Source organism: Mycobacterium farcinogenes, from assembly GCF_019739075.1.
GTDB lineage: Bacteria > Actinomycetota > Actinomycetes > Mycobacteriales > Mycobacteriaceae > Mycobacterium > Mycobacterium senegalense.
This window is the reverse complement of the sequence record NZ_CP081673.1, coordinates 3,264,807-3,491,558: the sequence shown is the minus strand read 5'-3', so window position 1 is coordinate 3,491,558 and position 226,752 is coordinate 3,264,807. Positions and strand designations below refer to the sequence as shown.

At 66.1% G+C, this 226,752-nt stretch carries 233 protein-coding genes and 1 pseudogene (1 of these 234 cut by a window edge); 121 read left to right on the top strand and 113 right to left on the bottom strand.

Annotated features, from left to right (window positions below; translation table 11 throughout):
* Positions 1–90: 90 nt before the first annotated feature.
* From K6L26_RS16600 to K6L26_RS16590, 3 genes are read right to left on the bottom strand one after another with little or no spacing between them, the layout of a single operon-like run.
* Positions 91–1,098 carry a TniB family NTP-binding protein gene (locus K6L26_RS16600; RefSeq protein ID WP_019347177.1) on the bottom strand — a complete coding sequence of 336 codons (1,008 nt, stop codon included), beginning with the start codon at positions 1,096–1,098 and terminating at the stop codon, positions 91–93.
* Positions 1,099–1,102: 4 nt separating this feature from the next.
* Positions 1,103–3,190: a Mu transposase C-terminal domain-containing protein gene (locus K6L26_RS16595; protein ID WP_019347176.1), complete on the bottom strand. Its 2,088-nt coding sequence runs from the start codon at positions 3,188–3,190 to the stop codon at positions 1,103–1,105.
* The gene (locus K6L26_RS16590) at positions 3,166–4,053 is read right to left on the bottom strand and encodes a TnsA-like heteromeric transposase endonuclease subunit (RefSeq protein ID WP_080989697.1); all 888 of its coding nucleotides are present in this window, start codon (positions 4,051–4,053) and stop codon (positions 3,166–3,168) included. Before K6L26_RS16590 ends, K6L26_RS16595 begins: the two co-directional genes overlap by 25 nt.
* A gap of 731 nt (positions 4,054–4,784) precedes the next feature.
* Between K6L26_RS16590 and K6L26_RS16585 the strand changes: the two genes are divergently transcribed.
* The 15 genes from K6L26_RS16585 to ctaD all read left to right on the top strand — a co-directional run bounded on the left by K6L26_RS16585 (position 4,785) and on the right by ctaD (position 23,870).
* Positions 4,785–5,951 (top strand): helix-turn-helix transcriptional regulator, encoded by a 1,167-nt coding sequence (locus K6L26_RS16585; RefSeq protein WP_205626374.1) that lies wholly within the window; start codon positions 4,785–4,787, stop codon positions 5,949–5,951.
* Positions 5,952–6,758: 807 nt separating this feature from the next.
* A complete protein-coding gene (locus K6L26_RS16580; protein WP_019347173.1) occupies positions 6,759–8,249 on the top strand; it encodes a sensor histidine kinase in 1,491 nt (496 codons plus the stop codon).
* Between the two features lie 236 nt (positions 8,250–8,485).
* Complete coding sequence (locus K6L26_RS16575; RefSeq protein WP_019347172.1) at positions 8,486–8,809, top strand: hypothetical protein; 324 nt, start codon at positions 8,486–8,488, stop codon at positions 8,807–8,809.
* Positions 8,810–9,326: 517 nt separating this feature from the next.
* A complete protein-coding gene (locus K6L26_RS31695; protein ID WP_019347171.1) occupies positions 9,327–9,791 on the top strand; it encodes a putative copper homeostasis (lipo)protein LpqS in 465 nt (154 codons plus the stop codon).
* A 117-nt stretch (positions 9,792–9,908) separates the two neighbouring features.
* Positions 9,909–11,027, top strand: coding sequence for a PLP-dependent cysteine synthase family protein (locus K6L26_RS16565; RefSeq protein WP_043369888.1), 1,119 nt, complete (start codon positions 9,909–9,911; stop codon positions 11,025–11,027).
* A complete protein-coding gene (locus K6L26_RS16560) occupies positions 11,027–12,283 on the top strand; it encodes an MFS transporter (RefSeq protein WP_043369886.1) in 1,257 nt (418 codons plus the stop codon). Before K6L26_RS16565 ends, K6L26_RS16560 begins: the two co-directional genes overlap by 1 nt.
* A 320-nt stretch (positions 12,284–12,603) precedes the next feature.
* Positions 12,604–13,278 (top strand): hypothetical protein, encoded by a 675-nt coding sequence (locus K6L26_RS16555; protein ID WP_131721945.1) that lies wholly within the window; start codon positions 12,604–12,606, stop codon positions 13,276–13,278.
* Positions 13,279–13,984: 706 nt separating this feature from the next.
* Positions 13,985–14,665 carry an MspA family porin gene (locus K6L26_RS16550; protein WP_043369375.1) on the top strand — a complete coding sequence of 227 codons (681 nt, stop codon included), beginning with the start codon at positions 13,985–13,987 and terminating at the stop codon, positions 14,663–14,665.
* Between the two features lie 63 nt (positions 14,666–14,728).
* Positions 14,729–15,418: an MspA family porin gene (locus K6L26_RS16545; RefSeq protein WP_043369377.1), complete on the top strand. Its 690-nt coding sequence runs from the start codon at positions 14,729–14,731 to the stop codon at positions 15,416–15,418.
* A 352-nt stretch (positions 15,419–15,770) separates the two neighbouring features.
* Positions 15,771–18,185 carry a heavy metal translocating P-type ATPase gene (locus tag K6L26_RS16540; RefSeq protein WP_044518564.1) on the top strand — a complete coding sequence of 805 codons (2,415 nt, stop codon included), beginning with the start codon at positions 15,771–15,773 and terminating at the stop codon, positions 18,183–18,185.
* A 58-nt stretch (positions 18,186–18,243) separates the two neighbouring features.
* Positions 18,244–20,184, top strand: a complete 1,941-nt coding sequence (locus tag K6L26_RS16535) for a cytochrome c oxidase assembly protein (protein WP_264010416.1) — start codon at positions 18,244–18,246, stop codon at positions 20,182–20,184.
* Positions 20,185–20,692: 508 nt separating this feature from the next.
* Positions 20,693–20,881, top strand: coding sequence for a hypothetical protein (locus tag K6L26_RS16530; protein WP_019344409.1), 189 nt, complete (start codon positions 20,693–20,695; stop codon positions 20,879–20,881).
* Positions 20,878–21,630, top strand: a complete 753-nt coding sequence (locus K6L26_RS16525) for a superoxide dismutase (protein WP_019344408.1) — start codon at positions 20,878–20,880, stop codon at positions 21,628–21,630. Before K6L26_RS16530 ends, K6L26_RS16525 begins: the two co-directional genes overlap by 4 nt.
* A 67-nt stretch (positions 21,631–21,697) precedes the next feature.
* The gene (locus tag K6L26_RS16520; RefSeq protein WP_043368143.1) at positions 21,698–21,922 is read left to right on the top strand and encodes a hypothetical protein; all 225 of its coding nucleotides are present in this window, start codon (positions 21,698–21,700) and stop codon (positions 21,920–21,922) included.
* A gap of 217 nt (positions 21,923–22,139) precedes the next feature.
* Positions 22,140–23,870, top strand: coding sequence for an aa3-type cytochrome oxidase subunit I (ctaD, locus tag K6L26_RS16515; protein ID WP_047040680.1), 1,731 nt, complete (start codon positions 22,140–22,142; stop codon positions 23,868–23,870).
* A gap of 339 nt (positions 23,871–24,209) precedes the next feature.
* Here ctaD and K6L26_RS16510 read toward each other — a convergent pair whose 3' ends face one another.
* The 6 genes from K6L26_RS16510 to K6L26_RS16485 all read right to left on the bottom strand — a co-directional run bounded on the left by K6L26_RS16510 (position 24,210) and on the right by K6L26_RS16485 (position 31,547).
* Positions 24,210–24,533, bottom strand: a complete 324-nt coding sequence (locus K6L26_RS16510) for a hypothetical protein (RefSeq protein ID WP_019348707.1) — start codon at positions 24,531–24,533, stop codon at positions 24,210–24,212.
* A gap of 706 nt (positions 24,534–25,239) precedes the next feature.
* A complete protein-coding gene (locus K6L26_RS16505; RefSeq protein WP_019348708.1) occupies positions 25,240–26,142 on the bottom strand; it encodes a cation diffusion facilitator family transporter in 903 nt (300 codons plus the stop codon).
* Positions 26,143–26,643: 501 nt separating this feature from the next.
* Positions 26,644–26,997, bottom strand: coding sequence for a TFIIB-type zinc ribbon-containing protein (locus K6L26_RS16500; protein ID WP_074416698.1), 354 nt, complete (start codon positions 26,995–26,997; stop codon positions 26,644–26,646).
* A gap of 411 nt (positions 26,998–27,408) precedes the next feature.
* Positions 27,409–28,632: an alpha/beta hydrolase gene (locus tag K6L26_RS16495; protein WP_080989476.1), complete on the bottom strand. Its 1,224-nt coding sequence runs from the start codon at positions 28,630–28,632 to the stop codon at positions 27,409–27,411.
* 80 nt (positions 28,633–28,712) lie between these two features.
* On the bottom strand, positions 28,713–28,958 hold the full coding sequence (locus K6L26_RS16490; protein WP_019348712.1) for a hypothetical protein: 246 nt from the start codon (positions 28,956–28,958) through the stop codon (positions 28,713–28,715).
* A 423-nt stretch (positions 28,959–29,381) separates the two neighbouring features.
* Positions 29,382–31,547, bottom strand: a complete 2,166-nt coding sequence (locus K6L26_RS16485; RefSeq protein WP_044518568.1) for a SulP family inorganic anion transporter — start codon at positions 31,545–31,547, stop codon at positions 29,382–29,384.
* 479 nt (positions 31,548–32,026) lie between these two features.
* Between K6L26_RS16485 and K6L26_RS16480 the strand changes: the two genes are divergently transcribed.
* From K6L26_RS16480 to K6L26_RS16470, 3 genes are all read left to right on the top strand, one after another.
* Positions 32,027–32,791 (top strand): response regulator transcription factor, encoded by a 765-nt coding sequence (locus K6L26_RS16480; RefSeq protein ID WP_047041111.1) that lies wholly within the window; start codon positions 32,027–32,029, stop codon positions 32,789–32,791.
* A 418-nt stretch (positions 32,792–33,209) separates the two neighbouring features.
* On the top strand, positions 33,210–33,599 hold the full coding sequence (locus tag K6L26_RS16475; RefSeq protein WP_280639560.1) for a BlaI/MecI/CopY family transcriptional regulator: 390 nt from the start codon (positions 33,210–33,212) through the stop codon (positions 33,597–33,599).
* On the top strand, positions 33,596–34,516 hold the full coding sequence (locus tag K6L26_RS16470) for a M56 family metallopeptidase (RefSeq protein WP_019348596.1): 921 nt from the start codon (positions 33,596–33,598) through the stop codon (positions 34,514–34,516). Before K6L26_RS16475 ends, K6L26_RS16470 begins: the two co-directional genes overlap by 4 nt.
* A gap of 128 nt (positions 34,517–34,644) precedes the next feature.
* On the opposite strand, the gene ctaE is transcribed toward K6L26_RS16470, so the two are convergent.
* Complete coding sequence (ctaE, locus tag K6L26_RS16465) at positions 34,645–35,241, bottom strand: aa3-type cytochrome oxidase subunit III (RefSeq protein WP_019348597.1); 597 nt, start codon at positions 35,239–35,241, stop codon at positions 34,645–34,647.
* A gap of 426 nt (positions 35,242–35,667) precedes the next feature.
* On the opposite strand from ctaE, the gene K6L26_RS16460 reads away from it, so the two are divergent.
* Both K6L26_RS16460 and K6L26_RS16455 read left to right on the top strand, forming a co-directional pair.
* Positions 35,668–36,540: a hypothetical protein gene (locus K6L26_RS16460; RefSeq protein WP_131722456.1), complete on the top strand. Its 873-nt coding sequence runs from the start codon at positions 35,668–35,670 to the stop codon at positions 36,538–36,540.
* A 255-nt stretch (positions 36,541–36,795) separates the two neighbouring features.
* Positions 36,796–37,395 (top strand): hypothetical protein, encoded by a 600-nt coding sequence (locus K6L26_RS16455; protein WP_234713578.1) that lies wholly within the window; start codon positions 36,796–36,798, stop codon positions 37,393–37,395.
* 334 nt (positions 37,396–37,729) lie between these two features.
* On the opposite strand, the gene K6L26_RS16450 is transcribed toward K6L26_RS16455, so the two are convergent.
* The 3 genes from K6L26_RS16450 to K6L26_RS16440 form a co-directional block, all read right to left on the bottom strand.
* Positions 37,730–38,362, bottom strand: coding sequence for a class I SAM-dependent methyltransferase (locus K6L26_RS16450; RefSeq protein WP_019343365.1), 633 nt, complete (start codon positions 38,360–38,362; stop codon positions 37,730–37,732).
* Positions 38,363–38,391: 29 nt separating this feature from the next.
* A complete protein-coding gene (locus K6L26_RS16445; protein ID WP_019343366.1) occupies positions 38,392–38,994 on the bottom strand; it encodes a methyltransferase family protein in 603 nt (200 codons plus the stop codon).
* A gap of 70 nt (positions 38,995–39,064) precedes the next feature.
* A complete protein-coding gene (locus K6L26_RS16440) occupies positions 39,065–39,727 on the bottom strand; it encodes a DsbA family protein (protein WP_019343367.1) in 663 nt (220 codons plus the stop codon).
* 46 nt (positions 39,728–39,773) lie between these two features.
* On the opposite strand from K6L26_RS16440, the gene K6L26_RS16435 reads away from it, so the two are divergent.
* Both K6L26_RS16435 and K6L26_RS16430 read left to right on the top strand, forming a co-directional pair.
* Entirely contained in the window at positions 39,774–40,151 is a 378-nt protein-coding gene (locus K6L26_RS16435; protein ID WP_019343368.1) for an ArsR/SmtB family transcription factor, read from the top strand.
* Positions 40,144–42,264 carry a heavy metal translocating P-type ATPase gene (locus tag K6L26_RS16430; RefSeq protein ID WP_047039792.1) on the top strand — a complete coding sequence of 707 codons (2,121 nt, stop codon included), beginning with the start codon at positions 40,144–40,146 and terminating at the stop codon, positions 42,262–42,264. The genes K6L26_RS16435 and K6L26_RS16430 overlap by 8 nt, the downstream gene beginning before the upstream one ends.
* Before the next feature lie 39 nt (positions 42,265–42,303).
* Here the strand turns inward: K6L26_RS16430 and K6L26_RS16425 are convergent, their stop codons facing one another.
* Positions 42,304–43,377 carry a tyrosine-type recombinase/integrase gene (locus K6L26_RS16425; protein WP_019344579.1) on the bottom strand — a complete coding sequence of 358 codons (1,074 nt, stop codon included), beginning with the start codon at positions 43,375–43,377 and terminating at the stop codon, positions 42,304–42,306.
* Between the two features lie 146 nt (positions 43,378–43,523).
* The gene (locus K6L26_RS16420; protein WP_019344578.1) at positions 43,524–43,760 is read right to left on the bottom strand and encodes a ribbon-helix-helix protein, CopG family; all 237 of its coding nucleotides are present in this window, start codon (positions 43,758–43,760) and stop codon (positions 43,524–43,526) included.
* Between the two features lie 58 nt (positions 43,761–43,818).
* On the opposite strand from K6L26_RS16420, the gene K6L26_RS16415 reads away from it, so the two are divergent.
* Positions 43,819–44,148 carry an antitoxin VbhA family protein gene (locus K6L26_RS16415; RefSeq protein ID WP_019344577.1) on the top strand — a complete coding sequence of 110 codons (330 nt, stop codon included), beginning with the start codon at positions 43,819–43,821 and terminating at the stop codon, positions 44,146–44,148.
* Positions 44,149–44,239: 91 nt separating this feature from the next.
* On the opposite strand, the gene K6L26_RS16410 is transcribed toward K6L26_RS16415, so the two are convergent.
* The 5 genes from K6L26_RS16410 to K6L26_RS16390 all read right to left on the bottom strand — a co-directional run bounded on the left by K6L26_RS16410 (position 44,240) and on the right by K6L26_RS16390 (position 49,406).
* Positions 44,240–44,731 carry an HXXEE domain-containing protein gene (locus K6L26_RS16410; RefSeq protein ID WP_019344576.1) on the bottom strand — a complete coding sequence of 164 codons (492 nt, stop codon included), beginning with the start codon at positions 44,729–44,731 and terminating at the stop codon, positions 44,240–44,242.
* Positions 44,732–45,529: 798 nt separating this feature from the next.
* Positions 45,530–46,333, bottom strand: a complete 804-nt coding sequence (locus tag K6L26_RS16405) for a ParA family protein (RefSeq protein ID WP_221850818.1) — start codon at positions 46,331–46,333, stop codon at positions 45,530–45,532.
* A gap of 303 nt (positions 46,334–46,636) precedes the next feature.
* Entirely contained in the window at positions 46,637–47,644 is a 1,008-nt protein-coding gene (locus K6L26_RS16400; RefSeq protein WP_221850816.1) for a hypothetical protein, read from the bottom strand.
* A 54-nt stretch (positions 47,645–47,698) separates the two neighbouring features.
* Positions 47,699–48,253, bottom strand: a complete 555-nt coding sequence (locus K6L26_RS16395; protein ID WP_221850814.1) for a carboxymuconolactone decarboxylase family protein — start codon at positions 48,251–48,253, stop codon at positions 47,699–47,701.
* Between the two features lie 217 nt (positions 48,254–48,470).
* Positions 48,471–49,406, bottom strand: coding sequence for a LysR family transcriptional regulator (locus K6L26_RS16390; RefSeq protein WP_221850812.1), 936 nt, complete (start codon positions 49,404–49,406; stop codon positions 48,471–48,473).
* 155 nt (positions 49,407–49,561) lie between these two features.
* Here K6L26_RS16390 and K6L26_RS16385 point away from each other — a divergent pair, with 155 nt between their 5' ends.
* Positions 49,562–50,113 (top strand): YaeQ family protein, encoded by a 552-nt coding sequence (locus K6L26_RS16385; protein ID WP_076213754.1) that lies wholly within the window; start codon positions 49,562–49,564, stop codon positions 50,111–50,113.
* 50 nt (positions 50,114–50,163) lie between these two features.
* Here K6L26_RS16385 and K6L26_RS16380 read toward each other — a convergent pair whose 3' ends face one another.
* Positions 50,164–50,544 (bottom strand): DoxX family protein, encoded by a 381-nt coding sequence (locus K6L26_RS16380; protein ID WP_174551600.1) that lies wholly within the window; start codon positions 50,542–50,544, stop codon positions 50,164–50,166.
* A gap of 93 nt (positions 50,545–50,637) precedes the next feature.
* Here K6L26_RS16380 and K6L26_RS16375 point away from each other — a divergent pair, with 93 nt between their 5' ends.
* On the top strand, positions 50,638–51,000 hold the full coding sequence (locus K6L26_RS16375) for a winged helix-turn-helix transcriptional regulator (protein ID WP_043368183.1): 363 nt from the start codon (positions 50,638–50,640) through the stop codon (positions 50,998–51,000).
* Positions 51,001–51,135: 135 nt separating this feature from the next.
* Here K6L26_RS16375 and K6L26_RS16370 read toward each other — a convergent pair whose 3' ends face one another.
* A complete protein-coding gene (locus K6L26_RS16370) occupies positions 51,136–52,410 on the bottom strand; it encodes a flavin monoamine oxidase family protein (protein ID WP_221850810.1) in 1,275 nt (424 codons plus the stop codon).
* Between the two features lie 282 nt (positions 52,411–52,692).
* Positions 52,693–53,592 carry a helix-turn-helix transcriptional regulator gene (locus K6L26_RS16365; protein ID WP_221850808.1) on the bottom strand — a complete coding sequence of 300 codons (900 nt, stop codon included), beginning with the start codon at positions 53,590–53,592 and terminating at the stop codon, positions 52,693–52,695.
* 138 nt (positions 53,593–53,730) lie between these two features.
* Between K6L26_RS16365 and K6L26_RS16360 the strand changes: the two genes are divergently transcribed.
* The 4 genes from K6L26_RS16360 to K6L26_RS16345 are packed head-to-tail and all read left to right on the top strand — an operon-like array spanning position 53,731 to position 56,051.
* Positions 53,731–54,066 carry a carboxymuconolactone decarboxylase family protein gene (locus K6L26_RS16360; protein WP_019344563.1) on the top strand — a complete coding sequence of 112 codons (336 nt, stop codon included), beginning with the start codon at positions 53,731–53,733 and terminating at the stop codon, positions 54,064–54,066.
* Between the two features lie 26 nt (positions 54,067–54,092).
* Positions 54,093–54,302 carry a hypothetical protein gene (locus K6L26_RS16355; RefSeq protein ID WP_221850806.1) on the top strand — a complete coding sequence of 70 codons (210 nt, stop codon included), beginning with the start codon at positions 54,093–54,095 and terminating at the stop codon, positions 54,300–54,302.
* A gap of 51 nt (positions 54,303–54,353) precedes the next feature.
* Positions 54,354–55,136: an SDR family NAD(P)-dependent oxidoreductase gene (locus K6L26_RS16350; protein WP_280639575.1), complete on the top strand. Its 783-nt coding sequence runs from the start codon at positions 54,354–54,356 to the stop codon at positions 55,134–55,136.
* Between the two features lie 57 nt (positions 55,137–55,193).
* Positions 55,194–56,051 (top strand): aldo/keto reductase, encoded by an 858-nt coding sequence (locus K6L26_RS16345; RefSeq protein ID WP_221850804.1) that lies wholly within the window; start codon positions 55,194–55,196, stop codon positions 56,049–56,051.
* 73 nt (positions 56,052–56,124) lie between these two features.
* Here the strand turns inward: K6L26_RS16345 and K6L26_RS16340 are convergent, their stop codons facing one another.
* The 6 genes from K6L26_RS16340 to K6L26_RS16315 form a co-directional block, all read right to left on the bottom strand.
* Positions 56,125–56,337 carry a CsbD family protein gene (locus K6L26_RS16340; RefSeq protein WP_043368179.1) on the bottom strand — a complete coding sequence of 71 codons (213 nt, stop codon included), beginning with the start codon at positions 56,335–56,337 and terminating at the stop codon, positions 56,125–56,127.
* A 103-nt stretch (positions 56,338–56,440) separates the two neighbouring features.
* Positions 56,441–56,995 (bottom strand): Asp23/Gls24 family envelope stress response protein, encoded by a 555-nt coding sequence (locus K6L26_RS16335; protein WP_221850802.1) that lies wholly within the window; start codon positions 56,993–56,995, stop codon positions 56,441–56,443.
* Positions 56,992–57,768, bottom strand: coding sequence for a hypothetical protein (locus K6L26_RS16330; protein WP_221850800.1), 777 nt, complete (start codon positions 57,766–57,768; stop codon positions 56,992–56,994). The genes K6L26_RS16335 and K6L26_RS16330 overlap by 4 nt, the downstream gene beginning before the upstream one ends.
* Positions 57,769–57,770: 2 nt before the next feature.
* Positions 57,771–57,953: a hypothetical protein gene (locus K6L26_RS16325; protein ID WP_036387361.1), complete on the bottom strand. Its 183-nt coding sequence runs from the start codon at positions 57,951–57,953 to the stop codon at positions 57,771–57,773.
* A gap of 217 nt (positions 57,954–58,170) precedes the next feature.
* A complete protein-coding gene (locus K6L26_RS16320; RefSeq protein ID WP_064896720.1) occupies positions 58,171–58,476 on the bottom strand; it encodes a hypothetical protein in 306 nt (101 codons plus the stop codon).
* A complete protein-coding gene (locus K6L26_RS16315) occupies positions 58,473–58,943 on the bottom strand; it encodes an Asp23/Gls24 family envelope stress response protein (RefSeq protein ID WP_019344554.1) in 471 nt (156 codons plus the stop codon). The genes K6L26_RS16320 and K6L26_RS16315 overlap by 4 nt, the downstream gene beginning before the upstream one ends.
* A 129-nt stretch (positions 58,944–59,072) precedes the next feature.
* Here K6L26_RS16315 and K6L26_RS16310 point away from each other — a divergent pair, with 129 nt between their 5' ends.
* The gene (locus K6L26_RS16310) at positions 59,073–59,639 is read left to right on the top strand and encodes an RNA polymerase sigma factor (RefSeq protein WP_064896724.1); all 567 of its coding nucleotides are present in this window, start codon (positions 59,073–59,075) and stop codon (positions 59,637–59,639) included.
* Between the two features lie 71 nt (positions 59,640–59,710).
* Positions 59,711–60,238, top strand: a complete 528-nt coding sequence (locus K6L26_RS16305) for a hypothetical protein (RefSeq protein WP_221850798.1) — start codon at positions 59,711–59,713, stop codon at positions 60,236–60,238.
* A 62-nt stretch (positions 60,239–60,300) separates the two neighbouring features.
* Here K6L26_RS16305 and K6L26_RS16300 read toward each other — a convergent pair whose 3' ends face one another.
* Positions 60,301–61,062 (bottom strand): IclR family transcriptional regulator, encoded by a 762-nt coding sequence (locus tag K6L26_RS16300; protein ID WP_221850796.1) that lies wholly within the window; start codon positions 61,060–61,062, stop codon positions 60,301–60,303.
* A 201-nt stretch (positions 61,063–61,263) separates the two neighbouring features.
* Between K6L26_RS16300 and K6L26_RS16295 the strand changes: the two genes are divergently transcribed.
* Positions 61,264–62,541, top strand: coding sequence for a DUF6986 family protein (locus K6L26_RS16295; RefSeq protein ID WP_221850795.1), 1,278 nt, complete (start codon positions 61,264–61,266; stop codon positions 62,539–62,541).
* Positions 62,538–63,353: a bifunctional allantoicase/(S)-ureidoglycine aminohydrolase gene (locus K6L26_RS16290; RefSeq protein WP_019344549.1), complete on the top strand. Its 816-nt coding sequence runs from the start codon at positions 62,538–62,540 to the stop codon at positions 63,351–63,353. The genes K6L26_RS16295 and K6L26_RS16290 overlap by 4 nt, the downstream gene beginning before the upstream one ends.
* Positions 63,354–63,404: 51 nt before the next feature.
* Here K6L26_RS16290 and K6L26_RS16285 read toward each other — a convergent pair whose 3' ends face one another.
* Positions 63,405–64,127, bottom strand: a complete 723-nt coding sequence (locus K6L26_RS16285; protein ID WP_019344548.1) for an aspartate/glutamate racemase family protein — start codon at positions 64,125–64,127, stop codon at positions 63,405–63,407.
* Between the two features lie 9 nt (positions 64,128–64,136).
* Positions 64,137–65,642, bottom strand: coding sequence for an NCS1 family nucleobase:cation symporter-1 (locus K6L26_RS16280; RefSeq protein WP_019344547.1), 1,506 nt, complete (start codon positions 65,640–65,642; stop codon positions 64,137–64,139).
* A gap of 220 nt (positions 65,643–65,862) precedes the next feature.
* Between K6L26_RS16280 and allB the strand changes: the two genes are divergently transcribed.
* The 3 genes from allB (at position 65,863) to K6L26_RS16265 (ending at position 69,880) form a co-directional block, all read left to right on the top strand.
* Positions 65,863–67,230 (top strand): allantoinase AllB, encoded by a 1,368-nt coding sequence (gene allB / locus K6L26_RS16275; RefSeq protein ID WP_019344546.1) that lies wholly within the window; start codon positions 65,863–65,865, stop codon positions 67,228–67,230.
* Positions 67,231–67,317: 87 nt separating this feature from the next.
* On the top strand, positions 67,318–69,012 hold the full coding sequence (locus tag K6L26_RS16270; RefSeq protein WP_085141534.1) for a GMC family oxidoreductase: 1,695 nt from the start codon (positions 67,318–67,320) through the stop codon (positions 69,010–69,012).
* Between the two features lie 58 nt (positions 69,013–69,070).
* Positions 69,071–69,880 (top strand): LLM class F420-dependent oxidoreductase, encoded by an 810-nt coding sequence (locus K6L26_RS16265; protein WP_221850793.1) that lies wholly within the window; start codon positions 69,071–69,073, stop codon positions 69,878–69,880.
* 13 nt (positions 69,881–69,893) lie between these two features.
* Here the strand turns inward: K6L26_RS16265 and K6L26_RS16260 are convergent, their stop codons facing one another.
* The 4 genes from K6L26_RS16260 to K6L26_RS16245 form a co-directional block, all read right to left on the bottom strand.
* Positions 69,894–71,045: an MCE family protein gene (locus tag K6L26_RS16260; RefSeq protein ID WP_245008756.1), complete on the bottom strand. Its 1,152-nt coding sequence runs from the start codon at positions 71,043–71,045 to the stop codon at positions 69,894–69,896.
* 301 nt (positions 71,046–71,346) lie between these two features.
* A complete protein-coding gene (locus tag K6L26_RS16255; protein ID WP_221850790.1) occupies positions 71,347–71,949 on the bottom strand; it encodes an LGFP repeat-containing protein in 603 nt (200 codons plus the stop codon).
* Positions 71,950–72,066: 117 nt separating this feature from the next.
* Positions 72,067–72,537, bottom strand: a complete 471-nt coding sequence (locus K6L26_RS16250; protein WP_221850788.1) for a cellulose-binding domain-containing protein — start codon at positions 72,535–72,537, stop codon at positions 72,067–72,069.
* Between the two features lie 138 nt (positions 72,538–72,675).
* Positions 72,676–73,245 carry a hypothetical protein gene (locus tag K6L26_RS16245; RefSeq protein ID WP_245008602.1) on the bottom strand — a complete coding sequence of 190 codons (570 nt, stop codon included), beginning with the start codon at positions 73,243–73,245 and terminating at the stop codon, positions 72,676–72,678.
* 586 nt (positions 73,246–73,831) lie between these two features.
* Here K6L26_RS16245 and K6L26_RS16240 point away from each other — a divergent pair.
* From K6L26_RS16240 to K6L26_RS16225, 4 genes are all read left to right on the top strand, one after another.
* The gene (locus tag K6L26_RS16240; protein WP_019346265.1) at positions 73,832–74,287 is read left to right on the top strand and encodes a DUF1942 domain-containing protein; all 456 of its coding nucleotides are present in this window, start codon (positions 73,832–73,834) and stop codon (positions 74,285–74,287) included.
* A gap of 137 nt (positions 74,288–74,424) precedes the next feature.
* Positions 74,425–74,844: a hypothetical protein gene (locus tag K6L26_RS16235; protein WP_221850784.1), complete on the top strand. Its 420-nt coding sequence runs from the start codon at positions 74,425–74,427 to the stop codon at positions 74,842–74,844.
* An 81-nt stretch (positions 74,845–74,925) separates the two neighbouring features.
* Positions 74,926–75,432 carry a DinB family protein gene (locus K6L26_RS16230; protein ID WP_036389749.1) on the top strand — a complete coding sequence of 169 codons (507 nt, stop codon included), beginning with the start codon at positions 74,926–74,928 and terminating at the stop codon, positions 75,430–75,432.
* A 33-nt stretch (positions 75,433–75,465) separates the two neighbouring features.
* A complete protein-coding gene (locus tag K6L26_RS16225; RefSeq protein WP_064896733.1) occupies positions 75,466–75,897 on the top strand; it encodes a nuclear transport factor 2 family protein in 432 nt (143 codons plus the stop codon).
* Positions 75,898–75,910: 13 nt separating this feature from the next.
* Here the strand turns inward: K6L26_RS16225 and K6L26_RS16220 are convergent, their stop codons facing one another.
* The gene (locus tag K6L26_RS16220; protein ID WP_221850783.1) at positions 75,911–76,345 is read right to left on the bottom strand and encodes a VOC family protein; all 435 of its coding nucleotides are present in this window, start codon (positions 76,343–76,345) and stop codon (positions 75,911–75,913) included.
* A 120-nt stretch (positions 76,346–76,465) separates the two neighbouring features.
* Here K6L26_RS16220 and K6L26_RS16215 point away from each other — a divergent pair, with 120 nt between their 5' ends.
* The 4 genes from K6L26_RS16215 (at position 76,466) to K6L26_RS16200 (ending at position 79,027) form a co-directional block, all read left to right on the top strand.
* A complete protein-coding gene (locus K6L26_RS16215) occupies positions 76,466–77,377 on the top strand; it encodes an MBL fold metallo-hydrolase (RefSeq protein ID WP_221850781.1) in 912 nt (303 codons plus the stop codon).
* 264 nt (positions 77,378–77,641) lie between these two features.
* Positions 77,642–77,929, top strand: coding sequence for a hypothetical protein (locus K6L26_RS16210; RefSeq protein WP_221850779.1), 288 nt, complete (start codon positions 77,642–77,644; stop codon positions 77,927–77,929).
* Between the two features lie 76 nt (positions 77,930–78,005).
* A complete protein-coding gene (locus tag K6L26_RS16205; RefSeq protein WP_019346260.1) occupies positions 78,006–78,335 on the top strand; it encodes an ArsR/SmtB family transcription factor in 330 nt (109 codons plus the stop codon).
* Complete coding sequence (locus K6L26_RS16200) at positions 78,335–79,027, top strand: cation efflux transmembrane domain-containing protein (protein ID WP_221853407.1); 693 nt, start codon at positions 78,335–78,337, stop codon at positions 79,025–79,027. The genes K6L26_RS16205 and K6L26_RS16200 overlap by 1 nt, the downstream gene beginning before the upstream one ends.
* A gap of 115 nt (positions 79,028–79,142) precedes the next feature.
* On the opposite strand, the gene K6L26_RS16195 is transcribed toward K6L26_RS16200, so the two are convergent.
* The 4 genes from K6L26_RS16195 to K6L26_RS16180 form a co-directional block, all read right to left on the bottom strand.
* Positions 79,143–79,538, bottom strand: a complete 396-nt coding sequence (locus K6L26_RS16195; RefSeq protein WP_036389747.1) for a tautomerase family protein — start codon at positions 79,536–79,538, stop codon at positions 79,143–79,145.
* Positions 79,539–79,631: 93 nt separating this feature from the next.
* Complete coding sequence (locus K6L26_RS16190) at positions 79,632–80,957, bottom strand: S1C family serine protease (protein WP_221850778.1); 1,326 nt, start codon at positions 80,955–80,957, stop codon at positions 79,632–79,634.
* A gap of 351 nt (positions 80,958–81,308) precedes the next feature.
* On the bottom strand, positions 81,309–81,719 hold the full coding sequence (locus K6L26_RS16185; RefSeq protein ID WP_019346256.1) for a transglycosylase family protein: 411 nt from the start codon (positions 81,717–81,719) through the stop codon (positions 81,309–81,311).
* Between the two features lie 398 nt (positions 81,720–82,117).
* Complete coding sequence (locus K6L26_RS16180) at positions 82,118–83,473, bottom strand: alpha/beta hydrolase-fold protein (RefSeq protein WP_221850776.1); 1,356 nt, start codon at positions 83,471–83,473, stop codon at positions 82,118–82,120.
* A gap of 127 nt (positions 83,474–83,600) precedes the next feature.
* On the opposite strand from K6L26_RS16180, the gene K6L26_RS16175 reads away from it, so the two are divergent.
* The 3 genes from K6L26_RS16175 (at position 83,601) to K6L26_RS16165 (ending at position 85,690) form a co-directional block, all read left to right on the top strand.
* Entirely contained in the window at positions 83,601–84,617 is a 1,017-nt protein-coding gene (locus K6L26_RS16175; RefSeq protein ID WP_221850774.1) for a TIGR03617 family F420-dependent LLM class oxidoreductase, read from the top strand.
* A 67-nt stretch (positions 84,618–84,684) separates the two neighbouring features.
* Positions 84,685–85,074 (top strand): TA system antitoxin ParD family protein, encoded by a 390-nt coding sequence (locus tag K6L26_RS16170; RefSeq protein WP_019346253.1) that lies wholly within the window; start codon positions 84,685–84,687, stop codon positions 85,072–85,074.
* 37 nt (positions 85,075–85,111) lie between these two features.
* A complete protein-coding gene (locus tag K6L26_RS16165; protein WP_221850772.1) occupies positions 85,112–85,690 on the top strand; it encodes an ATPase in 579 nt (192 codons plus the stop codon).
* A gap of 20 nt (positions 85,691–85,710) precedes the next feature.
* On the opposite strand, the gene katG is transcribed toward K6L26_RS16165, so the two are convergent.
* Together katG and K6L26_RS16155 are read right to left on the bottom strand one after the other, a co-directional pair.
* Entirely contained in the window at positions 85,711–87,966 is a 2,256-nt protein-coding gene (gene katG / locus K6L26_RS16160; RefSeq protein ID WP_221850770.1) for a catalase/peroxidase HPI, read from the bottom strand.
* A 35-nt stretch (positions 87,967–88,001) separates the two neighbouring features.
* A complete protein-coding gene (locus K6L26_RS16155) occupies positions 88,002–88,433 on the bottom strand; it encodes a Fur family transcriptional regulator (RefSeq protein WP_036387326.1) in 432 nt (143 codons plus the stop codon).
* A 90-nt stretch (positions 88,434–88,523) separates the two neighbouring features.
* Here K6L26_RS16155 and K6L26_RS16150 point away from each other — a divergent pair, with 90 nt between their 5' ends.
* Positions 88,524–89,159, top strand: a complete 636-nt coding sequence (locus K6L26_RS16150; RefSeq protein ID WP_036387324.1) for an FKBP-type peptidyl-prolyl cis-trans isomerase — start codon at positions 88,524–88,526, stop codon at positions 89,157–89,159.
* Positions 89,160–89,211: 52 nt separating this feature from the next.
* Positions 89,212–89,817, top strand: a complete 606-nt coding sequence (locus K6L26_RS16145) for a class I SAM-dependent methyltransferase (RefSeq protein ID WP_221850769.1) — start codon at positions 89,212–89,214, stop codon at positions 89,815–89,817.
* Here the strand turns inward: K6L26_RS16145 and K6L26_RS16140 are convergent.
* Complete coding sequence (locus K6L26_RS16140; protein WP_109789989.1) at positions 89,771–90,610, bottom strand: thioesterase family protein; 840 nt, start codon at positions 90,608–90,610, stop codon at positions 89,771–89,773. The genes K6L26_RS16145 and K6L26_RS16140 overlap by 47 nt on opposite strands.
* 171 nt (positions 90,611–90,781) lie before the next feature.
* Here K6L26_RS16140 and K6L26_RS16135 point away from each other — a divergent pair, with 171 nt between their 5' ends.
* Positions 90,782–91,198, top strand: a complete 417-nt coding sequence (locus tag K6L26_RS16135; protein ID WP_221853498.1) for a hypothetical protein — start codon at positions 90,782–90,784, stop codon at positions 91,196–91,198.
* 27 nt (positions 91,199–91,225) lie between these two features.
* Positions 91,226–92,587: a TIGR01777 family oxidoreductase gene (locus tag K6L26_RS16130; RefSeq protein WP_221850767.1), complete on the top strand. Its 1,362-nt coding sequence runs from the start codon at positions 91,226–91,228 to the stop codon at positions 92,585–92,587.
* Here the strand turns inward: K6L26_RS16130 and K6L26_RS16125 are convergent.
* The 4 genes from K6L26_RS16125 to K6L26_RS16110 all read right to left on the bottom strand — a co-directional run bounded on the left by K6L26_RS16125 (position 92,577) and on the right by K6L26_RS16110 (position 96,224).
* Positions 92,577–93,104, bottom strand: a complete 528-nt coding sequence (locus K6L26_RS16125; protein ID WP_050979151.1) for a hypothetical protein — start codon at positions 93,102–93,104, stop codon at positions 92,577–92,579. The genes K6L26_RS16130 and K6L26_RS16125 overlap by 11 nt on opposite strands.
* 166 nt (positions 93,105–93,270) lie before the next feature.
* Positions 93,271–94,623, bottom strand: a complete 1,353-nt coding sequence (locus K6L26_RS16120) for an NAD(P)/FAD-dependent oxidoreductase (protein WP_221853406.1) — start codon at positions 94,621–94,623, stop codon at positions 93,271–93,273.
* 24 nt (positions 94,624–94,647) lie between these two features.
* Positions 94,648–95,802, bottom strand: a complete 1,155-nt coding sequence (locus K6L26_RS16115; RefSeq protein ID WP_221850765.1) for an RNA polymerase sigma factor — start codon at positions 95,800–95,802, stop codon at positions 94,648–94,650.
* Between the two features lie 14 nt (positions 95,803–95,816).
* Positions 95,817–96,224, bottom strand: coding sequence for a YciI family protein (locus K6L26_RS16110; protein WP_043369151.1), 408 nt, complete (start codon positions 96,222–96,224; stop codon positions 95,817–95,819).
* A 238-nt stretch (positions 96,225–96,462) separates the two neighbouring features.
* Here K6L26_RS16110 and K6L26_RS16105 point away from each other — a divergent pair, with 238 nt between their 5' ends.
* Positions 96,463–96,699, top strand: coding sequence for a hypothetical protein (locus tag K6L26_RS16105; protein ID WP_019346239.1), 237 nt, complete (start codon positions 96,463–96,465; stop codon positions 96,697–96,699).
* On the opposite strand, the gene K6L26_RS16100 is transcribed toward K6L26_RS16105, so the two are convergent.
* The 9 genes from K6L26_RS16100 to K6L26_RS16060 all read right to left on the bottom strand — a co-directional run bounded on the left by K6L26_RS16100 (position 96,700) and on the right by K6L26_RS16060 (position 105,212).
* Positions 96,700–98,277 carry a threonine/serine exporter family protein gene (locus tag K6L26_RS16100; protein ID WP_043369141.1) on the bottom strand — a complete coding sequence of 526 codons (1,578 nt, stop codon included), beginning with the start codon at positions 98,275–98,277 and terminating at the stop codon, positions 96,700–96,702.
* A 64-nt stretch (positions 98,278–98,341) separates the two neighbouring features.
* A complete protein-coding gene (locus K6L26_RS16095) occupies positions 98,342–99,004 on the bottom strand; it encodes a class I SAM-dependent methyltransferase (RefSeq protein WP_221850763.1) in 663 nt (220 codons plus the stop codon).
* 216 nt (positions 99,005–99,220) lie between these two features.
* A complete protein-coding gene (locus K6L26_RS16090) occupies positions 99,221–100,066 on the bottom strand; it encodes an extracellular catalytic domain type 1 short-chain-length polyhydroxyalkanoate depolymerase (RefSeq protein ID WP_221853405.1) in 846 nt (281 codons plus the stop codon).
* A 255-nt stretch (positions 100,067–100,321) separates the two neighbouring features.
* Positions 100,322–101,335 carry an alcohol dehydrogenase catalytic domain-containing protein gene (locus K6L26_RS16085; protein ID WP_221850761.1) on the bottom strand — a complete coding sequence of 338 codons (1,014 nt, stop codon included), beginning with the start codon at positions 101,333–101,335 and terminating at the stop codon, positions 100,322–100,324.
* A gap of 75 nt (positions 101,336–101,410) precedes the next feature.
* The gene (locus K6L26_RS16080; protein ID WP_221850759.1) at positions 101,411–102,067 is read right to left on the bottom strand and encodes a maleylpyruvate isomerase N-terminal domain-containing protein; all 657 of its coding nucleotides are present in this window, start codon (positions 102,065–102,067) and stop codon (positions 101,411–101,413) included.
* Between the two features lie 9 nt (positions 102,068–102,076).
* Positions 102,077–102,544 carry a cyanase gene (gene cynS / locus K6L26_RS16075; protein WP_019348757.1) on the bottom strand — a complete coding sequence of 156 codons (468 nt, stop codon included), beginning with the start codon at positions 102,542–102,544 and terminating at the stop codon, positions 102,077–102,079.
* A 26-nt stretch (positions 102,545–102,570) separates the two neighbouring features.
* Positions 102,571–104,430 carry a fatty acyl-AMP ligase gene (locus K6L26_RS16070; RefSeq protein WP_221850758.1) on the bottom strand — a complete coding sequence of 620 codons (1,860 nt, stop codon included), beginning with the start codon at positions 104,428–104,430 and terminating at the stop codon, positions 102,571–102,573.
* 9 nt (positions 104,431–104,439) lie between these two features.
* Entirely contained in the window at positions 104,440–104,883 is a 444-nt protein-coding gene (locus K6L26_RS16065) for an SRPBCC family protein (protein WP_221850756.1), read from the bottom strand.
* On the bottom strand, positions 104,880–105,212 hold the full coding sequence (locus K6L26_RS16060) for an ArsR/SmtB family transcription factor (RefSeq protein WP_019344457.1): 333 nt from the start codon (positions 105,210–105,212) through the stop codon (positions 104,880–104,882). Before K6L26_RS16060 ends, K6L26_RS16065 begins: the two co-directional genes overlap by 4 nt.
* 104 nt (positions 105,213–105,316) lie before the next feature.
* Between K6L26_RS16060 and K6L26_RS16055 the strand changes: the two genes are divergently transcribed.
* Together K6L26_RS16055 and K6L26_RS16050 are read left to right on the top strand one after the other, a co-directional pair.
* On the top strand, positions 105,317–106,087 hold the full coding sequence (locus tag K6L26_RS16055) for a DUF899 domain-containing protein (RefSeq protein ID WP_221850755.1): 771 nt from the start codon (positions 105,317–105,319) through the stop codon (positions 106,085–106,087).
* Positions 106,088–106,131: 44 nt separating this feature from the next.
* Complete coding sequence (locus K6L26_RS16050; RefSeq protein WP_221850753.1) at positions 106,132–107,697, top strand: class I adenylate-forming enzyme family protein; 1,566 nt, start codon at positions 106,132–106,134, stop codon at positions 107,695–107,697.
* Between the two features lie 21 nt (positions 107,698–107,718).
* On the opposite strand, the gene K6L26_RS16045 is transcribed toward K6L26_RS16050, so the two are convergent.
* Positions 107,719–108,099 (bottom strand): NYN domain-containing protein, encoded by a 381-nt coding sequence (locus K6L26_RS16045; RefSeq protein WP_221850751.1) that lies wholly within the window; start codon positions 108,097–108,099, stop codon positions 107,719–107,721.
* Positions 108,100–108,196: 97 nt separating this feature from the next.
* Here K6L26_RS16045 and K6L26_RS16040 point away from each other — a divergent pair, with 97 nt between their 5' ends.
* A complete protein-coding gene (locus K6L26_RS16040) occupies positions 108,197–108,949 on the top strand; it encodes a CPBP family intramembrane glutamic endopeptidase (RefSeq protein ID WP_221850749.1) in 753 nt (250 codons plus the stop codon).
* A gap of 6 nt (positions 108,950–108,955) precedes the next feature.
* On the opposite strand, the gene K6L26_RS16035 is transcribed toward K6L26_RS16040, so the two are convergent.
* The 3 genes from K6L26_RS16035 to ripD form a co-directional block, all read right to left on the bottom strand.
* Complete coding sequence (locus K6L26_RS16035; protein WP_019344452.1) at positions 108,956–109,738, bottom strand: hypothetical protein; 783 nt, start codon at positions 109,736–109,738, stop codon at positions 108,956–108,958.
* Between the two features lie 54 nt (positions 109,739–109,792).
* Complete coding sequence (locus K6L26_RS16030) at positions 109,793–110,851, bottom strand: M48 family metallopeptidase (RefSeq protein ID WP_036387292.1); 1,059 nt, start codon at positions 110,849–110,851, stop codon at positions 109,793–109,795.
* Between the two features lie 79 nt (positions 110,852–110,930).
* The gene (gene ripD / locus K6L26_RS16025) at positions 110,931–111,551 is read right to left on the bottom strand and encodes an NlpC/P60 family peptidoglycan-binding protein RipD (RefSeq protein WP_036387290.1); all 621 of its coding nucleotides are present in this window, start codon (positions 111,549–111,551) and stop codon (positions 110,931–110,933) included.
* Positions 111,552–111,898: 347 nt separating this feature from the next.
* On the opposite strand from ripD, the gene tenA reads away from it, so the two are divergent.
* Positions 111,899–112,582, top strand: a complete 684-nt coding sequence (gene tenA, locus K6L26_RS16020) for a thiaminase II (RefSeq protein WP_085141562.1) — start codon at positions 111,899–111,901, stop codon at positions 112,580–112,582.
* A gap of 57 nt (positions 112,583–112,639) precedes the next feature.
* Here the strand turns inward: tenA and tpx are convergent, their stop codons facing one another.
* Positions 112,640–113,134 (bottom strand): thiol peroxidase, encoded by a 495-nt coding sequence (gene tpx, locus K6L26_RS16015; protein ID WP_019344448.1) that lies wholly within the window; start codon positions 113,132–113,134, stop codon positions 112,640–112,642.
* Positions 113,135–113,195: 61 nt separating this feature from the next.
* Here tpx and K6L26_RS16010 point away from each other — a divergent pair, with 61 nt between their 5' ends.
* The gene (locus K6L26_RS16010; RefSeq protein ID WP_085141665.1) at positions 113,196–114,089 is read left to right on the top strand and encodes an aminoglycoside phosphotransferase family protein; all 894 of its coding nucleotides are present in this window, start codon (positions 113,196–113,198) and stop codon (positions 114,087–114,089) included.
* A gap of 6 nt (positions 114,090–114,095) precedes the next feature.
* Here K6L26_RS16010 and K6L26_RS16005 read toward each other — a convergent pair whose 3' ends face one another.
* Positions 114,096–114,419: a hypothetical protein gene (locus K6L26_RS16005; RefSeq protein WP_085141563.1), complete on the bottom strand. Its 324-nt coding sequence runs from the start codon at positions 114,417–114,419 to the stop codon at positions 114,096–114,098.
* A gap of 160 nt (positions 114,420–114,579) precedes the next feature.
* Complete coding sequence (locus tag K6L26_RS16000; protein WP_221850747.1) at positions 114,580–115,545, bottom strand: o-succinylbenzoate synthase; 966 nt, start codon at positions 115,543–115,545, stop codon at positions 114,580–114,582.
* Between the two features lie 127 nt (positions 115,546–115,672).
* Between K6L26_RS16000 and K6L26_RS15995 the strand changes: the two genes are divergently transcribed.
* Positions 115,673–115,924: a hypothetical protein gene (locus K6L26_RS15995; protein WP_076112087.1), complete on the top strand. Its 252-nt coding sequence runs from the start codon at positions 115,673–115,675 to the stop codon at positions 115,922–115,924.
* A gap of 18 nt (positions 115,925–115,942) precedes the next feature.
* Positions 115,943–116,605, top strand: a complete 663-nt coding sequence (locus tag K6L26_RS15990) for an MOSC domain-containing protein (protein ID WP_085141566.1) — start codon at positions 115,943–115,945, stop codon at positions 116,603–116,605.
* 25 nt (positions 116,606–116,630) lie between these two features.
* Here the strand turns inward: K6L26_RS15990 and K6L26_RS15985 are convergent, their stop codons facing one another.
* Positions 116,631–117,284, bottom strand: a complete 654-nt coding sequence (locus tag K6L26_RS15985; RefSeq protein WP_085141567.1) for an HD domain-containing protein — start codon at positions 117,282–117,284, stop codon at positions 116,631–116,633.
* A gap of 133 nt (positions 117,285–117,417) precedes the next feature.
* Here K6L26_RS15985 and K6L26_RS15980 point away from each other — a divergent pair, with 133 nt between their 5' ends.
* Positions 117,418–118,377, top strand: coding sequence for a GlxA family transcriptional regulator (locus K6L26_RS15980; protein ID WP_221850745.1), 960 nt, complete (start codon positions 117,418–117,420; stop codon positions 118,375–118,377).
* Positions 118,378–118,387: 10 nt separating this feature from the next.
* Here K6L26_RS15980 and K6L26_RS15975 read toward each other — a convergent pair whose 3' ends face one another.
* On the bottom strand, positions 118,388–119,077 hold the full coding sequence (locus K6L26_RS15975; protein WP_036389735.1) for an Rv0518 family GDSL lipase: 690 nt from the start codon (positions 119,075–119,077) through the stop codon (positions 118,388–118,390).
* 155 nt (positions 119,078–119,232) lie between these two features.
* Positions 119,233–120,441 (bottom strand): acyltransferase family protein, encoded by a 1,209-nt coding sequence (locus K6L26_RS15970; protein ID WP_019344439.1) that lies wholly within the window; start codon positions 120,439–120,441, stop codon positions 119,233–119,235.
* 340 nt (positions 120,442–120,781) lie between these two features.
* Between K6L26_RS15970 and K6L26_RS15965 the strand changes: the two genes are divergently transcribed.
* Positions 120,782–121,096, top strand: coding sequence for a hypothetical protein (locus tag K6L26_RS15965; protein WP_019344438.1), 315 nt, complete (start codon positions 120,782–120,784; stop codon positions 121,094–121,096).
* 27 nt (positions 121,097–121,123) lie between these two features.
* Here K6L26_RS15965 and K6L26_RS15960 read toward each other — a convergent pair whose 3' ends face one another.
* A complete protein-coding gene (locus K6L26_RS15960; protein ID WP_019344437.1) occupies positions 121,124–121,666 on the bottom strand; it encodes an Rv1352/Rv1906c domain-containing protein in 543 nt (180 codons plus the stop codon).
* Between the two features lie 100 nt (positions 121,667–121,766).
* Between K6L26_RS15960 and K6L26_RS15955 the strand changes: the two genes are divergently transcribed.
* The 5 genes from K6L26_RS15955 to K6L26_RS15935 all read left to right on the top strand — a co-directional run bounded on the left by K6L26_RS15955 (position 121,767) and on the right by K6L26_RS15935 (position 127,610).
* Positions 121,767–122,927 (top strand): alkaline phosphatase family protein, encoded by a 1,161-nt coding sequence (locus tag K6L26_RS15955; RefSeq protein WP_076210662.1) that lies wholly within the window; start codon positions 121,767–121,769, stop codon positions 122,925–122,927.
* A 47-nt stretch (positions 122,928–122,974) separates the two neighbouring features.
* Positions 122,975–123,325 (top strand): DUF732 domain-containing protein, encoded by a 351-nt coding sequence (locus tag K6L26_RS15950; protein ID WP_085141570.1) that lies wholly within the window; start codon positions 122,975–122,977, stop codon positions 123,323–123,325.
* Positions 123,326–123,362: 37 nt separating this feature from the next.
* Positions 123,363–123,827: a DUF5078 domain-containing protein gene (locus K6L26_RS15945; RefSeq protein ID WP_085141571.1), complete on the top strand. Its 465-nt coding sequence runs from the start codon at positions 123,363–123,365 to the stop codon at positions 123,825–123,827.
* A gap of 415 nt (positions 123,828–124,242) precedes the next feature.
* Entirely contained in the window at positions 124,243–124,716 is a 474-nt protein-coding gene (locus tag K6L26_RS15940) for an MmpS family transport accessory protein (protein ID WP_085141572.1), read from the top strand.
* Positions 124,713–127,610, top strand: a complete 2,898-nt coding sequence (locus K6L26_RS15935) for an MMPL/RND family transporter (RefSeq protein WP_085141573.1) — start codon at positions 124,713–124,715, stop codon at positions 127,608–127,610. The genes K6L26_RS15940 and K6L26_RS15935 overlap by 4 nt, the downstream gene beginning before the upstream one ends.
* On the opposite strand, the gene K6L26_RS15930 is transcribed toward K6L26_RS15935, so the two are convergent.
* Positions 127,607–128,380, bottom strand: a complete 774-nt coding sequence (locus tag K6L26_RS15930) for an ArsR/SmtB family transcription factor (RefSeq protein WP_221853404.1) — start codon at positions 128,378–128,380, stop codon at positions 127,607–127,609. The two genes, K6L26_RS15935 and K6L26_RS15930, sit on opposite strands and share 4 nt — an antisense overlap.
* Before the next feature lie 549 nt (positions 128,381–128,929).
* On the opposite strand from K6L26_RS15930, the gene K6L26_RS15925 reads away from it, so the two are divergent.
* Together K6L26_RS15925 and yaaA are read left to right on the top strand one after the other, a co-directional pair.
* Positions 128,930–129,616, top strand: a complete 687-nt coding sequence (locus K6L26_RS15925; RefSeq protein ID WP_085141574.1) for a glycoside hydrolase — start codon at positions 128,930–128,932, stop codon at positions 129,614–129,616.
* A 53-nt stretch (positions 129,617–129,669) separates the two neighbouring features.
* Positions 129,670–130,416, top strand: coding sequence for a peroxide stress protein YaaA (gene yaaA, locus K6L26_RS15920; protein ID WP_085141575.1), 747 nt, complete (start codon positions 129,670–129,672; stop codon positions 130,414–130,416).
* A 6-nt stretch (positions 130,417–130,422) separates the two neighbouring features.
* Here yaaA and K6L26_RS15915 read toward each other — a convergent pair whose 3' ends face one another.
* Genes K6L26_RS15915 through K6L26_RS15895 form a run of 5 tightly spaced genes read right to left on the bottom strand, consistent with a single transcriptional unit; the run spans position 130,423 to position 134,984 of the window.
* On the bottom strand, positions 130,423–131,340 hold the full coding sequence (locus K6L26_RS15915) for a TauD/TfdA dioxygenase family protein (RefSeq protein ID WP_221850743.1): 918 nt from the start codon (positions 131,338–131,340) through the stop codon (positions 130,423–130,425).
* A gap of 28 nt (positions 131,341–131,368) precedes the next feature.
* Positions 131,369–132,439: a PhnD/SsuA/transferrin family substrate-binding protein gene (locus tag K6L26_RS15910; protein ID WP_234801879.1), complete on the bottom strand. Its 1,071-nt coding sequence runs from the start codon at positions 132,437–132,439 to the stop codon at positions 131,369–131,371.
* Positions 132,440–132,444: 5 nt separating this feature from the next.
* A complete protein-coding gene (locus K6L26_RS15905) occupies positions 132,445–133,188 on the bottom strand; it encodes an ABC transporter ATP-binding protein (RefSeq protein WP_051752088.1) in 744 nt (247 codons plus the stop codon).
* Entirely contained in the window at positions 133,175–134,038 is an 864-nt protein-coding gene (locus K6L26_RS15900; RefSeq protein ID WP_043371302.1) for an ABC transporter permease, read from the bottom strand. The genes K6L26_RS15905 and K6L26_RS15900 overlap by 14 nt, the downstream gene beginning before the upstream one ends.
* A gap of 1 nt (position 134,039) precedes the next feature.
* Positions 134,040–134,984 carry a TauD/TfdA dioxygenase family protein gene (locus K6L26_RS15895; protein ID WP_221850741.1) on the bottom strand — a complete coding sequence of 315 codons (945 nt, stop codon included), beginning with the start codon at positions 134,982–134,984 and terminating at the stop codon, positions 134,040–134,042.
* Positions 134,985–135,479: 495 nt separating this feature from the next.
* Between K6L26_RS15895 and K6L26_RS15890 the strand changes: the two genes are divergently transcribed.
* The 7 genes from K6L26_RS15890 (at position 135,480) to K6L26_RS15860 (ending at position 141,846) form a co-directional block, all read left to right on the top strand.
* Positions 135,480–136,004 (top strand): hypothetical protein, encoded by a 525-nt coding sequence (locus K6L26_RS15890; protein WP_019349050.1) that lies wholly within the window; start codon positions 135,480–135,482, stop codon positions 136,002–136,004.
* Between the two features lie 44 nt (positions 136,005–136,048).
* Complete coding sequence (locus tag K6L26_RS15885; RefSeq protein ID WP_019349049.1) at positions 136,049–136,270, top strand: hypothetical protein; 222 nt, start codon at positions 136,049–136,051, stop codon at positions 136,268–136,270.
* Positions 136,271–136,276: 6 nt separating this feature from the next.
* Positions 136,277–137,752: an amidase gene (locus K6L26_RS15880; RefSeq protein ID WP_221850739.1), complete on the top strand. Its 1,476-nt coding sequence runs from the start codon at positions 136,277–136,279 to the stop codon at positions 137,750–137,752.
* Between the two features lie 90 nt (positions 137,753–137,842).
* The gene (locus tag K6L26_RS15875; protein WP_019349047.1) at positions 137,843–138,736 is read left to right on the top strand and encodes a fructose bisphosphate aldolase; all 894 of its coding nucleotides are present in this window, start codon (positions 137,843–137,845) and stop codon (positions 138,734–138,736) included.
* A 31-nt stretch (positions 138,737–138,767) separates the two neighbouring features.
* Positions 138,768–139,682 (top strand): alpha/beta fold hydrolase, encoded by a 915-nt coding sequence (locus K6L26_RS15870; RefSeq protein WP_019349046.1) that lies wholly within the window; start codon positions 138,768–138,770, stop codon positions 139,680–139,682.
* Between the two features lie 50 nt (positions 139,683–139,732).
* Positions 139,733–140,380 carry an MBL fold metallo-hydrolase gene (locus K6L26_RS15865; protein ID WP_245008601.1) on the top strand — a complete coding sequence of 216 codons (648 nt, stop codon included), beginning with the start codon at positions 139,733–139,735 and terminating at the stop codon, positions 140,378–140,380.
* Between the two features lie 89 nt (positions 140,381–140,469).
* The gene (locus tag K6L26_RS15860) at positions 140,470–141,846 is read left to right on the top strand and encodes an FAD-dependent oxidoreductase (RefSeq protein WP_221850737.1); all 1,377 of its coding nucleotides are present in this window, start codon (positions 140,470–140,472) and stop codon (positions 141,844–141,846) included.
* Between the two features lie 10 nt (positions 141,847–141,856).
* Here the strand turns inward: K6L26_RS15860 and K6L26_RS15855 are convergent, their stop codons facing one another.
* From K6L26_RS15855 to K6L26_RS15835, 5 genes are all read right to left on the bottom strand, one after another.
* Positions 141,857–143,125: a competence/damage-inducible protein A gene (locus K6L26_RS15855; protein ID WP_221850735.1), complete on the bottom strand. Its 1,269-nt coding sequence runs from the start codon at positions 143,123–143,125 to the stop codon at positions 141,857–141,859.
* A gap of 35 nt (positions 143,126–143,160) precedes the next feature.
* Entirely contained in the window at positions 143,161–144,378 is a 1,218-nt protein-coding gene (locus K6L26_RS15850) for an enhanced intracellular survival protein Eis (RefSeq protein WP_260508749.1), read from the bottom strand.
* A gap of 75 nt (positions 144,379–144,453) precedes the next feature.
* A complete protein-coding gene (locus K6L26_RS15845; protein WP_221850733.1) occupies positions 144,454–144,678 on the bottom strand; it encodes a hypothetical protein in 225 nt (74 codons plus the stop codon).
* Positions 144,679–144,687: 9 nt separating this feature from the next.
* Positions 144,688–147,414 carry a glycoside hydrolase family 2 protein gene (locus tag K6L26_RS15840; RefSeq protein ID WP_221853402.1) on the bottom strand — a complete coding sequence of 909 codons (2,727 nt, stop codon included), beginning with the start codon at positions 147,412–147,414 and terminating at the stop codon, positions 144,688–144,690.
* A gap of 181 nt (positions 147,415–147,595) precedes the next feature.
* Entirely contained in the window at positions 147,596–148,333 is a 738-nt protein-coding gene (locus tag K6L26_RS15835; protein ID WP_221850732.1) for a glucose 1-dehydrogenase, read from the bottom strand.
* 101 nt (positions 148,334–148,434) lie between these two features.
* On the opposite strand from K6L26_RS15835, the gene K6L26_RS15830 reads away from it, so the two are divergent.
* Positions 148,435–149,511 carry an NAD(P)H-dependent amine dehydrogenase family protein gene (locus K6L26_RS15830; RefSeq protein WP_221850730.1) on the top strand — a complete coding sequence of 359 codons (1,077 nt, stop codon included), beginning with the start codon at positions 148,435–148,437 and terminating at the stop codon, positions 149,509–149,511.
* Here the strand turns inward: K6L26_RS15830 and K6L26_RS15825 are convergent.
* Entirely contained in the window at positions 149,508–150,272 is a 765-nt protein-coding gene (locus tag K6L26_RS15825; RefSeq protein ID WP_064897274.1) for an HAD family hydrolase, read from the bottom strand. The two genes, K6L26_RS15830 and K6L26_RS15825, sit on opposite strands and share 4 nt — an antisense overlap.
* A gap of 68 nt (positions 150,273–150,340) precedes the next feature.
* Between K6L26_RS15825 and K6L26_RS15820 the strand changes: the two genes are divergently transcribed.
* From K6L26_RS15820 to K6L26_RS15805, 4 genes are all read left to right on the top strand, one after another.
* A complete protein-coding gene (locus K6L26_RS15820; protein WP_081394962.1) occupies positions 150,341–150,706 on the top strand; it encodes a VOC family protein in 366 nt (121 codons plus the stop codon).
* A 122-nt stretch (positions 150,707–150,828) separates the two neighbouring features.
* Positions 150,829–151,959 (top strand): nitronate monooxygenase, encoded by a 1,131-nt coding sequence (locus K6L26_RS15815; RefSeq protein ID WP_019346340.1) that lies wholly within the window; start codon positions 150,829–150,831, stop codon positions 151,957–151,959.
* 187 nt (positions 151,960–152,146) lie between these two features.
* Positions 152,147–152,716 carry a TetR/AcrR family transcriptional regulator gene (locus tag K6L26_RS15810; RefSeq protein WP_221850728.1) on the top strand — a complete coding sequence of 190 codons (570 nt, stop codon included), beginning with the start codon at positions 152,147–152,149 and terminating at the stop codon, positions 152,714–152,716.
* Positions 152,713–154,962, top strand: coding sequence for a molybdopterin-dependent oxidoreductase (locus K6L26_RS15805; protein WP_221850726.1), 2,250 nt, complete (start codon positions 152,713–152,715; stop codon positions 154,960–154,962). The genes K6L26_RS15810 and K6L26_RS15805 overlap by 4 nt, the downstream gene beginning before the upstream one ends.
* A 15-nt stretch (positions 154,963–154,977) precedes the next feature.
* On the opposite strand, the gene K6L26_RS15800 is transcribed toward K6L26_RS15805, so the two are convergent.
* The gene (locus K6L26_RS15800; protein WP_165763131.1) at positions 154,978–155,514 is read right to left on the bottom strand and encodes a hypothetical protein; all 537 of its coding nucleotides are present in this window, start codon (positions 155,512–155,514) and stop codon (positions 154,978–154,980) included.
* A gap of 254 nt (positions 155,515–155,768) precedes the next feature.
* Between K6L26_RS15800 and K6L26_RS15795 the strand changes: the two genes are divergently transcribed.
* Entirely contained in the window at positions 155,769–157,016 is a 1,248-nt protein-coding gene (locus tag K6L26_RS15795; RefSeq protein ID WP_019342867.1) for a cytochrome P450, read from the top strand.
* Here the strand turns inward: K6L26_RS15795 and K6L26_RS15790 are convergent.
* Positions 156,970–157,293: a hypothetical protein gene (locus tag K6L26_RS15790; protein ID WP_221850724.1), complete on the bottom strand. Its 324-nt coding sequence runs from the start codon at positions 157,291–157,293 to the stop codon at positions 156,970–156,972. The two genes, K6L26_RS15795 and K6L26_RS15790, sit on opposite strands and share 47 nt — an antisense overlap.
* Before the next feature lie 145 nt (positions 157,294–157,438).
* On the opposite strand from K6L26_RS15790, the gene K6L26_RS15785 reads away from it, so the two are divergent.
* The 3 genes from K6L26_RS15785 to K6L26_RS15775 are packed head-to-tail and all read left to right on the top strand — an operon-like array spanning position 157,439 to position 159,598.
* Complete coding sequence (locus K6L26_RS15785; protein ID WP_221853401.1) at positions 157,439–158,173, top strand: helix-turn-helix domain-containing protein; 735 nt, start codon at positions 157,439–157,441, stop codon at positions 158,171–158,173.
* Between the two features lie 49 nt (positions 158,174–158,222).
* Positions 158,223–158,945: a FadR/GntR family transcriptional regulator gene (locus tag K6L26_RS15780; RefSeq protein WP_064897263.1), complete on the top strand. Its 723-nt coding sequence runs from the start codon at positions 158,223–158,225 to the stop codon at positions 158,943–158,945.
* Positions 158,942–159,598: a sterol desaturase family protein gene (locus K6L26_RS15775; RefSeq protein ID WP_221850722.1), complete on the top strand. Its 657-nt coding sequence runs from the start codon at positions 158,942–158,944 to the stop codon at positions 159,596–159,598. The genes K6L26_RS15780 and K6L26_RS15775 overlap by 4 nt, the downstream gene beginning before the upstream one ends.
* Here the strand turns inward: K6L26_RS15775 and K6L26_RS15770 are convergent.
* Positions 159,579–160,358: a L,D-transpeptidase gene (locus K6L26_RS15770; RefSeq protein WP_064897318.1), complete on the bottom strand. Its 780-nt coding sequence runs from the start codon at positions 160,356–160,358 to the stop codon at positions 159,579–159,581. The two genes, K6L26_RS15775 and K6L26_RS15770, sit on opposite strands and share 20 nt — an antisense overlap.
* A 175-nt stretch (positions 160,359–160,533) precedes the next feature.
* Complete coding sequence (locus tag K6L26_RS15765) at positions 160,534–161,970, bottom strand: DUF7159 family protein (protein WP_221850721.1); 1,437 nt, start codon at positions 161,968–161,970, stop codon at positions 160,534–160,536.
* A 210-nt stretch (positions 161,971–162,180) separates the two neighbouring features.
* On the opposite strand from K6L26_RS15765, the gene K6L26_RS15760 reads away from it, so the two are divergent.
* Positions 162,181–163,638 (top strand): peptide MFS transporter, encoded by a 1,458-nt coding sequence (locus K6L26_RS15760; RefSeq protein ID WP_221850719.1) that lies wholly within the window; start codon positions 162,181–162,183, stop codon positions 163,636–163,638.
* On the opposite strand, the gene K6L26_RS15755 is transcribed toward K6L26_RS15760, so the two are convergent.
* Positions 163,632–164,585 carry a threonine ammonia-lyase gene (locus tag K6L26_RS15755; RefSeq protein WP_221850717.1) on the bottom strand — a complete coding sequence of 318 codons (954 nt, stop codon included), beginning with the start codon at positions 164,583–164,585 and terminating at the stop codon, positions 163,632–163,634. The two genes, K6L26_RS15760 and K6L26_RS15755, sit on opposite strands and share 7 nt — an antisense overlap.
* Positions 164,586–164,682: 97 nt before the next feature.
* On the opposite strand from K6L26_RS15755, the gene K6L26_RS15750 reads away from it, so the two are divergent.
* The 3 genes from K6L26_RS15750 to K6L26_RS15740 all read left to right on the top strand — a co-directional run bounded on the left by K6L26_RS15750 (position 164,683) and on the right by K6L26_RS15740 (position 165,779).
* The gene (locus K6L26_RS15750) at positions 164,683–165,105 is read left to right on the top strand and encodes an acyl-CoA thioesterase (RefSeq protein WP_019342876.1); all 423 of its coding nucleotides are present in this window, start codon (positions 164,683–164,685) and stop codon (positions 165,103–165,105) included.
* Between the two features lie 123 nt (positions 165,106–165,228).
* The gene (locus tag K6L26_RS15745) at positions 165,229–165,441 is read left to right on the top strand and encodes an Rv3202a family protein (RefSeq protein WP_019342877.1); all 213 of its coding nucleotides are present in this window, start codon (positions 165,229–165,231) and stop codon (positions 165,439–165,441) included.
* A gap of 17 nt (positions 165,442–165,458) precedes the next feature.
* Positions 165,459–165,779: a hypothetical protein gene (locus K6L26_RS15740; protein WP_076112236.1), complete on the top strand. Its 321-nt coding sequence runs from the start codon at positions 165,459–165,461 to the stop codon at positions 165,777–165,779.
* Here K6L26_RS15740 and K6L26_RS15735 read toward each other — a convergent pair.
* The 3 genes from K6L26_RS15735 to K6L26_RS15725 form a co-directional block, all read right to left on the bottom strand.
* Positions 165,721–166,611 carry a cytochrome c biogenesis CcdA family protein gene (locus K6L26_RS15735; RefSeq protein ID WP_019342878.1) on the bottom strand — a complete coding sequence of 297 codons (891 nt, stop codon included), beginning with the start codon at positions 166,609–166,611 and terminating at the stop codon, positions 165,721–165,723. The genes K6L26_RS15740 and K6L26_RS15735 overlap by 59 nt on opposite strands.
* 9 nt (positions 166,612–166,620) lie before the next feature.
* Positions 166,621–167,100, bottom strand: a complete 480-nt coding sequence (locus K6L26_RS15730; RefSeq protein ID WP_085980303.1) for a protein disulfide oxidoreductase — start codon at positions 167,098–167,100, stop codon at positions 166,621–166,623.
* A 106-nt stretch (positions 167,101–167,206) separates the two neighbouring features.
* On the bottom strand, positions 167,207–168,088 hold the full coding sequence (locus tag K6L26_RS15725; RefSeq protein WP_221850715.1) for a TIGR03854 family LLM class F420-dependent oxidoreductase: 882 nt from the start codon (positions 168,086–168,088) through the stop codon (positions 167,207–167,209).
* 86 nt (positions 168,089–168,174) lie between these two features.
* Here K6L26_RS15725 and K6L26_RS15720 point away from each other — a divergent pair, with 86 nt between their 5' ends.
* Positions 168,175–168,615, top strand: a complete 441-nt coding sequence (locus K6L26_RS15720; protein ID WP_085141588.1) for a DUF6188 family protein — start codon at positions 168,175–168,177, stop codon at positions 168,613–168,615.
* Positions 168,616–168,655: 40 nt separating this feature from the next.
* Here K6L26_RS15720 and K6L26_RS15715 read toward each other — a convergent pair whose 3' ends face one another.
* Positions 168,656–169,135 (bottom strand): hypothetical protein, encoded by a 480-nt coding sequence (locus tag K6L26_RS15715; RefSeq protein ID WP_047038385.1) that lies wholly within the window; start codon positions 169,133–169,135, stop codon positions 168,656–168,658.
* Positions 169,136–169,312: 177 nt separating this feature from the next.
* On the opposite strand from K6L26_RS15715, the gene K6L26_RS15710 reads away from it, so the two are divergent.
* Complete coding sequence (locus K6L26_RS15710; RefSeq protein ID WP_036387221.1) at positions 169,313–170,605, top strand: cytochrome P450; 1,293 nt, start codon at positions 169,313–169,315, stop codon at positions 170,603–170,605.
* Here the strand turns inward: K6L26_RS15710 and K6L26_RS15705 are convergent.
* The 4 genes from K6L26_RS15705 to K6L26_RS15690 all read right to left on the bottom strand — a co-directional run bounded on the left by K6L26_RS15705 (position 170,598) and on the right by K6L26_RS15690 (position 174,741).
* Positions 170,598–170,876 carry a cupredoxin domain-containing protein gene (locus K6L26_RS15705; RefSeq protein ID WP_230983515.1) on the bottom strand — a complete coding sequence of 93 codons (279 nt, stop codon included), beginning with the start codon at positions 170,874–170,876 and terminating at the stop codon, positions 170,598–170,600. The genes K6L26_RS15710 and K6L26_RS15705 overlap by 8 nt on opposite strands.
* 210 nt (positions 170,877–171,086) lie before the next feature.
* Positions 171,087–172,517, bottom strand: a complete 1,431-nt coding sequence (locus tag K6L26_RS15700) for an APC family permease (protein ID WP_076213989.1) — start codon at positions 172,515–172,517, stop codon at positions 171,087–171,089.
* A gap of 109 nt (positions 172,518–172,626) precedes the next feature.
* On the bottom strand, positions 172,627–173,733 hold the full coding sequence (locus tag K6L26_RS15695) for a glycosyltransferase (RefSeq protein ID WP_036387216.1): 1,107 nt from the start codon (positions 173,731–173,733) through the stop codon (positions 172,627–172,629).
* Between the two features lie 93 nt (positions 173,734–173,826).
* Positions 173,827–174,741, bottom strand: coding sequence for a dienelactone hydrolase family protein (locus K6L26_RS15690; protein WP_221850713.1), 915 nt, complete (start codon positions 174,739–174,741; stop codon positions 173,827–173,829).
* Positions 174,742–174,808: 67 nt separating this feature from the next.
* Here K6L26_RS15690 and K6L26_RS15685 point away from each other — a divergent pair, with 67 nt between their 5' ends.
* From K6L26_RS15685 to K6L26_RS15675, 3 genes are all read left to right on the top strand, one after another.
* Positions 174,809–175,735 (top strand): SDR family oxidoreductase, encoded by a 927-nt coding sequence (locus tag K6L26_RS15685; RefSeq protein ID WP_036387212.1) that lies wholly within the window; start codon positions 174,809–174,811, stop codon positions 175,733–175,735.
* 99 nt (positions 175,736–175,834) lie between these two features.
* Positions 175,835–177,625 (top strand): N-acyl-D-amino-acid deacylase family protein, encoded by a 1,791-nt coding sequence (locus K6L26_RS15680; RefSeq protein ID WP_221850712.1) that lies wholly within the window; start codon positions 175,835–175,837, stop codon positions 177,623–177,625.
* A gap of 31 nt (positions 177,626–177,656) precedes the next feature.
* Positions 177,657–178,073 carry a nuclear transport factor 2 family protein gene (locus K6L26_RS15675; RefSeq protein ID WP_174551621.1) on the top strand — a complete coding sequence of 139 codons (417 nt, stop codon included), beginning with the start codon at positions 177,657–177,659 and terminating at the stop codon, positions 178,071–178,073.
* Between the two features lie 12 nt (positions 178,074–178,085).
* Here K6L26_RS15675 and K6L26_RS15670 read toward each other — a convergent pair whose 3' ends face one another.
* The 5 genes from K6L26_RS15670 to bfr all read right to left on the bottom strand — a co-directional run bounded on the left by K6L26_RS15670 (position 178,086) and on the right by bfr (position 183,115).
* Entirely contained in the window at positions 178,086–178,451 is a 366-nt protein-coding gene (locus tag K6L26_RS15670) for a VOC family protein (RefSeq protein WP_221850710.1), read from the bottom strand.
* 47 nt (positions 178,452–178,498) lie between these two features.
* Positions 178,499–179,869 (bottom strand): type I glutamate--ammonia ligase, encoded by a 1,371-nt coding sequence (locus K6L26_RS15665; RefSeq protein ID WP_221850709.1) that lies wholly within the window; start codon positions 179,867–179,869, stop codon positions 178,499–178,501.
* A gap of 30 nt (positions 179,870–179,899) precedes the next feature.
* The gene (locus tag K6L26_RS15660; protein ID WP_221850707.1) at positions 179,900–180,382 is read right to left on the bottom strand and encodes a carboxymuconolactone decarboxylase family protein; all 483 of its coding nucleotides are present in this window, start codon (positions 180,380–180,382) and stop codon (positions 179,900–179,902) included.
* Positions 180,383–180,423: 41 nt separating this feature from the next.
* A complete protein-coding gene (locus K6L26_RS15655; RefSeq protein WP_221850705.1) occupies positions 180,424–182,484 on the bottom strand; it encodes an MDR family MFS transporter in 2,061 nt (686 codons plus the stop codon).
* A 151-nt stretch (positions 182,485–182,635) separates the two neighbouring features.
* The gene (gene bfr, locus K6L26_RS15650; RefSeq protein WP_019345482.1) at positions 182,636–183,115 is read right to left on the bottom strand and encodes a bacterioferritin; all 480 of its coding nucleotides are present in this window, start codon (positions 183,113–183,115) and stop codon (positions 182,636–182,638) included.
* Positions 183,116–183,357: 242 nt separating this feature from the next.
* On the opposite strand from bfr, the gene K6L26_RS15645 reads away from it, so the two are divergent.
* On the top strand, positions 183,358–183,993 hold the full coding sequence (locus tag K6L26_RS15645) for a hypothetical protein (protein ID WP_019345483.1): 636 nt from the start codon (positions 183,358–183,360) through the stop codon (positions 183,991–183,993).
* Entirely contained in the window at positions 183,993–184,208 is a 216-nt protein-coding gene (locus tag K6L26_RS15640) for a (2Fe-2S)-binding protein (protein ID WP_085141596.1), read from the top strand. Before K6L26_RS15645 ends, K6L26_RS15640 begins: the two co-directional genes overlap by 1 nt.
* On the opposite strand, the gene K6L26_RS15635 is transcribed toward K6L26_RS15640, so the two are convergent.
* Both K6L26_RS15635 and K6L26_RS15630 read right to left on the bottom strand, forming a co-directional pair.
* Positions 184,205–184,960 (bottom strand): enoyl-CoA hydratase/isomerase family protein, encoded by a 756-nt coding sequence (locus tag K6L26_RS15635; protein ID WP_221850703.1) that lies wholly within the window; start codon positions 184,958–184,960, stop codon positions 184,205–184,207. The two genes, K6L26_RS15640 and K6L26_RS15635, sit on opposite strands and share 4 nt — an antisense overlap.
* Positions 184,961–185,015: 55 nt before the next feature.
* Positions 185,016–185,744 (bottom strand): EthD domain-containing protein, encoded by a 729-nt coding sequence (locus tag K6L26_RS15630; protein ID WP_221850701.1) that lies wholly within the window; start codon positions 185,742–185,744, stop codon positions 185,016–185,018.
* A gap of 85 nt (positions 185,745–185,829) precedes the next feature.
* Here K6L26_RS15630 and K6L26_RS15625 point away from each other — a divergent pair, with 85 nt between their 5' ends.
* Complete coding sequence (locus K6L26_RS15625; protein WP_221850699.1) at positions 185,830–187,848, top strand: FUSC family protein; 2,019 nt, start codon at positions 185,830–185,832, stop codon at positions 187,846–187,848.
* Here K6L26_RS15625 and K6L26_RS15620 read toward each other — a convergent pair.
* Complete coding sequence (locus K6L26_RS15620) at positions 187,845–188,474, bottom strand: PaaI family thioesterase (RefSeq protein ID WP_221850698.1); 630 nt, start codon at positions 188,472–188,474, stop codon at positions 187,845–187,847. The genes K6L26_RS15625 and K6L26_RS15620 overlap by 4 nt on opposite strands.
* Positions 188,475–188,636: 162 nt before the next feature.
* Between K6L26_RS15620 and K6L26_RS15615 the strand changes: the two genes are divergently transcribed.
* The 3 genes from K6L26_RS15615 to K6L26_RS15605 are packed head-to-tail and all read left to right on the top strand — an operon-like array spanning position 188,637 to position 192,003.
* On the top strand, positions 188,637–190,217 hold the full coding sequence (locus K6L26_RS15615; RefSeq protein ID WP_245008754.1) for a tetratricopeptide repeat protein: 1,581 nt from the start codon (positions 188,637–188,639) through the stop codon (positions 190,215–190,217).
* A gap of 36 nt (positions 190,218–190,253) precedes the next feature.
* Positions 190,254–190,733 (top strand): nucleoside deaminase, encoded by a 480-nt coding sequence (locus K6L26_RS15610; protein ID WP_221850694.1) that lies wholly within the window; start codon positions 190,254–190,256, stop codon positions 190,731–190,733.
* Positions 190,726–192,003 carry an alpha-amylase family glycosyl hydrolase gene (locus K6L26_RS15605; protein WP_221850693.1) on the top strand — a complete coding sequence of 426 codons (1,278 nt, stop codon included), beginning with the start codon at positions 190,726–190,728 and terminating at the stop codon, positions 192,001–192,003. The genes K6L26_RS15610 and K6L26_RS15605 overlap by 8 nt, the downstream gene beginning before the upstream one ends.
* Here K6L26_RS15605 and K6L26_RS15600 read toward each other — a convergent pair.
* Positions 191,987–192,418 (bottom strand): DUF1810 domain-containing protein, encoded by a 432-nt coding sequence (locus K6L26_RS15600; RefSeq protein ID WP_076213966.1) that lies wholly within the window; start codon positions 192,416–192,418, stop codon positions 191,987–191,989. The two genes, K6L26_RS15605 and K6L26_RS15600, sit on opposite strands and share 17 nt — an antisense overlap.
* 61 nt (positions 192,419–192,479) lie before the next feature.
* Between K6L26_RS15600 and K6L26_RS15595 the strand changes: the two genes are divergently transcribed.
* The 4 genes and pseudogenes from K6L26_RS15595 (at position 192,480) to K6L26_RS15580 (ending at position 198,804) form a co-directional block, all read left to right on the top strand.
* Positions 192,480–194,633 (top strand): adenylate/guanylate cyclase domain-containing protein, encoded by a 2,154-nt coding sequence (locus K6L26_RS15595; RefSeq protein WP_221850691.1) that lies wholly within the window; start codon positions 192,480–192,482, stop codon positions 194,631–194,633.
* Positions 194,630–196,031, top strand: a pseudogene (locus tag K6L26_RS15590) (mechanosensitive ion channel family protein). The gene K6L26_RS15595 and the pseudogene K6L26_RS15590 overlap by 4 nt, the downstream one beginning before the upstream one ends.
* Positions 196,032–196,193: 162 nt before the next feature.
* On the top strand, positions 196,194–197,189 hold the full coding sequence (locus K6L26_RS15585) for an esterase family protein (protein ID WP_047038399.1): 996 nt from the start codon (positions 196,194–196,196) through the stop codon (positions 197,187–197,189).
* A gap of 76 nt (positions 197,190–197,265) precedes the next feature.
* The gene (locus K6L26_RS15580) at positions 197,266–198,804 is read left to right on the top strand and encodes a molybdopterin-dependent oxidoreductase (RefSeq protein WP_245008600.1); all 1,539 of its coding nucleotides are present in this window, start codon (positions 197,266–197,268) and stop codon (positions 198,802–198,804) included.
* Here the strand turns inward: K6L26_RS15580 and K6L26_RS15575 are convergent.
* Positions 198,801–198,998 carry a hypothetical protein gene (locus K6L26_RS15575; protein WP_019347655.1) on the bottom strand — a complete coding sequence of 66 codons (198 nt, stop codon included), beginning with the start codon at positions 198,996–198,998 and terminating at the stop codon, positions 198,801–198,803. The two genes, K6L26_RS15580 and K6L26_RS15575, sit on opposite strands and share 4 nt — an antisense overlap.
* Before the next feature lie 31 nt (positions 198,999–199,029).
* Positions 199,030–199,956 carry an NADP-dependent oxidoreductase gene (locus K6L26_RS15570; RefSeq protein WP_019347656.1) on the bottom strand — a complete coding sequence of 309 codons (927 nt, stop codon included), beginning with the start codon at positions 199,954–199,956 and terminating at the stop codon, positions 199,030–199,032.
* 154 nt (positions 199,957–200,110) lie between these two features.
* Here K6L26_RS15570 and lon point away from each other — a divergent pair, with 154 nt between their 5' ends.
* The 7 genes from lon (at position 200,111) to K6L26_RS15535 (ending at position 206,606) form a co-directional block, all read left to right on the top strand.
* Positions 200,111–202,435, top strand: a complete 2,325-nt coding sequence (lon, locus tag K6L26_RS15565) for an endopeptidase La (protein ID WP_064897240.1) — start codon at positions 200,111–200,113, stop codon at positions 202,433–202,435.
* 102 nt (positions 202,436–202,537) lie between these two features.
* The gene (locus K6L26_RS15560; protein WP_221850689.1) at positions 202,538–203,329 is read left to right on the top strand and encodes a lysophospholipid acyltransferase family protein; all 792 of its coding nucleotides are present in this window, start codon (positions 202,538–202,540) and stop codon (positions 203,327–203,329) included.
* A gap of 71 nt (positions 203,330–203,400) precedes the next feature.
* Positions 203,401–204,846: a D-serine/D-alanine/glycine transporter gene (gene cycA, locus K6L26_RS15555; RefSeq protein WP_036387186.1), complete on the top strand. Its 1,446-nt coding sequence runs from the start codon at positions 203,401–203,403 to the stop codon at positions 204,844–204,846.
* Between the two features lie 3 nt (positions 204,847–204,849).
* The gene (locus K6L26_RS15550) at positions 204,850–205,182 is read left to right on the top strand and encodes a TfoX/Sxy family protein (protein WP_085141600.1); all 333 of its coding nucleotides are present in this window, start codon (positions 204,850–204,852) and stop codon (positions 205,180–205,182) included.
* Positions 205,183–205,250: 68 nt separating this feature from the next.
* Positions 205,251–205,475 carry a hypothetical protein gene (locus tag K6L26_RS15545; protein WP_221850688.1) on the top strand — a complete coding sequence of 75 codons (225 nt, stop codon included), beginning with the start codon at positions 205,251–205,253 and terminating at the stop codon, positions 205,473–205,475.
* A gap of 13 nt (positions 205,476–205,488) precedes the next feature.
* Positions 205,489–206,355, top strand: coding sequence for an oxygenase MpaB family protein (locus tag K6L26_RS15540; RefSeq protein ID WP_221850687.1), 867 nt, complete (start codon positions 205,489–205,491; stop codon positions 206,353–206,355).
* Positions 206,355–206,606 carry a hypothetical protein gene (locus K6L26_RS15535; protein WP_019347663.1) on the top strand — a complete coding sequence of 84 codons (252 nt, stop codon included), beginning with the start codon at positions 206,355–206,357 and terminating at the stop codon, positions 206,604–206,606. The genes K6L26_RS15540 and K6L26_RS15535 overlap by 1 nt, the downstream gene beginning before the upstream one ends.
* Here the strand turns inward: K6L26_RS15535 and K6L26_RS15530 are convergent.
* Together K6L26_RS15530 and K6L26_RS31690 are read right to left on the bottom strand one after the other, a co-directional pair.
* A complete protein-coding gene (locus K6L26_RS15530; protein WP_221850685.1) occupies positions 206,574–207,272 on the bottom strand; it encodes a DUF998 domain-containing protein in 699 nt (232 codons plus the stop codon). The two genes, K6L26_RS15535 and K6L26_RS15530, sit on opposite strands and share 33 nt — an antisense overlap.
* A 12-nt stretch (positions 207,273–207,284) precedes the next feature.
* Positions 207,285–207,473 (bottom strand): hypothetical protein, encoded by a 189-nt coding sequence (locus K6L26_RS31690; RefSeq protein ID WP_245008787.1) that lies wholly within the window; start codon positions 207,471–207,473, stop codon positions 207,285–207,287.
* A gap of 146 nt (positions 207,474–207,619) precedes the next feature.
* Here K6L26_RS31690 and K6L26_RS31975 point away from each other — a divergent pair, with 146 nt between their 5' ends.
* The 5 genes from K6L26_RS31975 (at position 207,620) to K6L26_RS15505 (ending at position 213,849) form a co-directional block, all read left to right on the top strand.
* Positions 207,620–207,910 (top strand): hypothetical protein, encoded by a 291-nt coding sequence (locus K6L26_RS31975; protein WP_342394398.1) that lies wholly within the window; start codon positions 207,620–207,622, stop codon positions 207,908–207,910.
* A gap of 9 nt (positions 207,911–207,919) precedes the next feature.
* Positions 207,920–208,648 (top strand): DUF72 domain-containing protein, encoded by a 729-nt coding sequence (locus K6L26_RS15520; RefSeq protein ID WP_221850683.1) that lies wholly within the window; start codon positions 207,920–207,922, stop codon positions 208,646–208,648.
* An 11-nt stretch (positions 208,649–208,659) separates the two neighbouring features.
* Positions 208,660–209,886 (top strand): NAD(P)/FAD-dependent oxidoreductase, encoded by a 1,227-nt coding sequence (locus K6L26_RS15515; protein ID WP_221850682.1) that lies wholly within the window; start codon positions 208,660–208,662, stop codon positions 209,884–209,886.
* Between the two features lie 151 nt (positions 209,887–210,037).
* Positions 210,038–210,694 carry a hypothetical protein gene (locus K6L26_RS15510; protein WP_221850680.1) on the top strand — a complete coding sequence of 219 codons (657 nt, stop codon included), beginning with the start codon at positions 210,038–210,040 and terminating at the stop codon, positions 210,692–210,694.
* Positions 210,694–213,849: a helicase HerA domain-containing protein gene (locus K6L26_RS15505; protein ID WP_221850678.1), complete on the top strand. Its 3,156-nt coding sequence runs from the start codon at positions 210,694–210,696 to the stop codon at positions 213,847–213,849. The genes K6L26_RS15510 and K6L26_RS15505 overlap by 1 nt, the downstream gene beginning before the upstream one ends.
* Here K6L26_RS15505 and K6L26_RS15500 read toward each other — a convergent pair.
* A complete protein-coding gene (locus K6L26_RS15500) occupies positions 213,846–215,333 on the bottom strand; it encodes an acetyl-CoA acetyltransferase (RefSeq protein WP_221850677.1) in 1,488 nt (495 codons plus the stop codon). The genes K6L26_RS15505 and K6L26_RS15500 overlap by 4 nt on opposite strands.
* A gap of 123 nt (positions 215,334–215,456) precedes the next feature.
* Between K6L26_RS15500 and K6L26_RS15495 the strand changes: the two genes are divergently transcribed.
* Together K6L26_RS15495 and K6L26_RS15490 are read left to right on the top strand one after the other, a co-directional pair.
* On the top strand, positions 215,457–217,826 hold the full coding sequence (locus K6L26_RS15495; RefSeq protein WP_036389711.1) for a phosphoketolase family protein: 2,370 nt from the start codon (positions 215,457–215,459) through the stop codon (positions 217,824–217,826).
* A 38-nt stretch (positions 217,827–217,864) separates the two neighbouring features.
* Positions 217,865–218,629, top strand: coding sequence for a CPBP family intramembrane glutamic endopeptidase (locus tag K6L26_RS15490; protein WP_019347760.1), 765 nt, complete (start codon positions 217,865–217,867; stop codon positions 218,627–218,629).
* Between the two features lie 13 nt (positions 218,630–218,642).
* Here the strand turns inward: K6L26_RS15490 and K6L26_RS15485 are convergent, their stop codons facing one another.
* Positions 218,643–219,221, bottom strand: a complete 579-nt coding sequence (locus K6L26_RS15485) for a CGNR zinc finger domain-containing protein (RefSeq protein ID WP_221850675.1) — start codon at positions 219,219–219,221, stop codon at positions 218,643–218,645.
* Between the two features lie 118 nt (positions 219,222–219,339).
* Between K6L26_RS15485 and K6L26_RS15480 the strand changes: the two genes are divergently transcribed.
* On the top strand, positions 219,340–219,813 hold the full coding sequence (locus tag K6L26_RS15480) for a hypothetical protein (RefSeq protein ID WP_036387164.1): 474 nt from the start codon (positions 219,340–219,342) through the stop codon (positions 219,811–219,813).
* On the opposite strand, the gene K6L26_RS15475 is transcribed toward K6L26_RS15480, so the two are convergent.
* Both K6L26_RS15475 and K6L26_RS15470 read right to left on the bottom strand, forming a co-directional pair.
* Positions 219,814–220,815, bottom strand: a complete 1,002-nt coding sequence (locus K6L26_RS15475) for a zinc-binding alcohol dehydrogenase family protein (protein WP_221853399.1) — start codon at positions 220,813–220,815, stop codon at positions 219,814–219,816.
* Positions 220,816–220,843: 28 nt separating this feature from the next.
* Positions 220,844–221,146: a GlsB/YeaQ/YmgE family stress response membrane protein gene (locus K6L26_RS15470; RefSeq protein ID WP_036387163.1), complete on the bottom strand. Its 303-nt coding sequence runs from the start codon at positions 221,144–221,146 to the stop codon at positions 220,844–220,846.
* Positions 221,147–221,599: 453 nt separating this feature from the next.
* Between K6L26_RS15470 and K6L26_RS15465 the strand changes: the two genes are divergently transcribed.
* Positions 221,600–221,857, top strand: a complete 258-nt coding sequence (locus K6L26_RS15465; RefSeq protein ID WP_036387160.1) for a CDGP domain-containing protein — start codon at positions 221,600–221,602, stop codon at positions 221,855–221,857.
* 33 nt (positions 221,858–221,890) lie between these two features.
* On the opposite strand, the gene K6L26_RS15460 is transcribed toward K6L26_RS15465, so the two are convergent.
* From K6L26_RS15460 to K6L26_RS15450, 3 genes are all read right to left on the bottom strand, one after another.
* Positions 221,891–222,922 carry an APA family fibronectin-binding glycoprotein gene (locus K6L26_RS15460; RefSeq protein WP_221850673.1) on the bottom strand — a complete coding sequence of 344 codons (1,032 nt, stop codon included), beginning with the start codon at positions 222,920–222,922 and terminating at the stop codon, positions 221,891–221,893.
* 239 nt (positions 222,923–223,161) lie between these two features.
* Positions 223,162–224,262: a sulfate/molybdate ABC transporter ATP-binding protein gene (locus tag K6L26_RS15455; protein WP_245008599.1), complete on the bottom strand. Its 1,101-nt coding sequence runs from the start codon at positions 224,260–224,262 to the stop codon at positions 223,162–223,164.
* Entirely contained in the window at positions 224,259–225,053 is a 795-nt protein-coding gene (locus K6L26_RS15450) for an ABC transporter permease (protein ID WP_221850671.1), read from the bottom strand. The genes K6L26_RS15455 and K6L26_RS15450 overlap by 4 nt, the downstream gene beginning before the upstream one ends.
* Positions 225,054–225,230: 177 nt before the next feature.
* Here K6L26_RS15450 and K6L26_RS15445 point away from each other — a divergent pair, with 177 nt between their 5' ends.
* Both K6L26_RS15445 and K6L26_RS15440 read left to right on the top strand, forming a co-directional pair.
* On the top strand, positions 225,231–225,905 hold the full coding sequence (locus K6L26_RS15445) for an SDR family oxidoreductase (protein ID WP_019345370.1): 675 nt from the start codon (positions 225,231–225,233) through the stop codon (positions 225,903–225,905).
* 18 nt (positions 225,906–225,923) lie between these two features.
* A protein-coding gene (locus K6L26_RS15440; protein ID WP_019345369.1) for an LLM class F420-dependent oxidoreductase crosses the window boundary here: on the top strand, positions 225,924–226,752 show its 5' portion. Its footprint extends 98 nt past the window's final position; the window shows 829 of its 927 coding nt (coding positions 1–829); its start codon is at positions 225,924–225,926; its stop codon lies off the right edge, out of view.

The window sequence follows — 226,752 nt, the reverse complement described above, 5'->3', positions numbered from 1 at the left end:
TCGGCGGTCATGGGCCGGACCTGGATCGGCAGGCGCCGGAATCGTGACCGGTGGGCGATCGGGCCGAGGTCTCGGGGCGGGGTGTCAGGTTTACTGCTCATGGGGGACCGTTCCGCGGTCTTCATCGTCGACGGCGATGGTGTCGAGCAGTTCGAGAGTGATCGCTTCGGTTCCCGAATCGATGGCGGCCGAGGCTGCATCAACGATGAGATCGCTGAGCAGTGCGAGCGAGCCGTCGGTGCGGTGCAGCAGGTAGGCGGCGTTGCGTTCCAACAGACCCCGTTCGTGCAGCGGCAGCGGCAGCAGACATTCGAATGCCGCGACCAACCGTTGCCACTCAAGTTGGTCACCGTTCCTGCTGGCTTCGTACTTGCTCATGTTGACCGGCCGCGTGCGCTTTCGCCACTGCTCACCGCTCCTGCCGCTGAACAGCGGCGCCGTGTCCAGCGAGATTCCCGCGAATATCATGGTGGCGTCGAGGGTCTCGGCGAAGACTTTGATCGCGTCGGCCACCTCAGCCACGGCCGGACGGTCGGTGTTGAGGCGCTGCGCCTCATCGAGGATGACAAACCGTGTGCCCAACTTCTTGAGCAGGTGCGCGAGGTCAAGTAGGCGTTCATCGGGATCGGTGCCGCGTATCTCACGTGCTCCGACGAAGTCGGCCAGTCTGATCCACAGCTTGTTTATCGACGTCGCCGTGGCGATCGGGGTGTAGATGACGGGCAGGTAGGACAGGTCGGTTTCGCGTCCGCTGATGCGACGCATTTCGCAATCCAGAGTTTTACCCGCGGCCATGACGGCAGTGGATTTTCCGATGCGCGTGTTTCCCGACACGCGTATGCCTCGGCGCGCGACGAACTTCTTGACACGTGCAGCGCGCATCAGTTTGTGTGCCAACGCGAGGACGCTGGTGAGGTCGCGGGTCGGAAACAACCGCTCTTCTTCGAGGTAGGCGACGCGCTGGTCGTTGTAGAGCGATCTCTGTTCTGCAGTGAGAGCCCTGATCTCATCGATGCTCAGGTGGGGGCGACCTGCGTCTGGGGTCGGCTCGTAGGTGCAGTATTCGCGCCATTCCTCTTTCGTAGTTGGTGACGCCACGCCCTCACCATCCTTCAGACAGGCGCATGACGCGCATGGGTTCGACCGGGGGCGGTGGTGGGTAGTCAGGTAGTGGCACCGCATCGGCATCCTGTAGCGACGGAGCGCGGTCGGGCTGGGCCGGTATGGGCGTGCAGAGCTGTTGTCTGGCGAGGTTCGCGCGGCCGGCGACGGTCTCCAAACGAGTCAGCGGTCGGCGGTGGGGTTCTGGCGGGCCACCGAGAAGTTGGCGGTGGATGTGCTCAGCGCGTTCGAGCACCTGCTTGTCGCTCACCTTTTTTCCCAGGTCGCGTCTGATGGCGTGAAGGAGGTCGATGCCGAACGGGATGACCGCGAATTTGGCCAGAACCCAGTCGCATTCGATCCAGCCGTTGTCCTTGAACACCTGGCGGCCGCGCTCGTCGTAGTCGAATGATTCATCGCGTACCCAAATATGCAGCAGGTTATTGGGATCGTAGCGAATCTCCCACTTGCCGTTGTGTTTCTGGTTGGGCGACTTTCTCCGACGCAGTCGGTGAAACGCTGATGAATCGCAGTCGTAGACCAGTTTTTCGAAGTTGATTCCGTAGCGGTTGATACGCCTGAACTTGTATGGGTGCAAGCCGATCCACTCGTCGCGGCTCAGCGTGCGGATCGGGGTAGGCGCCGACTGGGACAGTGCGCGGTAAATAGCATTGGGGGACAACTTCATTCGTGGCGCCATTCCTACCTCGACACCGGTGTGTGGGCGGTTCTGGTAGACGGTGACGGTCCATTCGTCGAGAAGGGCCTGAAGCAACGGCAGCGGCCACAGCGCTTCTTTGTCCGGTCGACGACCGCGATGATTGACCGATCGTCCTTTGTAGCCGGGTATCCATCGCACGAAGTCATCAGCGATGGTTTCCAGGAGCCGTTCAATGTGGGGCTTAGCCGTGGGGGTGAACGGGGGCGACAAGTAGTAGTTGACACCGCGGGTTTCGGCGGCGCGCTTAAAGGCCTCTGACACAAAGATCTTGCCCCGATCAACCACCACACCTCGCACATCGATGATGGGGTAGTTGGCGAGGGCGGCATCAAAGTCCTCGGTGGGCAGCATGACGTCGGGCAGATAGCTCCGCGCGATCGCCATGGTCTCTGACCAACCGGGGATCAACTGTTTGGGAACCGCGGCGTTGGCCCAGATCTCCAAGGCATCCACTGTCTTGCAGGCGTTTGGGCGCAGGATCGGTGAGAGCATGGTCTCGGTGGCGACGTCGATTCCTGCTGCCAGATCGACGGTGGCCGGCTGCCCGTCGGCCATCAGCACCATGGCATCCAGCCGTGTGGAGTCCAGCTGGACTTCCTCCCCGGGGAACAGGGCGACGATCTTGTTGAAGGCCCGGTCGGGGCTGTTGGCGTGGCTGCGGCGCGAGGTTGCGTCGCCGGTGATGTGCTCGCCCCGGTCCACTCTCTTGAGCAGCTCGTACCAGGAGGTTTTGCCGGGCATGGCGACGTTGTCGTCGGTGAGTCGGTGTTTGGCCATTTCGATGATCTGCTTCTTTGTGGGGGTGGATTTGTCGATGAAGTGGTTGCGGACAGCGGCCAGGGTTGCCTCCACGCGTTGATCAATTCCCGACAGCCGGACGTGGCCGGGCATTCCGCGCAGATCAGCACATCCGAGGACGCCTCGACGGTTGAAGCCGCGCCACTTGCGCCACATGGTGGACATGGAGACTTCGAGGCCGGCGCGCATCAGTTCGTGCCGTTTGGCGCCCAGACGTGAGGCGATGGTGGCCGCGGGTGGGGGTGCGTCGATGACGCCGCGGTCCCGTAACGCGATGCCGTACTTCACTTCGTACATGTGGGCGTACCAGAATTCGGCCTCCCTGCGTCGTTGCGGGACGGTGAGGTCGAGCAATCGCTGGTCTGCCACGCTCGGGCCGGGATCGCCGGGGCCGACGAAGGTCTCATCGGCCAGCAGCACCCCCGTCGGCAGCGTGAGACTGCTGCCGTCGTCGAGGCATTTCAGGTGCACTGTGGTGGCATCCGAATCGCGGATCTGCCATGTCTGGCCGCGAAATTCGACGATGTCACCGGTTTGGATGTGGATCATGGTCGCACCGTCGCGTTCCATGTCAACGGATGGTTCAGATCCACGTGAAGCTGCGCGTTCCACAGCATGTGATACACCGCGGCGATCACCTGATCGGCGGTCAGACCAGTGCAGAGGGCTGCGGCATCGATCAGTTCGGGCAGCCGAACACCGTTTTCCCCGGCGGCCCGCGCCTGCGCTGCGATGAGGGCACCGCTGTCGTCGGGGGGAGCAAACCGTGGGTGACGGTACCCCGACAGCAGGCGCAGATTGCGCTCAAGTACGACATTCAGCTCGGTGAATTCTTGGTAATCCCAACCTAGTTCACCGCAGACAGCGCGTGTCCAGTCATGTTGCACACGATCCTTGTCGGTCATTCGCTGCGCGGGTTTGACGTCGACGATCAGCACCGATTCGTCGCGGCGCCGCACGAAGAAATCCGGGGCGTGGCGCACCGGTGTCGTTCCGGTCGGCCACAGCAGCCAGAACGGATTGGAGCTGACCGCTGTTGCGTGGCCAACGAAGTCGAGCACCATCAGCGCGGTCATCTCGAAACGAGACTCAAACCGCACATGCGATTGAGACCGCGAAAACCAGTATCGCCCTTGGCGTGACCGCCTGCCGCGGTAGGCGGGAAACGTGCGGATGGGTACGCAGGATTCGAACCGGATACCGCCCAGCTCGGCGACGATCCGAGACCGTGTGCGTCGGCCCGTCTCCGGGTCGTCGTACAGAATCTTGGTGTACGGAGCATCGTTGACCGGAAGCGGCGCCCGCCCAGCCGGTTGCCCGGTGATGGCCACAGCTTTGACGGGCGGATCAGCGCACGATTCCCGCAGCACTGACGGCCGAACGATTGTCGCCGAGGGGTTGACATCTGTTCCAGGGCACGGTGAAATAGCCATGTGTCCTCCTCACATGGAGAGAGATGCGAGCCGCATCGAGGCACACCGAAGAAGCCGGGCTGGCCCCCGGCTTTTTCAATGTCTAGGTGAGAATTACGAGATCAGCGGTCGAGTGCGTATCGGTCACCTCCTTCATAGGAATGTGTGATCGTCTCCGACCCAAAGCTGACGCGTCAGCGGCGGCCGCGCGCCAGCGGAAGATAACCGCTAGTTCACCACATGCATGTAGCGCCGCACAAGATCTCCAGCAATCCAGCGTGACCCGCCCCGCACCTCGCCCTGCGACCAGCCTTGGACGTCCTTCGGGCGGGACACTTCCGGGCACCCAGTGGTGGTAGCGCGGTTCACCCTCCCGAACGATGTCAGAGTTTCAACGCGAAATATCTATGTGTCACACGGTATTCGCCATCAGCGCGACGGCGCAGCAATGCAACCAAGGCATGGGGCTCGAATCGAGCGGGCCAGGATCCCGGGACCGCAGCGCGCCTTAGCCTCAGCCGGGAACAGCACACGCAAGCGAAAGATCAGCAAACACCATCACCGGATGCTACTCGCAAGTCGGTAACACGATAATAGACGCGAAAAGGGGTGGGCAAAAGGTCTGCAGCCCTACGAGCGAAGCCGGTGTGCCGCCGGGCCGACATGGCAGGATTAGCCGTGTGTCCAGAGAGGATCGTCCAAAGGGCGGCTTTGACGGGTCCCGCCTGACCGCGGCACGGGAGCGGCTGGGCTTGACGCGCACGGAATTGGCCCGACGCCTCGAGACCGAGTGGGAAGTGGTCTTGCAGTGGGAGACCGGGGAATGTCGACCGCGGCCGCGCAGCATTCCCGCGATCGCCGCAGCCGTGGGGGTGGCGATCGCGGATCTGTATCACGCGCCCACAGGTGCGGCGACGCTGGCGCAGCTCCGAGTAGCTGCGGGGCTGAATCAAACCGACATCGCACGAGCCTTAGGCGTCAGTCGAGCAACCGTTTCACAGTGGGAACGGGGCACTCGCCCGGTGCCGGCCAAATATCACAGCACCTACCGTCGACTGCTCGGCTTGACCCACGGTGGCGATGCAAATCTGACCGTGAACACCGGCCGGTCACCGTGGCCGCCCCCGTCCACAGAACCGACCACGCCGAGTACACCGAGTCCGGGCCTGACCGAAGCGGACACCCCAGGCCCGGACTCGATTCACACACCCAAAGGCAACGCCGCGCGGGTGGCCCATCTGATAGTGATCAGTGACCTCGAATATGCCGACGGCACGTTCCTCAGCGCGGATCGCCCCAAGAATTGGCACGTCTATTCACCCCAGGGGGTAGACGTGAACAAAACGGGGGCGCCCGTCCTCGACGAGCTCATGGAGGAAGCCGCGATTCGGCTGGCCAAGATGGGCTACCGGCAGATGTGCCTTCATGCTGAGCAACGCATCATCATCGATGATGAGCCGCTGCGCGTTGTGCGGGTTCAGACCAGCCCACCGAGTGATGCCAGATTGCACACCAGCCGGCTGTTCCTCTCGCAGTTCACTCCTGAATTCTATCGTGAAGGTGTCGGCGAGGACCTGGAGCAGAAGGCACGCATTCGCAAGGACTTCGAGCGAGACTTCCCTCAATCGGCCACGGGCGAAATGCTTTTCGTCGTAGCCGAGTCGACCGATTCCTACGGATGGCTGCAAGACCAGACGCTGCCGTACATGCCCTACACCATTGTGGCGCATCTGCCCGAAGCCGACCGGCACTTCTTTGCCTCGGTGTATTACGACCACGTCGGGGTGAAAACCGGCGCCGGGCTCGTGTCCTTCGATGAGTTGGGTATACAGCGCGACACGACCGTCGGTGAGTTCGCACAACGCCTCGACGAGCACCACCGCCGCAGCACGAGCCTGCCAGCGGCCGGCCGCCAGTAACGCTGCAATCCGGCACACCAAATGGGAATCGATCATAGGCTTCGACTGTCGGCCCAATCGCCCTGGCGCACTGAGCGTGTCGCACCTTACGCACATAGACGGTGACTCCAACGGCCCGGACACGCTAGAAAGGCGGCCCCGTTCGTAGCGGCGCAAGGTTGAGTTGAGCACCCCGCGTTGGCCGAGAGGGCCTGAGGGCAGCACTCATGAGTCACCCGCACCACGGGCCGCTCATAGCGCAACGGTCGAATGTGGTTTCGACGCGCACCTGCACCCAGCTGGAGGTAATCGTTGTCCAGCGTCGCGAGGTGCGCTCAGGTGTGAAAACGGCATGAACTTGGTGACATGCGAATATGCGCACGTAACAATATGGGTGTGTCACCGCCAGCGGCGCGTGCCTGTCGACCTTCCCGCATGCCGGGGCCCTGCTCGCTACGTCACACATGACAACCGCGGCGTGTTCACGCGGAGGTCGTCGCGCGCCGTGGCGTGTGGCTCGGCTTGTCGTGGCGCTGTGGCGGTGGGTCACCGCCTGGGGTGCCGGTGAGTTGTCGGCAGTTGCGCCCATGGTCGAAGGCGCAGCGTGAAGGGGGCGTTCATGATAGCGAGATCGATTTTGCTGCAGCGGAATTGGAACCAGTGCGGATCTGGCAGGCTAGCACTTCCCAATGCACGCAACGATGCGGGACCTGTTGCGCGCCAGTTGAACTGTGGTCTTGTCGACCGCGGCTGGTATCGCTGCGCCAGTGTGGAGCATCGGAGAACGACGAACGCCGTTGATCGGGGCAGTTCGGCACGGAGGGCCCGATGATCGGCAAGCAACGGCGATGGTGGGTCCCCGGAACCGTCCGCCGGCAGGTGTTGTTCGGGGTATGCGCCGTTGTGACGGCTGTGCTTCTCGCTGTGGGCGCGATCTCGGTGCTGAGCGTTCGGAGCTACGTCAACAGCACGAGCGATGCCGAGTTGGCGCGGTCATTGACCGCTTTCACCCATATCTACTCCAAATTGAAGCAGAACGGAACGGGGTCGCAGCACTCACCGGATCCGGCAACTACCGAAGAGTTGACCGAATTCATCGGGCAGGGCCCCGGGAATCTGATCGCGGTGTTACGCAAAGGCACCGTGGTTGAATCCGCGTTGTTTTCTGACACCGGGGCGGATCCGGCCCCACAAGATGTTGTTGGGGTGATCGAGTCGCAGGCCTGGAGCGATGGCCCGCCCCGCACATTCGAATTCCCCAACCTGGGATTCTACCGGGTTCAAAGTCGCGAGGCCGAGGGCGGGGATCGGTTGGTGTCGGCGGTGTCGCTGAACCGGGCGGAGGAAGTGGTTGCCGCAAAAACCATTGCCACAGTGGGACTTATCGTCATCGCGCTGGTGGTCACAAGCATCGGGACGGTGTTAGTGGTGGACTACGCGCTGCGGCCGTTACGCCGTGTAGCGGCGACAGCAGCCAGGGTCGCGACGTTACCGCTGGCCGACGATGAGCACAGGATCACGGCGCGCGTCGACGAAGCTGACACTGATCCTGACAACGAGGTGGGCATTGTCGGTGATGCCCTCAATCGGCTGCTGGTCAACGTGGACGGCGCGCTGGCACAGCGAGCCGAATCGGACCGCAGGATTCGCCAGTTCCTCACAGACGCCAGTCACGAACTACGCACCCCGTTGGCCGCGATCCGCGGCTATGCAGAACTCACCCGCCAAGACAGTGTCGAGCTGCCCCCCACCAGCGAGTACGCCTTCGCGCGCATCGAAGCCGAAGCGCAGCGGATGAGCGGCTTAGTCGGTGACCTGCTGCTGATGTCGCGCCTCGACGAGGGGCAGGACCTGCTGGCCGACGAGGTGGACTTGTGCGATGTCGTCGCCGCTGCCGTCAACGACGCATCAGTATCGGGACCCGATCATCGTTGGTCCACGACCGTGCCGACTGCACCGGTGTGGATCAGCGGTGACCGTGATCGTCTACACCAACTCCTGAGCAATCTGCTGACCAATGCGCGGGTGCACACGCCGGCTGGGACGACGGTCAGGACCAGCGTCACTGTCGGTGACGACGGATTCGTCGAGGTCACTGTTGCCGACGACGGCACCGGTATCGACCCGGATTTGTTGCCACGTTTATTTGAGCGCTTTGTGCGCGCACACAATTCCCGGTCAGGCGAAATCGCCAGCACAGGGTTGGGATTGGCCATCGTCGCGTCGATTGCCGAAGCCCATCATGGGTCGGTGAGTGCCGAATCAGAGTACGGGCAGACAGTTTTTCGCGTGAAACTACCTCTGACCAGTAACGACTGAACACCGCGAACAAATTTATCGGGATTCGATGTGACTGGATTTATGTGGATTATGTGTGTTGAACATGGGTTTCATTCTGTCTGTAACATGTGAATTCTATATGCTGGAAGACTTCCCGATTCGTATGCATCCGATGTGAATGTCTTGCCGATGTGCGTGTGGGTTCCTAGCCTGGAATCAGGCGCCGAATAAGCGGAAAAAAATGCACACTGACGTGTTTTGTGAAGGATTTCAGTATGACGCGCATATCGGGAACCACTGTTAAGGCTTTAGCCGTCACGACGCTAATCAGTGCGTCCGGTCTCGGTCTGGCGGCACCGGTACTGGCCGCGCCGACAGCACAGGCATCAGCCCAAGCGACGATCGCCGAACTCGAAGCCGATGGCTATCGCGTCATCCTCAACAAGGTCGGCAACGCGTCGATGGACAAGTGCAGCGTCAGCGCGGTACGCCCGGGAACTTCGGTCAAGCACTCGTGGATACAGCGTGGACCCGCAGGAAACGTCAACCCGCTGGTTCGCTACAAAACCGTCTACGTGGACCTCATGTGCAAGCGCTGACCACGGCTGTCTCCGCTCGCGGCCGCCGTCGGCGCGGCCGCGGGTTCAGCAGCGGCGGTCAGTCCGTCGCCCACATCAACGATCGCCTCGCGACACCCGGCGACCAGGCTCAGCCGCCCGGCCAGGAATGCGGGCGTGCCGATCACGCCAAGTCGATTTGGCGGAGCTCGTTGCACCGACGCGATCGTCCTCAGGCCTGCCCGCGTCTGCGCAGCGCGAGACCGCAACGGCCGGCGGGCTGCTGGGCGCCACGGGTGTCGCCGCGATCGATCCGCGGAGGCCCAATCCTGATCCTGGCGGGCCCGTTGCGGCGGCGCAGATCCCCACAGCGACCTGAGGGGGTTGTGAAGGCGCACGTGACCACCCACACCGGGGCAGAGGCATTGCGAGGATGGTCCGCGAGCAGCCGCGTCGAGGATAAACGTGTCCTGAAACCGGTTGCGGTACGGCGGTACTGGGTTGCTCGGCCCGGGCATGTCGCCGGACGATCGCGGACGGGCAAACCCGAGCGGCCCGCATGTCAGCCACAGCGAAGGGCCTCGACACCGTCGTGAGTACCATCGCGCGCTTTGTCAAAGTCTTGCCGAGGCATCGATGGCGTCCAGTCCTGCTGCTGGCCTTGGCATTGTCGGTGCTCGCGACCGGCGGTGTGGCCGTCTCGTCGTGTCCGACGGCCATCGGGTTGTCCTCGGCCTCGGCTGTAGGTGGACCGGCTCTGGCCGCGGGGTCTGTCGACGGTGTGGTCGCCGACCATCTTCACGCTGCCGAAGGCCTCACCTCGTGTCCTGAGGAGTTCGCCATCGCGGTGCTACCACGGCCCGCCGGGGCGGTGGCGGCGTTGGGCGTCGTCATCGCGGTGGTGTGGGCCTGGAGGTTGTGGGGCTTTTCGGTCTGGTCCGCGATGCGTGCTCCGCCGACCATTCCCGCCGTAATCGCCTCGGGCCAGCAGGTATTGATCCGCTTGTGCGTAGCGCGGCGCTGAGCGGGGCGGACGCCTAGGCCACCCCCTGAGGGTGTGACACAGCCTGGGCACAGCTGCTCCCTATTTCTCATTGCCACACGGTCAGGTTGTGGCGCGCCCAGAAAGCCGACACCGGATATGAACGACCTACTGTCGACTCGTTCGACACCACCAGCCGACACCGACCAACCCCAACATCGCTGTCTACAGCGAAATAGTGGCCCCGGGACGTTGGTCGGCCACACCCCAATTCTGCGGGTATCCTCGCCGTTCAGCGACGGTGGAGCTGGCTTTTGGGCCAAGCTTGAGGGCTTCAATCCCGGCGGTATGAAAGACCGGACCGCGATGCATCTGGTGGAACGGGCCCGTGCCCGCGGTGACCTGAAATCCGGAGCACGAATCGTTGAATCGACCAGCGGCACACTGGGTTTGGGGCTAGCCCTCGCCGGCACGGTGTACGGACACCCGGTGACACTGGTCACTGACCCGGGGATGGAGCCGATGATGCACCGGATGCTGGCCGCCTACGGCGCCGATCTGCGGGTCGTCACCCAGCCGCATCCCGACCGGGGCTGGCAAGGCGCACGCTGTGACAAGGTCGCCGAGGTGCTCGCCGCTGACCCGCATGCGTGGAATCCCGACCAGTACAACAATCCCGACAACGTCGAGGCATACCAGGGTTTGGCGCTGGAACTGCACGCCCAACTCGGCACCATTGACGTCTTGGTGTGTTCGGTGGGCACAGGTGGCCACTCTGCCGGCGTCACCCGCGTCTTGCGCCAGTTCAACCCAGATCTGAAGCTCGTCGGTGTCGATACCGTCGGCTCGACCATCTTCGGCCAGCCCGCCGCGACGCGCTTGATGCGCGGCCTGGGCTCCAGCATCTATCCCCGCAACGTCGATTACGCCGCCTTCGATGAGGTGCACTGGGTCGGGCCGGCCGAGGCCGTGTGGGCATGCCGAACGCTGGCAGCAACCCGCTACGCCAGTGGGGGATGGAGTGTGGGAGCGGTCGCCCTGGTAGCCGGGTGGCTCGCTCGTACCCATCGGCCCGATACCACGATCGCCGCGATCTTCCCGGACGGACCGCAACGTTACTTCGACACCGTGTACAACGACGATTATTGCCGCCAGCACGATCTGCTCGGTGTGCGACCGCCCGCCGATCCCGCCGAGATGTGCAGGCCCACCGACCGCGTCGTGCACGCGTGGACGCGCTGCTCGACAGTGTGTGATCCGATGCGTTCTGATCACTGATGGCAGCGCTACGCCAGTTCACAAGCTTTGGTTGGCCCAGCCGCCTGCTGATGATCAACCAATTCGGCATCAACCTCGGTTTCTATATGTTGATGCCTTACCTCGCGGGGTATCTCGCCGGGCCTCTGGGGTTGGCAGCCTGGGCCGTCGGTCTGGTGCTGGGGGTCCGTAATTTCTCTCAACAGGGAATGTTCATCGTCGGTGGAACACTGGCCGATCGTTTGGGCTACAAGCCACTGATCGTGGCGGGCTGTCTTCTGCGCACCGCCGGGTTCGGTCTGCTGGTCGTGGCACAGTCGCTGCCCACACTGCTGATCGCCTCGGCAGCAACCGGTTTCGCAGGAGCGCTGTTCAATCCGGCCGTGCGCGCCTACCTGGCAGCCGATTCGGGCCCACGCCGGGTGCAGGCGTTCGCCATGTTCAACGTGTTCTATCAGGGAGGCATTCTCGCGGGCCCGCTGGCGGGCCTGGCGCTGATGGCCCTTGATTTCCGCATCGCCGCCGCAGTCGCGGCCACGGTATTTCTCGGGTTGACGGTGGCGCAGTTGTTCGCCTTGCCTCAACACACCGCCGACCCGCCGGGTGAGACGACCTCGATCCTTGACGACTGGCGCGTCGTGATGTCCAACCGGGCATTCCGGCGTTTCGCCGCGGCCATGATCGGCTGCTACGTGTTGAACTTCCAAATCTATCTGGCCCTGCCCTTGCACGCCGCCGCGCTCGCCCCTGAACATGAATCGCTGGTCGTGGCAGGTCTTTTCGTGATCTCGGGCATCATCGCTGTGGGTGGCCAGTTGCGCATCACCCGACGGTTCGCCACCAGATGGGGCTCGGCGCGTTCGCTGGTCATCGGAATGGGTGTCCTGGCGGTCTCCTTTGCCCCACTTGCGATCATTCCCGACAGCAATCGGTGGGGCTCCATGGCGGCTCTGATTGCCCTGTTCGCCTGCGCGTCTCTGCTGGCACTGGGCTCGGCCGCGGTATTTCCGTTCGAGATGGACACCGTGGTCTCGCTTGCGGGAAATCGTCTGGTGGCCACCCATTACGGTTTTTACAACACGGTGGTGGGAATCGGGATACTCATCGGCAACCTCGCCACTGGAGCGATCCTGCAAGTCACCCGGGACGCCGGGGTCAGCGAATTACTCTGGGGCGGACTGCTCTTGGTGGGCGCCTTGGCCGCAGTCGCGCTTCACCGCATGAGCCGTGCAGGTGACCTCGACCCCATTCCGGAGATGGCTGTACGCCCAGAATGAGTCGCATTCGAGTTCAATGTGGCGGCGATGTCGGGTAGGTGTGCGCGCCTTGTACACACGATTGGCAGTCGACGTGTCGCGCCCGGCTGGGAGCGGGGTACCGCGCGTGCAATGACCTTGGCATCGTGGGCCGCCGGGCGCGGGGCCTCGTGAGGCGAGCATGGCCGTTGTGGCCGTCGTCAACGCCACCGCCGCAACATGTTTGGTGGCTTCGCGCCCAGTCGGGTGCAGGCAGGAGGGCCTCCGATCGCAACGGCAGCTATCCAAGAGGTTGATATGAATTCAGCGACCACCGCCAGTGTGGTCGGCACAATGACGTCATGGCGATGGTGTCGGACGCTACCCGTGTTCGGCAATCATGGCAGGTACCCCTCGGGCAGATCCCGATGATTCAAGGTACTGACCCCCTGGGGCCTCGTCTGTACAGCGTCGAGGATGCCGCGACGCCGCTGCAGCACCCGCGGGCCCGCCAGGGCGAGAGGGCCCACCACCGCGCCGGTGCCAACATCGACGAGCTCGGCGAGGTCGCAGGTCTCGTGTGCGAGCAAGAGCTGCAGCAGGCTCTGTACTATCGCGCGCTGTTGGAAGACCAGCAGGAGGCCGTCGATGTGGAATTGGCCCATGACTGCTATCTCCTGCGTAGACACCTGGGCGCCGTCGGCGACCGACGTCGCATGCCCCGGATTCGCGAGGCTATCAAGCAAAAGCGCCGCCAGGAGTACCAGATACACTGCCTGCTGGAATCATTGAACTCCAGGTTTTTTCTCTCGCCGCCATCGCCGCCGCCAGGGTTGCTTTTCGCCGTCGAGGTCGAAGCGATCCGCAGCGGCCGTCGGCTGCGGATCGCCGAACTCGATCACGTCGTCACCGTCAGTCGACATGCCAATGTGGAGATGGCAGCCCGGGAGCACATCGCAGTGCACATCGACACTGCCATCAGCCAGATCGCCGTACGCGTCATCCTCAGCGGCCCTCGCACTCACACCGGCCGCTGACATTGCAGCGCGAGACAGCACCTTGCCTGCCCACCACAACCAAGCGTCACGACCGCGGCCATGCTGAATAGTCCTCGATCGAGCCGGGTCGCCGCCGCCGGCCACTACTAACCGAGTCTCCGGTACAGACCGGCGTCGGCCTGCGCGGTGTGGCCGCTGCCCACGCGCGCAGATGTGGCAGCGCAGCCACTGAACACGAGTGTGGCGCAACAACCGTCAATTCCCCGTGCGGTCACTACCGAGAATGCACGCCGTGGTTCGCCGGGTGAGATGGCCGATAAGGCATCGGTGCAACAACTGCCCGACGCGACTCTACGGTGTTTTACCACAGGCGAACCCACGATTCAGGTGTATAGACGATGTGTAATACCTTTGCATTTCACAACCCGATGACCGGTCTGGGATGTGAGTTTCCGGCCGAAAGGTGTTGGTTCCCATCACGCCTGTCGGGTCCACCACGGGCTGGGGGGTCGGAAGCGCCGATGCGGCCTGAGGTCCCCGACGCGACCTGAACCCGATGCGTCCCCTATGTGTAACCCCAACGGACGGTGAATCACCCGCCTGCGTTTCCCGGTCGTTAACCCAGCAGAAGCGTGACCTCCCAAGTGTTTAATGGCTGAACCCGTCATCGGTAGTGACACGACTTTGCGCCCACTGTTACGTTCCCAACGCATCGTTGCCACACACCGAGAGGCGCAGCCGCACCATGTTGAAAACTCTTGCCGCACTTACTGCTGCCTATTCTCTGGCGGCAGCAACGCCGTTGGCTGGTGCCAATCCGACAGAGGGACAACCAGTTCCCGTGATGCCGGCCGCCGACGGCGCAGCACCTGCCGTCGAGGCCAGCGGAGCCGTTCCCTCATCCGCGCCAGGCGTATTGACGACTCCCGAAGGCTGGGTTCTGTCGGTCGCCGCCTCCGACGAGACGCAGCAGTCGGTGGCGCCGCTGACGACCGCCCTGTCGTCGCGGGAGTACGTGGTCGGTGGCAGCTTTATGGGAACGGTGAAGGGCGCCGGGACAGCCGCCTTGGCCGGTGGTGTTCTCGAAGCGGGCTACCAGATCGGTTGTGGCGTCAATGCCGACGTAGTGGATGCACGATTTGGCGGCAGCCTCACCCCGTCCGGAAGCCTGGGCGGCTCGCCCAGTCTGGGGGGCAATCTGTTCGCCCAGATCCGCCCCACCCTCAAGCCGGGGACCACAACCATCGTCCCGGTCACCAAGATGGACTACAAGGGCGACTCCGCCCGCGTGACCATCACAGCCCTTCGCATCAAAATTGATAGCTGCGTCGGCCAATCGTTCATCCGGTCCTACGCGACCTTCACCAGCGCCACGGCCGACACCCAAGACGTCGTCTCGTACGTCGGTGTGACCAAAGCCGTGTGACATCGGTCATCCAAACCTGAACTCGCTCTTGTCGATTCCGCACCGAGAGGTCTCACACACCCCATGCTGAAAATTCTTGCCCCTCTAGTCTCAGCCAGTGCACTGGTGATCATGGCACCAACCGTCCTGGCCGCTCCCGAACCCGCCCCACCGCCCGGACCCGCTGACGCTGCCTCTGCACCCCAAGCCGAACAGGGCCCACCACCAGACAGTGGAATCGTGGCCTCCGGCGAACCCACTGTGGTCACGACACCGGACGATTGGACCCTGAAACTGGCCGCCACAGGCGAGACCCAGTTGCCGATCCCGCCGTTGACCACCGCGCTGTCCTCGCGTGAGTACCTGGCCGGCGGCACCTTTACCGGCAGCGTCGAGGGTGCGGGCCGCACTACCTTGAAAGGCGGCACCCTAGAAGCGGGGTATCAGATTGGCTGCGGTATCGAACTGAGCGCTGTGCGCCTGACCGGCAGCCTTGGCCTGACGTCATCGATCAGCCGGTCCGGCCTCGGCAGCATCAGCGTGCCCATCCAGGGCAACGTGGAAGTCAGACCCAAGCCTGGCGAGGTGCTCAACGTGTCGGTCACCCAGAAGAAGTTCGAGGGCACGAAGTCTCGCGTCACGCTCAAAGATGTACACATCAAGATTGACGGCTGCGTCGGGCAGTCGTTTCTGCGGTCGTATGCCAAGCTGACCAGCGCCACCACCGGCACCCAAGACATCGTCGCCTATTACGGCGTGACCAAAACCGTCTGACCTCAGGCTCTGGGCGATCGCCGGCAATCTCGGATGTGTGTCCGCGGGTCAATCAGCCCTCCGATCACCGGCATGCCGGGGCCGTCGTGCGGGCTTCACACCCTTGCTGAACGTCGGCTTGCCCCAATTGCCAAGCGCGACCCAGCATCCCGCCGGCGCGGCTATCGCATGGCTGCCGGGAGTCGAAAAGGTGGTGTCACGTTGCTACTATCTTACTCAGTAGTTGGTGGCCCGCCTGCTGTCGACGTTGCCGGTCCGGACAGGTTGGCGAGGCATTGCCATCTAGCCAATTTATCGTAATATTGCAATGTATGCATGAATTGCGAAGGGCCGCGGCCTGGGGGATGGGGCGATGACTGACAAGCTGCCATTGGACATCGACGGGTTGCTGCCCGACAGTGACGATCGTTGCGTTGACCGATTAGTGCGCGATCTGACGGCCGATTCCCGTATTGAGCATGCCCACCTGCTCGCCGACGCCGGCACGTCGAGGCTGTGCGTGCACTACGACTCGGCGATGACCGCCGCCGATGTCGAGCAGCACACCCGCCGCATCGCGTCCAATATCGATGCCCAGTACGGGCATTTGCGTTGGGCCGCTGCAGACCTCGCCGCGCGTCCGGGAGACATTCAATCGCTGGTCGGCCGACTCGATGCGCTGCCCGGAGTGGTGGAGACCAGCACCGAGACCGACGGTTTGCGAATCGAGTTCGAGCGTGACCGGATCACTGCCGACGAACTGGTGGCCGTCATCACCGGTGGCCATACCCCCTCGCCTGTCGCCGCCCCGGTCGAGGAAGACCACGGTGATCACGAGCACGGCTGGGGGATGATCTTCGGCGAACGCAGTGAACTGATTTTTGCCGGCCTGTCAGGCGCATCCTTGCTCACCGGCTTCCTGCTGGCATCGTTTGCCGATACGCCGCGCAGCGTGGAGATGGTCTTCTACGGGCTCGCTTTCGTACTCGGTGCCTTCTTCACCGCGCAGGAAGCGTGGCAGAGCGTGCGCGCCAAGCGCTTCGAGATCGATTTCTTGATGCTGGTGGCGGCCGCCGGCGCGGCCGCGTTGGGCGAGGTCGCCGAAGGGGCGCTGCTGCTGTTCCTGTTCAGCATCGGCCATGCCCTGGAGGGATACGCGATGGGGCGCGCGCGGCGCGCCATCGAGGCTCTGGCCGATCTTGCTCCCAAGACGGCCCTCGTGCGCCGCGACCGGACCGGCGAAACCGTCGAAGTTCCCGTCGAGCAGCTGCGGGTCGGTGACGTCGTGGTAATCCGGCCCAACGTGCGTATCGCCGCCGATGGCTTCGTCGTCGCCGGCACGAGCAGCGTGGACCAAGCACCCGTCACTGGTGAAAGTGTTCCAGTCGACAAACTGCCCGTTACCGATGTGCGCCAGGCCTCAGCCGCACCCGAGCAGGTGGACAGCTCCTCGCGGGTGTATGCCGGCACGATCAACGGTGCCGGCGCCATCGAGATCCAGGTCACCCGGCTCGCGGCCGACTCGACGCTGTCGCGCGTGGTCCGGCTGGTGTCTGAGGCTCAGGTTGAGGTGTCTCCCACCCAGCGTTTCACCGATAGGTTTCAGCGGGTCTTCGTGCCGGCCGTGCTCGTCGTGGTGGGCTTGTTGCTGTGTGCTGGGTGGGTCATCGACGAGCCGTTCAGCGCGACGGTTTACCGGGCGCTGGCAGTCTTGGTCGCGGCCAGTCCGTGCGCCCTGGCCATCGCCACACCGAGTGCCGTTCTGTCGGCGGTCGCCCGCGCTGCCCGCAGCGGTGTCCTCATCAAAGGTGGCGCCGCCCTGGAGACACTGGGCCGCGTCGATGCTGTCGCGTTTGACAAGACCGGAACCCTCACCCAAGGGATGCCACGTATCGCCGACGTCGTCGTCGCCGACGGTGCCGACCGCACTGAACTGTTGGCGATCGCCGTGTCTGTGGAACAACAGAGCGATCATCCACTGGCACGCGCGATCGTGCGGGACGGCTCGACTCTGTTGGGCGACAACGAGCTTCCACGCGCGACCGATGTACAAGCGGTGACCGGCCGTGGCGTGACCGCCGACGTGGAGGGCGTCAAAGTCCGGATCGGCAAGCGGGAACTGTTCGACGAGGCCGACGAGCTGCCCGCCACGATGGCTGAGGACATCGCGGCGCTGGAGCGATCCGGCCGCACCACCATGCTGGTTCGTGCTGGGGGAAGGTGGCTTGGTGCCATCGGGGTCATGGACACCGCGCGCGGCGAAGCTGTCGATGTCGTCGGGCGCCTCACACAGCTCGGCGTCAAGACCACGGTCATGTTGTCCGGTGACAATCAGCGAGTAGCCGACGCGGTCGCGGCCGAGATCGGCATCCTGCAGGCTCGGGGCGACCTGATGCCCGAAGACAAAGTCACCGAGATCAAGCGTCTACGCGACCAGTACGGCCTCGTGGCGATGGTCGGTGACGGTGTGAACGACGCCCCAGCGCTGGCCTCAGCAAACGTCGGAATCGCCATGGGGGCTGCGGGATCCGATGTCGCGCTGGAAACCGCCGATATTGCGCTCATGGCTGACGATCTGAAAGCACTCCCGTTCGCCGTCAAGATCAGCCGACGATCGAACAGGATCATCGCGCAGAACTTGTGGGCGAGCCTAGGCGTGGTGGCTCTGCTCATTCCCGCAACGATCTTCGGTCTGGGTATCGGTCCAGCGGTGCTTATCCATGAGGGGTCCACACTCATTGTGGTGGCGAACGCGCTGCGGCTTCTTGCGTTGCGTGAGCAAGGCTGATGGAACCAGACCTGCAGCTGGTGGGATTCGCGGGCCGGTCGGATCCGGCGGGGGAGCAATGACAGGCGCGCACATGTCGGCAACTGCGGTTAGCCGGTGGATTGTGCTGGGCAGTGTGCCGGTCGTCGCGGTGATGCTGGTGATGGTGGTCCCCAGGGTAGGTGTCGCGACGGTGGGCGACGCCGGCATCGTGGCGCTCGGGCCGGTGACGACGACGGGCCAGTTGGTCGGATACTGGGCAGCGACGCTGGCCGGCGCGTTTTGTCTGGGTGCGCTCGTGTGGATCGTGGTCACCGCCAAGCCCAGTGCCAGCGGCCGCATCGACGTCGCCGCGTTTGGTGTTCACAGGTGGATCGAACGCGTGGCCATCCTGTGGGCGGTGTGCTCAGTGGCGATGGTGCTGCTTGTCTCGGCGGCCGAGGCCGGGATACCGATCGGAAAACTGGTCCGCCGAGTCGATTTCGTCAATGCGATCGTGGCGTCAGAGGCCGCGCTGGGATGGTGCGTCACTGCGGGCTGCGCCGTCGTGCTGGCCGTATGGATACGATTCACGTTGCGTTGGATCGGTCATTGCCTGGCCTTAATGCCTGCCGCTGTCGCCGTGGTTGCGGTGCCGGTGACCGGTAATGCCGGGCAGGGCCCCGATCACGACATCGCGACAAGCGCTGTGATCGTGTTTGCGCTGGCGCTGGCGGTCTTGACCGGCACCACGATGGTGGCGGCCCTCAACCGAGACGTTCCGCACCGAATCCGGGTCCTGCACGTCGTGTGCGCAGCAGTCGCTGTGGGTTACGGTCTGCTGCTGGCGACCCTGGGATTGGGGGGCACGCCGATCTGGGATTCCAGATACGGGTGGGCAGTGCTGGCGGCGGGGGCCATGCTGATGCTGGTACTGCTCGTTGACGGTGCTTTGTTAGCGTTTGGCCGCGCTCGGGCGGGCCCGGTCGACATTGGGTCTGCGGTCGCGCTGGTCGTCGCCGGTGCGGCGGTGGCGGTGGCCTCGACCAGTATCCCGCCGCGGTTTGCCACGCAGGAGTTCTCGACGTGGGACATTTTCCTGGGCTACCAGCTCACCGATGCGCCCGACGTCGTGGGCTTGCTGACGGTATGGCGCTTCGACCCGTTTATCGGGACCGCGGCCATCGTGGCTGCACTGAGCTATGTCGTCGCCGTGGCTCTGCTGCGCCGCCGCGGGGATCACTGGCCGGTGGGACGCACCATCGCCTGGACCCTGGGTTGCGCAGCCTTGCTGATCACCACGAGCTCCGGAGTGCGGGCCTACGGCTCAGCGATGTTCAGCGTCCACATGGCCGAACACATGGCGCTGAACATGTTCGTCCCCGTGCTCCTGGTGCTCGGCGCACCCGTCACCCTCGCGCTGCGGGTGCTGCCCACCGCGCCGAAAGGTGAAACGCCTGGACCCCGCGAGTGGCTGGTGTGGTTCGTGCACGCGCCCGTGACCCGGTTCCTATCGCACCCGGTCACGGCGTTCCTCCTGTTCGTCGGATCGCTGTACCTCGTCTACTTCACCCCCCTGTTCGACACCCTGATCCGGTATCACTGGGGCCACGAGCTCATGAGCGTGCACTTCCTGCTCACCGGCTACCTGTATTACTGGGGCATCATCGGCATCGACCCCGGACCGCGGCGCCTGCCCTTCCTGGGGCGGCTCGGGCTCCTGTTCGCCGTGATGCCCTTCCATGCCTTCTTCGGTATCGCCACGATGACGATGACCTCATCGCTGGGTGAGAGCTTCTACCGGTCCGTCAATCTGCCCTGGCTGCAAAACATTTCAGACGACCAACACCTCGGCGGCGCCATCGCATGGGGTTCCAGCGAGCTGCCGGTGATCATCGTGGTGATCGCCCTGGTGACCCAGTGGGCACGCCAAGACCGCCGAGCGGGCGCGCGAGACGACCGCCACAGCGACCGCGGGTACGACGACGAACTCGACGCCTACAACGCGATGCTGCGTGAGCTCGCCCGAAACCGGCGCTGAATCGCAGCTCTGGCACCGCTACCAGAGGTGCGCAGCCGGCAAGCCTGCCTAGTTGCGGCGTGTGGTCGCCGCCTGGGCGCCGCAATCGCATCGTTTCGTTCAGATGCTGGCAGCCGGGCCATAAGCCGCCACCGATCCCGCCCGCACCGATGCCATCTGTGTTCACCGCCGAGCAAGTACCTTTGCCCGAGTGCCATCGTCTGACGCCCTAGCCGCCTCGGTGCGCGGTGCTGACTGCAGGCGCGCAAAAAAACCCCCGCCCATGACCGCCTCAGCCGATGGGTGAGGACTCCTGCACGCTGTGTGGAACTGTGCGCGTGCGAAGTACGTACTTGTATAGTAGAACGGGTTGCAGGTCGGTGCTCCTCTTCTGCGCGGGCAAGATGGTCTGACGCTACGGCGCACGACCCGCGATCGATCGTTATGGAGGTTGTGTTGGTGGCCGAAGCGCCCCAGTCGCAGGATTCGTTTATCGCGCGATCAACTGCGTTCCGGCAGCACCGGTGACATGCGGCAGCGCTCTGAGCAGGTTCGGGCCGAGCGGACGCTGCGTTTGGACCTCGCGGTGACGGTCGTGGGTCCGGCCACCGCACCCGGTGAAGCCACCCGGGTGATGTTCACCGATGCGACGCCGAACTGGCGTGGCGCGGTCGGGATCTGGACCCAGACCGCTGCAGGCACTGGGGAAGCACCGTGAAATCAATCGACGCTCACCTGTCCCGCCGCCAGTTTGTCGGGCTGACGACCGCAGCGGCCGGACTGCTGACGATCGGCGCCTGCGCCGAAAACTCCTCTCCACAAGAACTATCGGGTAGGGGAGGCCAGCCGGTCTATACATTGCCCGACCTCGACTGGGATTACGGTGCACTAGAGCCGCATATTTCCGGTGAGATCAACGAGTTGCATCACGCCAAGCATCACGCGACCTATGTCAACGGTGCCAACACGGCCCTCAAACAGCTCGACGACGCGCGGTACAACAACGACTACGCCGCGATCGTGTTGCATGAGAAGGATCTCGCCTTCAACCTCGGGGGACACATCAACCACAGCATCTGGTGGAAGAACCTGTCCCCGGACGGCGGCGGCACGCCGGCGGGGCCGCTGGCGGCCGCTATCGACGAGCACTTCGGCTCCTTCACCCTTTTCCGTGATCAGTTCGCTGCCGCCGCCAACGCCGTACAGGGATCGGGATGGGCGTGGCTGGGCTATGACACCCTCGGGCGAAAGCTGCTGACTTTTCAGATGTATGACCAACAGTCGAACGTGCCGCTGGGCATCATCCCGCTCCTGGGGTTGGATGTTTTCGAGCACGCCTACTATCTCCAATACAAGAATGTCCGCGCCGATTACGTGGCGGCGTTCTGGAATGTGGTCAACTGGCCTGACGTTCAACGTCGATTCGATCTCGCCGTGTCCCGATCATCCGGCCTGATCTTCCCCTGACGTGGTAAAAACCAGGACCCTACCGACGCGCGGTCCTTCCTGGCCGATCTGCGCTCGGGCGTCGTTGATGCCGCTGACGCACCTGTGCGCACCGCAGCGCTGCATGTGTGGTCGTGCCGGCGCGGCCACCTGCCGTTACTACGGCATCAGCCGCAACGTGTTCCGCCGGTACGTCCTGGGCGGATCACCGCTACAGGTCAGCGAGCCCGTGGCCAGTCTGACCGTGATGGTCGCCGGCGTTCTCACAGAAACGCGGAATGCTCGCAGCTCCGTGGATGATCGCACGGTGTGAGTGGGGAAGTGATTATGTGCCCTGCGCCGCCGTGAGCGGCGCACTGCCGATGTCATTGTCTGGCCGCCGATCCCCGCAACTACGTAGTACGGCAGTACGTATGAAGTACAGTTGTTATCAGCGAGGTGGTGACGGAGACTGCGAGCGCTGATCGCGGTTGCAGACACGCTTGTCCCCGATACTGCACGGCCCGCGATCGATCATTACGGAGGATCTCTTGGTAGCCGAAGCGCCCCCAATCGGAGAACTCGAGGCACGTCGTCCTTTTCCGGAACGGATGGGCCCCAAGGGCAACCTGATCTACAAGCTCATCACCACGACCGATCACAAGCTGATCGGCATCATGTACTGCGTCGTCTGCTTCGCCTTCTTCTTCATCGGCGGACTGATGGCGCTGTTCATGCGTACGGAACTGGCGATGCCCGGCTTGCAGTTCTTGAGCAACGAGCAGTTCAACCAGTTGTTCACCATGCACGGCACGGTGATGCTGCTGTTCTACGCCACACCGATCGTGTTCGGGTTCGCCAACCTGGTGCTGCCGCTGCAGATCGGCGCGCCCGACGTGGCGTTCCCGCGGCTGAACGCCCTGTCGTTCTGGCTGTTCCTGTTCGGCGCGCTGATCGCCCTCGGCGGCTTCATTACGCCGGGCGGTGCCGCGGACTTCGGCTGGACGGCCTACTCGCCGCTGACCGACGCCATCCACTCGCCGGGTGCCGGCGGTGACCTGTGGATCCTGGGTCTGGCCGTCGGTGGTCTTGGCACCATCCTCGGTGGCGTCAACATGGTCACCACCATCGTCTGCATGCGGGCGCCCGGCATGACCATGTTCCGGATGCCGATCTTCACCTGGAACATCCTGGTGACCTCGATCCTGGTGCTGATCGCGTTCCCGATCCTGACCGCCGCGCTGTTCGGCCTGGCCGCCGACCGCCACCTGGGCGCGCACATCTACGACCCGGCCAACGGCGGTGTCCTGTTGTGGCAGCACCTGTTCTGGTTCTTCGGTCACCCCGAGGTGTACATCATCGCGCTGCCGTTCTTCGGCATCGTGTCCGAGATCTTCCCGGTGTTCAGCCGCAAACCGATCTTCGGTTACACCACCCTGATCTACGCCACCATCAGCATCGCGGCCCTGTCGGTCGCGGTGTGGGCGCACCACATGTACGCCACCGGCGCGGTCCTGCTGCCGTTCTTCTCCTTCATGACGTTCCTGATCGCGGTCCCGACCGGCATCAAGTTCTTCAACTGGATCGGAACGATGTGGAAGGGCCAGTTGACCTTCGAGACGCCGATGCTGTTCTCGGTCGGCTTCCTGATCACCTTCCTGCTGGGTGGCCTGTCCGGTGTGCTGCTGGCCAGCCCGCCGATCGACTTCCACGTAACCGACAGCTACTTCGTCATCGCGCACTTCCACTACGTGCTCTTCGGCACCATCGTGTTCGCCACCTATGCGGGCATCTACTTCTGGTTCCCGAAGATGACCGGACGTCTGCTCGACGAGCGCCTGGGCAAGCTGCACTTCTGGCTGACCTTCATCGGCTTCCACACCACCTTCCTGGTGCAGCACTGGCTCGGTAACGAGGGCATGCCTCGTCGCTACGCCGACTACCTGCCCACCGACGGCTTCACCACGCTCAACGTGATCTCCACGATCGGTGCCTTCATCCTGGGCATCTCGACGCTGCCGTTCGTGTGGAACGTGTTCAAGAGCTGGCGCTACGGCGAGCCCGTGACGGTCGACGACCCCTGGGGTTACGGCAACTCGCTGGAGTGGGCGACCTCCTGCCCGCCGCCGCGGCACAACTTCACCGAGCTGCCCCGGATCCGTTCGGAGCGCCCGGCGTTCGAGCTGCACTACCCGCACATGGTCGAGCGGATGCGCGCCGAGGCCCACGTGGGCCGCACGCATCACCCAGAGCTCACACCCAACGCGCACACCTCTGCATAGGCCGCACCACAGTCGGTGCGAGGCCAGAAGACAATCGAAACCAGTGCCCGCTCAACACCTCTCGGGATGAGTGTCAACACCTCAGACACATGGCAACGGTCGGGCCAACCCGCAAACAAAATCCGGGATTCAACGGCGATGCCCGAACCGCCGGCATCACAGCGGCGGATCGGGCAATCGCAGAATAGATTTCGCATCGTGTACGGCCGAGAAGGACTATAGAAATCGACTCGGCCACAGGTAACGCCGTTTGGACTTGGTGATGGTGACCGGTGTAGGAATCACGGCCCCGATAGCGCCCGCCCTGACTCGCGCTGCAAGAGTCGGGGACTCACGGCCCTACGGCTTGCAGGCAAGGTCGACGTAGACGGTTGGTGATGCCGGAGGTTGATTGCGAACGCCCGCCCGGATGGGCGGATTCGTTAGTTGAGACGCCTTACGTCCGGGGCGGACAGCTTTCACGGTGCATTGGTCGATGGGCCCGTCGCCAATCTTGCTGATCATGACGTGGAAGCCTTGCGCCTGCAACATGCCAATGGTGGCCTGCGCACTCTGCTGCGCGGTGGGCGCCGCTCCGGCCGGGCCCGCCAGGCCCACCGCGACGATGCTCGCCGCGGCGCCGACAAGAAGTGACGTTGTCTTACGGCGCTTTCGATAGGTCATCGAGATTTCTCCTTTCGTCGGGGTTCAACCGACGCATTGCCTGGGCCATTAACCTCGTGGCCAGAATATGTTCAGGTCGGCCAACCAATGCGATATTCATATCGAATGCCTTTCTAACGGCTCCGAACAATACAGACGCATATCATTTACCTAGCATTCGTAAATCATCGTCCTGTCGACAACGTGTCAACAACCAACAATTGGCTGCTCGGCGGTGTCAAAATATGTGAAAAATCCTGGCCTGCAACCGGATGCGCTCCTGGGCCAAGCTCCTGGCGACCGTCGAGGTAATCAGCCGGTCCGCACTTTTCCGCGACGCGACCGGTGATGTGGATGAACGTCATAGCACTGCGTCAATTGGTCCCAATGCTGCAACGACGCATTATCGGTCACTCATTGGCCATTTCGATGCGACACCTCAACCCGAAGTTCGCAGGGGATAGCTCCGGTGATGGCGGGCCTCCGGCTTGTTGTTGGCACCAAGCGGGGATGCAAATCTCGCGGTCGGCAAGGAGGTTGCCGCGAGTCCGACGACGGCGGTGCTCACAACGGAGGATCGGCGCCGGCAGTCGATCACAGTGATCGTCAAGACTGCCGGCACACGCTCGCCCATGCGGATGGCCAAGCGCAGCCCCAGGGGCCCCGCCCAACCAGCGGGGAATAGCGTGTGTGCGGGATGCAGGATGAGGCCGTCTACCGGGTGGTCTCAGATCGAGGATGGGGTCTCGTTGAAGCCCTCCGGTTCGCATTGCATCGTGATGTGAGTGATCGAGTATTCGCTTGCCAACACGTCGCGCACCGCTTGCAGAACGGCGGCGTACTCACCGTCGGGCGCAACCACGATGTGCGCCGTTGCGGTTTCCATACCCGCGGTCAGCGTCCAGACGTGCAGATCGTGTACGGCACGCACACCCGACACCTTCTCCAGCTTGCGTTGGACCTCGTCCACGTCGAGCCCCCGCGGGGCGAACTCCATGATGATCCAAAACGCCTCGCGCATCAGCGCAGCGGTGCGGGGCAAGATGAACAGGCCGATCGCGGCACCGACAATCGGATCGGCATACCGCCACCCCGTTACGGTCACGATGACCGCCGCGACGATCACGCCGATCGAGCCCAACATGTCCGACAGCACCTCTAGGTAGGCGCCCTTGACGTTGAGGCTCTCCTTGGCCCCAGCGGTGAGCAGCCAGAAGCTCGTGGCGTTGACCGCCAGCCCGACTACCGCAACGATGAGCATCGGCACACCCAGGACGTCCGGCGGCTCCCGGAACCGCTCGTATGCCTCATACAGGATGTAGCCCGCTACACCGAACAGCAGCAGACCATTGCCCAGTGCGGCAAGCACTTCCAGCCGGTAGGTGCCATAGGACCGCTGACCGGTTGCGGGGCGCCGAGCAAAGTAGATCGCCGCCAGCGCCATACTGATCCCCAGTACATCGGTGCCCATGTGCGCGGCATCAGATATCAGAGCCAGCGAGCCGGTGATGATTCCACCGATCAGCTCGACCAAGAGGTAGCCCCCGGTGAGCGCTAGCGCTGCCCATAACCGCTTGACGTGTTTGGCGCTCGCCGAGACGGCCGAACCGTGCTCTTGTCCTTGCCCCACGACCCGCCTCCCTAAAAAACGCGGACAGGGCCCGCGGTGAAATCTCTTGGCGGTCTTGACTGCCTCGTCCAGTGGGCCAATCCTAATGGTCGCCCGCTCGCTGTCATGGGATCACGGGGATCGAATTGGCACTGCGGTAACGCGCACCAACATCGAAAGCCGTTGTGCACCTCAAAAAGCGATCTCGACTGACCGGACCAGCCCAGCAACGTGGCGCCGACCAGCACCAGCAGTCGGTAGGGACATCACCGCACGGTTTCACACACACGGTCGGTCAACTCCGCGATGGCCATCGTCTCGTTGACTGCGATGTCGCAAGAATCCGCGGTCGGGATCCACGTGCAACCCGTCACGGGCCTGGCCGGGAGCGTCCGCCGCAGCGGGCGGCCGCCCCGCTCTACTGCGGTGATCGAACCCCCGGCCGACTGACTGGACAATACGTCCGCCGTGGTTACCTCTGGCTTTATTTGCAGAGCACCCCTACAGAATCCACCGCTGTGCTCAGTGGTGCCCGTATCGGCGACCGTGGTGGCTGTCGTAACCTCCGCCCCCGAACAAGGAGCCGAGGAAGCCGCCCTGCTGATAGGGCTGCGGTGGGTACTGCTGAGGTGGTGGATACTGCTGCGGCGGCGGTGCCGACGGAGCCGGCGGTTGGGCAGCAGCGGCATAGAACTTCGATTCGGCCTGCGCGAGAACTTCAAGCTCGCCCCGGTCGAGAAATATTCCGCCGCATCCGGTGCACTGGTCGATCTCCACCCCGAACCGTTGCACCGCCAACATCTGTGAGCTGCATTTCGGACAGAGCACTGCTGCTCCGCCGCCTCCGGAAGGCACTGAACTCGATGACTGTGTCATCTTCGGCCCCCTTCTGTATCGGTTGTCATCAACACCGTCAGTCTATGCGCGCGTACGCATTTGCGCCGCGACCCACCGAATCGACTTTCCCGAGCGGGCCGGCGGATAACCGAGCGCGGGGGCACTCCTGCGGTCACCTGCAGGTGACGATGTGACGATGAAGGCCGGTTCAACGCGTTCTGGGGGGTTGCGTTGGCGCCCATTGATTTCAGCGCTCTCGGTGGATCACGTTTGGTCGCCAATTTCGGCGGGGCCGGACACATTTCTGCCTTCAACCCCGGGCGACGGCAACTGTCATCGACCTGCCTACGGCTTGTCCGCCGGCAACCCGATCCAGCCGCTCTACGTCGGTCCGCGACGAACTGCGCCTGCACGTTCGTCGACGATCGTCACCGGCGACGCGGAGTTTTCTTACTGCGTGAGCCCTGTTCGTTGTGCAAGCCAAGGTAATTCACGCATCAAGGCGGTGGAGAACACTTGCCAGTCATGACCGCCGGGCACTTCGCGGTACGTGGTATCCATGCCAGCAGCCCGGGTGGCGTCGTAGACGGCGCGGACTTCTGCCTTGGTGTCACGGTCATCGGCGCCGACCACCACCGCTCCTGCGCTGTCGGGGTAGCGGCGCGCACGCAGCAAATCCAACGGGTTGATGCGTTGGAACGCTGCCTTATCGCCGCCGAATGCTTCGGCGATGGTCTGAGACTGATCGCCCAAGCTGGGCTCAGGGCCCCCGGATATGTCGAGGAAGGTGGGGTAGACGTCAGGGTAATTTGTGGCGAGCTGAAGCGCGCAGGTTCCTCCGTAGGAGGCGCCGCCGACGGCCCACGCTTGCGGTTCTTGATCGACAGCAAGATTGGCCTTGATCCAGGCCGGGACGTCGCGGGCGATGTAACTGGCGGCGTTGCCGAGCCGCGAATCCAAACACAGAGGGTTACCGAAAGGGCTCCCGGTGCCATCGACGACGACTACCACCGGCGCCAGACCGCGGTGGGCTCGCGCGAACTCATCCAAAATCTGGACGAGTTTGCCGCCGCGCAGCCAGTCCTGCGGTGATCCGGGCTGTCCTGGTACCAGAATCAGCACTGGCAGTTGGGGGCGGGGATCGGCGAAAAAGGCTGGTGGAAAGTAGAGTTCGGCATTGCGCGCAGGAAAGCCCGACAGCGACCCCGGGATCGGCGCTGAAGACAGTTTGCCCCCGCGCGGTAACCCGGGTGGAGGTGACCAGCGCATCGCGAGCGGGCCGACGTCGGCCAACAGTCGCGGTGGACGCTTCACGACTTCGGGCAGCGCGACATAGCTGAAGCGCCGGGCCCCCACCGCATCGGCCAGCGTGGGATAGGCAGCGAATATCACATTGACTTGATTGGCACAGGCCAAGACGACGACCGCCGCGGCGGCGGCAGACCACAGCATACGACGCATGCCCGGGGCGAGGAACCCACCAACTGCCACGACCGTCACAGCGAACACCGACACCCCAGCCCACACGTATATCAGCGGTTGCAGGCGGTCGGGAAACAGCTTCCACTCGTTGCGTGCCAGGTCGGCGACGATGATCGTGGTGACCACAGCCACCAGCGCGCACGCAGCCAACATCACCGCCTTGGTACGCCCGCGGCGGGGCGCCATGACCATGAGAGCCAATAGCAGTGCGGCGGCTCCGATTCCGGCCAAACGCAGCAGGACCGGGAGCGGACCGGACAGCAATGCCCAGCTCAGCACCTCGCTACACCGTTGAGTCGCAGGTCGTTTGTGCCGTTGGCGAGTTCTGGGTGATGTGCGCGGGCATCGACGGGCATCGGCTCAACCATGTGCAGGCAGTGCCGATGGAACGCCGGGCGCTCCGAACAGATCCGGGGTAGCTCGGTGAAGTAGCGCCGTGGCAGCGCCACGGCAAGCGCATCAATCCGCAGCGGGAGCACCAGGTTGAGTTCTCCGACTGGGGGCGCTTCGGCTACCAAGACAACCTCCGTAATGATCGATCGCAGGCCGCGCGGTATCGGGGACGAACGCCTCTTGCACCGGTCCGGCACTGGCAAATCTGTGCCGCCAACTGGCCAGATAACAACTGTACTTCATACGTACTGCCGTACTACGTAGTTGCGGGGATCGGCGGCCAGACAATGACATCGGCCTTGCGCCGCTCACGACGGCGCAAGGAACATCGCGACACCGGCCGGCCGTTGAGTGTCGAAGCCCTCGACTGCGGGCATGGAAGCTGCGCGTCGGCGGCGACCACCCGCGCGCGAGGCATTCGTCGATGGGGCGCAGGGCCGAAGCATGCGGCCCATTACCTTTCGGAATTGCGTTCCACTCCCGTGTGTTGACGATCCGCGTATGTGCGAGCATTCGGCCTCGGCGTGAGCCCCGTGTGCGGGCTTCATTTAGGCGGCGCCGGCAAGTGATTTGACCTGGGTGGGGGTCACCTGCAGGACGCCGGCGCTGGCGATGTCGTAGAACAGGCCGATGACGTTGACCCGCCGAGCCAAGGGATGGGACTGCAGGGTCTGCACCTGTACGGCGATGTTGACCATCGACAGCTGATCCACCGTTCCGAAGCCGGCTTCGGCCGCGGACTGCGCGACCGGGTGATTACCTTCGTCGAAAGCCGTGATCGACGGATCACCATGGGCCAGCCAGGATTCCAGATGCTTGGCACCGGCGTCGGTCTTGCCCAGCATCGCGGTCATCGCGCCGCAGCTGGAGTGTCCGCACACCACGATCGAGGAGACATCGAGCTTGTCCACGGCGAACTCGATGGCCGCCTCGATCGAGGGGTCGGTCTGGCCGGCCGGGATCATGTTGCCGATGTTGCGCACCGTGAACAGGTCGCCCGGGCCGCTGCTGGTGATGACGTTGGGCACCACCCGCGAGTCGGCGCAAGTCAGGAACAGCGTCTCGGGGCGCTGGGCATGGGCGAGTTCCTGCATGTGCGGGCGCAGCACCGGGGCGGTGCGCCGGTGGTAGGCGGCCAGGCCGTGCAGCACCGAAGCCGTCTCTTCGCGCTGCCACGAGCTCCACGGCACCACGCCGGAGCGTTTGTCGAACGGGGTGAAGCCGCGCATCGGCGGGCCGGCGACGGCGCTGCCCATCTCGACTACACCCACGTCGTGGATGTCGACGGCGCCGCCGGTGGCCACGTGCTGGCGCTTCCACGCTTCGATGGTCTCGTGGGCGGCGTGGTCGATGAAGTCCACCGACAGTTCCACGGTCACCGCGGTGCCGGTCGGCACCTGCGCCAGTGCGCTCGTCAGGCGGGGCAGGGACAGGAACGTGGCCGAGCCCTCGATGGCGACGCGCCAGGTGTCCTCGCCGGTGGACTCGGAGACGATGTTGGTGCGCACCACACGCCACACGGTCAGGGCGACCGCCAGCGCCAGGCCGATCAGCACGCCTTCGAGCAGGTTGAGGAACACCACACCCGCTACTGTCACCGCGTACACAGCGAGATCGCCGGTACGCCAAGCGGTTTCAATGTGCGCGCGTTTGACCAGCTGGCAGCCGATGACGATCAGCAGGCCGGCCAGGGCGGCGGTGGGGATCATCTGGGCCAGGCCGGCGAACGGCACGGCGAAGATCAGAATCCACACCCCGTGCAGGATGGCCGACGCCCGGGTGCGGGCGCCGGCGGCGACGTTGGTGGAGCTGCGCACGATCACACCGGTAACGGGCAGCCCGCCGATGGCACCCGAAACCATGTTGGCGGTGCCCTGGCCGATCATCTCGCGGTCGAAGTTGGTACGCGGGCCGGTGTGCAGGCGGTCCACCGACACCGCCGACAGCAGGCTCTCGACGCTGGCGATCAGTGCGACGGTGAGCACACCGGCGGCGAAGCCGCCCCAGTTGCCCTGGGGCAGGGAGGGCAGGGACAGTGCGTCGATCAGGGAGCCGTTGATCTGGATGCGGGTGACGTCACCGAAGGCCGGCAGCAGCGACAGCGCGGTGACGCCGACGATGGCCACCAGCGGACCGGGCACCTTCTTCACCGCTTTGGGCGCCCAGCGCCAGGCCACCAGGATGGCGATCACCAGGCCGCCCAGAACGACGCCGTGGCCGTGGGCGTTGATCAGCTTTCCGGGCAGTGCGGTGACGTTGGCCCAGGCCGAGCTGTTGGAGCTGCCGCCGAGCAGCACGTGGATCTGCTGCAGGGCGATGGTGATGCCGATGCCGGCCAGCATCGCGTGCACGACGACGGGGGAGATGGCCAGCGCGGCGCGTGCCACCTTGCTCAGTCCGAACAGCACCTGCAGGATGCCCGCGCAGACGGTGATGGCGCAGGTGACCTTCCAGCCGAACTGCGAGATCAGGCCGGCGACCACCACGGTCAGCCCGGCCGCGGGTCCGCTGACCTGCAGCGGCGATCCGCCCAGAATGCCGACGAGGATGCCGCCGACGATGGCGGCGATGATGCCGGCCAGCACCGGAGCGCCCGACGCCACGGCGATACCCAGCGACAACGGCAGGGCGACAAGGAACACCACCAGTGAGGCGGGCAGGTCGTATCGCAAGATGGCCCGGGCCCGTTCGGCGAGTTGGGTAGTTTGCTGCATTGCGCGCCTCCGTGCTGGAGTTGATGATTGTGCGTACCCGCCTCATTGCGGGTACGCACAAAAGTTGTTGACGCCGTTGTCGGTGGACAACTTCGAAAGGCGTTGGAGCGCAGCGCAACCCGGGCCTGTTTCTGGACCCGTTGGAACTCGGCAACACCCAATTGCTAAGGGCGAGGGTATTTATCGCCCAGGGCAGGTGCAAGGAAATGCGTGGCATGCATAGAGAACCCAAATATTTGGGGGATGCGCAGAACGCTGAATATGCCTGATAGGAGAGTGAAATGGCGGCATCCAAACCCATCACCAGCATTACGCGGTTCATTCCATTGGTCGAAACCGTCGGGTTTGCAACAATTTTCACATGAATCACCAAACTATTTCCCAGGCAGCAGGGTCGCGGTGGCTGATATATACAGCGTTTCCTTAGAGCTCGATATGAACTCCGTGACTCGGGTCTATGCGCCCCGCACAATGGAAGTATGACGGCGATGTCGGTTCCTCCCCGTGCCCAGCAACCCCGCCAGGCCATCCTCGGACAGCTGCCGAAAATCCACCGCACCGATGGATCCCCAATCCGGGTCTTGCTGGTCGATGATGAGCCGGCGCTGACCAACCTGGTCAAGATGGCCCTGCACTATGAGGGCTGGGAAGTCGATGTGGCGCACAACGGCCACGACGCGGTAGCCAAGTTCGACGAGATCGAACCCGACGTCTTGGTGCTCGACATCATGCTGCCCGACATCGACGGCCTGCAGATCCTGCGGCGGGTCCGGGAGGCCGACGGCTATACGCCCACGCTGTTTTTGACCGCCAGGGATTCGGTGCTGGACCGGGTATCGGGGCTGACCGCCGGTGCCGATGACTACATGACCAAACCGTTCAGCCTCGAGGAGTTGGTGGCCCGGCTGCGCGGGCTGCTGCGCCGCTCCAGCCACACCACGCCGGTCTCCGATGAAACCCTGGAGGTCGGCGATTTGGTGCTCGACGGGGCCAGCCGCGAGGTCACCCGGGCCGGTGAGCCGATCAACCTCACCGTCACCGAGTTCGAACTGTTGCGCTACCTGATGCGTAACCCGCGCCGGGCGCTGAGCCGCGCCGAGATCCTGGACCGGGTGTGGAATTACGGGTTCGGCGGGAAGTCCAGCATCGTCGACCTCTACATCTCCTACCTGCGCAAAAAGGTCGATACCGACCGCGAGCCGATGATCCACACCGTGCGCGGCGTCGGCTACATGCTCAGATGATCGCGTGGGATTGCGATTGCCAAACCTGTGCGGAAGTCTATCGCTAGCCCACCCCGATCCTGAGCGCTGGCTCACATCCGACACCGCCATCTACGCAGGTTGTACGTAAGTTGTTGTCCGGCGGGCGCGCAAAGCGCTGCGCGCTGAATTCGTCATGTCGGCGCCGGGTGCGCTTTCACCGGTCACGGCTGTGGGGCGAGATGTCGTGCCTTCGGGGGTTTCGAGCAAGGGCGCTCACCACCTACTAGCGAAGTGCGTAGTTGTACCTCACCAGTGCAGAACGTGGGTGAGGTGATGTTCGGGGTTCTGCGGCGACGGCGCAGCAGCGTGTGGGGTGGGGCCAGCGATGGTGCAAGGCACGGCGAGCCGCTAGCCTCACAGCAACGGCGTCTTGCCGGCACGGCACGAGGGGATGGGAGTGGTCGTTCTGGGCCAGCAGCGAGGATTTGGCGACTTGGAGGCTGTTGTCATGGACACGGTGTGGTCCTACGCCGAACCGGTAACAGTGCGTGACGTATTCGACGAGTTATCGCAGCAGCGCGATATCGCTTACACGACGGTGATGTCCGCCATGGATAACTTGCACCGCAAACGTTGGTTGAAACGCGAGCGGGTGGGCAGGGCCTACAGCTACTGGCCGGCGATGACGCGTGAGGAACGTTCGGCCGACCTCATGCGGGAGGCGTTGCACACCGGTGGAGACGCCGACCTTGTTCTGAACTTCTTTCTCACCAAGATCAACGACGAAGAGTCTGCCCAGATTCGCGCTGCTTTGCGCAAAGCGGCGCGTCGACGTCCACCGTCATGAACGCCGCCTTCTGCCTCTTGCTGTACGGCGCGGTGTTGACCTGGCAGGGTCCTCCCGTACTCAACCGGCTGACCCGCAGTGGCCGCAGTCCACGGCTGTCGGTGACGGTGTGGTTAACGGTGATTGGCCTCGCCGTGGGGGTGTGGCTTGCGGCAGGGTTCACCGTGTTGCGCGAACTTGCCTCAGTCCATCCCGCCGGACGGGTGAGGTACTGCCTGGACATGCTTCTGGCGCTCAACCATGTGGGATGGGCAGGTCATGTGGCCTTGGTGGTGGTCGGCGCGGCGGCGCTGGCCACCTCAGCGATCGTGGCGCGGCGTGTGATCGGGACGCTACGACAGTTCTGCAGGCGCAGCCGCGAACATGCTGATGCGGCGCGCATTGCCGGTTTGGCCACAGACGACCCCAGGGTGGTGGTCCTACTGACCGACGAGCCCACTGCGTACTGCGTGGCAGGCCGACCGCACACCATTGTGGTCACCTCCGGCGCCGTCCAGACTCTTGACGACGACGAATTGGCCGCGCTGCTCGCCCATGAGCAGGCCCACGTAGCGGGTCGCCACACCGAGTTGCTCATGCTGCTGCGGGCGTTGGCGACTGCGATGCCACGCCTTCCCTTGTTTTCGGCGTCGGTACACGCGGTCGGCGCGTTAGTTGAGATGCGCGCCGACGACTCCGCCGCGCGGCGCCACGGGCGCGAGCCGCTGTTGAGCGGGCTGGCCCGGCTGGCCGGGCATTCCCCAGTAGTAGCGGGTGTCACGCTGGGGGCCGCCGCCACCGCCGTGACCGCTCGCGCCGTTCGCTTGAGCACACCCGTCGGATGGATGTCGCAATTCGTCCACCGCCTGGCGCTGTCGGGGACGTTGACGATGATCACTGGCGCACCTGTTGTGATCACGTTGCTCTGCCATCGTTGAACCACCCTATGACCGTGCGGGGTAGCCCCGCACGGTCAGTCGTCGTGGTGCTGTGCGGTTCTGCGCTCTCGGTGGCGGCAAAGGGCAGTGAGACCGTGCACGCCCGGTCACCGCGCCCTATTGCGGGATCACCTAACGAAGTAGATGGTGGCGAACAGGGCTATCCACACAATGTCGACGAAATGCCAGTAGTAGGACACCACAATGGCAGCGGTTGCCTGCGCCGGGGTGAACTTGCTCATCTTTGTGCGGGCGAGCAACAAGATGAAGGCGACCAGGCCGCCAATCACATGCAGGCCATGGAATCCGGTCGTGATGTAGAACACCGAACCGTAGGCGCTGCTGGCCATCGTGGTGCCCTCGTCGACCAGATTGAGATATTCGTAGCCCTGGCCGAGCACGAAAAACAATCCCATCACGAATGTCACGACATACCAGCGGCGCAGCCCGAAGACGTCACCTCGTTCAGCGGCGAATACGCCCATCTGGCAGGTGAACGACGAGGCGATGAGAACCAGGGTGACCGGGACGGCCAGCGCGAGGTTCAGCTCGGTAGGAGGTGGTGGCCAATTTTCACCTGCCTGGGCGCGGGCGGTGAAGTACATCGCGAACAGGCCCGCAAAGAACATCAACTCACTGGACAACCATACGATGGTGCCCACCGCCACCATGTTGGGGCGATTCAGTGAATGCACGCGCGCAGTGATCGCGGTTGGAGAGGTCATGGCATCCCTTTGATTCCGGGCGAGCGATCGCGGATCTACGCTTCAGGATAGTACTATCTAAAATAGTAGATTCGCGGTGCCTGCGACGGGTTACTGTGGGTCACAAGGCAATCTAGAACGGTATGTGGTGCTCGTGCCCGGCTGGAACGCATTGTCGCGCCGACATCCGAGTGCTGGCATGGGCCTGTGTGAGCGTGGTCGGATCGGGTCCGTTGATGCCAGCAATTCCCGGGAAGGCTTCGTGGTTTCTGGAAGTTGACCCGCGTTGGTTCTTCGAGTGTTGACCCACCTATGCGCCTGAGCATTATCGGTGCTGGCTGAGTCAGTGGCGATGTTCTGTGGCGGGGGAGTCCTGGTTGTGGCGGTGTTGCTCGGCGGGGTTGTCGTTGTCGGCGGGGTAAGCGTGGATCACCGGGAGCATCCTCGATGGCTTTGAGTCTCAAACCGCACGCCAGCATCGCCGATGATGACGATCGCGGGTTGGTCCGACATCCCTACCTGTATGAATCATTGACCGACATCGCGTTTCTCGGCCGCCGCGCCCAAATCTGGGGTGAGCTGGTGATCGCCAGCGGCGCGGGGCCCGGCGCTGATGTTCTCGATGTGGTTTGCGGCACCGGCTATTTCACCCACCGCCTCGCCGAGGGTGTTGTTCCCGGGGGCGCCTGGCCCACATTGCGCCGACCACGCAGTGGGCGGCGCGAGGATCGGATCCATGAGCTCACGACGAACCCTGGAAATGCCCTCTTTGTCGAGGACCTCAATCCGCAAATCGCTGGTGCGGAAACGAAACGTCTAATGTGCTGCGGTTGCGAAAGCGCGCGCCTTCTGCGGGATACGCACCCGGTAGTCAGCCTGATGGTCCCTGCTTGCCGCGGTGGGCACCAGCCCTGTGTAAGAGGCGTTTTCAATGCTGACGCCGTAACGTCAATCCTTCTCCAGGCTCTGGATTTCATCTCTGGCAGCCGACAGGTCTGCGACGAGACTCTCGATGTCGGTCACCTTCAGATCTATATGGTCAGCATGAAGGTGAGCCACTCGCTCAACGCGCCCGTCGGCGAACTGGAACCCAACAATCTCCACGGCCGCACGCTCACCACGGCGAGTGCCTCGGAAGAATCGGAAGCGGTCGTCCGCCGGCCCTTCCCAGGCATCGACGTGGACAGCTCCCTCGGGAGGGCCAATAGAGCCATTCTGGGCGGTCATGGGGCGAAGCCTACGCCTTCGCACTTCTGTGCGTCTGCCACTCAAAGCCCGTGCAAGCTAGGCAATCGACTCCGAAAAGCATCCTGGCGCTAGATAATTGAGTTCCTCGGGTCGGCACTGCGGCGGATAACTGCGCCATCTGAGCCCTGTCGCAAACAAAACCAAATGGACGACCGCTACAGCCCGCCGCCGCGGACACTTCCTTCCGCTGTGACCATACGCATGCAAGGATACGCATATGACGCTACGGGCGGTGCAACCGGCAGCCCGAATCGGCAGCGTGGCCGGTGCCGGGAGGTTTCGGCGATGAGCTCGGCTACTACGGTGGATGGGCAGGGGAGCAAACCGGTGTCAACGGTCCTGGCCGCTGCGGCGTTCACCGCGGCGATACTCGGGCTCGGATATCTGGCATTCGGTCTGCTCACTATGCTGGTCTTCACCGCCGGGTTCGTGGGCGGGCTGCTGCTGTGGCTCCTGGTGCCATCGCGCGGGTCCTGGGCCGATATCAAGGTGCCGTACTGGGTCGCCCTGCTGCTATTCGCGCTGCACCGCGTCGAGGAGAACCGGATGGGGTTCTTCCGGTTCCTGGCCGAAGTAACAGGGTTGCCGACACCGGAACTGTCGTCGCCTCCGCTCGTGCTGCTGCTGGCCCTTTCGGTCGGCGCATGGCTAGTGGTGCCATTCCTGATGGCACGCGGCTTGCGGTTCGGGCGTTACTTGGCGTGGACGTTCTTTGCTTCCATGGGTGTCACCGAGCTGGCGCACTTCCTTGTGTTCCCCTGGTTCAGCGATGTTGCCTGGCACTACGTTCCAGGGATGTGGACAGTGATAGCGCTGGCCCCTGTCGCCTGGTTTGGCATGTGGCGGCTGGCCCGCGGCGCCAACGTGAAACCTATTCTCAGCGGCCCCGAACAGACGACCGCGACGCCCTCGTCACCGACAGAATGAACTACGCCACGTTCTTGCCTGCCTGAGCAGCGCGGTTCGAGAACACACATGAGCGACGAGGGCCGGGACACCTACGGGTGGTCTGCTGGCATGCGTTGAGCCTGGTGCCAGGGCAGACCAACAATCGTTCACGCCAGAGGTACATCGGAGGGTTGTCATCCAACTCGGTTTTGGGTGCTGAGCGAGGAGATCGGCACGCGTCGGATCGGTGGCGTTGGGGATTCCGCGATCGCTGGATTCGGTGAGTGCGGCACTGCCGGTGATGAATTCGGTCATGTGCGGCTTGTTGGGTGATGGTGTCCAGGTCGGGCTTGCCGCCGCATTGCAGGTCAGCTTATGGGATTTTGCGGGCGACAACGCGTTCGACGAGCCCAAGGGTGAACCGCTCCACGCGGTCGGCGTCGAGGTCGCTGGCCGACCGAATGTGGTTGAGCGGGCGGCGCAGGAAATGTTCGCCGCCTAGGGGAACAGTGAACAGTTCCAGAAACCGCTGTACGGCCCGCACGGGGGCCGCACTGCTGCGGATGTGGTCGACCAGGATGAGCTGGCCACCTGGGCGCAGTACCCGGGCCATTTCGGCGAGCGCTTGGGTGTGGTCGGGGATGGCGCACAGCCCGAAGGTGCAGACCACGGTGTCAAAGCTGGCGTCGTCGAACGGCAGGTGGTGGGCGTCGGCCCGTTGCAGGGTGGCGGTGCGCCCGAGGTCGGCGGCGCGCTGGCGGGCGAGATCGAGCATCTGCTCGCTCCAGTCGATCCCTGTCAGCGTGACGTCATTGCGGTAGAAGGACAAGTTGAGTCCGGTGCCGATCGCTACTTCCAGAACGTCGCCGGCGGCCTGCTTACAGACCCAGTCGCGGGAATCGCCGAATAGGTGGCGGTCGAAGAATCCGATCTCGCGGTCGTAGGTGCGGGATTTCTTGTCCCAGTACCGGTTCCAGCGGGCGGTGTGATCATCTGATGTTGCCATGGGCTCACCTCGCGTCACCGGCCAGACGATCAGGCACGTCCGATGTGGGGAACAAACCGGCCGACAGTCTCACAGTAGTCGCGGTAGGCCTGGCCGTGAGTGGCGGTCAGGTAGGGCTCTTCGACCACGCGGACCTGCAGTTCGATCGTGACCGCCAGCGCCCCGAACGCGGCCAACGCAAGTGGATTGGGGGTCATGAGGGTGATGCCGGCGGCGAAGGTCAGCATTGCGGTAAAGATCGGGTTGCGCGCCAGGCTGAACACGCCGTGGCGTACCAACGGTGTGGTCTCACTGGGGTCGACGCCGATGCGCCACGACGCACCCATGTCGCGTTGGGCGTAGAGGGTCGCACCGATCCCCGCGACCGCCAGGACCGTGCCGGTTGTCTGGATCCACGGCACCTCCAGGGTACCGACCGGGTCGAGGATGCCGAGTAGTTGCAGCAGGGGCGCGGCGAGGCCCGCGAGGATGGCGGCGATGAACCCTGCCCCGGCCAACCATTCCAGTGAGCCGGGGCGGCCGTTGATCCCGCGGAATCCGGTCGAACCGGTGTGACGGTACTGGGTCCAGCTGCGCCAGCCGAACCCCAACAGGGCGAAGACCAAGTAAAGGGCGAGCGCGGTGATAGGCATCGGGGTGAGTCCTCCTGTCCGGGTGCAGAGCTGGCCGAGTGCTGACGGTGTGCTTTCGGTACGGGCGGTCCTATTCGGCGAGCGCCTTGTCGAGTGCTGCGGTCACGTCCTCGTAGCTTCGGGGCTGGAAACGAGTGCCGTTGAGGAAAAATGTCGGGGTGCCCTGCACGCCCAATGCTCGACCATCGGCCACATCGAGCCGGACGCGCTCCAGTGTCGCCGGATCGGCGTAGGCCGCGTCGAAGGCGGCCATGTCCAGGCCGAGTTCTGCGGCAAATCCACGGAAGACATTGTCGGCCGGGGTCTGCTTCTCACCCCATTGCGCCTGGGTGTCATACATTTTCTTGTACATCGCCTCGAATTGGCCCTGCTGGGCGGCAGCTTCCACCGCCCGCGCGGCCCGCTCGGCGTTGACGTGTGCCTGTAGTGGGAAGTAGCGGATCACGAAGTTCACCCGGTCTCCGTATTCGCCCCGCAGCTGTTCGATCACCGGGTAGAGCGCACGGCAGCCCTCGCATTCGAAGTCGAGAAACTCCACGAACGTCACGTCGCTGCCCGCCACCGTGTTCAGCCGGCGGCTGTTCTCGCGCACCACCTGCCCGACGGCCTCGCTGGTCTCTGGCCGCTGCGCGGTGGTCGGCCCGCGATCACGCGCCGACAGGTAGACCAGAACGCCGATCGCCAGGGCGGCGATGACAAACGCGGTGAGCAAAATACGCCTGGAACGGGCCATGCAGACGTCCTTCCTTAGACATATCAACATACATTAGGATGTGAGTATGGACGAGCAATCGGTAGATGCCTGCGACCTGCTGTGCCTGGACCTGCCGCACGCCGAGGCGATCCGCACCGCCCTCCCAGGCCTGGAGCGGGTCGAACCCGCCGCCGCCGCCGCTCGCGCCCTGGGCGACCCCACACGCCTCACGATCGCCGCGGCCCTGCATGACGGTGAGGAGATGTGTGTCTGCGACATGGCCTGGGTGGTCGGGGCCCCGCAAAACCTGGTGTCCCATCACCTGCGTCAACTCAAGGTCGCCGACATGGTGGTCTCGCGCCGCAACGGACGCCTGGTGATGTACCGGCTGACTGAGCGCGGCCGTGCCTTGACCGCCGCGGTGCTCGGAACTTCTGTGCGCACGGAGGCTGACCGTGTCTGACGCATGCTGCGGACCCCAGGACGACACCGAGCCGCAGGCTGGTCCCGAGAAACTGTGGCAGGTCCGCGAACTGCAACTGGCCGCGCTGTCGGCAGTGTTGCTGCTGGCCGGCTGGCTGGTCGCCCGAGCGGGATACGAATCCTGGTCGCTGGCTATCGAATTGGTCGCCGTCCTGGCGGCCGCGTCGACGTTCGTTCCCGACGCGCTGCGCAACCTGCGGCACGGCCGCATCGGTGTGGGCACGCTGATGACGATCGCCGCGGTCGGGGCGGTCGCGCTCGGCCAGATCGCCGAAGCCGCGTTGCTGGGCATCCTGTTCTCCATCGCCGAGGGGCTCGAACACTACGCGGTCACCCGCACCCGCCGCGGCCTGCGTGCCCTGTTGTCGCTGGTGCCACCCAAAGTCACCGTCATCCGGGGTGGCCGTGAAATCACCTTGTCACCACAGGATCTGGTGATCGGCGAAGTGATGGTGGTGCGGCCCGGGGAACGCGCCGCCACCGACGGCACCGTCACCTCGGGCCGCACCAGCCTCGACCTGTCGGCGATCACCGGTGAGTCGGTCCCGGTCGAGGCCGGTCCCGGCAGCGATGTGCACGCCGGAGCGATCAACGGCGGCGGTGCCATCGAAGTCGCGGTCAGTGCACTGGCCGCCGACAGTTCCCTGGCCCGCATCGTGCATATCGTCGAGGAAGCCCAGGAACGCAAAGGCGCCGGGCAACGCCTGGCCGATCGGATCGCGCGACCCCTCGTACCGGCGATCGTGGTGCTTGCCGCGGCGATCGCCGGTCTCGGTGCGCTACTTGGGGATCCGATGCTCTGGCTGCAACGCGCCCTGGTGGTGCTGGTCGCAGCCTCCCCGTGCGCGTTGGCGATCGCGGTGCCGCTGACGGTGGTCGCGGCCATCGGCGCCGCCAGCCGCCAAGGTGCCCTGGTCAAAGGCGGGGCCGCGGTCGAAGAACTCGGCCGCATCAAGGTCATCGCCCTGGACAAGACCGGCACCCTCACCCGCAACAAACCACAAGTCGTCGCAACAATCACGGTTGACGGCATCACCGAGACGGAGGCGCTGCGCACGGCTGCCGCCCTGGAGGCCCGAAGCGAACATCCACTCGCGCAAGCGATCTTGGCCGCCGCCGACGACGCGACCCCCGCCAGCGAGGTGACCGCGATCCCTGGTCACGGAATCCAGGGCCACCTCGACGGTGCCACCATCCGCCTCGGCAAGCCCAGCTGGATCCCACCCGGCCCACTTACCGACGAGGTCGCACGCCTGCAAGGTCAGGGCGCCACCGTCGTCGTTCTCGAACACGACGGCCATGTCGTCGCCGCCATCGCCGTCCGCGATGAACTTCGTCCCGAAGCCTCTGAGGCCGTGCAGCTTTTGGACCGGATCGGGATCCGGGTGGCGATGCTCACCGGCGACAACCAGCGCACCGCCGACGCCCTGGCAGCCCAAGCCGGCATCACCACCGTGCACGCCGAGCTACTGCCCGAAGACAAGGCCCGGCTACTGCCCGAGTTAGCGGCCGGCAAACCGATCGCCATGGTCGGCGACGGCGTCAACGACGCCCCCGCGCTGGCCACCGCCGACATTGGAATCGCCATGGGCGCCATGGGAACCGACGTCGCCATCGAAACCGCCGACGTCGCACTCATGGGGGAAGACCTGCGCCACCTCCCCCAAGTCCTTGCCCACTCCCGGCACGCCCGAAAAATCATGGTGCAGAACATCGGATTCTCGCTGGCCATCATCGGAGCCCTGATTCCGCTGGCTGCCTTCGGGGTACTCGGCCTGGCCACCGTCGTGTTCATCCACGAATTCGCCGAAGTCCTGGTCATCCTCAACGCCATCCGCGCCGCACGCACCCAACCCCTACCCGGCCTGACCGCCTCACCGGTGACAAACACGACCGCACACCACCTCGACATCGGCGCCCCGCCACCGGCTACCGATGCATGCTGCGGAAGCCCTATTGGTCCCAGGCCAGCAGCCCAGCTCCTGACCCTGGACACCGTGGGGGATCAACCCGGCGATGCGGGTAGCTGCGACTGCTGTGACGACACAGAAGCTGACCCTCCCGCTGGACCGCCCGCAGCGGTAAGCCTGTAAGCCTGTAAGCCTGTAAGCCTGTAAGCCTGTACCAGCTAGTCATCGGTTCCCCGGTCCCGCAATATCTGCCACCAACGTATAGAGGTAGTTTTGCGCTGCGGCGGTTCGTGTTTCATTTCCCGCTGCGGTGACGTAACGCTGAGACGTGGTCATTGATTCGTGGCCGAGTAGCTTCATCAACGTGTAGACGCTGATGTTCGCGCTAGCCAGTTCAGTAGCGTAGGTGTGCCGCAATCCATGCACCATGGCCCCAGGGACCGGCTGGGCATCGGGGCCTGCAAGCTTGAACGCACGCTTAATACGAGACTGCACCGTGCCACGCGTGATCCGCTCGCCGTCACGCCCAACAAACAGAGGTGAACGAGCCGGCCACCGAGACAGACCCAGCGTGGGGGATGCGCGACGTTTGACGGCATCGGGGAATCGGGTCGCTCTACTGTCGAGATAGGCTTCAATGACTCTCAGCAAGTCGGCCTCAACCGGTACCGCCCGATCCTTGCCGCCCTTGCCTCTCACCTGGATGATCCCCGCACCGTCCTTGGCAGTGCGCACATCGCCGATGTCAGCCTGGCGCATTTCCTCCGCGCGCAAGCCCGCCAACAGAGCCGTGAGAATGATCGCCAGATCCCTTTCAGCCCAATCAGTTTGACGTGGCGAGCCCACATCCTCTGCGACAGCGTGTAGTAATGCGCCGACCGCAGCGCGGGGGAGCGCCTTGGGCAGCGACCGTGCGAGTTTCGGTCTACCGACCAACGCCATTGGGTTCGCGGTCAGCAGTTCAGAAGTGAACAGGAATGTGCACAGCACATTCCACGTGGACCAGCATCGCCGGATCGAAGCGGCTTCATGGTCGCGCGCATAGGCGGCGAACGCGGCCCGCATCGAGTCCTTCGTTATGTCAGATATGGCGAGTCGAGCGGGATCGCCGCCGGTGGCCAGCGATGCTATGGCTACAAAGTCCTGGCGGTACGCCTTCATCGTGTGTGCGGACGGTTTGCGGGTCTGCCGATCATTGAGGAACTCGACAAACCAGACCGGCAGCGCATCGGCAGATGCCTCAGTCGTCGCTACAGGGACAGGCGAGGCAGGCGGGGGTCCGTGGCTGACGACCATGTGTCAACGCTGACGCAAGAAAGATGGATAATCAATCTTATCCATCAAATGTGCCAATAATGCAGTGCGGCAGTAACTTTCCCGAGATATCGGAAGTGGGGAAGTGTCACAGTGACGGAAGTGGCTGCAGGCTCCCAAAAGCGCGATCACAGATCCGAAGCCCGGTTGATCCGGTAGATTCTGTGCGCGTAGTCGTCGATATGGAGTTCCCGTACAGTCGTGGCCGCGTAGCCCTCCAGCGTGATCCGGAGATGTTCGTGACGCAAGGCCTGCTCGACCAATTCGGACCGGTTGAGCCCAGCCGCTTGAGCGTCTACATCTGCCGCAGCTAGCACGTCCCGATCCAACGTGATCCACACCTGGGCCTTTCCCACACCGGTCATCTTACTGAATCCTTAACCAACCAAAAGTGGATGTCTGTCTCCGACATAGACTGTCGGAGTGAGTCGCGAGAGCGCCGACGATGAACCCGACAGCTTGACCGTCCTGGCCGAGCTCCTGCACGGCAGCGATCTGTCAGCCGCCCAGAAGCGCGCGGTGCACGACGCCATCGTCAGCAGCGTGCTCGAAGGTGCAACACCTGATCGCAAGTCGATGCTCCGACTCATCGAGTTCGCCGCCGGACGTATCACGTTCGACCAATGCAAAACGCAAGTACTCCAGACGCGCATCTCGAACCTCAACCACGAGCTCACGCAGGCCGACGCCGACTATGCGGCCGGCAACACCATCGCCGGTGAGGATCTGCGCAAGCACTACGGACTCCGCTGATCCCCATCTAGCCCCATTAGGTCCGGAATCCAATGGCTGAGAAGGTTCCCTTCGACATCCAGCCAACAAGGCCAAAAAGTAGAGATTCCTCTCATGCCGACTGCGAAGCGCGCTCCAGCGTCGGGTTCTCGCGATAGAGCAAAGCAATAGCGCCGAGGTTGAGCAGCGTGCCGGCCAGTACGGCTGCGCCACGGCGTTTTCCTTTGATCCCAGCCTCCTTGGTTAGCATCAGCGTCTGGGTTGCGGTCGGTCCAATTAGGGTGACGGCTGAGATTACGCCTGGAGAGTATTCACGCCAGCGTAAGGTCGTTGCGGCGTGGAAGATAGCGTTGGCGAGCATTCCTGCCGCCGTTGAGGTCGCCAACCAGTTGCCCAGCTCGCTCCGCGGATTCCGCGCAGGCATTAGCCCGGCGGCCGTGATCGCCGGCAACAACGTAGTTGCATGCGAAACGATGAAGAACCGGGTACTGAAGGTGCCACCGAAGTGCCGTGACGCCCAATCGGGAAAGCGCGGCAACTCTTCAGCGACATGGATCCAGATCGCCACGGTAAGTCCCAGGTATCGCCAGTTCCGGATCGCCATTCCACCATCCTGACCCCATTCGCATTCGCACTCAACTGTGATTGGGCGTCACTTCTTGCGGTCAACGCACCGAGCGGTCGACGCCCCCGGCGATCACGCAGCCGGGCGACTCTCGCCCCCAGTCCGCAACGTTTGACAATTGCCGAGACCCCGCCAGCCCATTCCCATTCACCCCGAAATCCTCTGGTCGAAAAGGCAATTCACTTTCTTTCGACATCCCAGCCACACCAGGCATTAACGTCACGTGACAGATAAGTTGCAGCGGGGACCGGGAGCGGCGGGGGCGCCTGCGGACGGTGCGGTAGGCGAAAGGCCATCGAATCCGGCGCTCTCACATGGTTCTGGAACGGTAATCCGGCACTGTCAGGTAGTCGCGGAATCAGCGCCGCGCCGGCGACCCAACGTGGACGCCTCGCCGGAAAAGCACTCAGCCACCAGGGCCAGCTCAACTCTCAGATAGTTCCGGAAAACAGGGCGGAATCGGACAGCTCTCACGTTTTCCCGGAATGCTCTCAACTAGTTCCGGATCGGACAAACGTGTCTGCACGACGCCCTTCGGCGACCTTCCGCCAAGCCTACCAATATGCCGATAAGCTACATTATGTCAACTTAACTACTGCATAGTGCATCAGATGAATCACCGCCTGACGTCACCTCTCCTGCCGTCGTTTTCGGCTGCGCTGCGAGACTTTCCGCCCGCCGCCCCGGTGTTGCGCTCTCATGTCGGCTGCAATACCAGCTGCACCAATCGTGCCGATCGCACGTCAGTGGTCGGCTGCCCAACATGTTTCGGTGCCATCACCGGTCGCTCGTGTTTCGGCCCAGCAAGTCGCGTTCCAGGAAGTCTCGGAAGATTCTCGCGAGATCCGTCGCGATCGGGTCGGAGTAATCACCGAGTCGGTTTCCGAGTTGAAAGGCCTCATTGACAACGGCCCGCCGTGGCACTTCAGCGCGGACCTCGTCGCCAAATTCCGTCTCTACCCGTTCCCTGATCGACTGGTCGATGCCGTTTCTACGGTCGAAGCCGGATAGAACCACACCACACCACCTGAGTGGATGTGTTCGTTGGATACGCTCAACTCTGTCACGGGCCTCGCGGGCTTTGCGTACCGCATCAAGGGTCGGTGTGATCGGAGCGTACGCAACGTCACCTAGCTGCATTGCCAAAGCTTCCAGCGAGCCGGTACGGCCGCCGGTGTCGATCAAAATAGTGTCGTAACGGTCAAAGATGCCGGCAGCATCAAAGATTGCCCGCAACAATCCGGTGTCTGGTACGCCGAACCCCGCAACTCGGCCCAAGGAAGCGCCCGCAGGCAGCAAATCGATGCCCGGCCACCTAGTTTCAATGATCTCCTCATCGATTCGTTTCGCACCCTTGTCGGGATTCCCCCAGAAACTGATATCGGCGTCCTCAAGCACTGAGCCTAAGCCGGTCGAATGCTGCGACACTCCAAAGTGATTAGACAGATTTCGCTCTGGGTCTGCGTCGACTAACAACGTGGAGATCCCGGCCCGCGAGGCCTCGCCCGCGAGCATCATCTGCCATAGCGTTTTCGCTGTACCGCCCTTACCCGAAAGCACCAGCACCGAGACAGCTACCATTGCCAGCCTCTATGCAATGCCTGACCCAACTCGCTGCGCTCCTCCATCGTGTTCGCGCTGTTGCCAGACACCTTGCGTTCTCAGCTTATGTGTCGAACAGCGGACATCCCTTGGCCACCCGATGCGAGCAGGCATCACGGCGGGATGATCGGAGCCTTGATCCTATGTGGTGCACACAAGCAGGAACGTTTCCTCCCGGCTTCTTGTAAGAATCCCCTGCCCAGACCCCCGACTCTTCGGTGAACTTCCGCACGGTCCGATTGCGCTGGCCCTCCCCTGCCGCTACATGGTCACATCGTCGGGTTACGCGCTGGTCACCGTTTCATCTTCGAGAGCAAGACGCACAACTTGGGCCGGCCGCACGATCCCGTCGGCCGGCGGCTTGGCATGTCCACCGTCGGTGGTGACGTAAGCGACCCGCCCGTAGTCACCCGGCGCCCGTCCCCAGACAATGCTCGACGGGCCCACCAGCGAATCAGTGAACGGATCACCCGCGACGATCGCCCGCTCCGGCCCGCGGCCTGGCTGTAGCGGAACCCGATGGATCGTGTTGTCGATGTGGGTCGTGATGTAGGCGACGCCGGACCGTTCGTCGAGGCAGAAGTCATCGACCGCGTGGATCCCCTCGGCGATCAGTTCCGGTGCACCCTTCGGCTCGTACGTGCGGGGGTCGACGGCGACGCGCAGGAAGCTCTCCGCCGCAGACCCCGTGTAGTACAAATGACCGGTAGAGGCGGCATAGCGCACTCCGTTGACGCCCGGCATCGGGATCTGCACGGTGTTTGACAGCACCACCGGCGCGAACGGATCCGTGTACGACGGTGCCATGGACGCATGCTGCAACCACGGCTTGGCGGTCGCGCTCAGGCCGTCGTCGCTGAGGTCGACCCGCCAGATGAGTCCCTCCACACAGTCGGCCACGACGATCACGTTCGGGGCCAGGAGGCACGAGCCGTTCGGTCCTGCGCTGTCGGGAGCGAAGGTCAGCACACGGCAGGTCGGTACCGCGCCACCCGGTGTCCACTCGCGAAAATCGAAGCGGTACAACGCCGGATCGCCGAGCGTTCCGACGTAGAAGATGTCGGGTTCGGCCTCAACGATGCCCATGGTGAGCCCGTCGAGTGTCGCGATGAGGATCGGCTCGACCGGGATGGCGCTCGTCGGCGCGGGCAGGTACCAGAGCTCACTGTGGTTGAGGGCGGTCACCAGGATGGATCCATCGGTGCGCACCGCGATGTTCTCCAGGAAGTAGTTCGGCGGGAAGTTCGCCACCGCTGCGAGCGAGTTGTTCGTCGTGTTGCTGATCGTCATGAGGCTCCTTCGAAATGTTCTGTTACGTCGAGGTGCGGCATCCGGCCGTCTACTTCAGCTGGGCGCCGGCACCTCGAACAGGCTGAGCAATGCGGATACGGTGAGGTACTGCCCCATCAGCGCCACGATGTCGAACAGGCCCCGCCGACCGAAGGCCGCTTCGGCGGCCCGATACAGCGCCTCGTCGATGCGATGATTCTTCGAAAGTTGCTGCGCCAGTTCGGCCGCGATCAGTTCGTCACCGCGGAGGGATGTCGGGATTTCACCGTGGGCCAACGCCTGGATGGCCGCCTTGTCGATTCCGGCGTTGGCTGCCAGCACCGAGTGCGCATAGAGCTCGTACTCGGCGGCCCACACTCCCCCGACTGCCAAGATGACGATCTCGCGGATGCGCTCGCCAAGCGTGGTGTACCTCGATTCGGCGGCAGAGAAAGCCAGGAAGCGAGCGGCGATTTCGGGATGATGCAGGAACGCGTTGAATGGGCCGATCAATCGGCCATCCGGTGAGGTGATTTCGAATCCCGCACTGCTGGCCCACGGCAATTGTGCGGCCCTCACCGAGGCCGCCAGGTCCTGCTGCTCGGGCGTAAATCCGGCGGGGTCAACCAAAGGTAAACGCCCGCCTAACTTTTCATTCACGGCAGCCAAGGCCGTCCTCCTTCGGTGTGGATGTCGTTTCGGCACCGTCGGTCTGTAGAGAGTCCGATCGGCCGCACGACTCCACGATGCCTATCCGCTCGCCATATGTGAAGTGCATCGTTTGTCTACCAATGCATGCGCTCAGCGCATAGTTAACAATGGCGACGGCTAGAGGTGTTGCCGCGGATCAGCCCTCGGCGGGCGGCGCCCCCGAAGCCGGTGAGGTGGTCACGGCCTGCAGGGTGCGCCGCAGCCACCGATGCCACGGGTCGGCATCCATCCGCGGGTGCCAGACCGCATAAATACCGAATGGCGGGATCTCGGGCGGCGCCGGGACCACGCTGGTCGCACCGTCACCGGTCACCCAGGGCAGCAGTCGCGACGGGAACGTCAGCACCAGGTCGGATCCGGGCAGCGCCGCCGGCGCGGTGACGTGGAACGGGGTGGTCACCTGAATGCGACGCGACACTCCGAGGCTGTGCAGCACGGGATCCACGCCGGGCTGCATCCCGTCTTCGACGTCGATTGCCAGGTGCGGCCAGCGCAGGTACTGCGCCAACCCCATGGACCGCCGCTTGGCCAGCGGATGATCGGCTGCCACTACAGCGACGAACCGATCGCTGAAGAGCTTCTCGGCGCGATATCGCGGCGGTGGCGTTCGGCCGAGGGCTAGCAGGTCGATACCGCCGCCCTCGAGCTTGTCGAACGCCCGACCGTCGAGCACCTCGAACGAGATCGTCGACTCCGGCGATTCGGCGCGGATGGCTCGGGCGAGGGCCGTGCCGAACGCCGACACCGTGTAATCGGTGAGCATGATGCGGATATCGCGGGCCGCCGTCGCCGGATCGAAGGCGTCCGTACCAAACAGCTCGTCCAAACTCGGTAGGAATGTTGAGATTTGAGCGCGGATTCGCTCTGCGCGCGGCGTCAGGGCATAGCCTTCGTCACCGCGCACAAGCAGTTCGTCGTCGAAGAGCCGTCGCAGCCGGTTCAGCGTGCGACTCATCGCGGGTTGGCTGACGCCCACCCGCTCGGCGGCGCGAGAGACGTGTCTTTCGTCGAGCAGCGCGACGAGACCTGGGAGCAGGTTCAGGTCAACCCGATGCAGATTCAACGGGCGCATGACCCACAGCATAGATAATGCGCATCAGTAATACGTTGATCACCTCACATGACCAGAAACATGGCCGGATCAATAGGGCGGACTACCAGTGAGTCACGCCGCGTTCATAGCGGAACCTCCATCGCTCTCGGGCCGACCCGGGTGCACACTATGACGTGGCCATTTCTGCAACAGTGTTCAAAGTCGAACTTGGCGTCTCCGATGTCGATCACGGTTACTACGCCGATCACGCCCTGACCGTGGCCCGGCACCCCAGTGAGACCGATGAGCGGATGGTGGTGCGGTTGTTGGCGTTTGGGCTGCGCGCACACCGACTCAGCGACATCGACGGTGAGTTGGCGTTCGGGGCGGGCCTGTCCACTCCTGGCGTACCGGACTTGCGGCTCGCCGACTACACCGGCCGGATCCTGGAGTGGATCAACGTCGGCCAGCCCGACGAACGCGTGTTGGGCAAGGCGGCCAGCCAGGCCGACCAGGTGCTGCTGTTCCCGTTTGCCGCCGGCGTTGCCACCTGGTGGCGCACCGTCGGGCCCAAAGTGGCGGGACTGCCGAATCTATCGGTGGTGCAGATACCGCACGCACCGGTGCAGCAACTGGCCCAAACTGTCGATCGACGGGTCTCGGCGCAGGTGATGGTGATCGAAGGTCAAGTGACGATGACCGTAGGCGGCGTCGACGTCACCTTCACGCCCGAGCCGTTGCAGTGAACGTCTCGGCCCTGACTCTGGTCGATGGTGCCACGTCCAGCCAGACGGCCTCAGTGCACTACTCGGCCGACCGCGACGAAACCCGCGAGCACAAGCAGAATCATGTTGATCGGCAGTGGTTGTCGCTCGTCGCGGGTCAGGTGCACTCGTAACGCGCCGACTTGGACGACAACCAAGCCGACTGCGGCGATCGGGGTCAGCATTGTGGCAATACCTGTGAGTCCGGGCAGGATCATCCCCAGCGCACCGAGGATCTCAACGGCCCCCACACTTTTGACGGCCGCATCGGAATGGTCTTTCATCCAGTCGAGTCGGCCAGTTGCGACAAGTTGTTCTCGGGGGCGAATGACCTTGAGCCCACCGGCGACGATATAGACGAGCGCTAGCAGCGTCTGCGTTGCCCATAACGCAATGTTCACGGCACCTTCCAATCCTTAGTATCGCTAGGTGGTCACATCATGTGGCCGCTGCGGAGGGCCCACAAAAGGCACATCCGTGTATGTATCCAGGAAGGCGCCGACCATATGACGGACATCACACCGCCAGGGGTGGTGCAAATACCCGAAGGGGGCGCGGTCCGCGAGGTGCTCGACCGCATAGGCGACAAGTGGAGTCTGCTGATCATCGGCACTTTGCGTCATGGCCCAATGAGGTTCGGCGAGATCCAAACGACGGTGGCCGGCATCTCCCAACGCATGCTCACGTTGACGCTCAACCGCCTGGTCAACGACAGCCTGGTCACCCGGACGGCCTTCCCCGAAATACCCCCTCGGGTCGAGTACGACCTAACTGAACTCGGACGAACTCTTTTGCCGCTGGTCATTTCCTTGGCCGAATGGGCCATGGCGCACCACGAAGAAATCACCGCGAGTCGCAGATCAATGTGACGCGAGCGGCGGTGGCACCGCCATGTAGGGCCGACCGACGCGAGTCGCCGGAGCGCTCTCTCTGAGCCGTACTGAGTTGCCCGCCAACAGGACTTGAACAGGATGGAAGCCTCGTGGTGGCTGCGCTGATTGCCATCAACCGGTAGCGGCGATGACCGCATTAGCGGTGTCTTCACCGCTTTCCACCGCACCCTCCATCCAGGTCGGCCAACTGCCGCGTTCGGCTCCCGCAAAATGGACTCGATTTGAGGTGTGCGGTAATGAACGACGAAATCCCGCGTACTGTCCCGGCTGTAGATAGACATAGGTTCCGCGGGTGAACGGATCCTGCGACCAGGCCATGATTTCGACACGCTGCACCGCGTCGGGAGAGACACCGAATGCTTGACATAGGTCTTCGGTGAGTGCAGTCGGACTGGCGGCGTCGAGTGATGTGTTCGCAAAACCGTAGAGAACGCGATCGGTGCGCCAGCCGGCGCGCACGGTCGTGCCACCGATGAACCCTTTGGCTTGCCGCATCCGGCGAGCGTCGACAACCGCGGCGACCTTGGTGCCCTGCCCATAACGGACATTGGCGTTAGCGTTGCGGACCGACTCGGCAAGGTCGGGCGAAAAGCGGATATCCGATAGGACCGGCGTGGGTACGGCAATGATGGCTTGATCGCCGTGAACAGTGTCTCCATCTTCGGTGTGTACGGTCACGCCGCGAGCATCCTGGTCGACGGCTGTCACGGTGGCGTTCAGGCGAATCCGAGGACCGATCTGGTCAGCCAGGTGCGCACACAGCGCCCCGGTTCCTTCGACGATGTGACCATGCAATCCCATTCCGGTGAGTGCGAATCGCGCGATGCTGCCCTCTCGGGTGAGAAAGTCGGCGAACTGAAGTAGCGAGATATCCCCTGTCTCCACACCACCGGCTCCGTCGGCGACGAAGCATTCGGCAAGATGGCGTACCGAGCCCGAAATACCAAGGTGATCAAGCCAGTTCGCGACAGAACGAGTGTCCAGCTCCTCGCGTCGCTGCGGCGAACTGGCCGCGCCATTGATAGACCAGATGCTGTGTGAGCCCACGAGTAGGCGTCCCAGTGCAAGAACTTCGCGCGGCTTCACCCGGGGTATCAGCCGGCCCGCATTCTCACCCGGCTGACGCCAGTTCACTGGGCCAGGAAGGTATCGGTCGCGCTGAATGTGCAGCCCCGCATCAGAAACGAGCCGCCGCATCCGCTGGTGATGGTGCGAGATGTGTTGTCCACCAAGTTCGATCACATCACCGCCATCCACCGGACGCGAACGACTCCGACCTCCGACTTCATCGCGACCCTCGAGTACGGCAACTTCGTGCCCAGCCGCCAGTAGTCGAGTTGCCGCCGTCAGCCCGGCCAGTCCCGCCCCCGCGATGACCACCTTCATGTTCCGGTCCCCCTCCCGTAAAGGCACCGCTGACCGGTGCATTCACCGCCTCGCGTGTTCTACTACATAACGTAGTACCACGAAAAACCCGCACATGTGAAGACCCCGCGAACGATCGCTAGTTTCGTTCGAACTCGAGTGGTCGCTTTCGGCATGTTCGGCGCATCGACATGCCGTTCGAAGTCACGATTTCCGAACTGGCCATCGAGCTGCTCTTCCCCGCCGACCAAACCATTGCCGACTGCCCGCTGAATATTGCTGCGGTCGAGCTTAATTCGAATTCTAGTCCGATGGCATTGCGCCATCCGACTCCACTGACTCCGCGGGAGTAGGGGCCACCGCAGATTCAGTCGCCGCCCAGGACGCCAACAGGCTGAGCGCATCGGCGGACGCCGTCCCCGGCTCGGCGGTGTAAGCAGTCAGCACCAGACCCGGGACGGCGACGAGTTCCATGGAGTCGTACGCCAGTTCCAAGGCGCCCACGACAGGGTGGTTGAACTGCTTGATCCCGCCCCGGTGAGCGCGGACGTCGTGGGCAGCCCAACGCGTACGAAAGGCCTCACTACGCGTGGCGAGTTCGCCGATCAGGTCGGTGAGATCCTTGTCGTGCGGGGCCCGCCCGGCCTCGGTACGCAGCAGGGCCACAGCGACCGACAGCGCACCGTCGTAGTTCGGGTAATAAGCCGCCGCTCGGGGGTCCAAAAAGTCGAAGCGGGCGATGTTGCCCCGATGCGAGGGCTCATCCAACACCGGTGCATAGAGCGCGCGGGCAAGCGCGTTGGCAGCCACGATGTCCAGGCGGCCGTTGCGGACGAACGCCGCCGTTCCCGTCATCGAATCCAGTACGCGCTGCAGGCTGGGCGGGATAGGCGTCTTGGTGCGGGTACGCGGTGTTCGTCTTGGCTTCGCGGCGCGAGCCAGGTTGAACAGGTGATCACGTTCGACGTCGGAGAGTCGCAGCGCTCGTGCGACGGCGTCGAGAACCTCGTCGGAGACGCCGCTGATGTGGCCCTTCTCCAGCCGCACGTACCAATCGGTACTGACTCCGGCGAGCACAGCTACCTCTTCTCGACGCAGGCCTGGCACCCGACGGCGACCGCTGGTCGGCAACCCGACCTGCTCTGGCGTGAGCTTGGCGCGCCGGGTCACCAGAAAGTCCCGGATTTCGCTGCGGTTGTCCACGATGTCCACGGTACGAGCGCCGGGACGCAATGGGAGGGCGAGCTTGTACCCCCCATAACGCGCCCTGTCACCCGCCGCTGATCTGGGATTACCTAGAAATCATCACCGCTTCCACACCCGATCGAGAGGACACGAGCGATGACAGACGATCAGAACGCCGGCTGGACTGGTGGGCAGCGGACCTTCGGCGACTTTGCACCCGGCATGGTGCACTACACCGACAGCGTGCTGTTCGACGAAGTGTGGGAGCGGCCCGGCCTGTCCAAACGAGACCGCAGCCTGATCACCGTCGCGGCGCTGACCGCGATGGGCAAGACGGACCAGCTGCGATTCCACCTCGGATTCGCGCGCCGAAACGGCGTCAGCGACGACGAGCTGAAGGAAGCCCTCCTGCACCTCGCCTTCTACTCCGGTTGGCCCAACGGCATGGCCGCGACCACGGTGCTGAAGGACATCATCGAGAACGAGGACTGATCATGCACACGCCGCACAACGAACAGATGCCTGACACCGAATTCGACCAGATCTTCCCGCGCGGGGAGCCCAACGACGCCTACGCGCAGTACTTCATCGGGCGGAGCTACCTCGCCCCGCTCGCCTCCGGAAGCGTTCCCGTGAGCAACGTGTCCTTCGAGCCCGGCCAAGGGCTCGGCAACGAATGGCTCGAGCCGGTCACCGACGAGGAGTACGGGCAGCTGCCGAGCAGCTGAGCAAACCGCAGTGCCCTCCGACAGCACAGACAACCAGAGAGATGGACAACCCTGACGACCAACAACCCGCGGTACGACTTTTCCGGCCAGGTCGCCCTCGTGACGGGAGCCGCGTCCGGCATGGGACTGGCCGCTGCGCGGGGCTTCGCTGAAAACGGAGCCGCCGTCGCGCTTCTGGACCGCAGCGCCGCCGCCGTCGAAAATGCCGCGCAACACCTCGTCGACGACGGGCACCGCGCCGTCGGGATCGCCTGCGACGTCGCTGACGAGGAGCAGGTCGCCGCCGCCGTCGACACGGCCGTCGAGACGTTCGGGCGGCTCGATATGGCCTTCAACAACGCCGGCATTCAGGCCCCGCCCGCTGACGCCGCCGAGGAGACCGCCCAGAACTTCGACCAAGTCAATTCCGTGAACCTGCGCGGCATCTGGGCCACGCAGAAGCACGAGCTTCGGCACATGCGTGCGCAGGGCTCGGGCGCGATCGTGAACAACTCCTCACTGGGCGGCCTCGTCGGCCTCCCCGAGCGTGCGGCGTACCACGCGTCGAAACACGGCGTGATCGGCCTGACGAAGAGCGCTGCCGTCGAGTACGCACCGCGCGGCATCCGCATCAACGCCATCTGCCCCGGCGTGATCGAGACCCCGATGGTCGCCGACATGCTCCAAGGCCAGGCCGAGGCCATGGCCATGGCCGCGATCATGCGAGACCAGCCGATCGGCCGCCTGGGCACCGCCGACGAGATCGCCGCCGCAGTCCTGTGGCTGTGCAGTCCGGCCGCGAGCTTCGTCATCGGTGTCGCCCTGCCCGTCGACGGCGGCTTTACTGCCCACTGACGCAGGCGCCGACGAAAATAGAACTGCAGCCCACACATTCCCCGAAAGAAGAGAGCCATGATGATTCTTGACGAGACCTACACCCTGTCCAACGGCGTCGAGATCCCCAAGCTGGGGCTGGGCACCTGGTTGATCGACGACGACAAGGCTGCCGAGGCAGTCCGGGCCGCCGTCGAGATCGGCTACCGAAACATCGACACAGCCCAGGCCTACGGCAACGAGCGCGGCGTCGGCGAAGGTATCCGCACCAGCGGCATGGCGCGCAAGGAACTGTTCGTGTCTACGAAGCTGGCCGCAGAAATCAAGGACTATGACCAGGCCGTCGCCGCGATCGAGGGGTCGCTGGACAAGCTCGGGCTCGAGTATGTCGACCTGATGCTCATCCACAGCCCGCAGCCATGGAATGACTTCCGCGGCGGCGACTACGCCGAAGGCAACCGCCAGGCGTGGCGGGCTCTCGAGCACGCCCACCAATCGGGCAAACTCCGGGCAATCGGAGTGTCGAACTTCGAGCAACCCGACGTCGAGAACATCCTGACAGGCGGCACTGTATCCCCCCACGTGAACCAGCTGCTCGTACACGCGGGCAACACGCCAGCCGAACTCTTGGCATACTGCAAGGACAAAAATATTCTCGTGCAAGCATATTCGCCGATCGGACACGGAGAAATCCTCGACAACCCCGTCGTGGCGGCGATGGCGGCCAAATACGGCGTCAGCGTGCCGCAGCTGTGCATCCGCTACACGTTGCAGCTGGGCACCGTGTCGCTGCCGAAGACCGCCAACCCCGACCATATGCGCTCGAACGCACAGGTCGACTTCGTCATATCGGATGCGGATATGGATGCACTCCGGAACCTGCACGCCCGGGATTACGGAGACTCCAGCGTGTTTCCCGTCTACAGCGGTAAGTAATCAGACTTCCCGTGTGCACCATTGCGATATGTCGTCCCGCCCGGTACTGACCCGGACGGGACGACATACTTCGTTATGCGCTGCCAGTCAGCCGGTCTTTGATGGATTCCACACCATCCTTGACCTTCTCGGCGGTGTCGGCGACCTTCTGCTTCACTGCTGCGATCCCCTGATCGGCCTGCCCTTCAGCTTTCAGATCGTCGTTACCGGTGGCCGCGCCGGCCGCTTCTTTGGCGCGTCCCTTGAGATCGTCTACCTTGTTGCGCGCATCGTCTGCAATCCCCATGTCCTGCACTCCCTTTCGTGTCGGGGTGATCCATAGACGGTTCACCCACCCTTCTCCGATCCAGCGCACTCCCCTCGTTTCTGCACTGGATTGCTATCCCCCGTCAGATCACCTGCGGGCGTACCTTTTCCGGCCGCACATACTCGACCAGCAGCTGGAATTCGAAGTCGGTGCCTGCCGCCCGCTGGGCGTCGGCCGCGCATCTGCGGGCCAACCGGCGAACCTCTGCGGCAGGCGTGTCCGGGGCCACTCGCACGGTGATGCGCATGACCGGCCTGCCGAGGTCGATCCGAGTGCGGGCCTTGGAGCCCTGTACTACGGGATGACGTCCTACATCGGCGGCGACGGCATCGGCGATCCGGTCGAGATTCACCGCTCCGGCGTCGCCGTCGACAGTGCGCACCGCCGCTGGGCGCAGGTGCAGCAGCAGTAGCCACAGCCCCAGCACTACCGCTATGACGCCCGCACCGCCCAATACAGCTGGCCACCAGGGCCATTCGGAGGTATGCGTCAACAGACCGGGCTGGAGGCGGTCGGCGGATTCGCGGGCCACCGGGAGGTTCATGCGGTATCCGATCAGCCAGCCGCCCGTCACGAGCAATGCCACGGCCACGACGGCGGTCACCAATCGATCCATCATGCGGACAGCCGACGTCATTGTTCGTCTCCTCCCGAGCCCGGCTCAAGCGCCGACTCGGAATGCCAATCCTCGACCGCGTGCCGTTGCACCCAAACCCCCTCGCCGACTGAGTGATACGCCCGCCGACGAGGTTTGACCGCAACGACGAGCAGGATCACCCCCGCGAGCACCGCCACGACTGCGGCCGGCCAGGTCCACCATTGCCATTCGGCGCGCCCGGCCCAGCCGAGCAACGGAGTGATCCACGCACCCCCACTGATCCAGTCGACGTCGATGAGGGCGTCGCGCACGGCCACCACGCCGGCAGCGATCACCATCAGCGCAATCAGTACGCCGGTGATCGTGGAAGCCGCGGTACGGCGCGGGGCGAATCGTTCGCGGCCGCCGGCGGTTCCGACGTTCGGTTCGGGACCCGCCGCGTACGCGTCGGCGACCTGTGCCGGCGTCCTGTCGCTGACGATTCGGCTGATCTGCACGCCCAAGTGGCGCGGATGCTCACCGAGCGACAGCGCCAATTCACGCGACACCGCGGATTCGACCTCGTTGAGGATCCTCGTGCCGTCAACCGGCCAATTCGCCGCGATATCGACATCGACCGCACGTGGCTGCGGTCCGCCACCGATGCGCACCGCCGGCAACGTGCCACCCGGCACGATTGTGCGCCGGCGGACAACGCCTGGCACCGAGAGGACCGCGTGCTCGATCAGCCGCTGGCGCACCCGGTCGCTGACCACTGTCTGACCGCGTTTGGGTTGCGCCACAAGCGCGGCGCCAGCCGGTTCGGTTGTCACCCTCAGCTCCTGGGACGGCGCCCGAGTGCCGTCAGATCGATGGTCCCGTCCAAGTGGGCCCCGACCGCTGCGCCGGCACCGCCGAGGATCAAAGCCAGCAGGAAGCCGATGAGACCTCCGGTGGCTGCGGCGATGGCCAGCAGCAAGCCGGCGAAAAGACCTATCACAACGTACTTTTGGTTCATCGTTGAGCTTTCTTGGAACTATTGGCGCGGCGGAGGCGCCTGCGTCTGGTGAGGTACGCCGCGAGCCGTCCCCGGCAGGTACGCCGGATCCGGATTGCGGGTCGCGATGCGCCGCGATCGAATGCGGCGAGCGCCGCGATCAGGGCTTCGGCAGAACCGCCGATGTCGGGATGGTGCCGGCGGACGGCGTCGCGGCGCGCACGACGGTCGGATTCGGTCACCGCACGTGGTCGTGTCGCTCGACCACCGCGACATCGCCGACGACCACGTCCACCGGAACTCCAGCGGCGACACTCGCCGCGGCCTGCACCTGTTCGGCGATGTCGAGGAGGTGCTCCTGCAGCCGCAGCACCACGTGGACTTCGCCCCTATCGGCGCCGAGTCGTATACCGCGCACGGTCCGGCCAGGCAGATGCGTCGCCGGGACGCCAGGCCCGAAGTGCAGCCCGATCACACCGTCGATGGCCGCTACGGCCTGCACCACGCGGTCGACGCGGTCAGCGATCGGTGCTGTCTGACTCATACGACGCGGGGCTCGCCGGCATCGTCGCCCTCGGCGGCATCGTCGTCGGCGAAGTGGACGTCGTGCACCGTGATGTTGACCTCCGTGACCTCAAGGCCGGTCATGTTCTCGACCGCGGCGATGACGTTGCTGCGGATCCCGTCGGCCAGATCGTGGATCGCGATGCCGTACTCCGCCACGATCCCGATATCCACCGCGGCCTGCCGCTCGCCAACTTCGACGCTGACCCCCTGAGTGAGGCTCGGCGAACCCGGGAGAGTCTCCCGCAACTTGCCGACAACGCGTGCCGCCTGGCCACCAAGGTCGTACACGCCATCGATCTCGCGAGTCGCGATCCCCGCGATCTTGGAGACGACGATGTCGGCGATGGTCGTGGCACCGTGGCCGGACGCCTTCTCGACGTCCTTGCCCGCCTGCTCGACGGCTACATCCGAGCTAACTTCCCGGCGCTGGGTTGCTGCGGTCATCAACTTCTCCTTCTAGGCTGACTCCCCGAACATTTCGTTCGGCACAATGGGTTAGTCGGGGGCCGGCGCGCGGAGCGCACGCAAATGAGACGTAGGCCACAGTGACGGCAGAACGCGACGGGGGTGGCAGTGGCAGCGGGCAGACTTGGGCTGTTGGAATGGCTCTCCGACGATGCACTGGCCCGTCGCGCTCAACGTGGCGACGCGGAGGCCTTCGACGCACTGGTGGTGCGCCACGCGCCAGCCCTGCACCGGTTCGTAGCAAACACATGCCCGGACCGCGACGAGTGCGATGACATCGTGCAGGAGACGTTCATCACGGCGTGGAAGGCGCTGCCCACGTTCGCGTTTCGGTCGCAGTTCCGTACCTGGTTGTATTCGCTGGCCTCCCGCAGAACCGTCGACGCGCTTCGCCGCCGGCGCCCGCAGACCGGGCTCGACTCGACCGCGGACACCCCGGACCTCACGCCGGGGCCAGGCCAACGCGCGCTGGCCGGAGATTTCATGGCGGCACTCAATCGTGAACTGGCCCTACTGCCCTATCCAGCGCGGGCGGCGTGGTGGCTGCGCGAGGTGTACGACCTGCCTCTCTCAGAGATCGCCACCGTGTTGCACACCACCGAGGGATCTGTGCGGGGCCACCTGCAACGCACCCGAAAGCGGCTCGCCGCGGCGCTTGAGGAGTTCCGCCCATGACTGCGTCGAAGCAATCGGTCCGGCCCGGCGACTATGCATCGGGCAGCGCGTCACGTAACACTGGAGGGTGGATGCGTAGCACAGCCACGGACGATTACGACGCCGTCGAACAGTCGACGGCGTGGATCGCCGATGCCACGCGCAACCTGGCGGGGCTGCAATCCTCACCCGGGGTGGGCGCAAACCACGCGGTCGATCCGCGCTGGGGAGAGGGCAGCTCAGCCCTCGGCCGACTCCGCACCACCATCGCTCATCACATCGCCGCGCTACCACGCCAAGGGCGCCCAATTCACAGTGATCGCACCGGGATCAGCATCACGCATCTGGCGCTGGCCAAAGTGCTGACATGGCAACTGGCCGAACCCGCCGCTGCCGCCGAGGCGGCAGTCGCCGACGTCGAGGTGCAGGTTGACGGTTACGCCGTTTCCGAGGTGCATATCCATCTGGTGGCAGTCGGCGCCGACCCGCGTGACAACACTTACCTACACGACGGAGACAGGCTGCGCGAGCACGCGGCGGCTGTCCTCGCCGAGATAATCGGGGACACCTCTCATATCACGCTGACATGGGAAGACATTGCTCTGCCGCCCGAGGCGTAGCCGAAGCTTCTGTTCGAGAAGCGAAACCATGCGCGGTGCGACGCGGTCTCGGGGCTTGGCGATCACCCCTCCTTCGCCCCGATCAACGCCTCAGAGATCACGTCGGTCGCCTTCTTCAGGGCGGGAACGGCGCGGGCGATCAGATCCTTGTTCACTCGAGCTGATGGGCCGGAAATGCCGATCGCCATGGGAGTCGGAGCACCAGGAACCGCCATCGCCACGGAGCGAACACCGATCTCCAGTTCCTCATCGTCGACCGCGTAACCGTCGGCGCGCACCCGCTCGACGTTCGCGAACACCGCGGAAAGGGTCGATGCGCTGTTCTCGGTCGGTGCCGGAAGTCCGGACTGGGTAACAAGTTTCAATATGCGTGCGTCGTCCAACTCACCCAGTACCGCCTTGCCCACACCGGACGTGTGCAGACCGACGCGCTTACCGACCTCGTTGTTCGTCTGCATCAGCCGCGGAGACGGAACCTGTCCGGTGTAGATCACCATGTCACCATCGAGTACCGCGAGACTGGCCGTCTCCGACAATTCGTCGACCAACGACTGCAGCACCGGACCGGCGACGGCGCCCAACTGCCGGTTCGCAACTTCACCGAGCCGAATCAGCCTCGGGCCCAACGCATAGCGACGGTTTGGCAGTTGGCGCACATAGCCAAGTCCGACCAGTGTGCGCAGCAGTCGGTGAATCGTCGGCGGCGGCAACGGGGACTCTGCTGACAACTCCGTCAGTGAGCACTCCCCGCCGGCGCGTCCGATCAATTCCATCAGCTCGAACGCACGCTCCACCGACTGAACGCCGCCCGCTCTTTCCGTCATACATCCACTCCTGGCCGACGTTTGTCATTTCGTGCCGTTCAACGACGGTCGTTCCATTCAACACATCCAAAATCTGTTCCGCAATACGGAATAACTTCCGGCAAGCTCGCGGGCGGACGTGTACTTTTCCACCGCCGCGCAGTAAACTCCACGATGTGGAATTTGTGCTCCACAGAAACTTCCAAACTGAGGGGGACGCGCGTGACACGACGCCTCGATGACTCGGTGCTGGCCGATGTCGACCGCCGCCTCTCGGCCGCCGACAAACGACTGGCGGCCCACTACCCCGGCGACGACGGCCGTCGGCAGCCCGTCCATACCGTCTACGTTCCAGGCAACCGGTACTCGGCGACAATGCCCGCCCACTGGGGAGCCAGCGCTCTCACGGCGGCGAAAGACGCCGGCGGGCTCGACGCGGTGGCCGCGCTCGTCGACGCGAGCAGCGGAACCGACTGCGCGCCAGAGACGCTGGCAGCACTTGTCGAGGCCAAGCTGGCCACCGAGCCGATCGAAGATCTCCGCATCGACTTCGAGGACGGCTACGGAACCTTCGACGACGCGACAGAAGACGCCGATGTCGCACGGGCGATCGCGGCACTGCGCGTCGCCATCGACGCAGGCGCCTCGACGCCGTTCGTCGGCACCCGGTTCAAATGCTTCGAAGCCGGCACCCGGGCGCGCGGATTGCGCACGCTCGACATGTTCGTCAGCGGGCTCGTCGAATCCGGTGGTCTCCCCGACGGCCTCACCCTCACCCTCCCCAAGGTGACCTCGGTCGACCAGGTCGAGGCGATGGTCGCGGTCGCGAGCGCGCTCGAACGTGCAAATGGACTGCCGGACGGTCGTATTCGCTTCGAGGTGCAGGTCGAGACACCGCAGGCCATCCTCGGCGCCGACGGCCGCGCACCCGTCGCGCAGTTCATCCACGCCGGCCAGGGCCGCGTCAGCTCCCTGCATTACGGGACCTACGACTACTCTGCGTCGCTCGGCATCGCCGCCGCCTACCAGTCGATGGAGCATCCGGCCGCCGACCACGCCAAGAACGTCATGCAACTCGCGGTCGCGGGCACCGGCGTCCACATGTCCGACGGCTCGACCAACATCCTGCCCGTCGGCGATCGGGACAACATCGCCATGGCATGGAAGCTCCATGCCCGACTGGTCCGGCGCCACCTGGAACGCGGCATCTACCAGGGCTGGGACATGCACCCCGCCCAACTCGTCACCCGCTACCTGGCGACCTACGCGTTCTACCGCGGCGCCTTCGCCCCGGCCGCGACACGGCTGCGCAACTACGTCCACCAGCTCGACTCCGCCGTGATGGACGAGCCGGCTACCGCCCGCGCACTCGCCAACGTGATCCATCGCGGCGCGGTATGCGGCGCCCTCACCACCGAGGAGATCGAGACCGCCACCGATCTCCCTACGTCCACCGTGCGCGACATCGCGCTCGGCCGCACAACCAGGAGCAATCAGTGACCACTGCGTCCTACTACACGCCCCGCGGCGGCCTGCCGCCGCAGACCGATCTGCTGACCGACCGCGCCATCGTCACCGAGGCATACACGGTGATCCCGCGCGGCGTCCTCTCCGACATCGTCACCTCGGTGTTCCCGGAGTGGACCGACACCCGCGCCTGGATCATCAACCGTCCGGTCGCCGGTGGCGCGACCACGTACTACCAGGCGATCGTCGAGGTCAAGCCGGGCGGCGGGGCGCAGCGTCCCGAGCCTCAGCCCGAGGTGCAGAGCTTCCTGTTCGTCACCTCCGGTGCCCTCACCGTCGAGGCGGCAGGTCAATCGCAGACCCTCACCGAGGGCGGCTTCGCCTACCTTCCGGCAGGCACCGAATGGTCGGCCCACAACAACGGTGACGCCGACGCGACATTCGTCTGGATCCGCAAGCGCTACGAGGCCATCGAGGGCCACACCCCGTCGGTCAAGTTCGGCAACGAGCAGGACATCGAACCGTCGGCCATGCCCGACACCGACGGTAAATGGCGCACCACGCGCATGCTCGACCCGCAGGACCTCGCCTACGACATGCACGTCAACATCGTCACGTTCGAGCCGGGCGGGACCATTCCGTTCGCAGAGACCCACGTGATGGAACACGGCCTGCTGATGCTTGAAGGCAAGGCCGTCTATCACCTCAACGGCGACTGGGTCGAGGTGCAGGCCGGCGACTTCCTGTCGCTGCGCGCCTTCTGCCCGCAGGCCTGTTACGCGGGTGGGCCGTCGAACTTCCGCTACCTGCTGTACAAAGACGTCAACCGCCAGGTCATGCTCTGACAGACGAAACGGGCGCCCCGCCGGGGCGCCCGTTTTGTTGAACTAGTTGGCCTACAACTGAAATGGCCACCCGGTGACCTTCTTCTCGCGCGGAGTCGCGTAAGTGCGCACCTTCGACGTGGACAGGCCCATCCGCACCAGACCTTCGGCGATCGTGACCGCCGAGCGGACCCCGTCGACGATCGGGACGCCGGTCGCCGCCCTCACCTTCTCCTCGAGTTCGGCCATGCCGCCACAGCCCAGACAGATCACTTCGGCGTGATCGTTCTCGACTGCCTCTCGCGCCTGACGCACGATCGCCTCGACCGCCCGGTCCGGATCCGACTCCAGTTCCAGCACACCCAGTCCAGACGCCCGCACGGACGCGCATCGGGCGTCCAGACCCGCCAGCTTGAGCCGGTCTTCGATCAGCGGGACGGTGCGGTCGAGGGTGGTGACGACCGAGTACTTGTGCCCCAGATACATCGCAGTCGACGCGGCCGCCTCCGTGATGTCCACCACCGGGACGGTGAGCAACTCCTGCAGACCTTCCCGGCCGTGCTCTCCGTAGCCGGCCTGGATCACCGCGTCGAAAGGCTCGGGGTACGACGTGATGGCGTCCATGACGGCGATGGCCGCGAGATAGCTCTCGAAGTTTCCTTCGCACGAGTCCGCTCCGAAACGCGGTGTGATTCCGACGATCTCGGTGTCCGGCGACGCCACACCGCGCGCCGAGTCAGCAATCGCATCGGTCATCGAGACCGTCGTGTTGACGTTGGCTACCAGGATTCTCATGGCGCTCCCCTAGTGCGTGCTCGCCACGGCGATCGGCTCGCCGGAAACATCGTTGAACGGTCCGCGACGGTCCGCGACCACCAGGTACACGATCGCACCGAGGCCGGCGCCGATGAACCACGAGAACTCAGAGACAATCGCGAACGCCGGAACGAATGCCAGCAGCAGCGCTACTACCGCCGTGATGACGAGGGCGACCACGGCACGGACATTGACGCCCTTCGCGTACTGGTATTCACCGTCCGCGTCCGTCGTGAACAGGGCCAGGACGTTGATATTGGAACGGCGCACCAGCCAGTAGTCGGCCATGATGATGCCGAACAGCGGTCCGAGAATGGCGCCGAGCCCACCCAGGAAGTAGTTGATGACGGCAGGCGCGTTGTACAGGTTCCAGGGCAGGATCACCAGGCCGATGACGGCCGAGATGAGTGCTGCGCGACGGAAGTTGAGGTGCTTCGGGAAGAGGTTGTTGAGCGCATAGATCGGTGCGACGAAGTTGGCCATCATGTTGACCGCGACGGTCAAAATCAGCAGCGCGAGCGCCGCGAGCACCAGCAGCAGGGTGTTCGGGACTTCCTTGACGATGTCGGCGGGCGCCTCGATGATGCGTCCGTCGATGCGGAACTGAGCACCCGCCAGAGTGATGACGATGCCGCCGAACACCAGCATGTTGAGCGGGATGCCCCAGAAGTTGCCCTTCACGATCGCCCGCTTCGACGTCGCGTTGCGGGTGAAGTCGCAGAAGTTGAGCACGAACGTGCCATAGATCGCGACCCACAGACTGGCGCCGCCGATGATCTTCAGCCACATGTCGCCGCCGGTCAGTGAATCAGGCGTCGCCCACGCGATGGACCAGTCGGCGTTGTTGAGCATCCAGATCGCAAGCGCGACCATCGTGATCAGAATGACCGGACCGGCGAACGCCTCGTACTTGCGGATCATCTCCATGCCGTAGCTGACGATGACCACCTGGACCACCCACAGCGCGATGAACGAGATCCAGCCCAGCGTCGACAATCCCAGGAAGCTGTTCGAGTCGAGGCTCTGTGCCGATGGCGCCAGCGCGATGATCAAGATGCGCAGCACCACGGATGCGAGGTAGGTCTGGATGCCGAACCACGCGATCGCCACCGCGCCGCGGATGACGGCGGGGATCTGCGCTCCGCGGATGCCGAAGGCGATGCGGCTCATCACCGGGAACGGGACGCCGGTCTTCTCCCCCATGAACCCGGAGAGGCTGAGCAGTAAGAAAAGGAAGGCGCCGCCGAGTCCGAGCGCCAGCAGGATCTGCCACCCACCGAGGCCGAGGGCGAACAGACCGATGGCGAACGAGTAGTTGCCCAGGCTGTGTACGTCATTGGCCCACAACGTGAAGATGTTGTAGGCGCCCCAACGTCGACCCTCGCGCTTGGTGGGCGCCAGATCGGCGTTGTACAGATGCGGACTCACGTCGGCGAACGGGGTGGCATCGGTACGGTTGGAGTCGCCGATGAGCCCGGTGGACTCTGTGCTCATGGACACGCCTGTCACGGTCGGGGCGTCGGCGTCACGCCGTCGCTATTATTCCATTATGTGGAAGTAATATTCCACAGGTACGATAAGTAAGTCGTATCCCAGTGCCCCTGTCAAGCCTTGGATCCGATTGACTGTGTCGACGCTCACACCTAGAGTCGCTCGAAGAGTGGAGTTTCAATTCCGCAATGAGGAATTATTCTCGTAGTAACGGAGACTGCCCATGACCGCCGCTGCCCCGACGCAGTCACATCAACCCGATTTCGACCTGGTGGTCCGCGGCGAGCGCACCCTGACGACAGCGGGGATCGTGGCCCGCGAGATCGGCATACGCGACGGTCGCGTCGTCGCGATCGAGCCGCTCGGCAGCGGCCTCACCGGCGCCGAGGTCATCACGCTCAGCGATGAGCAGGTCATGATCCCCGGCTTGGTCGACACCCATGTGCACGTCAATGAGCCGGGACGAACTGAGTGGGAGGGGTTCGACTCCGCTACCCGCGCAGCGGCAGCGGGCGGTGTGACCACCCTGATCGACATGCCGCTCAACTCGATTCCACCGACGGTCAACGTCGAGGCACTCAACGCCAAGCGCGCGGCGGCAGCGGGCAAGATACACATCGACGTCGGCTTCTGGGGCGGCGCGATCCCCGGCAACACCGGCGATCTACGCGGTCTGCACGACGACGGCGTGTTCGGCTTCAAATGCTTCCTGCTGCACTCCGGTGTCGATGAATTCCCGCATCTCGACGCCGATGAGATGGAGAAGGACATGGCCGTACTGGCCGGCTTCGACTCCATGATGATCGTGCACGCCGAGGACTCCCGCGCGATCGACCATGCGCCCACCGCCGAGGGCGACCGGTACAGTCGCTTCCTCGCGTCGCGGCCGCGCGGCGCCGAGAACGTGGCGATCGCCGAAGTCATCGAACGCGCTCGGTGGACCGGTGCCCGTGCGCACATCCTGCACCTGTCGTCGTCGGACGCACTGCCGATGATCGCGACGGCCAAGCGCGACGGGGTCAGGATCACCGTCGAGACATGTCCGCATTACCTGACACTGCTGGCCGAGGAAATCCCGAACGGCGCGACCGCATTCAAGTGCTGTCCACCGATCCGTGAGGCGTCGAACCGGGAGCTTTTGTGGCAGGGCCTGCTCGACGGCACGATCGACTGCATCGTCTCTGACCACTCACCGTCCACGATCGACCTGAAGGACGTCGAAAACGGCGACTTCGGCGTCGCATGGGGCGGTGTCGCCTCCCTGCAGCTCGGCCTGTCGTTGATCTGGACCGAGGCCAAGCGTCGCGGCGTGGAACTTTCGCAGGTCCTCGATTGGATGGCGGCCAAACCTGCCGAGCTCGCCGGGTTGAACAACAAGGGCAAGATCGCACTCGGCTACGACGCCGATTTCGCGATTTTCGAGCCCGAATCGGCACAGGTCGTCGACGTGCACAAGCTGCATCACAAGAATCCGATCAGCCCCTACGACGGGCGTGCACTCGCCGGCGTCGTGACAGGCACCTGGTTGCGCGGCAAGAAGGTCGACTTCCAGACCGCGCAGGGCCGCATGCTGCGCCGCGGCGGCGTGTAGCCACCAAACCCCTCCTCGCACTCGGCGACGCAGGCATCGCGCACACTGAGAACACGCAGCCGACGCCATGGAGGAACGATTCCGGATATGAGCCCAAGCCCCAGCACGGCCGAATTCGACTTCATCATCGTGGGCGCGGGCAGTGCCGGCTGCCTGCTCGCCAATCGGCTGAGCGCGAATCCGGATCACCGTGTGCTCTTGATCGAGGCCGGCGGCAAAGACGACTGGTTCTGGGTCAAGATCCCGGTGGGCTATCTGTACACCATCGCCAACCCCCGCACCGACTGGTGCTTCACCACCGAGGCCGACCCAGGCCTGGCCGGCCGTAGCATTCTTTACGCGCGCGGCCGCGTGATCGGCGGCTGCTCGTCGATCAACGCGATGATCCACATGCGTGGTCAGGCAAGCGATTACGACCTCTGGGCGCAGGCCACCGGCGACGAACGATGGCGGTGGGGCGGCTCGGACGGTCCCGGCGAGACGCTGGCGATCTACAAGCAGTTAGAGGACTACTTCGGCGGAGCCGACGAGTGGCATGGCGTCGGTGGCGAGATCCGCGTGGAGCGACCGCGGGTGCGTTGGAAGATCTTGGACGCCTGGCAGGCCGCTGCCGCTCAACGCGGCATCGCCCCGATCGACGAGTTCAACCGAGGCGACAACTCCGGCAGCGCCTACTTTCACGTCAACCAACGGCGGGGCCGGCGCTGGTCGATGGCCGACGCTTTCCTGCATCCCATCGCCCACCGCCCCAATCTCACCGTCTTCACCCATACTCAGGCCTTGGCGCTGCTGATGGACGAGCACGTGCGCGAGGATCAACGGCGTGGCGCGTGGACCACGGCCCAGCACCGCGTCACCGGCCTGCGACTACTCAAGGATGGACAGCGGATCGACGTCCGAGCGCGCCGGGAGGTGATCCTGAGCGCCGGAGCGATCGGCTCGCCACATCTCATGCAGGTTTCGGGGCTGGGTCCGGCAGGGCTGCTGAGTGAGCACCAGGTGCCGGTGGTCGTCGATCTGCCGGGAGTGGGCGAGAACCTGCAGGACCATCTGCAACTGCGGACCGTCTACCGCATCCAGGGCGCCCGGACCGTCAACACGCTGTACCGCAATTGGATCACCCGCGGTGGCATGGGACTTCAGTACCTGACGCTGCGGTCGGGACCGATGACCATGCCGCCCTCCACGCTGGGAGCTTTCGCGAAAAGCGATCCGGCGCTGGCCAGTCCGGATTTGGAGTGGCATGTGCAGCCGTTGTCATTGCCCAAGTTCGGTGAACCGCTGCATCGTTTCGGAGCCATTACTCCCTCAGTGTGCAATCTGCGGCCCAGCTCGCGCGGCCACGTGCGCATCGCCAGTGCCGATCCGCTGACCAACCCCAAGATCTCCTGCAATTATCTGTCCACCGCCGCCGATCGCCGCATTGCGGTGACGGGCCTGCGGATGACCCGGCAGATCATGGCAGCGCCGGCGCTGGCGCCCTACCGCCCGCAAGAGTTGTTGCCGGGCCCGCAACTGGTCAGCGACGAAGACCTACAGCAGGCGGCCGGCGAATTGGGTACGACCATCTTTCACCCGGTGGGCACATGTGCGATGGGATCCTTTGATACACAGGGTGTCCCGGCATCGGCAACAACGGTGCTCGACACCGACTGTCGCGTTTACCGGGTCGCCGGCCTGCGCGTGGTTGACGCATCGGCGATGCCCAACATCACGTCCGGGAACACCAACGCACCGGTCATGCTGATCGCGGAACGCGCGGCGCGGGCGATTCTGGAATAAACCGGGCGCCTGCTGAACTTGGGCCAAGAGTCGTCTCTTCCCCGACTCAGGAGCACTCATGACCCGACCCGTTCGAGTTGCCGTACAGATCCAGCCGGGCGGTGCGCCCGATTACCGCACGTGGCGCGATGCCGTCCTGGCCGCCGACGACCTCGGCGTCGACGTGATCTTCGGCTACGACCACTTTCACCGACCCGCCATGAAAGGCATCGTCGACGGCAAGCCCGTCCTGTTCGACGAGCAGCCCGACGTCGCCAACTTCGAAGGTTGGACCGCGCTCGCGTCGTGGGGCGAGATCACCTCACACGCCGAGATCGGGCTCCTCGTCACCGGCGTCGGATACCGCAACGCTGACCTGCTCGCCGACATGGCGCGCACCGTGGACCACATCAGCGGCGGCCGGCTCATCCTCGGCCTCGGCGCGGGGTGGTACGAAAAGGACTACACCACTTACGGTTACGACTTCGGCACCTTCGGCTCCCGCTTCGATCTGTTCGACGAAAGTCTGATCCGCATCGAAAACCGGCTCGCTGCACTGATCCCACCGCCCGTGCGCAAGGTGCCGATCCTCATCGGCGGCACGGGGCCCAAGCGCTCGCTGCCCGCAGTCGCCCGGCACGCCGACATCTGGCACGCGTTCCAGGATCTCGACGCCTTCCGCCGGTCCAGCGACCGCGTCGACGAGCTGGCAGCGACGTTCGGCCGCAACGGCGCCGATATCGAACGCTCGACGCTGTGGCAGGACCCCGACAGCGCCGATGCCTTCCGCGAGGCAGGCGTCAGGTTGTTCCAGACCGAGCTCACCGCCGACAACGGTTACGACCTCACCTCCCTCAAAGAGGTGCTCGCGTGGCGGGACAACGGGTGACTCGTCCCGGCGCCTAGGGGTTGATGGTGTGCTCGCCGACCTGGCGGCCCCACACGTACTCGGAAACCAGCGGTTGACCCAGTTCGAGGTGGTTGTACGGGGCGATCGAGGCACCGGTATCCATCACCAGGTACGGGGCCGGCCAGAGGTCCTTGGTGACCGGCTGCCAGCAGCCGGGCCGGCCCTCGGGGCCGCCCTTGGCGTTGACCCGCGGCAGGTTGTCCGGATACACGTAGGGATTGCCCGCACCGATCAGGAAATCTTGTAGCTCAAGGGCATACCCGTTACGGGTCTGCTGGGCGAACTTCGGCGCAGCCTCGGCGTAGTTGCGGACAGAACACGCCAGCGCAGGGCTGTTGCGGTCGAGCATCTCGCTCACCGGCAGCAGGTCTTGTGCACCGCGCACCAGATACGGCCCACCGCGCTCGAAGATGTCACCACCGGTATTGCCGAAACCGACCGCCGCGACCAGAGCCTGATCCAGATTGCCACGCTGCTCATTGAGCGAACGCGCCGTCGTGACAGCGTTGGTCAACCCGTCGAACAGATCCGGACCCGCATCGGCATACACCTCACCCAGATCGGCCAGACCCGAGATATCGCGACGAATCTGAGGCATCCGCGGATTCAGATCCGCCAAGATGTCATTGCCGTTGACGATCGACCGACCGAACTTGTCACCCAACCCGTCAAGCGCCTGCGCCGTCGCGGTCAGCGTCTGGTTCAACTTGATCGGATCGATCTGCTCAGAGATCGCGGTGATCGTCTCGAACAGCGTGTTGAACTCCGTGGTCACCCCCTGAGCCCGGATCGGCGTGTCCGGGGTCAACCGCTGCGGCGACGGGTTGGGCGGCGACAAGAACGAGATGTACTTGTTGCCGAACACCGTCGTCGCCCGCAGCTCCGCGGTCACATTCTCCGGGATCAACTTCAGATACTGCGGCTTGACGTCCAACGTCAGCTTGGCCTCGGGATTGTCACCGACAGTGACCACATCGATCGAAGCCAACCGGCCGATCGGCACACCATTGAAAGTGACCTTCGAACCCGGATCCATCGACAAACCAGCCCGCCCCGACAACACCGTCAGCTGCGTCTTGTCCTCGAAGGACCCACGGAACTGCATCCACGTCAACGTCAGCACCGCAACCAGGAGGACGATCATGCCCGCGGACGCCGTCTTGTAAGGCGGGTCGTACCGCCAGTGCGTGAACCGCCGCCGGGACCGGACCCGCGATGTCGCAGCAGACACGGCCACGCACAAACCTCCGACTTGTTGACGCAGCCGGCCAGTTCGATGAGCAATAGACATAGCCAGCGAGTGAGCGAGCAGAACTCTCGCAAACAACCCGAGACGACTGCAACTGCAAGCCGCCTGATGCGGCAAACATCAAATTGCTATCGCAAGGAGACCGTCATCACAGTCAGGGGCGCCGAGTAATCGGCGTAACGGCGAACGCCTGTCGTCACAGTCCGGACGGCACAACCTTGCCGTCGACCGTCACCTCGACCTCATGGGTCTTGGTGTTGTAGGTGATTTTGCCGTGCTCGAACGTCTCCACGAGCAGATCGCCATCGGCAGTCTCATCACTGGTGGGAGCACCCAGCGGGCCGACCGAGCCGTTCTCGCCGGTGACCTCGGGTGCGCCCTCCGGGTCACGTGGGACATTCCACGCCTCCCTGATCTTGCCCCAGGTGATGTATGCGGGCGTATCCGCGGCGTTGTTCTTGGCAGTGATCACCCCGCCCTGGAACTGCTGAAAGACCAAGCCGCTGTCACGGGTTCCGGCGTTGCGGTCACCGGTGAGCGGTTTGCCGAGCGCCTGCTTCTGACTTTGGGTTGCCGACGAGTACTTGGCAGCGATCGGACCGGTCAGCGTCACCTCGACATCGCGCTCCCCCTGCAACTTCACCTCGCTGGGCGGTGTTTCAGTCGTAGAGGTGGCGATCAACCCGACTTGGGGCTGCACCGACGTATCGACACTCTGGCCATTGCTGCATCCCGCAGTGAGCAGCGCGACGGCCGAGAGGCCGACGAGTGCCGTGCGGTGGTATGCGATCGTCCTCATGAGCTCCCTCTCGCGGCTTCCCGTAGGGGGAAATTCGGCTGAACCCCGCCCGGCCGGACTATAACCGAACCGCTCGAGTGGCGCAGGCAGTCGCCGTCTACAGCTCAGTAATCACCGCTAGGAGCACGGATATTGCCCATTGAGTACGCAATTCGACGGTGGCGAGTAGACACCGGACAGCACGCCCCTCAGCCCACCTGTAGCTGAACCGCCCGGCTGGATGATGCGATTCCAGTTCGCAGGCCCGAGAACATAGTGGGTGCCGTATCGGGTAAGCGTGCTACTCCACGTATGTGAGACGGATTCTCCTGGCGGCAAGTCGAATTCGAGACGCCAATCCGTCATCGGTACCGCACTGGCGTTGACGATGGTGAAGCGGGCGATGAAACCGGTTTGCCACGTCGATGTCACTGACAGCCTGGCGGCGGCCCCAGCAGCATGAGCGACCGCGGTGATGGCAAGCCCGGCCGCGACCATCATCGCGGCCAACGTTACGTGAAGCGCTGCGCTCCAGCGCTTCACGCGCTTGTCGGGTCTGACCACAGCAGCAAACACTAGAGCCGAGACGGTGAACGTCGATCCACGCATCGCCGGTCAGCTGCAGTAACTTTGCCCAACTGAAACCATTGCGAAACTTTGACCGGAATCGGGAACCCGTGACAGATACAGCCGGTAACGGTCACATGCACCGGGCCCGAACCACGAAAGTGCCTGTCTACCTCCGGTTTAGGTCACCGGCTGCAGCAATGCACCCGCGGCCCGGCGGTATAAGTCGTCGGCCGCACCCATCGCGGCTTTGACCGTGTTGTAGTAGTGGGTTCCAACCCCGCCGTGGTACTTCAGCAATTGCGGGTTCTGCGCGAGCGTTGCCGCCAAAACCGCGTCACCGCTTGTGATCCGGTACTTGTTGAACGCCTCGCTGAAGCGGGCGATGAACCGGGCGATCGACTTGTTGGGATCTTGGCGGTCAGCAACGGTGCCGAAGCTGGCCTTCTCCTGGAACAATCCGATGACCTCATCCGCAGCGCCTCCCGGCCCCCCGTAGGCCTGCACACCACCGGAAACGGCGGGCCGGAAGCTGGACTCGATTTTCGCAGTGGCGATGACGGTCTTGATCTGGTCATCAGTCAACCTGGCAGCCCTGCCCTGGCTCACGATGGCCTTGACGATGTCCTGCGCGCTGGAGTCCTTGGTGACGACTACCGGTGCCGGCGCAGGGATGGCCGCTGCCGCCACATTGGGGACGGCGCCGCGCACCGGCGGCTGTTCGACCGTGACCGCAGGATGCTGGTGCACCGGCGAAGTAACCAGAGCGGCCCCACCGAGGCCAGAGGCAACGAGGACGGTGGAAATGATCTTTTTTGCGTGCTTCGGTCTACCGAACGTCTCGATTGCCCGGTTGGCTTGCGGCATGGTCTAGCTCTCCTTGTGGGGGTTTGAACTTGTCGATTCGTGTGGCGAACACGAACACCCCCGCCACCCCGCTTCTCGGCACGAAAAGCGGGGTTGGACTGCAAGAGTTTGCTGCGCGCGCAACCGGTGCGACAACGCAGATGCCGGCCTACGCCAGCACGTCACCATGCGCGGCAATTACCTCCCCAGTTTGCCACGCTGTGATCTATGTCACCTTGCCTCGTACTACGGCATCGTAGTAATTAGCCGAGCACTCTATTGGATCATCCTGGATCTGCCAAAACGCCAGAACGACTTCGGTGACGCGGGCTCGACAACGGTCAGAATCCGACGCAGCTCACATTTGCTAAATCAGCCTGCTGCGGAGTTTTTCGAACAAGGTTTGAAATCTGCAGGCGCGGCTACGCAGTCAGCGGAACAGACCATAGCCATTCCTGAACAGCGGGAATCTGGCGGAGGGAGTCGTGACATGACGTTCTCACACATCGCACTGAAGACGACGGCGGCGGCCGCGGGGATCGCGGCAGCGGGAGTTTTGGCGGCACCGGTGGCCCTCGCAGATCCAGAAGTGCTTCAGTTCGGCCAAACCGCAGAGGTGCCCAGCCCTGGTGGGGCAATCGACTACACCGTGAGTAACTTGCAACCCAGCGGTCACAACGATGGCATCTGGTACTCGGATGTCACCGCCCAAGCCGTCAGCGGCTCCCCGACTCCGAACATTTCCGATTTCAACGCGCGAGCGGTCAACAGCTCCACCTACGCGAATATGAAGGGCAACCAGACGGACGGCCTGCCCAACCAGCCGATCGCGCCGGGCAGTCAAGCCACCGGCCGCGTCTACTTCGACGTACGCGGCGGCACAGTTCCCGACAGCGTTGTCTACCGGGATGCCGGCGGCACTGACAAGGTGGTTTGGAAGGGCTGACCAGTTCGCGCCCACATCGGCGGATTTCGGTGCCAACCGAAATCCGCAACGCTGCACCGACATTCCCGTTCGGGCGACGGGCACGCGAAGAAGGCAGTCCCGCGTTCGGGCCACTCCTCGCCGATTACTGCCAATCGGTGGCTGAGCGCGCAGTCCCGGAATGGCAGGGTGCGACCAACGCGCTGCAAGCGCTCCCCGAGATCGGTGCGCACCCACCCATCGGCTATTCAGGGGCGTCGCTGTCCGGTACCGTCGGGATAAGGCTGGCGGCGGTAGAACCGCTGATCACGGCCAGGTCTTCCGGCTGGGTGTCGGCACACGATTCGCTGCTCGAAGCCGCAGAACTGGTCACCATCCCGATCGAGTACCTGCTCCCCTTGGGAGACAAGGAAATCCCGCGCGAATTCGGTCTCGAGCTGTTCGACGCGTTCGCCTCGATGGACAAGGTGATACATGCCTTCCCGGGCGGGCATCGTGAGGTGCCTACCGACGGCCGGATCGACACGAGGTTCTTCCCTCGGCACCTCGGACCAGCGGGTAGCACGGCCACCGAGTGACGTGAAATGGGTATCGGCGGTCGATCCCGGCGGGGCCGATACCACTCAACGGCAAGATCGTTCCGAATGGAGTGCAAACACTTGAGTACCAAACGAATTACCATCGGCACTGAGCGAGAGCTAATCGAGAACATGCTCGACCGCAATCGCGAAGCGCTCATCGAAACCGCACGCGGTCTGTCCGAGTCGGCCGCCCGCCGACGACTCGTGACGTCGCTGACGACACCGATTTCGTTGATCAAGCATGCCGCCGCCGCGGAGCGGATCTGGTTCCAACGGTTCTGGGCGGGGCTCGACGAGACCGAGTGCGACGGCTATTCCGCGCGCGACGAGGGCACGTTCGCCGTCTCCGATGGCGAGTCGCTGGACGACGTCATCGCCGAGTTCGAGCACGCCAGTCAGCGATCGCGCGAGATCGCCTCCCGCTTCGCCCTCGATGACACCAAGGACAATCCCCGCGAAGGGACAGTCAGCATGAGATGGACGCTGCTCGCCATGATCGAGGAATTCGCCAGGCACGCAGGTCACGGAGACATCCTGCGGGAGCAGATCGATGCGCCTTCCGACTGCGCCGGTGAAACGCCTTGACCTCAAGTGCGCTTCAGATCTTACGGTTGAGCAATGACGACGCGACGCCCGAATCTCGATGACCCGACTCGTGACGGCGACCAAGCGGTGGTCGCCCTGATCGATCATCTTCAACGCGGCGGTGACGCGGGAGACGCGGACGTATACGACGGCATGTTCGCAGCCGACATCCTGTGGGGAACTCCAAAAGGCATGGTGCTCAAGGATTATTCAAATCTCAACCCGATTCACCGGCAGATGATGAGCGGGCCTCCGGTGGTGCCTGCATCACGGTTCGAACTCAAGCAGGCGGTCTCCCCGGCACCGGGAGTCGTGGTTGCCCAGATTCGCCGTACCGCGTTGAACGGCGGTTTCAGCGAGATGGCGATGTACGTCTTGGTTCGACGCGGCGAGAAATGGTGGGTTGCAGGAGCGCAGAACACCCCCGTAGTCGATACCCTCCCGCCGGTATCTGCCCCGCAGTGAACTGGTCTACCGCTCAGTCGAGGCAGAACTCGTTTCCCTCGACGTCCTGCATCACGATGAACGATTCGTCGATGCCGTCGGCAGGGATCAGCCGCACGCGCACCGCACCCAGAGCGACCAGGCGTGCGCACTCGGCCTCGAGCGCCTCCACGCGCTCCAGACCGACCAGCCCTTCGCCGACCCGCACGTCGAGATGCACCCGATTCTTGACTGTCTTTGCCTCCGGAACGCGTTGGAAGAACAGCCTCGGGCCGATGCCGGATGGATCCTGGCAGGCGAACATGGAACCCTGAAGCTCCTGCGGCAGGGTCCGATCGAAATCCGCCCATGTATCGAATCCCGGCGGTGGCGGCGGTACCACGTAACCCAGCACTGCGCACCAGAACTGAGCGACCTGTTCCGGGTGTGCGCAGTCGAAAGTGACCTGAAAATGCCTGACCGCCGCCATCGCTCAACCGTATCGGCCAGGCGACCGGAGTTCGGATGAATCCCGGCTTCTGGTGGCGTTCCCCGGGAAAGACAGGTCATTTCGCCATGTCTTCCAGAACAGCCCTCAGGAGGAGAACGCATGAGCTTGGACAACCTTTCACGACTTGGAAGTCCGATCGAGGAGTTGGTGCCGTCGCGTTATGCGGTGCAGGTCGGCGATATCGAGGTGCTGGTGATCAGCGATGGGGTCCTGCCGATCACAGCGTCGACGCTGGCGACCAACGCCGAGCCGGCCCAGTTGTCAGGTTGGCTGGACCACAACTTCCTGCCGCCCGACGTGATCGACTGGCCGCTGAACGTGGTGGTGGTGCGCAGCGGCGAGAAGACGATCCTCGTCGACGCGGGGCTGGGGCTGGAGTTCCCCGATTTCCCACGTGCCGGCAACACGGTCCAGCGTCTGGAGGCCGCCGGTGTCAATCTCGACGCCGTAACCGACGTGGTGCTCACCCACATGCACATGGACCACGTGGGCGGCCTGATCACCGAGGGCCTGAAGGAACGGCTGAGGCCGGACCTGCAGATCCATGCCGCGACCGCGGAAGCCGAATTCTGGGAGTCACCCGACTTCTCTCGCACCGTCATGCCCCAGCCGATCCCGGATGTGCTGCGCAGGGTCGCCACGCAGTTCCTCGACGACTATCGGGGTCAACTGCGGACTTTCGAGTCGGAGTATGAGGTGGCACCGGGAGTGCTCATCTCGCGCACCGGTGGGCACACCCCCGGTCACAGCGTGGTTCGGCTCGAATCCCGCGGCGACAAGCTGACGTTCGCCGGGGACGCCGTGTTCGCCCCGGGATTCGACAACCCCGAGTGGCAGAACGGATTCGAACACGATCCGGAGGAGGCGGCCCGCGTTCGCATTCAGTTGCTGCGCGAGCTCGCCGCGACCGGAGAATCGTTGGTGGCTACCCACTTGCCGTTCCCGTCCGTGTGCCATGTGGCGACCGCCGGGGACGCCTTCCGGTGCGTGCCCGCTGCCTGGGATTACTGATCCCCTTCAGCTGTGGGCCGGCGTCTGCGGCAGGCGCCGGCCCATCACGGTTTTTTGACATGTCCGTCAAACTCCAAGGAGCACCGGTACTTTGACTCAGCGAAGTTGCCGTTTCCACACGAGGGAGGTGCGGAGCTGCGAGTATGAGTGCGGTTGAGTCGGCATCGGCAAACGCAAACCGACTCATCCGCAGTCCGGACGAAGGAGCAGCAGATGAGTTGGACGGCGACTTCTGGAGTACCAAACGCGCTGACGAGAGCCGCCGTGGCGGTCGTCGCTGGAGCGTCAGTGCTGGCCGCGGCCATGCCGGCCGGTGTAGCGGCCGTTGATTCCGCACCCCGCGTACCCGTGGCCCTCGAGCCCATGAGTCCGGATGATCCGGCGTGCGCGACGGAGGGGTGGAACCCGGCCTGCTTCGGCGGCATGTATGACCAACCGCCCGACGACGGGATCCCTGGGGATAACGCGGCAGAAGGCGGAATTCCAGCCCCGGCAATGGTGCCCAATGTCGACGGGTCGTTGAGCCCGCCCGGCACGCCCGGCGCCATCTAGCCCGCCGCCGGAGCGTAGGGCACGACGGCAATAGTTCATCCTTTTCTGAATACATACGAGAGTGTACTGTGCGGGCATGGAGGCGCTCACACAGGACGCGGTACTGGCTCGATTCGGGCACGCGCTCTCGGACCAAACTCGGTCCAAGATCTTGCTCGCGCTCAAAGATTCCCCGGCCTATCCGGCCGACCTGGCCGAAGCGGCGGGCGTGTCGCGCCAGAGCATGTCCAACCACCTCGCCTGCCTGCGTGGCTGTGGTCTGGTGGTGGCAGTGCCTGAAGGCCGGCGCAGCCGGTATGAACTCGCCGACCCCAAACTGGCCCATGCTTTGAACGACTTGGTGCACGTGGTGTTGGCGGCCGACGCCTCGCACTGCCCCAACGCCACAACCGACGAATGCTGCTGATGGTGCCTGACCCGCGGCATCCCGCCACTCCGCTCACACCCGCACGACGGGCGTTGCTGCACAGGCGGATTCGATGGTTCGTTGCCGCAACCATCGCCTATAACGTGATCGAGGCCGTCATCGCGATCGGCGAAGGCGCCAGAGTGTCCTCGACAGCGCTGGTGGGATTCGGGCTCGACTCCGTGATCGAGGTGTCCTCGGCCGCCGCGGTCGCCTGGCAATTCTCGGTGCCCGATCCGGAAGCCCGGGAGAAGACCGCACTGCGGGTCATCGCGATGTCGTTCTTCGCGCTGGCCGGCTATGTCACGGTCGAATCGCTCCGCTCGCTGACCGGAACAACCGAGGCCGCCAGGCATTCGGCAATCGGCATTGCGCTCACCGCGGCCAGCCTGATCATCATGCCGGTGCTCTCTTGGGCGCAGCGTCGGGCCGGCCGCGAGCTGGGCTCCCGCTCGGCGGTCGCCGACTCCAAACAGACATTGCTCTGCACCTACCTGTCCGGGGTCGTGCTCGCCGGACTGGCACTCAACAACCTCTTCGGCTGGGCTTGGGCCGACTCGATTGCCGCACTTATTCTCGCCGGTGTTGCCGTCCGTGAAGGACGCCAAGCGTGGCGTGGCCAAACCTGCTGCGACACAGCCATTCCCACTGTCGACGGCGAAGATCACTGCTGCCCGAATCGCATGGACTAATCACCGAGTTGAACATGCACCGTCCATACCCAACTGGACGTGGGCGATCATGGCGAATCGGCGTTGATCCCCGTGGGGACAACGACGTTGGTGCGCAACGGGGCATTCGGACCGATCAGACGTCGAGCTCGAAGCCCAGGTCGATATCGCACGCGGCCTGCCCGCCCCGGATGCCCCAGTTCTCGAGCGGGCTCTCACGTAAGACGATCGTGACATGGTTGGCCGGAATGCCCAGTTTCTCCAGCCGAATGACGATCTGCCGGTAGAGGTTTCGCTTCGCCTCTACTGATCGACCGGAAAAGCAGTCGATTCCGACGAGCGTGTAGAGCTCGGGATGAGCCAACCCCGGCGAGTACGAGAACCGATGTGGCTGATGGGAAACCAGTCGGACATGCTTGTCGCCGACGGGTATCTGAAACGCCGCCACGAGCGCATCGTGCACCGCGTCGATTATCGCCACCTCTTCGGATTCGGTGTAGTGGCGCCTGACCTCGATGAGCGTGCTGGGCATCGACGCATCGTCACACACGGGGTGGGCGACCGTCATTCCAATATCAAGACTTGGGCCCCAGCCCGGAACACCGGGCTGGGGCCCAAGGGGAAACTATGCCTGCACCTGTCCCAGGGTGACGTCGACGGTACGAGAGGCCCCCGACTCGTCCTCGTAGGTCAACGTGACGGTGTCCCCCGGCGCCTTGGAACGCACGGCGGCGACCAGGGCTTCGGGGCCGTCGATCACCTTGTCGTCGAGCTTGGTGATCACCGCGCCTTGGCTCAGGCCCGCAGCTGCTGCCGGACCGCCCTTGACCACGCCGGCGACCGCGGCACCACTGGTGTCGTTGCCGGAGAGTTGGACACCGAGCGAGGCGTGCTGGACGGTGCCGGTCGAAACCAGTTCGTCGGCAATCCGTTTGGCCTGGTCCACCGGAATGGCAAAGCCCAAGCCGATCGATCCGGCTTGCCCGCCACCCTGCGAACCCTGACCACCGCCCAACGAGGCGATCGCCGAGTTGACGCCGATGAGGTCGCCGTTCATGTCGACCAGCGCACCGCCGGAATTGCCAGGGTTGATCGCCGCGTCGGTCTGAATAGCACTCATCACCGACTGTTGGCCGCTCTGCCCGTCACCCGTCGCGACGGGGCGATCCAGCGCGCTGATGATGCCGGTCGTGACCGTGCCCTGCAGACCCAACGGCGAGCCGACCGCAACGACGTTCTGCCCCACCTTGAGGTCCTTCGATGAACCGATGGTGATCGGGGTGAGCCCAGAGACGTTCTGCGCCTTAACCACCGCGATGTCGTCGTCGGGATCAGTGCCGATCACCGAAAACGGCACCGTGCGCCCGTCGGACATCGTCACGGTCGCCTGCATGGCGCCGCTGGCCCGTCCGGAACGGTTGGCGGACGGTCCGTCGGGCGAGTACGGGTCGCCACCGGGGAACTGTCCGCCTGGGAGCAGCCCGCGCGGGAAGCCCGGGAATTGGTCATCGGGTGCGGTCTGGGTGGCCAGTGGACCCTGGTCGGCGCCGGCCGCGGCGGCCACAACGTGGTTGTTGGTGAGGATGAGACCGTCCTCGCTCAGGACGATGCCGGAGCCTTCCTCCCGCCCCTGACCCGTCTCGATCTGCAGTTTCACCACGCTGGGCAGCACTTTGGCCGAGACCTGTTCGACCGATCCGGCCGGGGCCGAATTCTTCGGCTGCACCGGAACCGCGCCCTGGGCCGGCGACGGCTTACCGACGCGGCCGGGCACGGACGCCTGGGCCACCGGACTGGGTTTTCCGGCATGGTCCACCACGGCCACCGCTGCGACTGCACCCGTTGCCATGGCAACGGCGGCAGTGCCGGCGACAAGCACCCCGACGCGCGACTTCTTCTTCGGGTGCGACGCTTCCGGCGGCGCGGCAGGCGCATCGAACTTCTGGGTCATCTCTGGATGCAGCCCGTAGGGCGGGTATGGCTGCTGATAGCCCCTCCGGCTCCAGGGGCTCGGATTCGGTTGATCCGTCGCCCGTTTCGCTTCCCACTCCTGATTGCTATTTGGTGACGACATCCCCGGCCACTGATTCATTGCGCTTGTTTCTTTCGTTGCGACACCGACAGTTATGCGCCGTGCCGGCGCCTACGTAGATGCTGCAGCCCGGTACTGAGGGTTTGCTGAGAGGGACCTCGGTGCGCCCCAAGACTTTTCCCGACCGGGCGTGGGCGCCGTCACACGCCCCTGCGATCAACGCGAAAGCACCACTGCGGCATCAAGGTTGCAGATGTCGGGTGACGAACGTCAGGACAACGGATTGAGCACGAGCGTGCACAGGCGCGGCAGATGCCCGATCGGGATCCAGGCGACCATCTGCCGACAGGTTCCCGTCGCCATGCCGATCGGCCCGCCGCAGACCGGCCAGGCCCCCAGACCTTGTGTCTGCAAAACGTTGCGGGCCACGCGAATCTGCTCTTCTCGACTCGCCGCGGCCGGCGATCCTGTTCCTCCGTGGGAGGCCCACGTGGCCGGGGTGAACTGCAGGCCACCGTAGAAACCGTTGCCGGTGTCAGCCGACCAGTTGCCACCTGATTCACATTGGGCCATGGCATCCCAGTTCGGCTCGGCGCCGGCGTTGGGGACCGCCAGCAGGGTTTGAGCCACCGCGAATGCACCGACGAACCCGAAAACAGTGACGACCTTGCGCACGCGCATGTCGATCCCTTCATGGCGGCGAGCACTGCCCGTGCCCGCCGGTAATGGCGGGGCGAAAGGCTATTTGCAGCCCATCGTGATACCCGAGTTTACCCATGAGGTGAAAGTAAAATAGCCGTGCTAGAGAGTCTAATTATCTTCTTTGAGTTTATTTAATAGTTATGCGATCTGTGGGGCCATTGAGAAACCTGAGTTGATGTCCTATCGGGCGATATATCCAGGTCAGAAGGCATCCAGCGCCGCACGCCGGCCGCCGCCGACGCCCAGCGCTGATCTCATAAACCAGTGACGACTGCTGTGACAATTGGCCACTATCGTGAATTCAGATTCAGATGCGGTGGCAGTTAAAGAATTGAATTCTGATGTAGATGTGACAGCTGAGAGAGATGTGGTTGCTGTTACAGCACGTTGTTCACGACGGCCGCCGGGCGTAAGCGAGCGATGATGCCGTCGAGATCGCGCAGGAACATCTCGGGACGGAACACATGACCCCCAGGCACCTCGTGCGCCTCGAACGGAATCCCGGCCCGGCCGAGCAGGTCGCGGAACTCCCGCTGACCGGCAAGCACCTGAGTTTCGTTCACACTGTCGAACCAGTTGAGCGGATCGGGACTGGTGCCGGCGACAAGAAAGATCCGCTTGTTGCGGTAGCTCTCGATCCGCTCGACCGGATTGTCGGCACTGACCCTCGCCTGATCCCAGAACGGGGCGCCGTAGACCGTCCCGCCGCCCAGATCGAGAACCGCCGACGTGATGTTCGCCCAGTGCACGACGAGGCCGAAATCCCGGCGCAGGCTCGCCGGCCCGGAGTGGGCACTGACCGATGCGAAATGGCCGTAGTACTTGGCGGTGTACTTCAGCGCACCGAAACCGCCCATCGAGAAACCGCCGACGGCACGGCCGTCGTACTCGGCATAGGTCCTAAAGTTCGCTTCCATCCACGGCAGCAGCTGGGCGATGTGGAACGTCTCCCAGTTGCGCGGCCCGACGAACGATGTGACCGGATTGGAGTACCAACCCGCGTGCCCGCCGTCGGGCATCACCACGATGATCGGTTTGCCCGCCGTCCAGTCGCGGATCCCCAGGAAGTCGAACTGCCGGAAATCGTCGGCGCCACCGTGGAACATGTAGAGCACCGGATAGGTGCGGCCGCTGGTGTGATAGTCGTCGGGAAGCAGAACGTTGACGCCCGGGTTCCACCCGACAGCGGCAGTCTGGAATCGGTAGTACCACAGGCGTGGATCACTTTCGTTGCGGTCGACGATCCGAAGACCGAACCCGTCGCTGCGACCGCTGAAGATGACGAGCGTCTGCCCCGGGTTGATATGGCCGGGATCGGCAATGTTGTTGACCGCGGCGATCGGCGGATAGAACAAGGCGTCACCGTAGAAGCGTGATGCCAACGCCGACAAGGTATCCCCCGGTACGACTGTGTATCTCTTGAGTTCGGGAACAATGAGCCGCTGCCCGGGATTGAGACCGGCGCCCTCGGGGATCCCGTTGGCGGCAGCGATCAACCGGGTCAAGGCAGGCTGTCCGTAGAAGCGGGACGCCACGGCCGACAACGTTTCGCCAGGGCCGACCGTGTGGCGCGCAAAGTCGGGAAAGACGAGTTGTTGTCCGACGTTGAGGACGTCGGGATCGGGAATCGCGCTGGCCGCCGCGATCAGCCGATACAGTTCGGCGTCTCCGTAGAACCGCAACGCCAATGCCGACAGCGTCTCCCCCGGCACCACCGTGTGAATTCTGACCATGGGTCCCCTCCTTCAGTCGCAACCAGCCCTGGTCGACGAGTCCGATTGCCCTGATCACCTCCGAGTCTAGGCGCGAAACAGTTGACTTCTAAGGCATTACGGATGTTCGGCACGTACGCTCCCCCACGTGTATGTCGACGCGATGACCGTTCCGCAGCCGCTGGCAAAAGTCGGTGACCTTGCCCGCAACACCCAGTCCGCCGGATTCTCCGGGCTTCTGCTCACCGAGACGGGCCGCACCGCTTATCTGAACGCGGCGGTGGCATCGCAGGCCGCTCCGGGACTTGAGCTCTCGACCGGTGTCGCCGTTGCCTTTCCGCGTAGCCCGTTCATCACCGCCGCGTCGGCCTGGGAACTCCAGGAAGCAACCGGCGGCCGGTTCCGGCTCGGTATCGGCACCCAGGTGCGCACCCACGTGGTCCGGCGCTACGGGATGCCCTTCGAACACCCTGGACCGCGCCTTCGGGATTACGTGCTGGCCGTGAAGGCGTGTTTCTCAGCCTTCCGAACGGGCACGCTCGACCATCACGGCGATTTCTACAACCTCGATTTCCTCACTCCCCAGTGGAGCCCCGGCGCCATCGATGCGCCCGATCCCAAGGTGGACATCGCGGCAGTCAATCCGTGGATGCTGCGCATGGCGGGCGAGGTTGCCGACGGCGTCCACATCCACCCGATCGGCGAGCCCGGCTACATCGCTCGCCACGTGCTGCCCAACGTGGCCGCCGGTGCGGCCAAGGCGGGCCGCTCGCCTGACGACATCGCCAAGATCGTCCCGGTGATGACGATCGTCGGCGACACGGACGAAGAGCGCGCCAACGAGCGCGAGCTGGTGCGGGCCAGCATGAGCTTCTACGGCAGTACGCCGAACTACGCGTTCATCTGGGACGAGGCGGGTTTCGAGGGCACCACCGCACGACTGAGGGAGAAACAGAAAGCCGGGGATATCGCGGGCATGGCGGCACAGATCACCGACGACCACATCGCCGCGTTCGCCACCGAGTCGACGTGGGACGGGCTGGCGGATGCATTGGTCGACAAATACGCCGGGATCGCTACCCGGATCGTGCTCTACAACGCGCTGGGCAGCGCCGAACGCTTCGAACGGTACGGCGAGGTCGCGAGACGGCTGTCCGCGAGATAGAGCACACACCAACCACCCTGTAGCATTCTGCTACGCTGGTTTCAGACTGCTACAACGGAGGTCTGTCATGACGGAGACCGCAGACCGGGTCACCCGGTTCGCCGCTGATCTCATCGATAGTGCGGCCGCCGAAGGCGCACGTCAGAGCCGGTCAGCCAAACAGCAGCTCGACCACTGGGCTCGAGTGGGCCGGGCCGTGTCCAGCCAACACAGTGCGGCACGCCGCAAGGTGGAGTCCGCGTTGGCCGGCGAGTTGTCCCTGCGTGAGTTGACGGCCGAAGAAGGCACGGTGTTCGACGCCGAGATCGCCGCCTCCATCGAGGAAAGCCTGGCGCGTGCCGACTACGGCAAGACGCTGGCCGGACGCGGAATCACCACGGTGGCGCTCGACGACAACGGCAACATCGTGCAGTACCGTCCCGACGGCAGCACTGCGGTGCTGGCGCGCACGCAGTGATCTCCCCCGGCACTGACGCGGACGGTATCGCCGATCGGTGAAGCGCCTCGATCTCGTCGTCGGCTGCAACGGCGCCGGCAAGTCGACCTTCGTCGAACTCACCCTCTCACCTCTGCTGCCCGGCAGCCCGTTCGTCAACGCGGACGAAATCGCCAAGCGGCGGTGGCCCGAAGACCCTGCCCCGCACTCGTATGAAGCCGCGTTGATCGCGGCCGAAACCCGCGCGAAACTCATCGAACTCGGTGAGTCGTTCATCGCCGAAACCGTGTTCTCGCACCCTTCCAAGCTCGACCTCATCGACGACGCACACATCGCCGGGTACACCGTGGTGCTGCACTGCATCCTCATCCCCGAAGAATTGGCCGTGCAGCGCGTGCGTCACCGGGTGTCGGCGGGTGGCCACGACGTGCCTGAAGCCAAGATCCGCGAGCGCTACCAACGGCTTTGGGACCTGGTCGCCGTCGCCGCGATGCGCGCGGACGCCGCAACGTTCTACGACAACAGCACCGTCAGAGGCCCCCGCATCGTCGCCCAGATAGCGGGCGGTTTCGCCATCGGTTCGCCCACCTGGCCGAAATGGGCACCGGCGGTGCTCATTTCACGCTGGGCGGGTTGAACCACCGGCGGTCACCGGACTCAATCCAGGTCGAATCGATCGTTGTTCATCACCTTGACCCACGCCGAGGTGAAATCTTCCACGAACTTGGCTTGGTTGTCCTGCTGCGCGTAAACCTCGGCGATGGCACGCAACATCGAGTTCGAGCCGAACACGAGATCGTTGGCCGTCGCCGTCCACCGCAACGCGCCCGTCGCGCGATCGCGGCCCTCGTAGACGTTCTCGGACGTCTCCGATGCCTTCCATTCCGTACTCATGTCCAGCAGGTTGACGAAGAAATCGTTGGTCAGCGTGCCGGGCCGCTCGGTGAACACACCGTGCTTACCACCACCGTGGTTGGCGCCCAGTGCGCGCAGGCCGCCGACCAGAACAGTCAGCTCCGGTGCGGTCAGGTTCAGGAAGTACGCCTTGTCGACGAGCAATTGCTCGAGGGGCGCCTTCTCGCCCGGACGCACATAGTTGCGGAATCCGTCGGCCCGCGGTTCCAAGACCGCGAACGAGTCCACATCCGTATTCTCCTGCGATGCATCAGTGCGGCCGGGCACGAAGTGCACCTTGATCTCGTATCCACCGTCCTTGGCGGCTTTTTCGATCGCAGCCGAGCCGCCCAGAACGATGAGGTCGGCCAATGAGATCTTCTTGCCGCCGGAGGCCGACGTGTTGAACTCCTGCTGGATGCGCTCCAGCACCGGCAACACCTTGTCCAGCTCGGAAGGTTCGTTGACCTCCCAATTGCGTTGCGGCTCCAAACGCAACCGGGCGCCGTTGGCGCCGCCGCGTTTGTCGGTGCCCCGGAAGCTCGCTGCCGCAGACCAGGCCGTCTTGATCAACTGTTGCACCGACAAGCCCGAGTCGAGCAGCTTGCCCTTGAGCGTCGCGATGTCCTGTTCGCCGATCAGCGGATGGTCGACGTCGGGCACGGGATCCTGCCACAGCTGGGGCTCGGGAATCCACGGCCCGAGGTAGCGGCTGATCGGTCCCATGTCGCGGTGCAGCAGCTTGTACCAGGCCTTCGCGAACGCCTCGTTGAGTTCCTCGGGATGCTCGAGCCAACGCTGGGTGATCGGGCCGTAGATCGGGTCCACCCGCATCGAGATGTCGGTGACCAGCATGGTCGGCTTGCGCGGCGGCCCGCCGAATGGGTCCGGAATGATCGGATCGGCATCTTTGGCCTCGAATTGCCAGGCGCCCCCAGGACTCTGGGTCAACTCCCACTCATGGCCGTAGAGGATCTCCAGATAGCTGTTACTCCATTTCGTCGGCGTCGTGGTCCACACGACCTCCAGACCGCTGGTGATGGTGTCCCCGGCCTTGCCCGAACCGAATGCACACTTCCAGCCGAGGCCCTGCTGCTCGATGGGCGCGGCCTCGGGTTCGGGTCCGACCAGATCGCCGGGACCTGCGCCGTGGGTCTTTCCGAGCGTGTGGCCTCCCACGATGAGTGCGGCGGTCTCTTCGTCATTCATGGCCATCCGCCCGAACGTCTCGCGGATGTCGTGCGCCGCAGCCAGCGGATCCGGCTTTCCTTCGGGGCCTTCGGGATTGACGTAGATCAAGCCCATGGTGGTGGCGCCGAAGGGGTTGGCCAGTTTGCGGTCGCTCTCATTGGTGCCGCCGTACCGCTGGTCGGTGCCCAGCCAGGTGTCCTCCTGGCCCCACAGGATCTCCTCGGGCTCCCAGATGTCCTGCCGGCCGAACGCGAAGCCGAAGGTCTTGAACCCCGCGGACTCCAGCGCGACGTTGCCGGCGAAGACGATCAGGTCGGCCCACGAGATCTTGTTGCCGTACTTCTGTTTGATCGGCCAGAGCAGCCGGCGGGCCTTGTCCAGGCTGACATTGTCCGGCCAACTGTTGATGGGGGCGAACCTTTGGGCGCCCTGGCCCCCGCCACCGCGGCCGTCGAAGATCCGGTAGGTCCCGGCGGCGTGCCAGCTCATCCGGATGAACAGGCCGGCATAGCTTCCGTAGTCGGCGGGCCACCAGTCCTGGGAGTCCGTCATCAACTCGAGCATGTCGGCGCGCAGTGCCTCGACGTCGAGCTTCTGGAATTCCTCGGCATAGTTGAAACCGGCACCCAGTGGGTTTCCCTCGACCGGTTGCTTGTGCAGCCTGGTGACATCGACCTGATCGGGCCACCAGTCCTGATTGGTCAGCGGCGCATGGGCTTTGGGTTTGGGCGACTCGATGACGGGGTTCTCTGACTCACTGCGGCTGTGAGTTTCGGTGTCGGAATGCGGTGGGCGGGCGTCGGAGGCATCGGAGCTGTTCGGGGGCATTGCGTTCCCTTTCATCGGTCAGTGACGGGCTGCCATCAGGAAGTTCGAGTTCGCGCACAGTCGGGGCATTGGCCCCAATAGATGACCTCGGCTTCGTCGATCGCGAAACCGTTGTCATCGGATGCGGTCAGACATGGAGCGGCGCCGACCGCGCAATCCACATCGGCGATCGCGCCGCATGACCGGCATACGACGTGGTGGTGGTTGTCGTCGACCCGGGTTTCGTAGCGGGCCACCGATCCGGTCGGTTGGATCCGGCGTACCAGGCCGGCCGCGGTCAACGCGTTCAAGGCGTCGTACACGGTTTGGTGGGATACATCGGGCAGGTGAACGCGCACGGCGCGGATGACCAGATCGGTCTCGGCGTGCGGATGCTCTTTCACCGCGTCGAGCACCGCCAGCCGGGGGCGAGTGACGCGGAGCCCGGCCGAGCGCAACATGCCTGTGAAGTCGAGGCCTTCAGCCATCACCTTCGAGTGTGGCGACAAACCTGGAAGGTATCAAGGTTTTGACACCGTCCTCAGGCCAGATCCGGCCCCGGCTGTAGCGTGACGTGCATGAATTCCTTTCGCGTGCCTTCCTCCGTTGCGCTCGTGGCCTGTGCCGCCTCGCTGACCATGGCGCTCGCTGCGTGCGGGTCCGACACCGAAACCTCCTCGGCCGGCTCCTCGTCGAGCACCCCGTCGGTCGCCGAGGTGCTCACCCCGTCCATCGCCGAGACCGCCACCGAGGCCAGCACCTGCCCGACCGCGGCGCCGCAGAACGCGGGCACGCCCGAATGGACGACGTCCGGAGCGACCGGCAGCATCCAGGTCACCGGCTCTACTGACACCACGGCGCCGGCGGTGAAGGTGGACGGGCCGTTCAGTGTGTCCGAGACCCAGGTGCACACCCTCAAGGCGGGCGACGGACCGGTCGTCGCGCCGACGGCCAACGTCACCGTCTGCTACATGGGCGTCAACGGACGCGACGGATCGGTGTTCGACAGCAGTTACCAACGGGGCGAGACGGTCGACTTCCCGCTGGACGGCGTCGTGCCGGGCTTCCAGAAGGCCATCTCGGGACAGAAGGTCGGCTCCACAGTGGCAGTTGCGGTGGCCTCCCCCGACGGTTATCCCCAGGGACAGCCTGCCGCCGGAATCCAGCCGGGCGACACGTTGATCTTCGCGATCAAGATTCTCGACGCCCAGTAACAAGCGAACACCGCCCACCCGGCACCCGGTGGCTGCTTGCAAGAATGCTCACATGGTCGAGCGGAGCATCTGGATGCAGAAAGTCGCGGCCGATCCGGGGCATTCGGATTGGTACGTCGAACGGTTTCGTGCCATGCAGCGCGCCGGACAGGACCTGGCCGGCGAGGCTCGTCTGATCGATGCGATGGCGACGCGCAATGCCCGCATCCTCGATGCCGGATGTGGTCCTGGCCGGGTGGGCGGATACCTCGCCGAGGCCGGGCACCAGGTGATCGGCGTCGACGTCGACCCGGTGCTGATCGAGGCGGCCGAGACGGACCATCCGGGCCCGCGCTGGATCGTCGGAGATCTGGCTGAACTCGACCTACCGGCGCTCGGTATCGCCGACCCGTTCGACATCATCGTCTCGGCCGGCAACGTGATGACATTCCTCGCCCCGAGCACCCGTGTCCAGGTGCTGACGCGGCTGCGCGCTCATCTCGCCGACGACGGTCGTGCGGTGATCGGATTCGGGGCCGGGCGCGACTACGAGTTCGGCCAGTTCCTCGATGACGCGGCGACAGCCGGATTCACCCGGGATCTGTTGTTGTCCACCTGGGATCTGCGACCCTTCACCGAAGATTCGGACTTCCTGGTGGCGATCCTGCGCCCCGCCTAGCGCGAGAGCCGTTCGGGCTGAAGTTGAAATTCGCTATCGCAGTGGATAATCCGGTGCCGATCTGGCCCGCTGTGTCATACAGGCATGCGCTTCCGGTCGCTACCCCGGCTGCGCTGGTGTGGGTTACCGCCGCCATGCCGATGTAGGGGCCGACCGGCAGCCTGCTCAGCGCCAGCGTGTAGTCGGCATTGATGAACGCCAGACCGGCTGAACTGAAATTGGTCATCGAACTCGTGACGTCGACCGCCAGTGCCGCTCGCACGAACGGCGTCAGCTCTTCGCCGTCGACCAGCTGACGGACTTCACGCAACCACGCGTACCGAGGCCCGCACTGCTGCCATGGGAATCCCTCACCCGCCCAATCCTGGTCTGGACCATACGCCCGGATGAACATAGGCGTCGCGTCGTCGAACTCTGCCGGTTCCTCTGGTAACGGCGGCAGCTCGATCTCGGTGGTCCAGAACTCGCCGTCGGGTTGGGCGCCGCGCCTCAGATACAGCGCGGAAGCCCGAGCCACGAGCTCGCCGTCCTGGGTCATCACAGCATCGACCGCCTGCATGCGCGAGCCCGATCTCACCTCCGACGCGGTGACGCGAACCGGAGCGCTGGCGACCCGGCGCAGTATCTCGACGGTGAACCGCGCCGGTTGCAGGCTCGCATCGCTGACGAGTTGCTCCACGGCCCGGGCCAGCAGTCCGCCGACCACCTGGCCACCCAGGGTCGGCCCCCAACCCCCGTGTGCGATCTCGTTCGGCACGAACCCGTGGTCACTGCTCACAAAGAACGGCGTCATCGCAGTGCGTTCCACATGTACACCCTTTCGTCCTGCACATCGGGCGGTCCGGACCCTATTACCGATATGACTACAGTTGACACAACGATATATGCCTGGTCGGAAATCGACTGTTGCCACCCCGGGCCCACCGCTCTACTATCGGCTGTAGTAGACGATTTGGGGGGTCCTATGTCGGCACCGACAATCGTTCAGACACAACGCTTTCTGCGCCTGACAGCATGGATGTTCCTGCTGGGCTGGGGCTTGCACGTGATCGACCACCTGCTCCGCGGCATGTCGGCGTCACCGATGTTCGTCATGGCCGGCGGCATGGTTCAGGGCGTGATCGTCATCATCGCGATCACCATGGCGCTGCGCGGGCAGTCCCGGGCGCCCGATCTCGCGATCTTCACCGGTGTCGGCAGTGCCATCGTGTTCACCTACGCACATCTGCTGCCGAATATCTGGCCGAACTTCCAGGACAGCTATCTCAGCGGGCCCCGGCTCAACGTCACCTGGTTCTCCTGGGCGACAGCGCTTTCCGAGATCGGTACCGGACTGTTGTTCGCCTACGCGGGCTTGCGGGCAAAGCGGGCTGCGGCGTAGCCACCGCCTTGCGGGTAACGTCGGCAGATGGGATTGGTGTACTCCAGCATCATCGACGCTCCGCAGGATGCAGTCTTCAACTGGCACAGTCGACCGGGCGCGTTCACCAGGCTGTCGCCACCATGGCAACCGATGAAACTCGTCTCCGAGGCAGCCTCTCTGCGTGACGGCCGTGCCGAACTAGTGTTGCCGGGCGGGTTGCGGTGGATCGCCCAGCACCAGGCTGACGCCTACGACCCGCCACGGCGCTTCGTCGACCAGATCGCCAGTGGCGGCCCGGCCTCGCTACCCGCGGCATTCGCAGTGCGCTGGAAGCACATTCACGAATTCGACGCGATCGATGCGGCCCGCACCCGGATGACCGATCGCGTCGAGACGCCCGTGCCCGGCCGATTCCTGCGTCCGATGTTCGCCTACCGGCACCGCCAGCTCGCCGATGACCTCGCGGCCCACCAGCAGGCCCGCGCCCGGGGGCTGGCACCGCTGACCATTGCGGTCACCGGAGCGTCCGGTCTGGTCGGCTCGGCGTTGACAGCGTTCTTGAGCACCGGCGGCCATCGGGTCATCCGGCTGGTCCGCCATGCGACAACCGAACCCCATGAACGGCAATGGAATCCGGAAGACCCCGACCCTGAGTTGTTGATCGGGGTGGATGCCGTCATCCACCTGGCGGGCGCGTCGATCGCCGGCCGGTTCACCGAGGGGCATCGCCGCGCGATCCGCGACAGCCGCATCGAGCCGACCCGCCGACTGGCCGAACTGATCGCCGATACCGATCCCGGTCCACAGGTGGTCGTCGGCGCCTCGGCGGTCGGTTTCTACGGGTACGACCGCGGCGACGAGGTTCTCACCGAGAGCAGCGAACGCGGCGACGGCTTCCTGGCCGACGTGGTGACGGACTGGGAGGACGCGCTGGCCCCGGCTGAACAATCGGGCACCCGAGCGGTGCACATACGCACCGGAATCGTCCAGTCGCCGAGCGGCGGCACCTTACGGCTGCTGCGTCCGCTGTTCGCCGCCGGACTCGGAGGCCGCATCGGCGACGGGCAACAGTGGTTGCCCTGGATCGGAATCGACGACCTCGTCGACATCTATTACCGGGCGTTATGGGATACGCAGCTGTCCGGCCCGGTCAACGCAGTGGCGCCGGAGCCGGTGCGCAACGCTGACTACACCGAAACGCTCGGACGTATTCTTCACCGTCCGACGATTCTGCCGGTGCCCACTCTGGGGCCACGGCTGCTGCTGGGCGACCAGGGTGCCCGCGAACTGGCGTGCGCCAGCCAGCGGGCGGTTCCTGCGGTCCTGGCCGCCGCCGATCACCGCTTCCGCCACCCTCAACTGGATCAGGCGCTGCGCCACGTGTTGGGACGCGCGACTACGGCGTAGGGGCTGCCGGCGGGGCGGCCGGCTGCTGTCCTGGCGAGTTGTACTCGTAGCCGGGCGGCGGCGGGCCGTTCAGCGAGTAGTAGCCCGGTGGCAGCGGCGGACCGGCCGGACCGCTACCGGGGGCCGGCGCCGTGACCGGCGTCTCGGAGCCCGGAGCGTTGATCGACTTGTAGCCGGGCGGCAGCGGCGGGGCCGGACCTGCACCAGGAGGTGGCGCAACGCCCTCGGGCGCTCCCCCGCCGGTCTGGAAGCCGCCCGGATCGTGGGCCTGGTGCCAGAGATCCCGCAGCGTGCCGATCGGGCCCGATCCGTACTGCCCGGAGCCGTACACCGGGTTGGCGATCTCGGGTACCTGCGGAGGGCCGGCCGGTGCCGGCGGCGGGGGTGCCGCCATCGCGGGATCCGCCGGCGCAGGCGCGGGATCAGGCACTACGGGGTCCGCCGTGGCCTGGCCTGCCGCGGCCAGTACGGCGCCGACGGCGGTCAGGCCCGCGATCGCGAGCTTCGCTCCGTTGATGGCGAGCGTCGCTCGGTGCGCTTCGGTCATCTATCCAGCGGTCCTCTCTCGATGCACGCGGCCCGTGCATCGTCGCACACCGTCCTGAGGTTGCGCTCGGTCAGAACGGTGCCAGCAGGAACTCGCCGACGAAACGCCCGAACTGCACGCCCCGGCCGGCATGCGGTTAACGCTCGCTGGGCTCCGGCGGAGCCTCTGACGGCGGCGGCGTGAGTGCGTCCCAGGTGGTCCATGTGTAGCGCTGCTCGGGAAGACCCGTGGCGCCGAGCATGAAGGCCCGATGCGCACGGCGGGCCCGCGCGATGGTGCCCAGCCAGGTGGCCACGGTGCTGATGCGGTTGCGGATACCGGTCAGAAAGGCGATGTGCAGGAAACCCCATGCCAGCCAGCCGAAAACACCGGCGATCTTGACCGGGCCGACTTGCAGCAGGGCCTGTCCCCGAGCGATGTAGGCCGCAGAACCGAGATCCCGGTAGCGGAACGGTTTCCGAGGCTTACCGGCCAGTTCCCGGCGTATGCACGAAGCGACGTGCAACCCGCCCTGCATCGCGTTCTCGGCCACACCGGGCAGGTTCTCACGACCGGCCAGATCACCGATCACGAATACCTCTGGATACTGGGCGACCGAAAGATCCGGCCCTACAGCGATTCTCCCGCTCCGGTCCGATTCCGCACCCAGAACTTTCGCGAGGTGCCGGGCGAACGGCACGGCCTCGACGCCGGCCGTCCACAACACGGTCCGGGCCACGTACTGCTCGTCGGGGCCCCCGGCCTTCAGACTCACGGTCACGCCCTCACGGTTGACGTCGGTCACGTGCACACCCAGGTGGAGCTCGACACCCAGCCGCTGCAGCGACCGAGTCGCCTTGTCCCCCAGCTCCGGACAGAAGGCCTTCAACACCCGCTCACCGCCGTCGAACAGCAGCACCCTGGCTTCCTCGGGCTCGATGCTGTGGAACTCGTGGGCGAGGGTGCGGGTTGCCATTTCGCGGATCTGCCCAGCCAGCTCCACCCCTGTGGGTCCACCTCCGGCGACGGCAAAGGTGAGCCACCCGTCACGCTCGGGGCCGGGCGGCAACGTCTCGGCGATTTCGAAGGCGGTGAACACCCGTTGCCGAATGTGGGCCGCGTCGTCGAGCGTCTTCATGCCGGGGGCCCACTGCGCGAAGTGCTCCTTACCGAAGTACGACTGCTGCATGCCCGCGGCCACCACCAGCACGTCGTAGTCGACGGTGAATGTCGTCTCGTCAGGCCGCCGGGCGGTGACCCGCCGCAGCTGCGGGTCGATGTCGACGGCTTCACCGAGCAGCGTGGTGACGTTGCGGTGCCGCTCGAACTCCTCACGCAGCGGACGGCTGATCTGGCCGAAGCTCAACGTGCCGGTGGCGCACTGATAGAGCAGCGGCTGGAACAGGTGTCCCGCCGATCGGTCCAGCAGCGTCACGTCGACATCGATCCCGCCCAGTCGCCGGGCGCAGAACAGACCGCCGAATCCCCCACCGATGATCAACACTCTCATCCGACTGTTGCCCACACCCAGAGGTTAACCGTCTTGTTCCGAATTGCGACCGTGGAGCACAGCTGCTCGCAGGGTGAGGTGATTGCGCTCGGCCACCGATTGCGCTTCGGCCGCCGCCTGCACGTACAGCTTTGCGGCCGTCGAAATGTCGCCGGCGCGCTCGTGCAGATAGGCAGCCGCGGCGGTATGGCGCGGCAATGTCGGATCGAGTCCAGCCAGCGCGGCCAAGCCCGCCTGGGGCCCGTCCGCCTCACCGACGGCAACCGCCCGGTTGAGCCGCACCACGGGGCTGTCGGTCAGTGCGACGAGTTCGTCATACCACTCGACGATCTGCACCCAGTCGGTCTCCTCCGCGGACTGCGCGTCGGCGTGCAAGGCCGCGACCGCGGCTTGCGCCTGGTACTCCCCGAGCCGGTCGCGCGCCAGTGCGGCCTGCAGTACGGTCACGCCTTCGACGATGAGATCGCGCCGCCACAGCGTGCGGTCCTGCTCCGCCAAGGGAACCAGTGACCCGTCGGCACGAGTACGCGCCCGACGCCTGGCGTGGTGCAGCAGGAACAACGCGAGCAGACCGTCGACTTCCGGGTCATCGGTGATCCGGGACAACTGGCGCGCCAGCCTGATCGCCTCGGCCGCCAGATCGACATCGCCGCCGTAGCCTTCGTTGAACACCAGATACAACACACGCCGCACAGTGCCCAGATCGCCGGGACGGTCCAGCCGCACCTCGGCCACCGTGCGTTTGGCACGGCTGATCCGTTGTGCCATGGTCGATTCCGGTACGAGATAGGCCTGTGCGATCTGACGGGTGGTCAGCCCGCCGACCGCGCGCAACGTCAGCGCGACCGCCGACGACGAGGACAAGCTCGGACGCGCGCACAGGAAGTAGAGCTGCAACGTGTCATCGGTGGCCGGGACGGGGCTGGCGGCCGGCTCGGCCGCGATCCGCGCCTCGCGGCTGCGCCGTGCCACCTCTGATCGGGAGATGTCGAGGAACCGCCGCCACGCGGTGGTGATCAGCCAACCCTTGGGATCGTCGGGTCGTCGGTCCGGCCAGGTTTCCCAGGCCCGGACCACGGCTTCGGCCACGGCATCCTCTGCCGCCGCGAAGTCGGCCCCTCGGTGGACGAGTGCCGCCAGGACACCGGGAATGAGATCCCGTAACAGCTGCTCGTCCACCGCCCGCCGGGCCTCTACTCGGTGACCGACGGCGCCGCCGTCAGAAACGGGCGCACCTCGAGCCACTCGTGGATCGGCTTACCGCCGGCGCCGGGCGCCGCCGACAGTTCGCCGGCCAGCTCGAGGGCGCGGTCGTAGGAGTCGACGTCGACGATCATCCAGCCCGCGATCAGGTCCTTGGTCTCGGCGAACGGGCCATCGGTCACGGGCGGTTTGCCATCGCCGCCGTAGCGGACCCAGGCCCCCTCGGGCGCCAGCGCCTGGCTGTCGACGTACTCACCCGTGACCTTCAACCGGTCCGCGAAGTCGTTCATGTACTGGATATGCGCCTGAATCTCATCTGGTGTCCACTGATCCATGGGGATGTCGTTGACGCCCGCCGGCGCGCCTCGATAGTGCTTGAGAAACAGGTACTTGGCCATGTGATTCTCCTTCCGGATTCGCGATCCTCGTTTGTCGCTCACGTCTGAGACGGAGCCGTCGAGGCATTCTCGACATCGAATGCGAAAAAACTTTCTGATCTCGTTGCCGGGCCGGTGCGTGAGAGTTCACCATGATGTGTGAGCCCGTCGCGGACCTCGAGTGCGCGATCAATCACTTCGTTTGGCTAAGCTTCGGGTATCCAAGTTCTGGTCCAGTCAAGCACCGAGGTGGAGATTCATGTTCGGAAGTAAGGCAACTCTGGCGACCATCGCGGCCACCGGGATGATCGGGGCTGCGCTCGGCCTCGGGACCGCTATCGCGAGCGCTGAACCGGATCCGAGCCTCCCGCCGCCCCCGAATGCGCCGAAGAAGCCTGCCGAGTCCTGGCAGGGGCACCCGATGGTCTGGTGGAACCTGCCTGCGGGCGGTCACTGGGGCGTCTGGATCAACGGCGACTTCCTGCCGTTCACCTGATCACCCCGACGTCTGACCCCGCGGGCCCGGCTCTTCGGGCTCGTCGGAGTCCGGCTCGTCCGCCGGGGGTGGTTCCAGCGGGACGCTCTCCGCGCGCGGTGGGCTGACCGCAGAGGCGGTGTCGGCGGGTTGCAGCTGAACCACCTGGCCCACCGCCCGGCGCAGACCGGGTGGTCCCTCTTTACGGAAGAACTCACCGATGCGTCCGGCGCCGTAGCGCAGCGGCGAGCCCAGTAGTTCACCCATCACCACGCCGCTACCCAACGCCAACGCTGTGGCCGCCGCGGTCAGCAGGTGCGCCAGACCCTGACCGAAGTTCTCGTCCACGGCGAAGGCGAACACCGCCCAGAACACCGCGAGGCCGGGCAGCATCGGCATGATGCCCGCGGTCGCCGTCACCAGCGCCGGGGACTGCCGGCGAATGGAGATCAGGGTGGCGAGGAAACCGACTCCGATCGCCGCGACCCCGGTTGCCGCCCACTGGCCGAACCCGGCGGTCCCGAGCCCGATCAGGGTCAGCTCCGCCAGGCCTGCGGCCAGCCCGGCTGTCGGAAGTGACCGCAGCGGCGCATAGCTGGCCATGGTCAGGCAGATACCGGCCAGCGAGGCCCCCAGCACGGCCAGGATGATCGGCAGTGCACCTCTCGGGGTGATGAAGGTGCCTGCCGTGTTGACGTGCAGTTCGATCTGGAAACCGAGCAAGGTGGCGGCCTGCAGTGCGCCGGTGATGCCGACGACGATCCCAGCGGTGAGAAAGACCGCGTCACCGAGCCGCGCGACCGCGGTGACCATGTAGCCGGTCAACGCGTCCTGGACGGCACCGACCAAGGTCATGCCGGACAGCAACAACACGATCCCGGTGGCGACCAGTGCACTGAGTCCTTGACCGGCATAGCGATACGCGCCCAGGGCGACCACGGTGGCGATCGCCGCCCCGACCGCGTGCTGGAAGAAGAACGGCGTGCCGATGCGGTTCAGCAGTCGGCCGACGCGGTCGATCAGCGCTGCGGTGAGAGTGGCCAGCAGACAGGTCAACCAGTTTCCGCCCAGCATCATCGCGATGCCGAGCGCAAAACCCGCCCAGCCGGCGGTTGCCAGCCATCGCGGGAACGGATGCGGGCTCTCGGTCAGCTCGTCCATGGCCTCGTGCGCCTCGTCCACGGTGATACCGCCGGAGGTGATCCGCCGCACCAGGCGGTCGAGGAGGGCGAGCCGGGTGTAATCGGTCGACCTGGTCCGCACCGCACGCATGATCGTGACCGGAGGGCTGTCCGCGGTGGGCAGCGCCGACACGATGATCGTCGCGACGGTGATGTCGACGACGCAGTCGGTTAGCCGGTAGGCCTGTGCGACATCCTGGGCGGTGGCGACGACATCGGCGGTACCCGAGCCCGACGAAAGCATGACTTCGGCCAGTCGGATCGTCAGGTCGAGGACCTTACGGGTGTGCACGTCACCCATCCCGGCCGATGCGCGGCTACGCCGGCCGGCGACCGGAGCCGGGTCACGCCGTCCCCGCAGCGCGATGCGCAGCCCCCCACGCAGACGATCTCTGCCGTTCAGACCTTCCTCAGCCATCGTTGAAAAGCGTACTGATGAACGGTCGGCTCCCGGTGGAACCCAGGCCCGCCGGGCGGTGTCGTCAGCGGGCGGCGCGGTCGGCGGCCCGGATCACGTCGGAGCCGACGAAGGTGAAGATCTGCGCGGCTGGCGTAAACGGCTCAGGCTGCCCGGTGAAGCGATGGGCTCCGACTCCGTAACTCACGTCGGGCGGCGACACCCAGATCAATTCGAATTGCTGGTCATCAAACCAGTTGAGGATCAACGGAACCCGATCGGGGACGGTACGCCCGCGGGTCCACAGCACCGTGCCCCCGGACTTGGTCAACTGCGGCAGGAATCGGATCGACCGCTCGATGTCCTCGTCGGTGATGTTGCCGAAGATGCCGCAGGCCACCACGATGTCGGCGGGCACCAAGTCTTCGTAGTGGTCGATCAGAGAGGCATCACCGGTCACCACCTCGACCCCGGTCAAACCGTGCCTGTGCACCGCCCCGGCGGCCACCGCGGCGTTACGGGGATCCAATTCGACCAGGCGCGCCCGGACGTCGCCGCGCCGCGGATGCTCGGCCAGGACCTCGATCAGGTCCCGTCCTTGACCGGCGCACAGGCTGATCACCCGGAGTGGGCCGGCCGGCGCCTCGTCCAGCGCTTGCTTGATCAACGTCTGCACGGCCCGAAGCCGGTGCGCCAGGGCCGAACCGGGTCGGTCATAATCCTCATGCCAGCTGTGCCAGTCCACCACAGCTCAAACCCTATGGCCGAAGAACCACACCGGCGCCGCCGCGCAGCCTTACCGACACCGCCGTGCTTGACCACCAAAGTGGCCGGCACCTAATAAATTCGACTGTCGCAGAACAAGTTTCATCACACAGCGCCGGAAGAGCGGAACTCGCGCAGAGTTAATCGCGGCGTGATGAATATTGGCGCCCACCGGGCACCGCCGGTGATTGGTGCCCGACTATCTACCGTGCGCGGCGAAGAACTGCGCCGAGGCATCCGAGGCGTCGAACGCCCGGCTGGCCGCACCCACGGCCTGCACCGGAAGGATCTCCGGCACGCCCGGCCACGTGTGTCCGCCACCGTCGACTCGCATGAACACCACCGATGTTCCGGCGGCGCATCCGTCCGAGGCGATGCGGTGAGTCTCGGTGCCGTCACCGGTGCCGGGAAGCACCTCGTCAGACGGAGCGGGGCAGCCGTTGATCTGGCGCCACCGGTCCACCATCGCCGGAGCCGACACCACCGTGCTGCCGCCACCGCGACCCGTCATCGGGCCGCCGTCGAACGGCACGATGGGGTCGGCGGTGCCGTAGGTGGCGAGGACCGCGACAGGTCTGGACGGATTGCAGCCCACATTCGTTCCGAGCGTGCCGGCAACCGGGGCGATCGCCGCGAACAGGTCCGCTCGATCACAGGCCAGGCGGTTGGCCATGAATCCGCCCGCCGACAGACCGGTCGCGTACACCCGTCCCCTCGGGATGCCGTTCTCGGCGACGAGACGCTCGACCAGGGCCGAGATGAACCCCACGTCGTCGACCCCTTGCCGGTCCGGTACCGAGGCACCGCGGCCGTCTGCCCAGCTGTAGTCGATGCCGTCGGGATAGACCACGGCGAACCCGTAGGCGTCGCCGACCGCATCGTAGTGAGTGAGCGCCGCCTGATCGGCTCCGGTCGATCCGGCGGCGTGCAGGTTGACGACCAACCCCGACGGTGAGCCGCCGGCCGGCAGGTGCACCCGATAGGTACGCATCATGCCGCCGAAGTCGAGTTGCGCCGACGGCACGGGCGCTGCCGCCGCGGGCATCCTGCCGACCGTGCCCCACGAGAGCCCGACGAGCACTGCCAATACCGCTGTTGCGAGCCGACCCGGCGTGAAAAGCACCGGGGCAGAATAGATACCACGGACCAACTTCCGGGCAACGCCACGTGACCTACCGGAGAAATTCCCCCCGGCGACCGTCGCCCTCCGCTTCCACGCCATCCGGCCCCCACCGATTCGTCGTCCAGCAAACGAAGTACCGACGCTACCTGCTCGTCGCGACCGGCGGGGTGAGATAGGTCAGATCGTCAGAACCATGCGGTAGCGTGCCTGCCCTTGCTCCATCGCCGCGTATGCGCTTGCTGCCTCGACGAGTGGACGCTCCTCCAGGCGGGCACGCACCCCGGACAGAACCGCGAAATGCATCGTCTCCTCGACATCACGGGCGGTCCCGGACGGATGCCCGGAAATCGTCAGAGCGGGCTGGATCAGCTGCACCGGGCTGATCGGCAACGGATCCGCCGACACACCGATCGCCACCAGTTCACCGCGCGGGGCCAGCCCGCCCACGGTGTCCGCCATCGCCTGTGAGTTGCCCACCGTCGCCAACACGACTGCGGCGCCACCCAAGTCGCGCAACGCCGCGCTCACGTCGACGGCGGTCGAGTCGATATAGTGTCTGGCGCCCAGGGACCGGGCGTCCTCCTCTTTGCCAGGGCCGCGGGCGATCGCGACCGTCTCGAAGCCCATGGCGGCGGCGAACTGCAGGCCCAGGTGCCCCAGGCCTCCGACGCCGAGTACCGCGACCACGTCGCCGGGAAGTGCGCGGGTGTGGCGAAGCGCGTTGTAGGTCGTCACCCCCGCACATCCCATCGGAGCGGCCTCGGCGAACGACAGCTCATCGGGAATCCGGGCCAGCGCATTGGCGGGTACCGTGACCGATTCCGCGTAGCCTCCCGGGTAATGCAGGCTCGGGATCTGGCCGTTCACACAGTGGATGAACAAGCCCTTGCGGCACGGGATGCAGACTCCGCAATGACCGCCGAACCAACCGATCGCGACGCGGTCGCCCACCGCGAAGTCGGTGACGCCCGCGCCGACTTCGGCAATGGTGCCTGCGATCTCGTGGCCCGGGGTCACCGGCCAGGTCATACCGGGGAACCCACCGTTGACGATGGCGCGATCAGTACCACAGACCCCACAGGCCGCGACCGCTACCCGAACCTGGCCCCGATCCGGTGAGACTGTCTGGGCGTCAACAAGTTCGAGGTCGCCGCCCGAGGACCGGACATGCACAGCTCGATGAGTATTCATTGAGATCCTTACCCTCGCAGTCGGTGTACCAGGCCATCATCGACCGTCGGCGGTCTGCTTGACCAGAGAATGCGATCAGCTCAGGACGAACGGCAGCCGTGCGGCCGTCGGCCCGAGAGCGGCCCACTCCGATTCGGTCGGTGTCCGCCGGCCAGTCCCCACCATTAGGACGTCGCTGTCCGAGAACTCCGCCGGGAACCGGAACGCGGTGATGTCGGCGAGCATCGCACGCGATCGGGCCAGACCTGGTGCCGGTGGCCCGGGCGCGGCGGGCAGATGCGCCACCAGATCCAGGTGGTGCAGCGTCCATTCGAGTACGTAGGCGTCGAGGTAGTTCCCGGCCGTGAGGACCTGCCCCTTCGTGGCAACCCGCAGCTCCGGGTCGGCGAGGTCAGCCGCCCGCCCCGCGGCCGAGCCCACGTCGTCGAGATGGAACTTGAGCAGGTCTGGATCCTCGTATGCGGCGGCCAGCCGGACGGTCAGCGCTGCCAACGCATCCTCGCCGCCGGTGGGCGGCCCAGACACGTCCCAATAGGTCAGCGCGTTGCGCGTCGGTGCGGAATCGGCCGGGGTGGCCAGCGTGATCAGCACATCCTGGGCGTCAATGACGAGGTGGCACACCAGATCTCGAACCAGCCACCCGGCACACCCGGAGGGATGGTCGAAGACCTCGGGCGTGAGCCCGGCCACCGCCGCCCGCAGCGCCGCCCACGAATCCGAGAACTGGCCCACGACTGCAAACTAGCAGCGGACGATCTTCTCGGCCGCCGTCCAGTCATACGGGAGGAACTTGCCGTCGAAGGTCACCACCACCCGGTCCCCGGCGGGGTGCGATTTGCGCTGGATATCCACGCTGAAGTTGATGGCGCTCATGATGCCGTCCCCGAACTGCTCGTGGATGAGCTCCTTGAGCGCACCCCCGTAGACCTGCAGCGCTTCGTAAAACCGGTAGATCGTGGGATCGGTGGGCACGGCCGTGGGCAGCCCGCCACGCATGGGCACCGCGGCCAGCACCGGAACCACCGACTCGTCCAATCCGAGCAACTCGGCGATGACCTTGCCGGCCTCGACCGGAACCGGGTGCTGCCCGAGCAACGCGGACACCGTCCACACCACGGGCCGGTCGATGGCATCGGCCAGCTGCTGCCAGGTCAGGCCCTTGGTCAGGCGGGCTTCCACGATCGCGGCGGTGATCTCGTCTCTGCTCATACCAGCAGCATGCCCGCGGCAGCCGATCACCGCACGCCCAGTGTGCCCTTCTGGTATTCGTCGCGACAGGCCAACCGGGCCAGCTTGCCGCTGGTGGTCCGCGGGATCGCGCCGGCGGGAAGGAACCGTAGGTCGGCGACGGTCAGCCCGTGGCGGGCGGCCACCGCCGCGCGGATCGCCGCCCCGGCCTCCTCCGGATCGGCGCGTTTGGTGCGGGCCGCACGTTCGGCGATCACCACCAATCGGGTGCCGTCACCGTCGCCGTCGGGGGTCACGGTGAACGCCGTGACATAGCCACGCCGTACCAGTGGCGACGCGTCCGCCACCGTGGCCTCGATGTCTTGCGGGTAGTGGCTGCGCCCGTCGATCTGTACGAGGTCGGCCATCCGGCCGGTCACGTAGAACTGCCCTTCGAAATACACCCCGAGATCGCCGGTGCGCAGCCAGGTGGCGTCCTCGGGGAGCCCTTCGGCGTGACTATCCGAGGCCAGCCGCGAGTGCAGTGACACCCCGAACACCTTCCGCGTCTCATCCGGCCGGCCCCAGTAGCCGCGACCGATGTTGTCGCCGTGCAGCCAGATCTCCCCAACCCGGCCGTCGCCCACTTCCTCGGCGGCCCCGTCGACGGTCGCGGGATCGACGATCACCGCCCACAAACTGCGCGCCGGGTGGCCGCACGACACGTGGGCGACGGCGCCCTCGGCGTGCGCGTCGACGCGCACAGCGCGCCCGGCGGTGAGCTGCTCGCGGTCGAAGTAGACCACCGACGCCTGCTCGGCCGGAGCGATCGTCGAGATCAGCAGCGTCGCCTCGGCGATGCCGTACGACGGCTTGAACGCGGTCGGCGGCAACCCGTGGGGTGCGAACACCTCGTTGAATGCCGTTATCACCTCGGGATTCACCGGCTCGGAACCGATGATGAGCACCACGTTGCTCAGGTCGAGATTCTCCCCCGCTGCGGGCGCACCGCGCTGCGCGGTCCATTCGTAGGCGAAGTTCGGTGCGGCGGTGATCACGCGGCCGTGTTTCGAGGCGTCGGACAGCGCACGGATCCACCGTTGGGGCCGGCGGATGAACGCTGTCGGTGACATCAGCGTCGAGTGCCCGCCGTAGACCGCGGGAAATCCGATCATCGAAAGGCCCATGTCATGGTAGAGCGGTAACCAGCTGAGCCCGTGGGTGTTTCGATTCAGCAGATCGATCGACAGGATCATCTGCAGCAGATTGGTGCCGACCGCGCGATGGGTGATTTCCACACCCACCGGCGGCCGCGTCGAGCCTGAGGTGTACTGCAGGTGGGAGATGTCGTCGGGATCGACCGGGATCGGGGTGAACCCGTCGCCCTCCGGATCGGCAACCTCATCGATGAGCTCGACCCGCGGCCGCAGCGTGTCCGGCATCTTGGCGAGGAACTCCTGTACCGCGGCAGCGGCGGCCGCGGTGGTGAGCACCGTCGTCGGGCGGGAATCGAGCAGCGCGGTCTCGAGACGTTCGGCATGCCCCTGCAGTTCCGGCGCGAACAGCGGTACCGCGATGTTGCCGGCCTTGATGGCGGCGAAAAATCCGACCACATAGTCCAGCCCCTGGGGCGCGAGGATGGCGACGCGGTCACCGCGGGCGGCGACCTGTTGCAGCCGTGCCGCGACAGCCCGCAGCCGCACGCCCAGCTCGGTCCAGGTCAGTTCCAGGACCGCTTCCTCCGTGTGGCTGTGATCGAGGTATCGGTAGGCGACCTGGTCGCCGACGTGAGCGATGTTGCGGTCGATCAGCGAGATCAGGGTGGTGTCCGGGGGCAGCACGATGCCACCCTGCTCGTCCAGGCAGTCCTCGATGCGGAGCAGGCCTGCCGGAGCCTCGTACTGAACTTGGGTACCGCCGCTATCCATGACCGCAGTCTAGGTCGGCGACTGCTCGAGCCGGGTGCCCAGCTGTTCGGCCGTGAGGATCCACCCGCTGTGGAAGTTGTCGAATTCCTCTGGGGGCAAAAGGGAATGCTCGATGGACATCAACGTCTGCCCGTCTCCGGCCGGCTCGAATTCGACATTGACGATGCTGGTCACCGTCGGATCGTTCCAGTCCGAGTTGCTCCAGGTGAAGCGCAGCGCCCGGGGCCGATCGATGGCCAGGAACTGTCCGGTGATCAGCACGCGCGTACCAGAATCGTCGATGTCGAAACGCACTCGCCCGCCCACCCGAGGTTCAACGACGACATCGACGCAGTACACCGGCCGCGGACACATCCACTCCCGCAGCGACTCAGGGTCGAGCCATTCGTCGAACACCACATCGGGGGCCGCGGGCATCACTCGGCGCACCCGGACCGTCGCCGAGTCGGTCATCGAGAATCCGCCTTCCGCCGCAACCGTGCGGCCAGGGCGTCCGCGCGAGTCGACCAGAAGTCCGTCTGCTCGGACATCCACTGCTGGGCCATGGTCAAGCCTTCCTGCCTCAGCGACACCCAGTGCTCCCGACCGCGGATTTCGCGCTGGACCAGCCCGGCGGCTTCCAGTACACCGATGTGACGAGAGACGCCGGCGAAGGTCATGGGCAGCGGGGCGGCCAGGTCGCTGATGCGGGCGTCACCCTCCCTCAGCGCCTCCAGCAACCGGCGGCGGGTGGCGTCGGCCAGAGCCGAATAGGCGCGGTCCAGAACTTGATCTTCAACCACCTTGTTGACTATAGCCGCGTGCAGTGGTTTGCTCGAGGAACAATATTCAACCGATTTGTTGAATGATTGAACACCGTTGCAGTGGACCGACGATGGGAGCAACCGTGCAGAATCCACCGATCGTGTCGGAGCCGGAATGGCAGACCGCACTCGATGAAATGCTGGTCAAGGAAAAGGAATTCACCCGTGCACGCGACCGGCTCGCGGCAATGCGCCGACGGATGCCGTGGACCCCGGTGAACAAGGATTACCGGTTCGAGGGCCCCGGAGGCAGCGCAACCCTGCTCGATCTGTTCGCCGGGCGCCGTCAGCTGATCGTGTACCGCGCCTTTGTTGATCCGGGTGTGGACGATTGGCCCGAACACGGTTGTGTCGGCTGTTCGTTGATGGCCGACCACATCGGAAACCTGGCTCATCTCAACGCACGCGACACCACCCTGGTCTACGCCTCGCGCGGGTCCCAGGAGGACATCACACGGATCAAGGAGCGCATGGGATGGAGCCATCCTTGGTACACCATGATTCCCCGGCCAGGCGCGGAGTTCGATGTGGACTTCGGTGTCGATCAATGGCACGGCACCAACGCGTTCATTCGCGACGGCGACCAGATCTTCCGCACCTACTTCATCAACAACAGGGGTGACGAGGCGTTCGTCAACACCTGGAACTTCCTGGACATGACCGCACTCGGGCGCCAGGAGAACTGGGAGGACTCACCGGCGGGGTACCCGCAGACCGAGCCCTACGAATGGTGGTCCTGGCACGACTCCTACACCGAGCACGAGCCGTCCCGTTGGTTCGGCGACCCCGACCCGAGCGACCCCGGCGATCCACGTCCGCCCCGGAGCGGCTGTGCCGCCTGCGGCGATCGCTGACCCTCCGCCGGCAGACCCGCAACGGCATTGGAGAAGATGGACGGGTGACGCAATCCCCGCTGACCATCCCCGCTCTGTTGCGGCGCAGTGTCGCCGAGTTCGGTGAGTCCGATTACCTGGTGACTCCGACCGAGCGGCTCACCCACCTCGAGGCCGAGCAACGGTCCGCGCACCTGGCGCGGTGGCTGCTGAACGAAGGAGTCGGCAAGGGCAGCCGGGTCGGCCTGTTCTTCCCCAACGGCGCCGAGTGGGTGACGTGGTGGCTCGCAGTGTCGCGCATCGGAGCCGTGGCGGTCCCGCTGAGCACGCTGTACACCCCGGCCGAGATCGCGAAGGTGTTGCGGCTGGCCGATATCGGGCTGCTCATTGCGCCAGGCACGGTACTGAACATCGATGTCGCCGAGCGCCTGGAAGCAGCACTGCCCGATCTGGCCGACCAGTCGACGCCCCGACTGGCCCTGCGCACCGCCCCTTATCTGCGTCGCATCGCCGTGGTCGGCGCGATCGACCGGCCGTGGGCTTCGACGGCGTGCGACGAGACGACGGACGGGGTGCCGTCCGAAGTGCTCGCCGCCGCCGAAGCCGAGGTCTCCCCCGCCGATCTCGCGATCATGGTGCACACGTCCGGATCCACCGCCGACCCCAAAGGTGTCCTGCACACCCACGGCACACTGGTACGGCAGACCACGACCTGGCCTGCCGCCATCCGGGCGATCACCGGAACACAGGACGAAGCCCGAATCCTGTGTGCCATGCCGTTCTTCTGGATCGGCGGACTGCTCGCCGTCACCGGCGCCCTGCACGAACACGTCACCCTGGTGATCATGCCGAAACTGGATCCGGCAACCGCACTGGATCTGGCTGAGCGGGAACGGATCACCGGGATCGTAGGCTGGCCCGCCTTCACCCAGAAGTTGCGCGAACATCCATCGTTCGCCGACCGCGACCTGAGTAGCGCACCGATGCTGCGCGACGGACCGCTGGACATCGCCATGACCGATGTTCCGGACGGATTTCCGGTGCACCGCACCATGACTGAGACCGCAGGCGGGTTCGCGTTCACCGACATGGCCATCGTCGACGAGCACGGGGCCCCCGTCGCTCCCGGTGACACCGGCGAACTTCTGGTCCGCGGTATCGGGGTCATGGCCGGATACAACAAGCGCGAACGGTCGGAAACCTTCGACGCGGACGGCTGGTATCACACCGGCGACAAGGTTTACCGGCGCGACGGCGATCCCCGGCTGTTCTACGTCGGGCGCACCACCGACCTGATCAAGGCCGCCGGTGCCAACGTCTCCCCGCTGGAAGTCGAGGCCGTGATCGCCGCGTCCCCGGATGTAGCGCAGTGCGTGGTCGTCGGCATCGACGATCCACAGCGCGGCGAGGAGGTCTGCGCGATCGTCGTGCCCGCCGCCGATCTCGACCTGGCCGCACTGGCCGCACACTGCCGCGCGCAGTTGTCCGCCTACAAGGTGCCGACCCGATGGGCACTGACCACCAGCGATCGGCTACCGACGCTACCCAGCGGGAAGTTCGACCGGAAATCACTGCGGCAGTGGGTTGTTGACGGCGAGATCAAAGCGACGGGCCTGCAGCCGACGGGTTGATCGCGCCGTGGCCCGAGCTGGTCAATGTCCGAATCGCTCGATCAGATCCCGGAAGCCGGCGGCCGACTGAACGGCCGCACCCGTATCGCGGATCCGGGCTGCCAGCCCGCTGTCCGACGTCACGACGGTGATCTCGGCGGGCAGCGCAGCGGCCTCGACCAACCGCACGATCTCATCATCGGCGGAGTTCGCCCCCGCCCGCGGAGCGTGACCCACCTCAACGACAGCGGACTCTATCGGCGGCACCGGCGGCTCCTCGAACACCACCGTTACCCGGTGTCCGCCTGCCGCGGCCCAGCGTTCGAGCCGCTCCACCAACCCGGCCATGGCGCCCCGCCGGTCCTTCCACCAGCCGTCGGGCCTCGAGCCGATCACGTTCATCCCGTCCACGATCCACCGCACTCAACCGACGGTACGGGCACACCGCATGCACAAAGTGCCGATTAGAGTTCACTGGACAGTCGCAACCGGTCGCAAGCGTGGAGGAAGGAGGACCGGCATGGTCGCCGAATCAGGTGACGTGTCCGCGGAGCCGGACGCCAGGCGACCGCATCCTCGGAAACCACTGCCGACCCACCGCTGGGGTCTGGGCGCCTTCGTCGTCGTCGAGGCCGTCTATCTGCTGACCTCGGCAGCGTTCGGGATACTCGCTCCCCCCGGCCCTGCGCCGGCCTGGCTGATCACCGTCGCGATCGGCGTGCCGACGCTGGCCGCCGCGGCTCTGGCCATCGCGATCGCAGTATGGCGCGGTAACGGTCCCCGCCTGGACTTTCGGTGGCAATGGTCTTGGCGCGCCGCCGGTCTGGGGTTTGCCTTCGGCCTCGGCGGACTGTTTGTCACGCTGCCGGCCGCCTTGCTCTACCAGTCGATCGTCGGGCCCGACGCGACCTCAGCCGTGGGCGCCGTCTATCAAGGGGTCCGCACGTCGTGGCCGCTGGCGGTGGTTGTACTGCTGCTGGTCGCCGGCATCGCCCCGATCTGCGAAGAGGTGGTCTATCGCGGACTGCTCTGGGGAGCACTCGAACAGCGTTGGGGACGCATCACCGCGGCGATCGTGTCCACCTTGGTGTTCGCACTGGCGCACCTGGAACCGCAGCGGGCCCCGCTGCTGTTGGTGGTGGCGATCCCAATCGCGTTGGCGCGGCTGTATTCCGACAGCTTGTGGGGCGGAATCGTCGCGCACCAGGTGACCAACCTGCTGCCGGGAATCGTGATGATGTTCAGCCTGATGGGGATGATGCCGGCCGGCTGAGTACGGCTAGCGCTTGCGGTCTCGCACCTTGTAGGTCGACGGCCACGACATCCGGGATTCGTCGCCCACCAACGGTGTTCCCGATCCGCCGACGCGTACGTCGTAGGCTTCCTGGCCCGCGCCGACCTCGCGGTTGGCATGTTCCTGGGCCAGGTAGTAGAGCTGGTCGATCTCGGCTTCGGAGAACGCCACGAACGTGGTCTTTCGCACGATGTCGTTCATGCCGGCGGTCATCCGGTCGGGCAGGACGCGAGAAGCCAGCGCGGCCAGTCCCAGTAGGACGAACGGGATGACCCAGTAGCAGATGAACGACAGCGGAGTCTCGGTGTCCAGAATCGTGGCATCACCCTGAACGATCGGCGGAATGGCCGAGGAGACCGTCATCCCGGCGAATACGCCCACCCAGATCCAGGTCAGAATCTTGACAATCCGTTGGAACAGATCGCTTTCCACAACCCCGGGTGGTTGACCGGCAGCGGCGAACTCCATCACGAACGGCTTGCCGATCAGCTGACCGATCAGGGCGACCAGGAAGATGCCCGCGGTGCTCAATGGCTGTAGCCAGCGTTCCATGACGTCCTGGCTCAGCACCAGGGTCAGGATGGTGAGCACGACGAAGGTCGCGAGTGCGCCCACCTCGAGAGTGCGCCCCGGCGCCCCGGAGATCCGGCTGATCGTGAACGTGGCGACGGCCGTTGCCAGCGCCACCAGCACGGCGACCAAGAACGGTACGTTGCCGACCAGTACCCAATAGATGATCCACGGCGCGAAGCCAAACAGGATGCCCACGAGCGCCTAGTCTAGGGGCTTACCGTTGATCCGACGGCAACACCCCGCCGGACGTTATTCCTCGCTCTGCCTGTTGTTGCGGCGCCACTCGGAGATCTTGCGGCCCACCGAGTCGGCCGCGCTCGTCGCGGCCTGGCCGACCCCGTCGACGACGCCGCCCAGACCGTCCCGGATGCCCCGGATCAACGGATCGTTGGACTGGTCGAAGCCGTCCTTGTAATGGCGCGCCGCAGCACTGATGTCCTCGCTCCAACTCGCCGCTCCATCGTCAGACCGCAGCGGATAGTTGCCGGCCATGATCGCCCCGTAACCACCGGTGTCGACCCACTTGGTCAGCGCCGCAGCCCGCAGCACCGAGAAGGGATGCGTGCGCATCTCGAGGTTGAGCAGTTTGAGAACCCCGTCGCGCATGTCCCCGGTCGCCTCGTAGTCGCGTGCCTGCGCGAGGAACGCTTGCGAGTCGAGCTTGTCGAGGTGACTGCCCGCAGCCAACTTCAACTCGACCCGAATCGCCGTGTCGAAATCCTGGCCGCACAACAGCCCCGCGCGGTCGCCGGAGAGTTCTGATTTCCGTTGCCACTCCTGCAGGGCCGCGACGATCGCCCGCAGCGCCCATCCTCCGAGCGGGATGAACCCGAACGACGAGGCCAGCCGCATCAGATGATCGAGCATCGTGCGGTAGACGGCATGGCCGCTGAGCGCATGGCCGAGCTCATGGCCGATGACGCAGCGCATCTCGTCATGCGTCATCAGGTCGTACATCGCCGAGGTGACGACGATGAACGGATCCTCCATGCCGATGCAGAACGCGTTGACTTCCGGCGACTGTATGACGAACATCTCGGGCCGCACCGGAGCGTCGAGCACCTGCACACACTCGTCGAGCAACGCGTCGAGATCGGCGAACTGCCGCCGATCGACCCGAGCTGAATTGGCCAGATACACCAACCGGTGCTGGCGTTCGCGCAGCATCCCCGACAACACCTTGAGGATCTGATCAAACCCCTTGAGCCGACGCAGCGCGGTCAGTGCGGTCCGGTCCGCCGGATGCTCCCAGGCCCGCGAACTGATGCCGGGGAAAGTCGTCCTCGCCTTTGCGGGTGTCTGTTCCATCTGTGCTGTGCGCCCTTCATCGTCGACAGCACAGAGCTTACGGACGGCTCGACCGTCCCGAACGCACGAATTTCAGCGGTCAGGCGATGATGCGAACCAGGTAGGGCGTCATGCCCTCGCCACGCACCGGGGTGACCGCGACTGCGGGCTCGGTGCCCTGGATCATCTGGTTGTTGCCCAGGTACAAGGCCACACTCTGGGTGCCCTCGGGCCCGTAGAAGATCAGATCACCGGGCAGCGCCTGAGACGGCAGCACCTTCTGGCCCACCTTGTACTGCTCGCCCGAGGACCGCGGCATCTTCACCCCGGCCCCGGCGAAGGCGTAGACAATCAGCCCGGACGCGTCGAAACCGACCACGTTCGACGAGGGATCGGGCACGGCCGCAACGCCGGGGGTGGTGAGCACAGGTGCCTGCACGGCCGGGGTGGACAGACCCGGCACCAGACCGCCGCCGGCAAGCGGCGGGGTAACCGGGGCCACGCCCGGAGCGGGCAGGGTGCGGGCGATGCCGCGAGTCGGCCCGTTGACGTCGCCACCGCCGTAGCTGAAGGGCACGCCCCGCTGCGACAGCGCACGGGCTATCACGAGATCGACGAAGCGCTGGTTGCCGGTCGGGCGTTCGATCGGTGCGGCGCCGGCCACTCCGGGAGCCGCTACCAGGAATGCCAGACTGAACAGAAGGGCAAAGGTACGTCTCATCGAACATCAACTCTCTCGACCACCGGAAGGCGACTTCGACTGCTGGTCGCTGTCAGTCGAGTCAACCATTTGTACCGCTCGTCGGCGGGTTTGCCCAATTGGTATGGGGCACAGGATCAATCAGATGCAGGAACGTAACCGAACGGTTACCCCGCCCACTGCCGGCGGCCCTGGCGGCGGAACTGACCGTCGCGTGGATGGCAGGTCCGACCGGCGTCCAGGTGGACTGCTGCGGCAAAGCGTCTACGGCACCTCGGGTTTGACCGCGACGGCGTCGAAAACCATTGCACGGCTGACGCTGTCGACGGACGGCACAACGTTTGCCCGTCACCTGAGACCATGGTGGTATGCACTCCGACGCACAGCCGCAACCCTGGTCAACTCGACTCTGGGAGGCCATCGAGCCGACGTTCAGCGCAATCCTGGCGCATCCGTTCCTGACCGGTCTCACCGACGGCAGCCTCGACGACACCGCGTTTGCCCACTACGTGGCGCAGGACGCGCACTACCTGCGCGACTACGCTCGCGCGCTGGCCGTCGTGGGGGCCAAGGCACCCACCCTGGCCGACACCGCGATGTTCTCCCGGCACGCCGCTGAGATCTTCGACGTCGAACTCGGCTTGCACAACGAACTGCTGCCCGAACTCGGACTCGACGCCGAGGCTCTGAACGCGACGCCGATCGCGCCGACCACGCGGGCCTATACGAGCTACCTGTTGGCCACTGTGTACGGCGGTACCTTCGCCGAGGGGTTGGCGGCGGTGCTTCCCTGCTACTGGATCTACGCCCGAGTCGGGGCCGCCTTACTGGAACAGGGTTCGCCCGATCGGCGCTTCCAGCGCTGGATCGACAGTTACGGTGGCGAGGAATTCGCCGCCACGGTGGCCGAGGTACTCGATCTGACGGATCGGCTCGGACCGACGCTGGGTGAAGCGGACGAAGCCGCCGCACGAGCCCATTTCGTGGTCACGGCGAAATATGAGTGGATGTTCTTCGACGCGGCTCATCGCCGCGAGCAATGGCCGATCTAGCGGCGCACCCTCACCGGCGCCGGGCGCCGGTGAGGGTTTCGGTGACGGCTGCGTGAACTATTTGAGCGCGGCCAGGGCGGCGTCGTAGTTCGGCTCCTGGGCGATCTCGGGCACCAGTTCGGTGTATGCCACCTTGCCGTCGGCGCCGATCACCACGACAGCACGGCCCAACAGTCCGGCCATCGGGCCGTCGGCGAGCGCGATTCCGTAGTCCTCACCGAAGCTGTCGCGGAAGGCCGACGCGGTGGTGACGTTCTCGATGCCCTCGGCGCCGCAGAAACGCTTCTGCGCGAACGGCAGGTCCTTGGACACGCACAGCACCGCGGCGCCGGCATCCGCGGCACGCTCGTTGAACGTACGCACGCTGGTGGCGCACACCGGGGTGTCGACCGACGGGAAGATGTTCAGCAGCACTGCCTTACCCGCGAACTGATCGTTGGTGACGGCGCCGAGATCGGTTCCGACAAGCGAAAAGCTGGGGGCCGGGCTGCCGACGGCGGGCAGTTCGCCGACGGTGTTGATGGGGTTTCCACGCAAGGTTATCTGTGCCATGGAGCACAGTCTGTCAAAACCGGATGCCCCGCGGGCCGCCCGGGGTGCGACGATGGTGGCGATGATCGATCTGCCCGAGGCGGTGCGCGCAATGGGCACGCGGGGGCCGCAGTGGCAATCGTGGGTCGACGCTCTGCCGAGGCTGGTTCGGAACCAGCTCACCGAATGGGAGCTACGCGCCGACGGGGCCGCCCTGCACGGGCATGCCTCGCTGGTCCTGCCGGTACAGACGGCTGACGGGGCATCCGCGGTGCTCAAGACCGCGTTCCCTGACGACGAGTCCGAACACGAACACCTCGCGCTGCGGCGGTGGTCCGGCGCAGGCGCAGTCCGGTTACTGCGCGCCGAGCCACATCGCAGGATCATGCTGCTGGAACGGCTGGAGGAACGAAACCTCAACGAGCTCTGGGATATCGAGGCCTGCGAGGTCATCGCCGGGCTCTACGGCCGAATACACGTACCTGCCCTCCCCCAGCTGCGGTCACTGGCCGAGTCCACCGCACGTTGGACCGCCGAGCTGACCCGGCTCCCCCGCAATGCCCCGGTGCCCCGGCGGCTGGTGGAGCAGGCGATCACCCTCGGCACGGATCTGGCCGCCGATCCCGCAACGACCGGCACCCTGATCCACGGCGACCTGCACTATGAGAACGTGCTCGCCGCGAACCGCGAGCCGTGGCTGGTGATCGATCCCAAGCCGATGAACGGCGATCCTCACTATGAGGTCGCGCCGATGCTGTGGAACCGGTGGGACGAACTGGCCGGTTATGTCCGCGAAGGGGTCCGGCGGCGGTTGTCGGCCCTGGTCGATGCGGCCGGCCTGGATGCGGACCGGGCCAGGGCCTGGGTGATCGTCCGGATGCTGCACAACGTCATGTGGGAGTTGACCGAAACAGCGGAACCCGACGCGGGCTGGTTGACCACATGCGTGGCCGTCGCGAAGGCCGTGCAGGACTGAAGATGCTCAGATGACTTTGTAGGTGAGGTCGTACAACGCACCTGCTCCGTCGAACTGCTGGGTGAGCTCGCCGCGCCCCAACTCGTCGGACCGGATGAAGATCGAGCCCACGTCCTGCATCTCGTCGGTGCGCACATCCACCTCCCGCAGCACGATCTCCAGTTGGCCGTCGAACGGCAGCAACCGGTCCAGGTCCACCACATCCCCCTGACACATCGATACAGCCTTGAACTGGAAACCGTCAGCCCTGCTGATACTGAGCTCGTCGGTCCCACCGGAGTCCTGGGTCTTTACCGCCCGGAATTCCGACAGCTTGGCGAACAACGACATGGCATCCTCCGTTGGATCTCCCCGCCAGCGGTAGCTGACGAAGTCGATTCTCGAGATGCCGGCCTGTCGCCCACATGCGTAGTGCGCTACTTGAATCTGTTCCGCGCGGAGTCGCCGGGCATGGCTCCCACCGAGCCGCCCGGAACCGCATCAAGACTGGTCAAGATGCAGATATGGCGCTCTGCAGACGCTCGCGCCACCAGGCCAGCCGGTCCGGGTCGGTGACCGCGTACCGCTCGAGGCGGCCGCGCTCCGGCGCCGGGGGCATCGGCGCCACCGGTAGGTAGCCATCGACCGGCCGCAGGGAACGCGAGTCCGCGACGAGGTCGCCGGCGAGTAACCCCCTGGTGCCGAGATCACAGGCGGAGGTCAACTCGGGTAATGCCCCGGCCAGCGCGAGGCCGGCCGCCAGGCCGATGGTCGACTCCAGCGTCGAACTCACCACGCAGGGCAAGCCGCAGGACTCGGCGACCCGTAACGCCCGGCGAGCCCCGCCCAGCGGTCCACTGGCGAGCACGGCGATGTCAGCCGCTTCGCCGAGGCGGAGCCCGATCGGATCATCGGCGTGGCGAATCGACTCCCCGGCTGCGATCGGCACCTCTACCCGGCGGCGGACCTGCGCCAGCTCCTCGGTCGTGCGGCACGGTTGCGCGACGAACTCCAGTCCGCCGGCCGCGCGATCGAGCGCCGCGATGGAGGCGACCGCGGTGTCCGAGTCCCACCGCCCTTTGGCATCGCACCGGAGGACGCCACCGGGGCCCAGACCGTCGCGCACGGCCTGCACCCGCTCGACGTCCTCAGGCAGCGCTGCTGATGCCACCTCGACCGTTGCGGCGCGGCAACCGGACGCGGCGGCGATCTCATGGGCGCGGGCGGCCCCGACGGCGGGCACGGTGACCGCGATCGGGACTCGTCCACGGACCGGGTCGGGCCAGCCGACGGTGCCCGGCTCGGTCGCCGCGGTCAGCCACCGGACCAGTGCATCGTCATTCGGCAGCGGGCTGAACTCGCCCCACCCCTGCGGCCCCTCAAGGAGCATCCCCTCGCGAACCGTGAGCCCGCCGGCCGGGTCGGTGATCGGAATGGCGAAGACGGGCGCGCGCTCGAAATCGATCAGGGTCTGCACAAGCAGGTGACGCTAGCGGACCGACCCGGCCCCGGGCCGGCAACGGCACAACTGCCGGTGCCGCGCAATCGCGCGGCCTAGACTGCGCGCAGAGGCCGGGCAGGTTCAGCTCATGAGGAGACAGTCGATGACGAGCGCAGTGTGGCGCGGGATTTTCACCGTGGTGTCGGCCGCGGTGCTGTCAGCCGGGTCGATGGCGGTCGCCACGATCGTGACACCGGCCCCGAGCTCGGCGTGCCCGCCCGGGGAAACGGGCGTCACCAACGGTTGCTCACCGTTCTGCGTGCCCGGTCGGCAGCTCGATCTCGCAACCGGGTTGTGCTTGCCGGTGCCGCCACCGCCGGCTGCCCCGAATGGTGTTGCGACACCGGCTTTCTAAGCCACTACGCTGTGCATCATGGCGCAGGTATTGACGGTGAACGTGGCCCATCCACGGCCCAACACCGCAGAGGGGCGTGCCGTTACCGGCATCGACAAGCGGCCCGTCGACGGCGCGGTCGCGGTGCGCGCTCCCGGGCCCATGCACGGTGGGCTCGGTAGCGGCCTGGTCGGCGACACGATCGGCGACCAGCAGTTCCACGGCGGTGACGACCAGGCGGTGTACGCCTACGCACGTGAAGACCTCGATGCCTGGCAGACCGAACTGGACCGTGAGATCGCCAACGGCGTGTTCGGTGAGAATCTCACCACCGCGGGTATCGACGTGACCAACGCGGTCATCGGGGAACGGTGGCGGGTCGGGTCCGGCGGACTCGAACTCGAGGTGTCCCGCCCGCGCATACCGTGCCGGACGTTCGCCAACTGGCTACAGATCAACGGGTGGGTCAAAACCTTTACCAGGACGGCGATCCCGGGCGCATATCTGCGGATGGTGACGCCGGGACCGGTCTGCGCCGGCGACCAGATCATGGTGACCGCGCGGCCCGACCACGACATCACCGTCGGCCTCGTCTTCCGCGCCCTGACCCTGGAGCCGCAACACCTTCCGGCGATCCTGCGGGCGCCCGCGCTGCCAGAACCCCTGCGAGAGCTCGCCGAACGGCGTACCGCCTCCGCCTGATCCGCTGGTTATCTTGCAGTGCAAGCTATTCCGGCCACTTGTTGGCGACGATCACGTCCACGAAGTCCTCGCGCACAAACGAATCGTCGAAGTGGGCGAGCACGTCGGCGTTGACCGTGCCGAACGTCGACCCGGGCCGGTGCCGCACCCCATCGGTGAACGCCCGCAGGATCCGGTTCTTGAAATCCGGCCGTGGATGCGCGGCGGTGACGGCGTCCCGGTCATCCGGCGCCAGGTCCGCCAGGCCGATACCGAGCACATCAGTCTCGACACCCGCTGTGACCAGCGCGATCTCGGGATCGAGGAACTCGGGCACGCCCGGTGTGGTGTGCAGCGCGATGCTCAGCCAGACCTTGCGCGCCGCAGCCTCGTCGACACCGCGCTGTAGCAGGAAGTCTCGGGCGGCATTGGCCCCGTCGACCTCGAAACGCAGCTGAGAGGCCGTCCGGTACGGCTCGTTCAGCCCGAGGTCATGGAACATCGCTCCGACGTACAGCAATTCCAGATCGGGCTGCAGACCCCTGCGCAACCCTTGCAGCGCACCGAAGTAGAACACCCGGCGCGAATGGTTGAACAACAACTCGTCCTCGATGTCGCGGATGTATTCGGTGGTCTCCCGCACCAGCGCGGTGTCGGGCAGTTCGATCCCGGCGACGCTGTCGGACAAGGAAATCGTCATCACTGTCTCCTCAAGCTCTGATCAATGGATATGCGGTTTCAGGTGCCCCTGTGCAACCAGTCTGCGATCGGGCCGACGGCATCCACCATGTCTGTTGGGCCATGTTTCCCACAGAAAGCGACACAATGTACGGATGGCCCAGCGTGACGTCGTGATCGTCGTGTTCGACGGGATGAAACTGCTCGATGCCGCGGGGCCGGCTGAGGTTTTCGCCGAGGCCAACCGGTTCGGCGCCCACTATCGTCTGCGGATCGCCTCAGTCGACGGCGCCGACGTCACCACCTCGATCGGCACGCGGTTCTCGGTGACCGACCGGATCTCCGACATCGACCGGGTCGATACCGTATTGGTCTCCGGCGGAGACGATCTCGTGGGCCGGCCGATCGACCCCGCTCTGGTGGCAGCGCTGCGCGACGTGCCCACCCGGACCCGGCGGCTGGCATCGATCTGCACGGGTTCCTTCATCCTGGCCGCCGCGGGCCTGCTCGACGACCGCAGGGCGACCACGCACTGGCGGCACGCGCGGTTGCTGGCCCGCGCATATCCCACGATTTCGGTCGAACCCGACGCCATCTTCGTTCGGGACGGAGACGTCTACACCTCCGCGGGAGTGTCGGCCGGCATCGACCTGGCCTTGGCGCTGGTGGAGGCGGATTACGGCACGGATCTGGTCCGTGAGGTCGCACGGTCACTGGTCGTGTATCTCAAGCGGGCCGGCGGTCAGTCACAGTTCTCCACACTGGTCGAGTGCGACGCACCCGCGGAGTCAGCGTTGCGTCGGGCCACCGACGCGATCGCGGCCGATCCGACCGCAGACCACAGCGTGAAAAGCCTTGCGGCCCTGGCTTCGTTGAGTACGCGACAGCTGACCCGGCTGTTTCAGGCCGAACTGGGCACCACACCGGCGCGTTACGTCGAAGCGGTGCGCATCGATGTCGCGCGGGCAGCCCTCGATGCGGGACACCCGGTGGCCGAATCAGCCCGACTGGCGGGTTTCGGGAGCGCCGAGACACTACGCCGGGTGTTCGTCAATCACCTCGGAGTGACGCCGAAGGCCTACCGAGACCGTTTCCGCACCACGTCCGGCGGGTGAACCGGCACGGTCAGACCCAGCGCGGGAGTTCCTTGCCGATGAGCGGCGCGATCTTGTCTGCCATGTAGGCATGGCCCGCATCAGTCGGGTGGATGCCGTCGGCGCCGATCAGCTCCGGACGATCGAAGAACCAGCGCTCGGCGATCGGATCGACGAACGTCGCGCCCACCTGGCGGGCCTGATCACGCAGGATGTCACGAACGCCCAGCAGGTTCGGCGGCACATCGGGATTCACCCACGGCGGTCCGATAACCAGGATCCGGGCGGCGGGAGCGGACTGGCGAGCCCTGGTCAGGGCATCGTGGCTCAAGCGCGTGACCGCACCCAGATCGGCGTCCTTGTCGTTGCGCGAGCCGAAGAAGACGATCAAAGCGTCGTCGGGCTGCACCGCCCTCGCGGTCAGGTCAGCGAAGACGCTGCCATGGTTGCCGCGCGCCTCGTAGCCGGCACCACCCTCGGCCACCACATCCGCATCCACCTGCACGCCGCGGTCCGCCAACTCTTTCCAAGCCAGCGGCGCCCAGTTCCTCGGCCCCATCCCACCCTCGGCGAGCATGCCCGTGGTGTACGAATCACCGATCACCGCGATATGGCTGATCTGCGGATCAAGTCCCGAGGTGACGTAGCGCCGAGACGGAGCATGTGTGAACAGCCCCACCAGGAGGGCAAGCGAGACGATGAAAGTGGTCAGACGACTCACTGCAACCTCCACTGCCAGCGAGACACAGATCGTCCCGGACCGCGATACCGGGATAGCCTATTGGGTGAACTTCGGCCGTTGATAGGCGGCCGGTGACACAGTGATAACAAGGGCATAACAACCTGTCGCACAGCGGGTTTGGAAGGTTACAGGCGTCAGCCGGCGCGGGCGGCGACCTCGTCGGACCGGTCCTCGGTATCGATCCGGTGCAACTTGGTGTTGGCCTGCTCAACGGGCCGGATGTCGACCATCCTGCGCATCCAGCGCCTGGCCGGCTCCTCCACGAGGTGGTAGAGCGCGATCGCGCCCACCAACGAGATCGCGAACAAGCCGAGCAACGTGGCCTTGCCTGAAAGGGTCGGCGTCAGAGTCAACTCGAACTGCCGGGTGGTCCAGATCCAGGCGGTATGGACCAACTCATGCACCATGTACAGGCCGAACGAGATTTGTCCGCCGTAGACCAGCAGCCGGGTGGACAACAACGCCGGGAGGCTGCCGACGCCGACCGCCAGCGCGACCACCTGCGGCACGAACAGGATGTCGACCATGCCTCCGGCGTCGCCGACGGTGTTCATCGGGTGTTTGTCGAAGAAGTACAGCCCGCCGACGATCACCGCGCCCAGCACGATCGACAGGTAGCCGGCGCGCTTCTGAGTGCGCTCCGTCAGGTGCAGCTTGCGCACCGCCGCGCAGGCCAGGGCGCCGGCGGTGAACTGCATGACGATCCGCGGCAACCAACTCCACGGGGTGTAGAAGTGGCCGGTGGCCATCAGCAGCACCACCGGTGGCAACGCGGCGGCGATCGCCAGCAGGACCAGGCTGCGTGCCCGGGTGGCCCGCGCGATCCGGAAGATCACCAGGATCAGCGCTCCGAACAGCAGGTAGGCCAACCATTCGGCACTGATCGACCAGGCCGGCCCGTCCCAGCTCGAACCGTCGAAGTAGGGCTCGAACCACAACTGGACCAGGAACAGCTGGCGTACGTAGCTGACGGCGTTGTAGCCGCTGGTGTCCTCGGGCGGAATGTGTCCGACGTTGAGCGTGAAGATCAACCACAACGCGGCCAGGTGCAACGTGACGAGGTACACCGGCCACACCCGCGACAGCCGCAGCCACAAGAAGTGCAGTGTGGCCCGCGTCGACCAGGCCGGCCCCATGCGATCGAGGTAATTCCAGGTGAGGACAAACCCGCTGAGGATGAAGAACAAGTCGACGCCCTGCGCACCCCGGTCGAGTACGGGAGCGAGCGCCTCGGTGACATCCGGTGCCACCTGATAGAGCAGGGGCCGAAAGTGGAACAGGACCACCCACACCGCCGCGACGATGCGCAGTCCCGTCAGGGCCTTGATCTCTGCGCCGCGCACAACACCCTTTTCCGTATCCACTCAGCTGATTCGTCACTTCGCTGTTTTGTCAGAGCCGCGGCTGGCCGGGCGAATCGGCCCGCGATCGGCGCAACCGGCAGCCCTCGCAGACTAGCAGCGTGCCGTTACCGCGCGCGCCGGCCGCGCCGTGGGTGCTTCCTGCGTGACATCTGGGCAACGACAACGGCCGTCTCGGGTGATCTTGTGCAGCAAAGGGATTGCCGCCCCGGCCCGGTCACGCCGAACTCGCCGTGCGCGGCGACGCCCGGCGTGTCCGCTTCCTGGTGACAGCCACAACCGCCGGATAGGCTCGAGACGTGATCTCTCGGGGAGGTGCGAGATGACCGGCATCATGGGCCGCTGCGCAGCGGGCGTCGGCGCAGTGTTGGCGCCATTCGGTGTGATGGCGGTGGTCACGGTGGCCACGCCGGCGGTCAGCTGGGCTGACTGCGGCGCCGGAGAATGGTGGGATCCGGTGGCGAATGTGTGCCGGCCACCGGTTGTTCCCTTGGGTTGTGAGAACGGTTCGTGGTGGGACCCGGTGGCCAATACCTGTCGTCCGCCGGTGGTGCCGCCACCGCCCATGTGCGACAACGGCTGGTGGTGGGACCCGGTCGGCAATGCGTGCCGGCCCCCGTTGATCCCGCCGGGCTGATCCCGCGGCGCCCTCGGCGCCGAGCCGTCAGGGCATCGGCACGGAGGAGCCGTCGTAGTTGCGGGCGTTGTTGTTGAGCGAATCCATCCACGCCCGGAGTTTGGCCTGGCCGACCAACGCCGGGATGGGGCCGCTGGCCGGGGTGTCGGGTACGGCGTCCGTCGGCTGCCACGGTTGGCAACCACTCGTCTTGAAAGCCTTGTCCGTGGCCTCGATGGTGATGACCTGTGGCTTCTTTGTGAATGCGTTGTCGATGATGTCGCCACCGTGAAGATCGGCCATCCGCTTCCAGTAACACGTGCCGCCCTCGACCGGGCCGGCCGAGGCGTAGTTGCCCGGTTGGATGTCGGTGCCGACCATGAAGAGGCCGTCGTGGTCGATGGCCTTACCGGCGGCGGGCGCGGCCGGCGGCGGGGCGTCAGGTGCCGGCTCGACGGGCCCGGGTGGCGGACCCGGCGCGGGGATGGGTGGTACCGGCGTCTCCGGATCCGCGGCGGCGATGCCACTGAACGCCCCACCTGCGGACACCGCTAAGGCGGCAGCGAAGATCACGGCTTTCATCGGCTTCATGAAAACCCAGCGTACCGGCTACGGCAGAGTGGTCAGACCCGCTCGGTTGAGGTGCGCGTTGCCAAGACACGCGTGACGCGATCTGTGGCACGCTCGCGGTGTGGAGCCTGCGCGTCCCGATTCCGACGTACCGCACCTGGCCGACGTCGTCCCCTCGGTCCTGGCCGCGATGGGGGCACCCGGATTCGACTCGCGCATCCCGTTGCCCGGTCCGATCCGCGGAGCATGTGTCCTGTTGATCGATGGGCTGGGCGCCGAGCTGCTGGCCGCCCACGCCTCCAGTGCGCCGGTCCTGGCGGAACTCGCACAGCGGTCGCTGTCACGGACCCTGCACGTCGGTTATCCGTCGACGACGGCAGCAGGGCTGGCGGCGATCGGCACCGGGTGCCGCTCAGGTGAGCACGGTTTCGTCGGCTACTCCTTCCGGGTCCCCGAGGCGGCACCGGAATTCGACGTGATCAACGCGTTGCGCTGGCGCCCGCACCCGTGGGGCCCGGATCTGCGCGATCGCCTGGTGCCCGAGCAGGTACAGCCGTGCCCCACCACGTTCGAGCGCGCCAGTGCAGCCGGGTTCGACGTCTCGGTTGTCTCGGGAGCCGAGCACGCCGGTTCCGGGCTGACCCGGGCCCTGCTGCGCGGCGCGCGCTACGTCGGAGCCCACGCCCTAGGCGATCTGGCCGCCGGAGTCGTCGCCGCAGTCGCCGGACGCGGCTTCTGCTACGGCTACCACGCCGACCTTGACCTCGTGGGCCACTTGCACGGACCTGGCTCACCGGCATGGCGTATGCAATTGCGCCAAGTGGATCGCCTGGTGGAGTCGGTGTTGGAGGCCCTGCCCGCCGAGTGCCTGCTGGCGGTGGTGGCCGACCACGGAATGGTCACCGTGGATCAGGCGGCGGTGACCGACATCGATGCGTGCGAACCGCTTCACGACGGAGTGGTCGCCGTCGGTGGCGAAGCTCGCGCCCGTCACATCTACACCGCCGCCGGGGCGGCCGACGACGTCCTGGCGACGTGGCGCAGCACGCTGGCCGACTCGGCATGGGTGATGTCGCGGGAAGAGGCCATCGCGGCCGGCTGGTTCGGCCACCGGGTACGAGACGACGTCCGGGTCCGCATCGGAGATGTCGTCGCCGCCGCCCGCGGATCGGCCGCGCTACTGAGACGAACCGCCGAACCCATGGAGTCCGCGTTGATCGGCCAGCACGGTTCGTTGACGAGCGCCGAACAGTACGTCCCGTTGCTCGCCGCGACGAATTGAACGGACCACACGCCCCGAACAGGCTTAGATGGGCTAAGATTCACCGCATGAAGCTTGCAGGGCTGGCAGCAATCGGTGCCGCGGCGGCTATGACCTTCGCCGCTCCCGCACACGCCGATCCGTCTTACGATCGGGATCCCGACACCAACTTCGCCCACGAGTTGCACACCTTCGGGATCTACGGGCAGAAGGACTACAACGCCTGGATCGGCAAGATCATGTGCAAGCGATTGCACAACGGGGTCGACCACACCGCCCAGGACTCGGTGAAGTTCGTCAAAAAGCAGCTGGACAAGGACAGCACCGACGCCCAGTCGTGGCAGTTCCTGGGTACCGCCATCAACTACTACTGCCCCGATCAGCGCTTTGTCTACGAACAGGCCGCCAAGCCGTCGTAGTCTGATTCCCGACGCCGATCTCAGACTTTGGAGTGAGATGTTGAACCGCACGAGTCTCAAAAACCTGATCCGCACCGGCCTGGCCGGGTGCGCGGTGGCCGGAGCACTGGCCGGCGCCGGCATCGCAAACGCCGACGCCACCGACGACTACCCGATCCCCAACCGGATCCTCAAGACCCCGTGCACCGCCGAACAGATCATGGCGGCCGCCCGCGACGTCGAGCCCGTCTACTACGAGCGCTACATGATCGACTACAACAACAAGCCGGTCGCCGACCAGCAGGGCGCCCAGGACCGCATCCACTGGTTCTTCTCCATGGACTACGCCGGCCGCCGCCAGTACTCCGAGAACATGGCCACCAACGCCTTCTTCGAGAACATGTCCTGGCGCTGGCCGAACTGGGCCAAGCTGTTCTTCAACAACAAGGGCGTCGCAGCCAACACCACCGACGTCTGCCAGAACTACCCGCCCAACGACATGTCGGTCTGGGACTGGCACTAGTCCGAGGGATTTCCACAGGCTGGGCCTGGCGGCCGACACGGCGGCGAGGCCCAGCCTGTTTCGTTAGCTCCATCACAATCACCATCCCCAGCCTCGGCGTGGCCACGCCTGACGACGGCGTAAAAGTGCCCTGACCTGCGGCTGCGTGGCGGGCCACCAGACCGGTCCCGCCATGGCCTGCGAGCGACGCCGAGCGCATACGATCACGGCTGTGTCACCGTTTTGCCACTCATTTAAATAGGCTAATATCTCGCTAACTTTTAGTTAGCCATTCGGCTAGACAGTGAGGCGTGATCGAGGTGAACATGGTGCACACGTACTGCCCCATCGACTGCCGTGCCGCCGGCATGTCGACACCGCCCTGCCTCACCACTGCCCATATCGCCCACAATCGACGGACCGGTGCCATTTCACGATGACCAACGCGACGAAAAGCTCTCGCCGGAAACAGTTTTCAATTTCAGGCCTGGCCAAGAAGTTCTGGATTCCGTTGATCATCGCCGCGGTGGTGGTGGTCGGCGGGTTCACGGTGATGCGGGTGCGCACGTTCTTCGGCGCCGGCGACGGTACCGGCATCTCCAGCGCCAAGGTCGATGACACCAAGCCGTTCGACCCCAAGGTCGTGGTCTACGAGATCTACGGCGTGCCCGGCGCGACGGCCGACGTGAACTACCTCGATCTCGACGCCCAGCCCCAGCGCGTCGACGGGGTGACCCTGCCGTGGACGCTGCGTCTGGAGTCCACCGCGCCGTCGGTGTTTCCCAACATCGTCGCCCAAGGCAACGGCGACACGATCAGCTGCCGCATCACCGTCGATGACGAACTCAAGGACGAGAGAACCTCCAACGGCGTGAACGCCCAGACCTTCTGCTTGGTGAAATCTGCATGAGCACCCACGACGCCCCGACCGAGTCGATCCCGGTCACCGGGCCGAGGCACGCCCAGCACGGCGGGATCGCCAAGTGGATCCGGCGCCTGGCAGTGCCGATCATCGTCGGCTGGATCGCCCTGATCGCCGTCCTCAACACCGTTGTTCCCCAGCTCGAAGAGGTGGGGAAGATGCGGTCGGTGTCGATGAGCCCCGACCAGGCGCCGTCGATGATCGCGATGAAGCGGGTCGGCGAGGTATTCCAGGAGTTCAAGTCCAACAGCTCGGTCATGGTCGTGCTCGAAGGCGAGCAGCCCTTGGACTACAAGGCGCACGACTACTACGACGAGGTCGTCGACAAGCTCGAGGCCGACAAGGCGCACGTCGAGCATGTGCAAGATTTCTGGGGCGATCCGCTGACCGCCTCGGGCGCTCAAAGCGCGGACGGCAAGGCCTCGTACGTTCAGGTCTACACCGCCGGTAACCAAGGCGAGGCCCTGGCCAACGAGTCGGTCGAGGCCGTCCAGAAGATCGTCGAGAGTGTCACCCCGCCGCCCGGGGTCAAGGCCTACGTGACCGGCCCGGCCGCGCTGGCGGCCGACCAGCACATCGCCGGTGACCGCAGCGTGCGGATCATCGAGGCGCTGACCTTCACGGTCATCATCATCATGCTGCTGCTGGTCTATCGGTCCGTGGTGACAGTGATCCTGACCCTGGTCATGGTGGTGCTGTCACTGTCGGCGGCCCGCGGCGTCGTCGCCGCGCTGGGTTACTACAACATCATCGGCCTGTCGACGTTCGCCACCAACCTGCTGGTGACACTGGCCATTGCCGCCTCCACCGACTACGCGATCTTCCTGATAGGCCGATATCAAGAGGCCAGAAGTGTCGGTGAAGACCGAGAGTCGGCCTACTACACCATGTTCCACGGCACCGCGCACGTGGTGCTGGGCTCGGGTCTGACCATCGCCGGCGCCACGCTGTGCCTGCACTTCACCAACCTGCCGTACTTCCGGTCATTGGGTATCCCGCTGGCCATCGGCATGGTCACCGGCGTCGTCGCCGCCCTGACCCTCGGCCCCGCGATCATCTCGGTGGCCAGCCGCTTCGGCAGGACGCTGGAACCACGGCGCGCCATGCGCACCCGCGGCTGGCGCAAACTCGGTGCGGCCGTAGTGCGTTGGCCCGGGCCCATCCTGATCGCCACCATCGCCCTGTCGCTGGTCGGTCTGCTGACCCTGCCCGGCTACAAGACCAACTACAACGACCGCAAGTACCTGCCGCCGGACCTGCCGGCCAACACCGGTTACGCCGCATCCGATCGACACTTCTCGCAAGCCCGGATGAATCCCGAACTGCTGTTGATCGAAAGCGATCACGACCTACGCAACTCCGCGGACTTCCTGGTGGTCGACCGCATCGCCAAGCGGATCTTCCAGGTGCCCGGCATTTCTCGGGTCCAGGCCATCACGCGCCCGCAGGGAACGCCGATCGAGCACACCTCGATCCCGTTCCAGATCAGCATGCAGGGCACCACGCAGATGATGAACATGAAATACATGCAGGACCGCATGAAGGACATGCTGGTTCAGGCCGACGAGATGCAAAAAACGGTCGACACCATGGAGAAGATGCTCCAGCTGACCAAGGAGATGTCCGACACCACCCACAGCATGGTCGGCAAGATGCACGGCATGGTCGACGATGTTGCCGAAATGCGGGATCACATCGCCGATTTCGACGATTTCTTCCGGCCGATCCGCAACTACCTGTACTGGGAACCGCACTGCTTCGACATCCCGATGTGCTGGTCGATCCGCTCGATCTTCGACACCCTTGACGGCATCGACACCATGACCGACGACATCCAGAAGATGATGCCGGACATGGATCGTCTGGACGTGCTCATGCCGCAGATGGTCACGATCATGCCGCCGATGATCCAGACGATGAAGAACATGAAGAACATGATGCTGACCATGCAGGCCACCATGGGTGGGCTGCAGGATCAGATGGAAGCTTCGATGGAGAACGCGACCGCCATGGGCCAGGCGTTCGACGCTTCCAAGAACGACGACTCGTTCTATCTGCCGCCGGAGACCTTCAACAACCCCGACTTCAAGCGCGGCATGAAGATGTTCCTCTCGCCCGACGGGCACGCCGTGCGGTTCATCATCAGCCACGAGGGCGACCCGATGAGCCCCGAAGGCATCTCACACATCGACGGGATCAAGAACGCCGCCAAGGAGGCCATCAAGGGCACCCCGCTCGAGGGTTCCAAGATCTACCTCGGCGGTACCGCCTCCACCTTCAAGGACATGCAGGAAGGCGCCAACTACGACCTGCTGATCGCCGGAATCGCCGCACTGTGTCTGATCTTCATCATCATGTTGATCCTGACCCGAAGCGTGGTGGCCGCCGCCGTCATCGTCGGCACGGTGGTGCTCTCCCTCGGCGCATCCTTCGGCCTGTCCGTACTGATCTGGCAGCACCTGATCGGCCTGGAACTGCACTGGATGGTGATCGCGATGGCGGTCATCGTGCTCCTGGCGGTCGGCGCCGACTACAACCTGCTCCTGGTCTCCAGATTCAAAGAGGAGATCCATGCCGGGTTGAACACCGGCATCATCCGCGCCATGGGCGGCACCGGCTCGGTGGTCACCTCGGCCGGCCTGGTGTTCGCGTTCACCATGATGTCGATGGCGGTCAGCGAGCTGGCCGTGATCGGACAGGTGGGCACCACGATCGGCCTGGGCCTGCTGTTCGACACCCTGGTCATCCGGTCCTTCATGACCCCGTCCATCGCAGCCCTGATGGGCAAGTGGTTCTGGTGGCCACAGCAGGTGCGTCAGCGTCCGCTGCCGGCACCGTGGCCCACCCCGGTCCGGCGGGACCCGCAGGATTCCCTGGTCTAGTCAGCGTGTTCCAGCCCGGATTTCAGGCTGGACAGCTTGAGGGGCCAATCGTGCGCGATCATCTCGCGTACGACGCTGTCCGGGTCGAACCCGTCGTGGGTCACGGTGAGCTTCACCTGGTCCCCGACGGGTTCGATGTCGAATGACACCCGTGACCGCCGTTCTGCCGAGGCCACCGCGATGGTCTCATCGCTGAGATCCGGGATGATCTGCCGGAGTTCAGGGATAAAGCCGTGGAACGTGAACGCCAGCCGCTGGTAGGGATCTGACTCGACGATCAGCTGCTCGGGGTCCTCGATCCGTTGCCCGCCCTCGACCCAGACGTAGCTCGAACCCTTCTGCCAGTCGGATTCGATCGCGTGTCCCATATAGCTGCCGGAGTACGCGGGGTTGGTGATCGCCTGCCACAGCCTTTCGGGGGCGGTGTGGATATAGGTGGGGTAAACGAAGTCCGCAGCGGCGGCGGGGTCCTCCAAGACCGTCTTGAGGTCGGTCAGAGCCTGCGCCCTCGTGGCGTCATAGTGGTCGATCCAGCGGTCGGCGATGGCATTGATCGGTTCGGCATTGAGGAAGTGCAGCTTTTCCCGGCCCTGGCGGCGTGTGGTGACGAGATTGGCCTCCTCTAGCACCGCCAGGTGCTTGCTCACCGACTGCCGGGCCATCGACAGGCCGCTGCAGAGCTCGCGCAGGCTCTGCCCATCGCGGTCGTTGAGGCTGTCCAGAAGCAGCCGCCGGCTCGGATCGGCCAGCGCCTTGAACACCTCGTCCACCCTCACCGTCCCTTCGGTCGCATCCGCCGCGGCAACTCCGTCAATCATGCAGCCAAACGGCTGCATGTCAACCCGGCCCCATGGCGAAGTCGGGCGCAGAAACCGTCGTTGCGCACGCTGAGCCGGGGCCCGCCCAGCCAACCGCCGAACCGGTGCTTACGTTGCCAAAATCAGCGGGCCCCGTCCCTTCATCTGGCCGGCGCCGCGGTGCAGCGGTTCGCCGACGTCGAGACCGCACCGCGAGTATGGGTCCGGCCCATGTCTTCCGTAATACCGTTTAGCACAATGCGTTTCGCCGACGCCTTGCGTCTTGCAAGTCGTAAACCCAGGCCGCCTCGCACAGCACAAGCCCAGTGCCACAGCACTATTGGCGATCGATGAATACGTCCGGCAACGCCCGGGCAAACACCTGTCACCGGCAACCGAATTGCCCGCGAAGGCAACCACACTCAACCGGCGGGGGCGTGAATCAGTCCATATCCGGCACCTGCTGTGAACGGAGTCACATATTTTGCCCGCCCAAAATCCGCTCTGCTAGCGTCCCGCCGCATGTTTGCTATCGCGACGCTTATGGCGCTTGTCCAGCAGGTTTCGGGCACGCCGTACATCTCCGGTGGAGACTCCCCGGCCGGTACGGACTGCTCCGGACTGGCTTCCTGGGTCAGCAACATGGCCACCGGTCGTCCCGTCTACGGGGACCGTTTCAACACCGGCAACCAGGAGCGGGCCCTGCTCGCTCGTGGTTTCAAGTACGGCAGCCAGCCCGGCGCCCTGGTGATCGGCTGGAACAGCGGCCATACCGCCGTGACCCTCCCGGACGGCACCGCGGTGTCCTCGGGTGAGGGCGGCCACGGTGTGCGGATCGGTGGCGGAGGCGCCTATCAGCGCCAGTTCACCCACCACATGTACCTGCCTATGGAACCTGCCGCACCGCAGGATGCCCCGGCAGACGCTCCCCTGCCCTTCGGCGCGCCCCCGCCGCCGCCTGCCCCGATCGACCCGATGCTCGCGCCGGCCCCGGCCGATCCGATGGCCGCCCCGGCTCCGGCCGACCCGTTCGCGCCGCCGCCGCCGGCCGACCCAATGGCTGCCCCGGCACCGATGGACCCCTTCGCGCCGCCACCGCCGGCCGACGCGATCCCGCCCGCCGCTCCGATGGACGGTCCGGCCCCGATCATGCTCGACGTCCCACCGGCGCCCCCGGCACCCGAGGAACCGGCTCCGGTCGCCATCTGACATCACACCCGTCGGTGGTCAGCGGGCCACGATCGTTCGGATAACGTCTGGATGTGATCGTGCTTCTGCCACCCTCGGAGACCAAACGCACCGGCGGGGACGGCCCGCCGGTGCGTTTGGACATTCTGAGCTCTCCGCAGCTCACCCCGCTTCGCGAGTCGCTGATCGACGAACTGGTCGATCTCGCCGCCGATCCGCCGGCCTGCCGCCAGGCGCTGGGTATCTCCGCCGCCCAGGATGCAGAGATCGAGCGCAACGCCGCACTGCGGAACACGCCCACGATGCCGGCCATCGAGCGGTACACCGGGGTCCTGTACGACGCGCTCGACATCGGATCCCTACGTGGCACCGCCGCCGCCCGTGCCCGCGCCCGGTTGGCGGTCGGATCGGCGTTGTTCGGCCTGCTTCGGGCCGATGATGCGGTCCCCGCCTACCGGCTCTCCGCCTCCTCCAAGTTGCCCGGCCAACCGGGCCTGGCCAAGCGCTGGCGCCCGCTGTTGGAGCCGGTGCTGGCTGATCTCGCCGCCGAGGAGCTGATCGTGGACCTGCGCTCCGGTTCATACGCAGGGCTGGGTCGCATCCCCGACGCCGTCCGGGTGCAGGTTCTGGCCGAACATGCCGACGGCCACCGCACCGTGGTCAGCCACTTCAACAAGGCCCACAAAGGTCACCTGGCCCGCGCACTGGCGGGCTCCCGGGCCGAGCCCGGCGACTCGGCGGCCGTCGCGGCCGTGGCCCGACGCAACGGCATGAACGTCGAACGCGACGGAAACGATCTCACCGTCGTCGTGCCGGCCTGACGCCAACTAAGCGGCTTCGAACGGCTCACCATCCAACGCCTCCGAGAGCCGGCCGTCCGGACCCCGTGGTACGTCGCCCACCAAGGTCACGCGATACAGCCGGCGGTCGTGCTCGCCGGTGAGGTCCGACGGCGCGAGGTGCACCGTCGAGCGGTTGTCCCAGAATGCGATGCTGCCCGGTTCCCACTTGAACCGCACCGTGTACTCCGGCCGCACCAGCTCGTCGTAGAACAGGCCCAGCAGACGCCGGCTCTCGTGCGGCGACACGTCGACGATGTGACTGGTGAAACCCGGGTTCACGTAGAGCGCCCGCTCCCCCGTCTCCGGATGTACCCGCACCACCGGGTGCTCGGTCAGCAGTGGACGCCGGTTCACCCGACGCTGATAGTCCTCAGTGGCCGTCGTGCCGTCCGGCGGCGCGAACCGGTGTACCGCCCGCAACCCGTCTGCCAGCCGCTGCAACGGTGCCGACAACCCTGCGTAGGCGGCGACCGTGTTGGCCCACTGGGTGTCCCCGCCGTAGGGCGGGATCACCTCGGCCCGGAGTATCGACGCGGCAGGCGGATTGACCGCTGCGGTCACGTCGGCGTGCCAGTTCGCCTTGTCATAGCCGCGACTGCTGCCGTACCGCGCCTTGAACCGGTCGGCGAAGATCGGGTAGATCGTCGGATAGTCCGGGTCCGGAATGGAATCGAAGAGCGGATGCGCCGGTGTCGGTGACCCGAATGCCCGCGCCAGCCGCAGGTGGTCGTCGTGGCCGATGAACTGGTCGCGGAAGAACACCACTTTCCACTTGAGCAGTGCGGCACGGATCTCGGCCACGTGCTCGTCGATCGACGGTGCGGTGAGATCGATTCCGTGGATTTCGGCGCCGATCCACCCGGATTGCGGCCGGATACTGAGTGGAGATGCCAATTGGGTCATGCGCGGTCCTCTCTGTCGATGCGATTCGCTATGAGTCAAGCGATTTCGGTGTGACACCGTCGAGCTCGTTCTGGGCCGTGACGATGTGGTTGTAACGGCCGTCCACATACGGCTTCACGTCGACCCGGGCCTTGATGGTCCCGGTCTCGTGCAGACCGTCGGCGACGGTCTGGAACAGCGCCGTGGACCGCTCGTCGATCGGGTAGTACGAGGCGATCCCGTCCTCGTCGTACAACTTTTTGCCCTGCTCGAACGTGATGCCCTGCACCTTGACGTAGTACTGGTCGATCCACTGGTCGGCGTGGGTGTCCTTCCAGTTGTTGGCGGCCACGGCACGGCCGACATAGTCGCCGATCGCCGCGGCCTTCGCGGGGTCGACGAGGACATCGCGGCGCACGATCAGGGTCTGGATGCCGGTGTTGATGCCCTTGCCGTCGCCGAGAATGGGCGGCTCACCCAGTTGGTAATACTGGTTTCCGAGCACGATCGCCGCGTCGACGGCTCCGGCGGCGAACGTCGGAACCACCTCTGCCCCAGCGAGTTCCACGGGCTGGACATCGGTCCGCAGATCCAGGCCGTGGCGCTTGAGCAGCCCGGCGGTGACCATGTGGCGGCCCGACCCCGGCGGGTAGGCCACCCGCTTACCGCGGAGGTCCTCGATCGTCTTGACCCCGCTGTCCGGACGCGCCACCAGGTAGTAGCCGCCGCTGGTTCCCGGATTCGCCTGCAGTCCAACGGTTACCAGGTCGGTGACGCCGCTGTCGACTGCGATGGGCACCGGCGCCTCGCCGATCGAACCCACGTCGGCCGCTCCCGAGCGCAGCGCCTCGATGACCGCGGCCCCACCGCTGAAATCCGCGAAGTCGACCTCATATGGCGTCCCCTGCCCGGCGTTGGCCAGATTCCACGGCAGCGACTGGGTCCCGTTCTGCTCGGCGATGACGAGCTTGGTGCCCGCGGGCACCTCGGTCTTGGCCGCGATCCTCACCGTGGCGATGGCGGTTTCGGATTCGTCGTCGGATAACCCGCATGCGCTGAGCAGCAACGGGATCAGCAGGAGTGCCGCCGAGCCCCGCCGCATTCGACCGCCAGATGGCATGTGATTCATTCCTTGTCTTCGGATACACCGAGTTCGGACAGCAATCGCTTTCGTAGCGAGGAGAATTCGTGCGTGTCCCGGGTTCTGGGTTTGGGCACTGTGACGTCGACGTCGAGAGAGATGACGCCGTCGGTCAGCACGATCACGCGGTCGGCGAGCAGGATCGCCTCGTCGACATCGTGGGTCACCAACAGAACCGCCGGAGTGTGCCTGCGGTACAGGTCCATCAGCAGACCGTGCATCTTGATCCTGGTAAGCGCGTCCAGAGCACCGAAGGGTTCGTCTAGCAGCAGCAACTGCGGCTCACGCACCAGGGCCCGGGCCAGGGCCACCCGCTGCGCCTCGCCCCCGGACAGCGTGCGCGGCCACGCCTTGGCTTTGCCCGCCAGGTTGACCTCGCCCAGCGCTGCCAGCGCGCGCTGTTGCACCACGCCGGTCGACGGCAATCCGATCGTCACGTTGGCGAGCACCCGCTGCCATGGCAGCAGCCGGGAATCCTGGAAGACGATCGCGCGCCGCTCGGGTACCCGCAGGTCGCCTTCCACATCGCTGTCGAGTGCACCGAGGGCGCGCAGGAACGTGCTCTTGCCGGAACCGCTGCGGCCCAACAGCGCGACGAACTCGCCGGCCCTGATCTCCAGGTCGAGGCCGTCGATGATCACGTTGTCGCCGAACCGCTTCCGGACGTCGCGAGCGATCACCACCGCTGGTGCACCGGCCGCGGTGGGCGGCGCGTCAGTCACCGTCATAGGCCCGCCTCCAGGTGAGCAGACGACCTTCCAGGAACCGGACCACCAGGATCGAGATCAGACCGAGGATCGCGTAGACCGCGATCAGCACGAAGACGATGTCGATCTGGAAGTACTCCCGGGCGTCGGTCATCATGCGGCCGAGGCCCTTCTTGGCGTTGATCGTCTCGGCGAAGATCAGCGACAGCCAGGACGCGGTCAGCGCCAGGCGCAGTCCGACCAGAAACCCGGGTAGCGATCCGGGAATGATGACCCGATAGATCATCTCGGCCCGGCCGGCACCGAAGGAGCGGGCCGCCTCGACCAGGGCGGCATCCACACTGCGGATCGCGCTGAAGGTGTTGATGTAGATCGCGACGGCGACGGCCAGCGTGATCAACAGAATCTTCGGGACCTCGCTGATCCCGAACCATACGATCAGCAGCGGCACCAGGGCGAAGTTCGGTACCGCGCGCAGCACTTCCATATTCGCGTCGACAAAGTTCTCCCCGATCCGGGACAGGCCGGAAATCAGCGCCAGGCCGAGTCCGAGCACCACCCCGAACACCAAGCCGTAGCCAACCCGCAACAGGCTGGCGGTCAGGTGGTCCTGAAACGTGCCGTCGGCGATCAGCGTCCACGCCGCACCGAGCACCCGGGTCGGCGGTGGCACCGTGCGCTCGTCGAAAATGCCGACGGTGGACAGCAGTTGCCACAGGCCCACCAGCAGGACCGGCCCCAACAGCCGCTGCACCGGCCGCGGCACCACCGGCTTGCGCTGCACTCGCCGCACGGCCGCGCGCGGGTCGACGAGCCGGATCGGGACATCGGCGGACACGGCGGCGGCAGGCCGCGACAGCAGGACGGACATCTCAGGCGGCACCGAAGTAATCGCCCGAAATCGACTCCGATACAACACCGTCCGGACCGACCGGAATGTCACCCACCAGCGTGATGCGGTGTAGCACCCGGTCGCCCTCGACATGCTCGAAATCGCGCGGCGCCAGGTGCAGCGCAGCCCGGTTGTCCCAAAACGCCACGCTGCCCGGCTCCCATTTGAACCGCACCGTGTACTCCGGACGCGCTATCTCCTCGAAGAGCAGATCCAGCAGATGCCTGCTCTCGCGCGGCGAGAGGTTGACGATCTCGCGGGTGAAAGACGGGTTGACGTAGAGCACCTTCTCCCCCGTCTCCGGGTGCACCCGGACGACCGGATGGATGGTGGCGAGCGGGTTGGTGCGGACCAGATCGCCGATCTTCTCGGCACTGCGTTCGGCCGACGTCGTCGCACCGAAACGGTGCTCCGCACGCAGCTCGCCGAGCAGGTTCTGCACCGCCGGCGACAGACCCGCATATACCGCAGCCACATTGGTGAACTGGGTATCCCCGCCGTACTCGGGCACGCGCTCTGCTCGCAGTATCGAATGCGACGGAGGGTTGATCAACGGGGTGACGTCGGCGTGCCAGCCGGGACCGTTCGGACTCTGCCGTTTGCGGTACTTGGTGCCGTACCGATGGTCGTAGGCGGCCGGCGAGACCGTATGGATTTGCGGGAATTCGGCTGGGGCAGAGTCGCCCTCGTATGGATGGCCGGCAGTCACGTCCCCGAATTGGGCGCCGAACGCGATCTGCGCCGCGTGGTCGAGCTCCTGCCCGCGGAAGAACACGACCTTCCAACGATGCAGTGCGGCACGGATCGCTTCGACCTGTTCTGGTGCCAGCGGCGCGGCGAGATCGATCCCGTCGATCAAGGCCCCGGTGTGACCCGACAACGGACTGACGGTGACTTCAGAAGTAGACAGTTCAGTAGTAGACATAGCCACGCTCCCCTCGAAAGCGGCTGCTTGTATCGGAAATTCGACGCTAACGAGGTTCGCCGGCAGGGATACCGGTTTGAATCGGCGTGACGGGAATGGCGGCCGAGGCCGGCGACACCGAAGTGACGTTGCCGGCCGCCGGACGTGCACATCACCCAAACCGCTTCTGCCTGCGGCGTACTGGCCCACACCGGGCAGATGAGCACGAATCTGGCTGTTGCCGAGCTAATTTCAGGGCCACCATGCGACCGCCCCACCACAGAACGCGGGTTTCGGCCAATTCCCGGGTGTCGCCCACGGCGCCCCGCCTCGTCGTGCACAATATGAGCTCGCGTCAGCGCCCGCCGCCGCCTGCCACGCCCATCACACCGCCGTTCTCCGGGAGCAAGCTTGGTCACCTGCCTCGTTTCCACACCGCATCCGCCGTATCAGCCGGCTCGTCGCGGACGGCATCGGAAGGCACCGGAGCGACGCTGGCTACCCGTCGGAATCGGGGTGGCGGCTGCGGCCGTGGTCAGCTCGATGCTCACCGCATTCGTCATCCTCACCACGCTCACCTCCAAGTTCTCGGCCAGGGATTCGGTCTACGCCGTCGGCGCCAGAACCTACGAGGTGAAGCCGAACCGGCCTCTACAGCGCACCTTCACCGCACGCGCCGCAACGCCGCCGGTCGCGGCGTTCGCCTCCGACGGATCCGGCTTCGTCGATTCCTCGGCGCGCTGCGCGGACACCCAGACGGCCCGGGCGATCGGCCGCACCGAAGGATCACTCGTCGTGATCTGCCTGGACCGCACCGGCAGGCTGGAGTACCACGGTGTCCGGCTCTCCGACAAAGCGGCGCTGGCAGCGTCGGCCGACCTCACCCCGGGGCGCAAGTTCGTGGCCCGCAACTACCAGGTCAATTACGCGGTCTCGCCGACGGAGTTGCTGGTCACCTCGGGCAACGCGGTGCTCAAACGCGAACCGATGGTCGAATACCGCGAGATCCTGTCCACGCCGGTGGTCGTCGCACCGCGGTAACCGCGTTAAGCTGTGCCGCTCATCGGCCACACGGCGGGAGAACGATGTCCACATTCTGGCGGTACGTCCGGATCCAGGCGATGGTGTTCGTGGTCGGTATCGTCGGGCCGATCTTCTTGGTCGTTTACTTTGCCGCCCAACCGGATCCGACGCTCAAATGGATGTACTTCACGGGGCTGGTCATCACCGCGCTCGAGGTTCTCATCGCGCTCGAGTTGACCCGTGTCAGCACGCCCACCGATACCACCATCGATCGCCCGGAGTGATGTGACATGGATTCGTCATCGGCATTCGAGCTTGCCCGCACCGACGCGATCGGACAGGCGGCGTTGGCCGCTGCCGGTGAGGTGACCGCCGTCGAGTTGCTCGACGCCGCGATCATCAGGGTCGAGGCGACCCGCGGTCTCAATGCCGTGATCACCGACTTGTTCGACCGAGGTCGCGCCCAGGCCGCAGCCCTCGACGAGTCCGGGGTGCTACGCGGTGAGCGATCCGGCCCGCTGGCCGGGGTGCCGTTCCTGCTCAAGGATCTCGGCACGGCACTCGCAGGCACTCGCGAATCGATGGGGTGCCGCGCGTTGCGCGACCATGTGGCATCCGAAACGGCGTGGACGGTGAACCGGTACCTCGATGCGGGCCTCGTGGTGTTCGGCAAGACCAACACCCCCGAGTGGGGCAACCACTGCACCACCGAACCGCTGCTTTTCGGCCGGACGGTGAATCCGTGGTCGCCCGCCGTGACCCCGGGCGGATCCAGCGGCGGTTCGGCCGCGGCAGTGGCCGCCGGAGTGGTGCCCGCGGCCTCCGGCGGGGACGGAACCGGTTCCATCCGCGTGCCGGCGTCATGTTGCGGCGTCGTCGGCCTCAAGCCCCGACGCGGCCGATCCTCCTTCGCCCCGGATGCCGGGCACGGACTCGAGGGGCTGGTCAACAATCACGCCCTGACCCGAACCGTCCGTGACTGCGCGGCGCTGTTGGACGTCGTCGCCGGCACCGTGCCCGGTGATCCCTACAGCGCCGCCGCCGCACCGGTCTCCTTCCTCGACGCGGCCGCACAGACACCGTCGGCGCAGCGCATCCTGATCGCCACCTCGTCGCCCTTTCCCACCGAACGAATCGACCCCGAGGTGGTGGCAGTGGTCGAGGCCGCCGGGCGGTTGTTGGAGGGCCTCGGGCATCACCTCACGCCGGGCGCTCCCACGGTCGACGCGGATGTGGTCGCCGACGCCGTCGCGGTGCTGCACACCGTCAGCAACGCGCAGTTGCACGAACTGGCCCGGCAGCATCTGGGCCGGGCGCCCCGTGAGGACGAGTTCGAGCCGAGCACCTGGGTGATGATCCGCGAGGGCTTCACCACCACCGGTCTGGCCTATGCCAACGCCATCGCCGACGTCCATGCCCAGACGCGGCGGTTCGCCGCGGACATGGCCGGTCACGATGTGCTGCTGGTGCCGACGCTGCTGACCGGACCGCCGCCCTATGGGCTGCTCAACCAGCCCCGGGGCACCACCCGGGCCTTCTTCGACGTCGAGTTCGCCACCACCGGCTGGACGGCCCTGGCCAACATCACCGGCTGGGCAGCCATATCGCTGCCGCTGGGGCAGACCTCCGGCGGCCTGCCGATCGGGGTGCAGCTGATGGCTCCCGACGAGTCGGTCCTGCTCAGCCTGGCCGGTCAGTTGGAGCAGGCTGCCCCGTGGGCTGCCCGCACCCCGCCCCGATGGGTGGGCGCTACCGCCGCGACGTAGCCGCATATCCTCTCCAGTGAACTGTGCGCCACTGTGGTGTGCGCAACAGCAGTACAGCGCGACGCCGTCTTCAAAGGAGTAGACAACCTCATGGTGAACCAGCAGCAGGCCGACAAGATGACCGCGGGCAAGGGCTTCATCGCCGCGCTCGACCAGAGTGGTGGGTCCACCCCGAAGGCCCTGCGTCTGTACGGCGTCGAGGAGAGCGCCTACTCCTCCGAAGACGAGATGTTCGACCTGATCCACCAGATGCGCTCGCGCATCATCACCTCCCCGGTGTTCAACGGTGATCGGGTGCTGGCCGCGATCCTGTTCGAGCAGACCATGGACCGCACCATCGAGGGCAAACCCACCGCGACCTACCTGTGGGAGGACAAGGGCGTGGTGCCGCTGCTCAAGATCGACAAGGGCCTGGCCGACGCGGCCGACGGCGTGCAGGTGATGAAGCCGATGCCCGGCCTGGACGATCTGCTGGCGCGGGCGGCGAAGAACGGCATCTTCGGCACCAAGGAGCGTTCGGTGATCGGCGCCGCGAACGCCGAGGGCATCGCCGCCGTGGTCGCCCAGCAGTTCGACGTCGCCAAGCAGGTCCTGTCGCACGGCCTGATCCCGATCATCGAGCCCGAGGTCACCATCTCGATCTCCGACAAGGCCGAGGCCGAGGTGCTGCTGCGCGACGAGATCACCAAGAACCTCGACGCGCTGCCGGCTGATCAGAAGGTGATGCTCAAGCTGACCCTGCCGACGCAGACCAATCACTACCAGTCGCTGGTCGAGCACCCCAAGGTGATGCGAGTGGTGGCGCTGTCCGGCGGCTACTCCCGCGACGAGGCCAACAAGCTTCTGGCCGCCAACACCGGCGTGATCGCCAGCTTCAGCCGCGCGCTGACCGAAGGCCTGTCGGCCCAGCAGAGCGACGACGAGTTCAACGCCACGTTGGACAAGTCCATCCAGTCGATCTACGACGCTTCCGTCGCCGGCTGACCGCGTACCCGGACAGGCGAGGCACTCGAAGATGGTCATCCCGATCGATCGCCCCAAGTTGGAGGGCAACATCGCCGTGGGCGACGGCCGACAACTCGGGTTCGCCGAATTCGGTGATCCGCAGGGCCGTGCGGTCTTTTGGCTGCACGGCACCCCGGGAGCGCGGCGGCAGATCCCGACCGAGGCCCGGATCTACGCCGAGCAGCACCACATCCGGCTGATCGGCGTGGACCGTCCCGGCATCGGGTCCTCCACTCCCCACCAATACGACCGGGTGCTGGATTTCGGTGACGACCTACGCACCATCGCCGACACGTTGGGCATCGACACGATGGCCGTCATCGGGTTGTCCGGTGGCGGGCCCTACACCCTGGCCACCGCGGCCGCCATGCCCGACCGGGTGGTGGCGGCCGGGGTACTCGGCGGCGTGGCGCCGATGGTGGGCCCGGATGCCATCAGCAGTCCACTGATGCAGCTCGGCGCGGCCGTCGCCCCGATCCTGGAGGTGGCGGGCGCACCGATCCGCTTGGCGGCTTCCGGGCTGATCCGGCTGATCCGTCCGGTCGCCTCGCCGGCGCTCGAGATCTACGCGCGGATCTCCCCCGAGGGCGACCGGCGCATGCTGGCCAGGCCCGAGTTCAAGGCCATGTTCCTCGACGACCTGCTCAACGGCAGCCGCAAGCAGCTGGCAGCGCCGTTCTACGACATCGTGGTGTTCGAGCGGGACTGGGGTTTCCGGCTCGACGAGGTCAAGGTTCCGGTGCGCTGGTGGCACGGCGACCACGACCACATCGTGCCGTTCGCACACGGACAGCATGTGGTCTCCCGATTGCCCGACGCGGTGATGACCGAGCTGCCCTACGAAAGCCACCTCGGTGGACTGGGCTGTGCACAGGAGATCATGGGCACCATGGTCGAGATGTGGGACAAGGCGAAGACAGACTGAGCCCATCCGGGGGTTGACCTCAACCATTGTTGAGGGTCGAGGCTGTCGTCATGACAACCTCGATGACCCAGATCCGGGCCGACCTGTGGGAAACCCGTACCGACATACCGTTTCCCGGTTTGACCACACACTCCTACCTGTGGACCGCGGGCGGGCACAACGCGCTGTTCTACTGCCCAGCCAGCGACGCCGACTTCGCCACACTGGATTCCCTCGGCGGGATCGACGACCACTATCTGTCGCACCAGGACGAGGCCGGCCCGATGCTGGCCCGGATCGCCGAACGGTTCGGTGCCCGGTTGCATGCGCCCGCCGCCGAACGCGAGACGATCGGCCGGCACCGCCCGATCGACGTACCGCTGTCGACCCGCCATGTCGATGACCGCGGCGTCGAGGTGATCCCCACGCCCGGACACACCCCCGGCAGCACGAGCTATCTGGTCGAAGGTACACGGGGCCGGTACCTGTTCACCGGGGACACCATGTTCGTCGCCGCAGACGGCCGGTGGTCGACATTCGTGATTCCCGGCGTCGGCGACTCCGCGGCCATGACCGATAGCCTGCACGTGCTGGCGAGCTTGCGGCCCGATGTCGTCATCTCGAGCGCTTATGGGGCGCGTGCCGTCACGGTCCTCGACGAGGGCGCCTGGCCGGCCTGCGTGGAGGAGGCACTGGCGTCGATTCCGGTGACCCGGTGAGTTCGAGTAGCGAACTACTCTAGGCCCGGCTGCAGCCCGTTTCCATACTTCGAACAACTGGCGATGTGCCAGCGGTCCGGAGGTCGGCAATGGCAACGATCGGCACACACGCAGTAGTACTGGGCGCGAGCATGGGCGGTCTGCTGGCGGCGCGGGCGCTGGCTGAGTTCTTCGACACCGTCACGCTCGTCGAGCGCGACGAACTCCCCGACGGTCCGGCCCAACGGCGGGGCGTCCCGCAGGGACGGCACGCCCACGGACTGCTCAGCGGCGGTCTGCAAGCGATGGGCGAGTTGTTTCCCGGGCTTCCGGAGGATCTGGCCGCCGACGGTGCGACCGTGCTCGAAGGCACGAATCTGGCTCTGGTGTCGCTCACATTCGGCGGCCATCGACTCAATCTCGACGGACAACCGTCCAAACCGATCTCGTCGTATCTGGCCAGCCGACCGTTCCTGGAGGCGCACGTGCGCGACCGGGTACGCGCCATCGGCAACATCCGCATCCTCGACGGGCACGACGCCGTCGAGTTGCTGATGGATGACCACCGGCGGGTGACCAGCGTCCTCGCGGCTCCTCGTGGCGGTGGCCCCGGACAGACGATCACCGCCGATCTGATCGTCGATGCGATGGGCCGCGCCGGGCGTACGCCGGCGTTTCTGGAGAGCGCGGGCTTCGGACGTCCCGCCGAGGACCGAATCCCGGTGCACGTGGCCTATTCCAGCCAGCTGATGCGCTTGGGGGCCGACGCTCCCCGCGATCGGCTCACCCTGGTCGGGGCAGTTCCGGAAAGACCCTGCGCCGGTTCGTTGTTCGCCTACGAAGACGACACCTGGCTGCTCACCACCGCGGGCCTGAACGGTCACGAGCCGCCGGCCGACCTGGACGGCATGATCGAATTCGTCGAGGATCTGTTTCCCGCCGAAACCGTCGCGGCCCTGCGCAGTGCGCAGCCGCTGGGGCCGGTCGCCACGTTCCGCTATCCGGCGAGCGTGCGCCGACGCTACGAGCGCATGCCCCGGTTCCCCGACGGTCTGCTGGTCTTCGGTGACGCGATCTGCAGCTTCAACCCGGTCTACGGACAAGGCATGTCGGTGGCCGCACTCGAGGCGCTGGCGCTGCGCGACTGCCTGACCCGGGGAGCCGACGACCTGGGCCGCAGATTCCTGCGCGCCGCGGCCGGCTGCGTCAACACCGCATGGCAGATGGCCTGCGGCGCCGATCTGGCCCTGCCGCAGATCCCGGGGCACCGCCCGGTCTCGGTGCGGCTGTCCAACTGGTACACCGAGCGGGTGCTCACCGCCGCCGAGCACGACCCGGTCGTCACCGAGGCGTTCTTCCGGGTGATGAACCTCGTCGATCCGCCCAGCCGCCTGATGCATCCGTCCATCGTGCGGCGGCTGGCCATCGGCGCGTCCAGGCGCTCGCGCCAGTCGGCGCCCGGCGAAGCAGTCGTCGCGCGAACCTGAGGGTGTGCGGCTACTCGCCGATTCCGGTGAGAGCCCGGCGCAGCAGGTGCATGGCCACCGTGGTGGCCCGTTCCCGGATATCGGCGCGATCACCCGGCAGACGCAGGGTGCGGGTGATCGCCGTCGACCCCGACCGAACCGCGAAACACACGGTGCCGACCGGCTTTTCCGGACTACCGCCATCCGGGCCGGCGATACCGCTGATGGCCACCGCGGTATCAGCGCCGAAATGGTGCAGCGCGCCGGCGACCATCGACTCGACCACCGGTTCGGACACCGCTCCGTGCTCGGTGATCAGAAGCGGATCAACGTTGAGCAGTTCAGCTTTCGCCTCATTCGAGTAGCTGACCACTCCGCCGGCGAGGTATTCCGAGCAACCCGGGATGTCAGCCAGACGAGCAGCCAGCAGCCCGGCCGTACACGATTCCGCGGTGGCGATCCGATGCCCGGCAAGCAGTCCGGCCACCTGCTGATCCACGGTCGTGCCGTCCTCGGAGTAGAGCGCGGCACCGTGCCGGTCGCGCAGCAACGTCAGCAGGGCCTGGTAAGCCGCGGCCGAGCCGGGCTCGTAGCGGGTGACGATCTCCAGTTCACCGCGGCGCAGGCAGGTGGTGATCTCGAGATCGTCGAAACCCGCGATCGTGCCCTCGGCGTCGCGCAGCGTCTCCGCCAGGCCGGACTCGGCCAAGCCGAACATCCGCACCGTCTCCTGGCGGTAGTGGGTACGTCCCGAAATCGCCTGCTGCACAGCCTCTGTCGCGACAGTCGTGCGCCACATCGGCTGCAATTCGCGCGGCGGGCCGGGCAGCACGACCACCGTGGGACTGCCGCCCACGACAACGCCGGGAGCGGTACCCACCGGCGCGAGAACCTCGGCACCGGCGGGCACCATGGCCTGCTTGCGGTTGGCCGCGCGCACCGCGTCGAAATCCACTCCGGGCCGGTCGCCGATCAGCTTGCGCAGGATCGCCGCGATCCGCTCCTCCATGGCCGTGTCGAGAACGAGGTCACGACCACAGAACTCGGCGACGGTCGCCACGGTGAGATCGTCGGCCGTCGGCCCGAGGCCACCGCTGGTCACGATCAGGTCCACACCTTCGGCGGCCAGGAACCTCAGCTGCGCCGCGATGTCCCGGGGACGGTCGCCGCAGATGGTGATGTGGGCGAGCTCCACCCCGAGCTCGAGAAGCTGGTCGGCCAGCCAGGGGCCGTTGCGGTCCTGAACCCTTCCGGTGAGTACTTCGGTTCCGGTAACGACGATGCCTGCACGTGCGCTCACCACGTGAACACTACGCAGCAGCCCGGCGGCCACGATCAGAAGCTGTAGCCCAATTCCGCCGGAACGTCACTCGCGAAGGCCGCACCGAGCCGCTGCACCACCTCTGAGTCCTTGCCACGCAACCGGTTCGCGGCGACGAACGCCTGAGGGCGGTGGCTGCCCAGGTAGAGGCTGCCCAGGACGTCGAGGTCGAGTGCGATGTCAGCAGAAGCATCGGTCGGCGTGCACCGGGCCTGGCCGTCGCGAATCTGCAGGGCGAAGCGTCCGCCGTCACCGCGGAAACCGTCGGTCACCTCCAGCACGGCGTCGAGGTCGGCCTGATACCGGCGGCCCTGCAGGGCAACCGGGATGTTCATGATCCGGACCCACAGATCGTCGCTGCTGGACGTCACCCGCGCCAGCCGCGGATTGGTCAGCAGGTAAGGCAGCGGGTCGCCCGGATGGGTCCAGATGCTCACCTTCTCCATCAGGTCCATTCCCAGCAGCGCCCGCCAGAGGGCGATGTAGGCATCCGTGGTCACCGCGGTCACCTCTCGTACTCGCAGCGATCTGGACTCCTCTCCGTGTACCCGGTACAGCGCGTAGCCGTCGGGGTGCAGGAAGGCGAACAGCTCGGACCCACCGTCGCGGGTGTTCTCCCGGTCGGCCAGGACGTCGTCCCACAGCGCGGTCGGGCAGGCCAGCCCGCCCGGCGTCCGCTGCCGCCAGCGCTCGTAGATCTCGGCGAACGTATCGCGGTGATCGGCGGGTTTGACCAGGCGCACACCGCCCGGGTCGGGCACGCCGGCGTGGAACTGAGCGAACCTGCGATCGATCGTCATCAGGTGCACAGTGGTGGCCGGGCCATAGCCGAACCGCCCGTAGATTCCGCCTTCGCTCGCGGTGAGGGCCGCTATCGGGTACCGCGCATCGGCGATCCGCTGGTGCAACTCGGTGTACATCGAGCGCAGGATCCCGCGCCGTCGATGGGTGGGCGCCACTGCCACATAGCTGATGCCGGCCGCGGGCAGCAGTGCCCCGCCCGGGACGGTGAGCGTGAGATCGAGATAGATCGACTGCCCGACGATGTCGCCGTCACCGGCACGCATCACCACGCCGCCGCCGGGTGGCACCATCTGCTGCCACGCCGCCATTGAATCCGGGTGGTTGACCTCACCGAACGCGGTGTTGCCGAGCAGCGCCATGCCCGCCCAGTCGGCGTCGGTGACGGTGTCCAGCTTGAGTGTTGGTGCCGAAGCAGCGTTGTCGATCACGGAATCCGACAGTGCCACACCGTCACCGGCCGTGGCGACCGATTTTCGGCCCGCGCGATCGGGCCGACCGGCGACTCAGCGCTTGAGCCACCCGTTCAAGGTCGCCAGTTCGCGGGTGTAGGTGGTCATGATGTCGTCCTGGTACAGCGTCGCCCCGCTGATCGTGTCGGCGCCCTGCCACACCACTCTGATCCGGTTGGCGCCGCGCTGGTAGACGTCCACCCGGTCGACGTCACGGTGCAGCCATCCGCCGCTCTCGGCCAACTGGCTGACCTCATGGCGCTCATCGGTTGTGGTCATCACCCGATCCTATCGTCGTGCCCGCTGGTCGATCGGTACCACCGTCGGCGCACTGTTGTAGCCGCTGACGCGGACCCAGTTGGCCGCGGGCTCCGAGCCCGTCATCGTGCCGGTCACCTCCACCGTCTCCCCTGGATAGACGGTGACGTAATTGTCGGAGTATTCGATCGGCAGGATCTCGTCACCGTCATGGGTGGTGGTGATCTCGGCGCGTTCGAAGAACGCGATTCCACGTCCGGGATTGTGCAGCCGGATCTGCACGCTCGCGCCGCCGTCGGAAGAATCGTTCCGGTGCGCGGTCACCTGCAGCCGGGTCTGCGGCATCGTGTTCAGCGGGGTCATATCGGCCCAGCTGCTCTGCACCAGGTCGAACGCCTGGTCGTTGACGGGTGGGCCGACGTCATCGAGTTGCTGCGACTGCCAGTAAGTGTTGTCGGCGACGACGCCGCCGTTCTCGTCGAGCAGTTCAGCTCGGACGAACACCACCGGCGAGTCGAGGGCCAGCCGCGGCAGCGACAGCCCCGGCACGACGCCGTTGGACGGCACGGCCGGCACGTCGGCGCCCCGGTCGTCGCGCACCCGGCCGGTCAGGTCGTAGGTCCGCACCCGAACCCGCAGGCCGGTCCGCTCCTGCGCGGACTGGTTGACCACGCTCACGTGGGCGGTGTCGTGATCGCCGGTGGCATACGCGTCGAACACCACCGAGAGCGGGCGCAAACCCTTCTTCGCGCCGTAATAGGCGCCGCCGGGTCGCAGGTAGTAGTCGAAGAGGTGCCCGAAGAACGAGGGCCAGTGGTTGTTGAGCATCCAGTAGATGGTCATCTTGTGGTTGTCCCACCCGCCGGCCGCGAACGCCTCGAACTGCGCGCGGGTGGACTCGTAATGCGCCAGCTGGGCTTTGCGGGCGAATTCCTCTGCGCTACCCGACGATCCGTAGCGCTGCATCACCGCGGTGCGGATGCTCTCCAGGGCGGCGTTGCTCGGGTTGGCCCCGGCGTGGAAGTACCACGCTTCGTTGATGGGCCAGAGTTTGTCCTTGGGGATGAACTTCTGCAGGCTGGCGAACGGCGGGATGTGCTCGTTGTCGCCCTGTTCGGCGTTGGAGCCGCGGGTGGCCTGGTAGCGGCCGCTGAACCAATAGCTCGGCGGGCGCCAGGTGTAGGGGCCTGCCATGTGGATGCCGTCCCAGTCAGGTTCCCCGTTGGCGTCGCGCGCCAAGGAGGACACGGTGTCGACGACGGTGTTGGGCCAGTGCAGATCGCGCAGGATGCCGTGATAGCCCGCGAGCACCGGCGCCGGCGGCTTGCCGTCGCTGCCGTTGGCCCAGAGGAACGCCGACGCGTGCCCGCGTAGCGACAGGATCTGCGAGCGCATGCTCTCGTCGGCCACCCGCCGGTCCTCGTCGTCCCACTGCCACCACTTCTCCCACTGGTTGCAGCACATCCAGCCGTACATCAGCGGGATGCCGAGTTCGTCGGCCCGCTCGATGATGTTGTCGCCCGGGAACTTTCCCTCCAGACGCAGCATGTTCAATCCCAGATCCCGGACGTACCCGAGGATGGCGTCCTCACGCTGCGGGTCGTAGGAGAACAACAGGTCGGGTGTGTACGCGGCGCCCCGGACCAGAAAATCACGCCCGTTCACGGTCAGGTAGAAACTCCCGCCGCGGCCCAGGTCGGGAAACTGCTCGTCGTCGTCGCGGTGCTGCGCCACGGTGCGGATGCCGAACCGGGAGTCCAGGGTGTCGGTGGCCCGGCCGTACCGCAGAAATTCCAACCGCAGGTCATACAGATCGGGCCGGCCCATGGTGTAGGGCCACCACAGATCCGGGTTGTTGACCCGCAGCGCCGCGAAAGTGTCTGCATCGAACCGGATTTCACGCTTCTCACCCGGTGCCAGGCTGACCGCTTGATCCACCGAGATGGCCGGTTTGCCGGGCCGGCTGATCCGGGCCCGCACCACGCCGCGCATCGGGGTATCGGCCGTGTTGCGGATGTCGGAGTAGACGGTGAGCCGGGCCGAGTCGGTGGCGGGCAGCGGCAGCTCCGTGGTGACCAGCGGGTCGCTGAGCACAACCTGTCCCGAGTAGCTGAGGTACACGGGTTTGAAGATGCCCGCATTGCGGTCGGCCACATAGGAATTGCCGCGCAGCGGGTTCTTGCCCGGGCCCTGGTAGCCGATGCGGTTCCAGTTGAGCCAATCCCACCAGCTGTCGGCCAGCTCGACACCGTCGATGTCCTGCAGCGACTGCTCGGGCGTCACCTTGACCGCCAGCGTGTTGACGCCGCCGGGGTTGATCCATTCGGTCGCGTCGATCTCGTGGATCGTGTGCATGCCCACCAGCAGGGAATTGCCGGCGATCATGGTGCCGTTGAGCCACACCTCGGCGCGGTAGTTGATGCCCGGGAAATCCAGCCGGTAGCTCGAGCTGCCCTGCGGTGCGGTGAATGTCGTGCGGTACCACCAGTCCTGCCGGAACAGGTCGTCGGGCACATCGGCCAGGTTGTCGCCCACGTACAGGTCGGGATAGGTGCCGTCGGCCTGTAGCGCGGCGAGCACGGTGGACGGCATCTGCTCGACCGGATGCCAGTCGGCTTTCACCTCGCCGGGTGTGGACATGGCCGCGCCGTCGGCGGTAACGGTGCGCGCCGAGGCCAGCTGCCAGCCCTGCGCCAGTTCCATCCGCCCGGACGGTGGCTCTGGCTTGGCGAACGGCGGGAAGTCCGCCGCGCACAGCGACAGCACCAGCACTGCAACGACCAGGCCGACGAAACCCGTGACGCTCAGGCCGGCGCGGCGATTCCGGGCGGAAATGGGCAGCTCCTCACAGACCGGTCAGGTGGCACCGTGTCGGCGAGTCGATGCCCTGCCGGGTCATTCTGCCGTGGTCCGTACCGCCGCGTGCGGCCGGTGCGGATCAGAGCTTGTGCGGGACGTCGTTGACGATGCCGCCGTCCATGACGAACTCAGCGCCCGTGGCGTACCGGGATTCGTCGCTGGCCAGGAACACGACGAAGGTGGACACCTCGTCGGGTTGGCCCGGCCGGCCCAGCGGAATGCTGAGCATGTCCTCGGGGAAATGCTCGGTCATCGGGGTGCGGATGAAACCGGGGTGGATCGAGTTGACCCGGATCTGCTTGGCACCGAGCTCCAGCGCCGCAGACTTGGTCAGACCGCGCACCGCCCACTTGGATGCGACATACGGATGCACCATGGCCGCGCCGCGCAATCCCTCGATGGACGACACGTTGATGATCGAGCCGCCGCCCGCGGCTTTCATCGCCTTGACACACGCCTGCATCCCCAGGAAGGTGCCGGTCAGGTTGACGTCGATCACCTTCTGCCACTGGGTCATGTCGAACTTGCCGATCTGGCCGAGCGCGACGATCCCGGCATTGTTCACCAGAACATTGAGCAGGCCGAACTCCGACGTGGCGGTTTCCACCGCGGCGTTCCACTGGTCTTCTTCGGTGACGTCGAGATGCACGTAGCGGACCGAATCGCCGAGCTCGGCGGCCAGCTTCTTACCGTCGTCGTCGAGGATGTCCCCGATCACCACCTTGGCGCCCTCGGCGACCAGCGCCCGGGCGTGCTCCGCGCCCATGCCTCGCGCGCCGCCACTGATGAGTGCCACTTTTCCGTCTACCCGTCCCATGACGGGTGAGGCTACCGCGTACGGCTTGAAATTAGAACCTGTTCCAATTTGGGCCTTGGATCGGCATACTGCGATCAGACCGAACACTTGAGGAGACCTGTATGGCCATTCGCGTGGCGATCGTCGGCACCGGAAACTGCGGCCGGTTGGCCCTGATCCAACTCATCGACGACCCCCGGTTCGAACTCGTCGCGGTGGGCACCTCGACCGAGGCGAAGGTCGGCCTGGACGCGGGCGAACTGGCCGGCCTGGACGGCGTCACCGGGGTCACCGCCACGCTCGGCATCGATGCCGCGATCGCCGCCAAACCGGACTGCCTGGTGTACTGCGCGATGGGTGACACCCGCCCCGTGGAAGCCACCCGCGATGTGATGGCCGCACTGGCCGCCGGGATCAATGTGGTCGGCTCGGCCCCGGGCGGCCTGCAATTCCCCTGGGGCGCTATGCCGGAGAAGGCCATCGCCCGGGTCGAAGAAGCTGCCCAGGCGGGTAATTCAAGCGTGTTCATCACCGGCGTCGACCCTGGATTCGCCACCGACCTGGTGCCGTTCGCGATCGCCGGTACCTGTCAGCGCATCGATCAGATCAAGACCATGGAGATCGCCGACTACGCCACCTATGACGGCACCGAGGTGATGTCGATCGTCATGGGGTTCGGCAATCCGATCGACCAGCCCGGAATGTTGTTTCTCCCCGGAATCCTCAGCGCCGCTTGGGGAACCGCGATCCGGATGCTCGCCGCCGGACTGGGCGTCGAAGTAGAAGACATCACCGAGCACTACGAGTTGGAGCCGGCGCCCGAGGACATCGAGGTCGCGACCGGCGTCATCGCCAAGGGCACGGTGGCGGCGATGCGCTTCCAGATCAACGGCATGGTCGGCGGCAAGCCGGTGATCGTGGTCGAACACGTCACCCGGGTGCGCGCGGACCTGCGGCCGGACTGGGCGCAGCCGGCCCAGCCCGGCGGCTCCTACCGCGTCGAGATCGTCGGCGAGCCTTCCTACGTGGTCGACATCTGTCCCAGCAGCCGCAAGGGAGACCACAACCACGCCGCGATCGTGGCGGCAGCCGGACGCATCGTCAACGCCATCCCCGACGTCATGGCCGCCGAGCCCGGCATCCGCACGACCCTGGACCTGCCGCTCGTCACGGGCAAGGGCCTGCACAGGTCGAGTTAGGCACCCGGACGGAGCCGGCGTTCGCCGCGGCGCCGGCCACCCGGACGGGGCACCGTGAGCACCGGCCAGTCCTGTTCGGTGGCGGCCGAGGCCAGACCTGGTCGCGGATTCACCGGCCGCGGATGACCCACCAGACGCATCAGCGCGCTGTCCTCGGGACCGTCGGCATAGAAATAGCTGCGCGCCAGGTCTACCCGCTCAGTCCGGCAGAACGCCTGCACCGCATCGGCCTTACGCGCTCCCCAGATGATGGGTTCGATGATCCCGCCGGTCAGCCGGCCCTGGTCGTCGGTGGCGAAGCGATTGCACAGCACGTGGTCGATACCCAGGTGCCGCGCGACCGGCTCGGCATGAATGGTCAGCGCCGAGGAACTCATCACCACCGTGTGCCCGCGATCCTGGTGGCGACGCACCACTTCCCGCATGTGCGGGTACACGCGTTGGGTGATGCGGCTTTCGAACAGGTACTCCCCCAGTTCGTCGAGCTCCGGCAGTGATTCGCCCCGGAGATAACCGGCCGCCCGCACCAGCAGCCGCTCGAACGGCATCCGTCCGATCCGATACCGCACGGAGGCCTCGACGATTCCGAGGATCTCACCGACGGCGGCCTGCCTCTGGCGGATGCGATGACCGGCGTGCGCCGTCGCGGTGAATCCGTCCACCAGGGTGCCGTCGAGGTCGAAGAAGGCGCCGACCTGTGCACCCCCCGGACCGAACCCGATCTCCTCGAGTGACTCGGGTGGCGACAGCGTGCGGCCCATGGGGCTACTAAACCAAGCCACCACGACAATCGGCCAGTCGAGACCAGATCAGGACTAGAACTAGAGGGATGTCCGCACAAATGCACCGCATCGGGATCAAGGATGTCGCGGCTGTCATCGCCACCGGACGATTCGAGGAGGCCAAGGCCTGGTACGCGCGGTTGCTCGACCGCGAACCCGACCTGGAACCGGTTCCGGGAGTCGCCGAATGGCAACTGACCGCGACGGCGTGGCTACAGGTCGTCACCGATGATGGCAGCGCCGGGCGATCGGCCGTGAGATTCGGGGTCGATGACCTCGGCACCACCGTCGCCTGGCTGCGCGACAACGGCGTCAGCGTGCCAGAACCGCAGGTCATCGCCGACATGGTCGCCGTCATCGATGTCGCCGATCCCGACGGAAACGAAGTGTCGTTCGTGGCCGAGCTCGCGTGAATCTGCCGGGTCCCGGCCCGAAACTCCCCACGGTGGTACTAAACTAGAACACGTTTCACTTCTGTCCGGGCCGGACCGGCCGAGGACTCTCGAACCGCACCGTCACCACAAGGAGCTGGAGAATGCACACCGCACTCTGCGACGAGCTCGGGATCGAATTCCCGATTTTCGCGTTCACCCATTGTCGCGACGTCGTCGTCGCCGTCAGCAAGGCCGGCGGTTTCGGCGTGCTGGGCGCCGTGGGCTTCACGCCCGAGCAGCTGGAAATCGAGCTCAACTGGATCGATGAGCACATCGGCGATCACCCGTACGGCGTCGACATCGTGATCCCCAACAAGTACGAGGGCATGGACGCCAACATGTCCGCCGACGAACTCAAGGGCATGCTGCAGTCCCTGGTGCCCCAGGAGCATCTGGACTTCGCCCGCAAGATCCTCGCCGACCACGGCGTGCCGGTCGAACACAGCGACGACGATGCGCTGCAGTTGCTCGGCTGGACCGAGGCCACCGCGACCCCGCAGGTGGAAATCGCCCTCAAGCACCCCAAGATGACGCTGATCGCCAATGCGCTCGGCACCCCGCCGGCCGACATGATCAAGCGCATCCACGCCGAGGGCCGCAAGGTCGCGGCGCTGTGCGGCTCGCCGTCACAGGCCCGTAAGCACGCCGACGCCGGCGTCGACATCATCATCGCCCAGGGCGGCGAGGCCGGTGGACACAGTGGCGAGGTGGGCTCGATCGTGCTCTGGCCCCAGGTCGTCAAGGAGGTCGCTCCGGTGCCGGTGCTGGCCGCCGGCGGTATCGGCAGCGGTCAGCAGATCGCCGCGGCCCTGGCGCTCGGCGCGCAGGGTGCCTGGACCGGATCGCAGTGGGTCATGGTCGAAGAGTCCGAGCACACCGCGCAGCAGCACGCCGCGTACGCCAAGGCCACCAGCCGCGACACCGTGCGCAGCCGCTCGTTCACCGGCAAGCCGGCCCGCATGCTCCGCAACGACTGGACCGAAGCCTGGGAGAACCCGGACAACCCGAAGCCGCTCGGTATGCCGTTGCAGTACATGGTGTCCGGGATGGCCGTGGCCGCCACGCACAAGTACCCCAACGAGAGCGTCGACGTCGCGTTCAACCCGGTCGGCCAGGTGGTCGGCCAGTTCACCAAGGTCGAGAAGACCTCCGCGGTGATCGAACGCTGGGTCCAGGAATACCTGGAGGCGACAGGCACCCTCAATGCCCTCAACGAGGCTGCCGGGGTGTGATCGAGGCCGCCGGCAATCCCTGCCGGCCCCATCGACACAGTTAGGCCACCAACGCGGCGGGTTGCAGCCACCATCAGGCAGCAACCCGCCGCGTTGATGATTTGGACGCAACCGCTCGAGCTCACGGGATAGACCCATGCCCGTCGATTATGTAGGGTTACATACATAATCGAGCGAAAGGCGTCCGATGACCAGTCCTCGTGAGCGCATGGTGGCCTCGGCCGCACTGCTGATCCGGGAGCGCGGCGCGCACCCGACCGCGATCGCCGACGTACTCGCCCACAGCGGCGCACCGCGCGGATCGGCCTACCACTACTTTCCCGGCGGGCGCAGCCAACTCGTGTGCGAGGCCATCGATTACGCCAGCGATCAGGTGGCCACGCGAATCGACAAGGCCGACAGCGGCACGGGTTTGCTCGACGCGATGATCGCCGGGTTTCGCAAACAGTTGTCCGCCACCGACTTCCGGGCCGGCTGCCCGATTGTGGCGGTCGCGGTCGAGGCGGGAGAACCCGGCGCCACCGACACCGCCGCACTGGACCGCGCCGGGGCCGCCTTCACCCGCTGGACCACTCAGATCACCCATCGGCTGATCGACGACGGAGTCCCCGCCGAACGCGCCGAGGAACTCGCGACGCTGATCATGACGTCGATCGAAGGTGCGGTCGTGATGGCACGGGCAACTCGCGACGTCAAACCACTCGAGCTGATCCACCGTCAACTTCGCCCCCTCCTGCCGGAAGGAACATCGTCATGACCGTCGATCAATGGGAGCCCACCGCGTGCATCCTGTGCGAGTGCAACTGCGGCATCGTGGTGCAGACCGAGGGCCGGGCCATCACCAAGATCCGCGGAGACAAGGAACACCCGGCCTCGCAGGGATACACCTGCAACAAGGCACTGCGGCTGGACCACTACCAGAGCAGCACCAACCGGCTGACCTCACCGCTGCGCCGCAGACCCGACGGCAGCTACGAGGAGATCGATTGGGACACCGCGATTTCCGAGATCGCTGCGAAGTTCCTGACGATCAGGGACAGCCACGGCGGAGACAAGATCTTCTACTACGGCGGCGGCGGTCAGGGCAATCATCTGGGCGGAGCCTACAGCGGCGCATTCCTCAAGGCGATCGGCTCCCGCTACCGGTCAAATGCCTTGGCGCAGGAGAAGACCGGTGAGGCGTGGGTCGACGCGCACCTCTACGGCGGCCACACCCGCGGCGAGTTCGAGCACGCCGAGGTCTCGGTGTTCGTGGGCAAGAACCCGTGGATGTCGCAGAGCTTTCCGCGGGCCCGGGTGGTGCTCAACGAGATCGCCAAGGATCCCGACCGCGCGATGATCGTCATCGACCCGGTCGTCACCGACACCGCCAAGCTCGCCGACTTCCACCTGCGGGTACGACCCGGGACCGACGCCTGGTGCCTGGCCGCGATGGCCGCGGTGCTGGTGCAGGAAAACCTCTGCGACGAGGAGTTTCTGGCCGCCCACGTCAACGGCGTGGAACCGGTGCGCGACGTGCTCGCCCGGGTGCCCATCGGCGACTACGCCGCGCGGTGCGGCGTCGACGAAACCCTGCTGCGCTCAGCGGTGCGCCGCCTCGCGGTGGCCGGCAGTGTGGCGGTGTTCGAGGATCTCGGCATCCAGCAGGCCCCCAACAGCACACTGTGTTCCTACCTCAACAAGATGCTCTGGATCCTCACCGGAAATTTCGCCAAACGCGGTGGGCAGCACCTGCATTCGTCGTTCGCCCCGCTGTTCGGCTCGGGCGGGGTCGGCCGCAGCCCGGTCACCGGCGCACCGGTGATCGCCGGCCTGGTGCCGTCGAACGTGGTGCCGCAGGAGATCCTGACCGACCATGCGGACCGGTTCCGGGCGATGATCGTCGAGAGCAGCAACCCGGCACACTCGATCGCCGATTCGGCGGCCGTGCGGGCCGCACTCGAATCGCTCGAGCTCCTGGTGGTCATCGACGTCGCGATGACCGAGACCGCGCGGCTGGCCCACTATGTGCTGCCCGCGGCCAACCAGTTCGAGAAGCCCGAGGCGACCTTCTTCAACCTCGAGTTCCCCCACAACAACTTTCACCTGCGCCACCCCCTGTTCGAACCGCTGCCGGGGACCCTGCCCGAACCGGAGATCTGGGCCCGGCTGGTGCGGGCGATCGGCGCGGTCGACGACGCCGAGCTGGATCCTTTGCGGCGCGCCGCGCGCGAAGGCCTGGACGCCTACGCCACGGCGTTTCTGGCCGCCGTCGGCGCCAATCCGGGTTTGGGGCGGGTGCTGCCGTACGTGCTCTACGAGACGCTCGGACCCACGCTTGGCGACGGCCTGGCCGGTGCCGCGGCCCTGTGGGGCCTGGCGCAGAAGACCGCGATGACGTATCCGGACGCGGTGCGCCGCGCCGGCCACGCTGACGGCAACGCCCTGTTCGAGGCCATCCTGGCCGGCCGGTCCGGATTGACGTTCACCGTGCACGAATACCAGGACGACTTCTCTCTCATCAGCCACTCAGACCACAAGATCGCGCTGGAAATCCCCGAGCTGCTCGACGCGGTGCGGGCCCTGCCGACCATGAGCTCGACGCTGACCACCGACCAGTTCCCCTTGGTGCTCTCCGCTGGTGAGCGCCGGGCCTACACGGCCAACGACATCTTCCGCGACCCCGCGTGGCGCAAACGCGACACCGAGGGCGCGCTGCGGATCAGTGCCGACGACGCCGCGTCCATCGGCCTACACGACGGCGGCCGGGCCCGGCTCACCACGGCGGCCGGAAGCGCCGAGGTCACCGTGGAGGTCAATGACGCGATGCTGCCCGGGCACATCTCACTGCCCAACGGGTTCGGTCTCGACTACACCGACAGAACGGGGCAGTCGATCGTGCCGGGAGTCGCGCCCAACGAGCTCACCTCGTCGCAGTGGCGCGATGAGTACGCGGGCACGCCGTGGCACAAGCACGTGCCTGCCCGGGTCGACCGGATCTCGGTCGAAAGCCTGCCGGTCTGATCAGATTCCCGGCCCTCAGGGCGCGGGTGCCGGAGCCGGCGGGACCGGTAGTGCCGGCGCGGCCGGCGCGGTTACCGCCGGGCCGACGGGAGCCGCGGGCCCGACAGGAGCGCCGGGCTCGACGACGGCCGGCCCACCGGGCACCGGCGCTGTCGGCGCGCCCGGAGCCACCGGCGCGGTCGGAACGTTCGGACCGGGCACCTGGCCCGGGACGGGCGTGTTCATGCCACGTTGCGCGAGCCCGAGCACCAGCGCTTCCTTGCCGCTGATCTCCTGGTTCTGCACCGCGTGCCACAGATCCTTGAGATAGCTCAGGTTGGGTGTCTCGGTTCCCTGTCCGGTGGGATCCATCGTGGCCCCCGGCGGCAGGGCGTCGGGGCTCGCCAGGTGCGGGGTGCCCACCGGAGCCGCGGCAGCCGGTGCCGCCGGATCTCCGGCTGCCGGGGCAGCCGCCGGCGCAGGCGCGGGAACGGGAGCCGGAGCGGGCGCTGGATTGGGCGGCTCGGCGGCCGCCGCGGCGGCCATGGCCAACGCCACGACGGGACCCGACACGCAGCCCGTCAAAACGATCCCGAACCTACGGACGTCGACTCGCATAACTGGTTAGCCTCCTGCTGTTGCTCCAGGGACAGATGGTAACGCTGGGTGCATCGTCGCGCTCGTCCAACCGTTACAGCGCAAGCACCGGAACACGTTCCAATACTCGCAACGCATGAGTTTCCGAAAGCCACTCCGAGGGGCGCCACCTGTGGTGTAGCAATGGCTTTACGCCACTACACAACGTCGTCGCGAGGAGCGCCAACGCCATGCCGACTCTGAACCTTCCGCCCGGATTCGACTTCACCGATCCCGACATCTACGCCGAGCGCCTGCCGGTCGAAGAGCTCGCGGAGATGCGCCGGCTGGCACCGATCTGGTGGAACGAGCAGCCGAAGGGTCAAGGAGGGTTCGACGACGGCGGATTCTGGGTCGTCACCAAGCACAAAGACGTCAAAGAGGTATCGCTGCGCAGTGACGTGTTCTCCAGCCAGGAGAAGACCGCGCTGCCGCGCTATCGGGAGGGCACCATCCAACAACAGATCGACCAGGGCAAGTTCGTGCTGCTCAACATGGACGCACCCCATCACACCCATCTGCGCAAGATCATCTCGCGGGCGTTCACCCCGCGCGCCGTCGAACGCCTGCGCGCCGACCTCGCCGAGCGCGCCCGAGCCATCGTCGAGACGGCCGCCGCCGAAGGCTCGGGAGATTTCGTGGAGCAGGTGTCATGCGAACTGCCCCTCCAGGCCATCGCGGGCCTCATGGGCGTGCCGCAGGAGGACCGCAAGAAGCTGTTCGACTGGTCCAATCAGATGGTCGGCGACCAGGACCCCGAGTTCGCCTCCAACGATGCGATCAGCGCCTCGGTCGAGTTGATCATGTACGGAATGCAGATGGCCGCCGAGCGCACGAAGAACCCCGGCGAAGATCTGGTCTCCAAGCTGCTCCAAGCCGACGTGGAGGGACACAAACTCTCCGACGACGAGTTCGGTTTCTTCGTGATCCTGCTCGCCGTGGCAGGCAACGAGACCACCCGCAACTCGATCACCCAGGGCATGATGGCGTTCGCCGACCATCCCGACCAGTGGGAGTTGTTCAAGCGGGAACGCCCGGCCACGGCCGCCGACGAGATCGTGCGGTGGGCCACGCCGGTGACCTCATTCCAGCGGACCGCCCTGGAGGACACCGAGCTGGCCGGGGTGCCGATCAAGAAGGGCCAACGGGTGGTGATGTTCTACCGCTCGGCCAATTTCGACGAAGACGTGTTCGAGGATCCGTACACCTTCGACATATTGCGTGATCCCAACCCGCATGTGGGATTCGGCGGAACCGGTGCGCACTACTGCATCGGCGCCAATCTGGCCAGGATGACCATCGACCTGATTTTCAACGCGATCGCCGACGGGATGCCCGACCTGACCCCGCTCTCGGCACCCGAACGACTGCGGTCGGGCTGGCTGAACGGAATCAAGCACTGGCAGGTGGATTACCTCGGCCGCTCGGATAGTCGATGATGGACCGCCAATAGTCTTCGGGGATCTCGGTGTTGGACCGCAGCACGATCGCCAGACCGGTCGCCATCGCGATACCGAGCACCCCGAGCCACAGCCCGGCGAGTGCGATCACCGTCCAGAGCACCGTCGTCACCGTGGGCCAGGGTGAGACCAGGGCGAGCGCCGGCGCGAAGAAGAAACCGGTTCCGATATAGGCGGTCGATCCGGACCGGTCGGCGGTCATCACGAAGTGCAACCAGCGCGGAATCGACTGCGGCGTCTGCGGCGGCGTACGCATTTTTTCCTCCTGTGCGAGTTCGACTCCAGCGTCGCCCGACCGGGTAATCGTGGCAATTACCCCGGAGGTAGTGGCCATCTCTCGACGCGTGCCTGAGACTCGGGTAGTGACAAGTGCGACCGCCCAGACACCGATCGGCTCACTGATGCGCGACTGGCGCCTGCGCCGGCGGATCAGTCAGCTGGAACTGGCCATCGAGGCCGATGTGTCGGCCCGCCACCTCAGCTTCATCGAGACCGGGCGCTCGGTGCCGAGCCGGGCGATGGTGCTGCGACTGGCCGAAGCCCTCGACGTGCCCCTGCGAGACCAGAATCAGCTGCTGCTGGCGGCCGGGCTGGCACCGGTGTACGCCGAACGGACACTCGACGATCCCGAGATGGCCGCCGTGCGTGATGGGGTTGCCCGGGTCTTGGACGCCTATGCCCCCTTTCCCTGTGTGGTGGTCGACCGTGCCTGGAACCTGGTGCAGGCCAATGCCGGCACCGGCGTCATGCTGGCAGGTGTCGCGCCGCATCTACTGGAGCAACCCAACGCACTGCGGATCACCCTGCATCCCGAGGGCATGGCTCCACGCATCCGGAATCTGGCCGAGTGGCGCCACCACCTGATCAGCCGACTGCGCCGCGAGGTCACGGTGAGCGGATCGACCGAACTGGCCGAGCTGCTCACCGAGGTCGAGTCCTACCCCGGCGGCATGGAGCCGGTGCGCGATCTCGGCGGGGTCGTCGTCCCCTTGGAGCTGGCCGTGCCCGACGGCACGGTGCTGACTTTCTTGAGCACGGTCACGACCTTCGGCACCGCACTGGATCTGACGGCTGCCGAATTGAGCATCGAGGCGTTTCTGCCCGCCGACGCCGAAACGGCCGCGGCGCTTCGCTGAGTGGTCTTACCACTTGACCTCTGACCGGTTGGGGAGGCAGCATGGCCTCATGGCGCTGCAACCGGTCAACCGTCGGTCTGTCCCCGAAGACGTCTTCGAGCAGATCGTCGACGAGGTGCTCAGCGGCCAGATGCAGCCCGGCGAGCCGTTACCCAGCGAACGCCGACTGGCTGAGGTTCTCGGGGTGTCCCGTCCAGCCGTACGGGAGGCGATCAAGCGCCTCACCGAGGCCGGCTTGGTCGAGGTCCGGCAAGGCGACGCCACCACCGTGCGGGATTTCCGCAGGCACGCCGGTCTCGACCTGCTGCCCCGATTGCTTTTGCGCGCAGGCGAACTCGATGTCAGCGTGGTGCGCAGCATCTTGGAGACCCGCTTGCACAACGGCCCCAAGGTCGCCGCATTGGCCGCCGAGCGTGCCCCGGCCGAACTGGTCGCGAAACTCGGCGACACCGTGGAGTCCCTGGCCGCCGAACAGGACCCGGTGGAACAACAACGCCGGGCGCTGGCCTTCTGGGACCTGGTCGTCGACGGCGCGGATTCCATCGCATTCCGGTTGATGTACAACACGCTTCGGCAGACCTATGAGCCCGCACTGCCGGCGCTGGCCACCATGATGGCCGCCGAGGTCGGCCGTCCGGACGCATACCGCCGGATCGTCGAGGCAATCGAGGCGGGCGACCCGGCAGCGGCCGACCGGGCGGCTCAGGAACTGCTGGGGCCCGCCACGGACGCTCTCACGGCCGCCCTCGACAGCTTGGAGGAAAACCGATGAGGCGCAATGCTTTCACGCTCGGCGACGCGGCACGGGAGTTCGTCCGGCACCCCACACCGTGGATGATCGGCACCGCACTGACCGTCAGCGTCATCGCCCGATGTGCGGTCGGCGACTGGCAACTGACCGACGCCCTCGTTCCCGCGGTCATGCTCGCGGCTTTCCCCTTCTTCGAATGGGTCGTCCACGTTTTCGTACTGCATTGGCGGCCCAGGAGGCTCGGTCCGATCACGCTGGATTCGCTGCTCGCCCGTGACCACCGGCTCCACCACGTCGACCCGCGCGACATTCCGCTGATCTTCATTCCGTGGCGCGCCCTGCTGTGGATTCTGCCCGCCGCGGTGGCCACCGCTGTCCTGGCGTTCCCACGCCTCGGCCTCGGCTTGACGTTCCTGTCATTCCTGACGTTGCTGGGCCTGTGCTACGAGTGGTGCCACTATCTGATCCACAGTGACTACAAGCCCAAAACCCGCGCATACCGTGCGGTTTGGCGCAACCACCGCCAGCATCACTACAAGAACGAGCACTACTGGTTCACGGTCACCACCGCCGGAACCGCCGACCGCGTACTGGGGACCGATCCCGACCCGGCGACGGTGTCCACCTCACCGACGTCGAAGAATCTGCACGCGACTACGCCTGCACGACAATAGGGTCGCCGAGGTGCACCGTGTTGAAGTACCAATCGGCGTTGTCCGGGCTCAAATTGATGCAGCCGTGACTGACATTCGAATAGCCCTGCGAACCCACCGACCACGGGGCACCGTGCACGTAGACGCCGCCCCAGGTCACGCGGACCGCGTCGTACACCGTCAGCTTGTAGCCCTCCGGGTCACTCAGCGGAATCCCGATGGTCCGCGAATCCATCACCACGACAGGTTCTTTGGCCAGAGCGCTGAACGTGCCCACGGGAGTCGGGTGTTTGGGCTTGCCCATCGAGGCGGGCATCGTGCGGACCACACTGCCGTCGATGCTGACGGTGAACGTGTGGGCATCGATGTCGGCCACACCGAGCACCTCTGACCCGGTCTCGAAGCTGGTTTTGGCACCTCCGGCAGATACCGAGATCTTCGAGTGGGCCGGCCACAACTGATCGGGCTTCCACTGCATCACGTCGTCACTGAGCCAGGTGAATGTGCCTGTGGGCGTGCGCGGTGAGCTGATCTGCAGACTGCGCTGCGCCGCGTTGCGGTCGGTCACCGGGTTGTCGAACGTGACGGTCAGCGGCATCGCGACACCGACCACCGAGCCGGCGGCAGGCGCGATCGACGCTCCCGGGGCGGGCGTGCTGACCGCAGCCGATGCGACGTTGACCGTGCTCGCCGCGGCCAAGGTGGCGACACCAATCGCCGCAAACACTTTCAGTACCGAAGCTCGAACGGTTCCGAATGGCGACGAAGGGACGCTGCGCATGACACCAGTGTAGGCGCTCGCCGCGACTGCACCTTTGAGGCGCAGCGTGACGGCGGAAAAACGGTCTCGACGGTCGCACTGTGGGTTGCCCATGGTGAACACATCGGCATGACGCATCGATATGTTTCACGGCGGGATCGGCAAGCCTGGCCACGCTTCAGCAACGTCGCAAGGATCAGGGTACGGCCGCAGGAGGGGCCTGCGGGTCGGACGCGACCGGGACCTGCTCAGGCTCGGTTGGCACCGCTTCAGGAGCAGGAGCGGGCACTTCCGGAGCCGGTGGTGCCGGTTCGGCCACCGGAGCCTGCGCAGCCGTCTGTTGTACCGGTGCGGCCTCTGACGCCGGACTGGGCGGAGGCGGCGCAACCTCGGCGGCCGGAGGAGGGGGTGCGACCTCAGGCGGTGGAGGTGGTGGAGGCGGTGCAGGCGGTGCCTGCGACACCCCGGTCTCCCCCGGCGGCGGCTGATCGGCCGGCGGTTGCTGCGCTTGCGGGTCGGTAGCGGGCGCGCCCGGCACCTGCTCGGGCAACGCCGGTGGCAACTCCGAGGTGACGGGCACCGGCTCGGTGCCGACAGGCGTGAGTTGCTGGCTCGGTACCGCGGTGTTCTCGGTTGGGGCCGTGGCGTTTTGACCGACCGCATACTCCGGCGCGGCATCCTCCGCCACAGGTTCCAACACCGGCGGCACCTCGGGCGGCGGCGGCACTGCGGGCGCCGACGGCTGTTGCACCGAGGCCGAGTCGCCCGATGTGCTCACCACCGGTCGGGTACTTCGATGTGGGGCCGGCTCCGAACCGGGCAGCAGCTGCTGACCGACAGCCAGTACCAGCGAGACGCCGAAAGCGAGCACACCGCCGACCAATATCGCCAGGGGGGTCAATTGTTTGGCGGGCCACCGCCAAAGCGTCGAGGCCGCGCTCTCCTCAGAAGCCCAGCGGCCGCGTCGCACCGCGGCCAGCGCCGCGCCTCTGGCCAGGGGCAAGCCCGGCTCGGCCGGGGTGAACACCGGGACCTGCAGTGCCTGTTCCAATTTGGGCAGCACCGAGTCCAGGTCCACGGCAGCGCCCACCACCACGAGCGCGTCGGGACGCGGATCGGCCGCATCGAAGATCTCCGACAACCAAGCGATCAGGCCGGCCACGGTCTCGATGCCACGGCTCACCGACGTCTGCACCGGCGCGGTGCCGCTCACCGTCATCGCCTGCACGACATCCGGTTCCAGGACACACACGGCCGTCGTGTCGAATCCGACGGTGCCGGCAACCCGCCGAGCCAGCGCATCCGTGGCTTGCGGTAGCCGCACGGGGACCAGGTTGGCGAATCCGGCGTCCTCGAACTTCTTGAGCAGCACCGTAGCCTCGGCGGCCGCCCCCGAACTCCAGGTCACACCGATCGCGGACAGCCGCAAACCATGTTCTGCGGCAATCCTTTCGGAGCGCCGGACGGCCTTCACCACATCAGCGCAGACGTCATCCGTACGTGCGGGCACCAGGCCGCGGATGTCGAGGGCATTGTGGTCGACGGTCGCCCCGTCAGCCTCGGCGCCCTCGACCAGGACCAGACCGACGGTAGACGGTGTCAACGAAACACCGAGCACCGCGTCCACGTTCACCCCCGAAAAGTGTGGCCGTCGTCCAAACGTTTCACGGTGACATTACCCGGTGGCAGCCTGGCGTCTAACCCTGCATCACCACCGAACCCGGCCACGACCGCAGCGAAATGTGCTGTGCCACAGAACAGCCAGCACACAACGATGCGCCGGTTTGCCGTCGCGCCGCGAGGCCTGAGGCCCGGGGGCCGAGGGCGTGGCATGGTTGTGCTCATGCCGGAAGTTCAGGACGGGTTACGCCACCGCGGCTTCTTCGGCCATCCGATCGGGCTGGCCAATCTGTTCGGGGTGGAATTGTGGGAGCGCTTCTCGTTCTACGGGATGCTCACGATCCTGGGCTACTACCTGTACTACACAGCCACCGACGGCGGCCTCGGGTTGCCGAAGAGCACCGCCACCGGCATCATCGGCGCATACGGAGGGCTGGTGTACCTGTCCACCGTCCTGGGTGGCTGGATCGCCGATCGTCTGCTGGGCATGGAACGCACCGTGTTCTACGGCGGGGTGGTCGTAATGGCCGGGCACATCGCCCTCGCGCTTGTTCCGGGCCTGGCCGGCGTCGGCTGCGGCCTGACCCTGGTAGCCCTCGGATCCGGGGCGCTCAAGGCCAATGCATCCTCGTTGCTCGGCACCCTCTACGACAAGGACGATCCGCGCGCAGACGGCGGCTTCACCTTGTTCTATCTCGGAGTCAATTTGGGCGCCTTCGTCGGACCTCTGACCACGGGTGTGCTGCAGAACCGCTCGGGTTTCCACTACGCGTTCGGTGCCGCGGCCGTCGGCATGGCGCTGGGTCTGGCGCAGTACGTGGCCTTCCGGCGCAACCTCGGCGACCACGGGCGCGTGGTGGCAAACCCGTTGCCGCCCCGGGCAATCGGCAAATCCCTCGCCGTCGTCGCCGCGCTGGCTGTCGCCGTGACGTTGCTGTTCATGACGCATGTGGTCGAGTTGGCCAACCTGTCACAGTTCATCACCGGCGTCATCGCGGTGGCCTCGGTGATGTATTTCGTGGTGCTGCTGACCAGCGCCAAGGTGTCCGACGTCGAGCGCACCCGGGTTCGCGCGTTCGTCCCACTGTTCATCGCCAACGCGGTGTTCTGGTCGCTGTTTCAGCAGACCTTCACGGTGCTGGCGGTGTACTCAGACGAACGGGTCAACTGGTCCGTGTTCGGCTGGACGGCACCGTCGAATTGGATCGGGTCGATCGAGCCCGTCTGGATCATCCTGCTCTCACCGCTGTTCGCGATCTTGTGGACCCGGCTGGGCAACCGCGCGCCGACCACCCCGCGCAAATTCGCCTACGGCGTGATCGGCATGGGCGCGGCATTTCTGCTGTTCCTTCCGAGCGCGTCCGCCACCGGCAGGGTGGTACCCGCCGCGCTGGTGGCCGGCATCATGGTGGTGTTCGCGGTTTCTGAGCTGTTGGTGTCGCCGATCGGGTTGTCGGTCACGACAAAGCTTGCCCCACAGGCTTTCCGGGCACAGATGATGGCGCTGTTCTTCTTCTCGGTCGGACTCGGTACGGCGATGTCAGGTGTACTCGCGCAGCATTACGACCCGGCGAACGAGTTCGCCTATTTCGGCATCCTGGGAGCGGTGGCGATCCTTGCCGGCGCCATGGTCCTGCTCATCTCCCCGCGGATCAGCCGGCTGATGGAAGGTGTTCACTGACCGCCGGAAAGGACAGCGGCCAGCAACGCCGGTTCGATGTTGCCGCCGGAGACGATCACGACGGCCGGGCCCGGCGGCGCTGCCGCCTTGCGGTAGCCCGCCAGCGCCACCGCGCCGCTGGGCTCGGCGACCAGGTGGGTGCGCAGCACCAGCTGCCTTACCGCGGAACGGATCTCATCCTCTGTCACGGTGATGACGTCATCGAGTACCCGTTGCAGATGGGCGAACGTCAGTTCCGACGGGGTCGAGCGCAGACCGTCGGCGATCGTCCGGTTGCGTTGCGCCACAGGCCAGTCCACACGGTGGCCCACGGACAGGCTTTCGGCGGTGTCGGCGGCGAGTTCGGGTTCGACGCCGAATATCTTGGCGCGCGGGCACAGCGCGCGGATCGCGGTACCCACGCCCGAGGCCAGCCCTCCGCCGCTGATGGGGACGAACACCGACGCCACCTCGGGTAGGTCCTGCGCGATCTCCAGCCCGACGGTGCCCTGCCCGGCGATCACGTCAGGATGGTCGAAAGGCGGCACCAGCACGCCGCGGGTGCGCTCGACCAGCTCCGCGGCCACTGCTTCGCGCTGACCGGCGCCACACAACACCACCTGCGCCCCATGATCCCGGGTGGCCTGCACCTTGACACCGGGAGTCTCTTCTGGCATCACGATGTGGGCCGCGACCCGAAAAGCCGCGGCGGCGTACGCCACTGCCTGAGCATGATTGCCGCTGGAATAGGCCACCACTCCCCTGGCCCGCACATCCGGATCGAGCCGGGCCAGCGCGTTGAACGCTCCGCGAATCTTGAAGGCGCCGATCGGTTGCAGATTCTCGGGTTTGAGCCACAACGGCCGGTCTGCGTCGCCCCACCCGGCAGGCAGCAGCGGGGTACGGACGATCTGGGAGTCGATCCGCCGGGCCGCGGCGGCGATGTCGTCAAGGGTCACCAGCTTCACGGCACAAGTCTCCCGTGCGGGCAAGCCCGAGGAAAAGGCCGGGCCTGTCACGCCGTTACGGTGGAGCCGCAGACCCGCCGGCCTTTGGAGAGCCCACGTGAGCAACTACAGCTTCGGCATCGTTCCGCGGTACGCCGAGATCGACCAGCAGGGCGTGGTGTTCAACGGCCACTACCTGACCTGGTTCGACGAGGCGTGTACCGGGCTGTTCGACCACCTGCGGGTCGGTTACGCCGACCTGATCGCGCAGGGAGTCGACATGCAGGTGGTGCACACCGAGATCGACTTCCGGGCTCCGGTCCGGTGGCGGGAGTCGGTCCGTGTCGCGGTGCGGTGCGAACGCATCGGCACCACCAGCTTCACCCTGGGCTTCACCGTGCTCGGCACCGACGCCTCCGGTCACGAGCAGCCGCGGGTGCACGGCAGCAACGTCTATGTCGTTGTGTCGACCGACGACTGGACCAAGCGCCCGGTTCCCGACGACGTCCGCAGGGCGCTGAGTACTGTTGCCTGCCAATGAATCTCACCGCCCGGCCGCGCCGCGGCCCGGCCGTGATCGAGATCGCCGAAATTCGCGTTGAAAGACCACTTCCCGGGTAGCACAATCGCCTATGGAGACACATCCGGTCGACGAGGGGAAATCATGACGCAGGTTGAGCGTGGCGATTTCGATGATGCCGCCCCAGAGGCCGACATCGTCGAACAACTGATACCCGTCGGCGTCGACGACGAGGGCGATGCGTTGTCGGACCTGCCCAGGGTGCGGATCTCGACCGATACCGATGCCACCGAAGCGGACCTGATCGATCAGGCCATCGTGGTGCCCCTGGACGACGAATCCGAGTTCGACCGCTGAGCGAGAGGATGCCCGGCATGCGCTTGCCCGACTCGCTCGAGGGCATGGCCACCGATCCAGCGGCGACCTCGCGGGTGTTCGGGGAGCCGTATGTCACGCCTGACGGGGCAACGGTGATACCGGTGAGCAGGGTTTCGCACCGTCCCGGCAATTCCAGACCGCTGGGGATCTTCGTCGTCAAGGATGGCGAGCCCACCTGGGTCCCCGCCGTGGACCACACGCGGATAGCGCTGCTGGGTGAACTGATCGGGTTGGTGGCCGCGACGCTGGCCACTGCCGCTATGCTGCGTCGTCCGCCGTGGCCCGACGTGCGTGGCGACTTCTCGCGGCGACCCTGAACCACCACAGGCCGAGCGCCACCAACAGGACCAGGGCCAGTATCCACGGCCACGCCCCGTGCCGGTGGACCCAACCGGCAAGACTGCCCTGCACCCGTCCGGCCGCGGCGATCACCGGGTCACTGGGATTGCCTGCCGCGCTGAACAATTGGATCTCGTACCAGCCGTAGTACGCGACGTAGGCGCCGACGACGATCAACAGTGCCCCACTGATCCGGCTGATATAGGGAACGACACGCCGCAGCCGTTCGACCACCACCGTGCCGGCCAGCGCCGCGGCGACCGCCAGCACGCCGACGACGAGGGCGAAACCGGCCGCGTACGCGGCGAACACGGCGACGCGATGCAGAGCCGTGTTCGATTCCAGTGTTGCGCCGGTGACAGCCAGGAACGGCCCCACTGTGCAGGACAGCGACGCGAGCGCGTACCCGACGCCGTAGCCGGCCATCGAACCGAGCCGCGCGGTCGGCGCCCAGCCGGTACGGGCGCTCAGGGCATCCGGCAGCAGCAAGCCGAGGCGACGGCCGGCCAGCAGCCAACACCCGAGAATGACCAGGGCGACACCGATCAGCAGGGTGACGTACGGGAGGTAGCGCTGGACCGTGCTGGCGGCCGCGACGGTGAGTAGTCCGAACGTGCCGAACACCGCGACGAATCCGACGGTCATCACGACGGTGGCGGCCACCGCGCGGCCCAAGGCCGGCAGCGGCCCCCGCGGCGAAGTACCCCGCACCACCAGCGCGAGGTATCCCGGCAACAGGGCGAAACCGCATGGGTTGAGCGCCGCGACGAGGCCGGCGCCGAACGCCAGCCCCACCAGGTTGTCCGGCACGCGGGGCGACTAGCTCTTCAGGGCCGCGACCCGGTCGGCCAGCTCCTGCTGCGGCATGGCCGACGTCGGGTTGTTGACGAATGTCGACGACCCGTCGGCGCGATAGAAGACGTACGCGGGCTGCCACGGCACGTTGTAGCGCGCCCAGATCGACCCGTCGGCGTCGTTGAGGTTGGGGAAGTTGAGGTGGTACTTGTCGACGAATCCCTGCATGGCCCCCACGTCGGAGTGCGCGGCCACGCCGACGAAGCTGACCTGCGGGTTGGCCGCGGCTACCTGGCTCACCGACGGCGCCTCGGCGTTGCAGAACGGACACCAGGGCGTCCAGAACCACAGCACCGCGGGCCGCCCGGCCAGGCTCGACCCGTTGAACTGGGCACCCGACAACGTCGTGCCGGTGAACTGCAACCGATCATCTGCGGCCGCTGTTGGCGCCGTGACCAGTGCGAATACGATCGCGAGCAGACAGAACAAGCCTCGCATCCTCATGACGGTCTCCTTCGGTCAAGGCGCAGCACGCGCGTGGCCTGCGCATACCCGCTAACACGGTGGCCGACACGCGAAAGTTCAACCGACCGGGAGTTTTCCGGACAGTTCAGTTCTGCCGCGGCAAAAGCTCGGCGGTGAACCGGTCCAGGAACGCGCTCTGGTCAGCCGGGCCGGCCGCCCGGATGACGAACTTGGTCAGTCCGGCGGCCAGGTAGCGATCGAGTTGGCGGTGCAGCGTGGGCCAGTCGGCGGCGACGAGCTCCTCGGGGTCGACGTCGGGTCGGCGGCGACGGACCGCGGCGAGCAGTTCGGCAGGCAGCGCACCGTCCCCGACGGCGAGGCTGATGCCGTAGTGGTCGGGCTCGATGGTGCGGCCTGCGGCAACCGCCTCTGCCTCGATGCGCCGGCGGGCGGCTCTCGCCTCATCGGGAGTGAGGAAGCTGCCCAGCCAGCCGTCTCCGAATTTGCCGATCCGGCGCAGCGCCGCCGGCGCCGAACCGCCCAGCCAGATGTCGACCGGGCCGGCCGGCACCGGCTGCACCTGGACGGAACGGACGGTGAAGTACTCCCCCTCGAAGGTCAGGTCACCGCCGCGCAACGCGGATCGAAGCAGGTCCAGCGATTCGTCGAAGACCGCGGCGCGGCGGCCGTCGGGAACGACGAAGATGTCCCGTTCGGCAGGGAGCGCCGAATGCAGGCCGAACACGGGCAGCACCCGCTTGGGTGCGATCGCCGCCAGCGACGCCAGTTGCTTGGCCACCAGGACCGGATGGCGGCCCGGCAGAATCGCGACCGAGGTTCCGGCTTTGAGCCGCCGGGTGCGGGCGAGCGCATAGGCCATGCCGACGAACGGGTCGACCGCGGGGGTGTAGACCAGTTCGGAGAACCACACCGAGTCGACGCCGGACCGTTCCAGGTGATCGATGATGTCAGCCAATTGGTGCGGGGCGGTTTCAGCGCCGAGCCCAACGCCGAAGCGGACCTTCATCGGGGGCATCCCATACCGTTCATATCGGGCGTAACACCGCCGATGCGCCTCTTGTGCCCGGCGGTCAGGCGGTTCAGAGTAAGACAATGAGCGATCAATGGATTCAAGGATGCTTGGTCCAGCGGATCACATTCCGTGATGGCCTGGTGCTCAACCTCGATGACTACAACGAACTGGTCATCTCGGTTCCGCTGGAACTGACACTGCCGGCGACCGGCACCGACGATTCCGAAGTGGTGTCGCTGGATCCCCGGTCACTGCGCAACGAAGTCCGGCCGCTGTTCGATTTCGCCGGCCAGCGTTGTACCCATGCCGACTGGGAGGACGACGGCAGCCTCCACCTCAGCTTCTCCGACGGTCACCGGATCGATGTCCGGCCCGACGAGGGGCATACCTCGTGGGAGCTGTACGGGAAGCACCACGGCTACGCCGCATGCCTGGCGCACGGCCGGGTCCGCGTCGTACGCCACGATCAGGATGATCCCGATCAGGGCGCCGACGAGGGCCCCACGCGCGAGAGCGGCTGACCGGCATTGCGGCGCGGCCGTTGGCACTACTGGACGAGCGTCAGCCGACGCCGACCCCGATGATCGGGATCCAGACGCCGAACAGCCACACACCCCACTGCCGGAAGCCGTTGTCCCACACTGGGTTCAAGTTGTAGCCCCAGTAGTTGATGGTCGGTGGCAGCGGCCCGCCCCGCCAGTGGAACGGCGGCGGCGGACCCCAACCCCACGGCGGCGGGCCGTTGCGATCGTCCCACCAATCGTGCCGGTTGTTCGCCCACCAGGGCCCCTTGTCATCCCAGTGCCCGCGGTTGTCGAAATCGGGGCCGCGGTCAGGACCGCGCCCACGGCTGTCGAAATCGCGGTCGTGACCGGGCGGTCCGCCGTTGCAGAACGGGAAGCAGTCGTCGTTGCCGTGCCCCGGCTTGAGTGGCGCGGGTACCGCCGGCGACGCCGAAGCCACCGGGACTCCCGTCCCCGCAACGCCGATTCCCAACGCACCGACTGTCAACGCAGCCGCCACGAACTTGGCCAGTTCCATACCTGAACCTCCTACGGTCGTGACCCCGGCGCCGGCCGTCCCCCAACGGCGCGGCGCCGCAACGTCGTGCAACTCAGCCCTGTGCGAGTGACGAAACGTGCACCCCAGTGAGGTATCGCCACGAGAGATCCGAGCGTTACCCGGTGTCCGGGCACGTCGCGCACCTACCCTGGCGGTGTGGGTATCGCACCGCGGATCAATGGCGCACCTCCCCCCGACATGGCACGCCGGCAGGTCGATCTCGGATCCTGGCAGTTCTGGCGCGAGGACGACGACGTCCGGGACGCGGCGTTCGCCGCGCTGCGCCGCGACGACCCGATCTCCTATCACCCGGCGTGCACCCTCGAGGGCTTCCCCGAAACACCCGGGCATTGGGCGGTGACCAGATACGACGACGTCTTCCACGCCAGCCGGCATCCGGAGATCTTCAGCTCCGCGTCCGGTATCACCATCGGGGACCAAACTCCGGAATTGGCCGAGTATTTCGGCTCCATGATCGTGCTGGACGATCCGCGTCACACCCGCCTGCGCAACATCGTGCGCAGTGCGTTCACCCCGCGGGTGGTGACCCTGATCGAGGACTCTGTCCGTGATCGGGCCCGCCGACTCGTCACCGACATGGTGAGCAGGAATCCCGACGGCACCGCCGAGCTGGTCACCGAACTCGCCGGCCCGTTACCACTGCAGATCATCTGCGACATGATGGGCATTCCCGAACCCGATCATCAACAGATCTTCCATTGGACCAACGTGATCCTGGGGTTCGGTGACCCGGACCTGACCACCGACTTCGACGAGTTTCTCCGGGTGGCGATGGATATCGGCGCCTATGCCACAGCATTGGCCGACGAGCGCCGCGCCGCCCCCACCGAGGACCTCACCACGAGCCTGGTTCAGGCCGAGGTCGACGGCGAACGGCTGACGTCGGCGGAGGTGGCGTCATTCTTCATTCTGCTGGTGGTGGCGGGTAACGAAACCACACGCAATGCCATCAGCCACGGCGTGCTGGCGCTCACCCGGTTCCCGGAGCAGCGCGAAAAGTGGTGGTCGAACTACGACGAGCTGGCCCCCACCGCGGTCGAGGAGATCGTGCGCTGGGCATCGCCGGTCAGCTACATGCGCCGCACGGTCACCCAGGACACGGTGCTCGGCGGGACACCGCTGCCGGCCGGCGCGAAGGTGACCCTGTGGTACGGATCGGCGAACCGGGACGAGTCGAAGTTTGCCGATCCGTGGATGTTCGACGTCACCCGTCACCCCAACCCCCATCTCGGATTCGGCGGCGGCGGTGCACATTTCTGCCTCGGAGCAAACTTGGCACGCCGTGAGATCACCGTGGCGTTCGAGGAACTGCACCGCCAGTTGCCCGACATCGCGGCGACCGAGGAGCCCGATCGGCTGCAGTCGCAGTTCATCCACGGCATCAAGCGCCTGCCCGTGAGCTGGCGCACCAGCGGGGCGGCTACCTGACGGTCAGGGTGCCCAGCATCGCGGGGTGATAGAGGCAGTAGAAGGCATACTCCCCTGCCTCTTCGGGTGCCGTCAGTGTCGCGCGCCCCTTGCCCTCGACGTGGACGTCGAACAGCCCTTTGGTCCGCGATGTCACCGAATGCTCGACCTCGTCGTTGTTGACGATCGTGATCTCGGTGCCCGGTGCGACGGGCCCCGGGGAGCGAAACCCCATTCCCTCGATCGCGATGACCGGACCGCTGGGGACGGAGGTGTCTGGGCTCGCGGTCACCGTTTCGGAATGCTGACCGTGGCCGGCCGGCGAATTGGTTTGTCCGCAAGCAACACTCGTCGTCACGACCAAGAACGCTGAAACCAGCACCGCTGCAAGTCGAAACACCCGAGCCCCCTGAGATCCACCCCGACCACGTCGATTATCTCTCCCCGCCGTGGTGTGATGTGCCCGATTCCGCAGGATCCCGTGAGGTGATTCGGGTCGTCGTCATGCGGTGGCGGCGCCGACCCGACGGCCGATTGTCACACCGGCTGCGAACGCGGCGGCCAGCACACCGACGATCACCCAGGCCAGTACAGCGGAACCGCCGACGAGGTCACTGAGATTGGCCAGGATCAACACCAACGCGCCCAGCAGGCCCGCCAGACCGAGCGCCGGGGCGATCCGCACCCGCCACAGCGAATGGCCGTGCCGATCGCGGGCGAAGTAGACCAGCACGGCGACACTGGTAGCGATCATCAGCAGCACCACACCGACAGTCGTCGCCCCGGCGAACCAGGTGTAGAACTGGGCGGCGGGATCCAGCTCGAACACCACCGCCACCAGCACGCCGGCCGCCACGACACCGGAGATCCACAGCGAAGCCTGGTGCGGCGAGCCGTGCCGGTCGTGCGGTTGGCTGAGCCGCACGGGCAGCACGTCGCGCTGCGCGAGCGCGAACACGTACCGCGACGCGACATTGTGGAAGGCCAGAATGCAGGCGAACAGGCTGGTGAAGTACAGCACTGTGATGATGTCGGCACCCGCCGCTCCGATGTACCGGTGCGCGGTGTCGCCGAGGAAGGTGGAGCCGGAATCGGTGGCCCGCGCGATCGCCTGCTCGTCGCCCCACCCCGAGATCAGCGCCCAACTGGTGACCGCATAGAAGACCCCGATCAGGATGAGCGCCAGATAGGTGGCCCGCGGAATCGTCCGCTCCGGGGTCCGCGCCTCGTCGCGGAAAATCGCCGTGGCCTCGAACCCGACGTAACTGATGATCGCGAAAAGCAGCCCGATGCCCAGTGATCCGGAGAAGATCGCACCAGGGTTCACGATGCCTGAGGACAGTCCGCGATCACCGCCGTTGGCCACGATCACCAGGTCGAGCACCAGCACGATCGCGATCTCCGCCGTCAGCAGCACGCCGAGTACGCGGCTGGACAGCTCGATGTTGCGGTAGCCGAGGTAGGTGGTGACGGCGAACGCTACCGCCGCGAACACCCACCACGGCAGCTCCGGCCCGCCTGCCAGCTTGAGGACGCCGGCTCCGGCGGGACCGAGCAGTCCGTACACCCCCGCTTCCAGCGCGACGTAACTCACCAGTGCCACGAATGCGATTCCGATGCCGGTGGGCAGTCCGAGCGATTGTCGAACGTAGGAGAAGAAAGCGCCCGCTTCATCGACATACGGCGTCATCGCGGTGAAGCCGACCGCGAACAGCAGCAGCACCACCGTGGAGGCGAGGAACGTGGCGGGGAATCCGGCGCCGTTGCCCGACGCGATACCCAACGGCACCACACCGCCGATCACACCGAGAGGTGCGGCCGCGGCCACCACCATGAAGACGATCGAGGCCACCCCGAGGTTGCCGCGCAGCTGCCGGCTCGCCGACGACGGTTGGTGGCCCAACGAATCTGGGGCTGTGGTGATTTCGGACATGCTGAACCGTCCTTCAGACAGCGTGCGCGTAAATATGACCCGGGCAACATAGGGCCGGCGGGTTCGGGCACACCAGGTCTGGCGTCAGCGTGCGCAAAAGTCGGCGCGGCTACGGCGCTCCCAGGACGTCGAGCATTCCGGCCGCCGCTCGCGGCCAGGTGAACTGCTCGGCCCGCTGCCGGGCGCTGCTGCGCCGCAATGGTTCGGGGCGATCGATCACCGAGGCGACCGCGCGGGCGATGGCCTGTGCGTCGTTGTCAGCGGTGGCTCCGCTGTCGCAGGTGAGGATCTCGGCCAGGGCTGACGTTCGTGACACGACCGCCGGGGTACCGCAGGCCAGCGCCTCCAGCGCGGCCAGGCCGAAGGTCTCGTGCGGCCCCGGTGCGAGCGCGACATCGGCGGAGGCCAGGATGGTTGCCACGGTGTCGCGGCAGCCGATGTACCCGGTGAATGCCACTGGCAGTCCGCTGGCCTGCCGTTGCAGCCGAGCCCGCAACGGCCCTTCCCCGACCACCACCAGCCGGGCGTCGACACCTGAATCCTGCAGGGCCGCAACAGTATCGATACTGCGATGGGCATGCTTCTCGACCGACAGCCTGCCGCAGTGCACCAGCAAGGTCTGCTGCGGCGCGGCCCATCGACTGCGCATCGCCGCACACCGGCGCCGCGGATGGAACTGCTCAAGGTCCACCCCGAGCGGAACGGTCGCCACGTTGTGCGCGCCGATGCGGTCGAATTCCTCGCGCGCGAAGGCCGTCGTGCACACCACGGCGTCGTAGTTGGCCGCGGTACGACGATTGGCGAAGTCCGCCACCATGACCGCCGCCGACCGTGGCAGCACCTGGCCCACCAACCGGTCGAGGCGTTCGTGGGAGATCATCACGGTGGCGACGCCGCGGCTGCGGCCCCACGGACCCAGCGATCTCAGCGTCAGCCGGTCAGACACTTCGATGGCGTCGGGCCCCAACTGCTCCAACAACGCGGTCACCGGGCCGGGCAGCACCGCGCGGTAGCCCCCGGTGAACGGGATGAGCCTGGCGGGCAGGGCGATTCGCACGACACCGCTGGCCAGGACATGCCGCTGCGGTTGCGCGCCCGGGACGATGAGATACACCTCGTGGCCCAGCGCGCAATACTCTGCGCCCAAGCGGTCGACAGCGGTCCGCAGACCTCCCGATCGCGGGCCGTAGAAGTTGGCGACCTGGACAACCCGCATGACACGATCAGAACCGGGCCGCGTGTGCGGTCAACAACGAGGCTGCGACCGTGACTTGAACAACCGCTGAACAAGCCCGGGGACCGCTCGGCTTCAGGCGAGATGCGTGATGAACCAGTCCTGGATGCGGTGCCAGGCATCGGCAGCGGCGACTGGGGCGTAGCGGTTGCCGGTGTCGTTGAAGAACGCGTGGTTGGCGTCGGGTTCGGTGATCAACTCGTGCACCATCGCGGCCTTCTCCAGGGCCGCGCGCACCACCGGTTCGGTCGCGTTGACCCGCTGGTCCAGCGCCCCGTAGAAGGCCAGCACCGCGGTGCCGCGCGAACCGGCGAAGTCCGGATCTTCCGGCGCCGGACCGTAGAACGGCACGGCGGCAGCCAATGCCGGGGTGCCCGCCGCCAGCAGCCGCCAGACCAGGCCGCCGCCCATGCAAAAGCCGACAGCGGCAATCTTGTGGCCGGGCACTCGCCGTTGCAGCTCCGCGATACCGGAATTCAGGTAGCTGATGAACTCCTGCGGTTCGATCCGGCTCAATGCGGCGGTCGCGTCAGCCGGGTCGGCGAAAGCGGCGGTGCCGCCTTGAGCCGAGAGCAGGTCGATCGCGAGGGCCGAATATCCGATACCGGCGAACCGGCCGGCGACCGAGCGGATGTGGTCGGTGAGTCCCTTGTTCTCGTGGATCACCAGAACGCCGCCTCTGGGTTGCGGGGCGGCGGCCCAGGCTCCCCGCAACTCACCGCCTTCCCCGGTCCAACTCACCTCACTGGTGGGCAGTGCGCCCCGGATCCCCGGTGGCTCGGCCGGTTTCGGGGCTGCGCCAGACGTCGCACCGGGTGCCGAGCCGACAGCTGACTCCTTCGTTTCCCCGCACGCCGCGATGAGTGCAGCAGCCGCGGTGGCGCCGATTCCCAGCAGACCCAACCGGCGCAGGGCCTCGCGGCGTGACAGCAACCCGTCGAGGTGGTCGGTTGCGATTTCCTCAGCGATGTAGCGCTGCAATGGGGTCACCTCGGCAAGTATGCGCCGATATCCCGAACCGCAGCTATGGACGCGCATTCGGCGGGATACTCGTTCGATGGGCTGGACACCGGACCCGGACGCGCTGCGGGGCCGTATCGCCGTGGTGGCCGGGGCCACCCGAGGTGCGGGCCGGGGTATCGCGGCGGCACTGGGCGAGGTCGGCGCCACCGTGGTGTGCACGGGGCGCAGCAGCCGGTGCGGAAGCCGCGACTCTGACTACCATCGTCCCGAAACCATCGAGGAAACCGCCGAACTGGTCACGGCACTGGGCGGGTCGGGCGTCGCCGTCCAGGTCGACCACCTCGATGTGACGCAGGTCCGCATGCTGGCCGGCCGGCTCAAGGCCGATTACGGGCACATCGACATCCTGGTCAACGACATCTGGGGCGCCGAGATCCTCAAGGGGCCGCCCGATACGTGGGGCCGGCCCATGTGGCAGCACGATCTCGACGACGGATTACGGATGCTGCGGCTCGGGCTGGACACCCATTTGATCACCTCGCATTGCATCCTGCCGCTGCTCGCCGACCAACCCGGCGGCCTTTTGGTCGAGATCACCGACGGGACAACCGAATTCAATGCTGACAACCCACGACTGTCGGTGTTCTACGATCTGGTCAAGTCGGCGGTGAACCGCCTGGCGTTCAGCCATGGGCACGAGCTCGCCGCATTCGGCGCCACCGCCGTGGCGGTCACCCCGGGCTGGCTGCGCTCGGAGATGATGCTCGACAACTACGGCGTCACCGAAGCCAATTGGCGGGGCGCACTCGACTTGGCCCGCACGGACGGTTACCCGGCGGCCCCACCCGGGTTCGCCGAGTCCGAGTCCCCCAGGTTCGTCGGTCGCGGCATAGCCGCGGTGGCCGCCGACCCTGATCGGGCCCGCTGGAACCAACGCTCCGTCAGCTCGGCCGCGCTGGCCCGTCACTACGGATTCAGCGACCTCGACGGGCGCGTACCGGACGTCTGGGCTCCGCTGTAACCCCAGGTGAGCCGGTCCCGGCGGGTTCAGTAGACATTTTTTCGAATCTGTTCACCATTTTCATTGACACCGGCATTGCGCGGCCTGTTCTATGACTGAGTGAGCTTCGACACAATCATTCGCAACGGCCGCTGGTTCGACGGCACCGGCGCGCCGTCGGCGGTCCGCAACATCGGCATTCGCAGCGGGCACGTGGTCGCCATCTCCCCCGAGCCTCTCGACGAGACGGACTGCCCCCAGGTCATCGACGCCACCGACAAGTGGGTGATGCCGGGAATTCTGGACATCCACACCCACTACGACGTCGAGGTGCTGGCCGGCCCGTCGCTGTCGGAGTCCCTGCGGCACGGGGTGACGACCGTGATGCTCGGCTCCTGCTCACTGTCGACGGTTCACGTCGGCGGTGTCGACGCGGGTGACCTGTTCGGCCGGGTCGAGGCCATCCCGAGGGGCCACGTCATCGACGTGGTGGACAGCCACAAGACCTGGACCGACTGCAACGGATATGTGACGGCACTGGAGAGCCTGCCGCTGGGCCCCAACCTGGCCGCGTTCATCGGGCATTCCGACATGCGCACCGCGGTGATGGGCCTCGACCGTGCCACCCGCAAGGACGAGCGGCCCACTGCTGCCGAGCAGTCCCGGATGGAGCAGATGCTCGCGGAGGCCCTGGACGCCGGCTTCGTCGGAATGTCGTCGCAGCAGCTGCTCTTCGACAAGATCGACGGCGACACCTGCCGATCCCGCACCCTGCCTTCGACCTACGCCAAACCTCGGGAGCTGCGCCGGCTCAAGTCGTTGCTGCGCCGCTCGGGTCGGGTGCTGCAATCCGGTCCGGACATCCAGAACCCGTTCAACCTGGTCTCACAGTTGGCCCAGTCGCTGGGGTTGTTCCGGAGCAATCTGAAGACCAGCCTGCTCTCGGCTGCGGACATCAAGGCCAACCCGTACTCGATCGCGATCATGGGGCCCGTGGCGCGCTTGGTGAACAAGCTCGGCGGCAACTTCCGCTGGCAGCACCTGCCGGTGCCGTTCGAGGTGTACGCCGACGGCATCGACCTCGTCGTGTTCGAGGAATTCGGTTCCGGCGCAGCGGCTCTGCACTTGCGCGACGAACTCGAGCGCAACGAGCTGCTGCGCGACGAGGAATACCGGCGCAAGTTCCGCAAGGACTACGACAACAAATTCGGCGTGCGGGTCTGGCATCGAGACTTCTTCGATGCCGAGATCGTCGCCTGTCCCGACGAATCCGTGGTCGGCAAATCGTTCGGCCAAGTCGGGCAGGAGCGGGGCGAACTGCACCCGGTCGACGCCTTCCTGGACCTGGTGCTCGAGCACGGCACCGCGCTGCGGTGGCGCACCACGATCTCCAACCACCGGCCGGAGGTGCTCAAGAAGCTGGCCCGCGATCCCGGGATCCAGCTCGGGTTCTCCGACGCCGGCGCGCACCTGCGCAACATGGCGTTCTACAACATGGGACTACGGCTGCTTCGGCACGTGCGCGACGCCGAGCGGGCGGGCGCGCCGTTCATGTCGATCGAGCAGGCCGTGCACCGGCTCACCGGCGAGCTCGCCGACTGGTACCGCATCGATGCCGGTCACCTGCGCATCGGGGACCGCGCCGACGTGGTGATCGTCGACCCCGAACATCTCGACGGTGTCCTCGACGCCTACGCCGAGGACACCGTCGAGCAGTACGGCGGCTTGTCCCGCATGGTGAATCGCAACGACCAGACCGTCACCGCCGTCCTGGTCGGCGGTCGCACCGTGTTCGCCGACGGTCAGCTGACCGACCTCGTCGGCAAGCAACGCACCGGCCGGTTCCTCCGAGCCGCACACCAGACCCCGTCGATCTCCGCCGAGAACAGTGAGCTGATCAGTGTCCGTTGAAGACATAACCATCGAAGAAACCGTCCACGGCATGTGGAAAGCGCTGTCGGCGCGCGACTGGGACACCCTCAAGACCTACCTGTCCGACGACTGCATCTACCTCGACATGCCGGTGGGTCCCGCGGCGGCGGCCAAGGGACCTGAAGACATCGTCAAGCGCCTCAAGATCGGCCTCGAACCGCTGACCTCCTACCAGAACTTCCCAGGCCTGCTCGTCGACAACGGTCGCGATGCCATGTACGAGCACCACGAGGAATGGCACTGGGCCACAGGCGAATCCGCTGTACTGAAGTTCGTCACCGTACACCGGGTCGAGCACGGCAAGGTGACGCTGTGGAAGGACTACTGGGACATGGGCGCCCTGGCCAACCACGCCCCGCCGGACTGGCTGGAGAACTTCGCCACCGCGGATATGTCGTGGGTGTTCGACGCCACCGGGCTGGTTTGACCCGACGCGCGGCTAGCCGACCCCCCAGACCAGGCAGAACGGGTGGCCGGCCGGATCCCGGAACACCCGGAAGTTCTCCTCCCCGACGGCATCGTCGACCCGGGTGGCGCCCAGCGCCAGCACTTGGCGCTGGGCCTCATCCACATCGTCGACCTGGATGTCGAGATGGATCTGCTGGGATCCCCGCGGATCGGGGAAGTCCGGTGGCCGGTGCTGCGGCGAGTACTGACATGCGACCCGCCTTCCGGCCGGGTCTGTCACGACGACCCACGTGTCGTCTTCGGCGGCGGTGTCTCCGCCCAGTAACCCGGCGTAGAACTCGGCCAACGCCCGCGGATCCCGGCAGTCCAGCACGATGGAGCGAAGTGTTCCGATCATCGGATCGATATTGCCATCGCCGACCACCGGCAAACGTCCGCGTGTGCTCACACGCTCCAGGCCATGCGGAACCGCTCGGTGAGTTGCTCGGCGTCCAGGGCACCGAAGTTCTCCCGCTCGTAGGTGCGGACCGCGAGCACCGCATCCACGGCCTGATCGCCGAGTATTTCCCGGATCAGTGCCGAGGAATCCAGTGCGGCGAGATTGTCAGCCTGGCGATCGGACAACTGCACGACATCGCCTTCGGCACGGCGGGCATCGCTGAGCGAGGCCGGGTCGACGACGACCTCCGGGCCCAGCGTCAAACCGTTGTCGATGCCGTGCTGGGCCAACCCGAGGATGGTCGCGGTCGCCAGGTACGGGTTGGCTGACGGGTCGATGACCTTCACCTCGACGTTGGCGCCGTACGGGTTGCTGGGACCACCGATCAGGTAACGCACGGCGGCTTCGCGGTTCTCGGTGCCCCAGCAGTTGTAGGCGCCCGCCCAGTAGCCCGGCCGGATGCGCAACCCGGAGAGCACCGATCCGCACAGCACCCCCTGGGCTGCGGGCAGCCCGGCGAGCAGCCCGGCCAGCGCGGACTCGCCCTCCGGCGTCATCCCCCGCATCCCGGCACCGCCGGAGAACAACGGGTCCCTGGCCCGGGCCAGGGAAAAATGTTGGTGTGCACCGGAACCCACACCGTCGGCAAACGGCAACGGAGACAGGCTGACTCGGAATCCGTAGCGCCGCGCGACCCGGGCCACGATGATCCGCATGAGGACCAACTGGTCGGCGGCGGCCACCGGCGGCAACGGCGCCAGCGAGATCTCGAACTGATTGGACCCGTACTCGGGATGGAATTGTTCGATCGCCACTCCGGAGTTGTTGGCCGCATCGGTGACATCTCGGACGAATCCCTCGAACTCCAGCACTCCGGCCAACCCGTACTGCGCCCACAACAGTGACGGGAGCCGGCTCCCGTCGGGCCCGACGAGCACGAACTCCACCTCGTGGCCGACGAGTGCGGTCAGCTCGGCGGCATCCAGCCGGTCCTGCACGCGCTGGAGTACCCCGCGCGTGCAGTAGGGATCCACGGATCCGTCCTGATTGTAGAAAGCCGCTGGGGCCCAAGCCAATCCATCGCCGAGGATGCGGAGTGCGCCGAGGTCGATGCGGATACGCTGATCCCCCACCACGCCGATCTCGGCACTCATGGCGATCCCGGTCTGGTCGATGGTGAACGCATGGAACACCGGGCTGGCGCCCAGACCGGGGTCGGCGAAGATGCCCATCCGCCGCAGCGGAACGGTTTTCGCGTGGGTCAACCCGGCCGGACCGACCACAGTGCCGATCAGTGTCGCGACCCCGTCGGACTCCAGCTGGGCGATAGCGGCCGCAGCCAGCGGTTTGGCCGATCCGGGAGATCCAGCTGTCACGACCTCAATTGTGCGCCCGGACCGGCGGCGTCACAGGGTGATCTTGCAGGTTTGGCCGATGTCGAGCGTCCGCAACATCCGACCCATCCCGAGCCACATCGCGCACGACAACGCCAGGTCGGTCAGCAGCTCGGCATCGAATTGTTCGCCGGCGCGCTCCCAGAAGTCCTCGTCGTCACGCAGCTCGGTGTGACCGGTGGCGAAGCGGTGCGCGAACTCGGCGGCGATCCGCTCCTGTGCGCTGTAGCCCGGCCAGGTCTGCCACTCGGCGGCGTGATCGTAGAGATCTTCGTCCACCCCGGCCGCGACCCCGTCGGAGTCGCGGGTGTTCTGGCACACCGCGCACTCGTTGTCGAGCGCGATCACCATCCGAGCCAACTCGCGCACCCGCAACGGCAGCCGCCCCTTGGTGTACACCGCGTTGGTGAAGTTGGCCATGGCGGTGCCGATCTCGGGAGACTTGAGGATCCAGCCGGCCACGTCGTCGTCGGGAAATTCTCCGATACGGCTCATGGCCGAATCGTACGCGCGCTGCGGCGTTTCTGGAACAAGTTCTAGTTTTTCGCCCCCGAACCACTCAGCTCGCCGGCCCGGTCGTCGTCACCCCAGTCTCGTTGCACCACCACGCGGTGAGCGATCCGCTCGAGAGCGGCCTCCACCTGTGCCCGGTCCGGGCGGCCTCCGAATGACGCCGATTCGCCCAGTTTGTCGACGATCCGCCCGACCAGTGCGGCCGACACGCCGTCGACCTGCTGCACGCCCTTCTGGGTAAGCCACAGGCTGTCCCCGGTGCGCAGCACATATCCGTCCTGCACCAGGCGGTTGAACGTCGGCTCGAGCACCTCATAGGGCACCACGAGCCGGTCGGCGATGTCGGTGAGGCGGGCGGAGCCGAAGATCTGGTTGTGCCGGTAGATCTTGAGCAGCGCCCACAGCCCGGCCACATCCAGTTCGCATCCCGCCGTCCCGGCGACGCTGCGCAGCCGCACCTCGGGCGAACTCCGCATCAGGCGGCTGACCACCGTTTCCAGAACCTGGTCCGAGGATTCCGCGCTCGGCATGCCGAAGCCCTCGCCGAGGTCGGCGGCCAGCGTCGCCTCGGCCTCGACCAACGGCACTTCCTTGAGGAACAGCGCGACGATCAAGCCCACCAGCGCCACCGGCGCGGCGCACAGGAAGACCAGATCCAGTGCATCGGCATAGGCGTTGACGATGGGGGCGGCGACCTCGGGCGGCAACTCGTGCAGCGCCTTGGGCGAGGCGCCGGCGACAGGCGGGGCTCCGCTCGCCGCCAGGGCGCCCGGTAGCCGGTCCGAGAGAAAGCCGGCGAACAGCGAACCGAAAATCGCCGCACCGAAAGAACTTCCGATGGTCCGGAAGAACGTCACGCCGGACGTCGCGACGCCCAGATCGGCGAAGTCCGAGGTGTTCTGCACGATGAGGACGAGCACCTGCATGCACATGCCGATACCGGCTCCGAGGATCAACAGGTACAGCGACTGCAACGGAATCGGCGTCGCGGCGTTCATTCGCGACAGCAGCACGAAACCGACAAGCATGACGGCCGTCCCGGCCACCGGATAGATCTTGTAGCGACCTGTGCGCCCCACCAGGCTGCCGCTGACCGTCGAGGTGATCAGCAGGCCCACCACCATCGGCATCGTGCGCAGGCCGGATTCGGACGGGGACACACCGTCCACGAACTGCATGAACGTCGGCATGAAGGTCAATGCGCCGAGCATCGCGAAACCGACCACCAGCGACAGCACGCAGCACATCGTGAAGACCGGGTTGCCGAACAGCCGCATCGGCAGAATCGGTTCGGCCGCTTTGGTTTCGGCGCGGACGAACATCGCCAGCGCCAGCACCGATCCGACCACCAGACCGATGATCGTCGGTGACGTCCAGGCCAATTCACCCCCGAGGCTGGTGGCCAGGGTGAGACCGGAAGCACCGATCCCGACCCAGACGATCCCGGCGTAGTCGATCACCGGGCGGGCCGGGCGGGAGGTGAGCGCCGGGATGGTGGCCGCGGCGACCACGAGCACGACCAGGGCGACAGGGATGCTCAGCCAGAACGCCCATCGCCAGCCGAGGTGATCGGTGACGAAACCGCCCAGTAGCGGGCCGGCCACGGTCGTGACACCGAAGACCGCCCCGAGCGCCCCCTGGTAGCGCCCGCGGTCCCGCAGCGGGATGACCTCGGCGATCAGCGCGGACGAAGTCACCATGATCGCGCCGCCGCCGATCCCCTGCAGCGCCCGCGCGGCCACCAGCATGACCATCGAACCGGACAGACCGCTCAGCACCGATCCGATGAGAAAACACAGCACCGCGGCCTGGTACACCGCCTTGCGGCCGAAGATGTCGCCGACTTTGCCGACCACGGCAGTGACCACGGTCGAGGCAAGCAGATAGCTGGTGACCACCCACGCCTGGTGGCCGGCGCCACCGAGATCTGCCACCACCGTCGGCAGGGCCGTCGCGACGATGGTCTGGTTCAGCGAGGCCAGCAGCATGCCGAGCAGCACGGCGACGAACACCAGATTGCGCCTGCGCACACCGAGCAGTGCCGCACCAGAGGTCTGCTCGGTGGTGGTTGATGGGCTCGCCATGACTTCCTTTCATCAGCCTGCCGGTTTCAACCACCATATCGTTAGATAAGCTATGGAAGTTACAGCGCGAACGAAATCGCCCCGGGCGACCGGCGGTGACCGGGCTACCCAGGGCGGTTTCGACCGAAACGGCGGCGGTACTACCGCACCGTCACTGCGGCGGCCGGGAGACGCACTGCGCCGCATAGAGCGCGTCGCCGAGCTTCTCCATGAGCTCCAGCTGGGTCTCCAGGTAATCGATATGGCCTTCCTCATCGGCCAGGATCTTCTCCAGAATCCCCGCCGACGTGGCGTCTTGCTTCTCCCGGCACATGATGATTCCCGGCTTCAATCGGGCCACCACCTCATACTCGATCGCCAGATCGGCCTCGAACTGTTCCCGAAGCGTCTGGCCTACCCGCAGCGAAAACAGTCGCTGATAGTTGGGCAGGCCGTCCAAGAGCAGGATTCGGTCGGTGATGGTCTCCGCGTGCCGCATCTCTTCGAAGGACTCGGCGCGGGTATGTTCCGCCAGTTCCGTAAATCCCCAATTGTCCTGCATTTTGGAATGCAGGAAATACTGGTTAATTGCGGTGAGTTCGCTTGTCAATTGCTCATTGAGCAATTTCAGAACATCTGGATCGCCTTGCATCGTGACTCCTAAGCACCTTGAGGGCTGGTCAAGTGTTGCCGTCTGTCGTGCACATCCAATCTAGTGCAGAAAGCATGGACCAGCGCAATGTTCGACGGCCAATTCGGCGTGTTCATGGCACATTGACGGAGCAGTGGACGCAACTGGGCCGAGGCGTGGCCACCAAGAGTGGACTGGCTGTCCTAACTAAGGTTAGACTGCGCTAATCTCTTGCCGCAGCACGAAAGAAAGGCCGGTATCAAATGAGTGAGTACGATTTGCACTCGCTCATACTCTCCTGCGATTTCCGCGTCGATGACGTCGAACAGATGTGGAAATGGATGAAGAAGCACCGGTCTGGATTATTGTCTATCGGCGCGCATCACGTGGTTCTCTACAAATCAATTTGGGAGCCCGGGCGGGTATTGGTGACCATCGGCATTCGCCATGCCCGGTCGATCCGTGACGTGTTGCGTTCCCCGGCGATTTTCGAGTGGTTCGACATTTCCGGCGTCGAAGATATTCCGCCGATATTCGGCGGTGAAGTGGTCGAGAAAATCGACGTGACCGAACCGTCCCCGCAAGGACACGTGGCCGGGGTGATCGTCGGTGCCGTCGCCACCGTCGACGACGTCCCCACGCTGATGCGCAAGGTGCACGACGGCCTCGACCGCTTCGAGCAGGGCGGCATCCGCAAGATCTGGGTCTACCAGGCGCTCGACGACGGCCAGGAAGTGATGATCCTGCAGGAGGTCTCCGACGAGATCAGCGCCCGGCAGTGGATCGACCACCCCGACGCGGCCGCCGAGTGGATGACCACGGCCGGTTTCGGCGCGTATCCGAGCCTGTTCGTGGGCAAGTTGGCCTACATCATGAACGTCGACGAGCAGGACGACTGATGTTCGTCTGCCTGTGCACCGGGGCGACCAGTCAGGTCGTCAACGAAATCGTGGAGGCCGGCGCGCGGACCTCCAAAGAGGTGGCCGAGGCCTGCGGCGCCGGGGCCGATTGCGGACGGTGCCGGCGCACCATCCGCGCCATCATCGCCGCCCATCAAGCCGCCGGCGAGTGCCCGCCGCAGGTCAACGGCTGCCCGTCCCGGATGACCCGCTAACGCTTGCGATCGGCGAACTGCGCCAACGCGTCGACGTTGGCCGCCGCGCCGACCAGCTCGACGAACAGCGCCTTCTCCCGCTCGACCGCGGCTGCGATCTGATCGCGGATCGGCGCCACCATGGCCTGCTTGACGGCGATCAGACTCGAAATCGGCTTGGCCGCAAGAATTTCGGCATGGCGGCGAGCCTCGGCCAGCAGCTCCTCGGGCTCACAGACCTTCCATACCAGGCCCATCTCGAGGGCCTCGGCCGCGCTCAACCATTCCGACGACAGCAACAGCCAGGCGGCGTTCTGCCGGCCGAGCAAGCGCGGCATCAGATACGACGACGCCGCCTCCGGCGCCACACCGAGGCTGGTGAACGGGCACTTCAGCCGGGCCGTCGACGACATGAACGCGAGGTCGGCATAGCCGAGGATGGTGGCCCCGATACCCACGCCCACCCCGTTGACCGCGCAGATCAGCGGCTTCGGGAAATCGGCGATCACGTCGATCATCCCGTAGAAGCCGTGCTCACCCGGGGTGAACTCGGGATTGGTGATACGGGTCTGCATCTCGACGAGGTCGTTGCCCGCGCTGAAGGCCCGGCCGGCTCCGGTCAGCAGCACCACCGCCACGTCGGGATCCTCGGCCGCGGCCCGCAGGGCGACCGTCGTCTCGTCATACAACGCCTCGTTGAACGCATTGAGCGCATCCGGGCGGTTCAGGGTCAGCGTGCGAACCCGATTGTTGTCCTCGATCAGCAGGGTCATCTCCAACACTCCTCGCGTGCGCGCCGTGACCGCTGCAGCCTAACTAGAACACGTTTCACTCTGACCGGGCGGGTGCGGGCAGCCCGTCGGAAAACGGGGTGGCATAGACGTAACGACTGGTCGGCACGGTGTCGATGTTGCTGCTGGCGCCGAAGGCATCCGTGCTGGCCACCATGCGACGCATGCGGTCGGCCAGATCGTCATCGTCGGCCGCACCGAAGAACGCGTGCAAATCCGACACCGCTTCCTGACGGAACAACTCCTCGACGATGCCGTCGATGGCCGGGGCGTCCTCGGTGAGGGCGCGGACCACCGTGTTCTGCGTGTAGCCGAACGTGTCCTGGGTTTCGATGGCCACCGGGGTGTGGTCGACGTGCCAGCGGTGCAACCAGGTGGATCGGTCCAGGTCCGCGGGCCGGCGCAGCAACGCGATGTTGGCCAGGCCGTGGGTCCGCTCACCCGCGGCGGTGGGCGGTGCGGCCATCGGAACCGATTCGGTGACCAGATACGCCGCAAGCGAATCACATTCGCCGCCAAGAATTTCCAATGCCCGCTCGACCTGCGCACCGTAGTACTGCTGAACCCACAGGCTCACCACCGCAACCACGGGCGGGTCCAACGTCGTCAACGTCATCAGAGAATCGCGCACGGCGTCGTCGCGGACGTTGACCGCAAGGCCGCCGACCCCGAGCGCCGGCAGTTCGTCGGCGGCACGGGTGCGCAGCCGCTCGCACCACTGTTGATCCGAGTGCGCCGCGCGCAGCAGAACGATGACTTTCTCCACGATGGGAGAACCTACCGCCGCACCGATTTCCGCCACGCGAGGGTGGTTGTCACACCCACGGCCCGCAGCGAGTGAGAATGGAGTGGTGCACACGGGTGGACAGGCAGCCGACGCGCTCCGGCTGGGCACCCCCGACGCCGGCGCGGTTCTCCGAAGCCTGATCGGCGTCCTGGCAGTGACAGCTGTCGCCATGGCGTGGGGGTCGGGTGCCACCGCGATGTGGACGCTGAGCGGCGGCGTGATCGCCGGCGCGATCGCGCTGCAACGCAGCCCCGGCGGCCGAATCCCGCTGGTGGTCACCGGCTCCGTGGAACTGGCCATCGCGGTACTGCTCGGCACCCTCGCCGGCGGGCACAGCCCGACGTTCGTCGCCGTGGTGGCGCTGTGGTGCTTCGCCGCGGGCATGCAGTGGTCGCTCGGGGCCAATGCCGGCCTGGTGGCCTCGGCAGCGAGCGCACTGCTGGTGCTGGCACCGCCCGTCGCACCGACCGTCGGCCAGGTGATTTTGGCACCTTTCCTGGTGGTGCTGGCCGGAGTGGTACAGGCGGTACTGATCGCCGTGTGGCCGCCGCGGCGTTGGCGGGCCCAGCGCGAAGGCCTCACCCGCGCCTACCGGTCATTGGCCGCCGACTCTCGCAACGTCGCGGCGAACAGCGCCACCGATGTCGACGACGCACCGTTGACCTGGCTGCGTGAGGTGTTCGCCGACAGTCAGGTCAGCCAGCGCCCGCGCGCCTACCACGGGGGATATCGGCTACCGGAACGCCTGGCCGGCACCTTGGCGTCACTGCACGCCACCGCCGAACGCGGCGACACCGACGACGAATCCGCGGCCGACAACGGGCTGCCGCAACTGTTGACCGCCGCCGCGGCGCTGCTCGACGCGATCGCCGATCACGGTCACACCGCCCGACGGGACGCTGAGCATGCCCTGGTGCGCGTCCATACCGCCGCAGCTGCCGTGACAGGTCCCGAAGCCGCACTGGCGCAACGATTCTGTGAACAGCTGCGGGAGGCCGCCGTCCTGCGCTTCGGCCAGTTGCACCGGCCCGACCTGATCGGCTCGCTGGCTTCGGCGCCCGCCGTGGTGCGCTCCCACCTGACCTGGACCTCCCCCATCCTGCGGCACGCGATCCGGCTGTCGGTGACGACGGCACTGGCGGTCGCCGCGGCTCGCTACGGCGGACTGGAACACGGCTACTGGATGCCGCTGGCGATCGTGGTGGTGCTGCGCCCGGAGACCGCACACACCTACACCCGATGCGCCGGGCGGATCGCCGGCCTCTGCGTCGGCATCGTCGTGGCCTGCCTGCTGACCTTCATCTGGCAACCCGGTCCGGTCGGCTCAGCGGTGTGTGCGCTGCTGTTCGTCGGACTGGCCTACGGTGTCGCGCAGTTCGGCTACCTGGCCGTCGGCGCGGCGGTCGGGGCGATCGTGATGTTCGCCGTCGGGGTGGGCGCCGCGGCACCGTGGTCGGGCAACGCCGACCGGCTGTTCGCGGTGCTGATCGGCGGCGCGTTGGCGGTGATGGCGCACGTGGCGCTGCCCGACCACGACCTGATCCGGCTGCGCCAGCGCGCCGGGGAACTGCTGATGACCGAGATCGACTACGCCGCGCTGGTGATCAAGGCATTCGTCCACGAGATCGACCACCCGGCCGAGATCTTGTCGGCGGCCTGGCAGCGGGCATTCCGCGCGCGGGCGGCCTTCGAGGCCGCGTGGGGGGCGGCCAGTCTGGACCCGCCGGTCCTGCGGCGGTGGTTACGGTCCTACCGCACCGCGCTCAACTCGGTGACCAGTGCCTGCACCACGCTGGAGAACAGCCTCCCGACGCACCCTTCCTCGGCACTGCACAGCGAGTTCATCGCCGCGGTCGACGATTACGTGGAGGCGCTGCGCGGAGCACCGCCGAGCCCGGCCGTGCCGTGGAGCCTCGACACCGCCGAACTGTCCACCGCGCTGCGTCGCGTGCACAACGTGGCCTCGACGCTGTCCGCCGACAACGGTGCGGCCCGCATCCTGATCGGCGAGTTGACCACGATCACCCGCAGCCTCGAGGACATCGCGATCGACCGGGTGGAGCCCACAGCCGAGTCACACTAGCCGCGGGCCCACTTCGGCAGGATGAAAACCCCCTCGGCCTCGGCGGTGATGCCCTCGGCATCTGAGACATGGCCCGAGGCAAAGGCTTTGATTCCGTCCGTGCGGGTGATCCGCCCCTCGGCGTGCAGCGCGCCCAGCGGGGTGGCCCGCAGATAGCGGATGGTCAGCGTGCCGGTGAACCGCGGGCGGTCCGAGTCGCTGGCCGCCACCTCTCCCAGCACGTGGTCGAGCACCATCGCCACCATGCCTCCGTGGACGTGGCCGGGCGGCCCCTCGTAGGCGGCACCCAGATGGAAGTCGGTGTGCACCCCGCCGTCGGCGTCTTTGACCATCACCAGTGGCGGCGCGATCGGGTTGCGGATGCCGATCGCCGGGTTTCCCCACGGCATCCGGTCTCCGTCCGAGGTGAACTGGACCCCGAACGGCCCGTCGATCTGTTCGGCCCGCAACCGCGCGGTCGCGTCGTCGATCTGGGCCCGCACAGCGGCGACCTCATCGGCACCGACCTGCGAGCGGATGCTGGCATCGATCAGCGACCGCACCGAATCGGCCAACGGTGCCCACACCTCCCGCAGCCGCTGCACGTCGGCGGAACTGAGACCCTCGACATGGGTGTAACCCGGCATCCCAGCACTAGAACATGTTCGACGCGACGATGTCGAGCCACCCCGGGTAGCGTCGGCCCCGTGACGGATCCTGCCCAGACCGAACCCTATTACCGGCTCGGCAGCTACCACCGGCCGACGGATTCGCCCTCGCCGCCGGCGCAGGTCTGGTTCGACCGCGGCATGATCTGGTGCTACGCCTTCAACCACGAGGAGGCCGTCCGATGCTTCGAGCGGGCGCTGCAGCTCGACCCTGAATTCGCGCTCGCCCGCTGGGGTATCGCCTACGCGGTCGGTCCCAATTACAACAAGGCCTGGGAGGCATTCGACCCCGTCGATCTCAGCACGTCGCTGACCCGGGCCCGCACCGAACTCGAGCGTGCCGCCACGGGTCGGGCGTCATCGCTGGAACGCAGCCTGATCGGCGCCCTGCGCAAGCGATTTCCGACCGATGACCCCGAAGACGCCGGTGCGCTGACCGCCGGACACGCCGCCTACGCCGACGCCATGACCGCGCTGGCCACCGCCCACCCCGACGACATCGACGTGCAGACACTGGCCGCCGACGCGCTGCTCAACGTGACCGCCTGGGCGCTGTGGGACGGCCGCACCGGCGAGCCCGCCCCCGGCTCACGGGTGGTGGAGGCCAAACAGATCCTCGACGCGGCGCTGGCCTCCCCCGCCGGACGGCGCCACCCCGGAGTGCTGCACCTCTACATCCACGCGATGGAGATGTCGACGACGCCGCAGGCCGCCCTGCCCGCCGCCGACCTGTTGCGCGGGCTGGTGCCCGATGCCGGCCACCTACAGCACATGGCCAGCCACATCGACGTGCTGTGCGGCGACTACCGCAATTCGGTGACCGCGAATCTCGCTGCGGTACAAGCCGACAGAAAGTTCCTCGCCCGCGAGGGGGCGCTGAATTTCTATTCGCTCTACCGCGCGCACGACCTGCATTTCGTGGTGTATTCGGCCATGTTCGAAGGCAGTTCGCAGACCGCTCTGGACGCCGCCGAGGAACTGGCCGACCAATTGACCGCTGAGCTGCTCTCGATCTCCTCGCCACCGATGGCGGACTGGCTGGAGGCCTTCGTACCGCTGCGGGTGCACGTACTGGTGCGGTTCGGGCGCTGGGAGGAGCTGATCGCCGAACCGCTGCCCGCCGATCCCGAGCTGTACTGCACCACGACCGCGACGATCCACTATGGTCGCGGCGTCGCCTATGCGGCCACCGGTCGGGTCCCACAGGCCCGCGCCGAGCTCGACGAATTCCTCACGGCCTACCGGCGGATCCCGGATACCCGCTACCTGTTCAACAACACGAGCCTGGACATCCTGGCCATCGCCGAGCAGATGCTCAAGGGCGAGATCGCCTACCGGGAAGGCGATTACGATGCGGCATTCGCCTGCTTGCGCCGGGCCGTCGAGCTCGATGACGCCCTGCCCTACGACGAACCCTGGGGGTGGATGCAGCCGACCCGACATGCTTTGGGCGCGCTGCTGCTCGAACAGGGCCGGGTCGAGGAGGCCGCCCAGGTGTACGCAGCGGACCTGGGCCTGGACCCGACGCTGAGCCGCTCCAGCCAGCATCCGAACAACGTGTGGAGTCTGCACGGGTACCACGAATGCCTGCGCCGGCTGGGCCGCGACGCCGAGGCCGTGATCATCGGAGCGCAACTCGAATTGGCCCAGGCCCGCGCGGACGTCACCGTCAGCGCCTCGTGCGCCTGCCGTCTCGATGCGGCGAAACCGTGTTGCGACTGACGGCCGCGCGATCGGCACGGGCGTAAACTCGCCACCGTGGCCCTCACCGACAACGATCTCGATCAGCTGCGCAAATGTGTCGAGTTGGCCCGCGAAGCTCTTGAGGCCGGGGACGAGCCGTTCGGGTCGATGCTGGTCGACCACACCGGCGCCACCGTGTTCACCGACCGCAACCGGGTCAAGGACGGCGACGCCACCCAGCATCCCGAATTCGCGATCGCCCGCTGGGCCGTCGAGCATCTGAGCCCCGCGGACCGGGCCCATGCCACGGTCTACACCTCCGGCGAACACTGCCCGATGTGCTCGGCCGCGCACGCCTGGGTCGGCCTCGGCCGGATCGTCTACGCCACCTCGTCGGATCAGCTCAGCGGGTGGATGTCGGACTGGGGTGTGCCGCCCGCTCCGGTGGCTCCGTTGCCGATCACCACCGTGGCCCCCGGTCTCGACGTGGACGGCCCGGCGCGGGAACTCGCCGAGACCATGAAAGACCTGTACGCGGCGAAGTTTCGTGCCTGAGCCGGCCTGGGTCGCGCACGCCGTCTGGTGGCAGATCTATCCACTGGGCTTCGTCGGGGCGTTTCCGGCCGACCCGCCTCCGAGCGCCGGTGAACACCGGTTGCGCCGGATCGTCGGCTGGCTCGACCACGCCGTGCAGCTCGGTGCGTCCGGCATCGCGCTGGGCCCGGTCTTCGCCTCCCGTACCCACGGTTACGACACCACCGACCACTTCCGCATCGACCCCCGCCTGGGCGACGACGACGACTTCGACCATCTGGTGGCCGAGGCCCGCCGGCGTGGGCTGCGGATCCTGCTCGACGGCGTGTTCAACCACGTGGGCACCGATTTCGCCCCCTACCGCGACGGCGACGCCTCATGGTTTCGGCGCCGCGGCAACGGTTTTGACACCTTCGAAGGCCACGGTGAGCTGATCGCGCTCAACCACGACGAGCCCGCGGTGGTCGACTACACCGCCGCCGTGCTGCGGCACTGGTTGAGCCGGGGCGCCGACGGCTGGCGCCTCGACGCCGCGTACGCGGTGCCCGACCGGTTCTGGGCACAGGTGTTGCCTTCGGTGCGTCGGGACTTTCCCGACGCCTGGTTCGTGGGTGAGGTGATCCACGGCGACTACTCGGCCACGGTGCGCGCCGCGACCTTCGACTCGGTCACCCAGTACGAACTGTGGAAGGCGATCTGGAGCAGCCTCAACGACGGCAACTTCCACGAACTGGACTGGGCGCTCAAGCGGCACAACGACTTTCTCGAATCATTCGTGCCGCTGACCTTCGTGGGTAACCACGACGTCACCCGGATCGCCAGCCAGCTACAGAATTCCGCGCACCTCGAGCACGCACTGGTGCTGCTGTTGACCACCGGTGGTACCCCGAGCATCTACGCCGGCGACGAGTCCGGCTACCGGGGCGTCAAAGAGGAGCGCCGCGGCGGCGATGATGCGGTACGGCCCGAATTCACCGCCCCACCAGGAGATTCCGATGCACTGCGGCTCCATCAGTATCTGATCGGGCTGCGCCGTAGGCATCCGTGGCTGCACAGCGCCACCACCTCACCCCTGTCGCTGACCAACACGCAGTACGTCTACCGGACCAGCGCCGGATCCGAATCCCTGCTCGTGGCCCTCAACATCGACGACGCGCCGCTGCGGCTGGCGTTGCCCGGTCACGGGATGGGATCGGGCCGGGTGATCGCGGGTTCGGGCGCTCCGCCCCACGAGGAGATCAGCCACACCGAGGTACCGCCGCACGGATGGCTGATCATCCAGCCGCACTGAGCATCTCGAGAGTACGAGGATCTCCGGTCCCGTCATAGAACTTGTCCAGCACGGCCCGGAATCCGGCCGGGTCCGTCGCGACCTCGGCGAACAACGTCATGCTGGAACGCACCTTCAGCACGTCCGGCCAACCGAAGATCTGCTCGGCGGTGCGCCCGTCGACCCCCATCAGCAGCCGGGCGCATTCGGCCAGCCTCGGCCCCAGCGTCGGGTGGGCCAGATAGGCACGCGCCTCTGCCGCGGAGGCGATGCCGTAGTGCACGGCCGTCGCACTGTGACCCAACCCGCGCAGCTGCGGAAAGATGAACCAGATCCAGTGGCTGCGCTTGCGGCCGTCCCGCAACTCGGTGCACACCTCGGCGTACACGCCGGCCTGGGCGTCCACGAATCTCTGTAAGTCGAACGGGTCACTCATGGGAGGAGTTTGTTGCGCAATCTCACGCAATACATCGTGACAAGCTAATCTTCGGGATTCAATGACTACAACTGCCGGCGCCGAGCGCGTCGCACCGCCCAGAAGAACGCACCGGCGCGTGCTGTCGCGGATCAGCATCCAGTCCAAGCTGCTGGTCATGCTGCTGGTCACCAGCATTTTGTCGGCGGCCGTCGTCGGCGCCATCGGATACCAGTCCGGGCGATCATCGCTTCGTCAGTCGGTGTTCGACCGGCTGACCGAAGTCCGGGAGTCGCAAACCCGCCAGCTGGAATCCAAGTTCGCCGACCTCGAGGATTCGCTGATCGTCTACACCCGGGGTACGACGACCGTCGAGGCCGTGGAGGCGTTCTCCGCCGGCTTCGGTCAGCTGACCAACTCGACCACCACCCCGCAACAGTGGCAGTCGATCGTCGACTACTACAACACCCAGTTCAAGCCGGTCGAACAGCGACAGACCGGTGACACGGTGGACGTGTCGCGGCTGTTGCCCACGTCCAACGCCCAGAAATACCTGCAGGCCAACTACACCGCACCGCTCGCCGACCCCGAGAAGGCGATCCGGGTCGACGACGCCAGGGACGGCAGCGCATGGTCGGCGGCGAATGCCAGATTCAACGACTACTTCCGTGAGATCGTCGAACGTTTCCAGTTCGAGGATGCGCTGTTGCTCGACACCGTCGGCAACGTCGTCTACACCGCCTACAAGGGCATCGATCTCGGCACCAACATCGTCACCGGCCCCTACCGGCAGAGCCTGCTGCGCGACGCCTACGAGAAGACCCTGGCCTCCAACACCGTCGACTACGTCGGGGTCACCGACTTCGGTGACTACCAGCCGGCCGACGAGCCCACGGCCTGGATGATGGCCCCGGTCGGTCCGGTCGGCCGGGTCGAAGGGGTACTGGCGCTGCAGTTCCCGATCTCCAAGATCAACCGCCTCATGACGGCCGACCAGCAATGGGAAGCCGCCGGAATGGGCGCGACGGGCGAGACCTTCGTGGTCGGCCCCGATGGTTTGATGCGGTCGGATTCGCGGTTGTTCCTGGAGAACCCCGAGAAGTTCGAGCGGGATGTGATCGATGCCGGGACACCGCCGGCGGTGGCCGCGAAATCACTGGCCCAACACGGGACCACGTTGGTCCAGCCGGTGGAGACGACAGCCACCCGGTTGGCCTCACGCGGCCAGAGCGGCACCGTGATCGAGGACGACTACCTGGGTAACGACACGCTGCAGGCCTACGCGCCGGTCGACCTGCACGGGCTGAACTGGTCGGTCATCGCCAAGATCGACACGGCCGAGGCGTTCGCGCCGGTGGCGACGTTCACCCGGACGCTGGTGCTCTCGACCGTGGTCATCACCTTCATCGTCTGTCTGGCCGCGATGTTCCTGGCCCGGTTGTTCGTCCGGCCGCTGCGCCGGCTCGAAGCCGGTGCTCAGCAGATCGGAGCGGGCGACTACGACATCACGCTTCCGGTGCAGTCCAGGGACGAGTTCGGTGATCTGACAACGGCCTTCAACGACATGAGCCGCAACCTGGCGATCAAGGAGGATCTGCTCGCCGAGCAACGTCGCGAGAACGACCGGCTGCTGCGCACCCTCATGCCGGAATCTGTGGTGCAGCGCTACCGGGACGGTGAGGAGACCATCGCGCAGGACCACCACAACGTGACGGTCCTGTTCGCCGACACCGTCGGGTTGGATGAGCTGACGTCCGAGATGCCTTCGGAGGAAGCGCTGGCCATCGTCAACCGCCTGGTGCACCAATTCGACGCTGCCGCCGACGATCTCGGGGTGGAGCGCGTACGCACCCTGCGCAACGGATACTGGGCCAGCTCCGGGCTGAGCGTGCCGCGGCTCGACAATGTCCGCCGTACGGTCGACTTCGCGCTCGAGATGCAGCGCATCATCGAACGGTTCAACAACGAGGCCGGGACCGATCTTCAGCTGCGCGCGGGAATCGACACCGGAGCGGTCAGTAGCGGCCTGGTCGGGCGGTCGAACCTGGCCTACGACATGTGGGGGTCGGCGGTCAACCTCGCCTACCGGGTTCAGCGAGGATCGCCGCAGCCCGGCGTGTACGTCACCGAGCGGGTTTACGACGTGATGGGCGATACCCGTGACCTCGAACCGGCCGGCACCGTTGTGGTCGACGGCGCCGAAGAGCCGATCTGGCAACTACAGGACCGGCGATGAGCGCTGTGCTCGACGCTCCCTGGTTCTACTGGGCGATCGGAGTGGCGATCGGTTTCCCGGTCTGCCTGGTACTGCTCACCGAACTGCACAGCACACTGCGCCGGCGCGGCAGCTTCCTGGCCGGTCCGGTCCATCTGGTGCGCACCTACATCCTGCCGCTGGGCGCGCTGCTGATCCTGCTGATCCAGGCCATGCAGATCTCCGGCGAAGCCACACCGGTACGGATCGTGGCGACGGTGTTCGGATTCGTCGTCCTGGTCCTGCTGCTGTCCGGACTCAACGCAACCGTGTTCCAGGGCGCCCCGGAAGGCAGCTGGCGCAAGCGGATTCCGTCGATCTTCCTCGACGTGGCCCGCTTCGCGCTGATCGCCATCGGCGTCGGCCTGATCTTCGCCTACATCTGGGGCGCCAACATCGGCGGGCTCTTCACGGCCCTCGGCGTCTCCTCGATCGTGCTGGGCCTGGCCCTGCAGAACTCGGTCGGCCAGATCATCTCAGGGCTCCTGGTGCTCTTCGAGCAGCCGTTCCAACTCGGCGACTGGGTCGATGCGCCGTCGGCGCGCGGCCGAGTCGTGGAGGTCAACTGGCGCGCAACGCATATCGACACCGGCAGCGGCCTGCAGGTGATCCCGAACTCTGTGCTGGCCGGAGCATCGTTTGCCAACCTGAGCCGACCGCCCGGGGCGCATACGATCACCGTGACGACGGTGTTCGCCGTCGACGACGCACCCGACGAGGTCTGCCTCGTGCTCGACGAAGTGGCTCGGCGACTGCCTCAGGTACGCCGGGACGGCACGGTGTCGACCGTGGCGGCCGGCTCGTTGCAGTACAAGACCCAGATCCCGCTGCATTCCCCCGCCGACGACTTCGCCGCCAGATCCACGTTCCTGCGCTGGACGTGGTATGCCGCGCGGCGTGCCGGTCTGCATCTCGACGAGGCCGAGGACGAGTTCGCGACCACCGAACGGGTCGAGCAGACGCTGCGCCTGATCGCACCGACACTGCGGCTGAGCCCGGAGGACCAGACCGACCTGTTGGCTCATACCCGTCTGGCCCGGTACGGAGCGGGCGAGGTCATCCAGGTGGTCGGCCAGGTGCCCAAGGTGATGACCTTCATCGTCGCCGGAACGGTGCAGCTCGCGGTGGCCGGCACGGACGACAGCTCCGTCCCGGTCCTCACGGTGGAGAAGGGTGACTTCCTCGGTCAGACGGCCCTGACCCGCGAACCGGTCACCACGACCGCGTACGCGCTGACCGAGGTGACCGTTCGCGCAGTTCGACCGCGACTGCATCGAAGATCTGGTGTCGCGAAAGCCGGTACTGCTGCAGGACATCGGCCGGGCGATCGAGCAGCGACGCGCCAACGTCAAGCAGGCGCTCCTGGCTGTCGGCCGCTGAGCCTCGGGCAAAACGGTCTCGGCGCCGAGTTCCAACCGTTAGTAAACCGCGATCTGCGGCTGCGGTGTTGTTACGCGTGTGACTCATGAGGCGCGTGATTCACTACCGAGGCAAGCGGCAAACTGCTTGAGACACGTGCAGAAAGGACGGTTGGTTGCCGTTATGAAGTTCCTCAACAAGATTCGCGGAGCGTGGACGCGCCGACTGGCGGCGGGGGCAATGGCAGCCGCCACCCTGCCCGCGCTGATCGGTCTCGCAGGAGGTTCGGCGACCGCTGGCGCATTCTCCCGTCCGGGTCTGCCCGTCGAATACCTCGACGTGTTCTCGCCGTCGATGAACCGCAACATCCGGGTCCAGTTCCAGGGCGGCGGACCGCACGCGGTCTACCTGCTCGACGGCCTGCGCGCCCAGGACGACTACAACGGCTGGGACATCAACACCCCGGCCTTCGAGTGGTACAACGGCTCGGGCCTGTCCGTGGTCATGCCGGTCGGCGGACAGTCCAGCTTCTACACCGACTGGTACCAGCCCTCGAAGGGCAACGGTCAGGACTACACCTACAAGTGGGAGACCTTCCTGACCAGCGAGCTGCCCACCTGGCTGGCCGCCAACCGCGGCGTGTCCCAGACCGGCAACGCCGTCGTCGGCATCTCGATGGCCGGCAGCGCCGCGTTGACCTACGCGATCCACCACCCGCAGCAATTCATCTACGCCGGAACGCTTTCGGGCTTCCTGAACCCGTCCGAGGGCTGGTGGCCGATGCTGATCGGGCTGGCGATGAACGACGCCGGCGGCTACAACGCCGAGAGCATGTGGGGGCCGTCGACCGACCCGGCATGGAAGCGCAACGACCCGATGGTCAACATCAACCAGCTGGTCGCCAACAACACCCGCATCTGGATCTACTGCGGCACCGGGACCCCGTCGGACCTCGACGCAGGCACCAACGGCGGCAACCTGATGGCAGCCCAGTTCCTCGAAGGGCTGACCCTGCGGACCAACGTCACCTTCCGGGACAACTACATCGCCGCCGGCGGCACCAACGGCGTGTTCAACTTCCCGGCCAACGGCACCCACGCCTGGGGCTACTGGGGACAGCAGCTGCAGCAGATGAAGCCCGACATCCAGCGGGTGTTGGGCGCGCAGTCCGCCACCTAGACACCATCCACCCAGGGAGCCTGTCGTCAACCCCAACGGCAGGCTCCCTGCTCGTGTGCGGGGTAGGTTTGTACCGATGGCCCGGTCCTCGGCGAGTGCGTCACCCAATGTGCGGATGCTCGGCGGAATTGCCGCCGCCGCGGTGTCACTCGGGGTGGCTCAGGCCGTGGCCGTTCCGTTCCCCCCGCAAGCCGAGCCGCGCAACGCGGTGGGGGCAGCGGTAGTCGACCTGACGCCGGGTCCGGTCAAAGAGTTCGTGATTCAAGCACTCGGCGGTCTGGACAAACTCTTCCTGGGTGTCGCGGTACTGGTGGTGATCGCCGTGATCGCCGCTCTGGCCGCGACATACGAGACCCGGCACCGCCCGATCGGCAGCGCGATCTTCGTCGCCGCGGGTCTGCTCGGCTGCGCGGCGGTGCTCTCGCGGCCGGGAGCCACTCTGCCCGGCATCGTGCCGACGGTGGTGGGCACCGCGGCAGGGGTGGCGGTGCTGCGACTGCTCGTGCGCCTGTGGACCGCCCCCGACGATGATGCCGAACGTGTCGACACCACCAGACGGGCATGGTTGGCCACCGCCGGCATACTCGGATTCGGCGTGGCGAGCGGGCTGTTCGGTATCGTGGTCGCCCGGTTGACCAGTTCGGTGGCAGCAGAACGCGATACCTTGGCCATCCCCCGCCCACGCGTCCCCGCTCCGCCGATACCGCCCGGTGTGCAGCCCAAAGGCGTTGCCCTGCCGAGCTTCATCACCGACGCCGGTGACTTCTACCGCGTCGATACCGCACTTGTCGTGCCGCAGGTGAGCCGCGACGAATGGCGATTACGCATCCACGGCATGGTCGATCGGGAGGTCACCTACAGTTTCGACGATCTGACCCGCTTCGAGGTGGTCGAGAAGGCCATCACACTGACCTGTGTATCCAATCCCGTTGGCGGCGACCTGATCTCGACGGGAACGTGGACGGGCTACCGGGTGGCCGATCTGCTACGGGCCGCCGGCGTGCATCCCGACGCCGACATGGTGCTGTCCACCTCGGTGGACGGGTTCACCGTGGGCACCCCGGCGGACGCTCTCCTCACCGGCGACGACGCGCTGTTGGCCATCGGGCTCAACGGACAACCGCTACCGGTCGCACACGGTTATCCCGCCCGTCTGGTGGTGGCCGGACTCTACGGCTACGTGTCGGCCACCAAATGGGTCACGGACCTGGAACTGACCCGCTTCGACCGGGCCGAGGCGTACTGGACCAGACAAGGCTGGGCCCCGCGCGGACCGATCAAGACCGAGTCGCGAATCGACGTGCCGCGCAACGGTCAGACTCTGCCGGTCGGACCGACCACCTTCGGCGGCGTGGCGTGGGCGCAGAATCGCGGAGTCCGCGGCGTGGAAGTCCGAATCGACGACGGCCCATGGCTATCCGCCGAACTCGGGGACGCGTACTCCAACCAGACGTGGCGGTTGTGGAGCGTGCCCTGGCAGGCGACCGGCCCGGGCCGGCACACGCTCACCGTGCGCGCCACCGACAACACCGGCGCGGTCCAGACCTCAGACCAAGCCCCCACCGTGCCCGACGGCGCGACCGGTTGGCATTCGGTGAACTTCAGCGTCGCCTAGCCCTTGAGCTTGCGCCAACTGAGCACGGAGATCACGACACCGATCACCGCAGTGATCGGCCCGATGACCGACCACGTGGTGGTGTTGCTCATCGGGCTGCCCTGCAACACACCGAAACCCTGCAGCGCCCAGATCAGCCCGAACAGCGCCACGATCACACCGACCGCGAACGTCACGACATATCCCCTGTTCATGATTGGATGCTACGTCGCGGCCGAGACGCGGTCAGGGAACAAGCACCAATTTCCCTCTGGTATGGCGCTTTTCCAGCTCGGTGTAGGCGGCTTGGACGTCGTCGAGGGCGAACACCCCGGCGATCGGTACCTCGAGTTCGCCGGTGGCGGCGAGGTCTGCCAGTTCGGCGATGACCGCGATGTCGGCCCCCTCGGCATTCCCGGCACTCTGGACGCCGTACTGCTCGATCGCACCGAAATCGATGATGGTGTCGACGCGTTCGGCAGCCACCCCCAAGTCTTCAACGGCCAGCTTCACGTATCCGCCGCCGAAGAAATCGAGGAACGCGTCCACGCGGCCCGACGGCGATGCGGCGCGCAGCCGGGTGGCCAGACCGTCACCGTAGTTCACCGGTATCACGCCGAACCCGGTCAGCCAGTCGTCGTTCCCGGGCCCGGCGATGCCGAGCACCGTCGCACCCGCCCGCCTGGCCAGTTGCACCGCGATGCTTCCGACACCACCCGCGGCCCCCGCGACCGCGACGGTGTCCCCGGGCCGCAGCCGCACCGCGCGCACGGCCGCATAGGCGGTGGCGCCCGCGACATAAAGCGATCCGGCCACTTCCCAGGACAGGCCCGCCGGTTTGCGCGCCAACTGGGTGGCCGGCACCGCCACATACTCGGCATGGCTGGCGCGCGAGTCGGTGAAGCCGAGGACCTCGTCGCCGACCTGGAACTGCGCCACCCCGGACCCGAGTTCGGCCACCACGCCGGCGAGGTCACTGCCCTGCCCGGAGGGGAACGTGGCCGGGAACCGATCGTGCAACGCGCCCCGCCGGATCATGGCCTCACCGGGGTTGATGCCGGCTGCGCGCACCTTCACGAGTACCTCGCCCGCGGCCGGAGCGGGCCGCGGCACATCGCGCACCTGCAGTACGTCTATGCCGCCGTATTCGTCGAACTGCACAACTTTGCTCATGTTCCCTACGACCGATCACCCGGCCGAAACATTCCGCCGGGCCACATTTCGCTCTCAGCGATGTGGGGCATCGACTTGCCGATCGGGAAGTTGATCCGGGAACAAACCGAAGCCTGACAGAGTTGAGCGCATCAGACTGAACTTTGGAGGTTTGATGCCTGAACCAATCGCAGTGCCCGTTTTGTTCTTGAGCGAGCCGATCGTGCTGCCGGGAATGGTGGTGCCCGTCGAACTCGACGATGCCGCCCGCGCCGCCGTCGACGCCGCCCAGGCCAGCGAATCCGGCAAGCTGCTGATCGCCCCGCGGCTGGACGATCGCTACCCCACCCACGGTGTGATCGCGTCGATCGTGCAGGTCGGGCGCATGCCAGGCGGTGCGGAAGCCGCCGTCGTCCGCGGGGAACACCGTGCCCACATCGGTTCCGGAACCACCGGGCCGGGCGCGGCCCTATGGGTCGAGGTGGATCAAGCCGCCGAACCCGAATCGGTGACCGACGACACCAAGGCGCTGGCCGCCGAGTACAAGAAGCTGCTGCTGGCCATGCTGCAGCGGCGCGAGGCCTGGCAGATCGTCGACGTGGTCAACAAGATCACCGACCCGTCGGCCCTGGCCGACACGGCCGGTTACGCCTCGTACCTGACCGACGTGCAGAAGCGCGAACTGCTGGAGACCGAGGACGTCAGTCGTCGCCTCAGCCTGCTCGTGGAATGGACCGGCGATCATCTGGCCGAGGTCGAGGTCAACGACAAGATCGCCGAGGACGTCCGGGCCGGGATGGACAAGCAGCAGAAGGAATTCCTGCTGCGCCAGCAGTTGGCGGCCATCCGCAAGGAGCTGGGCGAAGGCGAACCCGAGGGCTCAGACGACTACCGGGCCCGCGTCGAGGCCGCCGACCTTCCAGAAAAGGTGCGGGAGGCCGCGCTGCGCGAGGTCGGCAAGCTGGAACGCTCCAGCGACCAGAGCCCTGAGGGCGGCTGGATCCGGACCTGGCTGGACACCGTGCTGGACCTGCCGTGGAACGTGCGGACCGAGGACTCGACCGATCTCAAGGGTGCTCGCGAAATCCTGGACGCCGACCACCACGGGCTGGACGACGTCAAGGACCGCATCGTCGAGTACCTGGCCGTGCGGGCCCGCCGGGCCCAGCGCGGCATGGCCGTCGTCGGCGGCCGCGGGTCGGGTGCCGTGATGGTGCTGGCCGGCCCGCCCGGGGTCGGCAAGACCTCGCTCGGTGAGTCCGTCGCCCGCGCGCTGGGCCGCAAGTTCGTGCGGGTCGCGCTGGGCGGTGTGCGCGACGAGGCCGAGATCCGTGGCCACCGGCGTACCTACGTCGGCGCGCTGCCGGGCCGCGTCGTGCGGGCCATCGGCGAGGCGGGTTCGATGAATCCCGTCGTGCTGCTGGACGAGATCGACAAGGTGGGCTCCGACTACCGGGGTGACCCCTCGGCAGCGCTGCTCGAGGTGCTGGACCCGGCGCAGAACCACACGTTCCGCGACCACTACCTGGAGCTGGACCTGGACCTGTCCGACGTGGTGTTCCTGGCGACGGCCAACGTCATCGAGAACATCCCGTCGGCGCTGCTGGACCGGATGGAGCTGATCCAGCTCGACGGCTACACCGAGGACGACAAGGTCGCCATCGCCCGCGACTACCTGCTGCCCCGGCAGGCCGAACGGGCGGCCCTGACCGAGTCCGAGGTGACGGTGACCGATGCGGCACTGCGCAAGATCGCCGCGGACTACACCCGCGAACCAGGCGTGCGGCAATTCGAGCGGTTGCTGGCCAAGGCGTTGCGCAAGGTGACGACGAAGCTGGACTCGACAGATTCCCCCATCACGATTGATGAACCGAATCTGGTGGAGTACCTGGGCCGTCCACGGTTCACACCGGAATCCACCGAGCGCACCGCGGTGCCCGGTGTGGCGACCGGTCTGGCCGTCACCGGCCTGGGCGGCGACGTGCTCTACATCGAGGCGAACGGGAACGACGGAGAGCCGGGCCTGAAGCTGACCGGTCAGCTGGGTGACGTGATGAAGGAGTCGGCACAGATCGCGCTGTCCTACGTCCGTGCCCACGCCGAGCAGTTGGGCGTCGACCCGAAGACTCTCGACCGCCAGATCCACGTGCACGTGCCCGCGGGTGCGGTGCCCAAGGACGGTCCGTCGGCCGGCGTCACGATGGTCACGGCACTGGTGTCGATGGCCACCGGGCGGCAGGTGCGCGGCGACGTCGGCATGACCGGTGAGGTCACGCTCAACGGCCGGGTGCTACCGATCGGCGGCGTCAAGCAGAAGCTGCTCGCGGCGCAACGCGCCGGACTGAAGACGGTCTTCATCCCGCACCGCAACGAGCCTGATCTGGATGAGGTTCCGGCCGAGGTGCTGGACGCCTTGGAGGTCAAACCGATGACCGATGTCGCCGACATCATCGCCGAGGCGCTGGAACCGATCCGCGAGGGCGCATCGGTCGCCGCATAAGCAGCCGACGGGCTCGCCATCGACAGACCGTCCGCCGTTGCGACTCCCGAAGTCGCAACGGCGGACGGTTTATTTGTCGGCATTCTGGTCATTCTGGCCGCGATGGACGAAAGCGAGCTCGACCAGTGGGATCCCGCCGTCACCCGACAGATGAGGTCGTTGGCGGGACCGATCGCGAAGTGCTGGTTCCGCTCCGAGGTTCGCGGCCTGGAGAACATTCCGGACGACGGCGGTGCGCTGGTGGTCTCGAATCACTCCGGCGGAATGCTGACGCCCGATGTCCTGGTCTTCGCGCCGGAGTTCTACCGCCACTTCGGCTACGACCGTCCGCTCTACACCCTGGCCCATTACGGGGTGCTGCTCGGGCCGACCGGCGATATGTTCCGGCGACTCGGAGTGATCCACGCCAGCCGGCAGAACGCCGCCGCGGCCCTGGATTCGGGTGCTGTGGTGCTGGTGTTTCCCGGCGGCGATTACGACGTCTACCGACCCACCGCCGAGGCGAACACCATCGATTTCAACGGGCGGACCGGATACGTGCGGACCGCGCTGACCGCGGGTGTCCCGATCGTGCCGACCGTGTCGATCGGCGCCCAGGAAAGCCAGCTGTTCCTGACCCGGGGCAACTGGCTGGCCGAGCGACTCGGGCTGCCTCGCATCCGGCTGGACATCTTGCCGGTGAGCATCGGCTTCCCTTTCGGCCTCAGCGTCCTCGTGCCGCCCAACCTGCCACTCCCCACCAAGATCGTCACCGAAGTCCTGCCTCCGATCGACATCACCGCACGCTTCGGCGCCGACCCCGATGTCCACGAGGTCGACGCCCACATCCGCGGCGTCATGCAGACCGCACTCGACCGGCTGGCCGCGCAGCGACGCTTCCCCATCCTCGGCTGACAACCCGCCCGGGCCGACCAAAGGGAAGGCTGGGTGCAGCCGCGGCGGACAGACCTGCAATCCTTCACGGTGTGACGTCAGATACAGCCACGGACGAACGCCATCTCTCCCGCCAGCTCGCCAACCGGCACATCCAGTTGATCGCCATCGGCGGCGCGATCGGAACGGGCCTGTTCATGGGGTCCGGCAAGACCATCTCGCTGGCCGGGCCTTCCGTGCTGTTCGTCTACATGATCATCGGCTTCATGCTCTTCTTCGTGATGCGGGCCATGGGCGAACTGCTCCTGTCCAACCTGCATTACAAGTCCTTCGCCGATTTCGCGGCCGACCTGCTCGGGCCGTGGGCAGGCTTCTTCACCGGCTGGACCTACTGGTTCTGCTGGATCGTCACGGGTGTCGCCGACGTGGTGGTGATCGCCGGGTATGTCGCCTTCTGGTGGCCGGACCTGCCGCTGTGGATTCCGGCACTGGCCACGGTCGTAGTGCTGATCGGGCTGAACCTGCCGACCGTGCGGGCCTTCGGTGAGACCGAGTTCTGGTTCGCGCTGATCAAGATCATCGCGATCGTGACGCTGATCGTCATCGGACTGGTGATGATCTTCACCAGTTTCACCGCGCCCACCGGCGCGCAGGCATCTTTCGCCAACCTGTGGAACGACGGCGGCTTCTTCCCCACCGGCCCAATGGGTTTCGTGGCCGGCTTCCAGATCGCCACCTTCGCGTTCGTGGGCATCGAACTGGTCGGGACCACCGCCGCCGAGGCCAAGGACCCCGAGCGCAACCTGCCCAAGGCGATCAACTCGATCCCCGTGCGCGTCATGCTCTTCTACGTCGCCGCGCTGACCATCATCATCGCGGTCACCCCGTGGCGCGAGATCGATCCCGAACTCAGCCCCTTCGTGGCGATGTTCAGCCTCGCCGGCCTCGGAATCGCCGCCTCGGTCGTCAACTTCGTGGTGCTGACCTCGGCGACGTCATCGGCCAACTCCGGCATCTATTCCACCTCGCGGATGGTTTACGGCCTGGCCACCGAAGGCGACGCGCCGAGCCTGTTCGGCCGGCTCACGTCCCGGCGCGTACCCGCCAACGCGTTGTTCCTGTCCGGGGTCTTCCTGCTGTCGGGGGTCGTCATGGTCGCCGCAGGCGACTCGATCGTCGCGGCGTTCACCTTGGTCACCACGATCTCGTCGCTGTGCTTCATCTTCGTCTGGACGATCATCCTGGTGAGCTACCTGGTGTATCGGAAGCGCCGTCCGGAACTGCACGAGGCATCGAAGTTCAAGATGCCCGGCGGTGTCGTGATGTGCTACGTGGTGCTTGCGTTCTTCGCCTTCCTGCTGTGGGCGTTCACCCAGAAGGAAGACACCCTGCAGGCCGAGCTGGTCACCCCGGCATGGTTCCTGGTGCTCGGCATCGCCTGGTTGGTGCTGCGGCGTCGACCCGAGCATCTGGCTCGTGAAGCCGCCTTCGAGGCCGAGCTCCAGTCCGGCGATCGCGAGTCGAAGGATGCCGACTGACCGATGGCCTTCGACCCGGACCTGGCCAACCGCATCCGTGAATTGACCGCCACCGAAAGCGGTCTGGACGAGAAGCGCATGTTCGGTGGGCTGGCGTTCCTGATCAACGGCAACATGGCGGTCGCGGCAACCCGAGAAGGCGGCCTGATGGTGCGGGTGTCCCGGGGCGACAGCGACAAGCTGCTCGGGCGCGCCCACGTCGAGCCGATGGTGATGGGTGGCCGGGAGATGCGGGGATGGCTGCGGATCGCCGGCCCCGGCGTGAAGACCAACCGCCAGCTCCAGTCGTGGGTCGCCCGGGGAATCGAGTACGCCAAGAGCCTGCCGCCCAAGTAGTTTCCGGGACGCCAACCAGAATCGCCATTAACATAGAGTCCGCCTGACAACGACGGGGGCGCACTTTCATGTTGACCGCAGTACGCAAGATTCTCGGCTTCCAGATGACCATCGCCGAGTGGATCGGGACGGCCATGCTGCTCGCAGTTCCCTACCTGCTGATCGGCCTGGTCTGGTCGCTCACCCACACCGGCCATCTGGCCGGCATGCATGGCGCCGACGCCGTGGTCTCCTTCCTGGGCTCCATCGTCTCCTGGCCAGTCCTGCTGTTCACCAACGTGTGCATGAGTTGACGAGGGCCGACGCATGACTTCCATTCCCGCCAACCGGATCTCGGTCACCCGGCGCACCTCACGGTGGTCCGACGAGGACGTCACCATCGCCGATGCGATGGACCTGTGGGGGTTCGCCGCGGGCGCCGCCAACGTGATCATGCAGCTGTCCTCACCGGGCGTGGGTTACGGAGTTGTCGAGAGCACCGTCGATTCCGGCAACCTGCTCAAGCACCCATGGAAACGCGCCCGCACCACCCTGAGCTATCTGGCAGTGGCAATCCTCGGTAACCCCGAGGACCGGGCGGCCTTCCGCGACGCCGTCGACACCGCGCACCGCCACGTCCGGTCCGGACCCGCAAGCCCCGTGCAGTACAACGCCTTCGACCGCGAGCTGCAGCTGTGGGTCGCAGCCTGCCTGTTCGTCGGGCTGGAGGACGTCTACCAGCTGTTGCGGGGCGAGATGACCGACACCGCGGCAGAGCAGTTCTACCAATCCGCCGCGACATTGGGCACCACGCTGCAAGTCAGCCCCGACCAGTGGCCCGCGTCGCGGGCGGAGTTCGACACCTATTGGGACAGCGCGTGCGCCCGAGTTCAGATGGACGACGTCGTCAGAAAGTATCTGCACGATCTGGTGGACCTGCGGATGATCAACCCACTGCTGCGCATACCGTTTCGGCCGCTGCTGAAATTCCTCACGACGGGTTTCCTTGCCCCGGTGTTCCGCGACGCCGTCGGCTTCGGCTGGGGCCCCGGTCGCCAGCGCCTGTTCGAATGGCTGTTCCTGGTGGTGGCGTTCGGCAACCGCTTTCTGCCGGTGTTCATCCGCCAAGGCGGCAGTTACCTGCTGCTCGCCGACGTGCGCCGGCGGGTGGCCGCCCACAAGGCGCTGATCTGATGGACCGGGTCCGCCGCGTCTTGAGCTACAAGCTCAGCGTCGAGCAACTGCTCGAGACCCTGATGTGGTTGTCCCTGCCGTACCTGGTGATCGGCCTGGTCTGGACGTTCTTCCACCCCGAACAGGTGCAGCTCATCGAGTCGAGCTTGCTGACCAAATTCCCGGCCGGCGCCGATCTGGTGGCCTTCGGTCAGGTGACGCTGCTGTGGCCGGTGCTGCTACTGGGTGCCGACGTGTGCGTCACGATGTGAACGCAACAGCCGCACCGCCACCGCCGCGATGAACACCCACAGCACCCCGCCGCTGACCCACGTCGGTAGATAGTTGAACGCCTCGGTCGGCGCACCGGCGTTGAGGCCCATGTACGCCCCCACCGACAACACCCCGATGCCGACCACCGCCGACATGACCATCCAAACCCGGTCGCCGGTCTGCGCGAAAAACCTTGCCAACGCCAAACATCCACAGGTGACAGCCAGGAAACCGAGGCCACCGGCCGCGCCGTGAATCTTGGCCGGGGTGCTCAACCCGTCAGCCCCCGGATAGCCCTGCGCCGCGCCCGGCGGGAATCCGAAGCGAGGATCGGTCGGGTTGAGCCCGACCACCACACCGGCCAGCAACCCGTAGAGCATCACACACACCGCCGCCAACCGGCCGGACAGCACGCCCGAGGTCGCACGCCAGATCCCCACCCCGAAAGCCATCAGCAGCAATCCGCACCCGATGAAGTTCGCGGTTTGAACCCAACCGCAATCACCAAGAGCCAAAAGGGAATTGGCATGTCGCGCCGGGTCGAAGCCGGGACGGGTGAAGGCCAGGGCCAGCGATACGGTGGTGATCACCGACCCGGCGGCCACCCCGGCGCCGAGCAATACCGCGGTGAGCCGGCCATCGGCGCGGCGCGAATCAGGTGTCACGGAAACTCGACGCTACCGTCCGAACCGGCCGGTCGATTGGCTAGGGTCTTGCGTCGTGAAGGCTTGCCTCGTCCGCAGTGCAATCTTGGGAGCCGCCGTCTCGGCACTGGCCGGATGCGCGTCGGGAACCGTCGTCAACACCGACGATGCCGCGCCACCACCGCCGGCGAGCACCACCACGGCGCCCCCGGTGTTCAGCACCGCACACCTGGTAAACGCCGCCGACTACCTTCTTCGAGGTCAACGGCCGCAAGGCCTACTACTTCAGCACTCCGAGCGGGCGCTGGCAGTGCGCCATCCTGCCCCGCGACCGCGCCGGCTGCCAAGCCGCGGGCGGCTCCTCGTCGATGGCCGTGTCCGGAGCACCCGAGGAGGTGCCCGACCCGGCCGGCGGTACGGCAGCACCGAATGCCCTTGTGCTGGACCGCGACAACGACGCCCAATTCGTCAACCTGGCACAGCCCGATTTCGCGCAGCCGGCCGCCGTCGTACTGCCGTTCGGGAAGGCACTGGCAGTAGCCGGTTTCCGCTGCAACGTCCAGGAACAATCCGGGGTGTCCTGTGTCCGGGAACTGACCGGCCGAGGTTTCACCTTCTCCGCCGAGGGCTACACCCTGCAGTACACGGACGTCCCCTAGCGATGGAACATGATCAGGATCGGCACCTCGGGTTGGTCATACGACCACTGGACCGATGTGCTGTATCCCCGCGGCACACCGGCGAAATCCCGGCTGGCCCACTACGTCGACGAATTCGACACCGTCGAACTCAACGGCAGCTTCTACCGCTGGCCGGCTGACACCACGTTCACCGGATGGCGCGACCAGATGCCCGACGGGTTCACCATGTCGGTCAAGGCGCACCGTGGATTGACCCACTACCGGCGGCTGCGCTCACCCGAGTCCTGGACACCACGTTTCGCGGACTACTGGAAGCTGCTCGGTCCGCACAACGAGGCACTGCTGGTCCAGCTGCACCCCGCCCTCGAACGCGATGACGATCTGCTCGACGCGTTCCTTTCCCAACTCCCCCGCCCCGTCCAGGTCGCGATGGAACTACGCCACCCGTCGTGGGATGCGCCCCCTGTATACGGTCTGCTGGAACGGCACGGTGCCGCCTACGTGGTGATGAGCGGTCCCGGTTTGACCTGCCGGCCGGTGGCTACCAGCGATCTGGTCTACCTGCGCATGCACGGCCCCGGCGACCACGGCATCTACGCGGGCCGTTACTCCGACGACGAGCTGTGCCGGTGGGCCGAACAGATCCGCGACTGGGACCAGCACGAGCACCGGGTCGTCGTCTACTTCAACAACGATCTCGGTGGTCACGCGGTACGCAACGCCCGAAAACTGAAGCAGTTGCTGTCGGGCGAGTAGGCTGAGTTGGCATGACCACGTCGTCCACATTCGCGATCGTCGGCGGTGGACTGGCCGGCGCCAAAGCCGCTGAAGCTTTGCGGGACAACGACTTTGACGGCCATGTCGTGTTGTTCGCCGCCGAAGACAAGCTCCCCTACGAGCGTCCGCCGCTGTCCAAGGAATACCTGGCCGGCAAGAAGAAACTCGATGACTTCACCGTCGATCCCGCGGCCTGGTACCGCGACCACAACGTCGACCTGCGGCTGGGCACCGAAGTCAGCGCCCTCGACCCCGCCGGCCACACGCTCGCACTGCCCGACGGCACCACTGTCGGCTACGACAAACTGCTACTGGCCACCGGGTCCGCCTCACGCCGGCCACCGATCCCCGGGTCGGACGCGGCAGGAGTGCACTATCTGCGCACGATCGACGACGCCGCCGCCTTGAGTGCGGCACTGGCCCCCGGGGCGACGCTGGCCATCGTCGGCGCCGGCTGGATCGGGCTGGAGGTCGCCGCCGGCGCCCGAAGCCGCGACGTGAACGTCACCGTCGTCGAAGCCGCCCACCTGCCGCTGCTGGCCGCCCTGGGCACCGAAGTCGGTGAGGTGTTCGCGCAGTTACACCGAGCGCACGGCGTAGATCTACGGCTGGACCAGTCGGTACAGGAGGTGACCACAGCCGACGGCACCGCCACCGGGCTACGCCTCGGCGACGGCTCCACCGTCGCCGCCGATGCGGTGCTGATCGCCGTCGGAGCCGCACCGAACATCGGACTGGCCGAACAGGCCGGACTGGCCGTGGCAGACGGCGGCGTGCTCGTCGACGCATCACTGCGCACCAGTGACCCCGACATCTATGCCGTCGGCGACATCGCCGCGGCCCAGCATCCTTTCTTCGGGGTGCGGATCCGCACCGAGCACTGGGCCAACGCGCTCAAACAGCCCGCAGTGGCAGTGGCGGGCATGCTGGGCAAAAGTGCGGAGTACGACGAGCTGCCCTATTTCTTCACCGATCAGTACGACCTCGGTATGGAATACGTCGGACACGCACCCGAATATCAGCGGGTGGTGTTCCGCGGCGACGTTGCTGGACGCGAGTTCGTCGCGTTCTGGCTCGACGGCGCGAACCGGGTTCTGGCAGGGATGAACGTCAACGTGTGGGATGTCCTTGACGACGTCAAGGCGCTGATCCGCTCGGCCGCCCCGGTCGATCCGGACCGCATCGCCGACCCCGCCCAGCCCCTGCCGGTCGGGTAGCTGCGGGCCCCGTACCTGACGTGCGGGCGAAAACCGTGCAGCGCAACAACATTCTCGCGGGGTCGGGGGTACACGCTAACGTGCATGAGACACGTGCCGGTATCGCCCCGCCCGCGTGCCACGACCACGACGGCAGGAAGGTGAGCATCCGGTGAATGTCGCGCCCGACGAGCTGACCGGCACAGAACAGGCAGTGCTGCTGGTACTCATGGCCGAGTCCCGCCCGGTGCCCAATCCTGAGCTGGAGCGGCTCGGGCCCAAGCTCGACAAGCCGAAACGCGACCGGCTCAACCGGCTGGGACTGATCGAATCCAGCGGCACCCGGCCCGTGGTCCACGAGCTGACCGACGCGGGCTGGGCACTGTGCCGGTCCCTGTTCGGCGCCGGAGCACCGCCCCGGTCCACCGGGCAGGGCAAGGCGCTCTACACCCTGCTGGCAGCGCTGCACCGCTACTTCGAGAAAGCCGAGCTGGTACCCGCCGACGTGTTCCTGCCCGCCGAACAGCCCGCTGGCGTGACCGCTGAGGCGCCAGCAGCGGCGACCGGGGCCGATCCTGAACTCCAGTTGCGCACCGCCTACGCCGGGCTGGCCGCCCGGCCCGGAGGCTGGGTGAGCCTGCTGCGGCTGCGCCATGCCCTACCCGGCCTGCCCCGACCCACCGTCGACGCCGCGCTGATCAGCCTCTATCAGCAGCCCGGCGTCAGCCTGATCCCCGAGGAGAACCAGAAGGTGCTGACCCCCGCCGACCGCGAAGCCGCGGTGGAGATAGGTAACCAGGACAAGCACCTGATCGCGATCGAGTCCTGATGGAGTCAGCGCACCGCGAAGCGCTCAGCGCGCTTCGTCTGACCTGGGCGCCCACTGCCGACGATCTCTGGCATTCGCAGGGCGCACTGCACGTGCGCGGCCTCCACGACCGGCCGATGGCCGATGTCATGGCCGCCTTCGGCGACGCCGTACGAGAAACCGACTCCAGCCCACTGGGCGTGGTGGTTCGCGGCCCGGCGGGCTCCGGCAAGACCCACCTGCTCGGTCAGGTGCGCGAACAGGTGCAGACCAGCGGCGGTTTCTTCTTCCTGGTCGAACTGCTCGATGCGGCAGGCTTCTGGCAGTCCGCCCGCGCGGGCATCCTGGAAAGCCTGGGCCGGCCGGGCAGCGAGCGCGAAACCCAACTGAAAGACCTGTTGTGGGAGCTGTCCTCGGTGGCCCATATCTCTCGGGCCAACCGCCGGGCCGTGATCGGCGACGACGATCTGACCCCCGAGATCCTCACCGACTTCGTCAACTCACTGCACAAGGTGCACCGCCACACCGTCAAACGCGCCCACCACACCTTGCGTGCCCTGGTCCTGCTCGGTGCCGGCGACCTCGAGCTGCAGGACATCGGCGAGGCCTTCCTGACCGGCAACGGTGAGAAAGAAGCCTGGGGCCTGCCCGCGCCGGTACTCACTCCGCAGGAATCGGTGCGCGACATCTCGCGGTTGATCGCGCTGGCCGGCCCGTCCGTTCTGGCCCTCGACCAGATCGACACCTTGCTGGCCCAGTCCGTCGACCGCACCGACAGTGCCGGCGCCGAACCGGGCGCCGATGGAGCTGCCCGCCCCGCAGGCAACAACGACCTCGAGCACATCGCGCACGGGCTGATGTCCATCCGCCAGACCATGCGCCGCACCGTCGGCGTGGTGGCCTGTCTGCCCGCGGCCTGGGAAGCCATCCAGGACCGCGCCACCGCCACGGTGCAGGACCGCTTCCGGACCACCGCGCTGCTGCAGGGCCTACCGACGCCGGAGGTCGGGCGCGCCATCCTGGAACGGCGGTTCACCGCCAGCTACTCGGCGATCGGGTTCGCCGCGCCGTATCCGAGTTGGCCCATCCTGCCCTCGGCGTTCGACGAGACCACCCAGTACACGCCCCGCCAGTTGCTCAAACGCGCCGACACCCATGTGCGCCGCTGCCTGGAACGCGACACTGTCGAAGAGCTCGCCAGTCTCACCGCCGAGCAGACGGGTGCGCACGAAACCTCCGCGGGAGGTGCGGCACCCGGAGACACCGGCGAACTGGACCGCCGCTTCGCCGAATACCGGCACCGCGCGGTGACCGTGGCCGCGCTGGATCCCGACGGCGAGGACACCACGATGCCCGGCCTGCTGTCGGCCGCTCTGGACGCATGGATCACCGAGCTGGGCGAAGCCGGTCAGGCGTTCCGGCCCGATCCGCTGCCCGGCCAGCGGGTGGTGCTGCACGGACGGCTGCGCCAGACCCTCGACGCCGCGACCGACGACGAACGGCACTGGGCATTTCGCGCGATCTCGTCCGGCAACGCCGTCGCGGTGCAGAACAGGATTCGCAAAGCCTGGGAGGCCACCGGCTTCAACCCGGACCGGCGCCTGCTGTTCCTGCTGCGGAACACCGCGTGGCCCAAGGGCGCCAAGACCGCGGTGATCATCGCCGAGTTCGAGGCGGCCGGCGGCCGGGTGCTGCCGATGAGTGAAGACGACGTGCGGACCATGACAGCGCTGCGCGATCTGATCGACGACAACCACGCCGACCTGCCCGAATGGCTGCGCCGGCGCCGCCCCGCCCACGGGATCGGCTGGCTGCGCGCCGCCCTCGGAGAAATCGCGGGCGATCCACCGCCGCCGGCCCAGATCGACGTGGACGCCGAGCTCGCCACCGGGCCGATCCGAACCCAGCAGGCCGCACCGGTGATCGAGCACTCGCCCACCGCGGTCACCCTGGGCCTCGACAGCGCGGGCGGGCGGCCGGTGTCGGTAGACCTGGCCGCGCTGCGCAAACACACCGCGATCTTCGCCGGCTCCGGGTCGGGCAAGACCGTGCTGATCCGGCGACTGGTCGAGGAGTGCGCGCTGCGCGGCGTGTCCTCGATCGTGCTGGACCCCAACAACGATCTGTCCCGGTTGGGTGAACGTTGGGCTGACACTCCGCCGGGCTGGAACCCGGCCGACGATGAACGCGCCGACGCATATTTCGAGAACACCGAGGTCGTGGTGTGGACCCCGCGTCGGTCCACCGGCCGCCCGCTGTCCTTTCAGCCGCTGCCCGACTTCGCCAGTGTCCTCGACGACGACGACGAGTTCTCCGATGCCGTCGAATCCGCTGTCGCCGCGCTCGAGCCGCGCGCGTTGATCGCCGGCAACACCGCCAAGGCCGAGCGGTCCCGCGCGGTGCTGCGGGAGGCGCTGCGGTTCTACGGCGCCGGCCCGTCGGTGACCCTCGGCGGGTTCATCGATCTGCTCAGCAATCTGCCCGTCGAGGTGAGCGCGCTGGGCGGGGCCCACAAACTGGCCGCCGAGCTGGCCCAGAATCTGCGGGCCGCGACCGTCAACGACCCACTGTTCGGCGGCACGGGGACGGCCGCCGACCCGGGGATGCTGCTGACTCCGTCGCCGGGCTACCGCGCCCGGGTATCGGTGATCAGCATGGTCGGTCTGACCAACGACCAGCAGCGCGAGGGGTTCGTCAACCAGTTGCAGATGGCGCTGTTCGCCTGGATCAAGCGCAACCCGGCCGGGGACCGGCCGCTGGGCGGGCTGCTGGTGATGGACGAGGCGCAGAACTTCGCACCGTCCAGCCACACGACCGCCTCCACCCACAGCACGCTGGCGCTGTCGTCGCAGGCCCGAAAGTACGGGCTGGGGCTGGTTTTCGCCACACAGTCGCCGCGCGGGCTGCACAACCACATCCCCGGCAACGCCACCACGCAGTTCTACGGCCTGCTGAACTCTCCCGCCCAGATCGCGGTGGCCCGGGAAATGGCCAGGGTCAAGGGCGGTCATGTGCCCGACATCAGCAAGCTGCGCTCGGGCCAGTTCTACGTGGCGTTGGAAGGCAACGCGTTCCACAAGATCCAGGCACCCTGGTGCCTGTCGAGTCATCCGCCCAGCCCGCCGACCACCGACGAGGTCCTCGCGCTCGCCCAGCGGGAATTGGCGGCACGCTAGAGCAGCGTCGCGCTGCCGTCGGCGTGCACCTGAACCTTGGCCCCGGCGATGTCCTCGGAGAGCGTCGCCGCGGCCTGTGACTCGTCGACGATTCGGGCCAGCGTGCGTGCGCCCTCCGGGGTGCGCACCGCCAGGAAGGCTCGCTCCGCGGTGCCGTCGCGCCCCACCGGCGTGGTCCAGGATTCCACGGCGCCGGTGCCGACGAAGTCCACCTGCAGCTGCCGCGTCGGCTCGGCGTCTACCTCGGATTGAACGTCCTGCCAACGGAATTCGTGGGTGGGCGGTTCGGTACCGTACACGCCGAAGCTGTGTTTGGTGAGGTAGCCGCCGTTGGCGGTGATCAGGCCGCGGCTGCCCGGATTGGCCACCAGCCGCTCAGCCATGGTGGCAATCGAATGGGATACGTAGTTGTTCCACGGCCCGCCCGCGAACGTGAGCCCGCCGGTCACCGTCAGCGGCCGCGACGGATCAGCCAGGGGCAGACCGATCTCGGCCGCTGCCACCTGCACCGCCGACGGGAAACACGAATACACGTCGACGAAGTCGACCTCGTCGGCCGAGACGCCGGCCAACTCCAGGACTCGGCGCCCGGCGATCCGGATCGCCGGGGACCGGTACAACTCGGCCCGCTCGCCGATCGCGTAGGTGTCGTGCGAATCGGTGCCGGCATACGGGAAAACCCAACGGTCAGAAGGAATCTGGAGATATGTCGCCTTCCCGACCGTGGTCAGGACCAGCACCGCGCCCTGGTCCACCATGTTGTTGGAGTTCATCAACTTGGTGTAGGGCCAGCTGATCATCCGGTTGTCGGGGCCGGGTTGCCAGATCTGCTCGGCCGGCACCGCATCGGAACTCCAGGCGTGCGGGTTGTCGGCGGCCACCGCGCTGAACCGAGACCACAACTCACCGATCCGCCTGCGGTGCGCATCGCTGGTCTCGCCACCCGCGATGCGCAGCGCCTGTTCGAACATCGGGTACACATAGGCCGGCCGGTCCAGATTGATCCGGAGTTCGGCCTCGCCGGCCATCGGCACCCCGTCGTGCGCACCCGGGGCCTCGGGCACGGATTCGTCCTGACGCGTCCACTCCGGCTTGATTCCGCGGGCGCGCAACCGGCTGCGGGTACGCCAGGTCTCCGCACCGGCGATCAGCACCACCTCGGCCCGGCCGCTCCGCAGATCCCGGCAGGCTTCGTTCACCAGCGTCTGCGGTACGTTGCCCCCGACCCCGGTATAGCGCGTGGCGGCCTTGGCGGCCCGGATCCGCTGGGCCAGCAGCAAACCCGGATCGCGGTAGTGCCAGGAGAGCAGGTTGACGATGCGGACCGAATCCACCGCCTCGAGTACCCGCGGGTCGGCAGCGGCCCTGGCCGCGGCGACCATCAGATCGACGGGTTCGACCTCCGGCTTCTCCTGCCGTTGGTTGACCTGGCCGTAACCCACCAATACCGGGGTTCGCGGGTCGAGGGTGCGCGGGACCGTCATGCCCACGAACCTAGCCGACGCGGTCACCCGCCTCGACGAATGCACCGGGCGTTGGTTGATCGGTAGGAATTCGGGTACACCGATCCCGGGCGCCATTCACCGAGACCGGCCACTATGGAGAACATGAGCGACGCGACTCTCTCACCAGCACTGACCGATACCGAACTCGAGCAGCTCAACGCGTACTGGCGGGCGGCCAACTATCTGTCCGTCGGCCAGATCTATCTGCTGGACAACCCGTTGCTCACCGAACCGTTGGCGGCCGAGCACGTCAAACCGCGCCTGCTCGGTCACTGGGGCACCACCCCGGGACTGAACCTGCTCTACGCTCACCTCAACCGCATCATCCGCGAACGCGACGCCAACGTCATCTACATCACGGGCCCGGGCCACGGCGGACCGGGCCTGGTGGCCAACGCCTACCTCGAAGGCACCTACAGCGAGGTCTACACCGGTATCGGCCAGGACACCGACGGTCTGCGGAAACTGTTCCGCCAGTTCTCCTTTCCCGGTGGCATCCCGAGTCACGTGGCGGCCGAGACGCCGGGCTCGATCCATGAAGGGGGCGAACTCGGTTACGCGTTGGTGCACGCCTACGGCGCCGCCTTCGACAACCCAGACCTGGTGGTGGCCTGCGTCGTCGGCGACGGCGAGGCCGAAACCGGCCCGCTGGCCGCCAGCTGGCATTCGAACAAATTCCTCAACCCGGTCGTCGACGGCGCGGTGCTGCCGATCCTGCACCTCAACGGCTACAAGATCGCCAATCCCACGGTGCTGTCCCGGATTCCGCAAGAAGAGCTCGAATCACTGTTCTACGGCTATGGCTATCGCCCCATCACCGTGCACGGTGACGACCCGGCCACCGTGCACCAGCAGCTGGCCACCGCCATGGACGAGGCGTTCGACCAGATCGCGGCGATCCAACGCGCGGCCCGCCTCGACGGCGAGCCGGGCCGGCCGCTGTGGCCGATGATCATCCTGCGCACCCCGAAGGGCTGGACCGGCCCACACGAAGTGGACGGGAAACAGGTCGAGGACACCTGGCGGTCTCACCAGGTGCCGCTGTCGGAGACTCGGACCAACCCGTCACACATGGCCCAACTCGAAGCCTGGCTGCGCAGCTACCGGCCCGAGGAACTGTTCGACGCCACCGGGGCGCTGCGACCGGACCTGCGTGCGCTGGCCCCTACCGGCACCCGGCGGATGAGCGCCAACCCGCACGCCAATGGCGGGTTGCTGCTGCGTGATCTCGACCTGCCCGACTTCACCGACTACGCGGTCAACGTCGACAAACCGGCTGCCTCGACGGCCGAGGCCACCCGGGTGCTCGGCACCTTCCTGCGCGATGTCATCGCCGCCAACCCGGACCGCTTCCGGCTGATGGGGCCGGACGAGACCGCCTCGAACCGGCTGGCCGCGGTGCTGGAGAAAACGGACAAGACCTGGCAGGCCGAAACCCTGCCCGTCGACGAGAACCTGGCCCCCGACGGCCGGGTGATGGAAGTCCTGTCCGAACATCTGTGCCAAGGCTGGCTGGAGGGCTACCTGTTGACCGGGCGGCACGGCTTGTTCAACTGCTACGAGGCCTTCGTCCACATCGTCGACTCCATGCTCAACCAACACGCCAAATGGTTGTTCAGCAGCTCTCACCTGACCTGGCGCCGGCCGATCGCGTCACTCAACTATCTGCTGACCTCCCATGTGTGGCGCCAGGACCACAACGGCGCGTCGCACCAAGATCCCGGCTTCATCGACCACGTCGCCAACAAGCGGCCCGAAGTGGTGCGCGTCTATCTGCCGCCGGATGCCAACACCCTGCTGTCGGTCGCCGACCACTGTCTGCGCAGCCGTCAGTACGTCAATGTCATCGTGGCGGGCAAGCAACCCGCCCTGACCTATCTCACGATGGACGAGGCCGTCGCGCACTGCACCCGCGGGTTGGGTATCTGGGAATGGGCCAGCAATACGACGGGCGAACCCGATGTGGTGCTGGCCTGCGCGGGCGACATCCCGACACTGGAGACCGTGGCGGCCGCCGACATCCTGCGCCGCCGGCTGCCCGAGGTGAAGGTCAGGGTGGTCAACGTCGTCGACATCATGCGGCTGCAGCCCGAGTCCGAACATCCCCACGGATTGTCCGAGCGCGAATTCGACTCGATCTTCACCACCGACAAGCCGGTCATCTTCGCCTATCACGGCTACCCGTGGCTGATTCACCGGCTGGCCTACCGGCACACCAACCACGCCCAGCTGCACGTGCGCGGATTCAAGGAGCGGGGCACGACGACGACGCCGTTCGACATGGTGATGCTCAACGACCTCGACCGGTTCCATCTGGTGATGGACGTGATCGACCGGGTCGAGGGGCTGGCGGCCAGCGCCGCCGGACTGCGACAGGAGATGGTCGACGCACGATTGGCAGCCCGGCGCTACACCCGGGAACATGGCGAGGACGACCCCGCCATCGCCAATTGGACCTGGGATCCGGTGTGACCTGGGTAATTGCGCCACGCCGGTACGATTGGCGAGTCATGTCTGATCAGAGCGCCGTGGCCGCGCATTCCCATCCGCTGGTGGCCCAGCTCTCGGCACTGCATCACTTCCGGATTTACGCCGATATCGGCATCGTCGTCGTGATCCTGACGCTGACCAACCTGATCGCACACTTCACCACCCCGTGGGCCAGCATCGCCACCGTTCCCGCGGCCGCGGTCGGCCTGCTGATCCTGGTGCGGGCCCGTGGCCTGGGCTGGGCCGAGCTGGGGCTGGGCCGCGAGCATTGGCGCTCCGGCGTCGGATATGCGCTGGCGGCGGTGGCGCTGGTGGTCTCGGTGATCGCGATCGGGACGATGCTGCCCTGGACGCGGCCGATGTTCATGAACGACAACTACGCCACCCTCTCGGGTGCACTGCTCGCGTCGATGGTGATCATCCCGCTGCAGACGGTGATCCCCGAGGAGCTGGCGTTCCGCGGAGTGCTCCACGGAGCCCTCAACCGGGCGTGGGGTTTTCGCGGCGTCGCCGCCGGCGGCTCGCTGCTGTTCGGCCTGTGGCACATCGCCAGTTCGCTCGGATTGACGAGTGAGAACGTCGGCTTCACCCGGCTGTTCGGCGGCGGAGTCTTCGGCATGATCGCCGGTGTGGTGCTGGCCGTGGTCGCCACCGGTATCGCCGGGTTCATCTTCACCTGGCTGCGCAAGCGCAGCGGCAGCCTGATCGCCCCGATCGCCCTGCACTGGTCACTCAACGGGGTCGGCGCACTGGCCGCCGCCATGGTCTGGCACCTGTCCACCTGACGTCCGGCGCGGCCTAATTCGCGCCGCGGCGCCGCGCCCGGAACTCTCGGTTCTTCAACTTGTTGCCGCACTCGGACATCACGCACCAGGTGCCGCCATGGTTGCGTGAGCGGTCGTAGAACGCCCAGGCACACTCGTCGTTGGCGCACGCCTTGAGCCGTGCCCAGGTGCCGTCCCGCTGCGCGTCACGCATCACCAAGAGCAGCTCCAGCAGGCGTTCGGCCACCCCGTCGCCGACCGCCGACAACCGCACCTGCCCGTCCGGGGCCAGGTCGACCTTTGCGGTGGACGAGTCGGTGAGCGCCTGGAGCACGGCGACCGCATCGGCTTGCGGCGGCGGGCCGCCGGTGTTGTGAATCAGTAGTGCCCGCAGCGCTTCCCGGACCTGCCGGACCAGGTCCAGTTCGGCCGCCGTCGGGCGGGCCCCCTCGGCGAGCAGCCCGTTGGCCAACAGCCACGGCGCGGCGTCATCCACGTCTGCGAGGCGATCCGGCCCGGCAGGCAATTCGATCGTGTTGACCAGTGCCTGGATCCGCGCCAGTGGTCCGGGCGCAGGTTTGGTCTCGGAATCACCGGCCCACGTCGTCGACATCTCTCCAGCGTACCGCCGTGACCACTAAATTGGTTTGACTAGTCATTCATGACCAGCGTACGGTCATAGATAGTCACGATGATCGGGCTGGGCATACGGAAAACTACGAGGTATCGCCATGAACGACAACCGAATTTCCCCGAAACCAACGGCCGCGGTCCGCCCTGAACCCATCCCCTACCGCCCGTCCATCCGAGCCCGCGTGACGGCACGTATCCGATCCCGCCGACTCGACGCGATGCTGGCCGTCGGCGCCCCGACACCCCCTGGCAGTGCGATCGCGGCGCGGGCGGCGAGGCTGACATCGACCTCCGAACGGGAGGCGATCGCCCGGGCGCTGCGCCGCTGCGTGCACGAGGCCGCCAACGACACCATCGTGTGGTCCTCACGAATTCCGTTGCACCGGAAGAATATTGCCGCGTCAGCAGGCACCATCGACACCATCGCCCTGCGGCTGCACGCACCATTGCCGGTGGACGCCCGCGGCATGGCCCGCCTCACCCGGGTGCTCAACGACGGACTAGGACCGATGTATGCGTTCGGCCACGGCGACCTAGACGGCAGACTGCGCGCCGCGCTGGCCGCACTCTGACTACACGCGCAGCACCGCAGCGCCCGCGATACGGCCCGCACTCAGGTCGGCCAGCGCCTCATCGGCCCGGTCCAGTTGGTACACCGGGGTACTGACCGCCATCCGATGCTCACCGGCGAACGCCAGGAAATCCCGCGCATCGGCCCGGGTGTTGGCGGTGACCGACCGAATCTCGCGTTCCTGGAAGAGATGCCGTTGATAGTTGATGGTCGGGATATCGCTGAGGTGGATACCGGCGATGGACAGGATGCCGCCGCGGTCGAGTGCCGCGAGCGCAGGCAGCACGAGTTCTCCCACCGGGGCGAACAGGATCGCGGCATCCAAGGGCTCGGGCGGCATATCCGCACTGCCCTGCACTGACGCTGCCCCGAGCTCCAGGGCCAGCTCACGGGCCCGCGCGCCCCGGGTCATCACATGGACCCGAACTCCCCGAGCCAATGCCACTTGAGCCGTCAGATGCGCGCTACCGCCGAAGCCATAGATGCCCAGCCGCCCGCCCGGCGGCAGATCCGTACGCAACAGCGCCCGGTAGCCGATGATCCCCGCACACAACAGCGGAGCCAGCTCGACGTCGGAGTACCCGTCCGGCAGCCGCAGCGCGAATGCCGCCGGGACGGTGGTGAATTCGGCGTAACCGCCGTCGGCATCCCAGCCGGTGTACCGCGAGGACGGACAGAGATTCTCCCGCCCTCGCAGGCAGTAAGCGCACTTCCCGCAGGTGTACCGCAGCCAGGGCACCCCGACCCGGTCCCCCGGCACGAATCCACCACCGGCATCGGCACCGACGGCGACCACCTCGCCGACGACTTCATGTCCGGGTATCACCCGCGGCCGGTGGACGGCGAGGTCCCCTTCGGCCACGTGCAGGTCGGTGCGGCACACGCCGCAAGCCAGAACCTTGACGAGGAGCCCGTCAGCCCGAGCCTGCGGAACGGGTACGCGGACGCGACTGAGCGGATGCGAACTCACGGGACCCGGGGCGACGACCTGCCAGGCCGTCATGACCCCCGAGCCCATCACCGGCTCCCGATCAGCTGCCCCTGCGCACCAGTCCGACGATCCACAGCAGGATCACCGAACCAAGGATTGCCGTGAAGAGGGTGAACCACCACCCGCCGGACGCGGTGTCGACGAAGAAGCTGAGCAAGAAACCACCGATCAGCGCGCCGACCACACCGATGACGATGTTCATCAGGATTCCGGCGCCACCGCCGTCGACGATCTTGCCTGCGATCCAGCCGGCGATCGCGCCGATGATGATGTAGCCGATCCACCCGACACTCGTCAGCGTGGAGGAACGAGCCAGGATTTCCGTAGCCGCCATTACGTCCATTGCAGGTCTCCTGCCTGTCACTGGCCATGCCCAGCGGGCTCGCTGAGCCTCAACCCAGGTGTACCTCTCGAACGTAACGATTCGGTTGGCGGTTTGGGAACGATCAGCGTTCCTCCTCGGCGTCCCCGGCCCGCCGCCGGTGCGGGACAACGGCCGTCGGGCAAACGAAGATCACATTGTCGCGACGCGTGGGCATGACTACCGTCGGAATTATCTGGCAACTGGCTGCGAACGCACTGTCAGCGCGCCACGGATCCCCCACCTCAGCCCGAGGAGGGGCTGAGGTACTGCATACTCGCTACCGATCACGGTGTCGGATCCCAACACCCCGTCACCCGGCTTCGGTCGGCTTCAGGCCGCGCGGCTACAGCACACACCTCAGGGGCCCCATTGACAACGTGCGTCACAGGCGGCGGTCAGCAAACGTTTGTGACCATCGGCGAAGGAGCGCACATGAAAACATTGGTCGGCTTGACCGCCTGCGTGTTGGCGGCCGGGGGCATCGCACTGGCCGGTGCCGCCCCGGCGAACGCGGGTTGCCAGGGCGGTTGGACCCCGTGGGGCGGCGGCACCACCTGTGACGGACCCATCGGCGCGGACGGCAGCTTCCAGCGGTGTGTCACCGCCGGCGCGATGGGCTTCAGCGGGACGAACTGCTACCAGATGAACGTCGACAATCTCGCCGGCAACGTGCCGTACGTCGGCCCCTGAGGGCCGACGCACCACCCCGCATGGCCGTCCGGGCTAGGCCGGGGGCTGCATCTCCGGCGGAGCGTTGGTGACCGGCACCGGCACTCCGACACCCGGGCGGGCCGGCGGAGCGTTCGGGTCGGCCGGCGGCGGCGCCGCATTGGGGTCCCCGGCTGCCGGTGCCGGCGGCGTCCACGGCCGGATCGAGTTGGCCAGCGCCACGGCAGCGGCCTTGTCCACCGGGTGGCTGGCCGAGCCCAACCACACCACGAACCAGCGTTCCGGTGCGCGCTGCCCACGCGGGGTTCCGGGGGCGGGCGGTGAACCGACCACGCCGGCCCAGATCTGACCGTTGGGCTTGTTGGTATCGGTGAACTTCACCTCGTAGTACGACGCGACGCCGGTGAGCCCGTTGGCATCCAGCGGCACGGTCTCTTGATTCACCCGGGTACCGGGGAACGGCATGAAGAACTCGCCCATATCGGAGGCCAGCCGGACCGCCGCCTTGGCGTTGTCGGCCTCAGCACCGGCGAACAGCTTCAGGTCCAAGCGCCCGAGCAGCACGCTGGTGTCGTTCGGCGGCTCAGGCGTGCCCTCCGGCGGGATCTTGGTCAACAACGCCTGCCCGTAAGACAACTGGGTCGCGTCGGAGACCTTCCAGCCGCCGGGCACGACATAGCTGAACCCACCCGCGGCGTTGTCGACCCGACCCGGCTCCGGTGCGGGAGGAGCCGGCGCGGGGGCCGGAGCGTTCGGGTCCGCGGGAACCGGCGGTGCGGGAACCGGAGCACCGGGCGCACCCGGTGCCGGCGCCGGCGCGTTGGGATCGACCGGCGGCGCCGGTGCGGGCGCCCCGGGAGCGGGGGCAGGCGCCGGAGCGGGCGCCCCGGGTGCGGGAGCGGGAACAGGCGCGGGGGCGCCAGGTACAGCCGGGGCGGGCGCCGGCGCCGGAGGCACCGGCTCGGGATCGGCATACGCCACCGCCGGCAGCGCCACGGCCGCGGCCGTCGCACCAGTCATGGCAACCAGCGCCAGCTTCTTCGACAGACCTCTGCGCCGATGTGACATCGCATCCGACTCGTCCATGGGGAAGAAACTACCGTGTTACGGCCGTGACGCAAGTGTGAGTTGCTCTTAAAGTGCCAGAAAGGGCGATTGCGACAGATGGGATGTTCGCAGTTCGACGCCATCATGCCCGATTGCTGGCACAAGGGTGCGCCGGGCGCCACGCCGGGCCTGGCAACCCAACCGCGACGCCCTTGACGTCGGGACCCTCAACCGGTGATTCGGATGTGCCCACACGTGCGTTACGAAGCGCGGCTCGCTCAACTTTCAGCACCCGCCGGGTATACCGAGACCTCCTGCGCCTTGACCGAGAAATACACCGTGTCCCCCGGTGCCAATCCCAACTCGGCGACCGACTCTGCGGTGATGTCAGCAGCCAGCCCGGGGGCGCCGTCGGGCTGCTCGTCGGCCCGCACCCGGATGCCCGGCCCACGACTGTCGAGTTCGGCGACGGTCACCGCGACGGTGTTGCGCGGGCTGCCGTGCGGTTCGTCGCGGTACACCGCGACCGACGCCGGCGAGAACACCGCGACGACTGGCGCACCCGGCGACACCTCGACCTCCGGCGTGCCGTGCCACTTCCCGCCGCAGGCCGTGTTCACCACGCCACCGCCGGCTGCAGTACCGCCGATCAGGTTGACCCCGGCGAACCGGGCCCCGAAACGACTCTTGGGCGCGGCCAATACATTGGCGGCAGAACCAATTTCGGCAATTCTCCCGCCCTCCATCACGATCACCCGGTCGGCCAGGGTCAGCACGTCGAGCAGGTCATGGGTGATGAGTACCGCGCACCTGCCATCGCGGACCAGCACCCGCCGCAACACCTTGCGCATCGATGCCGCCACGGCCACATCCAGGCCCGCCATGGGTTCGTCGAGCAACAGCACCGCCGGATCGGCGGCCAGCGCCCGGGCCAGCGCGACCCGCTGCGCCTGCCCGCCCGACAACTGCCGTGGCCGCCGGTGGGCCAGGTCAGTGGCGTCGACCTCGGCCAACCACCGGTGAGCGGCCGCGTCGGCGGCGCGCCGCCCCAACCGGCCCCCACTGCGGGCGGCGAAAGCCACGTTGGCCACCGCACTAAGGTGCGGAAACAGCAGGGCGTCCTGCAACAACAACCCGACGCGGCGGGCGTGGGTCGGCACGTGGACACCGGACGCCGTGTCGGTGAGCATCCGATCGCCCACCCGGATGTGCCCGGCATCCAGGCCGACGAGTCCGGCGATGGCATGCAAGGTGGTCGACTTGCCTGCGCCGTTGGGGCCCAGTACCGCCAGCACCTCCCCTGCCGGAACACCGAATTCCACGTCCAGTCCGCGATTTTCGAGGACCGCGCGCACCTGCAGCGTCGTCTCCGAGGTCACGTCCAGCCACCCGCCCGCAGCCGACGGCTACCCAACCCGACGACCACGACAGCCGCGACCGCGACCAACAGCACCGACAGCGCCACGGCGGCGTCGGCGTCGCTCTCGCGCTGCAGGTAGATCTCCAGCGGAAGGGTCCGGGTCACGCCCTGGCGCGATCCGGCGAACGTCAGCGTGGCACCGAACTCGCCGAGGGAGCGCGCGAAGGCCAGTACGGCGCCCGACACCAGACCCGGGCCCAGCAGCGGCAAGGTCACGCGCCACCACACCGTCGCGGGCGAAGCACCCAACGTCGACGCCACCACCTCGTAGTCGGCTCCCGCGGTGCGCGCAGCGCCTTCCAGCGAGATGACCAGAAACGGCAACGACACGAAGGTCTGTGCCAGCACGACCGCCACCGTGGTGAATGCGATCTGCACCCCAGCACCCTCCAGGTACCGGCCGACCAGCCCGAGCCTGCCGAAGGCGTAGAGCAGGGCGATGCCGCCCACCACCGGCGGCAACACCAGCGGCAGCAAGATCAAGGGTCGGACGACCCTGGTCAGGACGCCGTCGGCGCGGGCCAACACCAACGCCAGCGGCACCCCGAACAGCACGCACAACATCGTGCTGGCCAGCGAGGTCTCCAGGCTCAGTTTCAGTGCCGCGGTCGACGACGGGCTGGATATCAGCGACCCGAACCGCGGCCAGTCCACCTTGGCCACCAGCGCCGCCAGCGGCAGCACGACGAAGATCGCGCCCAGCGCGGCGGGCAGATAGATCCAGCGCGGCAGCCGTGGCGGAATCGTCACAATGCGACCTCACAAACCGTGTTCACGCAGGTGAGAGCGCGGGGTCGGATCATCCCCGCCACCTTATGTGAGCCCCTGATTGGCGCGTCGAGTTTCCCGACCTAGCTACTGTCCAGTAACATTGAGCGCTGGTCGCCCCCACCCGGCGCGGCGATCACGGGTACATGGAGGTACATCATGGCGGAGGTGCTGGTCACCGGAGGCGACACTGAACTCGGCCGCGCGATCGCGGCAGGTTTCCTGGACGCCGGCCACAACGTGATCATCGCCGGCGCGCGCCGCGAAGATCTGGAGTTGGCCGCCAAGCAGCTCGACATCTCCGCGATCGTGTTCGACAACACCGATCCCGTCAGCGTCGAGAATGCTCGTGCGCAGTTCCCCCACCACCTCGACACCCTCGTCAACGTCCCCGCGCCGTTGTTCGAGACCAAGGACCCGCGCACCTTCACCCTGGCCGACCATGCCACCGCCTGGCGTAATGCGCTGGACGCGACCGTGATCTCGGCTGTGCTGACCGTGCAGATCGTGGGTGACCAGCTGCGCTCGGGTGGATCGATCATCAACGTCGTGCCCGCGAGCCCGCGGGAGGGCAGCATCGAAGCCGCCGTCAAAGCAGCGCTGGCCGATTGGACCACCGGTCAGGCCGCGTACTTCGGCACCCGCGGAATCACCGTCAACGCCATCGCTCCCGGCCTGTCCGCCGAGCCGAGCTACGACGGCCTGAGCACCACCCCGCCGTCGATCGCCGACGAATTCGCCCGTCTGGCAGTGTTTTTGAGCACGCCGGCAGCGCGCCACATCACCGGGCAGACCATGCACGTCAGCCGCGGTACGCTCGCGACCCTGGGATAGCGCGCTAAGGTCGGAGAAGTGACAATCCGACTCGGACTCCAGATCCCCAACTTCTCCTACGGCACCGGCGTTTCCGAACTCTTCCCCACCGTCATCGCCCAGGCCCAGGAAGCCGAGGCCGCCGGCTTCGACTCCGTCTTCGTGATGGACCACTTCTATCAGCTGCCGGGTCTCGGCACCCCCGACCAGCCGATGCTCGAGGCCTACACCGCGCTGGGCGCGTTGGCGACCGCGACGCAGAAAGTTCAGCTGGGCACCCTGGTCACCGGCAACACCTACCGCAACCCGACCCTGCTGGCCAAGGCCATCACCACACTCGACGTGATCAGTCAGGGCCGCGCGATCCTCGGCATCGGCACCGGCTGGTTCGAACTCGAGCATGAACAGCTCGGCTACGAGTTCGGCACCTTCACCGACCGCTTCAACAAACTGGGCGAGGCGCTGCAGATCATCCTGCCGATGCTCGCCGGCGAGCGACCGACGTTCAGCGGCAAGTACTACCGCACGGTCGAAGCAATGGCCAATCCCCGCTTCCGCGACCACATTCCGCTGATGATCGGTGGCAGCGGCGAGAAGAAGACAATTCCGCTGGCGGCCCGGCACTTCGACCACCTGAACATCATCGCGAACTTCGACGAATTGCCCCGCAAGCTCGACGTGATCCGGCAGGAGTGCGAGCGGATCGACCGGGATCCGGCCACTCTGGAGACCAGCATGCTGGTCGTCGCACTGATCGGCGAGCAGTTCACCGCTGACGCGATCCCGCCCGACTTCCAGAGCCGTGCCGTGTTCGGCAGCGCCGAGCAGATCGCCGAGCAGCTCAAGACCAAGCTCTTCGATACCGGGG

Bases quoted from the DNA above. Each gene is read 5' to 3' on its own strand.
- K6L26_RS16540 (WP_044518564.1), top strand. From the start codon at position 15,771: ATGACTGACAAGCTGCCATTGGACATCGACGGGTTGCTGCCCGACAGT.
- K6L26_RS16405 (WP_221850818.1), bottom strand. From the start codon at position 46,333: ATGGTAGCTGTCTCGGTGCTGGTGCTTTCGGGTAAGGGCGGTACAGCG.
- K6L26_RS15935 (WP_085141573.1), top strand. From the start codon at position 124,713: ATGAGCACCCACGACGCCCCGACCGAGTCGATCCCGGTCACCGGGCCG.
- K6L26_RS15790 (WP_221850724.1), bottom strand. From the start codon at position 157,293: ATGCGTACGCCGCCGCAGACGCCGCAGTCGATTCCGCGCTGGTTGCAC.
- K6L26_RS15635 (WP_221850703.1), bottom strand. From the start codon at position 184,960: ATGACCCTGCTGATCGAGGACAACAATCGGGTTCGCACGCTGACCCTG.
- K6L26_RS16375 (WP_043368183.1), top strand. From the start codon at position 50,638: ATGACGGACATCACACCGCCAGGGGTGGTGCAAATACCCGAAGGGGGC.
- K6L26_RS15460 (WP_221850673.1), bottom strand. From the start codon at position 222,922: ATGGACGAGTCGGATGCGATGTCACATCGGCGCAGAGGTCTGTCGAAG.
- K6L26_RS16170 (WP_019346253.1), top strand. From the start codon at position 84,685: ATGACGGAGACCGCAGACCGGGTCACCCGGTTCGCCGCTGATCTCATC.
- K6L26_RS15815 (WP_019346340.1), top strand. From the start codon at position 150,829: ATGCACACCGCACTCTGCGACGAGCTCGGGATCGAATTCCCGATTTTC.
- K6L26_RS16435 (WP_019343368.1), top strand. From the start codon at position 39,774: ATGGACGAGCAATCGGTAGATGCCTGCGACCTGCTGTGCCTGGACCTG.
- K6L26_RS16200 (WP_221853407.1), top strand. From the start codon at position 78,335: ATGGTGCCTGACCCGCGGCATCCCGCCACTCCGCTCACACCCGCACGA.
- K6L26_RS16580 (WP_019347173.1), top strand. From the start codon at position 6,759: ATGATCGGCAAGCAACGGCGATGGTGGGTCCCCGGAACCGTCCGCCGG.
- K6L26_RS15895 (WP_221850741.1), bottom strand. From the start codon at position 134,984: ATGTCTACTACTGAACTGTCTACTTCTGAAGTCACCGTCAGTCCGTTG.
- K6L26_RS15620 (WP_221850698.1), bottom strand. From the start codon at position 188,474: ATGCCGGGTTACACCCATGTCGAGGGTCTCAGTTCCGCCGACGTGCAG.
- K6L26_RS15600 (WP_076213966.1), bottom strand. From the start codon at position 192,418: ATGAGTGACCCGTTCGACTTACAGAGATTCGTGGACGCCCAGGCCGGC.
- K6L26_RS15980 (WP_221850745.1), top strand. From the start codon at position 117,418: ATGGCCCAGCGTGACGTCGTGATCGTCGTGTTCGACGGGATGAAACTG.
- K6L26_RS15905 (WP_051752088.1), bottom strand. From the start codon at position 133,188: ATGACGGTGACTGACGCGCCGCCCACCGCGGCCGGTGCACCAGCGGTG.
- K6L26_RS16535 (WP_264010416.1), top strand. From the start codon at position 18,244: ATGACAGGCGCGCACATGTCGGCAACTGCGGTTAGCCGGTGGATTGTG.
- K6L26_RS15515 (WP_221850682.1), top strand. From the start codon at position 208,660: ATGACCACGTCGTCCACATTCGCGATCGTCGGCGGTGGACTGGCCGGC.
- K6L26_RS15490 (WP_019347760.1), top strand. From the start codon at position 217,865: ATGTCTGATCAGAGCGCCGTGGCCGCGCATTCCCATCCGCTGGTGGCC.
- K6L26_RS15685 (WP_036387212.1), top strand. From the start codon at position 174,809: ATGGGCTGGACACCGGACCCGGACGCGCTGCGGGGCCGTATCGCCGTG.
- K6L26_RS16520 (WP_043368143.1), top strand. From the start codon at position 21,698: ATGCCGCTGACGCACCTGTGCGCACCGCAGCGCTGCATGTGTGGTCGT.
- K6L26_RS16105 (WP_019346239.1), top strand. From the start codon at position 96,463: ATGTTCGGAAGTAAGGCAACTCTGGCGACCATCGCGGCCACCGGGATG.
- K6L26_RS15585 (WP_047038399.1), top strand. From the start codon at position 196,194: ATGAAGTTCCTCAACAAGATTCGCGGAGCGTGGACGCGCCGACTGGCG.
- K6L26_RS15520 (WP_221850683.1), top strand. From the start codon at position 207,920: ATGATCAGGATCGGCACCTCGGGTTGGTCATACGACCACTGGACCGAT.
- K6L26_RS16185 (WP_019346256.1), bottom strand. From the start codon at position 81,719: ATGCGCGTGCGCAAGGTCGTCACTGTTTTCGGGTTCGTCGGTGCATTC.
- K6L26_RS15900 (WP_043371302.1), bottom strand. From the start codon at position 134,038: ATGTCCGTCCTGCTGTCGCGGCCTGCCGCCGCCGTGTCCGCCGATGTC.
- K6L26_RS15875 (WP_019349047.1), top strand. From the start codon at position 137,843: ATGGTGAACCAGCAGCAGGCCGACAAGATGACCGCGGGCAAGGGCTTC.
- K6L26_RS15910 (WP_234801879.1), bottom strand. From the start codon at position 132,439: ATGCCATCTGGCGGTCGAATGCGGCGGGGCTCGGCGGCACTCCTGCTG.
- K6L26_RS15700 (WP_076213989.1), bottom strand. From the start codon at position 172,517: ATGTCCGAAATCACCACAGCCCCAGATTCGTTGGGCCACCAACCGTCG.
- K6L26_RS15740 (WP_076112236.1), top strand. From the start codon at position 165,459: ATGCGCTTGCCCGACTCGCTCGAGGGCATGGCCACCGATCCAGCGGCG.
- K6L26_RS31975 (WP_342394398.1), top strand. From the start codon at position 207,620: ATGGCCGTGTCCGGAGCACCCGAGGAGGTGCCCGACCCGGCCGGCGGT.
- K6L26_RS16280 (WP_019344547.1), bottom strand. From the start codon at position 65,642: ATGAGCACAGAGTCCACCGGGCTCATCGGCGACTCCAACCGTACCGAT.
- ctaE (WP_019348597.1), bottom strand. From the start codon at position 35,241: ATGACCTCTCCAACCGCGATCACTGCGCGCGTGCATTCACTGAATCGC.
- K6L26_RS16320 (WP_064896720.1), bottom strand. From the start codon at position 58,476: ATGAGTCAGACAGCACCGATCGCTGACCGCGTCGACCGCGTGGTGCAG.
- K6L26_RS15445 (WP_019345370.1), top strand. From the start codon at position 225,231: ATGGCGGAGGTGCTGGTCACCGGAGGCGACACTGAACTCGGCCGCGCG.
- K6L26_RS16595 (WP_019347176.1), bottom strand. From the start codon at position 3,190: ATGGAACGCGACGGTGCGACCATGATCCACATCCAAACCGGTGACATC.
- K6L26_RS15465 (WP_036387160.1), top strand. From the start codon at position 221,600: ATGAAAACATTGGTCGGCTTGACCGCCTGCGTGTTGGCGGCCGGGGGC.
- K6L26_RS15990 (WP_085141566.1), top strand. From the start codon at position 115,943: ATGGCGCAGGTATTGACGGTGAACGTGGCCCATCCACGGCCCAACACC.
- K6L26_RS16555 (WP_131721945.1), top strand. From the start codon at position 12,604: ATGGCGATGGTGTCGGACGCTACCCGTGTTCGGCAATCATGGCAGGTA.
- K6L26_RS15580 (WP_245008600.1), top strand. From the start codon at position 197,266: ATGGCCCGGTCCTCGGCGAGTGCGTCACCCAATGTGCGGATGCTCGGC.
- K6L26_RS16485 (WP_044518568.1), bottom strand. From the start codon at position 31,547: ATGCAGCAAACTACCCAACTCGCCGAACGGGCCCGGGCCATCTTGCGA.
- K6L26_RS16565 (WP_043369888.1), top strand. From the start codon at position 9,909: ATGAACGACCTACTGTCGACTCGTTCGACACCACCAGCCGACACCGAC.
- K6L26_RS15985 (WP_085141567.1), bottom strand. From the start codon at position 117,284: ATGACGATTTCCTTGTCCGACAGCGTCGCCGGGATCGAACTGCCCGAC.
- K6L26_RS16425 (WP_019344579.1), bottom strand. From the start codon at position 43,377: ATGGTCGTCAGCCACGGACCCCCGCCTGCCTCGCCTGTCCCTGTAGCG.
- K6L26_RS16390 (WP_221850812.1), bottom strand. From the start codon at position 49,406: ATGCGCCCGTTGAATCTGCATCGGGTTGACCTGAACCTGCTCCCAGGT.
- K6L26_RS15575 (WP_019347655.1), bottom strand. From the start codon at position 198,998: ATGAACAGGGGATATGTCGTGACGTTCGCGGTCGGTGTGATCGTGGCG.
- K6L26_RS15825 (WP_064897274.1), bottom strand. From the start codon at position 150,272: ATGGGCCGCACGCTGTCGCCACCCGAGTCACTCGAGGAGATCGGGTTC.
- K6L26_RS15880 (WP_221850739.1), top strand. From the start codon at position 136,277: ATGGATTCGTCATCGGCATTCGAGCTTGCCCGCACCGACGCGATCGGA.
- K6L26_RS16500 (WP_074416698.1), bottom strand. From the start codon at position 26,997: ATGACACAGTCATCGAGTTCAGTGCCTTCCGGAGGCGGCGGAGCAGCA.
- K6L26_RS15835 (WP_221850732.1), bottom strand. From the start codon at position 148,333: ATGGGACGGGTAGACGGAAAAGTGGCACTCATCAGTGGCGGCGCGCGA.
- tpx (WP_019344448.1), bottom strand. From the start codon at position 113,134: ATGGCACAGATAACCTTGCGTGGAAACCCCATCAACACCGTCGGCGAA.
- K6L26_RS15475 (WP_221853399.1), bottom strand. From the start codon at position 220,815: ATGACGGCCTGGCAGGTCGTCGCCCCGGGTCCCGTGAGTTCGCATCCG.
- K6L26_RS16070 (WP_221850758.1), bottom strand. From the start codon at position 104,430: ATGGATAGCGGCGGTACCCAAGTTCAGTACGAGGCTCCGGCAGGCCTG.
- K6L26_RS15960 (WP_019344437.1), bottom strand. From the start codon at position 121,666: ATGAAGCCGATGAAAGCCGTGATCTTCGCTGCCGCCTTAGCGGTGTCC.
- K6L26_RS15660 (WP_221850707.1), bottom strand. From the start codon at position 180,382: ATGAGCCGTATCGGAGAATTTCCCGACGACGACGTGGCCGGCTGGATC.
- tenA (WP_085141562.1), top strand. From the start codon at position 111,899: ATGCACTCCGACGCACAGCCGCAACCCTGGTCAACTCGACTCTGGGAG.
- K6L26_RS16370 (WP_221850810.1), bottom strand. From the start codon at position 52,410: ATGAAGGTGGTCATCGCGGGGGCGGGACTGGCCGGGCTGACGGCGGCA.
- K6L26_RS15480 (WP_036387164.1), top strand. From the start codon at position 219,340: ATGAACGACAACCGAATTTCCCCGAAACCAACGGCCGCGGTCCGCCCT.
- K6L26_RS16345 (WP_221850804.1), top strand. From the start codon at position 55,194: ATGATGATTCTTGACGAGACCTACACCCTGTCCAACGGCGTCGAGATC.
- K6L26_RS16355 (WP_221850806.1), top strand. From the start codon at position 54,093: ATGCCTGACACCGAATTCGACCAGATCTTCCCGCGCGGGGAGCCCAAC.
- K6L26_RS16550 (WP_043369375.1), top strand. From the start codon at position 13,985: ATGTTGAAAACTCTTGCCGCACTTACTGCTGCCTATTCTCTGGCGGCA.
- K6L26_RS15780 (WP_064897263.1), top strand. From the start codon at position 158,223: ATGGCGCTGCAACCGGTCAACCGTCGGTCTGTCCCCGAAGACGTCTTC.
- K6L26_RS16410 (WP_019344576.1), bottom strand. From the start codon at position 44,731: ATGGCGATCCGGAACTGGCGATACCTGGGACTTACCGTGGCGATCTGG.
- K6L26_RS16140 (WP_109789989.1), bottom strand. From the start codon at position 90,610: ATGACGCCGTTCTTTGTGAGCAGTGACCACGGGTTCGTGCCGAACGAG.
- K6L26_RS15670 (WP_221850710.1), bottom strand. From the start codon at position 178,451: ATGATCGGAACACTTCGCTCCATCGTGCTGGACTGCCGGGATCCGCGG.
- K6L26_RS16510 (WP_019348707.1), bottom strand. From the start codon at position 24,533: ATGACCTATCGAAAGCGCCGTAAGACAACGTCACTTCTTGTCGGCGCC.
- K6L26_RS15695 (WP_036387216.1), bottom strand. From the start codon at position 173,733: ATGCGGGTTGTCCAGGTCGCCAACTTCTACGGCCCGCGATCGGGAGGT.
- K6L26_RS16495 (WP_080989476.1), bottom strand. From the start codon at position 28,632: ATGGTCATGGCGCCCCGCCGCGGGCGTACCAAGGCGGTGATGTTGGCT.
- K6L26_RS16315 (WP_019344554.1), bottom strand. From the start codon at position 58,943: ATGACCGCAGCAACCCAGCGCCGGGAAGTTAGCTCGGATGTAGCCGTC.
- K6L26_RS15805 (WP_221850726.1), top strand. From the start codon at position 152,713: ATGACCGTCGATCAATGGGAGCCCACCGCGTGCATCCTGTGCGAGTGC.
- K6L26_RS15830 (WP_221850730.1), top strand. From the start codon at position 148,435: ATGGCCATTCGCGTGGCGATCGTCGGCACCGGAAACTGCGGCCGGTTG.
- K6L26_RS15570 (WP_019347656.1), bottom strand. From the start codon at position 199,956: ATGAGCAAAGTTGTGCAGTTCGACGAATACGGCGGCATAGACGTACTG.
- K6L26_RS15925 (WP_085141574.1), top strand. From the start codon at position 128,930: ATGTTTGCTATCGCGACGCTTATGGCGCTTGTCCAGCAGGTTTCGGGC.
- K6L26_RS16085 (WP_221850761.1), bottom strand. From the start codon at position 101,335: ATGAATACTCATCGAGCTGTGCATGTCCGGTCCTCGGGCGGCGACCTC.
- K6L26_RS16100 (WP_043369141.1), bottom strand. From the start codon at position 98,277: ATGGCTGAGGAAGGTCTGAACGGCAGAGATCGTCTGCGTGGGGGGCTG.
- K6L26_RS15945 (WP_085141571.1), top strand. From the start codon at position 123,363: ATGTTGAACCGCACGAGTCTCAAAAACCTGATCCGCACCGGCCTGGCC.
- K6L26_RS15470 (WP_036387163.1), bottom strand. From the start codon at position 221,146: ATGGACGTAATGGCGGCTACGGAAATCCTGGCTCGTTCCTCCACGCTG.
- K6L26_RS15715 (WP_047038385.1), bottom strand. From the start codon at position 169,135: ATGGAACTGGCCAAGTTCGTGGCGGCTGCGTTGACAGTCGGTGCGTTG.
- K6L26_RS16215 (WP_221850781.1), top strand. From the start codon at position 76,466: ATGAGCTTGGACAACCTTTCACGACTTGGAAGTCCGATCGAGGAGTTG.
- K6L26_RS15845 (WP_221850733.1), bottom strand. From the start codon at position 144,678: ATGACCACAACCGATGAGCGCCATGAGGTCAGCCAGTTGGCCGAGAGC.
- K6L26_RS16265 (WP_221850793.1), top strand. From the start codon at position 69,071: ATGACCCGACCCGTTCGAGTTGCCGTACAGATCCAGCCGGGCGGTGCG.
- K6L26_RS16030 (WP_036387292.1), bottom strand. From the start codon at position 110,851: ATGGAACAGACACCCGCAAAGGCGAGGACGACTTTCCCCGGCATCAGT.
- K6L26_RS16190 (WP_221850778.1), bottom strand. From the start codon at position 80,957: ATGACCCAGAAGTTCGATGCGCCTGCCGCGCCGCCGGAAGCGTCGCAC.
- K6L26_RS16530 (WP_019344409.1), top strand. From the start codon at position 20,693: ATGCGGCAGCGCTCTGAGCAGGTTCGGGCCGAGCGGACGCTGCGTTTG.
- K6L26_RS16480 (WP_047041111.1), top strand. From the start codon at position 32,027: ATGACGGCGATGTCGGTTCCTCCCCGTGCCCAGCAACCCCGCCAGGCC.
- K6L26_RS15720 (WP_085141588.1), top strand. From the start codon at position 168,175: ATGAGCGATCAATGGATTCAAGGATGCTTGGTCCAGCGGATCACATTC.
- K6L26_RS15775 (WP_221850722.1), top strand. From the start codon at position 158,942: ATGAGGCGCAATGCTTTCACGCTCGGCGACGCGGCACGGGAGTTCGTC.
- K6L26_RS31695 (WP_019347171.1), top strand. From the start codon at position 9,327: ATGTCAGCCACAGCGAAGGGCCTCGACACCGTCGTGAGTACCATCGCG.
- K6L26_RS15655 (WP_221850705.1), bottom strand. From the start codon at position 182,484: ATGGCGAGCCCATCAACCACCACCGAGCAGACCTCTGGTGCGGCACTG.
- K6L26_RS16145 (WP_221850769.1), top strand. From the start codon at position 89,212: ATGGTCGAGCGGAGCATCTGGATGCAGAAAGTCGCGGCCGATCCGGGG.
- K6L26_RS16040 (WP_221850749.1), top strand. From the start codon at position 108,197: ATGGTCGCCGAATCAGGTGACGTGTCCGCGGAGCCGGACGCCAGGCGA.
- K6L26_RS16065 (WP_221850756.1), bottom strand. From the start codon at position 104,883: ATGACCGACTCGGCGACGGTCCGGGTGCGCCGAGTGATGCCCGCGGCC.
- K6L26_RS16305 (WP_221850798.1), top strand. From the start codon at position 59,711: ATGCGTAGCACAGCCACGGACGATTACGACGCCGTCGAACAGTCGACG.
- K6L26_RS15645 (WP_019345483.1), top strand. From the start codon at position 183,358: ATGAGTGAGTACGATTTGCACTCGCTCATACTCTCCTGCGATTTCCGC.
- K6L26_RS16110 (WP_043369151.1), bottom strand. From the start codon at position 96,224: ATGGCCAAGTACCTGTTTCTCAAGCACTATCGAGGCGCGCCGGCGGGC.
- K6L26_RS16335 (WP_221850802.1), bottom strand. From the start codon at position 56,995: ATGACGTCGGCTGTCCGCATGATGGATCGATTGGTGACCGCCGTCGTG.
- K6L26_RS16225 (WP_064896733.1), top strand. From the start codon at position 75,466: ATGACGACGCGACGCCCGAATCTCGATGACCCGACTCGTGACGGCGAC.
- K6L26_RS15545 (WP_221850688.1), top strand. From the start codon at position 205,251: ATGTTGACCGCAGTACGCAAGATTCTCGGCTTCCAGATGACCATCGCC.
- K6L26_RS16590 (WP_080989697.1), bottom strand. From the start codon at position 4,053: ATGGCTATTTCACCGTGCCCTGGAACAGATGTCAACCCCTCGGCGACA.
- K6L26_RS15640 (WP_085141596.1), top strand. From the start codon at position 183,993: ATGTTCGTCTGCCTGTGCACCGGGGCGACCAGTCAGGTCGTCAACGAA.
- K6L26_RS15500 (WP_221850677.1), bottom strand. From the start codon at position 215,333: ATGACGGTCCCGCGCACCCTCGACCCGCGAACCCCGGTATTGGTGGGT.
- allB (WP_019344546.1), top strand. From the start codon at position 65,863: ATGACCGCCGCTGCCCCGACGCAGTCACATCAACCCGATTTCGACCTG.
- K6L26_RS16545 (WP_043369377.1), top strand. From the start codon at position 14,729: ATGCTGAAAATTCTTGCCCCTCTAGTCTCAGCCAGTGCACTGGTGATC.
- K6L26_RS15615 (WP_245008754.1), top strand. From the start codon at position 188,637: ATGATCTGGTGCTACGCCTTCAACCACGAGGAGGCCGTCCGATGCTTC.
- K6L26_RS16130 (WP_221850767.1), top strand. From the start codon at position 91,226: ATGGGATTGGTGTACTCCAGCATCATCGACGCTCCGCAGGATGCAGTC.
- K6L26_RS16250 (WP_221850788.1), bottom strand. From the start codon at position 72,537: ATGCGTGGATCGACGTTCACCGTCTCGGCTCTAGTGTTTGCTGCTGTG.
- K6L26_RS16150 (WP_036387324.1), top strand. From the start codon at position 88,524: ATGAATTCCTTTCGCGTGCCTTCCTCCGTTGCGCTCGTGGCCTGTGCC.
- K6L26_RS16155 (WP_036387326.1), bottom strand. From the start codon at position 88,433: ATGGCTGAAGGCCTCGACTTCACAGGCATGTTGCGCTCGGCCGGGCTC.
- K6L26_RS15540 (WP_221850687.1), top strand. From the start codon at position 205,489: ATGACTTCCATTCCCGCCAACCGGATCTCGGTCACCCGGCGCACCTCA.
- K6L26_RS16180 (WP_221850776.1), bottom strand. From the start codon at position 83,473: ATGGTCAGAATTCACACGGTGGTGCCGGGGGAGACGCTGTCGGCATTG.
- K6L26_RS16240 (WP_019346265.1), top strand. From the start codon at position 73,832: ATGACGTTCTCACACATCGCACTGAAGACGACGGCGGCGGCCGCGGGG.
- K6L26_RS16120 (WP_221853406.1), bottom strand. From the start codon at position 94,623: ATGAGAGTGTTGATCATCGGTGGGGGATTCGGCGGTCTGTTCTGCGCC.
- K6L26_RS16090 (WP_221853405.1), bottom strand. From the start codon at position 100,066: ATGCCCGCGGCGGCAGCGCCCGTGCCGTCGGCGCAACTCGACTTCGGC.
- cynS (WP_019348757.1), bottom strand. From the start codon at position 102,544: ATGAGCAGAGACGAGATCACCGCCGCGATCGTGGAAGCCCGCCTGACC.
- K6L26_RS15505 (WP_221850678.1), top strand. From the start codon at position 210,694: ATGGAGTCAGCGCACCGCGAAGCGCTCAGCGCGCTTCGTCTGACCTGG.
- K6L26_RS16220 (WP_221850783.1), bottom strand. From the start codon at position 76,345: ATGGCGGCGGTCAGGCATTTTCAGGTCACTTTCGACTGCGCACACCCG.
- K6L26_RS15495 (WP_036389711.1), top strand. From the start codon at position 215,457: ATGAGCGACGCGACTCTCTCACCAGCACTGACCGATACCGAACTCGAG.
- K6L26_RS16135 (WP_221853498.1), top strand. From the start codon at position 90,782: ATGTCGGCACCGACAATCGTTCAGACACAACGCTTTCTGCGCCTGACA.
- K6L26_RS15810 (WP_221850728.1), top strand. From the start codon at position 152,147: ATGACCAGTCCTCGTGAGCGCATGGTGGCCTCGGCCGCACTGCTGATC.
- K6L26_RS15485 (WP_221850675.1), bottom strand. From the start codon at position 219,221: ATGTCGACGACGTGGGCCGGTGATTCCGAGACCAAACCTGCGCCCGGA.
- K6L26_RS16205 (WP_019346260.1), top strand. From the start codon at position 78,006: ATGGAGGCGCTCACACAGGACGCGGTACTGGCTCGATTCGGGCACGCG.
- K6L26_RS16440 (WP_019343367.1), bottom strand. From the start codon at position 39,727: ATGGCCCGTTCCAGGCGTATTTTGCTCACCGCGTTTGTCATCGCCGCC.
- K6L26_RS15560 (WP_221850689.1), top strand. From the start codon at position 202,538: ATGGACGAAAGCGAGCTCGACCAGTGGGATCCCGCCGTCACCCGACAG.
- K6L26_RS16005 (WP_085141563.1), bottom strand. From the start codon at position 114,419: ATGTCGTTGTTCGCCAAGCTGTCGGAATTCCGGGCGGTAAAGACCCAG.
- K6L26_RS16575 (WP_019347172.1), top strand. From the start codon at position 8,486: ATGACGCGCATATCGGGAACCACTGTTAAGGCTTTAGCCGTCACGACG.
- K6L26_RS15950 (WP_085141570.1), top strand. From the start codon at position 122,975: ATGAAGCTTGCAGGGCTGGCAGCAATCGGTGCCGCGGCGGCTATGACC.
- K6L26_RS15870 (WP_019349046.1), top strand. From the start codon at position 138,768: ATGGTCATCCCGATCGATCGCCCCAAGTTGGAGGGCAACATCGCCGTG.
- K6L26_RS16010 (WP_085141665.1), top strand. From the start codon at position 113,196: ATGATCGATCTGCCCGAGGCGGTGCGCGCAATGGGCACGCGGGGGCCG.
- K6L26_RS15795 (WP_019342867.1), top strand. From the start codon at position 155,769: ATGCCGACTCTGAACCTTCCGCCCGGATTCGACTTCACCGATCCCGAC.
- K6L26_RS15820 (WP_081394962.1), top strand. From the start codon at position 150,341: ATGTCCGCACAAATGCACCGCATCGGGATCAAGGATGTCGCGGCTGTC.
- K6L26_RS15745 (WP_019342877.1), top strand. From the start codon at position 165,229: ATGACGCAGGTTGAGCGTGGCGATTTCGATGATGCCGCCCCAGAGGCC.
- K6L26_RS15865 (WP_245008601.1), top strand. From the start codon at position 139,733: ATGACAACCTCGATGACCCAGATCCGGGCCGACCTGTGGGAAACCCGT.
- K6L26_RS16260 (WP_245008756.1), bottom strand. From the start codon at position 71,045: ATGATCGTCCTCCTGGTTGCGGTGCTGACGTTGACGTGGATGCAGTTC.
- K6L26_RS15770 (WP_064897318.1), bottom strand. From the start codon at position 160,358: ATGCGCAGCGTCCCTTCGTCGCCATTCGGAACCGTTCGAGCTTCGGTA.
- K6L26_RS15725 (WP_221850715.1), bottom strand. From the start codon at position 168,088: ATGAAGGTCCGCTTCGGCGTTGGGCTCGGCGCTGAAACCGCCCCGCAC.
- K6L26_RS15535 (WP_019347663.1), top strand. From the start codon at position 206,355: ATGGACCGGGTCCGCCGCGTCTTGAGCTACAAGCTCAGCGTCGAGCAA.
- K6L26_RS16560 (WP_043369886.1), top strand. From the start codon at position 11,027: ATGGCAGCGCTACGCCAGTTCACAAGCTTTGGTTGGCCCAGCCGCCTG.
- K6L26_RS15760 (WP_221850719.1), top strand. From the start codon at position 162,181: ATGCCGGAAGTTCAGGACGGGTTACGCCACCGCGGCTTCTTCGGCCAT.
- bfr (WP_019345482.1), bottom strand. From the start codon at position 183,115: ATGCAAGGCGATCCAGATGTTCTGAAATTGCTCAATGAGCAATTGACA.
- K6L26_RS15995 (WP_076112087.1), top strand. From the start codon at position 115,673: ATGACGAGCGCAGTGTGGCGCGGGATTTTCACCGTGGTGTCGGCCGCG.
- katG (WP_221850770.1), bottom strand. From the start codon at position 87,966: ATGCCCCCGAACAGCTCCGATGCCTCCGACGCCCGCCCACCGCATTCC.
- K6L26_RS16400 (WP_221850816.1), bottom strand. From the start codon at position 47,644: ATGACGATCAGCAACACGACGAACAACTCGCTCGCAGCGGTGGCGAAC.
- lon (WP_064897240.1), top strand. From the start codon at position 200,111: ATGCCTGAACCAATCGCAGTGCCCGTTTTGTTCTTGAGCGAGCCGATC.
- K6L26_RS16360 (WP_019344563.1), top strand. From the start codon at position 53,731: ATGACAGACGATCAGAACGCCGGCTGGACTGGTGGGCAGCGGACCTTC.
- K6L26_RS16340 (WP_043368179.1), bottom strand. From the start codon at position 56,337: ATGGGGATTGCAGACGATGCGCGCAACAAGGTAGACGATCTCAAGGGA.
- ripD (WP_036387290.1), bottom strand. From the start codon at position 111,551: ATGAGACGTACCTTTGCCCTTCTGTTCAGTCTGGCATTCCTGGTAGCG.
- K6L26_RS16300 (WP_221850796.1), bottom strand. From the start codon at position 61,062: ATGACGGAAAGAGCGGGCGGCGTTCAGTCGGTGGAGCGTGCGTTCGAG.
- K6L26_RS16450 (WP_019343365.1), bottom strand. From the start codon at position 38,362: ATGGCAACATCAGATGATCACACCGCCCGCTGGAACCGGTACTGGGAC.
- K6L26_RS15675 (WP_174551621.1), top strand. From the start codon at position 177,657: ATGTGGAAAGCGCTGTCGGCGCGCGACTGGGACACCCTCAAGACCTAC.
- K6L26_RS15785 (WP_221853401.1), top strand. From the start codon at position 157,439: ATGCGCGACTGGCGCCTGCGCCGGCGGATCAGTCAGCTGGAACTGGCC.
- K6L26_RS15885 (WP_019349049.1), top strand. From the start codon at position 136,049: ATGTCCACATTCTGGCGGTACGTCCGGATCCAGGCGATGGTGTTCGTG.
- K6L26_RS16195 (WP_036389747.1), bottom strand. From the start codon at position 79,538: ATGCCCAGCACGCTCATCGAGGTCAGGCGCCACTACACCGAATCCGAA.
- K6L26_RS16460 (WP_131722456.1), top strand. From the start codon at position 35,668: ATGGCTTTGAGTCTCAAACCGCACGCCAGCATCGCCGATGATGACGAT.
- K6L26_RS16255 (WP_221850790.1), bottom strand. From the start codon at position 71,949: ATGAGGACGATCGCATACCACCGCACGGCACTCGTCGGCCTCTCGGCC.
- K6L26_RS15595 (WP_221850691.1), top strand. From the start codon at position 192,480: ATGACTACAACTGCCGGCGCCGAGCGCGTCGCACCGCCCAGAAGAACG.
- K6L26_RS16325 (WP_036387361.1), bottom strand. From the start codon at position 57,953: ATGAACCAAAAGTACGTTGTGATAGGTCTTTTCGCCGGCTTGCTGCTG.
- K6L26_RS16420 (WP_019344578.1), bottom strand. From the start codon at position 43,760: ATGACCGGTGTGGGAAAGGCCCAGGTGTGGATCACGTTGGATCGGGAC.
- K6L26_RS15940 (WP_085141572.1), top strand. From the start codon at position 124,243: ATGACCAACGCGACGAAAAGCTCTCGCCGGAAACAGTTTTCAATTTCA.
- K6L26_RS16470 (WP_019348596.1), top strand. From the start codon at position 33,596: ATGAACGCCGCCTTCTGCCTCTTGCTGTACGGCGCGGTGTTGACCTGG.
- K6L26_RS15550 (WP_085141600.1), top strand. From the start codon at position 204,850: ATGGCCTTCGACCCGGACCTGGCCAACCGCATCCGTGAATTGACCGCC.
- K6L26_RS15860 (WP_221850737.1), top strand. From the start codon at position 140,470: ATGGCAACGATCGGCACACACGCAGTAGTACTGGGCGCGAGCATGGGC.
- K6L26_RS16445 (WP_019343366.1), bottom strand. From the start codon at position 38,994: ATGCCTATCACCGCGCTCGCCCTTTACTTGGTCTTCGCCCTGTTGGGG.
- K6L26_RS15965 (WP_019344438.1), top strand. From the start codon at position 120,782: ATGACCGGCATCATGGGCCGCTGCGCAGCGGGCGTCGGCGCAGTGTTG.
- K6L26_RS15915 (WP_221850743.1), bottom strand. From the start codon at position 131,340: ATGACCCAATTGGCATCTCCACTCAGTATCCGGCCGCAATCCGGGTGG.
- K6L26_RS16270 (WP_085141534.1), top strand. From the start codon at position 67,318: ATGAGCCCAAGCCCCAGCACGGCCGAATTCGACTTCATCATCGTGGGC.
- K6L26_RS15730 (WP_085980303.1), bottom strand. From the start codon at position 167,100: ATGAGGATGCGAGGCTTGTTCTGTCTGCTCGCGATCGTATTCGCACTG.
- K6L26_RS16285 (WP_019344548.1), bottom strand. From the start codon at position 64,127: ATGAGAATCCTGGTAGCCAACGTCAACACGACGGTCTCGATGACCGAT.